This is a genomic window from Flavobacterium sp. SORGH_AS_0622 (assembly GCF_030818825.1).
Classification (GTDB): domain Bacteria; phylum Bacteroidota; class Bacteroidia; order Flavobacteriales; family Flavobacteriaceae; genus Flavobacterium.
In genome coordinates this window covers 4,325,361-4,556,046 of record NZ_JAUTAX010000001.1, presented here as the reverse complement: position 1 = coordinate 4,556,046, position 230,686 = coordinate 4,325,361, and the positions used below count along the sequence as shown (strand labels likewise).

The 230,686-nt window shown below is 32.2% G+C and carries 230 protein-coding genes, 3 tRNA genes and 2 pseudogenes (2 of these 235 only partly in view); 162 read left to right on the top strand and 73 right to left on the bottom strand.

What is annotated here, in order from left to right; translation table 11 throughout:
• From QE431_RS19560 to QE431_RS19550, 3 genes are all read right to left on the bottom strand, one after another.
• A protein-coding gene (locus QE431_RS19560; RefSeq protein ID WP_307299558.1) for a hypothetical protein crosses the window boundary here: on the bottom strand, nucleotides 1-269 show its 5' end (the start). The gene continues 550 nt to the left of window position 1, outside the view; only the first 269 of its 819 coding nucleotides appear in the window; it begins with the start codon at nucleotides 267-269; its stop codon lies off the left edge, out of view.
• A gap of 176 nt (nucleotides 270-445) precedes the next feature.
• Nucleotides 446-784, bottom strand: coding sequence for a hypothetical protein (locus QE431_RS19555; RefSeq protein WP_307299556.1), 339 nt, complete (start codon nucleotides 782-784; stop codon nucleotides 446-448).
• Between the two features lie 64 nt (nucleotides 785-848).
• Nucleotides 849-1,352: a GbsR/MarR family transcriptional regulator gene (locus QE431_RS19550; RefSeq protein WP_057114955.1), complete on the bottom strand. Its 504-nt coding sequence runs from the start codon at nucleotides 1,350-1,352 to the stop codon at nucleotides 849-851.
• A 137-nt stretch (nucleotides 1,353-1,489) separates the two neighbouring features.
• Here QE431_RS19550 and QE431_RS19545 point away from each other — a divergent pair, with 137 nt between their 5' ends.
• Nucleotides 1,490-2,752, top strand: a complete 1,263-nt coding sequence (locus QE431_RS19545; RefSeq protein WP_307299554.1) for a sodium:proton antiporter — start codon at nucleotides 1,490-1,492, stop codon at nucleotides 2,750-2,752.
• Nucleotides 2,753-2,868: 116 nt separating this feature from the next.
• Here the strand turns inward: QE431_RS19545 and QE431_RS19540 are convergent, their stop codons facing one another.
• Together QE431_RS19540 and QE431_RS19535 are read right to left on the bottom strand one after the other, a co-directional pair.
• Nucleotides 2,869-3,528 (bottom strand): vancomycin high temperature exclusion protein, encoded by a 660-nt coding sequence (locus tag QE431_RS19540; protein WP_307299553.1) that lies wholly within the window; start codon nucleotides 3,526-3,528, stop codon nucleotides 2,869-2,871.
• Between the two features lie 118 nt (nucleotides 3,529-3,646).
• Nucleotides 3,647-5,674 carry a M3 family metallopeptidase gene (locus tag QE431_RS19535; protein WP_307299552.1) on the bottom strand — a complete coding sequence of 676 codons (2,028 nt, stop codon included), beginning with the start codon at nucleotides 5,672-5,674 and terminating at the stop codon, nucleotides 3,647-3,649.
• 221 nt (nucleotides 5,675-5,895) lie between these two features.
• Between QE431_RS19535 and QE431_RS19530 the strand changes: the two genes are divergently transcribed.
• Nucleotides 5,896-6,564 carry a hypothetical protein gene (locus QE431_RS19530; protein ID WP_307299551.1) on the top strand — a complete coding sequence of 223 codons (669 nt, stop codon included), beginning with the start codon at nucleotides 5,896-5,898 and terminating at the stop codon, nucleotides 6,562-6,564.
• 204 nt (nucleotides 6,565-6,768) lie between these two features.
• Here the strand turns inward: QE431_RS19530 and purE are convergent, their stop codons facing one another.
• The 6 genes from purE to QE431_RS19500 form a co-directional block, all read right to left on the bottom strand.
• Nucleotides 6,769-7,254, bottom strand: coding sequence for a 5-(carboxyamino)imidazole ribonucleotide mutase (gene purE / locus QE431_RS19525; protein ID WP_073418297.1), 486 nt, complete (start codon nucleotides 7,252-7,254; stop codon nucleotides 6,769-6,771).
• A gap of 61 nt (nucleotides 7,255-7,315) precedes the next feature.
• Nucleotides 7,316-8,470 (bottom strand): 5-(carboxyamino)imidazole ribonucleotide synthase, encoded by a 1,155-nt coding sequence (locus QE431_RS19520; protein WP_307299549.1) that lies wholly within the window; start codon nucleotides 8,468-8,470, stop codon nucleotides 7,316-7,318.
• 189 nt (nucleotides 8,471-8,659) lie between these two features.
• Nucleotides 8,660-9,211, bottom strand: a complete 552-nt coding sequence (locus QE431_RS19515) for a hypothetical protein (RefSeq protein ID WP_307299548.1) — start codon at nucleotides 9,209-9,211, stop codon at nucleotides 8,660-8,662.
• A gap of 22 nt (nucleotides 9,212-9,233) precedes the next feature.
• Entirely contained in the window at nucleotides 9,234-10,625 is a 1,392-nt protein-coding gene (locus QE431_RS19510; RefSeq protein ID WP_307299547.1) for a TonB-dependent receptor, read from the bottom strand.
• Nucleotides 10,609-11,337, bottom strand: a complete 729-nt coding sequence (locus tag QE431_RS19505) for a TonB-dependent receptor plug domain-containing protein (protein WP_307299546.1) — start codon at nucleotides 11,335-11,337, stop codon at nucleotides 10,609-10,611. Before QE431_RS19505 ends, QE431_RS19510 begins: the two co-directional genes overlap by 17 nt.
• Nucleotides 11,338-11,542: 205 nt before the next feature.
• Nucleotides 11,543-12,817, bottom strand: a complete 1,275-nt coding sequence (locus QE431_RS19500) for a sorbosone dehydrogenase family protein (protein WP_307299544.1) — start codon at nucleotides 12,815-12,817, stop codon at nucleotides 11,543-11,545.
• A gap of 187 nt (nucleotides 12,818-13,004) precedes the next feature.
• On the opposite strand from QE431_RS19500, the gene hpt reads away from it, so the two are divergent.
• From hpt to obgE, 4 genes are all read left to right on the top strand, one after another.
• The gene (hpt, locus tag QE431_RS19495) at nucleotides 13,005-13,535 is read left to right on the top strand and encodes a hypoxanthine phosphoribosyltransferase (RefSeq protein WP_057114948.1); all 531 of its coding nucleotides are present in this window, start codon (nucleotides 13,005-13,007) and stop codon (nucleotides 13,533-13,535) included.
• A 69-nt stretch (nucleotides 13,536-13,604) separates the two neighbouring features.
• On the top strand, nucleotides 13,605-14,177 hold the full coding sequence (locus tag QE431_RS19490; protein ID WP_057124310.1) for an adenylate kinase: 573 nt from the start codon (nucleotides 13,605-13,607) through the stop codon (nucleotides 14,175-14,177).
• Nucleotides 14,178-14,380: 203 nt separating this feature from the next.
• Complete coding sequence (locus QE431_RS19485; RefSeq protein WP_113676555.1) at nucleotides 14,381-15,655, top strand: hemolysin family protein; 1,275 nt, start codon at nucleotides 14,381-14,383, stop codon at nucleotides 15,653-15,655.
• Nucleotides 15,656-15,760: 105 nt separating this feature from the next.
• Entirely contained in the window at nucleotides 15,761-16,762 is a 1,002-nt protein-coding gene (gene obgE / locus QE431_RS19480; RefSeq protein WP_057114945.1) for a GTPase ObgE, read from the top strand.
• Nucleotides 16,763-16,876: 114 nt separating this feature from the next.
• Here the strand turns inward: obgE and QE431_RS19475 are convergent, their stop codons facing one another.
• Nucleotides 16,877-17,407, bottom strand: coding sequence for a porin family protein (locus QE431_RS19475; RefSeq protein WP_307299540.1), 531 nt, complete (start codon nucleotides 17,405-17,407; stop codon nucleotides 16,877-16,879).
• Nucleotides 17,408-17,720: 313 nt separating this feature from the next.
• Between QE431_RS19475 and QE431_RS19470 the strand changes: the two genes are divergently transcribed.
• From QE431_RS19470 to QE431_RS19450, 5 genes are all read left to right on the top strand, one after another.
• Entirely contained in the window at nucleotides 17,721-19,868 is a 2,148-nt protein-coding gene (locus tag QE431_RS19470; protein ID WP_307299538.1) for a S46 family peptidase, read from the top strand.
• 219 nt (nucleotides 19,869-20,087) lie between these two features.
• The gene (murC, locus tag QE431_RS19465) at nucleotides 20,088-21,443 is read left to right on the top strand and encodes a UDP-N-acetylmuramate--L-alanine ligase (protein ID WP_307299537.1); all 1,356 of its coding nucleotides are present in this window, start codon (nucleotides 20,088-20,090) and stop codon (nucleotides 21,441-21,443) included.
• Between the two features lie 225 nt (nucleotides 21,444-21,668).
• A complete protein-coding gene (gene radC / locus QE431_RS19460; RefSeq protein ID WP_307299536.1) occupies nucleotides 21,669-22,358 on the top strand; it encodes a DNA repair protein RadC in 690 nt (229 codons plus the stop codon).
• 3 nt (nucleotides 22,359-22,361) lie between these two features.
• Entirely contained in the window at nucleotides 22,362-23,048 is a 687-nt protein-coding gene (locus QE431_RS19455; RefSeq protein WP_307299535.1) for a YjjG family noncanonical pyrimidine nucleotidase, read from the top strand.
• Nucleotides 23,048-23,818, top strand: a complete 771-nt coding sequence (locus tag QE431_RS19450) for a hypothetical protein (protein ID WP_307299533.1) — start codon at nucleotides 23,048-23,050, stop codon at nucleotides 23,816-23,818. The genes QE431_RS19455 and QE431_RS19450 overlap by 1 nt, the downstream gene beginning before the upstream one ends.
• 15 nt (nucleotides 23,819-23,833) lie before the next feature.
• Here the strand turns inward: QE431_RS19450 and QE431_RS19445 are convergent, their stop codons facing one another.
• Nucleotides 23,834-25,111 (bottom strand): replication-associated recombination protein A, encoded by a 1,278-nt coding sequence (locus tag QE431_RS19445; RefSeq protein ID WP_307299531.1) that lies wholly within the window; start codon nucleotides 25,109-25,111, stop codon nucleotides 23,834-23,836.
• 170 nt (nucleotides 25,112-25,281) lie between these two features.
• Here QE431_RS19445 and QE431_RS19440 point away from each other — a divergent pair, with 170 nt between their 5' ends.
• Entirely contained in the window at nucleotides 25,282-26,043 is a 762-nt protein-coding gene (locus QE431_RS19440) for a rhomboid family intramembrane serine protease (RefSeq protein ID WP_307299530.1), read from the top strand.
• 217 nt (nucleotides 26,044-26,260) lie between these two features.
• Entirely contained in the window at nucleotides 26,261-26,614 is a 354-nt protein-coding gene (locus QE431_RS19435; protein WP_243839390.1) for a hypothetical protein, read from the top strand.
• Here the strand turns inward: QE431_RS19435 and QE431_RS19430 are convergent, their stop codons facing one another.
• The 7 genes from QE431_RS19430 to QE431_RS19400 all read right to left on the bottom strand — a co-directional run bounded on the left by QE431_RS19430 (nucleotide 26,615) and on the right by QE431_RS19400 (nucleotide 36,036).
• Nucleotides 26,615-27,415: a DUF2490 domain-containing protein gene (locus tag QE431_RS19430; RefSeq protein ID WP_307299528.1), complete on the bottom strand. Its 801-nt coding sequence runs from the start codon at nucleotides 27,413-27,415 to the stop codon at nucleotides 26,615-26,617.
• A gap of 47 nt (nucleotides 27,416-27,462) precedes the next feature.
• Complete coding sequence (rlmB, locus tag QE431_RS19425) at nucleotides 27,463-28,197, bottom strand: 23S rRNA (guanosine(2251)-2'-O)-methyltransferase RlmB (RefSeq protein ID WP_057114932.1); 735 nt, start codon at nucleotides 28,195-28,197, stop codon at nucleotides 27,463-27,465.
• Nucleotides 28,198-28,284: 87 nt separating this feature from the next.
• Nucleotides 28,285-28,785, bottom strand: coding sequence for a lipid-binding protein (locus tag QE431_RS19420; protein ID WP_307299526.1), 501 nt, complete (start codon nucleotides 28,783-28,785; stop codon nucleotides 28,285-28,287).
• Between the two features lie 10 nt (nucleotides 28,786-28,795).
• Nucleotides 28,796-29,554, bottom strand: a complete 759-nt coding sequence (locus QE431_RS19415; RefSeq protein WP_307299524.1) for an immunoglobulin-like domain-containing protein — start codon at nucleotides 29,552-29,554, stop codon at nucleotides 28,796-28,798.
• A gap of 14 nt (nucleotides 29,555-29,568) precedes the next feature.
• Nucleotides 29,569-31,038 (bottom strand): SusD/RagB family nutrient-binding outer membrane lipoprotein, encoded by a 1,470-nt coding sequence (locus tag QE431_RS19410; protein WP_307299523.1) that lies wholly within the window; start codon nucleotides 31,036-31,038, stop codon nucleotides 29,569-29,571.
• Between the two features lie 15 nt (nucleotides 31,039-31,053).
• Nucleotides 31,054-34,251: a SusC/RagA family TonB-linked outer membrane protein gene (locus QE431_RS19405; RefSeq protein ID WP_307299522.1), complete on the bottom strand. Its 3,198-nt coding sequence runs from the start codon at nucleotides 34,249-34,251 to the stop codon at nucleotides 31,054-31,056.
• An 84-nt stretch (nucleotides 34,252-34,335) separates the two neighbouring features.
• The gene (locus QE431_RS19400) at nucleotides 34,336-36,036 is read right to left on the bottom strand and encodes a hypothetical protein (RefSeq protein WP_307299520.1); all 1,701 of its coding nucleotides are present in this window, start codon (nucleotides 36,034-36,036) and stop codon (nucleotides 34,336-34,338) included.
• Nucleotides 36,037-36,218: 182 nt separating this feature from the next.
• On the opposite strand from QE431_RS19400, the gene rpsL reads away from it, so the two are divergent.
• From rpsL to ctlX, 37 genes are all read left to right on the top strand, one after another.
• Nucleotides 36,219-36,602: a 30S ribosomal protein S12 gene (gene rpsL / locus QE431_RS19395; protein ID WP_007136570.1), complete on the top strand. Its 384-nt coding sequence runs from the start codon at nucleotides 36,219-36,221 to the stop codon at nucleotides 36,600-36,602.
• Nucleotides 36,603-36,626: 24 nt separating this feature from the next.
• Nucleotides 36,627-37,103 carry a 30S ribosomal protein S7 gene (rpsG, locus tag QE431_RS19390; RefSeq protein ID WP_017495022.1) on the top strand — a complete coding sequence of 159 codons (477 nt, stop codon included), beginning with the start codon at nucleotides 36,627-36,629 and terminating at the stop codon, nucleotides 37,101-37,103.
• Between the two features lie 10 nt (nucleotides 37,104-37,113).
• The gene (fusA, locus tag QE431_RS19385; RefSeq protein WP_057114923.1) at nucleotides 37,114-39,270 is read left to right on the top strand and encodes an elongation factor G; all 2,157 of its coding nucleotides are present in this window, start codon (nucleotides 37,114-37,116) and stop codon (nucleotides 39,268-39,270) included.
• Nucleotides 39,271-39,280: 10 nt separating this feature from the next.
• On the top strand, nucleotides 39,281-39,586 hold the full coding sequence (rpsJ, locus tag QE431_RS19380) for a 30S ribosomal protein S10 (RefSeq protein ID WP_007803605.1): 306 nt from the start codon (nucleotides 39,281-39,283) through the stop codon (nucleotides 39,584-39,586).
• 404 nt (nucleotides 39,587-39,990) lie between these two features.
• Nucleotides 39,991-40,608, top strand: coding sequence for a 50S ribosomal protein L3 (rplC, locus tag QE431_RS19375; protein ID WP_057114922.1), 618 nt, complete (start codon nucleotides 39,991-39,993; stop codon nucleotides 40,606-40,608).
• A complete protein-coding gene (rplD, locus tag QE431_RS19370; RefSeq protein ID WP_057114921.1) occupies nucleotides 40,608-41,237 on the top strand; it encodes a 50S ribosomal protein L4 in 630 nt (209 codons plus the stop codon). The genes rplC and rplD overlap by 1 nt, the downstream gene beginning before the upstream one ends.
• A 7-nt stretch (nucleotides 41,238-41,244) precedes the next feature.
• Nucleotides 41,245-41,535, top strand: coding sequence for a 50S ribosomal protein L23 (rplW, locus tag QE431_RS19365; RefSeq protein ID WP_012022489.1), 291 nt, complete (start codon nucleotides 41,245-41,247; stop codon nucleotides 41,533-41,535).
• 9 nt (nucleotides 41,536-41,544) lie between these two features.
• Nucleotides 41,545-42,369, top strand: coding sequence for a 50S ribosomal protein L2 (rplB, locus tag QE431_RS19360; protein ID WP_035650459.1), 825 nt, complete (start codon nucleotides 41,545-41,547; stop codon nucleotides 42,367-42,369).
• Between the two features lie 6 nt (nucleotides 42,370-42,375).
• Nucleotides 42,376-42,654, top strand: coding sequence for a 30S ribosomal protein S19 (gene rpsS, locus QE431_RS19355; RefSeq protein ID WP_007803626.1), 279 nt, complete (start codon nucleotides 42,376-42,378; stop codon nucleotides 42,652-42,654).
• 6 nt (nucleotides 42,655-42,660) lie between these two features.
• A complete protein-coding gene (rplV, locus tag QE431_RS19350; RefSeq protein WP_007803631.1) occupies nucleotides 42,661-43,074 on the top strand; it encodes a 50S ribosomal protein L22 in 414 nt (137 codons plus the stop codon).
• A gap of 5 nt (nucleotides 43,075-43,079) precedes the next feature.
• Nucleotides 43,080-43,838: a 30S ribosomal protein S3 gene (rpsC, locus tag QE431_RS19345; RefSeq protein ID WP_008464292.1), complete on the top strand. Its 759-nt coding sequence runs from the start codon at nucleotides 43,080-43,082 to the stop codon at nucleotides 43,836-43,838.
• Between the two features lie 19 nt (nucleotides 43,839-43,857).
• Nucleotides 43,858-44,283, top strand: coding sequence for a 50S ribosomal protein L16 (gene rplP / locus QE431_RS19340; RefSeq protein ID WP_017495016.1), 426 nt, complete (start codon nucleotides 43,858-43,860; stop codon nucleotides 44,281-44,283).
• A gap of 12 nt (nucleotides 44,284-44,295) precedes the next feature.
• On the top strand, nucleotides 44,296-44,487 hold the full coding sequence (gene rpmC / locus QE431_RS19335; protein ID WP_008464297.1) for a 50S ribosomal protein L29: 192 nt from the start codon (nucleotides 44,296-44,298) through the stop codon (nucleotides 44,485-44,487).
• A gap of 17 nt (nucleotides 44,488-44,504) precedes the next feature.
• On the top strand, nucleotides 44,505-44,765 hold the full coding sequence (gene rpsQ, locus QE431_RS19330; protein WP_007803646.1) for a 30S ribosomal protein S17: 261 nt from the start codon (nucleotides 44,505-44,507) through the stop codon (nucleotides 44,763-44,765).
• A gap of 2 nt (nucleotides 44,766-44,767) precedes the next feature.
• On the top strand, nucleotides 44,768-45,136 hold the full coding sequence (gene rplN, locus QE431_RS19325) for a 50S ribosomal protein L14 (RefSeq protein WP_007803649.1): 369 nt from the start codon (nucleotides 44,768-44,770) through the stop codon (nucleotides 45,134-45,136).
• Between the two features lie 12 nt (nucleotides 45,137-45,148).
• The gene (rplX, locus tag QE431_RS19320; RefSeq protein WP_007803650.1) at nucleotides 45,149-45,463 is read left to right on the top strand and encodes a 50S ribosomal protein L24; all 315 of its coding nucleotides are present in this window, start codon (nucleotides 45,149-45,151) and stop codon (nucleotides 45,461-45,463) included.
• 2 nt (nucleotides 45,464-45,465) lie between these two features.
• Nucleotides 45,466-46,017 (top strand): 50S ribosomal protein L5, encoded by a 552-nt coding sequence (gene rplE / locus QE431_RS19315; RefSeq protein WP_012022484.1) that lies wholly within the window; start codon nucleotides 45,466-45,468, stop codon nucleotides 46,015-46,017.
• A 3-nt stretch (nucleotides 46,018-46,020) separates the two neighbouring features.
• On the top strand, nucleotides 46,021-46,290 hold the full coding sequence (gene rpsN, locus QE431_RS19310) for a 30S ribosomal protein S14 (RefSeq protein ID WP_031456037.1): 270 nt from the start codon (nucleotides 46,021-46,023) through the stop codon (nucleotides 46,288-46,290).
• A gap of 79 nt (nucleotides 46,291-46,369) precedes the next feature.
• Nucleotides 46,370-46,768 (top strand): 30S ribosomal protein S8, encoded by a 399-nt coding sequence (gene rpsH / locus QE431_RS19305; RefSeq protein ID WP_008464306.1) that lies wholly within the window; start codon nucleotides 46,370-46,372, stop codon nucleotides 46,766-46,768.
• Nucleotides 46,769-46,786: 18 nt separating this feature from the next.
• Nucleotides 46,787-47,329 (top strand): 50S ribosomal protein L6, encoded by a 543-nt coding sequence (gene rplF, locus QE431_RS19300; RefSeq protein WP_057114920.1) that lies wholly within the window; start codon nucleotides 46,787-46,789, stop codon nucleotides 47,327-47,329.
• An 11-nt stretch (nucleotides 47,330-47,340) separates the two neighbouring features.
• A complete protein-coding gene (gene rplR / locus QE431_RS19295) occupies nucleotides 47,341-47,691 on the top strand; it encodes a 50S ribosomal protein L18 (RefSeq protein ID WP_057114919.1) in 351 nt (116 codons plus the stop codon).
• A gap of 3 nt (nucleotides 47,692-47,694) precedes the next feature.
• On the top strand, nucleotides 47,695-48,219 hold the full coding sequence (rpsE, locus tag QE431_RS19290; protein WP_085949269.1) for a 30S ribosomal protein S5: 525 nt from the start codon (nucleotides 47,695-47,697) through the stop codon (nucleotides 48,217-48,219).
• A gap of 12 nt (nucleotides 48,220-48,231) precedes the next feature.
• On the top strand, nucleotides 48,232-48,414 hold the full coding sequence (rpmD, locus tag QE431_RS19285; protein WP_008464315.1) for a 50S ribosomal protein L30: 183 nt from the start codon (nucleotides 48,232-48,234) through the stop codon (nucleotides 48,412-48,414).
• A gap of 11 nt (nucleotides 48,415-48,425) precedes the next feature.
• The gene (rplO, locus tag QE431_RS19280; RefSeq protein WP_307299498.1) at nucleotides 48,426-48,878 is read left to right on the top strand and encodes a 50S ribosomal protein L15; all 453 of its coding nucleotides are present in this window, start codon (nucleotides 48,426-48,428) and stop codon (nucleotides 48,876-48,878) included.
• Nucleotides 48,879-48,891: 13 nt separating this feature from the next.
• On the top strand, nucleotides 48,892-50,238 hold the full coding sequence (gene secY, locus QE431_RS19275) for a preprotein translocase subunit SecY (RefSeq protein ID WP_007803669.1): 1,347 nt from the start codon (nucleotides 48,892-48,894) through the stop codon (nucleotides 50,236-50,238).
• Between the two features lie 7 nt (nucleotides 50,239-50,245).
• On the top strand, nucleotides 50,246-50,461 hold the full coding sequence (gene infA / locus QE431_RS19270) for a translation initiation factor IF-1 (protein ID WP_007136545.1): 216 nt from the start codon (nucleotides 50,246-50,248) through the stop codon (nucleotides 50,459-50,461).
• Nucleotides 50,462-50,473: 12 nt separating this feature from the next.
• Nucleotides 50,474-50,590 (top strand): type B 50S ribosomal protein L36, encoded by a 117-nt coding sequence (ykgO, locus tag QE431_RS19265; RefSeq protein ID WP_002987490.1) that lies wholly within the window; start codon nucleotides 50,474-50,476, stop codon nucleotides 50,588-50,590.
• Nucleotides 50,591-50,592: 2 nt separating this feature from the next.
• Nucleotides 50,593-50,967: a 30S ribosomal protein S13 gene (gene rpsM, locus QE431_RS19260; protein ID WP_008464322.1), complete on the top strand. Its 375-nt coding sequence runs from the start codon at nucleotides 50,593-50,595 to the stop codon at nucleotides 50,965-50,967.
• A gap of 8 nt (nucleotides 50,968-50,975) precedes the next feature.
• A complete protein-coding gene (gene rpsK / locus QE431_RS19255; protein WP_026727866.1) occupies nucleotides 50,976-51,359 on the top strand; it encodes a 30S ribosomal protein S11 in 384 nt (127 codons plus the stop codon).
• 92 nt (nucleotides 51,360-51,451) lie between these two features.
• On the top strand, nucleotides 51,452-52,057 hold the full coding sequence (rpsD, locus tag QE431_RS19250; protein WP_008464326.1) for a 30S ribosomal protein S4: 606 nt from the start codon (nucleotides 51,452-51,454) through the stop codon (nucleotides 52,055-52,057).
• Nucleotides 52,058-52,078: 21 nt separating this feature from the next.
• A complete protein-coding gene (locus tag QE431_RS19245; protein ID WP_008464329.1) occupies nucleotides 52,079-53,071 on the top strand; it encodes a DNA-directed RNA polymerase subunit alpha in 993 nt (330 codons plus the stop codon).
• Nucleotides 53,072-53,133: 62 nt separating this feature from the next.
• The gene (gene rplQ / locus QE431_RS19240) at nucleotides 53,134-53,625 is read left to right on the top strand and encodes a 50S ribosomal protein L17 (protein WP_057114917.1); all 492 of its coding nucleotides are present in this window, start codon (nucleotides 53,134-53,136) and stop codon (nucleotides 53,623-53,625) included.
• A 244-nt stretch (nucleotides 53,626-53,869) separates the two neighbouring features.
• Nucleotides 53,870-54,988, top strand: coding sequence for a glutamine-hydrolyzing carbamoyl-phosphate synthase small subunit (gene carA / locus QE431_RS19235; RefSeq protein WP_057114916.1), 1,119 nt, complete (start codon nucleotides 53,870-53,872; stop codon nucleotides 54,986-54,988).
• Nucleotides 54,989-55,089: 101 nt separating this feature from the next.
• The gene (gene eno, locus QE431_RS19230; protein ID WP_057114915.1) at nucleotides 55,090-56,382 is read left to right on the top strand and encodes a phosphopyruvate hydratase; all 1,293 of its coding nucleotides are present in this window, start codon (nucleotides 55,090-55,092) and stop codon (nucleotides 56,380-56,382) included.
• A 154-nt stretch (nucleotides 56,383-56,536) separates the two neighbouring features.
• A complete protein-coding gene (locus tag QE431_RS19225) occupies nucleotides 56,537-57,814 on the top strand; it encodes a citrate synthase (RefSeq protein WP_134142853.1) in 1,278 nt (425 codons plus the stop codon).
• Nucleotides 57,815-57,876: 62 nt separating this feature from the next.
• Nucleotides 57,877-58,791 carry a dimethylarginine dimethylaminohydrolase family protein gene (locus tag QE431_RS19220; RefSeq protein WP_307299307.1) on the top strand — a complete coding sequence of 305 codons (915 nt, stop codon included), beginning with the start codon at nucleotides 57,877-57,879 and terminating at the stop codon, nucleotides 58,789-58,791.
• 75 nt (nucleotides 58,792-58,866) lie between these two features.
• Nucleotides 58,867-59,802 (top strand): citrulline utilization hydrolase CtlX, encoded by a 936-nt coding sequence (ctlX, locus tag QE431_RS19215; RefSeq protein WP_307299304.1) that lies wholly within the window; start codon nucleotides 58,867-58,869, stop codon nucleotides 59,800-59,802.
• A gap of 74 nt (nucleotides 59,803-59,876) precedes the next feature.
• Here ctlX and QE431_RS19210 read toward each other — a convergent pair whose 3' ends face one another.
• The gene (locus QE431_RS19210) at nucleotides 59,877-60,506 is read right to left on the bottom strand and encodes a MarC family NAAT transporter (protein WP_057114913.1); all 630 of its coding nucleotides are present in this window, start codon (nucleotides 60,504-60,506) and stop codon (nucleotides 59,877-59,879) included.
• A 154-nt stretch (nucleotides 60,507-60,660) separates the two neighbouring features.
• Between QE431_RS19210 and QE431_RS19205 the strand changes: the two genes are divergently transcribed.
• From QE431_RS19205 to QE431_RS18920, 58 genes are all read left to right on the top strand, one after another.
• Complete coding sequence (locus tag QE431_RS19205; RefSeq protein ID WP_307299301.1) at nucleotides 60,661-61,026, top strand: CoA-binding protein; 366 nt, start codon at nucleotides 60,661-60,663, stop codon at nucleotides 61,024-61,026.
• 141 nt (nucleotides 61,027-61,167) lie between these two features.
• The gene (gene recR / locus QE431_RS19200) at nucleotides 61,168-61,788 is read left to right on the top strand and encodes a recombination mediator RecR (protein ID WP_057114912.1); all 621 of its coding nucleotides are present in this window, start codon (nucleotides 61,168-61,170) and stop codon (nucleotides 61,786-61,788) included.
• A gap of 69 nt (nucleotides 61,789-61,857) precedes the next feature.
• Complete coding sequence (locus QE431_RS19195; protein WP_307299298.1) at nucleotides 61,858-62,655, top strand: polysaccharide biosynthesis/export family protein; 798 nt, start codon at nucleotides 61,858-61,860, stop codon at nucleotides 62,653-62,655.
• A 12-nt stretch (nucleotides 62,656-62,667) separates the two neighbouring features.
• Complete coding sequence (locus QE431_RS19190) at nucleotides 62,668-65,115, top strand: polysaccharide biosynthesis tyrosine autokinase (RefSeq protein ID WP_134142198.1); 2,448 nt, start codon at nucleotides 62,668-62,670, stop codon at nucleotides 65,113-65,115.
• A gap of 11 nt (nucleotides 65,116-65,126) precedes the next feature.
• Nucleotides 65,127-66,110, top strand: a complete 984-nt coding sequence (locus QE431_RS19185) for an SDR family oxidoreductase (RefSeq protein WP_134142199.1) — start codon at nucleotides 65,127-65,129, stop codon at nucleotides 66,108-66,110.
• Between the two features lie 26 nt (nucleotides 66,111-66,136).
• Nucleotides 66,137-67,528, top strand: a complete 1,392-nt coding sequence (locus QE431_RS19180; protein WP_134142200.1) for a UDP-glucose 6-dehydrogenase — start codon at nucleotides 66,137-66,139, stop codon at nucleotides 67,526-67,528.
• A gap of 72 nt (nucleotides 67,529-67,600) precedes the next feature.
• Nucleotides 67,601-68,065: a UpxY family transcription antiterminator gene (locus tag QE431_RS19175; RefSeq protein ID WP_307299290.1), complete on the top strand. Its 465-nt coding sequence runs from the start codon at nucleotides 67,601-67,603 to the stop codon at nucleotides 68,063-68,065.
• 280 nt (nucleotides 68,066-68,345) lie between these two features.
• Nucleotides 68,346-69,635, top strand: coding sequence for a nucleotide sugar dehydrogenase (locus QE431_RS19170; protein ID WP_307299289.1), 1,290 nt, complete (start codon nucleotides 68,346-68,348; stop codon nucleotides 69,633-69,635).
• A gap of 31 nt (nucleotides 69,636-69,666) precedes the next feature.
• Entirely contained in the window at nucleotides 69,667-70,674 is a 1,008-nt protein-coding gene (locus tag QE431_RS19165; RefSeq protein ID WP_307299287.1) for a mannose-1-phosphate guanylyltransferase, read from the top strand.
• 10 nt (nucleotides 70,675-70,684) lie between these two features.
• Nucleotides 70,685-71,731: a dTDP-glucose 4,6-dehydratase gene (gene rfbB / locus QE431_RS19160; protein WP_307299285.1), complete on the top strand. Its 1,047-nt coding sequence runs from the start codon at nucleotides 70,685-70,687 to the stop codon at nucleotides 71,729-71,731.
• Between the two features lie 47 nt (nucleotides 71,732-71,778).
• Nucleotides 71,779-74,208 (top strand): SLBB domain-containing protein, encoded by a 2,430-nt coding sequence (locus tag QE431_RS19155; RefSeq protein WP_307299282.1) that lies wholly within the window; start codon nucleotides 71,779-71,781, stop codon nucleotides 74,206-74,208.
• 7 nt (nucleotides 74,209-74,215) lie between these two features.
• Nucleotides 74,216-75,283, top strand: a complete 1,068-nt coding sequence (locus tag QE431_RS19150) for a Wzz/FepE/Etk N-terminal domain-containing protein (protein ID WP_307299280.1) — start codon at nucleotides 74,216-74,218, stop codon at nucleotides 75,281-75,283.
• A 19-nt stretch (nucleotides 75,284-75,302) separates the two neighbouring features.
• Nucleotides 75,303-76,385, top strand: a complete 1,083-nt coding sequence (locus tag QE431_RS19145) for a DegT/DnrJ/EryC1/StrS aminotransferase family protein (protein WP_307299278.1) — start codon at nucleotides 75,303-75,305, stop codon at nucleotides 76,383-76,385.
• 3 nt (nucleotides 76,386-76,388) lie between these two features.
• Nucleotides 76,389-77,096 carry a WbqC family protein gene (locus QE431_RS19140; RefSeq protein ID WP_307299276.1) on the top strand — a complete coding sequence of 236 codons (708 nt, stop codon included), beginning with the start codon at nucleotides 76,389-76,391 and terminating at the stop codon, nucleotides 77,094-77,096.
• Nucleotides 77,096-78,046 carry a hypothetical protein gene (locus QE431_RS19135; RefSeq protein ID WP_307299273.1) on the top strand — a complete coding sequence of 317 codons (951 nt, stop codon included), beginning with the start codon at nucleotides 77,096-77,098 and terminating at the stop codon, nucleotides 78,044-78,046. The genes QE431_RS19140 and QE431_RS19135 overlap by 1 nt, the downstream gene beginning before the upstream one ends.
• The gene (locus tag QE431_RS19130; RefSeq protein WP_307299270.1) at nucleotides 78,039-79,331 is read left to right on the top strand and encodes a GNAT family N-acetyltransferase; all 1,293 of its coding nucleotides are present in this window, start codon (nucleotides 78,039-78,041) and stop codon (nucleotides 79,329-79,331) included. The genes QE431_RS19135 and QE431_RS19130 overlap by 8 nt, the downstream gene beginning before the upstream one ends.
• Entirely contained in the window at nucleotides 79,324-80,193 is an 870-nt protein-coding gene (locus QE431_RS19125; RefSeq protein ID WP_307299269.1) for an alpha-1,2-fucosyltransferase, read from the top strand. The genes QE431_RS19130 and QE431_RS19125 overlap by 8 nt, the downstream gene beginning before the upstream one ends.
• Complete coding sequence (locus tag QE431_RS19120) at nucleotides 80,178-81,479, top strand: lipopolysaccharide biosynthesis protein (protein ID WP_307299267.1); 1,302 nt, start codon at nucleotides 80,178-80,180, stop codon at nucleotides 81,477-81,479. Before QE431_RS19125 ends, QE431_RS19120 begins: the two co-directional genes overlap by 16 nt.
• Nucleotide 81,480: 1 nt before the next feature.
• The gene (locus QE431_RS19115) at nucleotides 81,481-82,749 is read left to right on the top strand and encodes a glycosyltransferase family 4 protein (RefSeq protein WP_307299265.1); all 1,269 of its coding nucleotides are present in this window, start codon (nucleotides 81,481-81,483) and stop codon (nucleotides 82,747-82,749) included.
• Between the two features lie 3 nt (nucleotides 82,750-82,752).
• Nucleotides 82,753-83,799 carry an EpsG family protein gene (locus QE431_RS19110; RefSeq protein WP_307299263.1) on the top strand — a complete coding sequence of 349 codons (1,047 nt, stop codon included), beginning with the start codon at nucleotides 82,753-82,755 and terminating at the stop codon, nucleotides 83,797-83,799.
• A 24-nt stretch (nucleotides 83,800-83,823) separates the two neighbouring features.
• Nucleotides 83,824-84,678 (top strand): glycosyltransferase family 2 protein, encoded by an 855-nt coding sequence (locus tag QE431_RS19105; protein ID WP_307299261.1) that lies wholly within the window; start codon nucleotides 83,824-83,826, stop codon nucleotides 84,676-84,678.
• Nucleotides 84,679-84,715: 37 nt separating this feature from the next.
• Nucleotides 84,716-85,708: an acyltransferase family protein gene (locus QE431_RS19100; protein ID WP_307299258.1), complete on the top strand. Its 993-nt coding sequence runs from the start codon at nucleotides 84,716-84,718 to the stop codon at nucleotides 85,706-85,708.
• A gap of 7 nt (nucleotides 85,709-85,715) precedes the next feature.
• Complete coding sequence (locus QE431_RS19095) at nucleotides 85,716-86,873, top strand: glycosyltransferase family 4 protein (RefSeq protein WP_307299255.1); 1,158 nt, start codon at nucleotides 85,716-85,718, stop codon at nucleotides 86,871-86,873.
• A gap of 13 nt (nucleotides 86,874-86,886) precedes the next feature.
• Entirely contained in the window at nucleotides 86,887-87,780 is an 894-nt protein-coding gene (locus tag QE431_RS19090; RefSeq protein ID WP_307299253.1) for an NAD-dependent epimerase/dehydratase family protein, read from the top strand.
• A 24-nt stretch (nucleotides 87,781-87,804) separates the two neighbouring features.
• A complete protein-coding gene (gene gmd / locus QE431_RS19085) occupies nucleotides 87,805-88,923 on the top strand; it encodes a GDP-mannose 4,6-dehydratase (protein WP_307299251.1) in 1,119 nt (372 codons plus the stop codon).
• Between the two features lie 44 nt (nucleotides 88,924-88,967).
• A complete protein-coding gene (locus QE431_RS19080; RefSeq protein WP_307299248.1) occupies nucleotides 88,968-89,900 on the top strand; it encodes a GDP-L-fucose synthase in 933 nt (310 codons plus the stop codon).
• Nucleotides 89,900-90,859, top strand: a complete 960-nt coding sequence (locus tag QE431_RS19075) for a glycosyltransferase family 4 protein (RefSeq protein WP_307299245.1) — start codon at nucleotides 89,900-89,902, stop codon at nucleotides 90,857-90,859. The genes QE431_RS19080 and QE431_RS19075 overlap by 1 nt, the downstream gene beginning before the upstream one ends.
• A gap of 2 nt (nucleotides 90,860-90,861) precedes the next feature.
• A complete protein-coding gene (locus tag QE431_RS19070) occupies nucleotides 90,862-91,281 on the top strand; it encodes a WxcM-like domain-containing protein (RefSeq protein WP_307299242.1) in 420 nt (139 codons plus the stop codon).
• Nucleotide 91,282: 1 nt separating this feature from the next.
• On the top strand, nucleotides 91,283-92,410 hold the full coding sequence (locus QE431_RS19065) for a DegT/DnrJ/EryC1/StrS aminotransferase family protein (protein ID WP_307299240.1): 1,128 nt from the start codon (nucleotides 91,283-91,285) through the stop codon (nucleotides 92,408-92,410).
• Nucleotides 92,411-92,424: 14 nt separating this feature from the next.
• Nucleotides 92,425-92,973, top strand: a complete 549-nt coding sequence (rfbC, locus tag QE431_RS19060; RefSeq protein WP_307299237.1) for a dTDP-4-dehydrorhamnose 3,5-epimerase — start codon at nucleotides 92,425-92,427, stop codon at nucleotides 92,971-92,973.
• Nucleotides 92,973-93,818, top strand: coding sequence for a dTDP-4-dehydrorhamnose reductase (gene rfbD / locus QE431_RS19055; protein ID WP_307299235.1), 846 nt, complete (start codon nucleotides 92,973-92,975; stop codon nucleotides 93,816-93,818). Before rfbC ends, rfbD begins: the two co-directional genes overlap by 1 nt.
• 74 nt (nucleotides 93,819-93,892) lie before the next feature.
• Nucleotides 93,893-94,777, top strand: coding sequence for a glucose-1-phosphate thymidylyltransferase RfbA (rfbA, locus tag QE431_RS19050; protein ID WP_307299231.1), 885 nt, complete (start codon nucleotides 93,893-93,895; stop codon nucleotides 94,775-94,777).
• Between the two features lie 85 nt (nucleotides 94,778-94,862).
• Nucleotides 94,863-96,830 carry a nucleoside-diphosphate sugar epimerase/dehydratase gene (locus tag QE431_RS19045; protein ID WP_307299229.1) on the top strand — a complete coding sequence of 656 codons (1,968 nt, stop codon included), beginning with the start codon at nucleotides 94,863-94,865 and terminating at the stop codon, nucleotides 96,828-96,830.
• A gap of 133 nt (nucleotides 96,831-96,963) precedes the next feature.
• A complete protein-coding gene (locus QE431_RS19040; protein WP_307299227.1) occupies nucleotides 96,964-97,827 on the top strand; it encodes an ABC transporter permease in 864 nt (287 codons plus the stop codon).
• On the top strand, nucleotides 97,827-99,107 hold the full coding sequence (locus QE431_RS19035; protein WP_057114879.1) for an ABC transporter ATP-binding protein: 1,281 nt from the start codon (nucleotides 97,827-97,829) through the stop codon (nucleotides 99,105-99,107). Before QE431_RS19040 ends, QE431_RS19035 begins: the two co-directional genes overlap by 1 nt.
• Complete coding sequence (locus QE431_RS19030) at nucleotides 99,092-100,003, top strand: glycosyltransferase (RefSeq protein WP_307299224.1); 912 nt, start codon at nucleotides 99,092-99,094, stop codon at nucleotides 100,001-100,003. The genes QE431_RS19035 and QE431_RS19030 overlap by 16 nt, the downstream gene beginning before the upstream one ends.
• Nucleotides 100,000-100,839 carry a polysaccharide pyruvyl transferase family protein gene (locus QE431_RS19025; RefSeq protein ID WP_057114877.1) on the top strand — a complete coding sequence of 280 codons (840 nt, stop codon included), beginning with the start codon at nucleotides 100,000-100,002 and terminating at the stop codon, nucleotides 100,837-100,839. Before QE431_RS19030 ends, QE431_RS19025 begins: the two co-directional genes overlap by 4 nt.
• Nucleotides 100,836-101,873, top strand: coding sequence for a hypothetical protein (locus tag QE431_RS19020; protein ID WP_307299219.1), 1,038 nt, complete (start codon nucleotides 100,836-100,838; stop codon nucleotides 101,871-101,873). Before QE431_RS19025 ends, QE431_RS19020 begins: the two co-directional genes overlap by 4 nt.
• 7 nt (nucleotides 101,874-101,880) lie before the next feature.
• Complete coding sequence (locus tag QE431_RS19015) at nucleotides 101,881-102,867, top strand: glycosyltransferase (RefSeq protein WP_057114875.1); 987 nt, start codon at nucleotides 101,881-101,883, stop codon at nucleotides 102,865-102,867.
• A 3-nt stretch (nucleotides 102,868-102,870) separates the two neighbouring features.
• Complete coding sequence (locus tag QE431_RS19010) at nucleotides 102,871-103,728, top strand: glycosyltransferase family A protein (protein ID WP_057114874.1); 858 nt, start codon at nucleotides 102,871-102,873, stop codon at nucleotides 103,726-103,728.
• 36 nt (nucleotides 103,729-103,764) lie between these two features.
• Nucleotides 103,765-104,544, top strand: coding sequence for a glycosyltransferase family 2 protein (locus QE431_RS19005; protein WP_057114873.1), 780 nt, complete (start codon nucleotides 103,765-103,767; stop codon nucleotides 104,542-104,544).
• A gap of 15 nt (nucleotides 104,545-104,559) precedes the next feature.
• Complete coding sequence (locus tag QE431_RS19000; protein WP_057114872.1) at nucleotides 104,560-105,612, top strand: glycosyltransferase family 2 protein; 1,053 nt, start codon at nucleotides 104,560-104,562, stop codon at nucleotides 105,610-105,612.
• Nucleotides 105,612-106,238 carry a hypothetical protein gene (locus QE431_RS18995; RefSeq protein WP_307299214.1) on the top strand — a complete coding sequence of 209 codons (627 nt, stop codon included), beginning with the start codon at nucleotides 105,612-105,614 and terminating at the stop codon, nucleotides 106,236-106,238. Before QE431_RS19000 ends, QE431_RS18995 begins: the two co-directional genes overlap by 1 nt.
• Before the next feature lie 42 nt (nucleotides 106,239-106,280).
• Nucleotides 106,281-107,447, top strand: a complete 1,167-nt coding sequence (locus QE431_RS18990; RefSeq protein ID WP_307299211.1) for an acylneuraminate cytidylyltransferase — start codon at nucleotides 106,281-106,283, stop codon at nucleotides 107,445-107,447.
• Entirely contained in the window at nucleotides 107,434-108,309 is an 876-nt protein-coding gene (locus tag QE431_RS18985; RefSeq protein ID WP_134142268.1) for an N-acetylneuraminate synthase family protein, read from the top strand. Before QE431_RS18990 ends, QE431_RS18985 begins: the two co-directional genes overlap by 14 nt.
• A gap of 4 nt (nucleotides 108,310-108,313) precedes the next feature.
• A complete protein-coding gene (locus QE431_RS18980) occupies nucleotides 108,314-109,135 on the top strand; it encodes a polysaccharide pyruvyl transferase family protein (protein WP_307299203.1) in 822 nt (273 codons plus the stop codon).
• A 41-nt stretch (nucleotides 109,136-109,176) separates the two neighbouring features.
• Nucleotides 109,177-110,574, top strand: a complete 1,398-nt coding sequence (locus QE431_RS18975; RefSeq protein WP_307299202.1) for a UDP-glycosyltransferase — start codon at nucleotides 109,177-109,179, stop codon at nucleotides 110,572-110,574.
• Nucleotides 110,575-110,580: 6 nt separating this feature from the next.
• Entirely contained in the window at nucleotides 110,581-112,014 is a 1,434-nt protein-coding gene (locus QE431_RS18970) for an MBOAT family protein (RefSeq protein WP_307299201.1), read from the top strand.
• The gene (locus QE431_RS18965) at nucleotides 112,014-112,895 is read left to right on the top strand and encodes a hypothetical protein (protein WP_307299198.1); all 882 of its coding nucleotides are present in this window, start codon (nucleotides 112,014-112,016) and stop codon (nucleotides 112,893-112,895) included. The genes QE431_RS18970 and QE431_RS18965 overlap by 1 nt, the downstream gene beginning before the upstream one ends.
• A 27-nt stretch (nucleotides 112,896-112,922) precedes the next feature.
• Nucleotides 112,923-114,245: an alpha-1,2-fucosyltransferase gene (locus QE431_RS18960; protein WP_307299194.1), complete on the top strand. Its 1,323-nt coding sequence runs from the start codon at nucleotides 112,923-112,925 to the stop codon at nucleotides 114,243-114,245.
• Nucleotides 114,242-115,408, top strand: coding sequence for a glycosyltransferase family 4 protein (locus QE431_RS18955; RefSeq protein ID WP_307299191.1), 1,167 nt, complete (start codon nucleotides 114,242-114,244; stop codon nucleotides 115,406-115,408). Before QE431_RS18960 ends, QE431_RS18955 begins: the two co-directional genes overlap by 4 nt.
• A 4-nt stretch (nucleotides 115,409-115,412) precedes the next feature.
• The gene (locus QE431_RS18950) at nucleotides 115,413-116,957 is read left to right on the top strand and encodes a glycosyltransferase family 2 protein (RefSeq protein WP_307299188.1); all 1,545 of its coding nucleotides are present in this window, start codon (nucleotides 115,413-115,415) and stop codon (nucleotides 116,955-116,957) included.
• Nucleotides 116,954-117,949, top strand: a complete 996-nt coding sequence (locus QE431_RS18945; protein ID WP_307299186.1) for a glycosyltransferase family 2 protein — start codon at nucleotides 116,954-116,956, stop codon at nucleotides 117,947-117,949. Before QE431_RS18950 ends, QE431_RS18945 begins: the two co-directional genes overlap by 4 nt.
• An 8-nt stretch (nucleotides 117,950-117,957) precedes the next feature.
• Nucleotides 117,958-119,079 (top strand): glycosyltransferase family 4 protein, encoded by a 1,122-nt coding sequence (locus QE431_RS18940; RefSeq protein WP_307299183.1) that lies wholly within the window; start codon nucleotides 117,958-117,960, stop codon nucleotides 119,077-119,079.
• Entirely contained in the window at nucleotides 119,076-120,164 is a 1,089-nt protein-coding gene (locus QE431_RS18935; RefSeq protein WP_307299181.1) for a glycosyltransferase family 4 protein, read from the top strand. Before QE431_RS18940 ends, QE431_RS18935 begins: the two co-directional genes overlap by 4 nt.
• Before the next feature lie 17 nt (nucleotides 120,165-120,181).
• Nucleotides 120,182-120,655 carry a hypothetical protein gene (locus tag QE431_RS18930; protein WP_307299179.1) on the top strand — a complete coding sequence of 158 codons (474 nt, stop codon included), beginning with the start codon at nucleotides 120,182-120,184 and terminating at the stop codon, nucleotides 120,653-120,655.
• A gap of 13 nt (nucleotides 120,656-120,668) precedes the next feature.
• A complete protein-coding gene (locus QE431_RS18925; RefSeq protein ID WP_307299176.1) occupies nucleotides 120,669-121,532 on the top strand; it encodes an O-antigen ligase in 864 nt (287 codons plus the stop codon).
• 59 nt (nucleotides 121,533-121,591) lie between these two features.
• On the top strand, nucleotides 121,592-122,986 hold the full coding sequence (locus tag QE431_RS18920) for a sugar transferase (RefSeq protein WP_307299173.1): 1,395 nt from the start codon (nucleotides 121,592-121,594) through the stop codon (nucleotides 122,984-122,986).
• Nucleotides 122,987-122,989: 3 nt separating this feature from the next.
• Here QE431_RS18920 and QE431_RS18915 read toward each other — a convergent pair whose 3' ends face one another.
• Both QE431_RS18915 and QE431_RS18910 read right to left on the bottom strand, forming a co-directional pair.
• Nucleotides 122,990-124,126, bottom strand: coding sequence for a DUF4105 domain-containing protein (locus QE431_RS18915; RefSeq protein ID WP_307299171.1), 1,137 nt, complete (start codon nucleotides 124,124-124,126; stop codon nucleotides 122,990-122,992).
• A gap of 36 nt (nucleotides 124,127-124,162) precedes the next feature.
• Nucleotides 124,163-125,146 carry a PorV/PorQ family protein gene (locus QE431_RS18910; RefSeq protein ID WP_281867918.1) on the bottom strand — a complete coding sequence of 328 codons (984 nt, stop codon included), beginning with the start codon at nucleotides 125,144-125,146 and terminating at the stop codon, nucleotides 124,163-124,165.
• A gap of 274 nt (nucleotides 125,147-125,420) precedes the next feature.
• Between QE431_RS18910 and QE431_RS18905 the strand changes: the two genes are divergently transcribed.
• Both QE431_RS18905 and QE431_RS18900 read left to right on the top strand, forming a co-directional pair.
• Complete coding sequence (locus QE431_RS18905) at nucleotides 125,421-126,131, top strand: phosphatidylcholine/phosphatidylserine synthase (RefSeq protein WP_281866657.1); 711 nt, start codon at nucleotides 125,421-125,423, stop codon at nucleotides 126,129-126,131.
• Between the two features lie 10 nt (nucleotides 126,132-126,141).
• Nucleotides 126,142-126,996 carry a glycoside hydrolase family 25 protein gene (locus QE431_RS18900; protein WP_281866656.1) on the top strand — a complete coding sequence of 285 codons (855 nt, stop codon included), beginning with the start codon at nucleotides 126,142-126,144 and terminating at the stop codon, nucleotides 126,994-126,996.
• Between the two features lie 72 nt (nucleotides 126,997-127,068).
• On the opposite strand, the gene lptB is transcribed toward QE431_RS18900, so the two are convergent.
• From lptB to QE431_RS18880, 4 genes are all read right to left on the bottom strand, one after another.
• Complete coding sequence (gene lptB / locus QE431_RS18895) at nucleotides 127,069-127,809, bottom strand: LPS export ABC transporter ATP-binding protein (RefSeq protein ID WP_029272155.1); 741 nt, start codon at nucleotides 127,807-127,809, stop codon at nucleotides 127,069-127,071.
• A gap of 228 nt (nucleotides 127,810-128,037) precedes the next feature.
• Complete coding sequence (locus QE431_RS18890; protein ID WP_307299162.1) at nucleotides 128,038-128,388, bottom strand: carboxymuconolactone decarboxylase family protein; 351 nt, start codon at nucleotides 128,386-128,388, stop codon at nucleotides 128,038-128,040.
• Nucleotides 128,381-129,199, bottom strand: a complete 819-nt coding sequence (gene tatC / locus QE431_RS18885) for a twin-arginine translocase subunit TatC (protein ID WP_057114851.1) — start codon at nucleotides 129,197-129,199, stop codon at nucleotides 128,381-128,383. The genes QE431_RS18890 and tatC overlap by 8 nt, the downstream gene beginning before the upstream one ends.
• Complete coding sequence (locus QE431_RS18880) at nucleotides 129,199-130,164, bottom strand: SIS domain-containing protein (RefSeq protein ID WP_057114983.1); 966 nt, start codon at nucleotides 130,162-130,164, stop codon at nucleotides 129,199-129,201. Before QE431_RS18880 ends, tatC begins: the two co-directional genes overlap by 1 nt.
• Before the next feature lie 86 nt (nucleotides 130,165-130,250).
• Here QE431_RS18880 and recQ point away from each other — a divergent pair, with 86 nt between their 5' ends.
• A complete protein-coding gene (gene recQ / locus QE431_RS18875; protein ID WP_057114850.1) occupies nucleotides 130,251-132,446 on the top strand; it encodes a DNA helicase RecQ in 2,196 nt (731 codons plus the stop codon).
• Nucleotides 132,447-132,564: 118 nt separating this feature from the next.
• Here recQ and QE431_RS18870 read toward each other — a convergent pair whose 3' ends face one another.
• A complete protein-coding gene (locus QE431_RS18870; protein WP_307299157.1) occupies nucleotides 132,565-132,804 on the bottom strand; it encodes a hypothetical protein in 240 nt (79 codons plus the stop codon).
• 370 nt (nucleotides 132,805-133,174) lie between these two features.
• On the opposite strand from QE431_RS18870, the pseudogene QE431_RS18865 reads away from it, so the two are divergent.
• The 3 genes and pseudogenes from QE431_RS18865 (at nucleotide 133,175) to QE431_RS18855 (ending at nucleotide 136,632) form a co-directional block, all read left to right on the top strand.
• Nucleotides 133,175-134,736: pseudogene (locus QE431_RS18865) on the top strand (NAD(P)/FAD-dependent oxidoreductase).
• Nucleotides 134,737-134,811: 75 nt separating this feature from the next.
• A complete protein-coding gene (locus QE431_RS18860; protein ID WP_281866652.1) occupies nucleotides 134,812-135,513 on the top strand; it encodes an SMI1/KNR4 family protein in 702 nt (233 codons plus the stop codon).
• A gap of 30 nt (nucleotides 135,514-135,543) precedes the next feature.
• Nucleotides 135,544-136,632 (top strand): hypothetical protein, encoded by a 1,089-nt coding sequence (locus QE431_RS18855; RefSeq protein ID WP_134142309.1) that lies wholly within the window; start codon nucleotides 135,544-135,546, stop codon nucleotides 136,630-136,632.
• 147 nt (nucleotides 136,633-136,779) lie between these two features.
• Here QE431_RS18855 and QE431_RS18850 read toward each other — a convergent pair whose 3' ends face one another.
• Together QE431_RS18850 and QE431_RS18845 are read right to left on the bottom strand one after the other, a co-directional pair.
• Nucleotides 136,780-137,739, bottom strand: a complete 960-nt coding sequence (locus tag QE431_RS18850) for a quinone oxidoreductase (protein ID WP_307299151.1) — start codon at nucleotides 137,737-137,739, stop codon at nucleotides 136,780-136,782.
• Nucleotides 137,740-137,881: 142 nt separating this feature from the next.
• Complete coding sequence (locus QE431_RS18845; protein WP_307299147.1) at nucleotides 137,882-139,288, bottom strand: aminopeptidase P N-terminal domain-containing protein; 1,407 nt, start codon at nucleotides 139,286-139,288, stop codon at nucleotides 137,882-137,884.
• A gap of 260 nt (nucleotides 139,289-139,548) precedes the next feature.
• On the opposite strand from QE431_RS18845, the gene QE431_RS18840 reads away from it, so the two are divergent.
• Entirely contained in the window at nucleotides 139,549-139,983 is a 435-nt protein-coding gene (locus QE431_RS18840) for an META domain-containing protein (protein ID WP_057114843.1), read from the top strand.
• Between the two features lie 63 nt (nucleotides 139,984-140,046).
• Here the strand turns inward: QE431_RS18840 and msrA are convergent, their stop codons facing one another.
• Both msrA and msrB read right to left on the bottom strand, forming a co-directional pair.
• The gene (gene msrA / locus QE431_RS18835; protein ID WP_307299140.1) at nucleotides 140,047-140,655 is read right to left on the bottom strand and encodes a peptide-methionine (S)-S-oxide reductase MsrA; all 609 of its coding nucleotides are present in this window, start codon (nucleotides 140,653-140,655) and stop codon (nucleotides 140,047-140,049) included.
• Nucleotides 140,656-140,661: 6 nt separating this feature from the next.
• Nucleotides 140,662-141,213 carry a peptide-methionine (R)-S-oxide reductase MsrB gene (gene msrB, locus QE431_RS18830; RefSeq protein WP_057114841.1) on the bottom strand — a complete coding sequence of 184 codons (552 nt, stop codon included), beginning with the start codon at nucleotides 141,211-141,213 and terminating at the stop codon, nucleotides 140,662-140,664.
• 330 nt (nucleotides 141,214-141,543) lie between these two features.
• On the opposite strand from msrB, the gene idi reads away from it, so the two are divergent.
• The 10 genes from idi to QE431_RS18780 all read left to right on the top strand — a co-directional run bounded on the left by idi (nucleotide 141,544) and on the right by QE431_RS18780 (nucleotide 146,514).
• A complete protein-coding gene (gene idi / locus QE431_RS18825) occupies nucleotides 141,544-142,071 on the top strand; it encodes an isopentenyl-diphosphate Delta-isomerase (RefSeq protein WP_307299136.1) in 528 nt (175 codons plus the stop codon).
• A gap of 23 nt (nucleotides 142,072-142,094) precedes the next feature.
• The gene (locus QE431_RS18820; protein WP_134142318.1) at nucleotides 142,095-142,505 is read left to right on the top strand and encodes a 6-carboxytetrahydropterin synthase; all 411 of its coding nucleotides are present in this window, start codon (nucleotides 142,095-142,097) and stop codon (nucleotides 142,503-142,505) included.
• 3 nt (nucleotides 142,506-142,508) lie between these two features.
• A complete protein-coding gene (locus QE431_RS18815) occupies nucleotides 142,509-142,967 on the top strand; it encodes a peroxiredoxin (protein WP_134142319.1) in 459 nt (152 codons plus the stop codon).
• Between the two features lie 55 nt (nucleotides 142,968-143,022).
• Nucleotides 143,023-143,991, top strand: coding sequence for a type I phosphomannose isomerase catalytic subunit (locus QE431_RS18810; RefSeq protein ID WP_307299131.1), 969 nt, complete (start codon nucleotides 143,023-143,025; stop codon nucleotides 143,989-143,991).
• Between the two features lie 57 nt (nucleotides 143,992-144,048).
• Nucleotides 144,049-144,315, top strand: coding sequence for a hypothetical protein (locus QE431_RS18805; RefSeq protein ID WP_012022371.1), 267 nt, complete (start codon nucleotides 144,049-144,051; stop codon nucleotides 144,313-144,315).
• Nucleotides 144,316-144,391: 76 nt separating this feature from the next.
• Nucleotides 144,392-144,465 (top strand) — tRNA-Thr (locus QE431_RS18800).
• Nucleotides 144,466-144,573: 108 nt separating this feature from the next.
• Nucleotides 144,574-144,647, top strand: a tRNA-Thr gene (locus tag QE431_RS18795).
• 249 nt (nucleotides 144,648-144,896) lie between these two features.
• Entirely contained in the window at nucleotides 144,897-145,355 is a 459-nt protein-coding gene (locus tag QE431_RS18790) for a DUF5362 family protein (protein WP_307299114.1), read from the top strand.
• Complete coding sequence (locus QE431_RS18785) at nucleotides 145,355-145,930, top strand: hypothetical protein (RefSeq protein ID WP_307299113.1); 576 nt, start codon at nucleotides 145,355-145,357, stop codon at nucleotides 145,928-145,930. Before QE431_RS18790 ends, QE431_RS18785 begins: the two co-directional genes overlap by 1 nt.
• A gap of 143 nt (nucleotides 145,931-146,073) precedes the next feature.
• Nucleotides 146,074-146,514, top strand: a complete 441-nt coding sequence (locus tag QE431_RS18780) for a hypothetical protein (protein WP_307299110.1) — start codon at nucleotides 146,074-146,076, stop codon at nucleotides 146,512-146,514.
• 55 nt (nucleotides 146,515-146,569) lie between these two features.
• Here QE431_RS18780 and QE431_RS18775 read toward each other — a convergent pair whose 3' ends face one another.
• From QE431_RS18775 to htpG, 5 genes are all read right to left on the bottom strand, one after another.
• Nucleotides 146,570-147,298 (bottom strand): DUF4369 domain-containing protein, encoded by a 729-nt coding sequence (locus QE431_RS18775; protein WP_057114981.1) that lies wholly within the window; start codon nucleotides 147,296-147,298, stop codon nucleotides 146,570-146,572.
• 135 nt (nucleotides 147,299-147,433) lie between these two features.
• Nucleotides 147,434-148,267, bottom strand: a complete 834-nt coding sequence (locus tag QE431_RS18770; RefSeq protein ID WP_307299105.1) for a hypothetical protein — start codon at nucleotides 148,265-148,267, stop codon at nucleotides 147,434-147,436.
• Nucleotides 148,268-148,421: 154 nt separating this feature from the next.
• Nucleotides 148,422-149,054 (bottom strand): patatin-like phospholipase family protein, encoded by a 633-nt coding sequence (locus QE431_RS18765; protein ID WP_307299103.1) that lies wholly within the window; start codon nucleotides 149,052-149,054, stop codon nucleotides 148,422-148,424.
• A 43-nt stretch (nucleotides 149,055-149,097) separates the two neighbouring features.
• Complete coding sequence (locus tag QE431_RS18760) at nucleotides 149,098-149,682, bottom strand: patatin-like phospholipase family protein (RefSeq protein ID WP_307299100.1); 585 nt, start codon at nucleotides 149,680-149,682, stop codon at nucleotides 149,098-149,100.
• A gap of 166 nt (nucleotides 149,683-149,848) precedes the next feature.
• The gene (gene htpG, locus QE431_RS18755; RefSeq protein ID WP_307299097.1) at nucleotides 149,849-151,732 is read right to left on the bottom strand and encodes a molecular chaperone HtpG; all 1,884 of its coding nucleotides are present in this window, start codon (nucleotides 151,730-151,732) and stop codon (nucleotides 149,849-149,851) included.
• 202 nt (nucleotides 151,733-151,934) lie between these two features.
• On the opposite strand from htpG, the gene QE431_RS18750 reads away from it, so the two are divergent.
• From QE431_RS18750 to QE431_RS18740, 3 genes are all read left to right on the top strand, one after another.
• Nucleotides 151,935-152,438, top strand: coding sequence for a lipocalin family protein (locus QE431_RS18750; protein WP_134142327.1), 504 nt, complete (start codon nucleotides 151,935-151,937; stop codon nucleotides 152,436-152,438).
• A gap of 19 nt (nucleotides 152,439-152,457) precedes the next feature.
• Entirely contained in the window at nucleotides 152,458-153,153 is a 696-nt protein-coding gene (locus QE431_RS18745) for an OmpA family protein (RefSeq protein ID WP_307299093.1), read from the top strand.
• 106 nt (nucleotides 153,154-153,259) lie between these two features.
• A complete protein-coding gene (locus tag QE431_RS18740) occupies nucleotides 153,260-154,210 on the top strand; it encodes an ABC transporter ATP-binding protein (protein WP_057114831.1) in 951 nt (316 codons plus the stop codon).
• 274 nt (nucleotides 154,211-154,484) lie between these two features.
• Here QE431_RS18740 and QE431_RS18735 read toward each other — a convergent pair whose 3' ends face one another.
• A complete protein-coding gene (locus QE431_RS18735) occupies nucleotides 154,485-156,896 on the bottom strand; it encodes a S9 family peptidase (RefSeq protein ID WP_307299088.1) in 2,412 nt (803 codons plus the stop codon).
• Nucleotides 156,897-157,159: 263 nt separating this feature from the next.
• On the opposite strand from QE431_RS18735, the gene QE431_RS18730 reads away from it, so the two are divergent.
• The 3 genes from QE431_RS18730 to QE431_RS18720 all read left to right on the top strand — a co-directional run bounded on the left by QE431_RS18730 (nucleotide 157,160) and on the right by QE431_RS18720 (nucleotide 159,738).
• Nucleotides 157,160-158,167: a 3-oxoacyl-ACP synthase III family protein gene (locus QE431_RS18730; RefSeq protein WP_057114829.1), complete on the top strand. Its 1,008-nt coding sequence runs from the start codon at nucleotides 157,160-157,162 to the stop codon at nucleotides 158,165-158,167.
• A 470-nt stretch (nucleotides 158,168-158,637) separates the two neighbouring features.
• On the top strand, nucleotides 158,638-158,961 hold the full coding sequence (locus QE431_RS18725; protein ID WP_057114827.1) for a GIY-YIG nuclease family protein: 324 nt from the start codon (nucleotides 158,638-158,640) through the stop codon (nucleotides 158,959-158,961).
• A gap of 105 nt (nucleotides 158,962-159,066) precedes the next feature.
• Nucleotides 159,067-159,738, top strand: coding sequence for a copper homeostasis protein CutC (locus QE431_RS18720; RefSeq protein ID WP_281866640.1), 672 nt, complete (start codon nucleotides 159,067-159,069; stop codon nucleotides 159,736-159,738).
• Between the two features lie 100 nt (nucleotides 159,739-159,838).
• Here QE431_RS18720 and QE431_RS18715 read toward each other — a convergent pair whose 3' ends face one another.
• Nucleotides 159,839-162,256, bottom strand: a complete 2,418-nt coding sequence (locus QE431_RS18715) for a TonB-dependent receptor domain-containing protein (protein WP_307299081.1) — start codon at nucleotides 162,254-162,256, stop codon at nucleotides 159,839-159,841.
• A gap of 322 nt (nucleotides 162,257-162,578) precedes the next feature.
• On the opposite strand from QE431_RS18715, the gene argS reads away from it, so the two are divergent.
• From argS to QE431_RS18690, 5 genes are all read left to right on the top strand, one after another.
• Nucleotides 162,579-164,357, top strand: a complete 1,779-nt coding sequence (argS, locus tag QE431_RS18710) for an arginine--tRNA ligase (RefSeq protein WP_307299079.1) — start codon at nucleotides 162,579-162,581, stop codon at nucleotides 164,355-164,357.
• A 310-nt stretch (nucleotides 164,358-164,667) separates the two neighbouring features.
• Nucleotides 164,668-165,378, top strand: a complete 711-nt coding sequence (locus tag QE431_RS18705; RefSeq protein WP_307299076.1) for a hypothetical protein — start codon at nucleotides 164,668-164,670, stop codon at nucleotides 165,376-165,378.
• A gap of 461 nt (nucleotides 165,379-165,839) precedes the next feature.
• Complete coding sequence (locus QE431_RS18700; protein WP_307299073.1) at nucleotides 165,840-168,689, top strand: SusC/RagA family TonB-linked outer membrane protein; 2,850 nt, start codon at nucleotides 165,840-165,842, stop codon at nucleotides 168,687-168,689.
• A complete protein-coding gene (locus QE431_RS18695) occupies nucleotides 168,631-168,906 on the top strand; it encodes a hypothetical protein (RefSeq protein ID WP_307299069.1) in 276 nt (91 codons plus the stop codon). Before QE431_RS18700 ends, QE431_RS18695 begins: the two co-directional genes overlap by 59 nt.
• 17 nt (nucleotides 168,907-168,923) lie before the next feature.
• Nucleotides 168,924-170,300 carry a SusD/RagB family nutrient-binding outer membrane lipoprotein gene (locus QE431_RS18690; RefSeq protein ID WP_307299067.1) on the top strand — a complete coding sequence of 459 codons (1,377 nt, stop codon included), beginning with the start codon at nucleotides 168,924-168,926 and terminating at the stop codon, nucleotides 170,298-170,300.
• A 71-nt stretch (nucleotides 170,301-170,371) separates the two neighbouring features.
• On the opposite strand, the gene QE431_RS18685 is transcribed toward QE431_RS18690, so the two are convergent.
• A complete protein-coding gene (locus tag QE431_RS18685; protein WP_307299064.1) occupies nucleotides 170,372-171,274 on the bottom strand; it encodes a DUF6607 family protein in 903 nt (300 codons plus the stop codon).
• Between the two features lie 103 nt (nucleotides 171,275-171,377).
• Between QE431_RS18685 and QE431_RS18680 the strand changes: the two genes are divergently transcribed.
• From QE431_RS18680 to QE431_RS18620, 13 genes are all read left to right on the top strand, one after another.
• Nucleotides 171,378-173,168 (top strand): TonB-dependent siderophore receptor, encoded by a 1,791-nt coding sequence (locus QE431_RS18680; RefSeq protein WP_307299061.1) that lies wholly within the window; start codon nucleotides 171,378-171,380, stop codon nucleotides 173,166-173,168.
• Nucleotides 173,134-173,493: a hypothetical protein gene (locus QE431_RS18675; protein WP_307299058.1), complete on the top strand. Its 360-nt coding sequence runs from the start codon at nucleotides 173,134-173,136 to the stop codon at nucleotides 173,491-173,493. The genes QE431_RS18680 and QE431_RS18675 overlap by 35 nt, the downstream gene beginning before the upstream one ends.
• A gap of 18 nt (nucleotides 173,494-173,511) precedes the next feature.
• Nucleotides 173,512-174,936 carry an HmuY family protein gene (locus QE431_RS18670; protein WP_307299055.1) on the top strand — a complete coding sequence of 475 codons (1,425 nt, stop codon included), beginning with the start codon at nucleotides 173,512-173,514 and terminating at the stop codon, nucleotides 174,934-174,936.
• 279 nt (nucleotides 174,937-175,215) lie between these two features.
• A complete protein-coding gene (locus QE431_RS18665; protein WP_307299053.1) occupies nucleotides 175,216-176,694 on the top strand; it encodes an SGNH/GDSL hydrolase family protein in 1,479 nt (492 codons plus the stop codon).
• An 89-nt stretch (nucleotides 176,695-176,783) separates the two neighbouring features.
• Complete coding sequence (locus QE431_RS18660) at nucleotides 176,784-178,112, top strand: GDSL-type esterase/lipase family protein (RefSeq protein ID WP_307299049.1); 1,329 nt, start codon at nucleotides 176,784-176,786, stop codon at nucleotides 178,110-178,112.
• Between the two features lies 1 nt (nucleotide 178,113).
• Nucleotides 178,114-179,796: an MBOAT family protein gene (locus tag QE431_RS18655; protein WP_307299047.1), complete on the top strand. Its 1,683-nt coding sequence runs from the start codon at nucleotides 178,114-178,116 to the stop codon at nucleotides 179,794-179,796.
• A 267-nt stretch (nucleotides 179,797-180,063) separates the two neighbouring features.
• Nucleotides 180,064-181,416 carry a signal recognition particle protein gene (ffh, locus tag QE431_RS18650; protein WP_057114816.1) on the top strand — a complete coding sequence of 451 codons (1,353 nt, stop codon included), beginning with the start codon at nucleotides 180,064-180,066 and terminating at the stop codon, nucleotides 181,414-181,416.
• A gap of 126 nt (nucleotides 181,417-181,542) precedes the next feature.
• Nucleotides 181,543-182,430: a bifunctional 5,10-methylenetetrahydrofolate dehydrogenase/5,10-methenyltetrahydrofolate cyclohydrolase gene (locus tag QE431_RS18645; protein WP_057114815.1), complete on the top strand. Its 888-nt coding sequence runs from the start codon at nucleotides 181,543-181,545 to the stop codon at nucleotides 182,428-182,430.
• Nucleotides 182,431-182,714: 284 nt separating this feature from the next.
• Complete coding sequence (locus QE431_RS18640) at nucleotides 182,715-183,683, top strand: magnesium transporter CorA family protein (RefSeq protein ID WP_307299042.1); 969 nt, start codon at nucleotides 182,715-182,717, stop codon at nucleotides 183,681-183,683.
• Between the two features lie 301 nt (nucleotides 183,684-183,984).
• Complete coding sequence (locus tag QE431_RS18635; RefSeq protein ID WP_307299040.1) at nucleotides 183,985-184,599, top strand: hypothetical protein; 615 nt, start codon at nucleotides 183,985-183,987, stop codon at nucleotides 184,597-184,599.
• Between the two features lie 4 nt (nucleotides 184,600-184,603).
• Nucleotides 184,604-184,894 (top strand): transcriptional regulator, encoded by a 291-nt coding sequence (locus QE431_RS18630; protein ID WP_057114812.1) that lies wholly within the window; start codon nucleotides 184,604-184,606, stop codon nucleotides 184,892-184,894.
• A 60-nt stretch (nucleotides 184,895-184,954) separates the two neighbouring features.
• Nucleotides 184,955-185,236 carry a hypothetical protein gene (locus QE431_RS18625; protein ID WP_307299037.1) on the top strand — a complete coding sequence of 94 codons (282 nt, stop codon included), beginning with the start codon at nucleotides 184,955-184,957 and terminating at the stop codon, nucleotides 185,234-185,236.
• On the top strand, nucleotides 185,196-186,347 hold the full coding sequence (locus QE431_RS18620) for a DUF4173 domain-containing protein (RefSeq protein ID WP_307300572.1): 1,152 nt from the start codon (nucleotides 185,196-185,198) through the stop codon (nucleotides 186,345-186,347). Before QE431_RS18625 ends, QE431_RS18620 begins: the two co-directional genes overlap by 41 nt.
• Before the next feature lie 42 nt (nucleotides 186,348-186,389).
• Here the strand turns inward: QE431_RS18620 and rluF are convergent, their stop codons facing one another.
• The 5 genes from rluF to QE431_RS18595 all read right to left on the bottom strand — a co-directional run bounded on the left by rluF (nucleotide 186,390) and on the right by QE431_RS18595 (nucleotide 190,723).
• On the bottom strand, nucleotides 186,390-187,223 hold the full coding sequence (gene rluF / locus QE431_RS18615; protein ID WP_307299034.1) for a 23S rRNA pseudouridine(2604) synthase RluF: 834 nt from the start codon (nucleotides 187,221-187,223) through the stop codon (nucleotides 186,390-186,392).
• A 138-nt stretch (nucleotides 187,224-187,361) separates the two neighbouring features.
• Nucleotides 187,362-187,706, bottom strand: coding sequence for an antibiotic biosynthesis monooxygenase (locus QE431_RS18610; RefSeq protein ID WP_057114808.1), 345 nt, complete (start codon nucleotides 187,704-187,706; stop codon nucleotides 187,362-187,364).
• Nucleotides 187,707-187,796: 90 nt separating this feature from the next.
• Nucleotides 187,797-188,660 (bottom strand): alpha/beta fold hydrolase, encoded by an 864-nt coding sequence (locus QE431_RS18605; protein ID WP_134142363.1) that lies wholly within the window; start codon nucleotides 188,658-188,660, stop codon nucleotides 187,797-187,799.
• Nucleotides 188,661-188,845: 185 nt separating this feature from the next.
• Nucleotides 188,846-189,625 (bottom strand): zinc ribbon domain-containing protein, encoded by a 780-nt coding sequence (locus QE431_RS18600; RefSeq protein WP_057114806.1) that lies wholly within the window; start codon nucleotides 189,623-189,625, stop codon nucleotides 188,846-188,848.
• A 3-nt stretch (nucleotides 189,626-189,628) separates the two neighbouring features.
• The gene (locus QE431_RS18595; RefSeq protein ID WP_307299031.1) at nucleotides 189,629-190,723 is read right to left on the bottom strand and encodes a Nif3-like dinuclear metal center hexameric protein; all 1,095 of its coding nucleotides are present in this window, start codon (nucleotides 190,721-190,723) and stop codon (nucleotides 189,629-189,631) included.
• A gap of 104 nt (nucleotides 190,724-190,827) precedes the next feature.
• On the opposite strand from QE431_RS18595, the gene QE431_RS18590 reads away from it, so the two are divergent.
• Genes QE431_RS18590 through lpxK form a run of 3 tightly spaced genes read left to right on the top strand, consistent with a single transcriptional unit; the run spans nucleotide 190,828 to nucleotide 192,363 of the window.
• Entirely contained in the window at nucleotides 190,828-191,079 is a 252-nt protein-coding gene (locus QE431_RS18590; protein WP_307299028.1) for a DUF2683 family protein, read from the top strand.
• Nucleotides 191,055-191,336: a Txe/YoeB family addiction module toxin gene (locus QE431_RS18585; protein ID WP_307299025.1), complete on the top strand. Its 282-nt coding sequence runs from the start codon at nucleotides 191,055-191,057 to the stop codon at nucleotides 191,334-191,336. The genes QE431_RS18590 and QE431_RS18585 overlap by 25 nt, the downstream gene beginning before the upstream one ends.
• 4 nt (nucleotides 191,337-191,340) lie before the next feature.
• On the top strand, nucleotides 191,341-192,363 hold the full coding sequence (lpxK, locus tag QE431_RS18580; RefSeq protein ID WP_307299022.1) for a tetraacyldisaccharide 4'-kinase: 1,023 nt from the start codon (nucleotides 191,341-191,343) through the stop codon (nucleotides 192,361-192,363).
• A 16-nt stretch (nucleotides 192,364-192,379) separates the two neighbouring features.
• Here the strand turns inward: lpxK and QE431_RS18575 are convergent, their stop codons facing one another.
• From QE431_RS18575 to lipA, 3 genes are all read right to left on the bottom strand, one after another.
• Nucleotides 192,380-194,551, bottom strand: coding sequence for an ATP-binding protein (locus QE431_RS18575; protein ID WP_057114801.1), 2,172 nt, complete (start codon nucleotides 194,549-194,551; stop codon nucleotides 192,380-192,382).
• 26 nt (nucleotides 194,552-194,577) lie between these two features.
• On the bottom strand, nucleotides 194,578-195,576 hold the full coding sequence (gene gap, locus QE431_RS18570) for a type I glyceraldehyde-3-phosphate dehydrogenase (RefSeq protein WP_307300569.1): 999 nt from the start codon (nucleotides 195,574-195,576) through the stop codon (nucleotides 194,578-194,580).
• A gap of 73 nt (nucleotides 195,577-195,649) precedes the next feature.
• Nucleotides 195,650-196,516, bottom strand: a complete 867-nt coding sequence (gene lipA, locus QE431_RS18565) for a lipoyl synthase (RefSeq protein WP_307299020.1) — start codon at nucleotides 196,514-196,516, stop codon at nucleotides 195,650-195,652.
• A gap of 298 nt (nucleotides 196,517-196,814) precedes the next feature.
• Between lipA and QE431_RS18560 the strand changes: the two genes are divergently transcribed.
• A complete protein-coding gene (locus QE431_RS18560) occupies nucleotides 196,815-197,687 on the top strand; it encodes a M48 family metalloprotease (RefSeq protein ID WP_307299018.1) in 873 nt (290 codons plus the stop codon).
• A gap of 201 nt (nucleotides 197,688-197,888) precedes the next feature.
• The gene (locus tag QE431_RS18555; protein WP_307299015.1) at nucleotides 197,889-198,764 is read left to right on the top strand and encodes a M48 family metalloprotease; all 876 of its coding nucleotides are present in this window, start codon (nucleotides 197,889-197,891) and stop codon (nucleotides 198,762-198,764) included.
• A 56-nt stretch (nucleotides 198,765-198,820) separates the two neighbouring features.
• Here QE431_RS18555 and QE431_RS18550 read toward each other — a convergent pair whose 3' ends face one another.
• The 12 genes and pseudogenes from QE431_RS18550 to QE431_RS18495 form a co-directional block, all read right to left on the bottom strand.
• Nucleotides 198,821-199,201: a PH domain-containing protein gene (locus tag QE431_RS18550; protein WP_179007952.1), complete on the bottom strand. Its 381-nt coding sequence runs from the start codon at nucleotides 199,199-199,201 to the stop codon at nucleotides 198,821-198,823.
• A gap of 60 nt (nucleotides 199,202-199,261) precedes the next feature.
• On the bottom strand, nucleotides 199,262-199,999 hold the full coding sequence (locus QE431_RS18545) for a DUF4184 family protein (protein ID WP_307299010.1): 738 nt from the start codon (nucleotides 199,997-199,999) through the stop codon (nucleotides 199,262-199,264).
• A 115-nt stretch (nucleotides 200,000-200,114) separates the two neighbouring features.
• The gene (locus tag QE431_RS18540; protein WP_307299008.1) at nucleotides 200,115-200,951 is read right to left on the bottom strand and encodes an energy transducer TonB; all 837 of its coding nucleotides are present in this window, start codon (nucleotides 200,949-200,951) and stop codon (nucleotides 200,115-200,117) included.
• Nucleotides 200,952-201,110: 159 nt separating this feature from the next.
• The gene (locus tag QE431_RS18535) at nucleotides 201,111-201,662 is read right to left on the bottom strand and encodes an RNA polymerase sigma factor (RefSeq protein WP_057114794.1); all 552 of its coding nucleotides are present in this window, start codon (nucleotides 201,660-201,662) and stop codon (nucleotides 201,111-201,113) included.
• Nucleotides 201,653-202,759 (bottom strand): glycosyltransferase, encoded by a 1,107-nt coding sequence (locus tag QE431_RS18530; protein WP_307299004.1) that lies wholly within the window; start codon nucleotides 202,757-202,759, stop codon nucleotides 201,653-201,655. Before QE431_RS18530 ends, QE431_RS18535 begins: the two co-directional genes overlap by 10 nt.
• Nucleotides 202,760-202,842: 83 nt before the next feature.
• Complete coding sequence (locus tag QE431_RS18525; RefSeq protein ID WP_307299002.1) at nucleotides 202,843-203,457, bottom strand: FMN-binding negative transcriptional regulator; 615 nt, start codon at nucleotides 203,455-203,457, stop codon at nucleotides 202,843-202,845.
• A gap of 11 nt (nucleotides 203,458-203,468) precedes the next feature.
• Nucleotides 203,469-203,927: a GNAT family N-acetyltransferase gene (locus tag QE431_RS18520; protein ID WP_307298999.1), complete on the bottom strand. Its 459-nt coding sequence runs from the start codon at nucleotides 203,925-203,927 to the stop codon at nucleotides 203,469-203,471.
• A 129-nt stretch (nucleotides 203,928-204,056) separates the two neighbouring features.
• Nucleotides 204,057-205,071: pseudogene (gene murB, locus QE431_RS18515) on the bottom strand (UDP-N-acetylmuramate dehydrogenase).
• Between the two features lie 579 nt (nucleotides 205,072-205,650).
• On the bottom strand, nucleotides 205,651-206,004 hold the full coding sequence (locus tag QE431_RS18510) for a hypothetical protein (protein WP_307298997.1): 354 nt from the start codon (nucleotides 206,002-206,004) through the stop codon (nucleotides 205,651-205,653).
• Nucleotides 206,005-206,103: 99 nt separating this feature from the next.
• Nucleotides 206,104-207,153, bottom strand: a complete 1,050-nt coding sequence (locus QE431_RS18505; RefSeq protein ID WP_307298995.1) for a glycosyltransferase — start codon at nucleotides 207,151-207,153, stop codon at nucleotides 206,104-206,106.
• Nucleotides 207,154-207,243: 90 nt separating this feature from the next.
• Nucleotides 207,244-207,918, bottom strand: coding sequence for a DUF2461 domain-containing protein (locus QE431_RS18500; protein WP_307298993.1), 675 nt, complete (start codon nucleotides 207,916-207,918; stop codon nucleotides 207,244-207,246).
• Nucleotides 207,919-208,065: 147 nt separating this feature from the next.
• Nucleotides 208,066-209,145: a DNA replication/repair protein RecF gene (locus QE431_RS18495; protein WP_307298990.1), complete on the bottom strand. Its 1,080-nt coding sequence runs from the start codon at nucleotides 209,143-209,145 to the stop codon at nucleotides 208,066-208,068.
• A 242-nt stretch (nucleotides 209,146-209,387) separates the two neighbouring features.
• Here QE431_RS18495 and QE431_RS18490 point away from each other — a divergent pair, with 242 nt between their 5' ends.
• The 6 genes from QE431_RS18490 (at nucleotide 209,388) to QE431_RS18465 (ending at nucleotide 215,652) form a co-directional block, all read left to right on the top strand.
• Nucleotides 209,388-210,167 carry a tetratricopeptide repeat protein gene (locus tag QE431_RS18490; protein ID WP_134142392.1) on the top strand — a complete coding sequence of 260 codons (780 nt, stop codon included), beginning with the start codon at nucleotides 209,388-209,390 and terminating at the stop codon, nucleotides 210,165-210,167.
• Between the two features lie 93 nt (nucleotides 210,168-210,260).
• Complete coding sequence (ribH, locus tag QE431_RS18485) at nucleotides 210,261-210,833, top strand: 6,7-dimethyl-8-ribityllumazine synthase (RefSeq protein WP_134142394.1); 573 nt, start codon at nucleotides 210,261-210,263, stop codon at nucleotides 210,831-210,833.
• A gap of 164 nt (nucleotides 210,834-210,997) precedes the next feature.
• The gene (gene mutL, locus QE431_RS18480) at nucleotides 210,998-212,935 is read left to right on the top strand and encodes a DNA mismatch repair endonuclease MutL (RefSeq protein ID WP_307298985.1); all 1,938 of its coding nucleotides are present in this window, start codon (nucleotides 210,998-211,000) and stop codon (nucleotides 212,933-212,935) included.
• A complete protein-coding gene (locus tag QE431_RS18475; protein WP_134142400.1) occupies nucleotides 212,932-213,681 on the top strand; it encodes a rhomboid family intramembrane serine protease in 750 nt (249 codons plus the stop codon). The genes mutL and QE431_RS18475 overlap by 4 nt, the downstream gene beginning before the upstream one ends.
• A gap of 42 nt (nucleotides 213,682-213,723) precedes the next feature.
• Nucleotides 213,724-214,587: a rhomboid family intramembrane serine protease gene (locus QE431_RS18470; protein ID WP_307298980.1), complete on the top strand. Its 864-nt coding sequence runs from the start codon at nucleotides 213,724-213,726 to the stop codon at nucleotides 214,585-214,587.
• An 18-nt stretch (nucleotides 214,588-214,605) separates the two neighbouring features.
• A complete protein-coding gene (locus QE431_RS18465; RefSeq protein ID WP_057114780.1) occupies nucleotides 214,606-215,652 on the top strand; it encodes an endonuclease/exonuclease/phosphatase family protein in 1,047 nt (348 codons plus the stop codon).
• 57 nt (nucleotides 215,653-215,709) lie between these two features.
• Here the strand turns inward: QE431_RS18465 and QE431_RS18460 are convergent, their stop codons facing one another.
• The 7 genes from QE431_RS18460 to QE431_RS18430 form a co-directional block, all read right to left on the bottom strand.
• Nucleotides 215,710-216,330 (bottom strand): WbqC family protein, encoded by a 621-nt coding sequence (locus tag QE431_RS18460; protein WP_307298976.1) that lies wholly within the window; start codon nucleotides 216,328-216,330, stop codon nucleotides 215,710-215,712.
• A 174-nt stretch (nucleotides 216,331-216,504) separates the two neighbouring features.
• On the bottom strand, nucleotides 216,505-218,058 hold the full coding sequence (lepB, locus tag QE431_RS18455) for a signal peptidase I (RefSeq protein WP_057114778.1): 1,554 nt from the start codon (nucleotides 218,056-218,058) through the stop codon (nucleotides 216,505-216,507).
• 67 nt (nucleotides 218,059-218,125) lie between these two features.
• On the bottom strand, nucleotides 218,126-218,827 hold the full coding sequence (dapB, locus tag QE431_RS18450) for a 4-hydroxy-tetrahydrodipicolinate reductase (protein ID WP_057114777.1): 702 nt from the start codon (nucleotides 218,825-218,827) through the stop codon (nucleotides 218,126-218,128).
• 42 nt (nucleotides 218,828-218,869) lie between these two features.
• On the bottom strand, nucleotides 218,870-219,430 hold the full coding sequence (locus QE431_RS18445) for a DUF5683 domain-containing protein (protein ID WP_307298971.1): 561 nt from the start codon (nucleotides 219,428-219,430) through the stop codon (nucleotides 218,870-218,872).
• Nucleotides 219,430-220,332 (bottom strand): ParB/RepB/Spo0J family partition protein, encoded by a 903-nt coding sequence (locus tag QE431_RS18440; RefSeq protein ID WP_057114775.1) that lies wholly within the window; start codon nucleotides 220,330-220,332, stop codon nucleotides 219,430-219,432. The genes QE431_RS18445 and QE431_RS18440 overlap by 1 nt, the downstream gene beginning before the upstream one ends.
• A gap of 5 nt (nucleotides 220,333-220,337) precedes the next feature.
• Entirely contained in the window at nucleotides 220,338-221,105 is a 768-nt protein-coding gene (locus QE431_RS18435; RefSeq protein ID WP_057114774.1) for a ParA family protein, read from the bottom strand.
• Between the two features lie 271 nt (nucleotides 221,106-221,376).
• On the bottom strand, nucleotides 221,377-221,784 hold the full coding sequence (locus tag QE431_RS18430; RefSeq protein WP_134142406.1) for a septal ring lytic transglycosylase RlpA family protein: 408 nt from the start codon (nucleotides 221,782-221,784) through the stop codon (nucleotides 221,377-221,379).
• A 227-nt stretch (nucleotides 221,785-222,011) separates the two neighbouring features.
• Between QE431_RS18430 and QE431_RS18425 the strand changes: the two genes are divergently transcribed.
• Nucleotides 222,012-224,180 (top strand): hypothetical protein, encoded by a 2,169-nt coding sequence (locus tag QE431_RS18425; RefSeq protein ID WP_307298961.1) that lies wholly within the window; start codon nucleotides 222,012-222,014, stop codon nucleotides 224,178-224,180.
• Nucleotides 224,181-225,130: 950 nt separating this feature from the next.
• Here the strand turns inward: QE431_RS18425 and QE431_RS18420 are convergent.
• A tRNA-Pro gene (locus QE431_RS18420) sits at nucleotides 225,131-225,205 on the bottom strand.
• A gap of 176 nt (nucleotides 225,206-225,381) precedes the next feature.
• On the opposite strand from QE431_RS18420, the gene trxB reads away from it, so the two are divergent.
• The gene (trxB, locus tag QE431_RS18415; protein WP_057117692.1) at nucleotides 225,382-226,329 is read left to right on the top strand and encodes a thioredoxin-disulfide reductase; all 948 of its coding nucleotides are present in this window, start codon (nucleotides 225,382-225,384) and stop codon (nucleotides 226,327-226,329) included.
• A 168-nt stretch (nucleotides 226,330-226,497) separates the two neighbouring features.
• Here the strand turns inward: trxB and QE431_RS18410 are convergent, their stop codons facing one another.
• From QE431_RS18410 to QE431_RS18390, 5 genes are all read right to left on the bottom strand, one after another.
• A complete protein-coding gene (locus tag QE431_RS18410) occupies nucleotides 226,498-227,331 on the bottom strand; it encodes a GIN domain-containing protein (RefSeq protein ID WP_307298958.1) in 834 nt (277 codons plus the stop codon).
• An 85-nt stretch (nucleotides 227,332-227,416) separates the two neighbouring features.
• Nucleotides 227,417-228,151 carry a head GIN domain-containing protein gene (locus QE431_RS18405; RefSeq protein WP_134142412.1) on the bottom strand — a complete coding sequence of 245 codons (735 nt, stop codon included), beginning with the start codon at nucleotides 228,149-228,151 and terminating at the stop codon, nucleotides 227,417-227,419.
• Between the two features lie 4 nt (nucleotides 228,152-228,155).
• Nucleotides 228,156-229,877, bottom strand: coding sequence for a PspC domain-containing protein (locus tag QE431_RS18400; protein ID WP_057117695.1), 1,722 nt, complete (start codon nucleotides 229,875-229,877; stop codon nucleotides 228,156-228,158).
• Nucleotides 229,878-229,880: 3 nt separating this feature from the next.
• Entirely contained in the window at nucleotides 229,881-230,213 is a 333-nt protein-coding gene (locus QE431_RS18395) for a PadR family transcriptional regulator (RefSeq protein ID WP_008464689.1), read from the bottom strand.
• A gap of 129 nt (nucleotides 230,214-230,342) precedes the next feature.
• Nucleotides 230,343-230,686 carry the 3' portion of a DUF4870 domain-containing protein gene (locus QE431_RS18390; RefSeq protein ID WP_307298936.1) on the bottom strand. It continues 136 nt past the right edge of the window, so the window shows 344 of its 480 coding nt (coding positions 137-480); its start codon lies beyond the right edge, outside the window; the stop codon is at nucleotides 230,343-230,345.

Here is a 230,686-nt window from a genome sequence, read left to right as displayed (position 1 = left end):
ATTTTTTCTATTATCGGAAAAGAAAATCCAATCACTTTTATCAAACTATCAACTCCGTAAGTGACTGTTTTGGTTTTATTATTAATCAACGCAATTTCATTTGGCGCTCGTTTTAAGTCTACGAAACTTTGTTCTTCATCAGAAAGTTGACAATATGATTTTCTTCCGTTTTCGTCAAGCATTCCGCTTTTTACAAAGCCGGTTGTGTATAAACTGCAAAGCGGACAATCTTCGTCATAAAGTAGGGTTTGGTTTTCGAGCGTTTTCATGATTTTTGGTTTTAAGGTTAATAATTTGATGAATACATTTCTTCTAAAACAGGATTTGATTGTAGTTTTCTTTCATTCTTTACTGTGATTTTTGAACCTTTTGCTAAGAAAACTGAAGTTGGTTTTTCGTCTAGAAGAAATCCAAAATCGTTTCCATAGATGTTTCCATTCTGCTTTTAAAAGTTAATATGGTCAATTTTTTTATAGATTATTACTGAAATGTAAATAGCAAGTAAAAAAGGAATAGGAATTATACTGTAAGTGATTATGTCGGTATAACCAATAAAAGCATTAAAAAACCAAAGGATAAAAAATAGTGCAACAAAAGCTATGTAAGTAATAAGATTTTTGTCTTTTGGATTATCGACAAGCATTTTTACTCCTATTGAAAACTGAAGAAAACCAGTAACCATTATTGATAATAAAGCTAATATTATAGCTCCTTCTCCAAATACAATAGCACTTACTAAAATTATGAAAGGAAGAGCAAGTGCGAATGTGTTAATTTTTTTCATGGTTCTCATAATTATTGATTGTTTTAAACTTTCAGAAAAAAATGAAAGTTTGGATTGAATTTTTTTATTTCATGATTTTTATAATCAAACGCCCTAACCAGTTTTCGTTGAATTCGGTCATTTTGTCTAACATATTATCTGCTTTTAAAACGAAATCATACAATTTGGTAGTCTGATCAACAAAGTGTTTTTCTTCTGCAGAATCTTTTGCTTCGATAGTCGAAACTTCTTTTAAGATTTTAAGTGCAGGTTTAATTTCTCTTTTGCTTCGTTCTCTTGAAATTTTTACGGCTAATTCGTCTAAATCTTTTTCGGCAGTAAAAAATTCTCTTCTTTCTCCCGCTTTGTATTCTTTATAAACAATTCCCCAATCCATTAAAGCTCTTAGGTTCATGCTGGCGTTTCCGCGTGAGATCTGTAATTCTTCCATAATATCTTCCATAGAAACAGCATCGTTCGAGACCATTAACAAAGCGTGGATTTGTGCCATCGTTTTATTAATCCCCCATTGAGAACCTAATGCTCCCCAGGTTTGTACGAACTTATTTTTTGCTTCTTTGAATTCCATGAAACAAATATAATTAAAAGTTTTTAAACTTTCAAAAATAAGTGAAACTTAATTTTGTAATTATAAAGTTATGTTAATTCAGATCTTGAAAGTTTCGATTAAATAATGATGCGGCTATTTTTGTAAAAATCACATTTATGGAATTATACTACACCTTTTCAGTACTTATCGTACTGGCATCTTTCTTCGCCTATTTAAATTTAAGATTTTTAAAACTTCCGGGAACGATCGGAATCATGATTATCGCCATGTTGGTTTCAGTTGGAATTCGTCTTTTAGGAGATTCTTATTTTCCTGCAACTACCAAACATTTTTTTGATTTAATCAAAGAATTCGATTTCAACGAAATTTTAATGGGAGCAATGTTGAACTTTCTTTTGTTTGCCGGCGCGCTTCACGTAAACATGTCAGATCTTAAAGAACAAAAAGTTCCTATTATAATTTATTCTACAATAAGTGTTGTATTGTCGGCTTTAATTATTTCTATGCTGCTTTTTTACATAGCACCGCTTCTCGGAATAAAAATCCCTTATATATTTTGTTTGGTTTTCGGAACCTTAATTTCTCCTACTGATCCAATTGTGGTTTTGGGAGTTTTAAAAGAAGCTAAAGTTCCTAAAAGAATAGAAACTAAAATCGTTGGAGAATCCTTGTTTAATGATGGAGTAGCAGTAGTAATGTTTGCCGTAGTTTTAAAAATGGCAACTGACCCAGCATTTGATATGAGTTTTGGATCTATCGCCTGGTTATTTGCAAAAGAGGGAATCGGCGGACTTTTATTAGGAGCCGTTCTCGGATTTACAGCATCAAAAGTCATGAAGAAAATCGATGATTATAAAGTTTCTGTTTTGATAACGCTTTCGATTGTTATGGGAGGATTTTTGATTGCACAAAGTTTACACGTTTCGAGTCCGCTGGCAATGGTTGTTGCCGGATTGATTATAGGTAATTATGGTAAAAAAGTAGCGATGAGCGAAGTCACTCAAGATTATTTAGGGAAATTCTGGGAACTTATAGATGAGATTCTAAATGCTATTTTATTCTTGTTTATTGGCTTTGAATTATTATTACTGCCAGATTTAAATAAACAATTGCTGACAGGGTTGGTAGCTATCTTTATAGTGCTTTTTTCGAGATTAACATCAATAGTTCTGCCTTGGAAATTTTTCGATATTTTTAAATTTTTCGGAATCAAATCTGCCTACAATAAAGGTTCTTTGATGGTTTTGGTTTGGGGAGGAATTCGTGGAGGAGTTTCTATTGCACTGGTGCTTTCTATGCCTGAGGGAGAATACAAAAACCTTTTACTTGAAGTAACCTATATTGTGGTGTTGTTTTCAATTGTAGTTCAGGGATTGACTGTTGGAAAATTAGCCAAAAGAGTTTTAGAGAAGGAGTAGAAAGAACATAGAACATAGAATAAAGAGTAAAAAATCAAGAATTAAGATTTTTTATCTTTAAATTATAAACTAAATATTTTATAAAAAAACCTGCAAGATGTTCTTGCAGGTTTTTTTTATCGTTTGTCTTCCTTGGAATAATTTGATTCTCCATTAATATTAATTTCTCTGCCTAAAAAACGAGGCTGTCTATTTCTCAAAACATCAAAAAAAGATTTAAAAACAGAACCGTATTCTCTAAAGCAAACATATTTGTAGCCAAGATATTCTCCTTTATTCGCTGAATATCCCACAGATTTAATTCCAAGTTTGTTGCCAATGTAAATCGCTCTGTTCAAATGATATTCCTGCGAGATTAAAGTTGCTTTTTTAATCTTAAAAATATGTTTGGCGCGATACATTGTAGAGTAAGTATCAAAACCGGCATAGTCTATAAATATTTTTGTGGTATCAACTCCGTGATTAAAACAGTAGTTTTTCATAACGGTCAATTCATCATATTCTTCACGGCCATTATCTCCAGAAAGTAAAATTTTATTAATACGTTTTGCTTTCCATAATAAAATCCCGGCATCCAGACGGTCTTTTAAATATTTACTTGGTTGATCACCATTAATTCCCGCACCAAAAATAATTCCGACATCATTTTTAGGGAATCTTTTAAGCGAATAATAAATGTTCTTTTTCGTGGAAGATTTTACATAATAGTTTACAGAAACAATTGCAACTATTCCTAGAATTGCAAGATAAAGGAAGATTTTAAAATATTTTTTCAATTTATTTTTTGTAAGATTAAGATTTAAAATGCGAAGGTAACTAATTTTATTGTCAGACAAAATCAAATAAAAAAACCGAAGCAGAAATGCTTCGGTTTTGGCTAATATTCTAAGAAGTCTACAAAAGACCCGCTCTCTTCAATAAAGCTTCCGGTTTTGGTTCCTGACCTCTAAAACGTTTGTATAAAGTCATCGGATGTTCTGTTCCTCCTTTTGAAAGTACATTGTCTTTGAATTTTTTCGCTACTTCTTGATTGAAAATCCCTTTCTCCTGAAAGTATTCAAAAGCATCGGCATCCAGAACTTCTGCCCATTTGTAGCTGTAATATCCGGAAGAATAGCCGCCTTGGAAAATATGCGAAAAAGCGGTACTCATCGCATTTTCCTTTACTTCAGGGTACAATTGCGTTTCGGCAAATTGTTCTGTTTCGAAAGCTTTTAAATCTGTAATACCAGTTGGATCTTGTCCGTGCCAGGCCATATCTAATAACCCAAAACTCAACTGACGCATCGTTGCCAATCCTTCCTGGAAACTCGCACTTTCTTTAATTTTCTGAACGTATTCAATCGGAATAATTTCTCCGGTTTCATAATGGTTCGCAAACAAAGCTAAAGCTTCTGGTTCGTAACACCAGTTTTCCATAATCTGACTTGGTAATTCCACAAAATCCCAATAAACAGAAGTTCCTGATAAACTTGGATAAGTGGTGTTGGCTAACATTCCGTGCAAACCGTGTCCAAATTCATGGAATAATGTTGTTACTTCATTAAAAGTCAATAATGAAGGTTTTGTTTCTGTTGGTTTTGTAAAGTTGCAAACGTTCGAAATATGTGGTCGCTCGTTTACGCCGTCTTTTATATATTGTGATTTGAATGAAGTCATCCAAGCACCGTTTCTTTTTCCTTTTCTTGGGAAGAAATCAGCGTAGAAAATAGAAACTAAATTGTTTTCAGCATCTCTTACTTCATAAGTTGTTACTTCTTCGTGGTATTTATCGATGTCAAAAACTTCGGTAAATGTTAATCCGTATAGTTTTTGGGCAACTGTAAAAGCACCTTCTAAAACTTTTTCTAACTGAAAATAGGGTTTTAGTTTTTCATCATCTAAATTAAAAAGCTGTTGCTTTAATTTTTCAGAATAATAAGCACCGTCCCATTTTTCTAATTGTTCAATCCCGTCTAATTCTTTCGCGAAAGCGGCCAATTCAGCGAATTCTTTTTGAGCTGCAGGTTTTGCTTTTGCCAATAAATCATTTAAGAAAGAGAAAACTTTCTCTGGACTTTCGGCCATTCTTTCTTCCAGAACGAAATGTGCGTGTGTTTTGTATCCTAATAAATTAGCTCTTTCAAAACGTAATTTTGCAATTTTTAGAACATTTTCCTGATTGTCAAATTCATTATTCTGAAACGCTTTTGCACCAAATGCAATTGCCATTTTTTTACGTAATTCGCGATTATCGGCATAAGTCAAAAACGGAACATAACTCGGATGATCTAAAGTAAAAATCCAGCCTTCTTTTTCTTGATTTTTGGCTAATAACCTAGCGGCTTCGATTGTTCCTTCCGGCAAACCAGATAAATCTTTTTCATCTGTTAAATGCAATTCGAAATTATTGGTTTCTGCTAAAACATTTTCGCCAAACTGTAAACTCAGTTTCGATAATTCTTTGTCAATTTCTCTTAATTGATTTTTTTTGTCTTCAGGTAAATTGGCTCCGTTTCTAGAAAAATTTTTATATTTTTTGTCTAATAAAGTTGTTTGCTCTGGGTTGAGGTTCAAATTTTCTTTTTGATCGTAAACTGCTTTTACTCTCGCAAATAAATCGGCATTTAGGCGAATGTCATTTCCGAATTCTGAAAGCAGAGGTGAAACTTCCTGTGCAATTTTCTGCATTTCGTCATTCGTTTCAGCCGAATTCAAATTGAAGAAAATACTCGAAAGACGATCTAAAATATCACCAGAAAAATCCATCGCGACAATTGTGTTTTCAAAAGTCGGCGCGTCGGGATTATTTACGATTGCATCAATTTCGGCTTTAGCCAAAGCAATTCCTTCTTGAAAAGCTGGAACGTAGTCTTCGATTTTAATTTGAGAAAAAGGTGCGGTGTTATGTTTAGTTATAAATTTTGAAAGTAAAATACTCATTATGATATAAATTTTTTTATTAATTGAAGTCGAAATTTTGAATTTCAAAGATAGCAATTTATAAAAATCTATTCATCTATATAAAATTGATTCTCGGCATAAAATCCTCTTAAATTGTGTTATAGATATGTTATTTATTCCTGCGGACGGTTTTAAAAGCGTAAATTGACAAAATAGGATTTGCATATAAAATGCCAGTCATAATTATAAAAATAAATAGGATGAATTATCAAGTTGTAATAAATAATATAGATACGGTAAATGAAGTAGAAGGATATTGGTCTGATGAAGATTTGATTGCCTTATTAGAAAAATTCAATTATCCTGATGGAGCGACAGCAGATAAATCGAGTCTGCCGGAATTATTAGAAATGGCAATTTCTGATTATGAGCCAAATGAAGCTGCGCAGATTGTTTTAGAATATAAATTAGGTGATCAATTAAGTGAAGGACAGATTGAGCAGATCTCCAATAATATGTTGATTGATAAAGTTTGTGAAGAATATCCAGAAATACACATGCAAGGGACTTTGTTTCATGTCAATCAATTGCTTTTTAAAGCGTACAACGGAAAATTTCCGAATGCAAAAGCCTCTATTGTTCATTTTTCAATGACACCAACTGAGCGCGAAGTGCAAAAGTTAACAGCCGAAAATGTATTGAAATTATTGAATAACGGTTTGTCGGATAGAAATCTTATTAAGAGGTTATTCGAAAATCAAATTTCTCAAAACATTCCATTTCCTGAAGCAGAAAGTATTATTTGGGAATTGACAACTGAAGATAATATAAATTACAATTTAGTTACATCAGAAAACTGGATCAATAAAGATGATATACAAGAATCTGAATTTGAATCTGTTTTGGAAGAAGTGGAAGATGTAGCGTAATTTCAAAAAGATAAAATATTAATTAAAAAAAGGCTTCGCATAATGTAAAGCCTTTTTTTAATTTGATGATTTTAATTTATCTTAAATCTAGTTTCACCAAGAATCGCCAAAAAATCACAGAGATTCACAAAGTTTTTCTTCAATAATAATCTAAAAAAGCTTAGCGAATCTCTGTGTTTTCTTTGTGTATCTCTGCGGAATAATTTATTTTTTTAATCCTTCTGCAGCCTTATTAACCGCAGCTTTCAATTCTTCTTTATAAGAAATAATAGTATCTAAAACTTTTTTATCATGGCTTCCGATGATTTGTGCTGCTAAAATTCCGGCATTTTTTGCTCCGTTCAAAGCAACAGTTGCAACTGGAACGCCGCCTGGCATTTGCAGAATAGATAGAACAGAATCCCACCCATCAATAGAATTACTAGATTTTACAGGAACTCCAATTACAGGAAGCGGCGACATCGAAGCCACCATTCCAGGTAAATGTGCCGCGCCGCCTGCTCCGGCAATAATTACCGAAATACCGCGGTTATGTGCATTTTTACTGAAATCGAATAATTTCTCCGGCGTTCTGTGTGCCGAAACGATATCTACTTCAACTTCTACATTAAATTGTTTTAATATGTCGATGGCATCCTGCATAACTGGCATGTCTGAGATGCTTCCCATTATAATGGCTACTTTGCTCATTTTACTTTTTTTGTTTATTTTGTTTTGTTTCAGGTTTCAGGTTTCAAGTTGCGACTGAAAACTATTGAGAAATTACTCTAATAGTATTCTTAACATCTTCTGCAATTCGTCTTGCTTCAACCACATTTTCATTCACTATAGTTACGTGGCCCATTTTTCTGAAAGGACGCGTTTGTTTTTTACCGTAAATATGAGGAGTAACGCCGTTCCATCCTAAAATAGTTTCGATATTTTCATAAACTACATCTCCAGAAAATCCTTCGGCACCTACTAAATTTACCATTATCCCGGCCACTTTACTGTCTGTGTTTCCTAAAGGGAGATCTAAAATAGCACGTAAATGATTTTCGAATTGTGAAGTGTAACTTGCCTCAATTGAGTAATGTCCAGAATTGTGCGGACGCGGAGCAACTTCATTCACTAAAATTTCATCTTCGTTGGTTTGGAACATTTCAACAGCCAAAAGTCCAACGTGATTGAATTTTTCAGAAACATTCAAGGCAATTGCTCGGGCTTTTTCGGCTACTTTTTCGTCGATTCTTGCAGGGCAGATTACGTATTCAACCTGATTTGCTTCTGGGTGGAATTCCATTTCTACAACTGGATACGTCTTAATTTCTCCTGATGGATTTCTTACCACAATTACCGCCAATTCATTTTTGAACGGAACCATCGTTTCTGCAATACATTCTACATCTGGTAAATCATCCATATCAGAAATTTGGCGAATTACTTTTACGCCGTTTCCGTCGTAACCGAATTCAGTGCATTTCCAGACAAACGGAATTGTGATTTCATTGTTTCCAACTGATTTTTGCAAATGCGCGGGACTATCAAAACGTAAATAGGATGCCGTTGGGATATTACTTTCGGTATAAAAATCTTTTTGAGTTCCTTTATTCTGAATTCCTTTTAAAGTTTTTGGAGACGGATATACTTTTACACCTTCGTTTTCCAATTGCGTTAAAGCTTCAAGATTTACCAATTCGATTTCAAAAGTCAAAACATCGACTTGTTTTCCGAAGTTGTAAACCGTTTCATAATCCATTAAATCGCCTTGAAAGAATTTATTGCAGGCAATTTTGCTCGGCGCTTCGTCACTCGGATCTAAAACATAAGTTTGTATGTCAAATTTTCTGGTGTCAGACAAAAGCATTTTACCCAATTGTCCGCCGCCTAATATTCCTAATTTAAAATCAGAAGAAAAATAATTCATTTTGTGTTGTGTTTTTGCAAAGATACCTTTTAATCTTTTTTTAGCCAAAATTTAGTTTTTTGCCACAGATTAAAAGGATTAAAAATGATTTTTTTAAGTTGCCACGAATTACACGAATTTTCACGAATTATTTTAGAAAATGAGTTAAATAAAAATTTGTGGAAATTTGTGTAATTCGTGGCGACTCAATTATTTTATTTTTTTTAGAACTTCTTTTGCGACGGCTTTATAAGCGGCGGAATGATCTCCGAAATCTTTGTCAATAATCACTTTTAATTCAGGATGAATCCAATCGTAATAATTTCCTAGAATGTATAAAGTTCTAATGGAATAGGCTTTTGTTGCGACTTTAACATCACTTATAAGCCAGTCAAAACTTGCTTCGATGCAGTCTTGAAGATTTTCTTCAGAAAGTTTAATGCAGTTTTCGTTTTTCTTGTAATGTGATTTTATAAGAAGCTGTACCACTTTTGCAATTGGGCGAAGCGAACTTTCATCTTTTAAAACTTTCAAATTGGAACAGAAAAAATCGAGATGCGGCTGAAGCCAAAGTAATTCTTCGTAAGAAACAAATTCTAAAATCCAGCAGGCTTTATGATTGTCTTTGTCTGATGGCGTAAAACAAATTGAAACCAATTCACCAAAAAGTGACGGATTTTCTAAAACATCTTGTGCAGCTATGAGACGATTTTCCCGATAAGCATTTACATAATCCAATTTTTTTTGCAATTCAGACGGCATCTTTGTGGTATTAAATACTCTGCTAAAATAAGTAATTTAGTGAGATAATTCCGAAATAATTTATTGGTAATCCGGGATAATAAAATCTTGGCTGTGCATTTCCTACTGCGGTTGCGTTAGTCAGAATCATCGAAGCGTACTTTTCGTTCGTGACATTATTTACGCCAGCATCAATATGAGCTTTTAAACCAGATAAAATTTCGAATTGATAACCTGTTTTTAAATTTAATAAAGAATAAGAATCAGAAAAATCAGCGTTAGAATCATTTAGCGGAATTTTATCGGTAAACTGAAAATCGGCTGTAAAGTAAAATCCTGAACTCGTATTTAAAGTAAAACCAGCACTTGCTGTATTGGCGGGAACTCCAGTTAATTTGTTTCCAGAAAAATCATTTCCATTATCAACAAATTCCTTAAATTCATAATTTCCAATCGATGTTCCGATATAAGAATTTAGATTAAAAATTCGATTAATTGGCCAATTGTGGTTGAGTGAAATTTCGATTCCTTCATGAAAAGTTTTTCCAGCATTTACACCTTCGTATTGATCGTCGCCAATTCTTTTCGCAACCAGTAAATCTTTAATTTCCATTCGGTAAACGGCAATTTGAGTATATAGTTTTTTGTTGAAGAAATGAAGTTTTCCGCCCAATTCAAAATTGTAACCTGTCTCGGGTTTAATGTTTGGATTGATGTTTCCAGTTGAGGTTAAAGTTTCTTCGGTTGCAGGAAGAGAAAATCCTCGGCTTACAGAAAAGTAAAAAGTTCGAACTTCATTCGGTTTGTATAAAAAAGAAAGCTGCGGTGAAAAAATTCCATCATAACTGTATTTTTCCTTCGGATCATTCGCGGAAGCGGGAAAATCATTTTGAAGTTCAAATTTTGTTTTGTTGTAATTTAATCCTGCTTGAATTTCAAATTGATCGGAAAGTAAAGTTCTAATTTGCGAAAAAATATTGTAAAAATGTCTTTTTTGATCGGTTGCCGTAAGCTGATCGCCTTGTAAACTTCCATTTCCATTATTTTGCTGATAGAGATTTTCGAAAGTATTACCGCTGTAATTATCGTTGAAATATTCAATTCCGCCAATAAATTGATTTTTAATTTTTCCAATTGTAAAATCACCAGAAAATTGAGTTCTGACACCTGATGCAAAAGTATATTGGCGTAAAATATCAAAAGGACGTGGTTCGTTGCTGTCTTTATAATTGATAAAAACAGAAGTCGAATTGTTGAGGTGATCGTTTATTTTGAAATCATAAGACAATCCGCCGAGAGTCGATTTATATTCTTTAAATCCTTTTGAAGCGACCCAAGTTGGTGCGCCCGCCTGCGGATTATTTTCAAAAGTTGTTTTGTTGATTGAACTGGGAATAAAAGCTTTTAAATAAGTATAATTAGAAAAATATGTCATCTTGCTGTTTTTTCTTTCGAAATAATTCCCCAGAAAGTGTAATTCCTTCCCGATTATAGGCGCTGTTTTCGCGCCAGCCATCTGTTTTTAAATTGTGATAATTCAGACTTACGGAAGCGTGTTTTTCATTCAAATCAAAACTCACTCTGTTTTTCAGTAATCCAAAAGAACCAAAAACAGAACTCACTTCAGCTTGATATTGCCCATTTTTTAAGGTTTGTGGTGAAATTAAAATCGCACCGCCCAATCCTGCTCCGTAAATACTCGAAAGCGGTCCTTTTATAACTTCAATCTGATTAATATTTTGAAGATCGATGTCGTCAATTACCGTTTCGCTGTTTCCAGATGTCAAAGGAATGCTTCCGTAAAAGGCTCTGATTTTATTTGTTCCGTAAGGAGTTCTGGCGCCAATACCGCGAATCGAAATTCGGGTTGTAGTAATATTTGACGATTGCATAAAAACGCCTGGAATAGTGTTAATGACATTACTGATGTCGGTAGTGTTATTTCGAAGTAATTCTTTTTCAGATAAAATGCCAATAGAAGCAGGGCTGTTTTGTAAATCTCGGTTAATATGAAGCGGACTTATTAAAACTTCATTCAGTTTTTGGGTTTTTACAGAATCAATATTTTGAACTTCTTTTTCCTGTGCTAAAATGTTTTTAGAAATAAAAAGAATAAAGAAAAAAAGAAGGTATTTTTTGGACGGCATAAATGGAATGGTTAAAATGCAGTTTTATTTAACACATAGAAACATAGGTTTCATTGAGGCAAAAAGGCGTTTCACTTTTCCTAAAGTCACATAGCTATGTGTGAAAACGAGTTTCTTTTTAATCTTAATCTACGAAACAAAAATCTATGTCTCTATGTGTTTAATTTTTATAGTCTGGAATTTGGAATTTCTATTTTTAAAAACTTTATTTATTCGCAGTAACTTTCCAAATGGTATTTCCGCTGTCGTCATTTACCAAAAGCGATCCGTCATTCATAACTGTTACCGCGACCGGGCGTCCGTAAACTTCAGCTTTATTAGAATCAGAAATAAAACCAGTTAAGAAATCTTCTGGTTTTCCTGAAGGTTTTCCATCTTTAAAAGGAACGAATAGCACTTTGTAACCAGAAATTTTAGAACGGTTCCAAGAACCATGCTGCCCTACAAAAGCTCCGTTTTTATATTTAGCAGGAAAAGCATTTTTGGTATAAAAAGCCAATCCCAACGAAGCAGTATGAGAACCTACAGGAACATCAGGAACAATAGCTTTTTCGACTAAATCTTTTCTTTCACCTTTCAATCTTGGATCAGGAATACTTCCAAAATAAGAATACGGCCATCCGTAGAAACCATCTCTTTTTACACTTGTAATATAATCTGGAACTAAGTCGTCGCCTAATTCATCGCGCTCATTTACAGCAGTCCATAGTTCTTTGTTAGCTGGATTCCAATCCATTCCAACAGGATTTCGCAATCCCGAAGCATAGATTTTTTCGCCTGTTCCGTCAGGATTAATTTCTAAAATAGCGGCACGACGAACTTCTTTGTCCATTCCGTTTTCGCCCACATTACTTCCGGAGCCTACAGAAACATAGATTTTGCTTCCATCAGAACTTGCCAATAAATTTCTAGTCCAGTGGTTGTTGTAACCGCCGGCAGGAAGTTCAAGAATTTTTTCTCCTTTTGTTTCCAATTTCAACGGATTGTTTTTATAAGGATAACGGTATAATCCGTCGGTATTTGCAATGTAGAAAAAGTCTTTAAGAACCAGCATTCCAAAAGGTTTGTTTAATCCAGATATAAAAACTTCACGAGTTTCAAATTTTCCGTCTTTATCTTTATCACGTAAAACCGTAATTTGATTTTTGCTGGATCTTGTTCCGCTTTCGACAACAAAAATATCTTGGTTGGGCGCGATGTAAGTCCATCGCGGATTTTCAAATCCGTCAGCAAATTTAGTTACAGTAAAACCTTCTGGTGCTTTTGGCGTTTTACCTTCAGACCAGCCTATAACTTTGCTATTGTTCGTTTTAGATTCAGTTGCGTAAGGCGGTGGAAGCGTTAAATCACCAATAGCAGTTTTTACAATAGTATTGGGTTGTTTGGCTAAAACTTCTTTTTCTTCTTTTTTAACTTGCCCGTTGCATGCGGTCATTAGTGCCAATAATGATATAGAAAATAGTGGTAAGGATTTTTTCATTTGAATTCTTGGAGTTAAATATTTATATCACAACAATTTACTCAAATTAAAAATACCGTCAAAAAATAATTTGTAATTATTAACTGATATTTAACATTCGTAAAAAATATCGATATACAGTTTATTTTGATAGAAGCAGTTAAGTTGTAATTATGTATCTTTGTGCATTATTTTAAAAAGAAAAATAATGATACAACTTCACGATAAACAATTTGTTCCGTTTATTTCGGCTAAAGAAATTGATTTTGCTTTAACTAAAATAGTGGCTCAGGTAGAGGATGATTTTGGAGATGATACACCAATTTTTATTGGAGTTTTGAATGGCGCTTTTATGGTAGTGTCAGATTTTTTAAAGAAATACAAAAAACCATGCGAGGTTTCATTTATAAAAATGGCATCGTATGAAGGAACTGAAACTACTAATTCGGTTAAAGAATTAATAGGAATCAATCAGGATTTGACTGGAAGAACGGTTATAATTATTGAAGATATTATCGATACTGGAAACACGATCGAAGAATTGAAACGTTTGTTTAAAGAAAAAAATGTCAAGCATTTTAAAATTGCCACTTTATTCTTTAAACCAGAAGCTTATAAAAAAGACATTAAGATAGATTACGTTGGAGTTCGTATTCCAAATAAATTTATTGTAGGTTACGGTTTGGACTACGATGGTTTAGGGAGAAACTTAACCGAAGTCTATAAATTAGCAGAATAAAAAAACACAACTATATATTCATTTAAAAACTTCTGACAAAAATTAGAAGTAACAACACTCATTTCAATTATGATTAACATTGTTTTATTTGGAAAGCCTGGTGCAGGAAAAGGAACTCAGGCAGAATTTTTAAAGGAAAAATATAATTTAACACATCTTTCAACAGGAGATATTTTTCGTTTTAATTTAAAAAATGACACAGAACTAGGTAAAAAAGCAAGAGTTTTTATGGATAATGGAGAATTGGTTCCATGTGAAGTAACAACTGCAATGTTAATTGATGAGGTAAAAAAGCATCCTGATACAGCAGGATTTTTGTTCGACGGTTATCCAAGAACAATTAATCAGGCTGAGGCTTTAGATAAATTTCTGCCAACAATTGGGTCAAGCGTAACTGCAACAATCGCTTTAGAAGCAGATGACGAAATTTTGGTAAAACGTTTATTAGAAAGAGGAAAAACAAGCGGAAGAGCTGATGATCAAGACGAAGAAAAAATTCGTGTGAGATATCAAGAATACAATGAGAAAACAGCTCCGCTAATTGGATATTATAAAGAACAAAATAAGTTTCATGCCGTAGACGGTATCGGAACTATTGAACAAATTACAGAGCGCTTAACGTCAGTTATAGATAATTTGTAGAAGCTTTTTCCAGCTGTACGTTACAAGTCCTCGCTAAAAAAACTATTTTTCCAAACCCTAAAACGAGCTTCCGCTGGTCGCTGTTTTATGGCAGGAAAAATTAGTTTTTTTAGCTCCGGGCTTTTCACTTCCATCTGGGCTAGAATAAATTGAGAGTACAAATTGCATTTAACAAGACCATTTTATAACGAATCCCCTATCAATTGGAAATACTAATTATATTTTTTCTAATTCTCTTAAACGGAGTTTTCTCCATGTCCGAAATCGCTTTGATTTCTGCCCGTAAAAACAGGCTTGAAACAGCAGCGAAAAAAGGCAATAAAAGTGCTAAAACAGCACTCGATTTAGCCAACTCGCCTAACAAATTTTTATCTACAGTACAAATCGGAATTACCTTAATCGGAATTTTAACAGGTATTTATTCTGGAGATAAAGTAACTGCAGATGTTGAAATTTTCGTTGCCGGTTTTGCATTTTTAAAACCTTATGCACACTCAGTAGCTGTTGGAATTGTGGTTGTAATTTTAACTTTCTTCTCATTGGTTTTAGGAGAATTACTTCCAAAACGAATCGGATTAAATTATCCAGAAGCAATTGCAAAAATGGTAGCAATGCCAATGAAAGTAATTTCGATAATTACAGCACCTTTTATCTGGCTTTTGACATCTTCAACAGATTTTCTATTGAATGTTTTTCAGATAAAACCAACCGCCGACGGAAAAGTTACCGAAGAAGAAATTAAAGCCATAATTAAAGAAGGAACTGAAGTTGGAGAAGTTCAAGAAATTGAACAAGATATTGTGGAACGTGTTTTTCATATTGGTGATAGAAAAGTAAACTCTTTAATGACGCATCGCAAATCGGTTGACATGCTGCCATTAAAAGCAGATAAGGAAAAGATTAAAGAATTAGTAGTTCAGGATCTGCATACGGTTTACCCAGTTTATAATGATAATTACGATGATATAGTTGGAGTAGTAACTCTTAAAAATATTTTCGCTAGTATCGAAAATGATAATTTTGATTTATCAGCTATCGTTTCTGATGCGCCCTATTTAATGGAGCAGACAACAGCTTACAAAGCGTTAGAAAATTTCAAGAAAACTGGCGTTCATTATGCTTTAGTTTCAGACGAATATGGTGTTTTTCAAGGTTTGATTACGTTGAATGATATTCTGGAGGCGTTAGTTGGAGATGCATCTGAATTTTATAAAGATGAATTTCAGCTTATAGAAAGAGAAGATGGTTCTTGGCTGGTTGACGGACATTATTCGTTACACGATTTCTTAACTTATTTTGAGTTAGACGAGCTGACAAACGATTACGAAGTAAACACCGTAAGCGGCATGATTATGACGGAGCTTTCTCATATTCCAAAAGAAGGAGAAAAACTAGTCTGGCAAAAATTCGTCCTAGAAGTTGTCGACATGGACGGCGTAAAAATTGATAAAGTGCTTGTGAAAGCGCTTAAAGAGTAGAGAGAATTTGTTTCAAGTTTAAAGTTTCAGGTTTCAAGTTAGCGCAACGCACTTAACTTGAAACTTGAAACCTGAAACTTAGAAACTACACATAAACAAACAAAAATGACAGAAGGGAATTTTGTAGATTACGTTAAGATATATGTTTCTTCCGGAAAAGGAGGAAAAGGATCTACGCATTTACATAGAGAGAAATTTATTGAAAAAGGTGGTCCGGACGGAGGAGATGGAGGCCGCGGAGGGCATGTATATTTAGTTGGGAATAAAGGACTTTGGACATTATTTCATTTAAAGTTTGCACGTCACATTAAAGCTGGACACGGTGGAGATGGTGGTGGAGACCGCAGTACAGGTGCAGATGGAGAAGATAAAATTATTGAAGTGCCGCTAGGAACTGTTGTAAAAGACAAAGAAACTGGTGAAACACTTTTTGAAATTACAGAACACGGAGAAAAACAAATTCTTGCAAAAGGAGGAAAGGGAGGTTTAGGAAACTGGCATTTTAGAAGTTCGACAAACCAAACGCCTCGTTACGCACAGCCAGGTTTACTCGGTGTGGAAATGGATGTAATTTTGGAACTTAAAGTTTTGGCAGATGTTGGTTTAGTTGGTTTTCCAAATGCAGGAAAATCTACTTTATTGTCTGTTTTAACTTCAGCAAAACCAAAAATTGCAGATTATCCTTTTACAACACTAAAACCTAATTTAGGAATTGTTGCGTACAGAGATTTCCAATCTTTTGTAATTGCAGATATTCCTGGAATTATCGAAGGTGCGGCAGAAGGAAAAGGTTTAGGGCATTATTTTTTAAGACATATTGAGCGTAATTCGACTTTATTGTTTTTAGTTCCAGTTGATACGCCAGATATTAGAGCAGAATATGATATTTTAGTTAATGAATTGACTAAATACAATCCTGAAATGCTGGATAAAGAACGTCTTTTAGTAATTTCAAAATGCGATATGCTGGATGATGAATTAAAAGCAGAGTTAAAAGCAGAACTAGATGTAACATTCAAAGATGTTCCCTACATGTTTATTTCGTCGGTTGCTCAGCAAGGTTTGACAGATTTGAAAGATAAACTTTGGAAAATGCTTAACGAATAATACAATACGTACCATTCTATAAATATAAAACCCGACAATTTCTATTGTCGGGTTTTTACTTTTTGTGCAGAAACAAAAAGTAGAAAGGATTTACTCGTAACTAAATCCTCCAATTTATAATGCGAAGTTTTTAGAAACTCCAATGTTTAAAGTTTTTCCAAAATCAAAACCTAAACGTTCTTGTCTTGGATCATTTTTTCCGTCAAGATTATCGTAGTTAATTCCTCCAATAGAAAAATTCAAACCAAAACCATTTTTCATATTGATAAATAAAGCAGGTGTTAAACTTGCATACATTCCTTTTGCATTGTTTAATGAAGTGTTTTGGTATCCAACACCTAAATCTGCGTAGAAAGAAAACATTTGAGAAAGTGGTGTTGAGTAACGTACAAAACCTCCAATTTTGTATTTTTCTGTTTTGTCCACCCCAGTAGTTTTTACATTCATGATTGAACCTTCTACTCCAGCTGTCCATTTTTCAGCAAATTGATATCCAACTCTTGGAGAGAATTCAAAATTTTCAAGTTTCGAATCACCAATTTTCTCAGAAGAGAATCCAACATTTCCGCCTAACAAGATTGAGTTTTTTTGCGCACTCGCAATAGTTGTAACTAGTATTACAACTGCTAGTAATAATTTTTTCATTTTTAATTTTATTTATTTGGAAGGCAAATTTAAATCAAAACATTTTGTAAGAAATATTTTAGGCTATAATTTTTTAATTGAAAGTTAATTTTTACAAATAATAATGAGTTTTAATTTTTAAAATCAATTTTTTGGAGATTTTTAATTCTTTCGCTGTGTTTATGGTGTTAAATTTAAACTTTGCTATCATCTTAATAAAATTATGAATTTCGCAAAATCAAGTATTATTTAATTTATTATGTTTTGTTTTTTGGAGTTATGTTTATTTTTTTTGCGAAAATGAGTTATATTCGCATCACTTAAACAAAATAACATGAAAAAAGTAGTTTTATTCTTGACCATGTGCCTTATGGCTTTTCCAGTAAGAGCCGATGAAGGAATGTGGTTCTTGATGTTTATCGAAAGATTGAACCATAGAGATATGGAGAAAATGGGCTTGCAATTGACAGCCGAAGAAATTTACAGCATTAACAATCATAGTTTAAAAGATGCCATTGTACAATTTAATGGAGGCTGTACTGCTGAAATCGTTTCAAACAGCGGATTGGTATTGACTAATCACCACTGTGGATATAGCGCGATTGCAGAACTTTCAACAGCAGAACAAAATCATTTGAAAAATGGTTTCTGGGCAAAAAATCGTTCAGAAGAACTAAAGCCTAAATCTTTATTCGTTCGTTTCTTTGTTCGTATGGATGATGTTTCTAAAAGAATTTTGTCTAAAGTAAACGATACAATGACAGAAACAGAAAGAAACAAAATCATTCAACAAGAGATTAGTTTAATTGAAAAAGAAAATAGCGAAAACGGAAAATACACTGTTTCTGTTCGTCCTTTCTTTCAAGGAAATGAATACTACTATTTTGTTTATCAAGATTATACAGATGTTCGTCTAGTTGGAACTCCGCCAGAAAGTGTTGGTAAATTTGGAGGTGATACAGACAACTGGGAGTGGCCTCGTCAAACGGGAGATTTCTCTATGTTTAGAGTTTACGCTGATAAAAACGGAAATCCTGCAGCATATTCAAAAGACAACGTGCCATTGCAGCCTAAACACTATTTACCTGTAAGTATTAAAGGGGTAAAAGAAAATGATTTCGCAATGATTTTAGGATATCCTGGAAGAACAAATCGTTGGATGCCGGCTGGCGGAATCGAACAAAACATTAAATATGCTTATCCTGCTTGGGTTGAAGGTGCAAAAACCGGAATGGACCAAATGAAAAAGTATATGGATAAGGATGCAACTGTTCGTTTACAATATGCTTCTAAATATGCTTCGACAGCTAATTATTGGAAAAACCGTCAAGGTATGATTGATGCGTTGACAAAAGCTGGAACTGTAGAAACTAAAACAGAACAAGAAGATAAATTCTATGAATGGGCAACTAAACCTGCTAATAAAGAAAAGTACGAGAATGTAATTCCTACTATCAACGATTATTACAGAGAAACAAACTTAAAAGCACGTCACGATAATTATTTGACACAGCTTTTACGTACTTCTAGTTATGCAACTGGACCAGCGAACTTAGGAAATGCATTAATTGCTTACTACAAAGAAAATGATGCTAAGAAAGCTGAAATGCTTCCTAAAATTAATGCATTGGTTGAAAGTATCTATGGTGAATTTTACGCTCCATTAGAAAAAGACGTTTTAACAGCACAATTAAATTTATACGCTTCTAAAGCTGCTGAGTATGGACTTGCTCCAGAAATTGCAAAAATGAAAACTGCTAATAATGGTGATTTTACTGCAGATGTGGCAAAAGCGACAGAGATTAGTTATTTTACTAATAAAGAAAAAGTATTGGCATTTTTAGCAGATCCAAAACCATTGGCAATTGTACACGATCCGTTGTATATTATTTCTAATGATTTATTGACGAAATACCGTTCTAAAACTGACGATCAAGCAAAAGCTGATGATGGTTTTGCAACTGCTTACCGTAAATTGGTAGAAGGTTTAAGAGAATCAAAATTAAATGCAATTAAATATCCAGATGCAAACTCTACTTTGAGATTGACTTACGGAAAAGTTCGCGCTTTACCTGCAGATACTCGTAATGAAGATGCTAAAATTAATAACTATACAACAATGGAAAGTATGGTTAAAAAATACAAAGCAGGAGATCAAGAATTTGACTTGCCTTCTCGTTTATTAGAGTTGAACAAGAAAAAAGATTTCGGACAGTATGCTGATAAAGCTGGATACATGCCAGTAAATTTCTTAACTGATAACGATATCACTGGAGGAAATTCAGGTTCGCCGGTTCTTAACGGAAAAGGAGAATTAATCGGAATTGCTTTTGATGGAAACATCGAAGCTATGGCGGGAGACGTTATCTTTGATCCTAAATTACAAAGAACTATCAACGTTGATATTCGTTATGTACTTTGGATTATTGACAAATACGCTGGAGCTAAAAATATTATTGATGAATTGACGATTGTGAAATAATCTCATTTTATTTATAAATTAAACCCGACAGGTTTCTTCTGAAGCTTGTCGGGTTTTTTGTTAAATAATTTTAGTGCTAATCAATAATTTATTTTCAAAACCAAATAGAGCATACAATATTTCATTATTTTTGAAGAATAATTAACCGGTTTAATCGTTGAATTGTGTATTCGTTTAATCGAATAAACGATTCAACATATAAACGATTCAACGTATTCAATGAAAACACATTTCATCGCCATTGGCGGAAGCGCTATGCACAACCTTGCATTAGCATTACATAATAAAGGATATCAGGTTACAGGAAGTGATGATGCTATTTTTGAACCTTCAAAATCAAGATTAGACAAGAAAGGAATTCTTCCTGCAGAATTGGGTTGGTTTCCAGAAAAAATCACTTCGGATATCGATGCGATTATTTTAGGAATGCACGCAAAAGCTGATAATCCTGAATTATTAAAAGCGCAGGAATTAGGTTTGAAAATCTATTCGTATCCAGAATTTTTATACGAACAATCTAAAAATAAAACTCGTGTTGTAATTGGTGGTTCACACGGAAAAACTACTATTACTTCGATGATTCTTCATGTAATGCATTATCATAATATCGCTGTCGATTATATGGTAGGAGCACAGTTGGAAGGTTTTGATACAATGGTTCATTTAACCGAAGAAAACGATTTTATGGTTTTGGAAGGTGATGAGTATTTATCTTCGCCGATTGACAGACGTCCGAAATTTCATTTGTATCAACCCAATATTGCCTTAATTTCTGGAATTGCCTGGGATCATATTAATGTTTTTCCAACCTACGAAAATTATGTAGAGCAGTTTGAAATTTTTATTGAAAAAATTACAAACGGCGGCATTTTGGTTTACAACGAAAATGACCCAGAAGTAAAACGTGTTTCAGAAGCTGCCACAAATCCGATTAGAAAAATTGCGTATTCAACTCCAGAATATTCTGTGAGTGATGGTGTAACTTTATTGAAAACCCCAGAAGGCGATATGCCAATTGAAGTTTTTGGAGCGCATAACTTGAATAATTTGGCAGGAGCAAAATGGATCTGCCAAAATATGGGCGTAGACGAAGCCGATTTTTACGAAGCAATTGCAAGTTTTAAAGGAGCATCTAAACGTTTGGAGAAAATTGCGGAAGGAAAAGGAAAAGTAGCTTATAAAGATTTTGCCCATTCGCCAAGTAAAGTAGCTGCAACTACTAAAGCGGTAAAAGAACAATATCCAAACAGAACTTTAGTGGCTTGTTTAGAATTGCATACGTACAGCAGCTTAAATGCTGAGTTTTTGAAAGAATATGAAGGAGCTTTAGAATATGCTGATGTTGCAGTAGTTTTTTATTCGCCAGATGCGGTGAAAATTAAACAATTAGAAGAAGTTACTTATGAGCAGATTGCAACTTCATTCAACAGAAAAGATTTAATTATTTATACAAATCCAGCTGAATTTAAGGAATATTTATTCCATTTAAATCTCGATAATTCTGCACTTTTATTAATGAGTTCTGGTAATTACGGAGGCTTAAACTTTGATGATGTAAAGGGGTTGATTAATTAGATAATTAGTCAATTTGAAAATTATGGAAGATGCCGATTGCTTTATGCAGTTGGCATTTTTTTGTGCTTAATTTAAATTTTCATATTTGAAGTTATTTGCAATTTTAACCATATCGAAAGTAGATTAAACTAGTATTAGTGTTTTTTTATTTTTAAATAATTAATATTTATTGAAAGATTTTTCTTCTTTTTAATATCTTCGTCCCTAATAAAATTATTCTAATTTATGGAAAAATCTAATTTTCCGATCACAGATTGGTCCGAAGATGACAAGCCTCGGGAGAAATTAATGTTGAAAGGAAAGGAAGTATTAAGTGATGCCGAATTAATTGCAATCTTAATTGGTTCTGGAAGTCGAAATGAATCTGCGGTTTCTTTAAGTAAACGAATCTTATCAAGTGCAGGAAATCTGAATGCTTTAGGGAAATTGTCTATTTCAAGTTTAATGCAATTTAAAGGAGTAGGTGAAGCAAAAGCAATTTCTATTGTTGCGGCATTAGAATTGGGAAGAAGACAAAGAAGTGAAGATGCGTTAATATTCAAAAAAATATCTTCTAGTAAAGCCGTTTTCGAGATAATGCAGCCAATTATTGGAGAACTTCCTCATGAAGAATTTTGGGTGCTTTTTCTTAATAATTCTAATAGCGTTATTTCAAAGTCTCAATTGAGTAAAGGAGGTATTACGGGAACTGTCGTAGATGTTAGATTAGTTTTTAAATTAGCCATGGAAAATGGGGCTACTGGTTTGATTTTGTGCCATAATCACCCCTCTGGAAACTTAAATCCGAGTGATGCAGACAAGCAAATTACCAGAAAAATAAAACTTGCAGGAGAAAGTCTAGATGTTAAAGTTTTAGATCATTTGATTATAACTGAATCAAAATATTATAGTTTTGTAGATGAAGGAATTTTTTAATACATGAATACCAAGATTACAGACATCTTTTTTGATTTAGATCACACACTTTGGGATTTTGATAAAAACTCAGAAATGGCTTTTGATCGTATTTTTAAAGAGAAATACGCGGAAATCCCTACCGCAGATTTTATTAAACAATATATTCCTATAAATCAGGAATGCTGGAGGTTATATCAAAATGATAAAATTACACATCAGGAATTACGTTACAATCGTTTAAAGTTTTCCTTTGATGCTTTAAATTATGTAATATCAGAAGAAAATATCTTTGAAATTGCTAATGATTACATTGAGTTTCTAACAGATAACAATTATCTTTTTGATGGCGCAATAGAAGTTTTGGAATATCTAAAACCAAAATACAAACTTCATATTATTACCAACGGATTTGCTAATGTGCAGGAAAAAAAAATAAATAATGCTTCGCTTGGAGGTTATTTTGCTACTATTACAAATTCGGAATTAGCAGGAGTTAAAAAGCCAAATAGTATTATATTTGATTATGCATTACAATTGGCCAACACTTCAAAAGAAAACAGTATTATGATTGGAGACGATTTTGAAGCCGATGTAAATGGCGCTTTAAATGCAGGCTTGGACGCTATTTTCTTTAATGAGAAAAAATTGGATATTTCCGGAGATTATAAACAAATTAACCATTTATTAGAACTAAAAAAATATTTATAATGATGAAGATTAAACTTTTAATTACTGCAATTTTATGTTCAGTTGTTGGATTCGCGCAGTCTGTTAATGATTACAAAGCTGTAATTGTGCCTCTAAAATATGACTTTATAAAAACTGATAATCAATATCGTTTGGCAACTTTGAGTAAACAGAACTTACTTAAAGCAGGTTTTGAAGCTTTTTATACAAATGAACAACTGCCAGAAGGATATACAGATCGCTGTCAGGTTTTATACATTGATGTAACAAAAGATAGTGCTTTTTTGGTAACTAAACTTATTGTTCAATTCAAAGATTGTTTTGGTCAAGTTGTTTTTACTTCTGAAGTTGGAAGAAGTAAAGAAAAAGATTATGATTTAGCATATAGAGAAGCATTAGAAAATGCTTTTAAATCTGTTTATGCATTACATTATAAATATAGCGGTACTCCTGTTGCAACATCTAAAACGTCATCTGTACCTGTAAGAACGAATGCTGCCACTACAGCAGTTACAACAGTTGCCGCAGCTCAAGTTGCTGCTACAACTGCATCTCCAGATTTAAAAGATCCAAATTTATTATATGCGCAGCCAACTGAATCTGGATATCAGTTAATAGATAAAACACCGAAAGTAGTAATGAAGCTTCTTAAAACTTCTCAAAGTAATGTTTTTATCGCCATTAAAGATAATGTTCAAGGTTCATTAATCTTAAAAGAAGATGGACAATGGTATTTTGAATCGTACCAAAATGATAAATTGGTTTCAGAAAAAATTGTAGTTAAATTCTAAAATATAAAGTACGGTTTAATAGCCATATTTATTTTTCCAACGGTTCTTTAAAAATTCTCGGTTGCTGTTCTCTCTAGAATTGTTTCCAGGATTGTAAAGAACCGTTTCTTTTATAGCATCTGGCAGGAATTCTTGTTCCGCAAAATTATTAGCATAATCATGCGAATATTTATATTCATTTCCATATCCTAATTCTTTCATTAATTTAGTTGGCGCATTTCGCAAATGAATTGGTACTGGTAGATCTCCAGTTTGTTTTACCAATTGCTGTGCATTTCCAATTGCCATATACGAAGCATTACTCTTTGGAGAAGTTGCAAGATAAATAGCGCATTGGCTTAAAATAATTCGGCTTTCAGGATATCCAATAGTTGTAACTGCCTGAAAAGTATTATTGGCCATGATAAAAGCTGTCGGATTCGCATTGCCAATATCTTCGCTAGAAAGAATTAGCATTCTTCGAGCAATAAACTTCACATCTTCACCGCCTTCAATCATTCTAGCGAGCCAATAGACGGCACCATTTGGATCACTGCCGCGAATTGATTTTATAAAAGCTGAAATAATATCATAATGCTGTTCACCAGTTTTGTCATATAAAACAGTATTCTGCTGTACTAATTCTAAAACACGATCGTTGGTAATTGTTATTTCGTCACCAGAAGATGCATTAATGATCAGTTCAAAAATATTGAGCAATTTTCGGCCGTCACCACCTGATAGGCGTAATAAAGCCTCTGTTTCTTTAAGATTTATTTTTTTTGTCAATAAATATGTATCAGTTTTCATTGCGCGCTGTAATAGCGCTTCTAAATCGGCTTTTGTAAAAGCATTTAGTATATAAACTTGACAACGTGACAATAATGCAGGAATCACCTCAAAACTAGGGTTCTCTGTTGTCGCACCAATCAAAGTTATCCAGCCTTTTTCGACCGCAGCCAAAAGGGAATCTTGTTGTGATTTACTAAATCTGTGAATCTCGTCAATAAAAAGAATAGGATTTTTAGCAGTAAACAAGCCGCCACTTTGCTTTGCCTTTTCGATAACATCGCGAATATCCTTTACTCCAGAATTTATTGCACTCAAAATATAAAAAGGTCTTTTTGATTCTTGTGCAATAATTTGGGCGAGAGTTGTTTTTCCTGTGCCTGGAGGTCCCCAGAAAATCAAAGAGGGAATTATTCCTTTTGAAATTTGTTGTGTTAAAGAACCAGTCGGACCAACCAAATGGTGCTGGCTAATATAGTCTTCTAATTTTTGCGGGCGAATGCGTTCTGCTAATGGTGCTTCCATTCTACAAAATTACTATTTTTAGTTTTAGATTTTATTTATTGAAAGTTAAAACAATTGATACTAAGAAGGATTGTTACAATCTGAGACATTTTTTTATTTTCTATGACAAAATATCAGTAAAATATTTTTGGATAGTTTTTTGAGCTCTCATAAATGTTATTGATAAAAGTATGAGCGACACTAATTTTAAATTTTCAAATTCTGTTATTGGACTTCCTTTATTTTTTGTCCTCTTTTTGTGGATTATATACTGGATGCAGATTCGCTTTGATTTTGATTTTTATCGATACGGAATTTATCCAAGAGACTTTTTGGGTTTGCGAGGAGTTTTGTTTAGTCCTTTTATTCACGAAAATTTAGACCACTTATATAATAATAGTATTCCGCTTTTAATATTATTAGCGGCGATGGAGTTTTTTTATCCCAAACAGACATTTGGAGTAATTACATACGGAATATTATTTTCTGGATTAATTACTTGGATTTTGGGAAGAGAAAATTTCCATATTGGCGCAAGCGGATTAATTTATGTGTTAGTAAGTTTTATTTTCTTCAAAGGAATTCAAACAAAGTATTATAGATTAGTCGCTTTGTCACTAACCGTTATTTTGCTTTATGGTGGAATGATATGGTATGTTTTTCCTGATGTTGATCAATCTATTTCTTGGGAAGGACATTTGGCGGGACTTATTACAGGTTTTGGTCTGACATTATTTTATAAAACACCAGAATATACAAAACCAATTGTTTATGACTGGCAGCGACCAGATTTTGATCCAAATCAAGATCCGTTTATTAAGCATTTTGATGATAACGGAAATTTTGTGAACATTTCGAATGACGAAGAAGAAAGTGAAATAGAATATTTCTCGTCTAGTTTTCCAGTCAATTACATTGTTACAAAAAAAACTGAATTGGATGACGAAATTTAATTTGATAGTTTTCTTGGCTAAAAAAGATTAAATTTGTTAGTGTAACAATTTAATTTCAAGCAACATGAAGAAAATAATGTTTTTAATTTTGTTGTTTTGTTTTGTTTGTAATAGCAAATCTAATGCTCAATGTGAGATTAAAAATAGGATACAGCCAGACGGTAGTATGCAATATTATTTTGATCCTGCTGTATTTTATACAACAAAATCAAAGTCTTTGAAAATTAACATCGTTACAGATAAAGAACATTACTTTGTAGCGTTACAGCCAACTCCTTTTCCAGATAAGAAAATTGGAAAAAAGATCAAAGACGATTTAATAATTCACCTAGCAGACAACAATACTTATAAGCTAGTTCATTATGATACCCAATACCGAAGAAATGATTCGATTATGCAGGTCCTTTATTTAATTGATGAAAAAGATATTGAAGCATTCTCGAATTACGAAGCTGTCATTGCAGAAATTAATATGCAGGGAACCGAGTTTGTGAGAAGTTACAATTTCAAACTACATAAGAGTGCGATTATTGAGCAACTTAGATGCTTTTTGAAAAAAGAAGAAAATTAGTTATTCTTCTTCATCTTTCGGACTATGATTATTGGCAATTCTCTTTTGAAGATTTCTGAGAAGATTATTAAAGCTTATTGTTACTGATGCCGCATTAGTGATTTGGTTCCCACTATTTCTAGGTAAAAACTCATTGCAGTACGTGAGCTCAATCTGAATGTCGTCTGAAAATAAATATCCTGCCCCAACATTTAGTCTATTGCGATCAAAAAAACTTTCTCCTGTAACTTTTGTTCCAGATTTTAGATAAATTTCATCAGAAGCAACTGCATATATTACTCCTTCTCTTAAAACTTTGCTGTTTATTGGTTGTATGTATTTTATTTGTTGACGGTATCGAAATACATTTTCGTAGTCATCATCTTGATTTTTCATGTGACGAAATTCCGTTCGCATTCTAGTACTCAAAGTGTAGCCGGTTTTATGAAAGTAATAAATTCCCTGAAGAGCAAAACGCCATTCTGGAGATTCAAATTGTCCAATTTCAGGCACGTCTTTGTTATTGTAATGAGCTATAAAAGTTGAAAATTTCCATCTAGGCGAAAAGTAGTAATGAGCCCAGCCTCGTATAGATCTTTGAATTGTATTTTCGAATAAATTTGAAGAAGATTCAGTACTGCTGTATGCAGCACTTAAGTCTATTTCCGTAGACCATTTTTTGCTGAGAGTCTGATTAAATTGAATCTCATTCCAAAACTGATTGTATGTAGTGTTTTGTCCGTAGCTGTTTGTAATCATGAAGACTACAAACAAGCATCGGAGTATAGTAATTATTAGTTTTGGATTAGATTTTGAAAGCATTAATTAAATTTTTAATTATTCATTCTAATCTTATTCTCAATTTTGATTTAGCTTCTTTGACGAACAGCTTCGTATAAAAATGCGCCACAAGCAACAGAAACATTTAAAGATCCTATTGAACCAAACATTGGCAGTTTTGCTTTCTCATCTACTATTTTTAAAACAGAAGGATTTATTCCTCGATCTTCAGACCCCATGATTATTGCTAATGGAGAATCTAGTGCTATGTCGTAAATATTTTGATCGGTTTTTTCAGTTGCAGCTACTGTTTTAATTCCAGATCCCTGCAAATAGAATATTGCGTCTTTTATATGTTCTACTTTACAAATCGGCACATTAAAAACAGCACCAGCCGAAGTTTTAACAGTATCACCATTTACAGGTGCAGAACCTGCTTTTTGTACAATGATACCGTTTACACCTGTACATTCAGCTGTTCTAATTATAGCTCCAAAATTTCGAGCATCAGAAATTTGATCTAATATTAAAAATAATGGTTTTTTCCCAGATTCAATAGTTGATTCCACAAGATGTTCCAAATCGATAAAACCGATAGGAGATATGGTGGCAACTGCACCTTGATGATTATTTGGAGTAAGACGATTTAGTTTTTCTACAGGTACGTAAGAGAAGTTAATGTTAGCACGTTTCATTACCTTCATTAAATCTTTCATCAACTCACCAGAAATCTCTTTCTGAATGAAGACTTTGTCTACTTCTTTTCCTGCTTGAATTGCTTCTATGATGGCTCTAATGCCAAATATTTGATGTTCTTTTTCCATTACGCAAATATAGGTATAATGTTTATATAAAAAAACCATCCCAAATTAATGGGATGGTTAAATATTAAAGTACTTTGGATTTAATTCCTAGTATTCGTCTTCGTAGAAACCAGTTCTTTTGTGTCCATCGTAAAGGATATCGTATCCAGGATCATCATAGCTGTAATGAGCTCTAAAAGAGATTTTATCTACTTTATGACCACCTTTAGAAGTCGCAGCTCCTTTTTCTATTTTTCCTTCAGTAATAGTAACTTGGCTTCCTGGGTCTAATACGTTTTCAGCAGATGTTGCAGAGAAAGTTCCAGCTTTAACATCAACAGTTACTTTACATTTAATGTAATATCCGTGTTTTGCATCATCGATCCACATTGTGTTATCGTTTGCTGCAGTATTGTAAGTTGAATGTAAAGCATGTTCAACTACTACATCACCATCAGAATCAGTTAGAGTAATGTACCAGTCTCCAGCCATTGACTCAACTGAAGTTCCTCCTGGATCAGTATCGCCAACTTCGTCGCAAGCTACAAATGACGTAAGTACAAGCATTGCTACAAGTACACGTGTTATATTTAATTTTAATTTTTTCATTTTAATAATTTTAAAGTTGTACTTGAGTTAATGTTGAAACAAACTTATAATTAGTAGCAGCATCAGCAGCCCAGTCAGTTGTTAGCACAAGTGTTTTAGTTGCAGGATCAACAGTTAAACCGCTGATTTTTGCAGATCCACCAAAATATGCATTTACTGGAATTCCAGGGAAAGTAAAAGTATTAGTAGCAATATTACCACTAATTGTTCCACCTACAGCAGCAGAAGTTACCCCAATATTTCTTGAAATATCGTACCATCCTCCAAAAGCATCAGATACTTGGTAAGTACCGTCTGCATTTTTCCAGATATAAATGTATTTAACATTCACTGAACTTCCTTGAGATGCAGACATTAAGGTTCCATTTCTTCTGGTTGTAGCGATATATACACCTTCAATACTATTAACAAGATCACCTGTTTTGTATACAATTACTTTTCTGTTCGTTGAACCTTTAAAACCATCTACGTTTGTAGCACTGTAAGTTTGAGTGTATTCATCAATTTTACTAGTGTCAAGAGTTTTAGCTCCTCTGTATTTTCCAGCAAAATCTATTACAGTTGGAATTACCGCTCCATTTTCTGTTGCTACAACTCCAGGATCATTATATGTTGACCCTAGTGCAACAAATACTGTGCTTTCGCCATTGACTTCAAATACAGGGTAGTTGGTAACTCTAGATACTCCCGCACTTGAATCACTATCACAAGAAGTAAGAAGTAAACCACTAATTACTACTGTCATCAGTTTTATGAATATATTTTTCATTTCTTTAATTTTAATTAGTTAACATCCCACCAAATTGGATCTGTGATTAATTTAGCAGCAGGAGCATTTGGATTTCTTGTTTTTACACTGTTAGGTAAAACAATTCTTTTTGGGAATAATTTTCCAGTTTGACTATTTACTGAAATTGCCAATTGTCCTGGTACATAAGATTCACTAGTTTGAGCTACTGCAGATACTCTAGGGTATCCTGTTCTGTTTTGCTCTATAAATGATTCGTAACCGTTTCCTGGGAAACTAGCAATCCATTTTTGAGTAATAATTGCTTCGATTTTTTGTGCAGTAGTTCCTGCTGTTGGGAATGCATATTTTCCACCAGTAGCCAGGAAAGTATCAGCACTTCCAACTGCTGGAACAGTAACTGTACCAACTTTAGTTTCAGTATTGTATTTAGCAAAATTTGCAGCAACACCTAAGTCATATTTTTCTTTCGCACCTGCACCTCCGTAATATCTAGTAAGAGCCTCAGCTTGTAAAAAATAACTTTCTTCAGCACTAATAAAATATAAAGGAGTTGTAGCATAAAGCGTTACTAAAGATAGGTTTGTAGCACTATTTAAGAAATCACCTTGATTATTAGGGTTTCCTACTCCATAATATTTATTTAGACGAGGATCTGCATTTACTTGAAGGTAAGAATATAGTGTTTTACTAGCTCTTAGATTTCCAGTAGTATTTAACTGTCTTCTGTCTGTTTCATATAATGGGTTACTTCTGTCAGCAGCATCTTCGAATTGAGTCATTGCGGCATCAACATCCAAAAAGGCAGCGCCAGAATTAATTAAAGTTGTGATTCCTGATTGAGCTAAAGCTGGATCTACCTCTGTTAATCTTGTGTATAATTTTAATAACAAAGTATTACCGAATTTAGTCCATTGTTCCATATCTCCTTCAAAAAGGAAATCATCTTTACCTGGATTATCACCAACAGAAGAATTTAAATCTTTTGATAAAGCTAATTTTAAATCAGCAATCATTAAATCATAAGTTTCTTTTCCAGTGTTGAATTTAGGTTGCAAAATGTTTGCGTTATTTGCTTCAGCATATGGGATATCACCGTATAGATCTGTTAAAACTTGAGAAGCTTCAACTTCTAATACAGTAGCCATTAAAAAATACTTAGTATTACCTTGAGCAAGAGCTTGAGCTTTTACAGTTCTAATATCATTTAAAGCGTCATACATAGCTGCGTATGCAGCTTGATAATCATTAGTCCCGATGCTATATTGGTCAATATCTTTATATTGATTTGAAGTATTGTTTTGTGTCCAAAATTGAGACCAAAATCCACCAATTAAAGCGTAATATGATCCTTGTGCACCTGCAAGACCTGCGATTCCAGCAGGAAAAATGGTGCTATTTGCTTGTCCCGGTGGTAATGCATCCGGATCTCTATTAATGTCAAATGTTTCATCACATGACACTAATAAGAAAAGAGCTGTTATTATTGTTGCTATCTTTTTCATTTTACTATATTTTTTTTAGAATGATAATTTTAAAACTCCACCTACTGATCTTTGAGATGGGTTAGCTCCAAATTCTCCTAAATCTGAAAGTACACCAGTTCCGTAAGTTCCTACCTCAGGATCAACATATGGGTTGTCTCCTGGAGTCCACATAAACAAGTTTCTTGCGTAGATTCCTACTGTGATTTTGTTTAATCCCATGTTTTTGCTAAGTGCAGAAGGGAAGTCGTAGTTTAAATTTACCTCTCTTAGACGTACAAATGTTTTGTCAATTACGTGATTTCTCTCGTATCCAATGTTAGTTTGTGTATTGTAATAGTTGGCAATATTAGCAAAAGAAACTGGTGTAGTATTTTCTACATAAGTAACTTCTCCTGTTGTTGCATTTACAACTTCATTTACTGAGTTTGGTACAATGAAAGGGTTTCTGTCATTGTAAGTAGTTTCGATACCATTTCCTACGAAATGCGCCAATCTTTTTGTGTAAGAATACATTTCTCCACCTTGTTTCCAGTCTAGAGATACACCTAAATTAAAGTTTTTGTATTTGAAAGTGTTTTGTAATCCCATAACGAAATCACGTTGACTGTTTCCAATGTTTTGTGCATCAGTAGTTTGGATGTTAACGCCGTTTGTTGCGCTTACAATTGGTTGGCCAGCAGCATTAGTTTTCTCAACTAGTGAGTAGTATGATCCAATTGGTTGTCCTACCGTTGCTCTGTAAAATACATTATAAGCTGAAGCTATATCAATATATGGAAGTCCACCATTAAGTTCAGTTACTTCATTCCAGTTTTTAGTGAATGTGTAAGTTAAATTCCAAGTAAAGTTTTGGTTTTTAATTGGACTTGCTGTAAGAGAAAGCTCAATACCTTTATTTTGAATTGTGGCAGCATTAATTGTTTTTTGTGTATAACCAGTCGATGGATCTAATGGCAAGTTAACAATAAGATCTGAAGTTGTTTTGTGATATAAAGCCACATCATAGCTAATTCTGTTTTTAAAGAATGATCCTTCAGCACCTACTTCGTATTCAACTGTAGTTTCTGGTTTTAAATCAGGATTTCCAAGTCTTCCAGAAGCCTCATAGAAACTTACGCCTCCAACTGGAGATGCGATGATACCAAAGTTAGCTGCGGCAGATCCAGAAATATATGAATTTTCAGTTGCATAAGGGCTAGTGTCATTTGCGATTTTAGAAGCAGCAGCTCTTAATTTTAAGAAAGTATTACCATTATCGATAACAATTGCACCTAAAGATAAAGATGGGTAGAAATAAGCATTATTTCCGATTGGTAATGTAGATGTAATATCTTCTCTACCTGTAATAGTTGCAAAATATCTGTTTTTGAAAGCAAATTCTGCAGAAGCATACACAGCACCAGTTTTTCTTACACTGTTAGATTGAGTAATTGTTGGTCGAATTGCAGAGTTAGAAAGTTCATAATATCCAGGGATACCTAAGTTAGTAATAGTATTGAATAATTGATCAGACTCTCTTTTGTTGAAGTTAACACCACCTAAAAGGTTTAATGTCCAATCTTCACCTAAATTTGTGTTGTAGTTAAGGTTAAAGAATGTATCAAATTCTGAGAATTCAGATCTTCCCTCAGTAACTCCACCCACTGTTAAACTTCCAGCAATAGCTTGAGGGCTTCCTGGTAAATAGTCAACAATAGCTCCGTAACTTTTGAATCTTTCGCTTCTAACGTTACCTCCAATCTGCCATGTAGCAGTTAATTTATCAGTAATTTTGTAGCTTAAGTTAGCATTTCCAAAAACGTTACCACCATAAATTTTTGTACTATTCTCGTTAATAGAGAAATATGGATTTGTAGCGTATGGGGTAAAATAATAAGAAGGAGAGTTGAATGGATTGTTTTTGTAATCTTTCAAATCAACAATACTTATATCTGTAGGGATTTGTAATAAATCTTGTTGTAATGTAGAACCTTGTCCTGCATCGTCACCTTGACCAGTGTTAACAACACTCTGGTTTTTGTAGATATAGTTTAATGAAGTTCTTAAAGTGAATCTTTTTCCTTTTAATCCTCCATTGAAACCAATAGATTGTTTCTTGTATAAATCAGCATCTGTTGGTACAACACCGTCACTGTTTACATTAGAAAATACTAATGAGAAATCAGATGTTTCTCCACCACCACTTAAGTTTACAGATTGCGTAGACATAATACCTGTGTTGTAGAAATCTCTAACGTTATCTTTTAAAGCTACGTATGGTTTGATTTGTTGACTGTTATTGTAAACAGATCCCCATGGTCTAACTTCTCCATTGAATGCAGGTCCCCAAGAACCATTTTCATTACTATAAGAATTCGATCCTGAGTAACCTACTCCGTTCCATCCTTGACCAAATTGAGTTTGGTTGTGAGGAACTCTGGCAACTTCACTTAACTCTGTAGAAGCTAACATATCAACTTTAATTCCTGAGTTTGCTTTACCTTTTTTAGTTGTAATGATGATAACACCACCACCTGCTCTAGATCCGTATAAAGCGGAAGCAGCAGCACCTTTAAGGACAGTCATACTTTCAATATTGTTCGGGTCAAGGTCGCTAATACCATTTCCAGCATCATATGATCTAGTGGAAGTTGCAACTCCACTATTACCAGTACCTGTTGAAGTGTTGTTAATTGGTGATCCATCTACAACATAAAGCGGTCCTGAATTACCTGTAATTGTGTTTAATCCACGGATAACAACTTTTGTAGCAGCTCCTGGTTGAGATGGAGCAGTGATATCAACACCAGCAATTTTTCCAGAAAGTGTTTCAAAAGGGTTGGCGTTAACTACTTGTGTAAGCGCATCTGATTTTAAAGTTGTAGTTGCGTAACCAAGAGATTTTTTCTCTCTTTTGATACCGAAAGCTGTTACAACTACGCCTTCAAGTTCTTGAGCTCCTGCATCTGCTAGTTTTACATTTACAGTAGAAGAACTTGCTGCTACTTCTTGAGTTTTCATCCCAATGTAGCTAAATACCAAAATTTGGCTTGGTGATACTTTGATCGAAAATTTACCATCAAAGTCAGTTTGTGTTCCCGTTTTAGTTCCTTTAACTAATACACTAACACCCGGTAAAGGCATTCCTGCATTGTCAGAAACTGTCCCAGAAACAGCTCTTTCTTGCGCAAATGATAATTGCGCAACTAGTACTAGTAAAAGTACTAAGAATCCATTGAACTTTAGTTTCATTTTTAAATATTTTGAATTAGTATCGCAAAACTCTTAATAATTTGTTAACTTTCCTAATAAAAAAAATATTTTTTTCGTTAAACATCAAAATTTAACATTATAACATATGTTTATGATAGTGTTATATAATTGCAAATCCGAAGTTTTTTCTCCTCCATTTGTAAGGTTTATTTTTAATATACCGCTTGTTGTTTGTATAGTAGTACCAATGCCAATTCCTATTAATTTTTTTAATTGATTTTTATTTGAATTGCTCGTTAAGTCTTGGTATAAGGCATAATCGATGATTGAGTTTATGTAGAAGCTTTGTGATAATAAATATCTATATTCTGTAAGAATCATTGAAGTGTAGTTAGCTTGAAGGCTATTTTCTAAAAAACCGCGAATAGAATTCATTCCTCCAAATCGAAATAATTCATTTGAAATGTAGTTTTGACTCTTTAAGATATAATTTTGTGAATTTATGTTAATGAAATTTTTAGGATTGAGTTCAAAATTGTACTTAAAGTTTATGTTTGCAAAGAGCTGGTTGCTTATGCCTGCTGTTTGAGAATTGTTGTTGGTTGTTCGTTTTCCAAACCCAAGTGCGGTGTTGATAAATGCTTTATTTATGAATATAGGATTTCGAAAGTCTGCCTTTTGAAAGTCAAATGTAACTGTGGTAAACGAGTTGTTAAAATCGCTTATTGTTGAGTTGTTGGTGTTTTGAATATCACTAGATTCTGTAGATTGATATCCAATGTATAATTTTGAATTGTAATTCAAATAATATCCAAGATTGATATCTGTTTTGGTATTTTGAAAAGTGCTGTCTTGTTTGAATATGTTCAGTTGAGCTTTTATGCCTATTGGAGATTTAAATAAATATGGGATTTCGAGTTTGGTGTTAAAGGTTTTTTGTTGATTACCGTCACTCTTCCAATAAAGTGAAAATTTTTCCCCAGCCCGAAGTGTGTTAATTAATGATATGTCTAAATATCCATTTAGAACTAATTTTTTGTTTTCGTCATTTGAAAAGCCGATGTATCCATCGAAAGTATTTGCTTTTCGTTTTTCAATGTATGCGTAGACTTTAGTTGAGTCTTTTGTGAAAAGTACTTCAGGATATTTTGTTTGAGAAATAAATTCAAAGCTGTTGATATCGGCATGGATTTTTTTTATTATTTCTTGGTTGAAAGTTCTGTTGATATATTTCTTGTCTAATTGTTTTAATGCTCCTTTTGGGAAATAATCTTTAGAATTGAGATTTGTGTAATTTAGGATAATTGAATTTAAGGTTCTTTTTTTTTCAGAATCGAAATTTAGGTCAGCATAAATTATGGAATTCTTTTTCTTAATGTTTTCCAGTTTTATCTTTGTAAAAGCAAAACCTGCTTTTTCATTGTTTGAAATTTCTTGATTTAAAAAATTTTCTAGTTCTGAATAAGGGATAAATATGCTGTCTTTTGCTGTTTTTTTTGACTCGGAAAAAAAAGAGTTTATACCTATATATATATGTACTTCTTTTATCTTGTTTTTTAGATCGATTGTAGAGGTAAAAGTGCTGTCATTTATTTTGTTGGTTTCTAGTTTTTTAGAATCGGTATATCCCTGTTTTGTTAGTTCTTTTGAAACCAATTCGATTTCGTTATAAAGAGATTTTAAATTAGAGTGTTTTTTTGCGTATGGAATGGAGTCAATTGTTTGATTTTGTTTCTTATCAATTCCATTTATATTCAAATAAAAAGATTGTGCGAAACAACTTGAAGTAAAAAGAAAAAGAAGTATGTGTGTTAATTGTTTCAAATGCAATTGTTTTGTTGATTAAATGTAAAGCAAATATCTAATGTTTCTTTGTGAAATCATAGATATAAATAATGTTGTTGAAAATTAATGATTTAACGTTTGTATAGTGAAAAATATTTTATACATTTGCAACCCCGTAAAAAGCGGGAATTTAATAAACATAATAATTTTTAGTATTAATTATGCCAACAATTCAACAATTAGTAAGAACAGGAAGAACTCAGATAACTAAGAAGAGTAAATCGGTTGCTTTAGATTCTTGTCCTCAAAGAAGAGGGGTTTGTACGCGTGTTTACACTACTACACCAAAAAAACCAAACTCTGCAATGCGTAAAGTTGCGCGTGTACGTTTGACAAATGGTAATGAGGTGAATGCTTACATTCCTGGAGAAGGACACAATCTACAAGAGCACTCGATAGTATTAGTTAGAGGCGGAAGGGTAAAAGATTTACCAGGTGTTAGATATCATATCGTTCGTGGAGCGCTTGATACGTCAGGTGTTGCGGGAAGAACGCAAAGAAGATCTAAGTACGGTGCTAAACGCCCAAAAGAAGCAAAAAAGTAATTTAAAAACTTTTAAGAAAAAGACATGAGAAAAAGAGCGGCAAAGAAAAGACCACTTTTACCAGATCCAAGGTTTAACGACCAATTAGTAACGCGTTTTGTGAATAACTTAATGTGGGATGGTAAGAAATCTACAGCTTTTAAAGTATTTTATGATGCTATTGATATCATTGAATCTAAAAAGCAAAATGATGAGAAGACTTCATTAGAGATCTGGAAAGATGCTTTAACAAACGTTATGCCTCACGTAGAAGTACGTAGCCGTAGAGTTGGTGGAGCTACATTCCAAATCCCAATGCAAATTCGTCCAGACAGAAAAATTTCTATGGCAATGAAGTGGTTAATACTTTATTCAAGAAGAAGAAATGAAAAATCTATGGCACAACGTTTAGCTTCAGAATGTTTAGCTGCTGCTAAAGAAGAAGGTGCTGCAGTTAAGAAAAGAATGGATACTCACAAAATGGCAGAAGCTAATAAAGCATTCTCTCACTTTAGATTTTAATTCGTAAGAAATGGCTAGAGATTTAAAATATACAAGAAATATCGGGATTGCTGCTCACATTGATGCTGGTAAAACAACAACTACTGAGCGTATTCTTTTTTACACTGGAAAGTCGCATAAAATTGGTGAGGTGCACGATGGTGCTGCAACAATGGACTGGATGGCGCAAGAGCAAGAAAGAGGTATTACAATTACTTCTGCAGCTACAACTTGTACTTGGAATTTTCCAACTGAGCAAGGTAAGGCTCTTCCAGAATCATTGCCTTATCACTTTAATATTATTGATACTCCTGGACACGTTGACTTTACTGTAGAGGTAAACCGTTCTCTACGTGTACTTGATGGATTAGTTTTCTTATTTAGTGCTGTTGATGGTGTTGAGCCTCAATCAGAAACTAACTGGAGACTTGCTGATCAATATAGAGTTCCTCGTATGGGATTCGTAAATAAAATGGACCGTCAAGGTGCTAACTTTTTAGCTGTATGCGGACAGGTTAAAGATATGTTGAAATCGAACGCGGTTGCAATTACTTTGCCTATTGGTGATGAAGCAGATTTTAAAGGTATTGTTGACTTAGTGAAAAATCAAGCTATCGTATGGCATGATGAGACTCAAGGAGCTACTTTTGATATCGTTGACATCCCTGCTGATATGGTTGACGATGTAAAACACTACCGTTCGATCCTTATCGAAGAGATTGCTACTTATGATGAGAATCTTTTGGATAAATACATGGAAGATGAAAACTCTATTACAGAGGAAGAAATCAACAATGCATTAAGAGCTGCTACAATTGATATGGCGATCATTCCAATGCTTGCAGGTTCTTCTTTTAAAAATAAAGGAGTTCAATTTATGTTAGATGCTGTTTGTAAGTATTTACCATCTCCATTAGATAAAGAAGGTATCGAAGGTATTCACCCTGATGATGCTGAATTATTAGAAGAAGATCAAACTAAAATCTTGCGTAAGCCAGATGTAAAAGAGCCGTTTGCTGCTTTAGCGTTTAAAATTGCTACTGACCCATTCGTAGGTCGTTTAGCTTTCTTCCGTGCTTACTCTGGTCGTTTAGATGCTGGTTCTTATGTTTTAAATACTCGTTCAGGTAATAAAGAGAGAATCTCTCGTATTTACCAAATGCACGCTAATAAGCAAAATCCAATCGAATATATTGAGGCTGGAGATATTGGTGCGGCTGTAGGATTTAAAGATATAAAAACTGGAGATACTTTGTGTGATGAAAAGAATCCAATTATTTTGGAATCTATGAAATTCCCAGAGCCAGTAATTGGTATCGCTATTGAGCCTAAAACTAAAGCTGACGTTGATAAAATGGGTATGGCTTTGGCGAAATTAGCTGAAGAGGATCCGACATTTACAGTTAGAACAGATGAAGCTTCAGGTCAAACTATTATTTCTGGTATGGGTGAGCTTCACTTAGATATCTTAGTTGATCGTATGAAACGTGAGTTTAAAGTTGAAGTGAACCAAGGTGAGCCTCAAGTTGAATATAAAGAAGCGTTTACAAGATCTGCTCAACATAGAGAAACTTACAAGAAACAATCTGGAGGTCGTGGTAAATTCGGTGATATCGTATTTAGAATCGAGCCTGCTGATGAAGTTGATGGTAAAGTTCCTGTAGGATTACAGTTTGTTAATGAAGTAAAAGGTGGTAACGTTCCTAAGGAGTATATTCCTGCTGTTGAGAAAGGTTTCCGTGAGGCTATGAAAACAGGTCCATTAGCTGGATATGCTGTTGATAGTTTGAAAGTAACTTTGTTAGATGGATCTTTCCACCCTGTGGATTCTGATGCTCTTTCTTTTGAATTAGCTGCAAGAATGGGTTATAAAGAGTCAGGACGTGCTGCTGGAGCTGTTATTCTTGAGCCAATCATGAAAATTGAAGTTATTACTCCAGAAGAAAATATGGGTGATATCGTTGGTGACTTGAACCGTCGTAGAGGTCAAGTTAATGATATGGGTGATAGAAATGGTGCTAAAACTATTAAAGCTGATGTTCCTTTGTCAGAAATGTTTGGATATGTGACTACATTAAGAACATTATCTTCTGGTAGAGCTACTTCAACAATGGAGTTTTCTCACTATGCAGAAACACCTTCTAATATTTCAGAAGAGGTAATCAAAAAAGCAAAAGGTAACGCTTAATTTTAAGAAAATGAGTCAAAAAATCAGAATAAAACTAAAATCTTACGATCACATGTTGGTAGATAAATCTGCTGAAAAGATTGTAAAAACAGTAAAAACTACTGGAGCAGTTGTAACAGGTCCAATTCCGTTGCCAACTCACAAAAAACTTTTCACTGTATTACGTTCTCCGCACGTTAACAAAAAAGCGAGAGAGCAATTTGAAGTAATGTCATACAAGAGATTGATTGATATTTATTCATCTTCATCTAAAACTATTGATGCTTTAATGAAACTTGAATTGCCAAGTGGGGTTGAAGTAGAGATAAAAGTATAATTTTTTATTATATTTTATATATAAAAAGCGAGGCATTTCTGTCTCGCTTTTTTTGTTTTACTTTTTAGGTTTTGAAATTTGGATGCTTTCTTTTTTGTTGGCTTTTCGATTTATTGCTTTGCGTAATTCTCTTTGTTTTAGGGTGCTGGCGTTGTTTTGTGTTTTTCTTTTATTAATTAATTGTTAAGTGCTGTTTTGATTATTATTAAAATAAAGGCTTGGAATTTTGGGCAAGAAAAAATCTCCTATATGATTCATTTGATGCTTGGATTTTGATTATGAGCGATTTAATTTTTATAACCGTTTGGTATATTCAATTTTATTGTCTACTTTTGCACTCCCTGTTTGGAAATTTCTGTTATTTTCAAATTGAAGGGAATTTTAGTAATTAATAATTAATATTTATGTCTGGGTTAATTGGTAAGAAAATCGGCATGACTAGTATTTTTGACGAAAACGGGAAAAACATTCCTTGTACAGTAATCGAAGCTGGTCCATGTGTTGTTACCCAAGTCAGAACCAAAGGTGTTGACGGGTACGAAGCGTTGCAACTAGGTTTCGATGACAAAAACGAGAAACATTCTACTAAAGCGGCTTTAGGTCACTTTAAAAAAGCTGGAACTGTTGCTAAGAAAAAAGTCGTTGAATTCCAAGATTTCGCAACTGAACAAAAATTAGGAGATCTTATTGATGTTTCTATTTTTGAAGAAGGAGAATTTGTAGATGTACAAGGTGTGTCTAAAGGTAAAGGTTTCCAAGGTGTTGTTAAACGTCACGGTTTTGGTGGTGTTGGACAAGCTACTCACGGTCAACACAACCGTTTAAGAGCGCCAGGTTCTGTAGGAGCTTCTTCTTATCCATCTAGAGTATTCAAAGGAATGCGTATGGCTGGAAGAATGGGAGGAGAAAATGTAAAAGTTCAAAACCTTAGAGTTTTAAAAGTGGTTGCTGAAAAGAACTTACTTGTTATTAAAGGATGTGTTCCTGGACATAAAAACTCTTATGTAATCATTCAGAAGTAATGGAAGTAAAAGTATTAGATTTCAACGGAAAAGATACTGGTAGAAAAGTTCAACTTTCTGATTCAGTATTCGCAATTGAACCAAACAATCACGCTGTATATCTTGATGTTAAGCAATATCTTGCTAATCAAAGACAAGGTACTCACAAGGCTAAGGAAAGAGCTGAAGTAACTGGAAGTACACGTAAAATTAAAAAACAAAAAGGAACTGGTACTGCTCGTGCAGGAAGTGTTAAGAATCCTTTGTTTAAAGGTGGTGGAACAGTTTTCGGACCAAGACCAAGAAGTTATTCATTTAAGTTGAATAAAGGCTTAAAAAGATTGGCTAGAAAATCAGCTTTCTCAATCAAAGCAAAAGAATCAAACATTGTTGTTCTTGAAGACTTTAATTTTGAAGCGCCAAACACTAAAAATTTCATTAACGTTTTGAAAGCTTTAGGGTTAGAAAATAAAAAATCTCTATTTGTGTTGGGTGAGTCAAATAAAAATGTATATTTGTCGTCACGCAATTTAAAGGCTTCAAGTGTCGTAACTAGCTCAGAATTAAGCACTTACGCAATATTAAACGCTAATAATTTAGTGCTTTTGGAAGGTTCTTTAGAGTTAATTGAAGAAAATTTAAGTAAATAATAGGAATATGAGTATCATAATTAGACCTATAGTAACGGAAAAAGTAACCAAAGAAAGTGAAGTTCTAAACCGCTTCGGATTCGTTGTTGACAAAAAAGCAAACAAAGTTCAAATTAAGAAAGCTGTTGAGGCTGCTTATGGAGTAACTATCGTTTCTGTTAACACAATGAATGTGAGACCGGATAGATCTACTAAATACACTAAAAGTGGTTTAATCAGTGGAAAGACAAATGCAATTAAAAAAGCAATTGTTCAAGTACAAGAAGGAGAAACAATTGATTTTTACAACAATATCTAAGATAGAAAAATGTCAGTAAGAAAATTAAAACCTATTACCCCAGGTCAGCGATTTAGAGTTGTGAATGGTTATGACGCCATTACAACTGATAAGCCGGAACGCTCTTTGATAGCGCCGATAAAAAACTCTGGAGGTAGAAATAGTCAAGGAAAGATGACCATGCGTTATACGGGTGGTGGTCACAAGCAGAGATATCGTATTATTGATTTCAAAAGAACTAAAGATGGAATTCCAGCTACAGTGAAATCAATCGAATACGATCCAAATCGTACTGCATTTATCGCTTTATTAGCTTATGCTGATGGAGAGAAAACTTATGTAATTGCTCAAAACGGATTGAAAGTTGGTCAGAAATTAGTTTCTGGTCCAGAATCTCAACCTGAAATTGGTAATACATTACCTTTAAGCAGAATTCCTCTTGGAACTGTTATATCTTGTATTGAGTTACGTCCAGGACAAGGAGCTGTTATTGCTCGTTCAGCTGGAACTTTTGCTCAGTTAATGGCAAGAGACGGGAAATATGCAACAATTAAAATGCCATCTGGAGAAACAAGATTGATCTTGTTAACTTGTTCGGCTACAATTGGAGCTGTTTCTAATTCTGACCACCAATTAGTTGTATCTGGAAAAGCAGGTAGAACAAGATGGTTAGGAAGAAGACCTAGAACTAGACCAGTAGCGATGAACCCAGTTGATCACCCTATGGGAGGTGGTGAAGGACGTTCTTCTGGAGGGCACCCACGTTCAAGAAACGGATTGCCAGCTAAAGGTTACAGAACTCGTTCTAAGAAAAATCCGAGTAACAAGTATATCGTAGAACGTAGAAAGAAATAATAAGATATGGCACGTTCATTAAAAAAAGGACCTTTCGTTCATTATAAATTAGACAAGAAAGTTCAAGAAAACATTGAAAACGGAAACAAAGGAGTGGTAAAGACTTGGTCTAGAGCTTCTATGATTACTCCTGACTTTGTTGGACAAACTATCGCAGTTCATAACGGTCGTCAATTTGTACCAGTTTACGTAACAGAAAACATGGTAGGTCACAAATTAGGAGAGTTTTCACCAACTAGATCTTTTAGAGGTCATGCTGGAGCAAAAAATAAAGGTAAAAAATAAGAAGCAATGGGAGTTCGTAAAAGAGAAACAGCAGATGCGAGAAAAGAGGCTAATAAGTCTATTGCTTTCGCAAAATTGAATAACTGCCCTACTTCACCTAGAAAAATGCGCTTAGTAGCGGACTTGGTAAGAGGTCAGAAGGTAGAAAGAGCACTTAACATTTTAAGATTCAGTTCTAAAGAAGCTTCAAGAAAATTAGAAAAACTATTATTATCTGCAATCAATAACTGGGAGCAAAAAAATAGTGAAGGTAATTTAGAAGAGGCTGGATTATTTGTTAAAGAGATCAGAGTAGATGGTGGAATGATGTTAAAAAGACTTCGTCCAGCTCCACAAGGTCGTGCACACAGAATAAGAAAACGTTCTAATCACGTTACAATCGTGCTTGGAGCTATCAATAACACACAAAGCAATTCTTAAGCAGCATGGGACAAAAGACAAATCCAATTGGAAATAGACTTGGTATCATCAGAGGATGGGACTCAAACTGGTATGGTGGAAATGATTACGGTGATAAACTTGCCGAAGATCACAAAATCAGAAAGTATATCCATGCTCGTTTATCAAAAGCTAGTGTATCAAAAGTAATCATCGAGAGAACTTTGAAACTTGTAACCGTTACTATCACTACTGCTAGACCTGGTATCATTATCGGAAAAGGCGGGCAAGAGGTAGACAAGTTAAAAGAAGAACTTAAGAAAGTTACTGACAAAGAGGTTCAAATTAACATTTTTGAAATTAAAAGACCTGAATTAGATGCTTATCTTGTGGCGACAAGCATCGCTCGTCAAATCGAAAGCCGTATTTCTTACAGACGTGCAATCAAAATGGCTATTGCTGCTTCTATGCGTATGAACGCTGAAGGTATCAAAGTTTTGATTTCTGGACGTTTGAATGGTGCTGAGATGGCGCGTTCAGAAGGTTTCAAAGAAGGTAGAATTCCTCTATCAACTTTCAGAGCTGATATTGATTATGCTTTGGCTGAAGCTCACACTACTTATGGTAGAATGGGTATCAAAGTATGGATCATGAAAGGTGAAGTTTACGGTAAGAGAGAACTTTCTCCGCTTGCTGGAATGGACAAAAAACAATCTGGTACAGGTGGTGGAAAAGGTGGAGATGCTCCTAGAGGCAAATCTAACTTTAACAAAGGCGGAAAACCAGACGCTCGTAAAAGAAAGTAAATTTTTAAACTAAAGAAAAATGTTACAGCCTAAAAGAACAAAATACCGTAAGGTACAAAAAGGTAAAATGAAAGGTAACTCTCAAAGAGGGCATGAACTTTCAAATGGAATGTTTGGTATTAAATCTGTACATGAAGATGGTATGTTCTTAACTTCTCGTCAAATTGAAGCTGCACGTATCGCTGCAACTCGTTACATGAAGAGAGAAGGACAATTATGGATTAAAATATTTCCAGACAAACCTATTACTAAGAAACCTCTTGAAGTACGTATGGGTAAAGGTAAAGGAGCAGTTGAGTATTGGGCTGCTGTTGTTAAACCAGGAAGAATTATGTTTGAAGTTGGAGGAGTTCCGTTATCAGTTGCAAAAGAGGCTTTACGTCTTGCAGCTCAGAAACTTCCAGTAAAAACTAAGTTCGTCGTTGCTAGAGATTTCGAAGCATAATTTATATTTATTATGAAACAATCAGAAATAAAAGATCTTTCTGCAGCGGAGTTGCAAGAAAAACTTAGTCAAACTAAGAAAGTATATGCTGACCTAAAAATGGCTCACGCTATTTCTCCAATTGCTAACCCACTTCAAATTAGAAGCGTTAGAAGAACAGTTGCAAGATTGGCTACAGAGTTAACTAAAAGAGAGTTACAATAATTGTATTCTGCTGAAAGATGGAAGAAAAAAGAAATTTAAGAAAAGAAAGAATAGGTGTTGTTACTTCAAATAAAATGGATAAATCTATTGTTATTGCTGAAGTAAGAAAAGTAAAACACCCATTATACGGTAAGTTCGTGTTGAAAACTAAGAAATATGTTGCACACGACGAAACAAACGACTGTAACATTGGAGATACTGTAAGAATTAGCGAAACGCGTCCTTTAAGTAAAACAAAATGTTGGAGATTAGTTGAAATCTTAGAAAGAGCTAAATAATTATGGTACAACAAGAATCAAGACTAAAAGTAGCAGATAACACGGGAGCAAAAGAAGTTTTAACTATCCGTGTTTTAGGAGGTACCAAAAGAAGGTATGCCTCTGTTGGTGACAAGATTGTAGTATCTATTAAAGATGCAACTCCTAACGGTAACGTTAAAAAAGGAGCTGTTTCAACTGCAGTTGTTGTACGTACCAAAAAAGAAGTGAGAAGAGCTGATGGTTCTTATATCCGTTTCGATGACAATGCATGTGTTCTTTTGAACGCTGCAGGGGAAATGAGAGGAACTCGTGTTTTTGGTCCGGTAGCAAGAGAACTTCGTGAAAAACAATTCATGAAAATTGTATCATTAGCACCAGAAGTGCTTTAATTTCGTTTTAAGATGATAAAGCTAAAAATTAAATCAGGAGATATCGTAAGAGTTATTGCTGGAGACCATAAAGGTGCTGAAGGTAAAGTTCTACGTGTTTACCGTGAGAAAAATAAAGCGATAGTTGAAGGTGTAAACATGGTTTCGAAACATACAAAACCAAGTGCTAAAAACCCTCAAGGTGGTATCGTTAAAAAAGAAGCTTCTATTCAAATTTCTAACATTTCACTAATTGATCCTAAAACTAAGGAAACAACTAGAGTGGGTATTAGAGTAGAAGGAGATAAGAAAGTAAGATTTTCAAAAAAATCTAATCAAGTACTATAGTAATGGCATATACACCTAGACTAAAAGAAGAATATAAGAGTAGAGTAATCTCTGCTCTTAAAGAAGAGTTCGGATATACAAACGTTATGCAAGTTCCAAAACTTGAAAAAATCGTTTTGAGCCGTGGAGTTGGTGCAGCTGTATCTGATAAAAAACTTATTGACTATGCTGTTGATGAGTTAACAAAGATCACTGGACAAAAAGCAGTATCTACAATCTCAAAGAAAGACGTTGCGTCATTCAAATTGAGAAAAGGGATGCCTATTGGAGCAAAAGTTACTTTACGTGGTGAAAGAATGTATGAGTTTTTAGATAGACTTATTACTTCTGCTTTACCACGTGTTAGAGATTTCGGTGGTATTAAAGCTACTGGTTTCGATGGAAGAGGTAACTACAATCTTGGAGTTTTGGAGCAAATCATTTTCCCAGAAATTGATATTGATAAAGTAAACAAAATCTCAGGAATGGATATTACTTTTGTTACTACTGCAAAAACAGATAAGGAAGCAAAGTCATTATTGGCTGAATTAGGATTACCTTTTAAAAAGAATTAAGACATGGCTAAAGAATCAATGAAAGCCCGCGAGGTTAAAAGAGAGAAAACGGTAGCTAAGTACGCTGAAAAAAGAAAAGCTTTATTAGAAGCTGGAGATTATGAAGGCCTGCAAAAATTACCTAAAAATGCTTCACCAGTTCGTTTGCACAATCGTTGTAAATTAACAGGTAGACCAAGAGGTTATATCCGTCAATTCGGTATTTCACGTGTAACTTTCCGTGAAATGGCTAACAATGGATTAATTCCAGGTGTAAAAAAAGCAAGCTGGTAATTTAAAAAAAGTTTATAAATTGATTAAAGGTTCAGGAGGCAGAGTGCTTCCTGAAAACCATAATCGCAATCAAATACATATGTATACAGATCCTATTGCAGATTATTTGACTAGAGTTCGTAATGCTGTGGCTGCAAACCACAAAGTTGTTGAGATTCCAGCATCTAATCTTAAAAAAGAAATAACTAAGATCTTATTTGATCAAGGTTATATCTTAAGTTACAAATTTGAGCAGAACACAGTTCAAGGTTCTATCAAAATTGCTTTAAAGTATGATAAAGATACTAAGGAGCCAGTAATTAAAGATATCCAAAGAATTAGTAAACCTGGTTTACGTAAATATGCAGGTGCTGCCAAATTACCAAGAATCCTTAATGGATTAGGAATTGCAATTGTTTCAACTTCAAAAGGTCTTATGACTGGAAAACAAGCGAAACAATTAAATGTAGGTGGTGAAGTAATTTGTTACGTATACTAATTTTAAAGACTAAATAAGATGTCAAGAATAGGTAAAAGCCCAATTGTAATCACTGCTGGTGTAACTGTAGAAGTTAAAGACGGTATTATTACAGTAAAAGGAAAAAAAGGTCAATTAGTTCAGGAGTTTTCGGACGTAAATGTAACTGTTGAAGGCGATCAAGTTTTAGTAGAAAGATCGTCTGATCATAAAGACCACAGAGCAAAACACGGATTATATAGATCTTTGATCAATAATATGATTATCGGTGTTTCTGAAGGTTTTACAAAAGAACTAGAATTAGTTGGAGTTGGTTATAGAGCTTCAAACCAAGGTCAAAAATTAGATTTAGCTCTTGGATATTCTCACAATATTGTTTTGGAAATTGCTCCAGAAGTATCTTTAGAAACAATATCTGAAAAAGGTAAGAACCCTATCGTAAAATTAACATCATTTGATAAACAACTTTTAGGTCAAGTTGCTGCGAAAATCAGAGGTTTCCGTAAGCCAGAGCCATACAAAGGAAAAGGTGTTAAATTTGTGGGTGAAGTATTAAGAAGAAAAGCAGGTAAATCAGCTTAAAAAATAAGATTATGTCATTAACAAAATCTGATAGAAGACAGAGAATTAAATTCAGAATTAGAAAATCGGTTAGTGGTTCTGCTGCAAGACCTAGACTTTCTGTTTTTAGAAGTAATAAAGAAATTTACGCTCAAATTATTGATGATGTAAATGGAGTTACTATATTAGCTGCATCTTCAAGAGAAAAAGAAATAGGAAAAGGTACTAACGTTGAAATCGCTGCTGCTGTTGGAAAATTAGTTGCAGAGAAAGCGTTAAAAGCTGGGATTGATACAATCACTTTTGATAGAGGTGGTTATTTATATCACGGTCGTATTAAATCATTAGCAGAAGGCGCAAGAGCCGCTGGACTTAAATTCTAATATATTATGTCTAAATACAAAAATGTAGAATTGGTAAAACCTAGTGGTCTTGAACTTAAAGATCGTCTGGTAAGTGTTAATCGTGTTACTAAAGTTACAAAAGGTGGTAGAGCTTTCGGTTTTTCTGCTATTGTAGTTGTAGGTGATGAAAATGGAGTGGTAGGTCATGGATTAGGAAAATCTAAAGATGTTTCTGAAGCAATTGCGAAAGCAGTAGAAGATGCTAAGAAAAATTTAGTTAGAATTCCTTTAAATGGTCAATCTGTTCCTCACGAACAAAAAGGAAAATTTGGTGGTGCACGCGTATTTTTAATCCCAGCATCTCATGGTACTGGAGTTATCGCTGGTGGAGCTGTTCGTTCAGTTCTTGAATCAGTAGGAATTCACGATGTATTGTCGAAATCTCAAGGATCATCAAATCCACACAACGTAGTAAAAGCAACTTTTGATGCTTTATTGCAAATGAGAAGTGCTCATACTGTTGCAAAACAAAGAGGTGTTTCTTTAGAAAAAGTTTTTAAAGGTTAATTCAAGGAAATTATGGCTAAATTATTAGTAAAACAAGTAAGAAGCAAAATCAACTGTCCTCTTTCTCAAAAGAGAGGTTTGGAAGCTTTAGGTCTACGTAAAATTGGACAAGTTGTGGAGCACGAGTCAAATCCTGCTATCCTTGGGATGATAAACAAAGTTAAACACTTAGTTTCTGTTGAAGAAGCTAAATAACAAATACTGTTATGAATTTAAGTAACTTACAACCTGCTGAAGGATCTACACACAATCAAAATAAAAGATTAGGTAGAGGAGAAGGTTCTGGAAAAGGTGGTACCGCTGCAAGAGGACACAAAGGGGCTAAATCTCGTTCTGGTTATTCTAAAAAGATTGGTTTTGAAGGAGGGCAGATGCCACTTCAAAGACGTGTGCCTAAGTTTGGTTTCACAAACATCAATCGTAAAGAATACGAAGGTGTTAATTTAGATACTCTTCAATTATTGGTAGATAAAGGTTCAATTACTGATTCTGTCTCAATGGCAGATTTCGTGGCAAATCGTCTAGCTACTAAAAATGAAATCGTTAAGATTTTAGGTAGAGGAGAGTTGAAAGCAAAATTAAAAGTAACTGCCCACAAATTTACTGCAACTGCAAAAGCGGCTATTGAAGCTGCTGGTGGAGAAGCTGTAACTATATAACTTATCTATTAAGATGAAGAAATTTATTGAATCAATAAGTAATGTTTGGAAAATCGAAGAACTAAAGAATAGAATCTTAATTACGTTAGGATTACTTTTAGTATATCGTTTTGGAGCACACGTTACGCTTCCTGGAATTGACGCAACGCAATTGACTGGTTTAGCGGGACAAACTAAAAATGGTCTAGGATCTATTCTAGACATGTTCACCGGGGGTGCTTTCTCTAAGGCTTCAGTTTTTGCTTTAGGTATCATGCCTTATATTTCTGCGTCTATTGTTGTTCAGTTGATGGGGATTGCGATTCCATATTTACAAAAACTTCAAAATGATGGGGAAAGTGGTAGAAAAAAGATTAATCAAATCACTCGTTGGTTGACAATCGCTATCACATTGGTTCAAGGTCCAACTTATATCTATAATTTATACAGAACATTGCCTAGTAATGCATTTTTGCTAGGCTTTAATTCTCCTGAATTTTTGTTCTCTTCTGTTATAATCTTAGTTACTGGTACAATTTTTGCTATGTGGCTTGGAGAGAAAATTACAGATAAAGGTATTGGAAATGGTATTTCATTGTTAATTATGGTTGGTATTTTAGCTCGTTTACCGCAAGCTTTTATTCAAGAGTTTACAACTCGTGTTACCAATAACAATGGAGGTCCAATGTTATTAGTTATTGAAATTATTGTGTGGCTGTTAGTTATCATTTCTTGTGTATTGCTTACAATGGCAGTACGTAGGATTCCTGTACAGTATGCTCGTCGTACAACTACTGGGGATTACGAACAAGATTTGGCAGGAGGTAATAGACAATGGATTCCTCTTAAGCTTAATGCTTCTGGGGTTATGCCAATTATTTTTGCTCAGGCAATTATGTTTATTCCTGCAGCTGTAGCTGGATTGTCTAAATCAGATACATCACAATCTATTGTTGGTGCATTTAGTAATATGTTTGGTTTTTGGTATAATTTTGTTTTTGCAACTTTAATTATTGTATTTACATTCTTTTATACTGCAATCACTGTACCTACTAACAAAATGGCTGATGATTTAAAGAGAAGCGGTGGTTTTATCCCGGGCGTTCGTCCAGGAGCTGAAACTTCTGATTTCCTTGATAAAGTGATGTCTTTAATAACTTTCCCAGGATCTTTATTCCTTGCTTTGATTGCTGTGTTCCCAGCTATTGTTGTAAGTATTATGGATGTACAACAATCTTGGGCGATGTTTTTTGGGGGTACCTCATTAATAATTATGGTTGGTGTTGCAATAGATACTATTCAACAGATTAATTCATACTTGTTAAACAAACATTATGATGGTTTAATGAAGACTGGTAAAAATAGAAAAGCGGTAGCTTAATATATTTATGGCAAAACAATCAGCAATAGAACAAGACGGATCAATTATTGAAGCATTATCAAATGCGATGTTCCGTGTAGAGTTAGAAAATGGACATATCGTAATTGCTCATATTTCTGGAAAAATGCGTATGCATTACATCAAATTATTACCTGGTGATAAAGTGAAACTAGAAATGAGTCCTTATGATTTGTCAAAAGCAAGAATTACTTATCGATATTAAAGGATATTCACTATGAAAGTTAGAGCATCAGTAAAAAAGAGAAGTGCCGAGTGCATTATCGTGCGTAGAAAAGGGAGACTGTACGTAATAAACAAAAAGAATCCTAGATTTAAACAAAGACAAGGATAATTATGGCAAGAATAGCAGGGGTAGATATCCCAAAAAACAAAAGAGGTGTTATTGCACTTACCTACATCTTCGGATTAGGGAAAAGTAGAGCTATTGAGATTTTGGAAAAAGCTCAAGTAAGCCAAGATAAAAAAGTTCAAGATTGGAATGATGATGAGATCGGAGCAATTCGTGAAGCTGTTTCATTTTACAAAATCGAAGGAGAATTACGTTCTGAAATTTCATTAAACATTAAACGTTTAATGGATATTGGATGTTACAGAGGTATTCGTCATAGATCTGGTCTTCCATTAAGAGGGCAAAGAACTAAAAACAACTCAAGAACAAGAAAAGGTAAAAGAAAAACTGTTGCTAACAAGAAAAAAGCAACTAAATAATAAGTAATATGGCTAAAGCAACTGCAAAAAAACGTAAAGTTATCGTTGAATCAACGGGTGAGGCTCATATTTCTGCCACTTTTAATAACATTATTATTTCTTTGACTAATAAGAAAGGTGAAGTTATCTCTTGGTCTTCAGCTGGTAAAATGGGTTTCAGAGGTTCTAAAAAGAACACTCCTTATGCAGCTCAAATGGCAGCAGAAGATTGCGCTAAAGTAGCACTTGAGGCAGGACTTAAAAAAGTGAAAGTTTATGTAAAAGGACCAGGTAACGGACGTGAGTCTGCTATCCGTTCTATTCATAACGGTGGAATTGAAGTTACAGAGATTATCGATGTTACTCCAATGCCTCACAACGGATGTCGTCCTCCAAAAAGACGTAGAGTTTAATTTTTTATTTTTATAGTATAAACAAGGTAGAACATAAATTATCGAAGGATTAGACCTGAATTCATAATTTCTACCTTAAAATTTTTTTTAAAATGGCAAGATATACTGGTCCTAAAACCAAAATCGCTCGTAAATTTGGCGAGGCAATCTTCGGAGATGATAAATCTTTCGAAAAAAGAAATTACCCACCTGGACAACACGGGATGGCTAAAAAAAGAGGAAAAAAATCTGAGTATGCTGTTCAGTTAATGGAAAAGCAAAAAGCTAAATATTCTTATGGAATTTTAGAAAAACAATTCAGAAATTTATTCGAAAAAGCATCAGCGACTAAAGGAGTAACTGGTGAAGTTTTATTACAATTATGCGAAGCAAGATTAGATAATGTTGTTTTTAGAATGGGAATTGCTCCATCTAGAAGAGGTGCGCGTCAAATCGTTTCTCACAGACACATTACTGTAAATGGAGAGGTTGTTAATATTCCTTCTTACCACCTTAAGCCTGGTGATAAAGTTGCAGTTCGTGAAAAATCTAAATCTTTAGAAGCTATCGAACGTTCTTTATCAAATTCAAGTCATGTTTATGAATGGATTACTTGGAACAATGATCTTAAAGAAGGAACTTTTGTTTCTGTACCTGCGAGACTTCAAATTCCAGAAAACATTAAAGAACAATTAATCGTAGAGTTGTACAACAAATAATAATTGACTTAGTCGAAATTTATGGCAATATTTAATTTTCAAAAGCCCGATAAAGTTATCATGATCGATTCAACCGATTTTGAAGGTAAATTCGAATTTAGACCTTTAGAACCTGGTTACGGATTGACAGTTGGTAATGCACTTAGAAGAGTTTTGCTTTCAGCATTAGAAGGTTATGCAATTACATCTGTTCGTATCGAAGGTGTAGATCATGAGTTTTCTACTATTTCAGGTGTTGTTGAAGATGTTACCGAAATTATCCTTAATCTGAAACAAGTACGTTTCAAACGTCAAATTGAAGATATCGATAATGAATCAGTTACTATTTCTGTTTCTGGTAAAGATCAATTAACAGCAGGTGATTTTCAAAAATTTATCTCAGGTTTTCAAGTTTTGAATCCAGACCTTGTTATCTGTAATTTAGATTCTAAAATCAAATTGAACTTCGATTTAACAATCGAAAAAGGTAGAGGATACGTTCCTGCTGAGGAGAACAAAAAACAAAATGCTGCAATTGGAACGATTTTTACAGATTCTATTTTTACTCCGGTAAAAAATGTAAAATATGCAATCGAAAATTTCCGTGTAGAGCAAAAAACAGATTACGAAAAATTGGTTTTTGAAATTAAAACTGATGGATCTATTAATCCAAAAGATGCTCTTACTGAAGCTGCTAAAGTTTTAATTCACCATTTCATGTTGTTTTCTGATGAAAGAATTACACTTGAGGCTGACGAAATTGCACAAACAGAATCGTATGATGAAGAGTCATTGCATATGAGACAATTGCTTAAAACTAAGCTTGTTGATATGGATTTATCTGTGAGAGCATTAAATTGCTTGAAAGCGGCTGAAGTTGATACACTTGGTGATTTAGTATCGTTCAATAAAAATGACCTAATGAAATTCCGTAATTTTGGTAAAAAATCTTTAACTGAACTTGATGAACTTGTTGCAGTGAAGAATTTAACTTTCGGAATGGATTTAGCTAAATACAAATTAGATAAAGAATAATTTACTTCATATTTTGCTCTCCATAGTGGATTGTAGCAAGATGAAGATAAAAAAAACACGTCATGAGACACGGAAAAAAATTCAACCACTTAAGCAGACAGACTGGACATAGAAAAGCTATGTTGGCTAATATGGCTTGTTCTCTTATTGAGCACAAACGTATTAACACTACTGTTGCTAAAGCTAAAGCGCTTAAACAATTCGTTGAGCCTTTAATCACAAAATCAAAAGAAGATACGACTCACAATCGTCGTATTGTTTTTGCATACCTACGTAGCAAATATGCTGTAACTGACTTGTTCAGAGATGTGGCTGCTAAAGTTGGAGACCGTCCAGGTGGATACACTCGTATCATTAAAGTTGGAAATCGTTTGGGAGATAATGCTGATATGGCAATGATCGAACTTGTTGACTTCAATGAACTTTACAACGGAGGTAAAAAAGAAGTTAAAAAAGCAAAAAGCCGTCGTGGTGGTAAAGCTAAAAAAGCAGAAGCTGCTACTCCAGAAGCTCCTGCTGCTGAATCAGAAACGACTACTGAAGCTTCTGAATAATTATGAAAGTAATCATTCTATAATATTAAAGGATAAACTAATTTTTAGTTTATCCTTTTTTTTTGATTTTTTGAAACCTCAAAAGTGTAACATATTTAAAATAATAGGTTTTATTTTTATGAGTGAAAGTTTTAAAAAATCTTGGAAGGGCTTCTTTAAAGAAGTAAATTTGCAAAATTTCTAATTACATTTAAAACCATGATTTTGGTTTTATAACTTGATAAAAAACAATACAAATTAAATAATGAAATACACAACACGAAAAAGCGCCATTTTATTACTTAGTGATGGAACAATTTTTCACGGAAAATCTATCGGAATTAGCGGTAAAACTTTTGGTGAAGTTTGTTTTAATACTGGAATGACGGGATATCAGGAAATTTTTACTGATCCTTCTTATTTCGGACAAATAATGGTTACGACTAATCCGCATATTGGTAATTACGGAATCAATGATTTAGAAGTAGAGTCAGAGAGCGTTAAAATTGCTGGTTTAGTTTGTAAAAACTTTAGCTTTAACTATTCTAGAGAAGGTGCTTCTGGAAGCTTAGAAGATTACTTTACAAAACAAAATCTTATTTGTATTTCTGATGTTGATACCAGAGCTCTTGTTAGTTATATTCGTGATAATGGAGCTATGAATGCAGTTATCTGTACAGATGGAACTTCTGTTGAAGACTTGAAGAAAGAATTAGCAAATGTTCCTGATATGGAAGGGCTGGAATTGGCTTCTAAAGTGTCTACAAAAGAACCTTACTTTGTAGGAGATGAAAATGCTACATATAAAATTTCAGCACTTGATCTTGGAATTAAAAAGAATATTCTAAGAAATCTTGCGAAAAGAGATTGTTATATTAAAGTTTTCCCATACGACTCAACATACGAAGATTTAACAGAGTTTAATCCTGATGGTTATTTCTTATCAAACGGACCTGGTGATCCAGATCCGCTTTTTGGTGCGATCGAGGTAGCAAAAAGAATTATTGCTGATGATAAACCTTTATTTGGTATTTGTTTAGGGCATCAGGTAATTGCACTTGCTAATGGAGTGAAAACTTATAAAATGTTTGGTGGACACAGAGGTATAAATCATCCAGTAAAAAATCTTATTACAGGGAAAGGTGAAATTACTTCTCAAAATCATGGTTTTGCTGTAAAAAGAGAAGCTTTAGAAGGTCACCCTGAATTAGAGCTTACTCATATACACTTAAATGATGATACAGTTGCAGGAATGAGAATGAAGAATAAGAATTGTTTCTCAGTACAATACCATCCAGAAGCTAGTCCAGGACCACATGATTCTTCATACTTGTTTGATCAATTTGTAGAGAATATTAAACTTGCTGGGTCTAAAACGATGTAGTTAATAAATAAAGGTGTTTAATAACTAAAATGCGTTTATAGTATTAAATATTTTTATAATTTCGGAAAAAAAATATAATTTATTAATAAAAAACAAAAATAATGAGTATTATAATTAAAGTTCACGCAAGACAAATTCTTGATTCTAGAGGGAATCCTACTATTGAAGTTGATGTAGTAACTGAAAATGGAGTTTTAGGTAGAGCTGCTGTTCCATCTGGAGCATCAACTGGAGAGCACGAAGCTGTTGAATTACGTGATGGAGGTAAAGCTTATCTAGGTAAAGGTGTTTTGAACGCAGTGAATAATGTAAATACTGTTATTGCTGAAGAATTAGTTGGAACTTCTGTTTTCGAACAAAACACAATCGATCAATTAATGATTGATTTGGACGGAACTCCAAACAAATCTAAATTAGGAGCTAATGCAATTTTAGGAGTTTCTTTAGCTGCTGCAAAAGCTGCTGCTAACGAGCTAGGTCTGCCATTATACAGATATGTAGGTGGTGTTTCTGCTAATACATTGCCAGTTCCAATGATGAACATCATTAATGGTGGTTCTCACTCTGATGCTCCTATTGCATTTCAAGAGTTTATGATTTTCCCAGTAAAAGCAACTTCTTTTACACATGCTATGCAAATGGGAACTGAAATTTTCCATAGTTTGAAAAAAGTATTACATGATAGAGGTTTAAGTACAGCTGTTGGTGATGAAGGAGGTTTTGCTCCAAACTTAGCTGGTGGTACTGAAGATGCTTTAGATACTATCAAACTTGCTGTTGAAAAAGCTGGATATACTTTCGGTGACGAAATTATGATTGCTCTTGACTGTGCTGCTTCAGAATTTTATGTAAACGGTAAATACGATTACACTAAATTTGAAGGAGAAACTGGAAAAATCAGAACTTCTGAAGAGCAAGCTGATTATTTAGCTGACCTTGCTTCTAAATATCCAATTATTTCTATCGAAGATGGTATGTATGAAGATGACTGGGATGGATGGAAATATTTAACTGAAAAAATTGGAAACAAAGTACAATTAGTAGGTGACGATTTATTTGTTACAAATGTTGCTCGTTTATCAACTGGTATTGAAAAAGGAATTGCTAATTCGATCCTTGTAAAAGTTAACCAAATTGGTACTTTAACAGAAACAATTGCAGCTGTAAACATGGCGAAAAATGCTGGTTACACATCTGTAATGTCTCACCGTTCTGGAGAAACTGAAGATAATACAATTGCAGATTTAGCTGTGGCTTTAAACTGTGGTCAAATTAAAACTGGTTCAGCGTCTCGTTCAGACCGTATGGCGAAATACAACCAATTATTGAGAATCGAAGAAGAATTAGGAAGTACTGCATATTTTCCTGGTTTAAATGCTTTTAAAATCAAATAATTATAAAAGTTATATATTGAAAAGAAACCATCTGTTTTTGCAGATGGTTTTTTTTTGGACTTTTAACAAATTCATAGCAGTATTCTTTTTTTAATTAGTCTTAAATTCATTAGATTTGGTAAATTATTATTTAAAGAATTATTTCCAAGATATTATGTCAAAAATAGCTACATTAGAAATAGATGGTAAAAAGATTGAACTTCCGGTAATCACAGGAAGTGAAAACGAATCAGCTATCGATATTAACAAATTACGTGATTTAACTGGTTTTATTACAATTGACCCAGGTTATAAAAATTCTGGATCTTGTAAAAGCGAAATCACTTTCCTAGATGGAGAATTAGGAATTTTACGTTACAGAGGATATTCAATCGAAGATTTGGCAGAGAAAGCTAGCTTTTTAGAAGTGTCTTATCTTTTGATTTTTGGAGAATTACCAACAGCTCAAGAATTAGAGCAGTTTGAAAATGGTATTAAAAAACATACTTTGGTAAACGAAGAGATGAAAAATATCATAGATGGTTTTCCAAAAACAGCTCACCCAATGGGCGTTTTATCTGCTTTAACAAGTGCTTTAACAGCATTTAATCCTAAAGCTGTAAATGTTGATAACGAAAAAGAAATGTATGAAGCCATTTGTAAAACAATGGGTAAATTTCTTGTAATTGCTACATGGACATACAGAAAATCTATGGGATATCCATTAAATTATTACGATAACACAACTGGTTATGTTGATAATTTTATGCAGTTAATGTTTAAATTACCTACAGGACCTTACTCAGCAAATCCTGTAGTTGTGGATGCTTTAGATAAATTATTTATTCTTCATGCAGATCACGAACAAAACTGTTCTACATCTACAGTAAGAATGGTAGGTTCTTCTCACGCTGGATTATTTGCTTCAATTTCTGCTGGGGTTTCTGCACTTTGGGGACCTCTTCACGGTGGAGCAAATCAGGCAGTTCTTGAAATGTTGGAAGAAATCAACAAAGACGGAGGTGATACTGATAAATTTTTGGCGAAAGCAAAAGACAAAAATGACCCATTCCGTTTAATGGGATTCGGTCACAGAGTTTACAAAAACTTTGATCCAAGAGCAAAAATCATCAAAAAAGCAGCTAAAGAAGTATTAGAAACTTTGGGTGTTGAAGATCCGATTTTGGAAATTGCTAAAAAATTAGAAGCAGCAGCTCTTGAAGATGATTACTTCAAATCAAGAAACTTATATCCAAATGTTGATTTTTACTCTGGAATTATCTACAGAGCTTTAGGGATTCCAACTGACATGTTTACTGTTATGTTTGCAATTGGAAGATTACCAGGTTGGATCGCTCAATGGAAAGAAATGCGTGAAAACAAGGAGCCAATTGGAAGACCTAGACAAATTTACACAGGACACCCTTTAAGAGACTTTAAGTCGAATAAATAAAAAACTAAAGCTTCACTTAACTGTGAAGCTTTTTTTATCTTTGTCCAAAATATAATAAAGTTATGTTGCAATTAAATGTAAAGAACGAAACGTCAAGACTGCGTGCCGTAGTTTTGGGTTCTGCCGTTCATAATGGGCCGACTCCTTCATTAGAAGAAGCCTATGATCCTAAATCATTGGAACATATTAAAGCAGGAACATATCCTATCGAAAAAGATATGACTGCTGAAATGGATGCTTTTAATGCTGTGTTTCAAAAGTATGATGTAACTGTTTACCGCCCCGAATTGATAGAAAATTACAATCAGATTTTTGCAAGAGATATTGGATTTGTAATTGATGATGTTTTTATAAAATCGAATATTTTACCAGACCGCGAGCGTGAACTGGATGCAATTCAATATGTAATTGATCAAATAGATCCTTTAAAAGTCGTGCGTCCGCCGGAAGAAGTTCATATAGAAGGCGGAGATGTCATGCTATGGAATGATCATATTTTTATAGGTACTTATAAAGGAAGCGATTATAAAGATTATATAACTGCAAGAACAAATATGCATGGCGTCAATTTTATAAAAGAATTATTTCCGAATAAAATTGTAAAAGAATTTGATCTGGTTAAATCGAAATTGGAAGCCCGCGACAATGCATTACACTTAGACTGTTGTTTTCAGCCGGTTGGAAAAGACAAAGGAATAATCTATAAAAGAGGTTTTCGTGAAGAAGCGGATTATCTGTATTTGGTAAATTTATTCGGGAAAGAAAATTTATTTCATATCGAGAGAGAAGAAATGTACAATATGTTTTCAAATGTATTTTCGATTGATAAAGATGTCGTGGTTTCTGAGAAAAATTTTACCCGATTAAATAACTGGCTTCGTTCAAACGGATTTACTGTGGAAGAAATTCCGTATGCTGAAATTGCAAAGCAGGAGGGTTTATTGAGATGTTCAACCCTTCCATTAATTAGAGACTAGAAAAATAAGTTTCAAGTTTCAGGTTTCACGATTAAAACTTGAAACCTGAAACCTGAAACAAAAAAGATAAATAAAATGAGACAAACAACAAATGCAATCGTAATGATTCGTCCAGTTGCTTTTAGAATGAATGAGCAGACGGCTGTAAATAATTATTACCAAAAAGTATTAGACGGATTATTGCCAAGTACAGTAAATGCTAAAGCCCAGCAGGAATTTGATGCTTTTGTTGAGAAACTGAGAGCTGTTGGTGTTGATGTAACAGTTATTGAAGATACTTTAGAAACAGATACCCCGGATAGTATTTTTCCAAACAACTGGGTTTCGTTTCATGAAAATGGCGATGTAGCCCTTTATCCAATGTTTGCTGAGAACCGCCGCCAGGAACGCCGCGAAGATATTTTAGATACTCTAGAAGAAAAAGGATTCGAGATCACCAATATAATGGATTATACTTCTGCAGAAGAAGATGGTATTTTCTTAGAAGGAACAGGAAGTTTATTATTAGATAGAGCAAATGGAAAAGCTTACTGTGCTTTATCTCCGAGAGCAGATGAAGAGTTATTTATAGAATTCTGTGAAGATTTTGATTATGCCCCTGTAATTTTTGAAGCTTTTCAGACTGTTGACGGCGAGCGTAAACTTATTTATCATACAAATGTAATGATGTGTCTGGGCGAGACTTTTGCTGTTATCTGCGCAGATTGTATTGATGATAAAAAAGAACGTAAAATGGTTCTGGATAATCTTAAACAGGATCAAAAAGAAATTATTCTAATAACCGAGGCTCAGGTAAATAATTTTGCTGGAAACATGTTAGAAGTCAGAGGAAAAGATGATAAGCGGTATATTGTTATGAGTGCATCGGCGCATCAAAGTTTGACTCCTAAGCAGATTTCCCAGTTGGAGAATCATGCTGAAATTTTAAGTTCAAGTTTAGATACAATCGAGGCTTGCGGCGGCGGAAGTGCCAGATGTATGATGGCTGAAGTTTTCTTGCCTAGAAGTTAGAAACATAAAGGATTAAAAAAGGGATAAAATCAAAAATATGATTTTATCCCTTTTTTATTTCAATTATATTTTTTTTACATCAAATTTCCTTTGATAATATTTACTATTGAACTTACGATATACTGAATTCCAATTGAAATTACTATAAAACCAACAATTCTAGAAATAGCAACTATACCAGAAGCTCCTAGAATTCTAGCTAAATAATGAGCGCTTTTTAGTATTACAAAAATTGCTACTGCAATTGCTAATATAGCCAATGATGAAATTATTATTTCATGGATTTCATGGTGTTCTTGATAAAAAGCAATTAAAAGTGACATTGAACCAGGACCAGCAAGCATCGGAATTGCTAAAGGCGTTAGAGCAATGTCATTTCTTTGTTGTGCTTCATTTTCAATTTTTTTATTGATTCCTCGTTTTTTATTGAATTTTCCTGAGAGCAGAGAAAAGCCAGAATTCACAATAACAATTCCGCCGGCAATTCTTAAAGCATCAATGCTGATTCCAAAAAAAGTCAATACATATTGTCCTATGAAATAGGAAACCAATAATATTATAAAAACATTAATAGCAGTCCAAAGTGAGATTCGGGATCTTTCTTTTTGTGAATCATGTTGGGTTAGTCCGACAAAAATAGGTACGGTTCCAATTGGGTTTAGTACAGAGAACAAAGCGGCAAATAAGTAAATAAATAATTCCATATTGGTTTGGGTTAATAAAGTAAAAGTAGTTATTTTTTGATGTTTTTATAAGAAATAATGTTAGGATAATGTTTTTAATTGTTGTTGATTCTGAGTCAAAGACATAAAGATTAAATGGTTCTTTTTGATTACTTTTGCAATCTAAATGAAAACAATGAAAAGTAAAAAAACATTAGTTATAGGAGCATCGACAAATCCAGAGCGTTATTCATACAGAGCTGTAAATATGCTCGTAGGAAAAGGACATTCTGTTTTAGCGATTGGTCAAAAAGCAGGAGAGGTAGCCGGAGTAAAAATTCAGACTAAAGCAATACCAGTAAAAAACATTGATACAATTACTTTATATCTGAATCCAAGTCGTCAGAGAGATTATTATAATTATATAATTGAAGCAAAACCAAAAAGAGTTGTCTTTAATCCAGGAACTGAAAATCCAGAATTATATCAGTTATTAGAATTGAATGATATTCAAGTAGAAGTAGCTTGTACACTGGTTTTATTAGCAACAAATCAATATTAAAAATACTTAGCGGTTTACTTTGCAACGAGATTCACTTTGATCAAATAGATATTGTTTTATAATTAATTTGCAGTATTTATTGGTATTCAATTTAATTGTACCAATGCCAGCTAAACCATTAAAAGTATTACTTTTGTCGTCATGGAATTTTCATCAAAATTAATTGAGAAAGCGGTTAACGAAATGTCGCAATTACCAGGAATTGGTAAACGTACAGCACTTCGATTAGTTCTTCATCTGCTTAAACAGCCCAAGGAACAAACCTCTTTTTTGTCTCAAGCATTATTAAATATGCGTGAGGATATTAAGTTTTGCGAAAGCTGTCATAATATTTCTGATACTAAAATTTGCGAAATATGTGCCAATCATCTTAGAAATCATGAAACAATATGTGTTGTTGAAGATATTCGAGATGTAATGGCGATAGAAAATACTGGCCAGTTTAAAGGAATTTATCATGTCCTTGGAGGGAAAATTTCACCTATTGAAGGAGTTGGGCCAAATCAGCTAAATATTTCGAGTTTGGTTGAAAAGGTGAAATCTGGAAAAGTGGTTGAGATTATTTTTGCTCTAAGTTCAACAATGGAAGGAGATACAACGAATTTTTATATTTATAAACAAATTGGAAATTCGGATATTGTAATCTCAACAATTGCAAGAGGAATATCTGTTGGAGACGAGTTAGAATATGCTGATGAAGTAACACTAGGAAGAAGTATTTTACACAGAGTTCCTTTCGAAAAAACTTTTAAAAATAATTAACCCCCAAATAATAATTACGTTTTTTCTATAGATTAAAGGAAAAACTATATTTGTGCTAAAATTAGACTAATGACAAAAAACAGCTTTTATCTATTCTTATTAATCTCGGTATTATTTACGTCTTGCATTCCGATTAAAGATTTAGTTTATCTTCAGGATAAAAGTACTTCAAGTGAGCAGAGTTCTATTGCTGCAGTAGAATCAAAACCATACAGATTACAGGTTAATGATGTTTTAAGTGTTACTATAAAAGCAATTGATCCGAAGTTGGTTTCTATTTTTAATACAACCAATGCGGCCGATGCTACCCAAACCTCAAAATCGGAATCTGGTCTATATTTTGACGGATTTACAGTTGATGATCACGGAAATATAAGAATGCCAATTTTAGGGGAAATAAATGTAATTGGTTATACTCTTGATGAAGTTCGTGTAAAAATTGAAAAGAAATTACTTGAAGAATATTTCAAAAGCGAAGCTAATATTTTTGTTACCGTAAAATTAGCAGGATTTCGATATACAATTAACGGAGAAGTTGGAAGTACAGGCACAAAAACATTATTTAAAGATAATGTAACTATTCTAGAAGCTATTGCCAATGCTGGAGATATTACTACTGTAGGTAATAGAAAGGCAGTAACTGTAATTCGTCAAACGCCCACAGGTGTGCAAATGAACGATATTGATCTAACAGATATAAATGTGATGAAATCGCCCTATTATTATTTACAGCCAAACGATTATATCTATGTAAAACCGTTAAGGCAAAAAACATGGGGAACTGGTCAAACAGGTATACAGTCAATTGGAACCATCATTACATTGTTATCTTTAGCAACAACAGTTTATCTTATTATCAAAAATTAAAAGATTTAGAAAATGTTAGATATTAAAGATTTTTCCATTTTTGAGAATCATTCCAATTTTGATTTTAAGGGATTTTTGTTAAAAATTGCCAGTTATTGGAAATGGTTTTTAATTAGTTTAATTATTGCATTTACAATAGCTTATCAAGTAAACATTCGTAAAGAGAAAATTTACGGAATGCAGACTATGATTTCTATTAAAGAAGAAAGTAATCCGTTTTTTACTTCAAATACAAGTTTAGTTTTTAACTGGGGGGGAATCTCAGATCAGGTAAATGGAATTTCTACTATTCTAAAATCGAGATCTCATAATGAATTGGTAGTTGACAAACTGCAATTTTATATCGATTATTTAGAGCAGGGAAAATATAATTTTATTGATTCTTATGGAGCTGTTCCTTTTTATATAGATATTGATAAATCAAAAGGACAGTTAGCCAATACATTAATAAGCATTAAGTTCTTGAGTGAAAATGAATATCAAATTCAAATTCCGTTTGAAGGTAATTCTGTTTCCTTAATTACGTATAGTACAAATACTTATAGTAATACTTCTGTACAACCGGGAAATTTTTCAAAAAGATATAAAGTAGGAGAACATGTTAATCTTCCTTTCTTAAACTGGAAACTTCAAATAAACGATAATCCAGGTTTCTATAAAGGGAAAGAATATTTTGTCAAATTCAATGATTTTGACGGAACTGTTGCCGCATATAGAGGACTAAATGTTGAAGGTGATAAAGGAAGTGGTTCATTGCTGACACTGTCGATGCAGGGAACAAATAAAGCTAGAATGGTTGATTATTTAAATTCGACTGTGAAAATGCTCATCAAAATTCAGTTAGATGGTAAAAATCAATTTGCAACAAATACTATTCGATTCATTGATAGCACTCTAGTTGCGATGGAATCCCAGTTGAAGCAGACTGGGAATGAACTAAAAACTTTTCAAAAAGATAAAAACATCTTTCAAATAGAAGATGGCGGTTCTAAAGTTTCTGATAAAATAATGAATTTTGATGTTGAGAAAGATGAAGTAACTCGAAAAATAGCATATTACAATTCGTTAAAATCATATTTAAACAGCAGTAATGATTATTCTAGATTACCAGCGCCTTCAGTAGCAGGAATTGAAGATCCAAATATTGTCGCGAGTGTTTCAAAGTTAATTGCGCTTTCAACTCAAAGATCAGAAATGGCTTATGCTGTAAAAAGTGAAAAAATCTTTAAAGATTTTGACAATCAAATGGAAGCTGTAAAAAATGTGCTTCAAGAGAATATTGCGACAGCAAAAACGTCATTACTTTATGATTTGTCATTAGTAAATGCGAAAATTGGCCAAGCAGAAAGCACAGTTCGAAAACTTCCTGCTGAACAGCAAGAACTGCTTAAAATCAAAAGGAAATATGATTTAAATGATAATATCTATACTGAATTTCTTCAAAAGAGAAATGAAGCAGAAATTGTAAAAGCTTCTAATTTATCAGATATCCATTTTATTGATCCGGCAAAAGATATTGGAGGAGGCTTAATTGGGCCTAAAACTTCTGTGAATTATGTAATGGCTCTATTTTTAGGGACTTTAATTCCTTTATTGTTTGTTTTTGCAATATTCTTCATTAATAATTCTATTCAGAATACAGAAGATATTAGTAAATTAACTCAAATACCATTGCTTGGAGTAATTGGTATAAATAAAGACACAAAAAGTTTAGCGGTATTCGATAAACCTAAGTCTGCTCTTTCTGAGGCTTTTAGAGGAATACGATCTTCTCTTCAGTTTTTATATAAAAAACAACAAGTAAGCGGATCAAAAACTTTAATGATTACTTCTTCAATTAGTGGTGAAGGAAAAACATTTTGTTCTATAAATATTGCAACAGTTTTTGCGTTAAGTGAAAAGAAAACTGTAATTGTTGGCTTAGATTTAAGAAAACCGAGACTAGCAGATGAGTTTGAATTGACAACACCTTTAGGAGTTGTTAATTATTTAATTAAGCAAAATAGTTTAGAGGAAATTACTAATTCAACTCAAATTCCAAATTTAGATGTGATCCTTTCTGGTCCAATTCCGCCAAATCCTTCTGAGCTTATATTAAGTGATGCTATGAAGGAATTAATTGATGAATTAAAGCAGAAGTATGATTATGTAATTTTGGATACACCTCCAGTTGGTTTAGTTGCCGATTCATTAGAATTAGTTCAGTTTGCAGATGTAACATTGTATATTGTTAGACAGAATTATACCAAAAAGGAAATGATTACGTTGCTAAATACGAGAATCAAGCGTGGAGAATTAAATAATGTTAGTATTGTATTAAATGGCTATGAAAATAAAGCTAAATACGGTACAGCTTACGGGTATGGATATGGCTATGGTGCTTATTCAAACGGTTATCATGAAGAGGAAGTAAAAATTGGTTTTTGGCAAACACTTTTAAATAGATTTAGAAAAAGCTAATCTTTTGGTTAATGGAAAACACAGCAAAAAATATAATTTTAATTACAGGCGGAGCTGGATTTATCGGTTCAAATTTGACGGAGTATTTTTTAAAATGTGGTCATAAAGTAATTTGTTTAGATAATTTTTCGACTGGGCATCGCCATAATTTAAAAGATTTTTTAGATAATCCTGATTTTAAATTAATTGAAGGAGATATTCGAAATCTTGAAGATTGTAATGTGGCTGTTGAAGGAGTAGATTACGTTCTGCATCAAGCAGCTTTAGGATCTGTTCCTCGATCAATAAAAGATCCTATCACTACAAACGATGTAAATGTTTCTGGTTTTTTAAATATGCTTACTGCGGCTCGTGATGCAAAAGTAAAACGTTTTGTATATGCTGCTAGTTCTTCAACTTACGGAGACTCTGAAGGATTGCCAAAAGTAGAAGAGGTAATTGGAAAACCATTATCTCCTTATGCTATTACTAAATATGTGAATGAATTATATGCTGAAATCTTCAGTAAAACATATGGATTAGAAACAATTGGATTGCGTTACTTTAATGTTTTCGGAAGAAAGCAAGATCCCAATGGAGCTTATGCAGCTGTAATACCGAAATTCGTCATGCAATTCATGAATTACGAAAGTCCGATAATTAATGGTGACGGAAATTATTCTCGCGATTTTACATATATAGATAATGTGATTCAGATGAATGAGCTGGCAATGACGAGTCAAAATCCAGAAGCAGTTAATTCTGTTTATAATACAGCGTTCGGAGATAGAAACACATTAAATGATTTAGTTAAATATTTAAAAGAATATTTATCTGAATTCGATCCAAAGATAAATGACGTTCAAGTTGTTTATGGAGAAAATAGAGCTGGCGACATTCCACATTCGCTGGCAAGTATTGAAAAAGCAAAAAAAGTACTAGGCTACAATCCGAAATATTCTTTACAAGATGGATTAAAAGAAGCTGTTGAGTGGTATTGGAATAATTTAAAATAAACTAGATCAAGATAATAATAGATCAAATGAAAATTACAAAAATTTGCTGCATTGGTGCAGGATATGTTGGTGGGCCTACAATGGCAGTAATTGCTCAAAAATGTCCACATATTCAAGTTACAGTTGTCGATTTAAATGAACAAAGAATTGCAGACTGGAATGATCCAAATCCTGAAAATATTCCAATATATGAGCCGGGACTTTCTGAAATTGTTTCGGAAGCAAGAGGAAGAAATTTGTTTTTTTCTACTGATGTTGATAAAGCAATAGATGAAGCTCAAATGATATTTATTTCGGTAAATACGCCAACCAAAACTTATGGAAAAGGAAAAGGTATGGCAGCAGATTTAAAATATATCGAATTATGTGCAAGACAAATCGCGAGAGTTGCAAAGCAAAATAAAATAGTTGTTGAAAAATCGACTTTACCAGTTAGAACGGCTGAAGCAATTAAAAGTATTTTAGATAATACAGGAAATGGAGTTCAATTCCAGATTTTATCTAATCCTGAATTTTTGGCAGAAGGAACAGCAGTTACAGATTTATTAAATCCTGACAGAATTCTTATTGGTGGAGATACAACTCCAGAAGGTCAAGAAGCAATTCAAGCACTAGTTGATGTTTATGCAAATTGGGTAAATATAGACAAGATTTTGACAACAAATGTTTGGTCTTCAGAATTGTCTAAACTTACTGCAAATGCATTTTTGGCACAACGAATTTCGTCCATCAATGCAATGTCGGAATTATGCGAAAAAACAGGTGCAGATGTAAATGAAGTTGCAAGAGCAATTGGGATGGACAGCAGAATTGGTCCAAAATTTCTAAAAGCTTCGGTAGGTTTTGGTGGCTCTTGTTTTCAGAAAGACATTTTGAATTTGGTTTATATCGCAAAATCATATGGATTAAATGAAGTTGCAGATTATTGGGAGCAGGTAATTATTATGAATGATCATCAAAAAAGAAGATTTTCGAATAAAATTGTTCAAACATTATATAATACAGTAGCCGATAAGAAAATTACATTTTTAGGCTGGGCTTTCAAAAAAGATACAAATGATACTAGAGAATCTGCTGCGATTTATGTTGCGGATGACTTAATCAATGAACAAGCTAAAATTTCAGTTTACGATCCAAAAGTTTCGCGAAATAAAATGCTTTCTGATTTGAATTATCTTGAAACAAGAATAGCAGATGAAAATGCAAATGCTTTAAATGTTTTCGATAATGCCTATGAAGCCTGTAAAAATTCCCATGCTATTGCAGTCTTAACAGAATGGGATGAGTTTACAACATACGATTGGAAAAAAATCTATGACTCTATGCATAAGCCCGCATTTGTTTTTGACGGAAGAAATATTTTAAATGGTAAAGAACTAGAATCAATTGGCTTTGTTTATAATGGAATAGGTTCTTAAATTGATTTTGTAGTGAAGTGAAAGTGGAAAATGTGAAGTAGTAGTGAGTTTTACTTCGTTATAAATAAAAAAATGAATTGGTACGTAGTCTATACAAAACCTAAATGGGAAAAAAAAGTTGCAGATAAGCTGAGTCAATTGGGTATAGAAACCTATTGCCCTCTAATTACTCAAGTTAAACAATGGTCAGATCGAAAGAAAAAGATTGAAGTGCCACTTTTTAATTCCTATGTTTTTGTTCAATTGTCAGATTCTGAAAGAAATTCGGTTTTTCAGGTAGCAGGTGTGGTGAGATATCTATTTTGGTTAGGCAAACCAGCTATTGTAAAAGATCAAGAAATAGAAATTATAAAAAAGAGCATTAAAGCTCCTAATATTAGTGATGTAACTGTTTCGGCAATTCAAGTGGGAGATAAAATCAAATTAGAATCAGGGGCATTTAGTAATCAAAATGCAATTGTACAAGAAATATCTAATAGTTATTATACTCTTGTATTGGAAACATTAGGATGTGTTTTGAAAATAAAATATAAATAACAGCGTTATCAAAGTAAATTAACAGAAGAGAGAATCTTTTTTAGATTTTTTTCTTCTGTTTTTTTATAAAGTAATTATTTACACCCTGATTAATAACGCATTGGAATTAAGTGCTTTTTTATTAACAATTACTTTTTAAGTAATACGGGAAACCGTATTGAAAAAGTAGAGTTATTGTACTATATTTGCCGAAAATGATTAATTTAGGTATCTGGGTCAAAGATTTGTGACTCAGAACGGCGAAGCCGTGAGTTTTAGTGACCTAAATAAATTAAAAAAAATGGAATTAAAAAATAAAGTAAAAATTGCGGTTATTGGTTTAGGATATGTTGGATTACCTTTAGCTCGATTATTTGCTACAAAATATTCAGTTGTTGGGTTTGATATAAATGAATCAAGAGTTAATTCTTTAAAATCCGGAACAGATACAACCTTAGAGGTTGAAGATGATGTTTTACAAAATGTCCTAGTTGATTCACCAGATCAAGAAACAGGTTTATACTGTACCACTTCATTAAATGATATTGCAAATTGTAATTATTATATAGTTACAGTTCCCACACCTGTTGATAAAAATAATCGACCAGATTTAACTCCATTATATAAATCCAGTGAGACGGTAGGTAAGGTTTTGAAAAAAGGAGATATTGTTATTTACGAGTCTACAGTCTATCCAGGTGTAACAGAAGAACAATGTGTACCGGTTTTAGAACAAGTTTCAGGTTTGCAATTCAATGAAGATTTTTTTGCAGGTTATTCTCCAGAGAGAATAAATCCAGGCGATAAGGAACACACAGTTGAAAAAATTTTAAAAGTTACCTCAGGATCAACCCCAGAAATTGGATTACAGGTTGATGCATTATATAAATCGGTAATTACAGCAGGAACTCACTTAGCACCAACTATAAAAGTTGCCGAAGCAGCAAAAGTTATCGAAAATTCTCAACGCGATATTAATATTGCTTTTGTAAATGAATTAGCTAAAATATTCAATCTAATGAATATTGATACTCAAGAGGTTTTAGAAGCAGCTTCAACAAAGTGGAATTTCTTACCATTTAAACCAGGTCTTGTTGGTGGACATTGTATCGGAGTAGATCCTTATTATTTAGCACAAAGAGCACAAGAATTTGGATATCATCCTGAAATAATTTTAGCAGGAAGACGCCTAAATGACAGCATGGGAGAATATGTAGCTTCACAAATAGTTAAGCTAATGATAAAAAAAGGCATTTCTGTTAATGGAGCTGAATTATTAATGCTTGGTATTACTTTCAAAGAAAATTGTCCAGACGTTAGGAATACTAAAATTGTTGATGTGGTAAGAGCATTAAAAGAATATGGAATTTTAGTAACAATTTACGATCCCCTTGCAAATGCAAATGATGTAAGAAAAGAATATAATTTAATAACATTAAGCTCTCTTCCCGACAATAAATTTGATGCGATAGTTCTAGGAGTTTCTCATTCAGAATTTCTAGAGCTGGATTTTGCTGAATTGCAAAAATCAAATAGTTTATTGTATGATGTAAAAGGAGTTTTAGGTACTATAGCTGATAACCGGTTGTAATATTTGAAGCTTTTTTAATTTAAAAAGAAAAATGGAAAATAATAATTCAATTATACATGTAATTTTAACTGGTGGAGTAGGAAGCAGATTATGGCCACTTTCTCGTAAAAGCCAACCTAAACAATATTTAGAAATATTTGAAAATAAATCTTTATTTGAAATGACTGTTGAGCGCAATAGCCATTTAGCAAATAAAGTAATGGTCGTAGGTAATGTCGACAACCATCATTTGAGTGGTAAAGTAATGGATAAAACCAATACAACATATTTGAATATTGTGGAGGCTACACCAAGAAATACAGCTGCTGCCATAGCATTTGCGGCTTTTGCGTCGGATCCCGATGATATTTTAATTATAACTCCTTCTGATCATATTATTGATAAAATGGATGATTATAACAATGCTATCCAAGAAGCAGTTTCAAAAGCAAAAGAAGGTTTCATAGTAACATTTGGAATTATACCTACAAAGCCAGAAACAGGTTATGGTTATATTGAATCGAAAGGTGATAAAGTAATATCATTTCGTGAAAAACCAAATGAAACAACTGCAAAAGAATTTATTGCAAAAGGTAATTTTTTATGGAATAGCGGCATGTTTTGTTTTAAGGCAGGAGTACTGTTAGATGAGTTAAAGCAATTTCAGCCAGATGTTTATGAAAAATCCAAAGCAGTTTGGGAAGCATCTAAAGAAGGGTTTTTAGATTTGGAGTTATCAATGCAGATTCCGTCCATTAGTATCGATTATGCTGTGATGGAACGTAGTAAAAAAATTAAAGTTGTTCCTGCTTCTTTTTCATGGTCAGATTTAGGATCTTTTGAATCGGTTTATGATTATTTAATTCTGAAAGGGCATCCAGTTGATAAGAACGGTAATATGGTTATTGGTTCTGGGAAGCATACAACTTTTTTGGGACTAAAAAATACTATTTTTGTTTATACAGATAGCGCTAATTTAATTTTGCAAAAAGAAAATTCACAAGATGTTAAAGATATCTACAGTGAATTAGAAAAAATAAATTCAGATTTATTAAATTAATAAAATTATAATGAAAAAAATTCTTATAACTGGTGGTGCTGGTTTTATTGGTTCTCATGTAGTAAGACGTTTTGTTAATAAATATCCAGACTATCAGATCTTTAATTTGGATGCTTTGACTTACGCTGGGAATCTGGAGAATATAAAGGATATTGAAGATAAATCAAATTATACTTTCGTAAAAGGAGATATTGTAGACGAAAATTTTATAAAAAATCTTTTTACAACACATAATTTTGATGGTGTTCTGCACTTGGCCGCAGAATCTCATGTTGACCGCTCTATAGAAGATCCATTAGCTTTTGTGAAAACTAATGTTATTGGAACCATGAATTTATTAAATGCAGCTAAAAATCAATGGAAAGATAATTTTGAAGGAAAAAGATTTTATCACATTAGTACAGATGAAGTCTATGGTTCATTAGGAGCCGACGGACTTTTTACAGAAACAACTCCTTACGATCCAAATTCACCGTATTCAGCATCAAAAGCTAGCTCGGATCATTTTGTGCGCGCTTATGGAGAAACTTATGGCTTACCATATGTCTTGACAAATTGCTCAAACAATTATGGTTCATATCATTTTCCCGAAAAACTAATACCGCTTTTTATTAATAACATTATAAATAAGAACGCTTTACCTGTTTATGGTGACGGAAATTATACTCGTGATTGGCTTTTTGTTGAAGATCATGCTATTGCTATTGATTTGGTTTTTCATGAAGGAAAGAATCATGAGACTTACAATATTGGAGGCTTTAATGAATGGAAAAATATTGATTTAGTAAAATTGCTTTGCCAAATTATGGATCAAAAATTAGGAAGAGAAAAAGGAACTTCAGAAGAATTGATTACGTATGTTAAAGATAGACCTGGTCATGATTTGCGTTATGCAATTGATGCTTCTAAAATTAATAAAGAGTTAGGATGGAAACCATCTGTTACTTTTGAGGAAGGATTGGAAAAGACCATAGATTGGTATCTAAATAATGAAGATTGGTTGCTAAACGTGACATCAGGGTCTTATAAAGATTATTATAAAAAACAATACTCATAAAAACATTCTATTTTCACTTTTTCTTTAAGATTAAACTATAAATCAATATGAAAAAAATATTATACGTTCTTACACTATTTTTTACTCTATTAATTTCTTTTAATTCAAATGCACAAGACATATTGAAATCAAAAGATTTAAGCACAATTAAAGTTGACTATTTATCAGATGATGATTTAGCTAAAATTAGTACACAATTAAAAAGTAACAATACGTCAATAGATCAAGTTGAGCCAATGGCAATTTCTAGAGGCATGAGTCAGATAGAATTTAATAAACTTAGAACTAGGCTAGTCGAATTTGAGAAGAAAAACTCTAAAGATTCAAAAGCTAAAGAGAATAGTCCAAAAAAAACAGATAGTGATTCTGGGCGAAAACAGGAAAAAATCGTAAATGAAAAAGTTAAGGACACTGTAAATGCTTTAATTTTTGGTTCGGAATTGTTTGATAATCCAACATTAAATTTTGAGCCAGATTTGAAACTTGCAACACCTATGAATTATATTTTAGGACCTGGAGATGAATTACAGGTTAGTGTTTATGGAGTTCAAGAATATAATGCAAGTATTCCAGTAAGTGTCGAAGGAAAAATTACTATTGACTATGTTGGGCAAATAGCAGTTTCTGGAATGTCTATTGAAGCTGCTACTCAAAAAATTAAGGCAGCTATAGCAAGAGTTTATAGTACAGTTTCGTCTGGACAATCTCAAGTAAGTGTAAGTTTAGGACGTATTCGTACTATTAAAATTACCGTTGTTGGAGGTAAACAGCCGGGTAACTATTCTATTTCTTCTTTAGCAACAGTTTATAATGCTTTACATTTAGCTGGAGGACCTGGGAAAAATGGAAGTTATAGAAACATTGAATTAATCAGGAATAATAAGGTTTATAGAAATATTGATATTTATCGATTTTTGGTAAAAGGGGATCAGTCTGACAATGTTAGTTTAAAAGATAATGACGTTATTAGAATACCTGCTTATAGTCAAAGAGTCACTGTAGAAGGAGAAGTTAAGCGTCCAGGGATTTTTGAAATGAAAAAAGGAGAAAAATTCTCTGATTTATTGAATTTTGCATCTGGATTTAACGAATTTGCATATACTGCATCTGTAAATGTCTTGCAAAAAACAGGTAAAGAATTTAAGATTCACGATATAAACGAGAGTGAATATAGTACTTATCAGCCACAATCGGGAGATGTATTTAGAGTTACTAAAATTCTAAACCGTTTTGAAAATCGTATCAAAATTGAAGGTGCAGTTTTCAGACCAGATTACTATTCGTACAATGAGGGAATGAGAATCTCAGATCTTATCATAAGGGCAGAAGGTTTAAAAGAAGATGCATATACAAAAAGAGCAAGAGTTATTCGTTTAAAAACAGATTTAACAACTGAAATTGTGAATGTTGATTTAAGCGCTGCAATGTCTGGAGATTTAAATGCTGATATTGAATTAAAAAGAGAAGATGTTGTTACTGTCTATTCAATTTTGGACTTTAGAGAAGAATACAAAGTAACGATTGATGGTGAAGTTAAAAATCCTGGAGAGTACGAATATTTTGATAATTTAACTCTTAATGATTTGGTTGTTCAAGTTGGTGGACTAACTGGCTCTGCGTCGAAGCGAGTTGAAGTAGCGAGAATGGTTAAATCTGATGAAATTGATGATGCTGATCCAAAACGTATAGAATTAGTTGAATTGGAGATTACCGCTGATAATAACGAACAAATCAAAAATTTTGTTTTAAAGCCTTTTGATGTTATTAATATTCGTAGAATGGCAGTTTATGAAAAACCCCAAATGGTTACTGTAAGTGGAGCAGTAGGATATCCAGGTAAATATGTTTTAGCTAATAAGAAAGAAACTGTTTATAATGTAGTTATGAGGGCAGGAGGGCTAACTTCAATTGCGAATTTAGATGGTATGAAAATTAAAAGACCAATTAAGCAAGAACAAATTGATCAATTAGAAAGCATTGATTTGAACTTAGCAAAAAATGATACTTTAAAGGGTAAATTATCAAAAAAATTAAAAGAAGATTTAAAATATGCTACAATTCCTGTTAACTGGGAAAAAATTGTAAAAGATAAGAATCACTATTCAAATGTTACACTTTTTCCTGGCGATGAAATAGAAGTCGCAGTTTACAATGAAGGTGTAAAAGTAACAGGAAATGTTTTGTTAACTTCTGAAATTCCTTATAGAAGCGGTAAAGGCTTTAAATATTATCTAAATGCGGTAGGTGGTGTGGATAATAAAGGCTGGAAAAGAAAATCCTACATAATTTATCCAAATGGAAAAGCAGATGTGACAACTTCATTTTTGTTTTTCAGATCTTATCCTAAGGTCGAGCCAGATTCTCAAATAGTTGTTCCTGAAAAACCTGAAAGAAAGAAAATGAGTGCCGGGGAGTGGGTTGGTATTGGTAGTGTGATTTCTAGTTTGGCGTTATTAATTGTTACTGCTTTTAAATAGAAAATTAATGGAGAATAAAGACGCTATCAACGATGAAATCTCGTTAAGAGATATGATTTTAAAAATAAAAGATTGGTATAATTATATTAGGTCAAAATGGATAATTATCTTCTTGGCAGGCTTAATTGGTTCTGCTTTAGGATTAAGCTACTCTTTTATAAAAAAACCTATATATACAGCAACTGTTTCTTTTGCACTTGAAGATGAAAAAGCTGGGGGTGGTTTAGGGGGAGCACTAGGATTAGCTAGTTCATTTGGTTTAGACGTTGGAGGAAGTGGTGGAGGAATGTTTACAAGTTCCAATCTGACAGAATTATTTAAATCTCGTACTATGGTGGAAGCGAGTTTGTTGTCACCTGTAGTTGTAGATGGCAAAACTATATCATTAGCCGAAATGTATATCCAGAATAATAAATGGAGGGATAGTTGGAATGATAATCCTAAGTACAAAAATATAAAATTTTTACCTGAGCAAGATCGTAAAAACTTTACTCGGGCACAAGATAGTATTTTGGGAACGATATATAATAGTTTGTCAAAAGGAGCCTTAAATGTAGCACAAAAAGATAAAAAAGTTAGTATCATTACTATAGATGTTTCCTCTACAAATGAGCTTTTTTCGAAGTTCTTTTGTGAGGCTTTAACGAAGCAAGTTGGGAAATTTTATATAGAAACTAAAAGTAAAAAAGCAAGAATTAATATGTCTATTCTTGAGCGTCAAGTTGATTCAATTAGAGGTGAACTTAATGGTGCAATTACAGGTGTTGCTGTTGCTAATGATAATACATTCAATTTAAACCCTGCACTTAATGTACGTCGTGCACCTTCTGCAAGAAGACAAGTAGATGTGCAGGCTAATACAGCGATTTTAACTGAATTAGTCAAACAATCAGAGTTGGCGAAAGTTGCTTTGCGTAAAGAAACTCCTTTAATTCAAGTTATTGATAAACCTATATTGCCTTTGGCTAAAGAAAAATTTGGAAAGCTTAAAGGATTGGTTGTAGGAGGGTTTTTATTTGGTTTTTTTGCTTTTTTATATTTGATAGTAAAAAAAGTGATTAAAGAATTAATTTAAATTTTAAAAGGAGAAAAATATGATACCAGTAACTAAACCTTTTTTGCCCCCAAACGATGAATATCTTAAAATAATCGATGGGATATGGAAAAGGCAATGGTTAACTAATATGGGGCCATTGGCTAGCGAATTAGAAATGAGTCTTAAGGAATATCTTAAAGTAAATCATTTATTATTTGTTACAAATGGAACAATTGCTTTACAAATGGCAATTAAAAGCCTTAATATTACAGGTGAAATAATAACTACACCATTTTCATTTGTAGCGACAACATCAACTATTGTATGGGAAGGTTGTACTCCCGTTTTTGTTGACATTGATGAAAAAACATTAAATATTGACGCTACAAAAATTGAAGCTGCTATTACAGAAAATACTCAAGCTATATTGGCAACTCATGTCTATGGAAATCCTTGTGATGTAGAAGCAATAGAAAAAATTGCAACTAAGTATAACTTGAAAGTAATTTATGATGGTGCACATGCTTTTGGTGTAAGAGTAAATAATAAATCAATTTTTGAATATGGTGATATTTCAACTTGTAGTCTTCATGCAACCAAACTTTATCATTCTGTAGAGGGAGGACTAATAATTACAAAAGACCCAGATTTACTTAAGAAAAATGCTTATATAAGAAATTTTGGATTTAATGGCCCTGAATCTTTTGCTGAATTGGGGATTAATGGAAAAAATTCGGAATTTCATGCAGCGATGGGGTTAGTAAATTTAAAATACATTGATGATATTTATAAAAGGCGAAAAGTAATAACTGAGCGTTATAATGAAAAATTACTAAATTTTAGAGCATATCGACCTAAATGGCATAGTGATGCAAATATAAATTATGCTTATTATCCTTTAGTTTTTGAAAACGAGAAGTTATTATTAGAAGTTAAAAATCTTCTTGAAGGGCATGAAATTTTTACACGTCGCTATTTCTACCCATCTCTTGCAAATACTTTGCCCTATTTGGAACCAAAAAAGATAGAGATTACGGACAAAGTTTCACCAACTGTTCTATGCTTACCCTTATACTATGATTTAACTTTGGAAGAGGTTGATTTGATTTGTCGTTTAATGTTGAGAGCTCAAAATAATTAATTTATGAGAATAGCTGTTATGCAGCCTTATTTTTTGCCTTATATTGGATATTTTCAGTTGGTAAAATCTGTCGATATTTTTGTTTTTTATGATGATGTCAATTTTATAAAACAAGGATGGGTTAATCGAAATAAAGTTTTAGTAGGAGGTAAGGAATTATTATTTACAATGCCGCTTAAGGATGCCAGTTCATTTGTAACAATTAAGGATACGCAAGTAAACAAAATTTTATTTCAAAAATGGAAATTAAAGTTTCTGAGAACTCTTGAACAATCATATAAAAAGGCTGCATTTTTTGAATCTGTTTATCCTTTAATAGAGGATATTTTAAAAAATGATTTTATTTCCATATCAGATTATTGCTGTGTTTCTGTACAAAAAATCGCTAACTATTTAGGTTTAGAAACAAAATTTATATTGTCTTCTGTAGAATATCATGATACAGTAGAATTAGAACGAGAGAAGCGATTAAAAGAAATAATAAAACGTAATCAATCGAGCCATTATATTAATCCTATAGGTGGACAAGAGCTGTATAAGAAAGCAAGCTTTGAAGAAAGTGGGATTAAACTGGATTTTATAAAATCAAAACCGATAAGTTATAAACAATTTGACAATGAATATGTTCCTTGGCTATCTATAATTGATATTTTGATGTTTAATAATATAGATGAGGTTAATAAATTGTTGGATCAGTATGAATTAATATAATGGAAGATGCTATTGGAGGATACTTTTCCTTGGAATTAAATCAGAAAAGATTATATCACCAAGGTGTAAATTGTTTTTCCCTGAATACAGGAAGAAATTGTCTAGAATATATTTTAGAAGCAAATAGTTATAGCTTACTTTATATTCCATATTTTTCTTGTGAAGTTATTTTAGAGCCACTTAAAAAATTAAATATTGATTTTAAATTTTATTCTATAGATGAAAATTTGGAGCCAATATTTGATTTTAAAGTAATAAAGCGAAATGAAGCTTTTTTATTTATTAATTATTTTGGGATAAAAGATAAATATATTGATAAATTGGTTAATTATGATATTAATTTAATTATTGATAATTCTCAATCTTTTTTTTCCAAAGCTCTAACAAATATAGATACTTTTTATTCGGCTCGTAAATTCATAGGTGTTGCTGATGGGGCTTATTTATATACACAAAAAGTATTAAACCGCCATTTGGAACAAGATACGAGTTTTACAAGAATGGATCATTTGTTTAAAAGACTAGATGTTTCTGCTGAAGAGGGCTACTTAGCTTTTGTTGAAAATGATAATAAGTTAATAAATCAGCCAATAAAGAAAATGTCAAAATTAACCAAATTTATGTTAGAATCGGTTGATTATGATGTGATTAAGTCAAAAAGATTAGAGAATTTTCATTATTTGAATAATGAATTGCAAGATTCGAATAAATTTATTTTTGATTTGAATGATAGTCAAATACCAATGGTTTATCCGTTCTGGAATAAAGATTTAAGTTTAAGAGAAAGATTAATTAGTAATAGAATTTATTGTGCGAAATATTGGCCTAATGTAAAAGAATGGTCTTCTATGGATAGTTTGGAATGTCGTTTAGTGAATGAAGTAGTTTATCTGCCAATTGATCAAAGGTATGATGTCAAAATGATGAAAGAAATTTTAAAATATGTATAAAGTTTTAATCAGACCATTGGAAGAAAAAGATTCTTATATTTCTTGGAAATGGAGAAACGATTCTGAAATTTGGAAATATACAGGAAGTAGACCGAATTTAACAATAACACCAGAAATCGAGCTTGAATGGATTAAAAAAGTTTTACAAGATCCATCTTCAAAAAGGTTTGCTATTACAGCAGATGATGTTTATGTTGGAAATATTCAATTAACAAATATTCAAGAAAAAGAAGCTGAATATCACATCTTTATTGGGGATAAAAATTTTTTTGGAAAAGGAATTGCATTTTTGGCTACTCAACAAATTATAAGATATGCTCTAAATGTATTACAACTAGAAAAAATTTATCTAGAAGTTAAAAACGAAAACTATAAAGCGGTTAGTTTGTATGAGCGTTCAGGTTTTGAGGTAATCTCTAAATCTGAAGATGGTATTAGAATGATTTTAGTTTTAGAAAAAGCGCTGAAACCAAAACTTAGTATTTTTTGTATGGTTTATAATCATGAACCATTTTTAGAAAGCTGTTTAGAAGGACTTTTAGTGCAAAAAAGTAATTTTGATTTTGAAATAGTTATTGGAGAAGATTGCTCTCCAGATAATTCAAGAATCGTTATTCAAAAATATGCGGAAAAATATCCAGGGAAATTCAAATTGCTTTTACACAAAAAAAATGTTGGAGCTGTTAGAAATCAAGCTTCAGTTTTTCAAAATTGTTCAGGCGAATATATAGCAATGTGTGAGGGAGATGATTATTGGACGAATCCATTAAAAATCCAGAAACAATTAGATTTTTTAGAATCCAATCCAGATTTTTCTATTTGCTTCACAGACTATGAAATATTAGATGAAAATACGAAAAAAAAGGTTTATCCAGATTTGTCAAAAAAATTTAAATCAAAAAGTATTTTTAATAGGAATGAAATTATTTTAAAAAATTTCATTCCTACATTAACTGTAATGTTTAGAAAAAAGACTGAGATTTTTAAATTTTTAGATGAGAAATTATTTCCTTCCGATTGGTTTCTCCATATTCTAAATTCTAAATTTGGAAAAATTAAATTTTTGGATATTAATTCAGCTGTATATAGAATGCATGAAGGAGGAGTCTGCTCTTCTGCCAATCCACTTTTGAATAATAAGAAGTACTTAATATCAATCGATTCATTCAGAAAAAAGTTTAAAAATGATTACGTAATGAATTATCTTTTTTTTATAGTTAAGATAAAAATTATTATTGAATCATTAAAAATAAGATTAAAATATATATTAGCGAAGAATGAATAAAAAAGTTATAGTTAGATTGCAAGGAGGGCTTGGTAATCAGCTTCATCAATATGCTTATGGTTTGCTGCTAGCAAAAAAAAATGATGCTGAGTTATACCTTGATACAGATTTTTTGACACATCATTCAAAAAAGTTAAATATTACTTTGAGAGATTTAGAAATAAATAAATTTAAATTACAGGCAAAGTTTTATAAATCAATATTTACTAATCAATTTTTTTTTAGTGCATTAAAACGTTTAAAATTAAATAAGATTTTTGAGCTTTTAGGTTTTAGTATAGTGTCTAGCTACGTCCCCTTATCTGAATTAAATAATAAAAAAATTAAATTTTACTATCTTGATGGTATTATGGGACTTTATGATGATTACAAAGATGAGGTTGCATATGTATTAAATAATTTAGAGATTAGTAATACTTTTCTTGAACTTGAAAAACAAGTTAAAAGCTGTATTTCAGGAAATGCTGTTGCTATGCATATAAGACGAACTGATTATTTGAAAAAAGGTAGCATCCACCATGTCTTAGGATTAGAATATTACCAAAATTCAATTAACTATATAGAATCAAAATTAACAGATCCAGTATTTTATATATTTAGTGATGATAGAAATTTTGTAAAAGATAACTTTATAGGTGAAAAGTTTAAGATTATTGATTATTCTGGGGATAATGCCGCTTTCTTTGATTTTTTAGCGATTAAAAATTGTCAACATCATATAATTGCTAATAGTACCTTTAGTTGGTGGGCAGCCTTCTTGAATATGAAGAAGGACAATATAACTATTTGTCCTTCTATATGTTTAACAACAGAAGATTTAAATTTGCTTTCAACTTATCCAAGCAAATGGCTCGTTTTTTAGAAATTGTAAAGATGAGTTTTATTTCATTTAAATCTAATATTTCAAAAAATAGCGAATTTTTATGGTTGATTTTAGGCCAGATAATTTCAATTTTATTTAGTGTAGTTATCATAAAGATAGTAACAAAAATTGGAACATCTGATTTTGGAATATATTCATTAATTCTAACAATTTCTGCTCTAGTATCAGCAATGTTGGTTGGTCCTTCTGAGCAAGGTTTTGTTAGGTATTTCTTTAATTTTAATAACGGAAATGATAAGAAAAGATTTTTAAATGTTATATATCTTTTTTTTGTTTTTGTTGGAGCTATAATAATATTGATATCAACAATATTTTATTTTCTGCAAATCATAGAAAGTCCAAATACTATACTTGCTGGAGTTTTTGTTGTTTTATTTACATTTTCTAGTTTTTTTGCATCACTATTTAATTTAATTAGAAAAAGAAAATTAAATACTTTTTTAATCATTCTTGAAAAGTTAGTTGCTACTATTTTACTAATTATACTTAAATTCTATGATCTATTGAATATTACAAGCGTTTTAGTGGCTTTATCAACTTCTATCTTTGTAAGTATAATCGTAAGAACTAATTGTTTTAATTCTGTTTTAGGATATAACTTTTTGAAGGATTTGAAAATATTAAGTTTAAGAGAGTACTTGATTTATAAAAAAATATTCATTTTTTCTATACCCCTTATAATTTGGGGATTTTCAGGTTGGTTGGAAAGTAGTAGTGATAGATGGATAATTGCAAATTTTTCAAATCTTAATACCGTAGGAATTTATTCTTTAATGATGACATTGTCATCTTATTTAATTGCTACTCCTATTGGAGTTATTGGACAATATTTTCAACCGATAATTTTTGAAAAAATCAGTAATAAAGATTCTGAGGATTCTTCAAACAAGCATATAAATAATTTTATTTACAGTTGCGTGTTTTTAGTTCTTTTTGGTGTGTTTTTTTCTTTGTTTTTTGGTAAAATGATTCTTTCGTTTATAGCAGTTGATTTTACTACATTTTGGTATTTTTTACCTTTTTTTAGCCTTTCAATAGGATTGTTTCAAATTGCACAGGCTTATACAATTTTTGGTATGATCCATGAAATTCCAAAAATATACTTAATTCCAAAAATTGTTTTAGGTTTTGTTTCCTTATTTCTAAATGTCATTGGAGTATATTATCTTCAAATTATTGGATTGACAATAAGTATGAATGTTGCAAGTTTCATCTATTTAATTATGGTATTAATGATAAATAGAAAAGTAAAAGCTAATTTATAAAATGAAAATTCTACATACAGTCGAATCATATGATCCAGCAAGTCATGGAATGCAACAGGTGGTTAAGCAGCTTTCTGAGCGATTGGTTAAAGCTGGACATAGTGTAACAGTTGCAACTAGATTTGATTCTAATCGCAAAAGTTTAAACATAAATGGAGTTGAAATTGTAGAATTTAAAATTTCAGGTAAAGATGTAACAGGTTATAATGCTGACAATCTAGAAATTGAAAGATATAAAAACTTCTTATTGAATTCCGATTTTGATGTAATCACAAATTTTGCTGCTCAACAATGGGCTACAGACATTGCGCTGCCAATATTAGATAAAATTAAGGCTGTGAAAGTTTTTGTTCCTACTGGATTTTCAGAACTTAATAACCCTAAATATAGTTCATATTTTGAGTCTATGAAAACATGGATGAAAAATTACGACATGAATTTTTTTCTATCTAATGATTATCAGGATATAAATTTTGCTAGGACAATTGGAGTACAGAATATTAAAATAATTCCCAACGGAGCATCAGCTGAAGAATTTGTAAAAGATGGGTCTATTAATATTAAAAAAAAGTTAGGAATTCCAGAAGAGCATTCTTTAATTCTCCATGTAGGATCTCATACAGGGCTTAAGGGTCATAAAGAAGCAATCAAAATATTTAAAAAAGCAAGAATAAAAAAGACTACGTTACTTATTGTTGGGAATTCTACGCATAATGATAGTAAATTAAATTATTTACTAAAGTTTATATTAAAATATACAGCTAATTTATTTTCTAATGTAACAGGTAAATCATTTTTTCCTGCGTGTTATATTTCTTGCACATTTAATAGTTTTATAAATAAAATTTCGTTTGATAAAATTTTCAATAAAAAGCAGTTGCTGGTAAAAAATTTATCACGCAAAGATACTGTAGCCGCATATATGGAAGCAGATGTTTTTTTATTTCCTTCTAATATAGAATGCTCACCATTAGTTCTATTTGAATGCATGGCGTCAAAAACTCCTTTTCTGGCTACTAATGTTGGAAATGTAAAAGAGATTATAGGATGGTGTCATTCAGGACAGTTGTTGCCAACATTATTGTTATATAATGGATTAAAGATTGCTGAGCTTAATGAATCTGCTGATGTTTTAATGAAGTTTATTTCTGATAAAAAAATGCTAGAGGAATATGCTAATGATGGATTTAGTATTTTTATTGAAAAATATACATGGGAGAAAATTGCGATGCAATATGAGTGTTTTTATGCAGAATCTTTGAAAAAATAACTTATGATTTTTTATTTAAGTTTTTTTCTTAGTGTATTGGTTTATGTAATTATTAGTAGATATCTATGGAATAAAAATAGTTTGTCTTCATTATTGTTTCCCTTAATTATTACTGTTTTATTTGCAGGGTTAAGAGGAAATGTTGGAACAGACACTTTTGCATATAAAACTTTTTTCAATTCTTTATGGAACAAAAGTGAAATTACAAGCCAAGGACTGGCTTTTACTTTTGAGCCAGGTTTTGTTCTGTTTTCACATTGTATAAAGATTATTTTTGATGACGATCAATTTTTTCTTTTTTCTTTGGCATGCTTATATGGTTTTTTGTTCTATCGGGTTTTAAAGAAAATTAAAGAAAGAGATTTATTTTTTCTTCTATACGTATCTTCATATTTTGTAATGTTTAATCTCAATTTATTACGTTTCGGAATTGCAATGATGTTTCTAGGATTGTCCTATCTTTCTCAAGGTAAAAAGAATAAATTTTTATATTTTGGTTTGGCAATATCTTTCCATTTTTCATCAATTTTTGCAATATTGCTATACATTAAAAAAGAACATATTGTCAAATATATTGCTGGAGTTATTTTATTTTCGATTTTAACGTTTAATTATATTCAATCAAAACTTGGCGCCTATTTTTTGGATTTTTTTATGAGCGGAAGTTTTCGAATTGAGATGACAATTTTTTTAGAATTAATAGTTTTCTATTTTCTTATAAAATGGAATTCAATTAAGGTTATGGAAAATAATATTTTATATTGTATAATTTTATACTTTTTTTTTAGATGGTTTGGTTATTTAAATGATATTATATCAAGAGTCTCTTTTGTTCTAGGATTTATAATCTATTTAGTCCTTCTGCGTAATAGTATTGATAAAAAATCAAGAATCCTCTTTACTTTTTTAATACTTGTTTACACATATAGATCACTTTCATTTTTATATAATAGTGATAATTCAATCGATGATCTGTTATTTGACTATAACGGAATGAGCTCGCTCTATTCACAAACAAAGTGGCTTCCATATAAATTTTTTTGGGAGTAAATTATAATTAAGAATCTGTAATAAATGAAAGTTACAATAGGCATACCATTTTATAATGCAGAGAAATATTTGCAAGATGCAGTATTATCTGTTATAAATCAAACATACAAAAATTGGAATCTTATATTATTAGATGATGGTAGTAAAGACAATTCCCTACATATTGCAAAATCGTTTGCCAATGAAAGAATTTCTGTTGTTTCTGATGGGATGAATAAAGGTTTAGTGTATAGATTGAATCAAATAGTTGAATTGGCAGATGGAGATTATTATGCTAGAATGGATGCTGATGATATAATGCATTTTGAGAGATTAGAAAAACAAGTCAATTATTTGCAAAATAATCCCGATGCAGATGTAGTTGGATCATCTTATTATGCTATTGATTCTGATAATTCTATTTTAGGTTTTAGAAAAGCAAATCTTAATCCTGAAAGTATAAACGATATTTTTAAAAATGGTTGTTTTGCACATCCTTCAATTATAGGAAAGCTTAATTGGTTTAAAAATAATAAATATGATGGGGCTTGGGAAAGAATGGAAGACTTGGAACTATGGATTAGAACCTTTCCCAAGAGTAAATTTATAAATTTAGAAGAACCATTGTTGTTTTACAGAGTATTTGGTATTCCTGTTTTAAAAAAATATTTAAAATCTAATTTTGGTATAATAAGATTACTTCAGAAGAGAAAAAAATATTCAATTTCGCTATATTCAAGTATTTACTTTTCTATATTATTCTTCTTAAAAATAATAGTCTATTGCATCTTGGATCTGCTAGGAAAAGTAGATGTAGTTTTAAAGAACAGATTTAGCATTTTGGATGACAATCAATCTAGAGATGCAAAAGAAAAATTATTAAAATCAATTGCTAAATAACATTTTTTATGAAAATTATTTTAGTTTATTATAGTATATGAAAGATAGAATACAATCCTTAGATGCAATCAAAGCATTTGCGATTTTTTTAGTTGTTTTTGGACACATGTTGCAGAAGTGTGTTGGGGATGTAGATGACAATTATCTTTTTAAATTGATATATTCATTTCATATGCCACTTTTTATTTTTATAAGTGGATTTGTTTCTTACAGAAAGGATGGCTTAAAAGATAAATATTTAATTAATAAATTTATTGGACTACTTATACCTTATTTTTCGTGGATTTTAGTTTTAATTTTTATAAGCTCCTTTAATAATACATTTGATTTTAAAGATAAATTAATTCAATATTTATTATATCCAGATAATGGTCTATGGTTTTTATGGGTTCTTTTTTGGATGCAATCTGTTTTATATATTTGCTTTTTAGTATCCAAAAAATACCATATTTTATTATTAGGCTTATTTTTTATAATTTATTTTTTTGTGGTATTTTTCTCTGGTATAGATAATATTTTTTGTGTCAAGACTTTTGCTTTTCTTTTCCCTTTTTTCATATTAGGGTATATTTCTAATAAACATATTATTATTTTCAAAAGAGTAATTTTTAAATGGTGGCTGCTTCTTCCATTATTATTAATTATGGCATATTTTTGGCATAGAACAGAAAAAATTAATATTCCAAATATTCCTTTAAATCCAGTTTTAATTACTTATTTATATAAATCAATTATCGGAGTGATTGGGGTCATTGTGGTTTTTGGATTATTTTCAATTTTTAAAAATTTCAATAAAATAGTATTAATGATAGGAAAAAACACGCTTCCTATATATGCTATGAATTTTATATTTATTAATTGGATTGGTTTTGTTCTGATTTTTTTTCAAAATATAATTCTCTTTTATTTTGTTATGCTTATCGTAACTCTATTAGTAATTGCTTGTTCTTTGACTTTTGATTTTTATTTAAAAAAAAGCAAAATACTTAGTCTACTTTTTTTAGGGATAAATTTCAAACAAAAACAATAATTAATATATGAATAATCAATCAATTTTACATGTGGTAAATGTTTATTTTGTTTTGCCATATTTTTTTGGAGACCAGTTTTTATATTTAGAAAAACAAGGTTATGATGTCCATGTAATCTGTAGTCCCTCTGAAAATTTGAAACAATACTCTGAAGACAAAAAGTTTAAATACGCTGAAATTAATATTTTAAGATCATTTTCTATTATCGAAGACATTAAGTCATTATACAATATATGTTTATACATAAAAAAAAATAATATCGAAACTGTTGTAGGGCATACTCCAAAAGGAGCACTGTTGGCCATGATTGCTGGCTCTATTATGAGAGTGAAAAAGCGTATATATTTTAGACATGGGTTACTTTATGAAACAAGTAAAGGTATCAAGAGATCCATTTTAATATTTGCTGAACGGTTTACCTCAATGTGTTCAACTAAAATTGTATGTGTGAGCCCTTCTTTAGCAAAGAAAAGTATTTTAGATAAGTTGAATAATTCTGAGAAACAGATAGTAATAGGTAAGGGAACATGCGGAGGAATAGATTCTCTAAATAAATTTAGCCCTACAAATGTTGATGTTGATTTTGTAAATAATCTTAGGGTAAACTTGAATATCAATAAAGAAGATTTTGTTATCGGTTTTTGTGGGCGTATAGTAAAAGATAAAGGTATAGTAGAACTTGTTGAAGCTTTTATTAAACTTAAATCGTTAAATAAAGATAGAAAATGTAAGCTTTTATTGGTTGGCGGTTTTGAAGAAAGAGATCCATTACCATTAGAAATTGTTAATCGAATAAAAAATGATGATGATATAATTGTTAGTGGTTTTATTTATGAAAACATTGAGTGTTATTATCATTTAATGAGTGTTTATGTTTTACCTTCATATCGTGAAGGTTTTGGAATGAGCGTACTTGAAGCTTCCTCAATGTGTAAACCAGTTCTAACAACCAAAGTAACAGGTTGTGTAGATTCTATCATAGATGGAGAGACAGGATTCTTTGTTGATAATAATTCAAATAGTATTTATCAAAAGTTAATTTATTTGATGGAGTTGAACGATTTAAGTTCAATACAAAAAAAAGGAAGAGATTTTGTTGTTGAAAATTTTGATAACAGAGTATTGTGGCCAATAATTGAAAAACAGCTTTATTCTACAAATTAAATTTTAGATAAGAATGGAAATTGTTATTACAGGAGCATCTGGATTTGTAGGGTCAAACCTTAAAAAATATCTTGAATCTTCTCATGATTTAATAAATTTAAGTATACGTTATAGTAAAGGCCAAAAAATTGAATTAAATGGTGATGTAGTAATTCATCTGGCAGGAAAAGCTCATGATTTAAAAAAGGTTTCTATTCCTGAAGAATATTATGAAGCAAATTTTGAATTAACAAAACAATTATTCGATGCTTTTTTAACTTCAAAGGCATCTGTGTTTATCTTTATGAGTACTGTTAAAGCAGTAGCAGATAAAGTAGAAGGGATATTAACTGAAGAGAATGTTCCTAATCCAAAAACGCATTATGGAATAGCTAAAAATCAAGCAGAACAATACATTTTAAGCAAAGAATTACCTGAAGGAAAAAGAAGTTATATACTTAGACCTTGTATGATTCATGGTCCAGGAAATAAAGGAAATCTTAATTTATTGTACAAGTTAGTAGCAAAAGGAATTCCGTGGCCATTAGGAGCTTTTCAAAATCAAAGATCTTTCTTGAGTATTGAAAATCTATGTTTTGTTGCAAAAGAATTAATAGAAAATGAATCTATTCCTTCAGGTATTTATCAAGTTGCAGATAATCAACCAATGTCTACAAACCAATTGATACTTCTTTTAGGAGAAAGTTTAGAGAAGAAGAGTAGAATTTTAAAATTGTCCAAAAATGTGATAACTTCAATTGCAAAATTAGGCGATGTTTTAAATCTTCCTTTAAATAGTGAACGTTTGCAAAAATTAACTGAAAACTATGTTGTAAGTAATGATAAGATTATCTCAGCAATGGGTAAATCAATGTCAATATCAGCAGAAGAAGGTTTGAAAAAAACCTTTATGTCGTTTAAAAAATAATAGAAAATAAATAAATTATAAAATATGAAAATTGCACTTATAACTGGAATCACAGGACAAGATGGTTCGTACTTAGCCGAATTATTATTGGAAAAAGGATATGAAGTTCATGGGGTGAAAAGAAGAGCATCTTCTTTTAATACACAACGTATTGATCATATTTACCAAGATCAGCACGAAGCACATGTAAATTTTAAATTACATTATGGAGATTTAACAGATTCTACAAATGTTATAAGAATTATTCAAGAAGTGCAACCTGACGAAATCTATAATTTAGGTGCAATGAGTCATGTTAAGGTTTCTTTTGATTCTCCTGAATATGTTGCAAATGTAGATGGAGTTGGAACATTAAGAATTTTAGAAGCTGTACGTATTCTAGGATTAGAAAAGAAAACGCGTATTTATCAAGCATCTACATCTGAATTGTATGGTGGTTTAGCAGAAAATAAAAATGAAAAAGGATTTTATGATGAGAACTCACCTTTTTATCCGCGTTCGCCTTATGGTGTAGCAAAAATTTATGGTTTTTGGATTACAAAAAATTATCGTGAAGCTTATAATATGTTTGCTTGTAACGGAATCCTATTTAACCATGAATCTCCACGTAGAGGGGAAACTTTCGTTACTCGTAAAATAACTATGGCTACAGCAGCTATTGCTCTGGGAGAACAAGAATGTTTGTACTTAGGAAATCTGGAGGCACAACGTGACTGGGGACATGCAAAAGATTATGTTGAGGCTATGTGGCGTATTTTACAGCAAGATGTTGCAGAAGATTATGTTATAGCAATGGGCGAAACTACCTATGTACGTGATTTTGTTAAAATGTCATTTGCAGAGGTAGGAATCGATATTGAATTTAGAGGAGAAGGTGTGGATGAAAAAGGATATGTTGCATCTTGTAGTAATCCTGATTACCAAATCGAAATTGGTAAACAAGTTATTGCTGTAGATCCACAATATTTCCGTCCAACAGAAGTAGACTTGCTTATTGGAGATCCAACAAAATCAAAAACAAAATTAGGATGGGTGCCTAAATATGATTTGGCTGGATTAGTGAGAGAAATGATGGCATGTGATATTGACTATGTAAAGAGAGAAAAAATGTTAAATGAGGTAAGATCAGCTATTAGATATTAATTTAAAAAATAGAATAATTTATTCTTGAATAAGAAATTAAAATTATGAATTTAAAAGATAAAATATATATAGCTGGACATCGTGGAATGGTAGGCTCAGCTATTTTACGTCAATTAAAAGCTAAGGGATATACAAATTTTGTTCTTAAAACTTCTTCTGAGTTAGATTTACGTAATCAACAAGCTGTAGCTGATTTTTTTGCGGAAGAAAAACCGGATTACGTTTTTTTAGCGGCAGCGAAAGTTGGAGGAATTATTGCAAATAATACATATAGAGGAGATTTTATTTATGAAAATCTGATGATACAAAATAATGTAATTCATCAATCATATTTAAATAATGTAAAGAAATTAATGTTTTTAGGATCTTCATGTATTTATCCAAAGATGGCTCCTCAGCCACTAAAGGAAGAATACATGCTAACAGGTGAATTAGAACCTACAAACGAACCTTATGCGATTGCCAAAATTGCAGGAATTAAAATGTGTGATGCATATAGAAACCAATTTGGTTGTAACTTCATTTCGGTTATGCCAACTAATTTATATGGTCCTAATGATAACTACGATTTAAAAAATTCTCACGTTCTTCCAGCAATGCTAAGAAAATTTATTATTGCAAAGCGTAATAATGATACTTCTGTTACTATTTGGGGAACAGGAAGTCCGAAAAGAGAATTTTTGCACGCTGATGACCTTGCAGAAGCTTGTTTCTATTTAATGGAAAATTATAATGAAGAAGGATTAGTAAACATTGGTGTAGGTGAAGATATATCGATTTTAGATTTAGCTATTTTAGTTAAAAAAATAGTTGGTTTTGAAGGTGAAATTCTAACTGATACAACCAAACCAGATGGTACTCCTCGTAAATTAATGGATGTTTCGAAACTGAATGGTTTTGGCTGGAAAGCTAAAACAAGTTTAGAAGAAGGTATTCAAAAAGTTTATGATGAAATAAAAGATACTAACTGGGAATAATGGAATACACAATTTTAGGAATTATTTTAATGATCATAATGCTACTTTATTTTAAAGTAGCTGATGGTTTTAATATAATTGATAAGCCAAATCAACGAAGCTCCCATACAGAGATTACATTACGTGGTGGTGGAATAATTTTCTGGTTTTCAGCATTGATTTACTTTGTACAACATATCCAAAGTAATTATTTTTTCTTTACTGGAATAACTTTAGTCAGTCTGGTTAGCTTTTGGGATGATATTCAAAGTTTATCAAATAAAATCCGAATTTCGATTCATTTTATTTCCATTACTTTGATTTTTTATGATTTGGATTTGTTCAATTTAATTCCAACATGGGGAACTGTAATTACTTATATTTTGGCTATAGGCTTAATAAATGCATATAATTTCATGGATGGGATTAATGGTATTACAGGAGTTTATACCTTAGTTGTAATGGGATCCTTGTTGTATGTAAATACAAGAATTCAACTTTTTGCAGATGGAAATTTCATTAAATATGCAATGATTGCCAGCTTGATTTTTTTATTTTTTAATTACAGGAAAAAAGCAAAATGTTTTGCAGGTGATGTTGGGAGTATTGCAATTGCTTTTTGGGTAATATATCTAACTTTACAAGCAATTCTTGTAACAAAATCACTTGTTTGGCTATTGTTTTTAGCTGTTTATGGAGTAGATGCTATATGTACAATAATCCATCGCTTATATTTAAAGCAAAATATATTTGAAGCACATCGTTTGCATTTTTATCAAATTTTGAGTAATGAATATAAAATACAGCACAGATTGGTAGCCTTGTTTTATGGTATTGTACAGATTCTAATTTCATTTTTAGTTATAAGTCTTTACCAAAAAATAAATGATACGGTTATTTTTTTACTTGTAATTTTTCCTTTGATTATTATTTATTCATCTAAATTTTATTTGTTAAATAAAAGCAATTTAAGATTATAAGCATGAAACCAAAAGTAATTCAGGGATCAAAATTTGAAGATCGCAGAGGAAGTATTTCTTTTGTAAATGACTTTAATTTTTCTGATATCGAAAGATTTTATATCATAAATAACTCTAAAGAAAATCCAATCCGTGCATGGCAAGGGCATAAATTAGATACTAAAAATTTTTATTGTCTTTCAGGATCTTTTAAAATTCATTTTGTAAAAATCGATAATTGGGAAAATCCTTCAAAAAATCTAATTATTGAAACTATATTAGTTTCTGAATCTGATAGTAAAATTGTTCATATTCCTGCGGGTTATGCAAACGCAATTGAATCATTAGAAGAAAATTCAAAATTAATTTCATTTTCTACGTTGCCATTAGCAAATGTAAGCGAGGATGATGTGCGTTATCCATCAGATTATTGGCCAATTTAAAATGAGTAGCAAGAGAATTTATCTGTCGTTATCTCAAGAAAGTGGTTTTGAGCAGCAATATATCAAAAAGGCCTTCGAATCAAATTGGATTACTTCGGGTGGGCCAAATGTAGATCAATTTGAAAATGAACTACAAGATTATTTTGAAGAAGGATCATATATAGCGGCACTGAATTCTGGGACATCAGCGATACACTTAGCATTAATTTTGTTAGGAGTTAAAGATGGAGATGAGGTAATATGTCAAAGCATGACATTTTCGGCATCAGCAAATCCGATTTTATATCAAAATGCAATTCCAGTATTTGTAGATAGCGAAATCGAAACATGGAATATTTGCCCAGAAAATTTAGAGATTGCGATAAAAGATCGAATGTTAAAGGGGAAAAAACCGAAAGCGATAATAGCAGTTCATCTATATGGGATGCCTTACAAAGTAGATGAAGTGCATGCCGTAGCTGAAAAATATGATATTCCAATTATTGAAGATAGTGCAGAAGCTCTTGGAAGTACTTATAAAGATAAAAAATGTGGAACTTTTGGTTCTTTAGGGATTCTATCATTTAATGGTAATAAGATTATTACAACTTCAAGCGGAGGTGCAATCATTTCTAAATCTAAAGAAATAAAAGCAAAAGCGATTTTTTTAGCAACCCAATCAAAAGATCCAGCAGTACACTATCAACATAGCGAAATTGGCTATAATTACAGAATTAGTAACATTTGTGCAGGAATTGGTCTTGGACAAATAAAAGTATTAGAGGGTAATATTAATGCAAGAAGAGAGAATCATTTTTTTTATAGAGAAATTTTTAAAGAGATTAAAAACGCAAAATTTTTTGATAATTTTAATGACGATTTCTTTTCTAATTATTGGTTAAATACAATATTGTTAGAGACGAAAGAAGATAGAGAGGGTTTAAGACTTGCTTTTGATCAAGCAAATATAGAAAGCCGTCCATTATGGAAACCTATGCATTTACAGCCAATTTTCGAGAAATATCCATATTATGGAAATAAAATTGCTGAAGAATTATTTGAAAAAGGATTGTGTTTACCATCAGGATCAAATTTAACAAATCAAGATAAAAATAGAATTGAAGAAGTTATTATCAACTTTTTTAAATGATAATAAATTATAAAATGAAAATTGAAGAAACTTTTATAAAAGATTTAATAATTATAGAGCCAACAGTTTTTGGAGACGATAGAGGATATTTTTTTGAAGCATATAATAAAACTAAATTTAATAATTTAGGCATTGATATCGAATTTGTACAAGATAATCAATCGTTTTCAAAAAAAGGGACATTACGCGGATTGCACTATCAAAATCCTCCTTTTGCACAAACTAAACTAGTTCGTGTTTTGGATGGTGAAATTATTGATGTTGTGGTTGATTTGAGAAAAAAGTCAGCGACTTTTGGAGAATCATTTACTATTGTATTATCTGGAGAAAATAAAAAGCAATTATTTGTACCTCAAGGATTTGCTCATGGTTTTTCTGTGATTAGCGAAACAGCAACAGTAATGTATAAATGTGATCAATTTTACAATAAAGAGTCTGAAGGTGGAATTAAATTTGATGATCCATCATTAAATATTGATTGGGGATTAGAATTAAAAGATCTAATTATCTCAGAAAAAGACCAAATTCTTCCTTTTATAGGAAATTGTAATAGTTTATTTTGATGCAAAAAATTCTTGTTACAGGAGCAAATGGGCAATTAGGATCTGAACTTGAAATTTTATCTAGTTCTTATTCTAATTACGAATGGATATTTGCCGATAGAAAAAAAATTACGTTAGATGATCTAGAGTTACTTAAATCCCAGTTAAATGTTATAAAACCAGATATCATATTTAATTGTGGCGCTTATACTGCTGTTGATAAAGCTGAATCTGAAAAAGAATTAGCATTTAAAATAAATCATTTGGCAGTGGCGTCAATAGCAAAATATGCAGCAGAAAATAAAGTAAAATTAATTCATATTTCGACAGATTATGTTTTCGATGGATTTTCGTCAATAGCTTTAGATGAAGAAGCAAAAACAAATCCAATAAATGTTTATGGAGAAAGTAAACTGAAAGGAGAAATAGCATGTTTGAAAGAAAATCCAGAATCAGTTGTCATCAGAACTTCTTGGGTGTACAGTAAATTTGGAAACAATTTTGTTAAGACCATGAAAAGATTGATGCAGGAGAGAGAGGAGTTAAATGTTGTTAATGATCAAATTGGCTCACCAACTTATGCTGGTGATTTAGCTCAAGTGATGATTGATATACTAGAATCTTTACAATGGATTCCTGGAATTTACAATTATTCAAATGAAGGAGAAATTAGCTGGTATGAATTTGCATTGAGTATCAAAGATTTTGGAGATTATCATTGCAAAATAACAGGAATACCATCATCACTTTATCCAACACCTGCGAGACGTCCTAATTTTTCATTATTGGATAAGACAAAAATAAAAACGATCTACAATCTAAATGTTCCAGATTATAAAGAAAGTTTAAAAAAAATATTTATATAAAAGACAATAGTTTAAAATTTGAATTTTCATTCTGTTTTTTGAATCAAAATTTTAAAATCTAAAATCAAATTTTTATGAAAGGAATTATATTAGCAGGAGGTTCTGGTACTAGATTGCATCCATTAACATTAGCAGTTAGCAAGCAATTAATGCCAGTGTATGATAAGCCAATGATTTATTATCCGTTATCAACTTTGATGATGGCAGGAATTAATGAGATTTTAATCATATCTACTCCTCATGATTTGCCTCATTTTAAAAAGCTTTTAGGTGATGGAAGTTCAATAGGATGCAAATTCAGTTATGCAGAACAACCAAATCCAAATGGGTTAGCACAGGCTTTTGTAATAGGAGAAGAATTTATTGGTAATGATGATGTTGCATTAATATTAGGAGATAATATTTTTTTCGGATCAAATATGCAGGAGCTTTTAAAATCAAATACAAAACCAAATGGAGGTGTAGTTTTTGCATATCATGTTTCAGATCCTGAAAGATATGGGGTGGTTGAATTTGATGAGAATTTTAAAGCAATTTCAATAGAAGAGAAACCAAATGACCCAAAATCAAACTATGCTGTACCCGGTTTATATTTTTATGATAACTCTGTTGTAAAGATAGCTAAGAATATTAAACCAAGTACACGTGGAGAATATGAAATTACGGATGTCAATAGGGTCTATCTTCAAAAAGGACAATTGAAAGTTGGTATACTGAGTAGGGGTACAGCTTGGCTGGACACAGGAACTTTTAATAGTTTAATGCAAGCAGGACAATTTGTGCAGGTTTTAGAAGAAAGACAAGGACTTAAAGTAGGATGTATCGAAGAAATTGCCTGGAGACAAGGATTTATTGATGATAATCAACTTGAAGACCTTTCAAGGCCATTACTGAAATCAGGGTACGGAACTTATTTATTAGATTTTCTAAAACAAAAGAAAAAAGGTGTTAAAATTTAATTTGAACCTCTAATTAATTATTTAAAACCTTTAATTTGTATTTTTGTATACAGTATAAATATTACAAGATTTAAATAAAGTTCAATTGAATACAGATAAACCAAATAATGTAACTTCTTTGTTATATAAAACTTTTTCGCCAAGAAATCTTAGGGCAAACATCAATAATCTGAGCTATCTACCTAGGTGGATTATCATTGCTATTGATGTGATTGTTTTATTTTTTTCATTTTCATTTACTTATTTATTATTTGAGGGTACTGCAATAGGTTATATTATTACGTCACATGATTTTTATTTTGTCACAAGTTTAATACTAGTGAATATATTTTTCTTCTGGCTTTTTAGAACCTATTCGGGAATTATTAGGCATTCTTCTTATATTGATGCGATAAAACTGCTTTTTTCTCAAATGTCAGTTTTAGTTTTCTTCTTGTTTATAAATTTAGTTTTTGAATTGTATACAGGACATAAGGCTTTTTTAAATACGGCTCTATTTATTAATCTAGTTTTATCATTTTGTGGCCTTTTTCTATATCGTGTTGTAGTAAAACAAACATTTGAAATGTACTTTTCTGAAAAGGCTACAACTAAATTAGTTAGAACAGTCATTTATGGTACAGATGCAAATGCAATTTCAGTAGCCAATGCTCTTAAGTTTGAAACACCTTCACGATTTAAAATTGTTGGATTCGTTGACAAGAACAACCAGAATGCATCAAAACGTATGCTGGATCTCCCTATTTTAATTTTAAGAAAAAAACTTCCTGCATTAATGAGATCTGTAGCGGCAGAAGGAGTTATCATCGCAGATAAAAGTTTGAGCAAGGAGGAACAATTAATTATAGTAGATCAATGTTTAGAATTTAATTACAGAGTCTATACAGTTCCATTAATTTCGGATTGGGAAAACCAAAAGGAAATTTCTCAGAAGGTAAAAAATATTCAGATTGAAGATTTATTGGAAAGAAAGCCAATTGTTTTAGATAGTAAATCAATTTCTAAGCAATTAAAAGATAAAACAATCTTAATTACTGGAGCTGCTGGATCTATTGGTAGTGAGATCGTAAGACAGGTATTGAATTTTAATCCTAAAACTGTAATTATTTTAGATCATGCTGAAACGCCATTACATAATTTATGTTTGGAAACACAGGCCATGAATTCTTCTACAAAAATAATAGCCGTAATTGCAGATGTAAGAAGCAAAAAAGCATTAGAAAAAGTTTTTAAAAGTTATAATCCGCATGTAGTTTTCCATGCCGCTGCTTATAAGCATGTGCCTCTTATGGAAGAGAATCCTGCTCAGGCAATTCAAACCAACATAAAGGGGACAAAAAATCTAGCAGATCTTGCATGTAAATACCGTGTGAAGAAATTTGTAATGGTCTCTACAGATAAAGCTGTAAACCCGAGCAATGTAATGGGAGCAAGTAAGCGTATTGCTGAAAAATATGTACAATCTTTATTCTTGAAAAACCAAAAAGAAAACGTAGAAGGCGGGACGAAATTTATCACGACACGTTTTGGAAATGTTCTAGGGTCAAATGGTTCTGTCGTTCCTTTATTTACAAAGCAAATTGCCGAAGGTGGACCAGTTACTATTACTCATCAAGATATTATTCGATATTTTATGACAATTCCTGAAGCTTGTCAACTTGTATTAGAAGCTGGAGCAATGGGTAACGGAGGTGAGATTTATATATTTGATATGGGTAAACCTGTCCGTATAATTGATTTGGCTAAGAAAATGATCAAATTGGCTGGTTTTATACCAGATAAAGAAATAAAAATAAAAATTGTAGGTTTAAGACCTGGTGAAAAGTTATACGAAGAATTATTAAATGATACTTCGAAGACTCTTCCAACATATCATAATAAAATCATGATTGCTCAGGAAATACAAGATGAGTATGAAAATTTACATAATGATGTTGATGAACTTATTGGAATTGCCGATTTTTATGAAAATGACGACATAGTATCTAAAATGAAAAAAATTGTTCCAGAGTTTAAGAGTATGAATTCTACTTTTGAGGTTTTAGATAAGTAATATTAAAATAAAATATCAACAAATATAATCAAAAGGTGTTTTTAATAAACACCTTTTGGTATTTTTAAACAAATTCTAAAATGTTAAAAATCTTGTTAATTTTATAAAAACAAGACATTGTAGTTCTTTTTAAATGGATTCTAAAAACACAAATAACTGGTTGTTTGAAATAACACCCAAGAATAAATTTTTCTCCTTAAACTTTAAGGAGATTTGGCAATACCGTGATTTATTAATGCTTTTTGTAAAGCGTGATATAATTACAGTTTATAAACAGACTATTTTAGGACCGCTTTGGTATCTAATACAACCTTTGTTTACTTCTGTAACTTTTACCATCATATTCAATAATGTCGCTGGAATTAAAACTGGAACTATACCGCCATTCTTATTTAATCTTGCAGGAATTATGGTCTGGAATTATTTTACAGCTTGCTTTACAGGAACATCAGATACTTTTAAGTCTAATGCAGGAATATTCGGTAAGGTTTATTTCCCCAGAATTATTACTCCGTTATCTATAGTGATTTCGAATTTAATCAAATTTGGAATTCAATTTGGAATATTTATTTTCTTTTACATTTTCTTTTATTTTCAAGGAGCACATTTACAACTAAATATATCTATATTATTTTTCCCAATTTTAATTTTATTTATGGGAATTTTAGGGTTAGGTTTGGGGATGATGATTTCTTCAATGGTTACAAAATATCGAGATTTAAATAATTTAGTGGGTTTTGGTGTTCAGCTTTTAATGTATGTATCTGCAGTGATGTATCCAATGGAATTGATAAAAGAAAAACTCCCAAAATTTGGTTGGATCGTTGAATACAATCCATTAGCTTATGTAATAGAAAGTTCTCGTTATATGCTATTGAATATTGGCAGTTTGTCAATTTTAGGTTTAATGTATACAATGATAATTACAATTATTTTTTTCTTTATTGGATTACTAATTTTTAATAGAACAGAAAAGAGCTTTATAGATACCGTATAATGAAAGATATAATATTAAAAGCCGAAAATATTTCTAAACAATATCGTTTAGGACAGGTAGGAACAGGTACTCTGAGTCATGATTTTAACCGATGGTGGCATAAAATTCGAGGAAAAGAAGATCCGTATTTAAAAGTAGGAGACACAAATGATCGTAGTACAAAAGGAACTTCAGATTATGTTTGGGCTTTGCAAGACATTAATTTTGAAGTTGAACGAGGAGAAGTTTTAGGGATTATTGGAAAGAATGGGGCTGGAAAGTCTACACTTTTAAAAATTCTGTCAAAGGTTACAGCGCCAACAACAGGAAGTATTAAATCTAGAGGACGTATTGCTTCTTTATTAGAAGTTGGGACAGGATTTAATGGAGAAATGACAGGACGAGAGAATATATTTCTTAACGGTGCCATTTTAGGAATGACCAAAAAAGAAATTACTTCAAAACTTGATGAAATTATCGAGTTCTCAGGATGTGAGCGTTATATAGATACGCCAGTAAAAAGATATAGCTCTGGGATGACAGTTCGTTTAGCATTTGCTGTTGCAGCTTTTTTGGAACCTGAAATTCTAATTGTAGACGAAGTCTTAGCTGTCGGCGATGCAGAATTTCAAAAGAAAGCAGTTGGAAAAATGCAAGAAATTGCAAAGGGAGAAGGAAGGACTGTTTTATTTGTTAGTCATAATATGGCCGCTGTGCAAGAATTATGTAGTAAAATTATAGTAATGAATCAGGGAGGGATTGAATTTGAAGGAAATGTTGAGAAAGGGATTAATTTTTATTTGTCTTCTAAACTTCAAATAGCTCCTTTTAAAGAATTTATATTACCTGAATTATATAAAGCCAAAATAAACTATTTTGAAATTTTAAATGATAAACGAGAATTAATGACCCAGTTTTCATCAGGGGAACAAATCATTTTTAGAGTTTCAATAAATATAAAATCATTAATCAGAAATCCAACATTTAGTTTGAGATTAAGTGATTTATCAAATGTAAATATTATTACTTGGAGAAGTAACGACTACATAGAAGAGCCTTTGCCTAAAAATAAAGGTGGTCATATGATCATAGAAATTAAAACTCAAAATTTGTACTTATTAGATGGAGTATACACCATTTCAATTAGTGTACTTGATGGTAAAGAACTGCTTGATTTTCATGAGAAATTTCTGGAATTTGAAATTTTTCCTTCTAAGCCAAATAAAGATTTTCATTTTATTACAAAAGAAAAATCATCGAAAAGTTTAATATTTTATCCTGCTGAATGGAATGTCAATTAAGGACAAGATTCTTCGATTTATTCAAAAAAAGGAAAATTCTAAAAAGAATTAGAAATTATCAGATAAAAGAAATTTCTAGAATAGCTGTTATTTATTATATCCCGAAGACCAATACCGAAAAATATAATAATTGGAGCGATGGTTTTACAAGTGCAGTAAAATTACTTGATGATGAATTTAATGTTACTTGGATTAATCTTGCAGATCAAAAGCCAACGGCAACAGATTTAAATGCTTTTGATTTTTTGATTGTAAAAAGTTGTTGGAATTGGATTGTTGATCGTTATATTCGATCTCTTGAATGTTTAAATACACCACGAGGTATTATGATATCATGCTCAAAAAAAAGCATACAAAGAGAATGGATGTTTTTTTACGATATTTTGTGGTACGAGACCAATTGGTATAAAGAATATATTGCTGCTCATCCATATGTGTATCATGCTTTTGGAATAAATTCTGAAGTATTTCATAATAGAAATTTAGATAAAATATATGATGTAGTAAGCATAGGAGCTTTAACAGCGTATAAAAGACACAATGAAATTCTTAAAATACCAGGGCAAAATAAACTAGTAATAGGAAATAAGAATGAAAAAGATTCCCAACAGATTATTGATGAGTTGGAAAAAGAATCGGTTAATGTCTTAGATTATGTTTCCCAAGAAAAATTATCAATAATTTTAAACCAAACGAAATTAGTTTATATCCCAGCGGAAGTAGATGGTGGAGGTGAAAGAGCAGTTCTTGAAGCGCGAAAGTGCGGTGCTGAAGTTCTAGTTCAAAAAGATAATCCCAAGCTGGAGGAACTGTTAAAAGGAGAAGTTTGGGATCAATTTTATTATTCAAATCAATTGAAAAAAGGAATTTTTGATATCCAAAATAAGCTCTCATGAATTTAATCTATTTTAAGACACAAGTTGGAAATTTTGGCGATGATTTAAATCCATGGATTTGGGAAAAACTTTTTGGGGATTTTGAATCTTATGACAAGAATATAGATTTTGTCGGGATTGGTTCTATATTAGATGGAAGACTAAATAAAGGAAATCAAGTAAAGGTGATTTTTGGATCAGGTATTCGGGATTTTCAGTTTACTTGTAATGAAAATATAGATATAAGATTTGTTAGAGGCCCAATTTCTTCTAAATACTTAAACAATGCAACTTATATTACAGATAGCGCTTACTGTTTAGCTTTACTCGAAAAGAATTATAGTAATCAAGAAAAAAAATATAATTGTTCAATTATTCCTTATTTTAGACATATTAAAATAATAAATTGGAAATTATTTGAAAAGTTGACAGGTATACATGTTATTTTACCTAATAATACAATTGAAAATATACTTGAAGAAATAGGCGCTAGCAAAAAAATTATTGCAGGTGCTATGCACGGGGCAATAATTGCAGATATCTTAAGAGTTCCTTGGAAAAGATTGAGATTAGGTAAACATGGTTATGAAAGTCTTTTAACATCTGAAATTAAATGGTGTGATTGGCTTTATTCAATGGAAATCTTTGAAGAAATTGAAATACTAGAAATCAATGATAAGCTATTTAAAAATTCAAGAATTGCAAACTTCGTTTCTGGAAGAATTCAATTTTTTGAACTATTAAAAAAGATTAATTCTAAAGGGAAATTTTATTTGTCTTCAAATAAAGTTTTTGATTGTAAGATTGATCAATTGAAAAAAGAAGTTGAAAGGTTTATTTTTGATTATAAAAGATGAAAATTTTTTTGCCATTTCCCAAAGATGCAAACAATTATTTTGATGAAATAATTAAATATAGCGCATCAGAATTTGTATTTGATCATTATTTAAATTATGATTCTTCATTCGAGATTGTAAATATTCATTGGCCTGAAAGCATTTTTAATTGGAAGTCGTTTTCTCTCGAAGAACTAAATAATTTTGAGAGAGCTTTTTTATATTGGAAGAAACATTCGAAAATTATTTATACAGTTCATAACCTAAAACCCCATAGTGAATACAATATAAATCATAAAAGATTGTACAAACTTGTTACTGAAAATGCAGATGTATTTATTCATTTAGGAGAGTATAGTAAGGAAATGTTTGAAAAACAGTATACAAATGCTGTTCATTACCTTGTTAGGCACCCGCTATATATCAATTCCTTTTCTGTATTTAATGAATACGAGGCAAGAAACTTGTTAAAAATCCAAAGTGATGCATTGGTGATTATTGCACCTGGGAGAATTAGAAATAAAGCTGAAAAAAAAATGATTATGACGGCTTTTGGAGCAATCAGAAATAAAAAGAAAATACTAATTGTTCCGAATATGTACAAAAAAAATATCTGGAACAAGCTTCCTGGATATTATAAATTTAAAAAAATATTTAGCAGACCAATCCTAAAAAAAAGTATAGATCCAAAGTTTTTTTTTCGAAACGAGTATCAAAGTCATCTAGAATTAGCATTAATGATGTCTGCTGCAGATCTTGTATTTGTTCCCAGAATAGAGATTTTAAATTCTGGAAATGTTTTTCTTGGACTTACTTATGGAAAAATGATTGTTGGACCAGATCAAGGAAATATAAAAGAGCATTTAGAAATGTTTGATTTCCCTATTTTTAATCCTCACTCTCCTAAATCAGTAAAAAAAGCAATCATTGAGGGAGTGAAAATGTTAGAGAAAAAGAATCATAAAATTAATTCAATAGCTCTAGAAGCTTTTTATCCAAATAACGTAGCTGCTCAATTCGATAATTTAATAAAAAAAATTGCTTCGGGAATATAATAACTCTATGAACTCAGTAAAGGTTTCTATAATAATTCCAACCTATAATCGTGCACATATCATTGCAGAAACATTAGATAGTATTTTTACACAAACTTATCAAAATTGGGAATGCATTGTTGTTGATGATGGGTCAACAGATCACACAGAAGACATAATTAATAAATATTTAAGTAAAGATAACCGTTTTAAATTTTATTATCGTCCAGATAATCATTTAAAAGGAGCTAATGCCTGTAGAAATTTAGGGTTAGAGAAAAGTAAAGGTGAATATGTAATGTTTTTAGATTCTGATGATATTTGTGAATCTTTTTGTCTGGAAGAAAGAGCTAGCATAGTAGTCGATGATCTTTCCATAGATTTATTAGTTAGGGATACTGCTTATTTTATTGAAAATGTAAAACAATCATTTTCTATTAATAAAGATCCAGAAATAAAGAACAGTGGAGATTATTTAAGTATGTTTTTGAGCTATAGAATTCCCTGGCCCATAATGGCATGCTTCTATAAAAAAAGTAGTATTACAAATTGTAAGTTTGATGAAAATTTAAAGCGTTTTCAGGATTTAAGTTTTAATATTAAAGTACTTTCACAGTCTAAAGAGATAAAAATATACAGAGATTTTAAAATAGATAATTATTATCGGCAGGATGATGAAAAGGTTTTAAAGAATAACTTTATTGGTAATATGTTAGAAGCCCTTATTGTATTCAATAATATACATTTGCATCTAATATCCAATGTAAACCATAAAGAAGATTTACGAAAATTTAACTGTAAGATTATCCTTGAATTTGTAATGCCTTATTTTGAAGAAAACAAAAAGGAATCGAATGCAATTTTTAAATGGTACTTAAAATCAAAGTTGTATAGCTTTAAGCAAAAAAGATTTCTATTTAGTTTAATGTTTTTTCTTAATAGCAAGCTATTTAAAATTAAAGGAATAGGCATGAATGCATTTAGAAATCATTTGAAAAAAGTTATTAATAATTAATTAATGGAAACAGTCTTAGTATCAGTAGTTGTTCCTTGTTATAAACAGGCTCATTTTTTAACAGAAACCCTGCAGTCAGTGCTAGACCAAACTTATAATTATTGGGAATGTATTATTGTTAATGATGGGAGCCCCGATAATACTGAAGAAATTGCTTTAGATTGGTGCGGTAAAGACAGCCGATTCAAATATCTTTTTAAAGAGAATGGCGGGTTATCAAGTGCAAGAAATGCAGGGATTAAAATTTCTAATGGAGAATTTATTCTAGCCCTCGACTCAGATGATATTTTGCATAAAAATTATTTATTAAAATTAGTGCCAGAACTGCACAATGATGAATCTCTAGCGATAGTGTCCAGCTATAGAGAATTTTTTAGAGACAACATAAACAATGTTTTTTATAAAGAAAAAGCTAAAGGTTCCAATTGCAATGATTTAATGTATGAAAATATTTTAACGGCGTCTTCTTTATACAGAAAAAAATGTTGGGAAGAAGTTGGCGGTTATGACGAGAACATGAAAAAAGGCTTCGAAGATTGGGAGTTTTGGATTAATATTACAAAGAGAGGTTGGAAGTTCAAATTTATAGAAGAGTTTTTGTTTTTTTACCGTAAATCGAAAAAATCAATGCTTACCGACACTTTAGCGAATCATGTTGAAAGCAATATAGAGTATGTATATACAAAGCACAAAGAAATTTATATTGAGAATTTTGATATGACTTTGTATTATTTTATTTTTTTATTAAAACGATATAAAACAAGCGAGCAAAAAATTAAAAAATCTCTAGAATATAAAATCGGCAGGATTATAACTAAGCCTTTAAGATTTTTTAAAAGTAAACTGAAATTATATAAATAACCCCAAATTTTCGACTTCATTACTAAATAAAACTTTATGATTTCAGTTGTTATCAGAAATAAAAATCAGGCAGAAGCATTATCATTTTTATTGAAAAATTTAACGGAAAGATATGCTGATGATATTCATGAAATTATTGTAATTGACAACTTATCAACAGATAGAAGTAAAGATGTTACTGAGCAGTATAAAGGCAGATTTGTTTCTATTAAAAACTTTAGTTACGGAGGCAGTGCCAATTTAGCTGCAAAGGAGGCAAGTCAAAAAATTGTCGTAATTTTTAGTGCTCATTCTTATCCGGTCAGCCATGACTTTTTTAAACTTATAAAGTCAAAATTTCTTCAAAATCAGAATCTGGCAGGTTTAAGATGTCTCCATAGTACAAACGATTATAGGAATTTTATAAATAATGTTTCAGCTAAAGTTGATCCAAACAAATCGGGACTGATTTTTTCAGGATCCGCTTTTAATAGAGATGTTTGGGAAAAACATAATTTTAGAAATGACGTAGCCACTTTTGAAGATAAAGAATGGTCGAAAAGAGTTTTGGCCGAAGGTTATGATATTGAATTTGTTGAATCGATTTTTCATTATGAAATCAAAAGAACCAGAAAACAAGTTTTTTTTCGATTTAAGAATGATATGATTGGCAATTACCAGCTCTGGCATATAGATATAAAATTTTTATCTGTCCTTAAAGGTCTCATTGGCTCTTTGTTTTTTTTAATAAAAAATTTTATAATAGATTTATATTATGCGTTTTTAAGATTCTGTTTTGCGATAAAATTCATTTTAAATAAGCCAAAAAAATTCTAGAAGTTGATATCAATTGTGCTAACCAATCGAAATCGCGATTTAAACATTGTGAAGAAATGTTTAGACTCGCTCAAAAATCAGTCTAATGATCAATTTGAATTGTTTTTTGTAGATTATGGTTCTGATAAAAACTATTTAGTCAGTTTAAAAGAATTGGTACATTCTTATTCTAAAATAAATTTTATTGACTGTCCAGTTTCAAGACAGCTTTGGAATAAATGCAGAGCCATTAATATTGCCCTTAAACAATGTAAGACTGACTTCTTTTTCGTTGGAGATATAGACATGATCTATCATCCTAATTTTGTAAACAGACTTTTTGAACTTAAAAATGAGAAGGCAGTAAAATATTTTCAAGTTGGTTTTTTAGATAAAAATCAAGGTCATCAAAACGGTTCATTTGAAGAATACAAAATTAGTTTTAATTCGACAGAGAATGCTACGGGCATGACTTTGTACCCAACGGATTTGCTTAAGCAGATAAACGGATTTGACGAATTTTACCATGGCTGGGGATCAGAAGATACAGATATGCATGTCAGGTTAAAAAATCTGGGCATATCAGTTGAATACTATGATAAGGAAATTTTGATGCTGCATCAATGGCATCCTAAAGTTTATCGTTCAGTTCAAAATAAAACAGGTTTTCATACTTCATTAGAAAAAATTAATTCTAGATATCTTTTACAAGCCGATAAATTAAAAAAAAGCAAGGCCAATCTTAACTTTGATTGGGGAGTAATTCCGAATCCGGATGATTATCAATCTTTGGAGAATCCTAATGTTTTTATTTCCATAACAAATGAAAAAGCGGCAGTCGATGCTTTGCTTCGAGGCACGTTGATTGATTTGAAAAATTCAATTGCAGAAATCGAAATCAAAAAAACTGTGAATGAGAATAAAACGAAAAACTTAATCAAAAGATTTATAGGGAGAAAGTATACGGAATACTACGATTTTCAAATAATAAACAATTTGCTTTTAGAAGTCATAATTTCATTTTGCAGAAATGCACCATATCAATATTTTATAAATGAAAACAAAATTTGTCTAAAAATAAAACTATAATGATAGAGAAAATACTAAAAATACTGAAGGGCATAAAAAATATAGATTCGAGAGTACATAAAATTGAGGAATCAACCAGCCAAATCAGAAATGAGAAAAAATCTGATATTGAAAGATGGCAGGACAAAAATGAATTATTTATAGATTGGAATGAAAGAACGGCAATTCTAGGAGATTTTATTGCGCTTGATTCAGATATAATTGAATTTGGCGCTGGTAATATGTTCTTAAAAAAATATCTTTCAAACTATAGAAGTTATACGCCCTCTGATATCGTAAAGAGATTTGATGAAACCGTAGTTTGTGATTTAAACGGGACAATAGATATCGATTTTTCAAAATATCAAGCAGTGGTTTTCAGTGGTGTTTTAGAATATGTTTATGATATTGATAGGGTTTTCGAAATTATTTCTAAAGACATTAAACAAGTTGTTGTTTCTTATTGCTGTTCTGATATTGTTACATTGACAAGAGAAAAAAACGGTTGGCTAAGTGATTATACATACAACGAACTGATTGAAATTTTTAAAAAATATAATTTTGAAATTATAAATTATGCAGAGTGGAGAAAGCAGTCAATTTTTAATCTGATAAAGAAATCAAATACTTCGGGATCACAAAACTAAGTATTAGTCTGAAACAGACTAATTTTTTTAAATAATAAAGTTATGAAAAAAACAGCCATAATTCCACTTCGTAAAAATTCAAAAGGGATCCCAGGAAAAAATAAAAAGAAGATGCTTGGAAGACCACTTTTTTCATGGGTTCTAACAGAAGCTATTTTCTCAGAATTAGATGAAGTTTACATTTTTACAGATGATCAAGAAATTATAGATTATATTAAAAGAGAATATTTTTGGACCCCAAAAGTAAAAACTCTTTTACGAAATGATGAAAATGCTTCTGATACAGCATCTACAGAAAGTGCTATGCTCGAATTCGCAGAATTGATAAATAATGATTTTGATATTTTATGTTTATTACAGGCAACCTCACCAATTACAAAAGCTCAAGATATTAATGCAACGTTAAACGAAATTCTTGTTCATAAAAAAGAATCGGCTTTGACAGTCGTAAATACACATCGATTCACATGGAATTCAGATGGAACTCCTCAAAATTATGATGTTTTTAAAAGACCAAGACGCCAAGATTTTGATGGATTGTTGATTGAAAACGGAGCCGTATATGCAACAAATAAAGAAGCTTTTTTAAATTCAAAAAATAGAGTTAGCGGTTCAATTGGTCTAGTAAAAATGGACGAAGAGTCTCTTGTAGAGATTGATAGTTTGTCAGATTGGGATATTATTGAAAAACTCTTGGCAGATCGTCAGAAGAAAAAGAAAGTACACCAACGTATTGACTATTTGGTTTTAGATGTTGATGGCGTTTTTACAGATGGATGTGTTTACTATGACGCAAATGGCGAAATGGCAAAAAAATTCGACATGCGCGACGGAATGGGATTAGAAATATTAAGACAAAATAATATTGAAGTTGTGGTAATGACCTCAGAAAATTCTGAGTTAGTTGCGCAGAGAATGAAGAAATTGCAGATTAAACATACTTTTTTAGGAATAAAAGATAAGTTTTCGTTTTTAACACATTTTCTTTCCGAGAGAAATAGTAGTTTTGGCGCCGTTTCATATGTGGGCGATGATGTAAATGATTTGGCCAATATTTGCAGTGTCGGATGGTCGTTTACACCTGCAGATGCAATAGAAATTGTTAAAGCAAATGCAGATTATATTTTGACACATCAATCTGGCGCTGGTGCAATAAGAGAAACTTGTGAAATTTTAATAAAGTACAACAAACGTTATGAAGGAATTTAAGAAACCTTATGTGATTGCAGAAATTGGATGTAATCATAAAGGTGAAATGGAAATAGCCAAAGAGTTAATTAAAATAGCCAAAATCTTCGGGAACGCAGATGCAGTTAAATTCCAAAAGCGTAATAATAAAGAGCTTCTAACAGAAGAACAATATAATGCGCCACATCCAAATTTCTCTAATTCATATGGTGAAACTTATGGAGAACACAGAGAATTTTTAGAATTTGATCTTGAGCAGCACGGAGAATTAAAAACGTATTGTGATGAAATCGGAATTACATATTCCACATCAGTTTGGGATACAACATCTGCAAAAGAAATTGCTTCGTTAAATCCAGATTTTATTAAAATTCCTTCTGCCTGCAATAATAATTTTGAAATGCTGGGCTGGCTAAGTGACAATTATTCAGGTGAGATTCATATTTCTACTGGAATGACTACTAAAGAAGAAACAGATACTTTAGTTGAATTCTTTACACAAAAACAACGAAACAAAGATTTAGTTTTATACAATTGTACATCAGGATATCCCGTTCCTTTTGAAGATGTATGTCTTTTGGATATTAATATTTTAAAACAAAAATACGAACATAAAGTCAAACATATTGGCTTTTCAGGACATCATTTGGGTATTGCCGTTGATATTGCAGCTTATACTTTAGGAGCCAATATTATAGAAAGACATTATACTTTAGACAGAACTTGGAAGGGTACAGATCATGCGGCTTCTTTGGAACCAATGGGATTGCGTAAACTTACTCGTGATTTAAATGCAGTTTATCAGGCTTTAGCTTTTAAATCCTCTGATATTTTACCAATTGAACAAATTCAAAGAGATAAACTAAAAAACAAAAAGGTTTAATAATATGTTTTTCTCAAATACAATTAGGCTTTTTTGGTGGAATGAAAAAATCATTCAAGGTAAAAAAAGAGAAAATTATGGAGATCTTGTTGGAAAATATCTTGTAGAAAAAATCTCTTCAAAAAAAGTTGTTTTTGCGTGGCCAAAAAAGTTCTCATTGCTAGATTACATAATGCCAATTTATGTAACTGTCGGAAGTGTTTTGGCAAATGTAAATCATAAATGTATTGTTTGGGGAAGTGGAATTATAGATCAAAATATAAAAATAAAAAAGGCAGTTTTTTTAGCTGTACGAGGTCCGCAAACAAGAAAATTTCTTTTAGATCTTTCTTATGATGTTCCTGAAGTTTATGGAGATCCAGCATTATTATTGCCGAGATATTTTAATCCAACAATAGAAAAAAAATATAAATACGGTTTTATACCTCACTATAATGATTATAAACTAATTCAAAATTGGTTTACAGATAATCCAGAAGTACTGCTTATAGATTTAATGACAAATGATATTGAAGCAAAAACAATAGAATTTCTCCAATGTGAAAAAATTGTATCATCTTCCCTTCATGGAGTTATAGTAGCTCATGCATATAATATTCCCGCTGTTTGGCAGAAGTTTTCAGAAAAAGTATTCGGAGATGATATTAAATATCAAGATTATTTTGAATCTGTCCAGCTGCCTTTTGTTAAACCTGAAATTAGACTTGAAAAATTTTCTAATTCAGAATTAGAAAATCTTTTTAAAGAACTTCCGAATCTTCCTAAACGAGAAATTATAAATCAATTATGCGATGGACTTTTGAATGTTTGTCCTTTTAAAAAATAATACTTTATTAAACTGCAGATTTTTTTAGCCTCTTATTTTAAATGAAAAAAAACATATTTATCTTTTTGCCAGACGGCGTTGGACTTAGAAATTTTGCCTTAACTTCTTTTAAAGAAATAGGAGAGAAAAGTGGGTTTGATATTACTTATTGGAATAATACTCCATTTTCTATTACCGAAAAGTTAGGTTTCAAAGAGTTGCAGATTAAAGAGAAATCCCTACATCCTTTAACTTTGGTTTACAGTCGTTCTCGTAAAAGAATGGAGTTGAATTTTTTTGATAAAAAGTTTAATGAAGTTGTTTACAATACATATAATTTTCCTCAATCTTACAAAGGCCTAAATAATTTAGTTAAAAGTTTAATGGTAGATGCATTAACAGCTTTTGGATCTAATAAAAAAGGAATAAATTTTGTTCGAAATCAAATAAAAAAAGCAGAACGCACTACAAATAAATATAGAGAAAGTAAAAAACAGCTAGAAGCTCATAAGCCAGATTTTGTCTTTTGTACCAATCAGCGTCCAACACAAGCAATTTCATCAATTTTGGCAGCTCAAGATTTAGGAATCCCAACGGGAACGTTTATTTTTTCTTGGGACAATCTTCCAAAAGCAACAACTCTTGTAGAAACAGATTACTATTTTGTGTGGAGTGAATACATGAAAAAAGAGGTTTTAATGTATTGCCCATATGTAAATGAAAATCAAATTTTTGTAACGGGAACTCCACAATTTGAAAGTCATTTTGACAAAAGCCTTTTGCAGTCAAAAGAAGATTTTTATAAATCTCATAACCTAGATCCTAATAAAAAATACATCTGCTATTCTGGCGATGATATTGTTACATCTCCTTTAGATCAATATTATCTTGAAGATTTGGCATTGTCTGTTAAAGAGTTAAATAAGGACGGATATTCTTTAGGAATTATTTATAGAAAATGTCCTGTAGATTTTACAGATCGCTATGATGAGGTTTTAAAAAAATATAAAGATGTAATTACGAGTATAGATCCTTTATGGAGCCCAGTTGGACAAAGCTGGGATGAAATTATGCCTACTAAAGAAGATTTTGCACTGCAGGCTAATATTTGTGAATATACTGAATTCGTTGGCAACATTGCTTCTTCAATGGTCTTTGATTTTTCTGCTCATGATAAATCATGTCTGTTTTTTGATTACGAGCAACCTCAATTAAAAAAAGGAATTCGAGATATCGGACAAAATTACAAGTATATTCATTTTAGATCAAAACCATCAGAAGATGCGGCTTTGTGGGTGAGAGATAAAAAAGATCTAACCTCAATTGTTAAAGATATAATTGATGGAAATATTTCTAGTGTAAAAGAAAGTAAAAAATGGTTTGAAATTATTGTTGGACCAAATCCTACGCAGGCTTCACAAAACATTTGGGAAAGCTTAAATGCCATTTTAACAAAGTAATATTTTATGTTTTTTAATTCTTTGGCATTTGCCATATTTTTACCAATAGTTTTTTTTCTTTATTGGTTTGTATTCAATAAAAACAAAAGCACACAAAATGCTTTATTAATTGTTGCGAGTTATTACTTCTATTCTTGCTGGGACTGGAGATTTCTTTTCTTATTAGTATTTTCTACTTTTTTAGATTATTTCACTGGAATTCAGATTGAAAAAAGTAATTCAGAAAAAAGCCGGAAATTTTGGTTTTGGCTTAGTATTTTAGTGAATTTAGGTTTCTTAGGAATTTTTAAATACTATAATTTCTTTGCAAATTCTTTTGCAGAAATGTTTACCGCTTTTGGTTTCAAAGCAAGTCCAATTTTATTAAATGTAATTTTGCCTGTCGGAATTTCATTTTATACTTTCCACGGATTATCTTATGTTATAGATATTTATTACAAAAGAATAAAAGCAGAATACAACTTTATTGATTATTCCTTATTTGTGAGTTATTTTCCGCTTTTAGTGGCTGGGCCAATAGAAAGAGCTACTCACTTACTGCCTCAGGTAAAAGTTAAAAGAGAGTTTAACTATGAAACAGCCAAAGAAGGAATTTATCAAATTATTTGGGGGTTAGTTAAAAAAGTGGTTATAGCAGATACTTGCGCAGTTTATGCAAATGCTATTTTTGACAATTATCCTTCAATGAATTCATTTTCTCTAATTCTAGGAGCCATTTATTTTGCTTTTCAGATTTACGGAGACTTTTCAGGATATTCAGATATAGCACTCGGAGTTTCTAAATTATTTGGTTTAGATTTATTGCGAAACTTCAATTATCCTTATTTTTCAAGAGATATTGCAGAGTTTTGGCGTCGCTGGCATATTTCACTTTCATCTTGGTTTAGAGATTATTTATACATTCCTCTGGGCGGAAGTAAAGGCGGACTTTGGATGAAAATAAGAAATACTTTCATTATTTTTATTGTCAGCGGTTTTTGGCATGGAGCCAATTGGACTTATATCGTGTGGGGATTTATTAATGCTGTTTATTTCCTTCCATTATTATTATCTAATAGCAATAGAAACAATATAGATTCAGTTGTTTTAAAATGGAATTTAGATTCTATAAGAGTATTATTCAGCATACTTACTACTTTTTTATTGACTTGCGTTGCTTGGGTCTTTTTTAGAGCAAAAACAATTACGGATGCTGTTTTATATTTAAAACGAATATTCACCAGTCGAGATTTTGCTTTTCAGTATTTAGATAATGAGCGCTATAATTATGAATTATTGTTAATGATTGGTGTGTTTGTTTTGGTTGAATGGAATAACAGAATGAAAGTGGAACCCATTTCAGGAAAAAGAAGCTTGTTAAAAATGGCATTAGCAATTTTAGCCATTATCGCTTTTGGAACTTATTCTGATTATAAAGAATTTATTTATTTTCAATTCTAATGAAGAAGTTTTTACTCTATATATTCAAAATTTTAATTGTAACGATTTTGGTTGCTGTTCTTTTAGACGGATTATATACTTATGTATTTATGCAGTCAAAAAATAGAGGAAAAATCGAAGCCGTAGTAAATTCGAAAAAAGAAAAATATGATGTCGTTATTTTAGGCTCTTCAAGGGCTAATAATCATTTCGTATCACAAATGTTTGAAGAAAAAGGATTAAAGACCTTTAATTATGGAATGAGTGGTGGACATTTGTTTGAAGCTTCATTGATGTTAAAATTAATGATTGAAAGAAAATACGAAATCAAAAATGTAATTCTAGAGGCAGATCTTAATCTTTCAAACGATCAAGAATCTGAAGGAGTTGCAGCAAAATTTTTACCGTATATTCATTGTTCAAATGCGATAAAAGAACATTTTTTGACAGAAGAAAATTTTAATGAGTTATACTATATCCCTTTTTACAGATATATAAAATTCGATTCTAAAATTGGTTTCCGTGAAGTTTATAAAATCGCTGAAAATGAGAAAACAAATGCTTTAGATAATTTAGGATTTTATCCGTTAGAGAAGCACAAAAACGGAAATATGAAGAACAATATCGTCAATCTAAATCCGTTGCCTCATAATAAATACTATGAGGAGATTAAGCATATTTGTAAAAAAAACAACATAAATTTTATCGCAATTATGACACCAATGTGCGAAAATGTGGTTGGAATGAATTATTTTGATAAAGTAAAAAAAGCCTATCCTGAAATTCACAATTATGAAAATGTAGTGGTCGAAAATAAATACTTTTCTTCATGTGGACATATGACAAGTGAAGGCGCTAGATTATTTACTGGTAGAATAATTAACGATTTTTTCAAGAAGTAAAATTCCTTTTTTAGAAAACTACTGTAAATGATAACATTTAGTAAAATAGGGAAGAAAGGAAATTTAGGGAATCAGCTTTTTCAAATTGCATCCACAATTGGATTAGCGAATAAAAACAATCGCGAATTCTCTTTTTTACTTTGGAAATATCAAAGCTCATTTAAAAATAAATTACCTGTTTTAGCATCTGATCTGACAGATTTTGTAAATTTTGAAGAAGAAGAATACAATCATTATGAGTGGAATTTTGAAGCTAAGAACTATGATTTAAGTGGATGGCTTCAAACCGAAAAATATTTTGATAGAGAACTAACCAAACATTATTTTGAGTTTTCAGATTCTTTGGTAGAAAAAATAAGTTCACTGTATCACAAAGCTTTTGAAAAACGTACAATCTTGATATCTATACGCAGAGGAGACTTTGTCGATCATAAAGATTATTTTCAAACTCCAATAAAATATTACCTAAATAGCTTAGTTGAATTTTTTTCAGAATGGGATTCTTACAATCTTATTATTTTGAGTGATGACATAAATTATTGCAAATATCATTTTTCATTTTTGGAGAATGCTTTTTTTGGAGATGGATTAAATGAAGTAGAACAACTTTGTTTAGGTACTATGTGTAATGATTTTATAATTAGTAATTCTACTTTTTCGTGGTGGACTGCCTGGCTGGGAGAGAAAAGTGATTCAAAAATTATTCGACCTTTAAAAAATTTTGACGGACAGAAAGGCCTAAAACTAAACGACAAAGACTATTATCCTGAAAGATGGATAAAATACAATCATTTGGATCAAAAAATTCAATTGAAAGATTTAGCATTCATTATTAATGTTGCTAGGAATAAGGAAGAGCTGAAAATATATTTATCCAATTATTTTGACGCAGAGTTTGTCTCAGATGATAATATTCAATCTCCAAAAAATACTTTTGCAATAAATAAGGATTATTTTATATCTCCTGTTTTAATTTACTTTTCGTGGCTAAAAATTAAAAAATCAAATATCACTTTGGTGACTATTAACATAATCAAAACTTTTAAAGTTTCGAAAGCTTTAAATTATAGCGAATATTCAGTACAGAAAGATTTTGGTTTTTTCTCAAGAATTTTTTCATTTCCTCAATATAATAAAGAAAAGGAAAATTATAATAGTGGGATTTATTTAAAACAAACTAAACTTATAGATTCAAATGAAAGTTTAGTTAAAAATGAACTTTTACTATATTGCTCCGCGGTTAGATTTCTTAACATAGGAGGCTACGAATTTAGTTTTAAAAGGTTTCTAAAAAGAAAAGAAAATCAGTTGAAACGAAGCGTAAAGAAAATATTGAATATAAAAAAATGAAATCAAATTTACATGTTGCCTATATGGTATCTCACTATCCTCATAAAGCTTTCGGACATGATGGCGGAATAGGTACAAGCGTTTATACTTTAGTTGAAAAACTGAGAAAATCCAATGTGCAAGTTTCTGTTTTTGTATATGGGCAAAAAGAGAAATTTATTATAGAAGAAGAAAATGTTACCATTTATAGTTTAGATAATAAAAAAGGCAGGTTTTTTAATTTTTATTTCAATAGAAAAAAGATAGAAAATTTTATTAATAAAATTATTGAAGAAAAGAATATAAATATAATTGAAGCTCCTGATTGGACAGGAATTACAGCTTTTATGAATTTTAAAATTCCTTTGATAATTCGGTTTCATGGAAGTGATGCCTATTTCTGTCATTTAGAAAACAGAAAACAAAAACGCAAGAATTTCTGGTTTGAAAAACTGGCGATAAATAGGGCAGAAGCATTTATTGCTCCAACTAAATTTGCAGGAGAAGTTTCGAAAGATCTTTTTAATATAAAAGGAAAAGAAATTAAGATGATTCACTATGGTTTGGATCTTCAAAATTTTGAAAATGAAACACCAGAAGAGTTTGAAAAAGATTTGATTTTATATGCTGGTACTCTAATTAGGAAAAAAGGAGTTCTAGAACTTCCATATATTTTTAATAAAGTGCGTGAAGATTTTCCAAATGCCAAATTAGTTTTAATTGGCGGAGATTCTTTCGACTTACAAACAAATTCAAAATCAACCTGGGATTTGATGAAAAGCTTATTTACTGAAGAGGATCTGAAAAATGTAACCTATTTAGGTAAAATTCCATACAGTGAAATTCAAAATTATATTAAGAAAGCAAATGTATGTGTGTTTCCAACCTTTGCTGAAACTTTAGGAATGGTAACTATCGAATCTATGGCAATGCAAAAAGCAGTTGTTAATAGTGATATTGGATGGTCGCAAGAACTTATTGTAGACGAAGAAAGCGGCTTTTTAGTTCATCCTTCTAGTCATGATTTATACGCAGAAAAAATAAAGAAAGTTTTGAGTGATAATCTCTTTGCTCAAAAAATAGGTAAATCTGCAAGATTACACGTTGAAGAAAAATTTGATATAAATAATATTGTGATTGAAAATATCAACTTTTATCAAAAAAGATTAAACCTAAAAAAATAAAAAAGTGATAATTGTTTATCATCAAAAAAATAAGGTTGTTGAGGTTGAAACAAAAGACGCCAAAGTACCTTTTGAGAAGAATAGTATTACTGAAAACCTAATTGAGCTTGCAGAAAAATTTCCGCAAACTTTGATTATTTGGTGCCATATTTCATTCAGATCAAATCTTAATATTCTTAAATTTCAGAATATTTTTCATCATGAAAAAATAATGGCATCGTATAATTTGTCTTCAAATTATTTTATATCAAAGGAGATTGGATATGTTGAAACATCACCTTTTTTAAACATCAATAAAAAGGTAAATTATCCAACTTGGCAAATGAGCAGTCATGTTGGGGGAGTTCATGCTTCTATTTTATTGATGCTAAAAAATGAAGTGCAAAAAGATAAAAACTTTGATTATTTTTTAAACTCAATTGCAAAATTAGCAATGCCTCTGGGGCTGTTTTGTTATTCAGAGCCAATGTTAATAAAAGAGTTTTCAGAGTCATTATCAAAACAAAGTGAAAGTAAATTTCTTTTATTTCGATTTGTCAAACAGCATTATAAAACAAGCTGGGTTTTTTTATTGTTTTTGAATTTATTTCTTTATGAGCGAAAATTTACAGTTTTCCCTCTCTTATTTAGTTTGTTCTATAAAAAAAGAAATCTAGATAGCAGTATATTAGAACAAATTGAAATACAATCAAGCAAAAAAGTAGTAGAAAAAGGAACTTTAGATATTATAATTCCAACAATCGGACGTAAAAAATATTTGTATGATTTTTTAAAAGATTTATCATTACAAAGTTTTTTGCCGCAAAATGTAATCATCGTAGAACAAAATCCTGTTAATGAATCTGTTTCGGATCTATCTTATATAGAAAAAGAAAGTTGGCCTTTTTTTATCAAGCATATTTTTACTCACAAAACAGGTGCATGTAATGCACGAAATCTAGCTCTCAAACACGTAACTAGCGAATGGGTTTTTATGGCTGATGATGACATTAGAATTGATTATGGTTTTTTAAAGCAAGCTTTTGAACTAATCAAAAAAGAAGGTCTTGAACAGGTAACTTTTGGATGTTATGCGTCTGACTACCCGCAAAGTAAAAAAAACAAACAAAAATCTCAGTTCACTAGCTTTGGCTCAGGATGTAGTATTTTAAAAACGAAAAATATTGAAAACATCTCTTATAACACTAATTTTGAATTTGGTTATGGTGAAGATAGTGATTATGGAATGCAGCTCAGAAATTTAGGATTTGACATTACCTATTTGCCTAAGCCAGAAATAATTCATCTTAAAGCACCGATTGGCGGTTTTAGAGGAAAACTTACTCTTCCTTGGCAAGAAGATAAAATACAGCCAAAACCTTCTCCGACTGTAATGTTATATAATCTTTTAAATTTAACAAAGGAGCAGTTAAACAGCTATAAAACGACTTTGTTTTTTAAATTTTACAGTGTTCAAAAAATTAAAAACCCATTTAGATATTATGCTAATTATCAAAGGCAATGGAATAAAAGTTTATATTGGGCCAACAAACTAAATAGTCAAAAATGAAAGTTTCGTTAATTGTCTGTACTTACATGCGAGCTGAATCCTTACTTAAACTACTCGAATCGGTAAGCATTCAAGATAAATATCCAGATGAAATTTTAGTAATTGACGGATCATTAAATGATAAAACAGAATTTATTCTGAAGGGACATGACTTTCAAAACCTGAAATATTTTAGAGTAAAAGATGAAGATAGAGGGTTAACTAAACAACGTAATTTTGGAATTTCAAAAGTTGATCCACAATCTGAAATTGTTTGTTTTTTAGATGATGATACGATTTTAGAGCCTAAGTATTTTGAAGAAATTATTAAAACATTTCAAAGTGATGACGAAATTGTTGGAGTAGGAGGAGTTGCAGTTAATGAAAATAAATGGAAGATTCAAGAGAGAAATCATTCTTATAGCCGTAAAAAGTTTTATTTGTTTGAAGGATATTTTTATAAGGAAGGCTTAAGAAATGTTGTTAGAAATTATCTTGGTCTTGCTTCTAACCTTGGACCAGGTAAAATGCCTTTATACTCTCATGGAAGAACTTGCGGATTCCCTTTAACAGGAAAAACATATGAGGTTGACTTGCTAATTGGAATGTCTATGGCTTTTAAAAAAAGTGTCTTTGAAAAAATTAAATTTTCAAAATTCTTTGAAGGATATGGTTTATACGAAGATGCAGATTTTAGTTTAAGAGCTTTACAGTTTGGTAAAAATGTAATTAATACCAATGTAAAATTAAGTCATTTTCATGCTCCAGAAGGTAGGCCAAATCTATTTAAATATGGGAAAATGGTAGTTAGAAACGGATGGTATGTTTGGAGAATTAAGAATCCGAAACCAAATTTACTGGCACGATATAAATGGAATGCCATTACCATTTTACTCACAATAATTCGTCTCAGTAACACTCTAACAGAAAAGAATAAAAAAAGTGCATTTACTGAATCTTTTGGAAGAACTATTGGACTAATAGGTTTATTGTTTAATAAACCCAACGTTTAGATTTATAAATGAAGTTTTTAATAATAACTCACGTTGATCATATTGAGAAAGCCAATAATCTATATGGCTATGCTCCTTATGTTCGTGAAATGAATATTTGGCTTAAATATATTGATGAATTAATTATTGTCGCTCCTTTAAGCTCGAAGAGAAACTTAACGGAAGTTGATACTTTTTACAATTTTCAAAATATTGACTTTAGGGAGATTTCCAGCTTTAATTTTAAGAAGTTATCTGATGCTTTGATTTCTTTACTTAAACTGCCGATTATTTTTTGGAAAATTTTTTGGGCAATGAAAGAATCAGATCATATTCATTTACGTTGTCCGGGAAATGTCGGGCTTATAGGTTGTCTGGCTCAAATATTTTTTCCAAAAAAAATAAAAACAGCCAAATATGCTGGTAACTGGGATCCTAGAAGTAAACAGCCATTTTCATATCGTCTTCAGAAATGGATTCTTAATAATACATTTTTAACCCGAAACATGCAGGTATTGGTTTATGGCGATTGGGAAAAGCAGTCTAAAAATATAAAATCATTTTTTACAGCAACTTACTCAGAGTCGGAAAAAGAAATTATTACCAAAACAGGTTTAAAATCATCAATAGATTTTATGTTTGTTGGAAGTTTAGTTTCAGGAAAAAATCCATTGTATGCAATAAAACTAATTGAAAAGCTACTTGAAAAAGAAAGAAAGGTTATTTTGAATATTTACGGTGAAGGTTCAGAAAAAGAAAATTTGCAAAACTATGTTCAACAAAATCATCTTCAAGATTTTATTGTTTTTCATGGAAATGAAAGTAAAGAAACTATCAAAGAAGCATACCAGAAAAGTCATTTTGTAATATTGCCATCAAAAAGTGAAGGCTGGCCAAAAGCTATTGCAGAAGCCATGTTTTGGGGATGTATTCCAGTGGCAAGTAAAGTTTCATGCGTTCCTTCTATGCTTGATTTTGGAAATAGAGGTATTTTGCTAGAAATGGATTTAAATCAAGATGTAAAGCAGATCGAGAATTTAATCGCTGTCGAAAATAATTATAAGTCAAAAATTACATTGTCGCAGAATTGGTCACAGTATTATACTTTAGAACTTTTCGAATCCGAAATTAAAAAACTTTTGTTTAAATGAGAATTGTTCAAATTATTGATTCTTTGGAAGCAGGAGGAGCTGAAAGAATGGCGGTCAATTATGCAAACGGATTAGCTAAAAAAATAGAATTCTCCGGACTAATCGTATCTAGAAAAGAAGGTTTACTGAAAAGTGAAATAAATGAAAAAGTTTCATATCTCTTTTTAAAGAAAAGGAAAAAGATTGATTACAAGGCAGTTTTTAGACTTCGTAATTATTTAAAAAAGAATAAAGTTACATTCATTCATGCGCATAGTTCTTCTTTTTTTATTGCAGTTTTAGTAAAATTAACTTTGCCAAGAATCAAAATTATATGGCATGATCATTACGGAATTTCGCAGGATTTGTCTTCAAGGAAAAATTTAAGTTTAAAAATTGGTTCTATATTTTTTAGAGGTGTTATTTCAGTAAATTCAGATTTGAGAGATTGGGCGCAATCTTATTTATGGTGTTCAAATTTTATTTATTTACCTAATTTTATTATTGATTCTTTTGCGACTAAAGAGCGAGTTTTGTTAAAAGGTAAGGATGAAAAAAGAATTATTTGTGTGGCGAATCTACGACCGCAAAAAAATCACCACTTACTTGTTAACGCTGCCAATATAATTAGAAATAAATTTCCCGATTGGACCTTTCATTTATTTGGAAAGGATTTTCACGATACATATTCAGAAGAACTCAAAAAAAAGATCAACTTGTTAAAACTTGATGAAGTTGTTTTTTTATATAGTTCAACAGATAATGTTGATTCAGCAATTCAGCAATGTCAAATTGGAGTTTTGCCTTCTCTATCTGAAGGACTTCCTTTGGCTATTTTAGAATATGGACGTCATGCTCTTCCTGTAATAGCAACGAATGTTGGAGAGATCTCAAAAGTAATAATGTCACAGAAAGAAGGTTTAATAGTAGAATCAAATGACGTGATTCAATTTGTAGAAGCAGTTGAAAAACTTATTCTTAATGAAAATTTAAGAAAACAACTAGGAGAAACCTTAAATCATAAAGTCCAATTGAATTTTAGTGAAAAAAATATCATTGCAGAGTATCTTTTATGGTTGAAATCTTTAACTATTTTAGCTGTTTAAAATAATCCAGGGAATAAATGAAAAACAAAAAATGGTCTTATGAATTTCTTCTAATAATTCATGCAGCAATTGCGATAGTTGTTTTTGCTGTGCCTTTTTTATCCAAAATATACAGTTTAATAATTCCTATTGTTGGATTTTATATAGTTTATAAAACAAAAAACAAGAATAATGAAGTTTTATTAGTTACAGCTTATTTAGTTGGTGCTGAGGTTTTTTTAAGAATGACAGGTGGAAACTTTAACAATGAGTATGTAAAGTTTAGTGTGATTTTCTTCATGTTGATGGGGATGTTTTACAGTAATTTTTCTCGGAATGGATTTATCTATTGTTTTTTCCTAATTCTATTAATACCAGGTATTTTACTTACTGTTGCAGCCTCAGATCCTTCGATAGATATTAAAAAAGCTTTGTTTTTTAATTTATCAGGTCCTGTATGTCTGGCAATATCTGCAATATATACAATGAAAAGAGGGGATGCTTTTTTCTGATTTGCAAAATATCATGGTTGCACTGGGATTGCCAGTTGTAACCACAACCGTCTATTTGTTTTTATACAATCCAAGTGTTAAAGATGTGATAACAGGAACACAGTCAAATTTTGAAACTTCAGGAGGATTTGGTCCGAACCAAGTTTCAACCATTTTAGGATTAGGAATGTTTGTCTTTTTTACCCAATTCATATTGTTTTCGAAATCAAAAAGAGCAATACTATTAAATGGATTTTTATTGGTTTTCATAACTTATAGAGGAATAGTTACATTTTCAAGAGGCGGTATTATTACTGCTGTAGGTATGATTGTTTGCTTGTTATTTTTATTATACAGAAACTCAAATGCAAGAGGCAGAGGTAAATTTATTTTGATTTTCGTCGTAACCGCTTTAATGGGATTAGGTATTTGGACTTATTCTTCTATTCAAACTTCTGGATTGATTGAAAAACGATATGCTAACAAAGATGCTCGAGGAAGAGAAAAAAAGGACAGGTTAGGCGGGCGAGAAGAAATTATGGATGCAGAAATAAAGCTGTTTCTAGATGATCCAATTCTAGGTGTTGGGGCTGGATTAAGTAAATCCAGAAGGTTAGAGTATTTAAAAGAAGAAGCTGCGTCTCATAATGAAATTACAAGAATGCTTTCTGAACATGGTATATTTGGAATTTTTGGTTTACTAATACTATTTATAACTCCTTTTGTACTTTACATAAATAATCGACAGCACCTCTATTTTTTATCCTGTGTTGTTTTTTGGCTGTTAACTATCAATCATGCTGCAATGAGAATTGCTGCGCCAGCATTTATATATGCGCTGAGTCTTCTATCGGTAAAGATTAAAATTCCCGAAAAAGCAGAAAATTTAGTAGATTAGTTTAAAATTTTTTACAATACATTTGCCTCAAGTTTAAGCCCCTAACAAACTTTAAAAAAATGTTTTCAAAAAGAAAAATGCATTTTGAAATTTCAGAAAGAAAGGTTCTGCTTTGTCTTTTTGATGCAGTGTTTATATTTACAGCACTCTTTTTACTTAGTGTGCTTTTCGATTATCAGTATTACACTTTAAATGAAAAAAGATTTTATAAATCTTTTTTACTTATTGGTTACGTGTATGTTTTTGGAGCTATTTTTGAAATGTATAATCTCCAGACAGCAAGTAATCAATTTCAGATTCTGCGAAGTGTAATTTTAACTTCTCTTACCGCTGTTACTGTATATTTACTTACACCGGTTTTATCGCCAGAACTTCCAAAGCAGCGAGTAGTGATCGTAATCTTTTATTTTACTGTTCTAAGCTCATTACTTTTATGGCGATTTTTCTATGTGTATTTCTTGGCATCACATCGGTTTGGACAAAATGTAGTTTTAATTTGCGATCAAAATGAAGTCGACGAATTAGTTCTTGGACTTGAAAATGTCGATCCACATTATAAAATTATTGGTTTTGTAAATTCAGATTCTAGTTTAAATGAAGTATCAGATTTTCATTATGTAAAAGAAATAAAGAAAGAAGATTTAGAAGCATTTGTAACGCAGCATGATGTTTCTGAAATTATAATTGCATCACAAAAAACCGATGGTATCACAGCCGATTTATACCAGCAGCTGCTTCATTTGTTAGAAAACGGCAATGTTATTCGTGAATATACTCAAGTATATGAAAGCAAAACGCAGAGAATCCCAGTGCATTATATTGGGCGTGATTTCTACCGTTTTTTCCCCTTCAGCCGAAGTAATAATAATAGACTATATCTGTTGTTGATTCGTATTATGGAATTCTTTTTCTCTTTTATCGGACTTTTGTTTTGTGTGGTTTTTATTCCGATTATTTGGTTTTGCAATCTTTTAGGAAACAAAGGAAGTCTTTTTTATACGCAGGAAAGAGTTGGTAAAAACGGTGTTGTTTTTAAGATTTACAAATTTAGGACAATGACCGAGAATTCTGAAGTAGGTGGAGCAGTTTTTGCAGCCCATAATGATAAAAGAGTTACTCCTTTTGGTAAATTTATGCGAAAGTCAAGGATAGATGAACTGCCGCAGTTTATAAATGTTTTAAAAGGCGATATGGCAGTCATTGGGCCAAGACCCGAGCGTCCGTTCTTTGTCGAAGAAATTGCCAGTGTAATGCCTTTTTATGAAACACGCCATGTTATTAAACCAGGACTTACCGGCTGGGCGCAGGTAAATTATTCTTATGGAGAATCTATCGACGAAAGTTTAATTAAACTTCAATACGATTTATATTATATCAAACACAGGAGCGTTTTTCTCGATTTAAGCATCACTTTCAAAACCATTACAACAGTTTTGTTTTACCGAGGCCAATAATTTTTAAATTATAATCGGAATTGGCTTTTTGTTTCTGATTGCAGTTCTTACTAAAACTACAGCGCTGGTAATAATCAATGGCAGAGTAATAAAGAAATGAGCCTTATTAATCAAAAACAAAAAGTAGACTACTAAAAGAACGAAATTTATAAGTGAAAATCTATATGTCCATTTTTTGTTTTTGAAAATAGAAAACAGAACTAAAACCAATAAAAGCGGACTAAAAAGTAAAACGTTATAATTCATCGCCAGTTCTTGGTGAAAAGAATAAAATCCCATCACAACAAAGAAAATTCCCATTAAAGATAAAATCAGAAAATAGATTTTGTCTACTGTTTTGTTTCTTGCCAAAATCACAAAAAGCAAAATAAATAGATAAGTATAAATGTTATTCCACCATGATTTTGGAGTTTCTTTTGTAAATTCCAATAATGTTTTGCTTTTGCTAACTAATGGCTGATTTTGAAATGTAGTTTTTTCTAAGCTGTTTTTTAATTCAAAAGGAAGAAAAATTCTCGTTCCCATTTGGTCCACCTTCGTTCCGAAAATTATACTTGTTCCCAATTGATCGTAAAAATGTCCATCAAAATAAGGGAAAAGAATAGAACGATATGTTTTATCGGTATCTTCTTTTTTGGTGATAACATTTTGGTTTAATGATTTATTGATTACATCAACAACCATCGAAGTGCAATTTTTATCAATAAATTTATAAGTATAATATCTTTCTTCAGAGAATAAAGCCTTATTTAAATTGTCAAATAATTTTTGTTTTAAAGGCAGTGAAATTTGAAGATCTTGTTCGTAAACACTTCTTTTATCAGAACTGTATTCGTTTATAAAATCAGCATAAGGGTGTGTGATAATAAAATATTGTAAATCACCTTTAGCAAACTTGGCAACAAAATTTGGTGTTCTAAAATCAAAAGCACCATAGTTGTAAACAATATCAATATTATTTGCAGGATCAGCAACACGGATAGCTGTATGTCCAAAATAAGAATAAGTTTCGTTTCCAAGACCGCAAGTAAGAACACTTATTTTAGCATCTGGAGATAAAGGTAAACTCTGGCTAAAACCAATAAAACTTGATAAGAAGAATAAAATAAAAAGTGTTTTTTTGAAAATGACAGTTTTCATGATTTAATTTTTTTAAAAGATTTTATGGTTTTATAACTATCTAAAGATTCCTAAATCTACTTTCAACGAAAAAATATTAGAATACAATGCGGTACTTTGGTTTCCTAAATCTGTTAAGGCATAATCTATCTGAATGCCTTTGTATCTAAAACCAAGACCAATATTAGGTTGAAAATTTACTTTTTCAGTATTGTCCAACTGCGTTACATTTTGAAAATTTCCAGCGCCGGCTCTTACGAAGACCAAATCGGTGTAGCCAAATTCAAATCCAATTGCGGGATCTATACTTACTACTTTTGATGAAATGATATCATTCGTTTGTTCAAATCTCATATTTAAATTTGCAGAAGTAACCAAACTGCATTCATTGTGAAAATCAAATCTTTTTGAAACTCCTAATTGTGCTTTTGGCAACGTAATCTCTGTACTTTCTGGTAATGTGTTGTTTTCTCCTGGAATAGCATTTGCGATTTTTGCATATTCTTCTTCGTCAATATTCCAAACATTATAAGTTGTGGTAATGTCGCGAAGCATTAAACCGAATTTCCAATCATTTCTTTCAAACTGAAGTCCGATATCAAATCCAAATCCCCACGAATTGGCAAATTTCCCAATTATTCTTCGAATAACTTTTGCGTTAACCCCATATTGAAATCCCTCGACAGGAAGTTTTCTGGCATAAGAAAAAGTAAAGCCGTAATCTGCAGTAGAAAATAAGCTGATTCTGTTATAATCGATATTTCCTTGATTGTCGATTAATTGTGTGGTATCCATAATATCATCAACTCCAAAACGAATCATCGAAATTCCCCAAGCACTTCGTTCATCAATGGGACTTGCATAACCGATATAATCATATTGCGCAATATTGGCAAAATAACTCGCATGCATCAATGCAACTTGATGATCTTCAAGATGAGTCAAACCTGCTGGATTCCAGTAAACTGCATTAACATCATTTGTAGAAGCCGTTACCGTGCTTGACATTCCAAGAGCTGCTGCGTCTACTCCAATATTCATAAACTCATTCGAATATTTTCGAATAGTTTGAGCATATTGTGAAGTAAAACTCCAAAAGAATATAAATGCTAAAAGTTTTTTCAAAAGTTCTTTTTTTGCAGACTTAGGCCTGTTTTAATTTTTATCAAAAATATAATATTTTACTCATCTATTAAGTTCGTTCTCTTAAATATTCTAAAAGTCGAGCTGAGAAATAAAAAACTATGAGAAAAACTCGTTTTGCATCCAGTTATTATGCTAAATTTGTTCTCTGCCATTATCAAAATTTCAAACTATGAATATCAAAAAGCACATTCCAAATCTAATTACATTAATTAATCTTTTCTGCGGTTGTGTCGCAATTGTTTTTGTCTCTCAAGGAGATTATTTAATGGCTTTTTACATGGTTTGTTTAGGAATCTTTTTTGATTTCTTTGATGGTTTTTTTGCTAGATTATTCAAAGTTTCGAGCCCGCTTGGATTACAGTTGGATTCTTTGGCAGATATGGTTACAAGCGGTGTAACTCCAGGATATGTAATGTACAGCATGTTTGCTAATAGTGGACATGAATTAGGAACAAGCCCAGCGATTCCTTTTTTAGGATTTATCGTGACTTTGGGATCTTGCTATCGTCTGGCAAATTTTAATATCGATACACGCCAGACGGATTCCTTTATTGGACTGCCAACGCCGGCAAATGCATTGTTTATTTTAAGTCTTCCTTTGGTAATATCATTTTCAGATTCTCTGATGATATTAGAAATTTTAACTAATCAATGGGTTTTATTGCTTATAACATTATGCAGTGCTTATATTTTAAATGCTGAGATTCCGTTGTTCTCTTTAAAAATTAAAAAATTCAGCTTAAAAGAAAACGCACTTCAAATTGTGTTTTTGACAATTTCAGTGTTATTAGTTGTTTTGCTGCATTACATTGCAATTCCGTTGATTATTGTTTTCTACGTTGTATTGTCAATTATTAACAATCTGTTTTTGAAGAAGTAGTTCAATTTTCATGGCCAGAAAAACGACTTATCGTAAAACATATTCAAGGAAACCTGCTGGAAGATCATTTTTAAGCAGGCTTTTTCGAGGACTTTTATTAATTTTCTCCGCGCTTTTATTCATTGGAATCATTTATCATTATCGTAACGGATTGGCCTATTATTTAGGGTTTAAATCTGAAAAAGTTTTAGATGAAGACGCGGTTGACAAACATCTTTCTGATGTGCGAAATATTCGCGTTCTTGAAAATCATAAAGGAAAAGTTATTGGAATTGATGTTTCTGAATTTCAAGGAAAAGTAGATTGGGAAGAAGTTGAAATTTTAGACGAAAAATATCCAGTTCAATTTGTTTTTATTCGTGCAACAGCAGGAAATGATCGTGTAGACAGACAATTCAAAAAGAATTGGGAAGGCGCAAAAGAAAACAAAATTATGCGCGGTGCCTATCATTATTACCGCCCAAACGAAAATTCTATCGAACAGGCCGATCTTTTTATAAAAACTGTTAAGCTTCAAAAAGGAGATCTTCCGCCAGTTTTGGATATTGAAAAATTACCTAAAAATCAGTCTTTGGACAGTTTAAAAGTGGGTTTAAAACGCTGGCTGACTAAGGTTGAAAAACACTATCAGGTTCGCCCAATAATTTATTCTGGAGAACGCTATTATTCTGATTTTCTAAAAGAAGAATTCAGTGAATATCTTTTCTGGATTGCCAATTATAATTTCTACAGAGAAAAGATTGAAGATGACTGGCTTTTTTGGCAGTTTACAGAAAAAGCGTCTTTACCGGGAATAAAACACAGAGTGGATGTTAATATTTACAACGGCGATTTAGAGCAATTGCAGTTTATTACTGTCGAGTAAAAGGTGAAAAGTGAAAGGTAAAAAGTAATTTACATTTCACTTTTTACCTTTCACCTTTCACATATAATGTTCTTAAAACTCTAATTTTTTCTTACGAAGCTCAAAGTTTTGTCCTAGATAAACCCGGCGAACCATTTCGTCTTCTACCAATTCTTCTGGAACTCCTGCTTTTAGAATTCCTCCTTCGAACATTAAATATGTTTTATCCGTAATAGCTAAAGTTTCCTGAACGTTGTGATCGGTAATTAAGATTCCGATATTTTTGTTTTTTAACTGTGCTACAATTCTCTGAATATCTTCAACCGCAACTGGGTCAACACCTGCAAAAGGTTCATCCAATAAAATAAATTTTGGATCGGTCGCCAATGCGCGTGCGATTTCAGTACGACGACGTTCACCTCCAGAAAGTAAATCTCCTCGGTTGGTACGAATGTGTTCTAAACTAAATTCTTCAATTAAACTTTCCATTTTAGCAATCTGCTCTTCTTTAGAAAGTTTTGTCAATTGTAAAACACTCAAGATGTTATCTTCAATACTTAATTTTCTAAAAACAGAAGCTTCTTGTGCCAGATAACCAATTCCTTGCTGCGCACGTTTGTACATCGGATAATCGGTAATATTCAAATCATCAAGGTAAATGTTTCCCTGATTTGGTTTTACTAATCCAACAATCATGTAAAAAGACGTTGTTTTTCCCGCACCATTTGGACCCAAAAGCCCCACAATTTCCCCTTGATTTACTTCAACAGAAATTCCTTTTACAACACTTCTTCCTTTATAGGTTTTGATTAAATTATCGGCTCTTAGCTTCATTTTTTTTAATTAGATAATTTGAAAATTAGATAATGAGATAATGAAAAAACGATCTCAAATTCAATTTTATAATTTGATTTGAAAGACAAAATAAATTTAAAATAATCGATTTGATAAATCAATTAACAAATTATTGCGTTTTTCAAATTTAGAATTTGTGCTTGAAAATTAAATAATTAACGTATTTCAGGAGAAATTATCTAATTATCAAATTGGCACATTTTCTAATTATTTCCCTGCTTCTTCTAAAGCTTCCCAAAATTCGTAAGCTCTTCTTAAGTGAGGAATAACGATAGTTCCTCCCACAAGAGTTGCAATTCCCATCGCTTCCATCATTTCTTCTTTAGAAACACCTTCTTTATAACTTGTTTCTAAGTGATATTTTACACAGTCATCACATCTTAAAACAGCAGATGCAACTAAACCTAAAAGTTCTTTTGTTTTTACATCTAGAGCTCCTTGCGCATAAGCATTGGTATCAAGATTAAAAATTCGCTTTACAATTTTGTTATTGTCAGCAAGCAGTTTTTCGTTCATTTTAGAACGATAGTCGTTAAATTCTTGAATGATATCAGACATTGTTTTCTTTTAATTTATTTCTATATACAACCTTCGAAATTAGGATACTAACCTCGTAAATAATTAACATTGGAATTGCCACAATCGTTTGGCTTACAACGTCTGGCGGTGTAACAATAGCAGCAATAATTAAAATAAGTATTACGGCGTATTTCCAGTACTTTCTTAAAAATTCAGGAGTTACCAAGCCTAATTTAGTTAAGAAATAAATGGCGATTGGTAATTCAAAAAATATGGCACTTCCAAGAATACTTGTTTTTACCATTCCCATATAAGATTCAAGTGTAAATTGGTTTTTTACAACATCACTTACAGAGAAAGTGGCAACGAAATTTACCGACATAGGAATTACGACAAAGTATCCAAACAATACTCCTAAAAAGAAAAGTAAAGAAGAAACAAAGATGAATACTTTTGCATTTTTTCTTTCTTTCTCATACAGGGCAGGGCTGATAAATTTCCAAATTTCCCACAATATGTAAGGAAAACTCAAGATAAAACCTGCCAAAAGACACATCCATACAAAAATATTGACCTGACCTTCCATTTCGGTATTCTGAATAATAAAATTCAGCTCTGTAATACAAATACTTTCTGCGAAATTCAATTGATGCGATAAATCGCAGAACCATACGTAAGTAAAAAATGTAGGTCGAATTGGACCTAAAATAATTTGATCAAATAAATAATCACTTATAAAATAAGTAACAAATGCCATAATGCATATTGCAATTGTACTTCTAACTAATAACCATCTAAGTTCTTCAAGATGATCCAAAAATGACATCTCGCCAAGATTTTTCTTTGCCATTATACGATTCCTTCTTTTAAAATGTCATGTAAATGTAAAACTCCTTTGTATTCTCCATTATCAGCAACAATCAGTTGTGTTATAGAGAAATCTTCTAAAATATTTAATGCATCAACTGCCATAGTCTCTGAAGAAACTACTTTAGGGTTTTTAGACATAATATCCCTTGCAGTTAAGTCCGCAATAGTATCTACGTCATTTAGCATTCGTCGGATGTCTCCATCAGTAATAATTCCAATAATTTTATTGTCTTCAATTACTGCCGTTACACCTAATCTCTTTTCTGAAATTTCGAAAATAGCTTTTTTGATCGAAGTATCTGGTGTAACTGCTGGTTTTAACGAATGTTCTATCATGTCTTTTACACGAAGCAAAAGTTTTTTTCCTAAAGCACCGCCTGGGTGATAAACTGCAAAATCCTCAGGTTTAAAATCTCGCATTTCCATTAAACAAACCGCTAATGCATCGCCCATTACAAGTTGTGCTGTAGTACTGTTTGTTGGAGCTAAATTAATAGGGCAGGCTTCTGTGTTAACTGTAGTGTTTAAAATATAATCGGAACCTTTTGCTAAGAATGAAGTTATATTTCCTGTAATCGCAATCAAGGTATTTCCAAATCTTTTTAATAATGGAACCAAGACTTTGATTTCTGGACTGTTACCGCTTTTAGAAATGCAAATAATAACATCTTCATTTTGTATCATTCCTAGATCACCGTGAATCGCTTCGGCAGCGTGCAAAAACATAGAAGGGGTTCCTGTAGAGTTAAAAGTGGCAACCATTTTTTGAGCAATGATCGCGCTTTTTCCGATTCCTGTAACGATTAGACGACCTTTAGTTTCGTAGATGCGCTGTACTGCTTCGTAGAAATTTTCGTCTAGAAAATCAATTAGTTTTGTAATTGCTTCACTTTCAGAGAGTATTGTTTTTTTGGCTATCGCCAATATATTTTCTTTTGTGATCAAATCAGAATATTTAAAATTTGTATGTATAAAAGAAAGTTGTATCTTTATGTGTTGCAAATTTATACAAAATACAGTTAATATAGAGAATGAATTCAAACGAAATTGAAATACATAAAGAATTAAAGAAGTATTTCGGCTTTAGCCAATTTAAAGGCTTGCAGGAGCAAGTCATTACGAGTATTTTAGGTAAGAATAATACTTTCGTAATTATGCCGACAGGCGGTGGAAAGTCTCTTTGTTATCAATTACCCGCTTTAATTCAGGAAGGAACAGCTATCGTTGTTTCTCCACTGATTGCTTTGATGAAAAATCAGGTCGATGCCATTCGAAGTCTTTCGTCAGAAAATGGAATAGCGCACGTATTAAATTCCTCTCTTACCAAAACAGAAATAGCTCAGGTTAAAAAAGATATTACTTCGGGATTAACCAAACTTTTATATGTAGCCCCAGAATCTTTAACAAAAGAAGAATATGTGTCTTTTTTACAAAGCGTGCCAATTTCTTTTGTTGCCATTGATGAAGCGCATTGTATATCAGAATGGGGACATGATTTTAGACCAGAATATAGAAATCTGCGACATATTATTAAGCAATTAGGTAAAGTGCCAATTATTGGACTTACTGCTACTGCAACTCCAAAAGTTCAAGAAGATATTCTAAAGAATTTGGACATGTCTGATGCTAATACTTTTAAAGCATCATTCAATAGGCCGAACTTATATTATGAAGTTCGAACAAAAACTAAAAACATTGAGTCGGATATTATTCGATTTATCAAACAACATAAAGGCAAATCTGGAATTATTTACTGCTTAAGCCGTAAAAAAGTAGAATCTATTGCCGAAGTTTTACAAGTGAACGGAATTAGTGCTGTTCCTTATCATGCAGGTTTAGATGCAAAAACCCGCGCCAAACATCAAGATATGTTTTTGATGGAAGACGTAGACGTGGTAGTTGCAACGATTGCTTTCGGAATGGGAATCGACAAACCAGACGTTCGTTTTGTAATTCACCACGATATTCCAAAATCATTAGAAAGCTATTATCAAGAAACAGGTCGTGCAGGACGTGATGGCGGAGAAGGACATTGTTTGGCTTACTACTCCTATAAAGATGTAGAAAAGTTAGAGAAATTTATGTCTGGAAAACCAGTTGCCGAACAAGAAATTGGTTTTGCACTTTTACAGGAAGTTGTGGCTTACGCCGAAACCTCAATGTCACGTAGAAAATTCCTGCTTCATTATTTTGGTGAAGAATTCGACAGCGAAACAGGTGAAGGTGCAGATATGGATGACAACGTTCGTAATCCTAAAAACAAAATAGAAGCAAAGGAACAGGTTGTTAAATTGCTGGAGATTGTTCGCGACACCAAACATATTTACAAATCAAAAGAAATTGTGTTTACTTTAATAGGACGCATCAACGCCGTTATTAAAGCGCACAAAACAGATACACAGCCATATTTTGGTTCTGGTTCAGACCACGACGAAAAATATTGGATGGCATTATTAAGACAAGTTCTGGTTTCAGGTTATTTGTCTAAAGATATTGAAACTTACGGCGTGATTAAAATTACGCAGGAAGGTTTGGATTTTATCCAAAGTCCAGTTTCGTTTATGATGTCGGAAGACCACGAATACAGCGAAGCCGATGACGAAGCAATTGTTGCGTCATCAAAATCAACTGGTACAGCCGATGAAGTTTTAATGGGAATGCTGCGCGAACTTCGTAAAAAAGTAGCTAAAAAATTAGGTGTTCCTCCTTTTGTTGTTTTTCAAGATCCTTCACTTGAAGACATGGCTTTAAAATATCCAATTTCATTAACTGAATTATACAATATTCATGGTGTTGGAGAAGGAAAAGCAAAAAAATACGGAAGCGAGTTTGTTGCTTTAATCAGCCGCTATGTTGATGACAACGATATTATTCGTCCAGACGATTTAGTTGTAAAATCTACAGGAGTAAATTCTGCCAATAAATTATATATCATTCAAAATATCGATCGAAAATTACCGCTAAGCGATATCGCTTCTGCAAAAGGTTTGTCGATGGATGCTTTAATTAAAGAAATGGAGCAGATTGTTTATTCGGGAACAAAACTGAATATCAAATATTGGATTGATGATATGCTTGATGATGATCAGCAGGAAGAAATTCACGATTATTTCATGGAATCCGAATCTGATAAAATCGAAGATGCACTAAAAGAATTTGACGGGGACTACGATATTGATGAATTGCGTTTAATGCGTATTAAGTTTATTAGTGAAGTAGCGAATTAAAAAATAATAATTTTCAATTTTGTAAATTCCAAATTCCAAAAAAAACAAATAGTAAAATATAAATTCCAAATTCCAAGTTTTCGAAACAACTGGAATTTGGAATTTTTTTATTGGAATTTTAACCTTCAAAAACTTCCCCTCGATGCGGTTTCAAAGCATCTCTCACCTGAATCATATTTGGTTCTTCAACCACCATAAATGCTGTGGCGTGCATATCGTTTATGATGTTAAAACCAGTGATATTTAAAGGTAGTTTTTCGATAACAATATATTCTTTTAAATGAACTTCGTGATGTTCTGCAGTTTTCGCAGAAGCCGGACCGCGAAAATCCCATATCAGTTTTATTTTTCTAGACATTTTTTTTCTTAAGGTACTAAGGTTCTAAGTTGCAAAGGTACAAAGTCTATTTGGAAAAGAAAGTTCTGAGGTTCTGAGATGCTCAAATTCTGAGTTATTTCTGTAGAGACGCGTTGCAGTGTTCTTTAAAGTAATCGGAGACTCAGTAATTAACCGCAAAGTACGCTAAGATTTAATTTTCTTTACTTATAGAAAACACAAAGTTCGCAAAGTTGCATCAACACAAAGCTTTGCGAACTTTGTGTTTTTGTAAAACCATACCTAAAAAAACTTAGCGTACTTAGCGGTTCATTACATAAAGTCATTTCAAAATACTACTTTTGCATGTTCTTTTCATAGAAAGAAAAGCTAATAGAATAAAAAAGAAAAAATGCCTAAAGAACTTTTACTTCAAGTATCGCCAGAAATTGCTGCAAACGAATCATTGCTGAAAGACCATTTATCCAAACAAATAAAGGTTTCTTCACAAGAAATTCAGCATATTTCAGTTTTAAAACGCTCGATTGATGCACGTCAAAAGGCAATTAAAATCAATTTAAAAGTTCTTATTTATTTAAAAGGCGAACCTTTTCAGGAAACTAAAATCGAACTTCCAAAATATAAAGATGTTTCAAATGCTCAAGAAGTTATTGTTGTCGGCGCTGGTCCGGCTGGACTTTTTGCCGCATTACAATTAGTTGAGTTAGGTTTAAAGCCAATTGTACTGGAACGCGGAAAAGACGTTCGCGGACGTCGACGCGATTTAAAAGCAATTAACAGGGAACATATCGTAAACGAAGACTCAAATTATTGTTTTGGTGAAGGAGGAGCAGGAACATATTCTGACGGAAAATTATATACTCGATCTAAAAAGCGCGGCGATGTAACTAGAATTTTAGAACTTTTAGTGGCTTTTGGAGCTTCAGAAGATATTTTGGTAGAAGCGCATCCACATATTGGAACCAATAAACTTCCTAAAATTATTGAAGATATTCGTGAAAAAATTATCGAGTTTGGCGGTCAGGTTTTGTTTGAAACCCGAGTAAGTGATATTCTGGTAAAAAACAACGAAGTTGAAGGAATTGTAACTCAAAATGGAGATAAAATTCACGCCAATAAATTGATCTTGGCAACAGGACATTCGGCACGAGATATTTTTGAATTATTAGATAAAAAGAAAATTTTAATAGAAGCCAAACCATTTGCTTTAGGAGTGCGTGCAGAACATTCGCAAGAATTAATCGACAGTATTCAATACAGCTGCGATTATCGTGGAGAGCATTTGCCGCCAGCGCCATATTCTATCGTAAAACAAGTAAACGGCCGCGGAATGTATTCTTTCTGTATGTGTCCAGGTGTGGTGTAATTGCACCATGCGCGACAAGTCCAGGTGAAGTGGTTACAAACGGCTGGTCGCCATCTAAACGTGACCAATCAACAGCAAATTCTGGAATTGTAGTTGAATTAAAATTGGAGGATTTTAAACCTTTTGCAAAATTCGGCGCTTTGGCTGGAATGGAATTTCAAAAAAGTATCGAACAAAAAGCATGGCATTTAGCGGGACAAACTCAAAAAGTTCCAGCACAACGAATGATTGATTTTACGCAAAGTAAAGTTTCATCAGATATTCCGAAAACATCTTATGTTCCAGGAACTACTTCGGTAGAAATGGGGCAGGTTTTCCCTGGATTTCTAACTCAGATTATGCGTCAGGGTTTTCAAGATTTTGGAAAATCAATGCGCGGTTATTTAACCAACGAAGCAATTTTACACGCGCCAGAAAGCAGAACTTCATCGCCAGTAAGAATTCCGAGGGATCCTTTAACCTTAGAACATTTGCAAATCAAAGGATTATATCCGTGTGGTGAAGGAGCGGGTTACGCCGGTGGAATCATTTCTGCAGCAATTGACGGTGAAAAATGTGCGTTAATGATTGCGGAATCCTTGAAATAATTGACCTTCAGATTTCTTGTGTAGTAAAAAGATTGTTATCTTAGTGATTTGATTTTAATCGAATAGCCCCCAAAGATGACCATACAAGAAATTGAAACAAAACACGGGTTTGAATTCCCGCTTTTATACAAACAATTAGAAGCCGACGGCATGCTCAATATTGGAGAATATGGGCCAAATTGGTATGCGGAAGTTTATCCTACTTTAAAAGATAATCCGCCATTACTTTTGCATTCTTACGATTTCGAATCTCTGAATTTGAAATCTGTTGCCGAAGAAATCGAAGAACTTAGAGATCCGGATAATTATCGAAATATAAATTCTGAATTTAAATTTATTCCGTTTGCAAAAAGCGGAGGTGGAGATCATTATTGTTTTTTTCTAAATGAAGAAGACAACGGAGAAGTGCCAATTGTTTTTGTCTGGCATGACATGAACGAAGTTAATTATCTGGCAAAAAATCTACAGGATTTTATCTTTAAAGTTTTATTGATAGACATGTCGCAGCAGGATGTTTACAACGAACTCAGCGATGAAGAATTTAGAAGTGATCTGGAATCTGTTTTTAAATCGCATAAAAGATATTTAAGTACTCGTCAAAGATTTATTTTAGAAGATATTTTAAAGCGTGAAATTATAGATTACGAGATAAATGTCTCTCCAAAAATAAAAGAATCAGCAAGAGGATTGTTAACGGATGTAGAATTAGAATCAATTGTGAATGATGTTATTCCTTTTGATAAAATGAATCAAAGTTTTAAATACTCAAACGACTAAGATTTACCTATAAATTTATAAGCGCCTTCCATGATAAATATCTTTTCCAATTTATTTAATAGAAATAACGATCCGAAATCTATAATTTCTTTTGATGTTATTAATTCTATTTACGGTTATTTGTATCACGAATCAAATAGTGTAGAATTCAAAATGAAAGGAATTTACGATCCTGTTTATGTAAATCTTTATTCATTTCCGTATTCATTAGATCATGAAGAAGCCAAGGCAGAAATTCAAAAAGCTGGTTTCAATAATGCTTATGAAGTTTTAAATGAACTTTACAAAAAGATTGACATTGGAGCGCTTTCAGAAGAAACAATGCAGCAGGGATTAGAATATGATTTTATTCATATTCAATTTTATTCTGAACCAGGTCCAGAAGTGAAAAAATATTTGAAACGTGTTATTAATAATTTTATCATTTTCTTCTGTTGTACCAATAGTTTGGAAACAAACGATTTCAAAATTTTATATTCCAGTACGCACTTTTTAGATTATACGAAAGGATTGTTAGATACAGAAAAACTGGATATTGATAATCCTAAAAATGAAACACAGGAAATAGGAATTAGGGATTTTAAAAAAGTGCTGCAGGGAATCTGCCAATATTTAAATCTTGAAATTCCAGAAACTGTAGAACTTCCTTCCTCTGAAAATCTGTTAGCAAATGAACCCGCAACAGAATCAGATTTTGAAGAGTTTATACAATTGGTTTCAAGAGGAAATATCGAAGAAAAAGAACTAAAAAAGCAATCTAAAAAGCTTTTCAAAAATTATAAAAAAGAAGCAAAAGAATATCACAGTATGGTAGAAGATCATTTTGCCTTTTTTGAAAGTATTGATGCCTGGAACAGCGACTGGAAATTTGATCCCGAAGATGCAGAATATTTTATTTCTAATTTAATTGGTGAAGATTTTACTTTCGAATATCCAGAAGAAACCTATAGTCATGATTTGTTTCCCTACATTCAATCCGAATTAGAAAAATCAAATCTCGAATTATTGACGTATGAAACTTTTGGCGATAATTATTTGTTTTTTGTTGCCAATAAAGATGAAGTCGAAAGAATTTTAGAGTTATCTGAATTGACGAAGATTGAAGTTAATCAATTGTAGTTAATATTTGTCATTCTGACGAAGGATCACACAAGAAATTCGAGAAAGATTGAAGACATTAATTGCAGGAGCTCCTAGTGTGATCCTTCCTTCGTCAGGATAACAAGATTGTACTGAAAACTGAGACCGAAAACTGAAAACTAAATATCAAGGAATCAAAATAATCTTTCCTGTACTTTTTCTGCTTTCTAAATAATCGTGCGCCAATTTTCCCTCTGATAATTTAAAAGAGGTGGGTTGAGAAAGTTTGATTTTTCCATCAATAATCCAATTGAATAATTGATTGGATCTTTTGATTCTTTCTTCTTTAGAATTTAAATAACTCCATAAATCGCCGCCAGTTAAAGTTTTCGAAGTATCCATTAACATTCTCGGGTTTACAGGTTCTGGATCGCCGCCCGCCATTCCGAAGAAAACAACTTGACCGCATTCTTTCGTTACTTCAAAGCTGTAAGTTAAAGTGCTTCCGATGCTGTCATAAACCGCATCAACGCCTTTTGGGATTACTTTAAAAATCTCCGATTTCCAATCTTCACCGTAAAGAAAAACGTGATCTGCACCTTGTTCAAGAGCAATTTTTGCTTTGTCTGAAGATGAGGTTAACCCGATAACATTGGCTCCTAGAAATTTGCTGATTTGTGTTAGAATTTGGCCAACACCGCCGGCAACTGCATGAATTAATACTGTTTCGCCTTCTTTAGTTTTGTGACTGTCAGTAGCTAAATAATGTGCCGTTAAGCCTTGTAATAAAACAGAAGCTGCGGTTTCAAAAGAAATAGCTTCTGGAAGAGGAAGTACATGATTGATACTGACTGCAACCAACTCTGCATTAGCAAAAGGAACATCGGCGAAAGCCACACGATCACCAATTTTATATTCGGGATGATTATTGGTATCAACAACAATTCCGGCGCCTTCATAACCCGCAATAAATGGCGGATTTCCTTTTAAATGATAATTTCCTTTTCGTCTGTAAACATCGGCAAAATTTAAGCCGATGGCTTTCATTTCGACTAAAATCTCATCGTTTTTTAACTGCGGATTTGGGATTTCGATGTATTCTAAAACATCCGAATCTCCGAAAGAAGAGAAGGTAAGTGCTTTCATTTTAAACTAATTTAAGAATGCAAAGTACGGGAAAATTAGTTTTTAGTTTGAAATGTTTTTTAGCCACAGATTAAAAAGATTCTCACAGATTAATCTTTAGAAAAATCATTGTCATCATTTTAATCTGTGGCAAAATATTAAATTATATTTTAGGAAACTTCATATCATTAAAATTGCTTTTCTGTTTGGCTAAAGCTTCAACATCCTGCCATTTTCTTGGAGATTCGGCAGAAAGATTTTCGTATGAATCTTTTGTGATCAAAATATCATCTTCGATACGAACGCCGATGTTCCACCATTTCTTATCACATTTACTATTTGCAGGAATATAAATTCCAGGTTCAACAGTAAAAATCATATTTTCTTTCAGAGCGCTCATATAATTTCCTTTGTCATGAACATCTAAGCCAAGAAAGTGCGAACAGCTGTGCGGATAATAAATTCTCGCATCTTTTGGATCTGTAATAATGCCCAATTTGATAAGACCGTTTGCAATAACTTCTCTGGATATTTTGTTTAAATCCTGAAACGGAGTTCCTGGCTTGCAAATTTTAAAAACGGCTTCCTGCGCTTCATAAACCAAATCATAAATTGCTTTTTGTTCTGGAGTGAATTTTCCGTTTGCCGGAACTGTTCTGGTCACATCGGCAGAATAACCGTGATATTCAGAGCCAACATCCATTAATAACAATTGATTGTCAATTTTTAGAGCGTTGTTTTCTCCATAATGCAAAATACATCCGTTTGCTCCAGCGCCTACAATTGGCGGATAACCTTCGCCTTCGGCGCCATAGTGTCTGTGAATATAAGCATGAATTCCGTCAGCTTCATTTTCACTCATATCTGGACCAACTGCTTTCATAACTTCATTGTGGGCAATGCAGGAAAGTTTAACCGATTTTCGCATTAATTCTATTTCTTCTCGAGTTTTTATTTCTCTTAAAGAATTAGTGATGTTAGCATAAGTTTCTGTTGAAGTTTTATCATCATTTATAATGCCTGCCTTTGTTTTAAAAACTTGAATTAAGTTAAATAAATCTGCTGGATCGTACGTGTTATCATGAATTCCAGGAGAAGATTCGTCATAAATAATTTTATCGAATTTTTTGAAATCAAGTTCAAAGTCTTTGAAATCTTTTCCGTTGTAAACTTTTTCAAATCCTAATTTAGATTTTGCGCCTTCAACTCCTAAGCGTCTTCCAGTCCATGTTTCCTTTTGCGCATTTCTTTCTCTCACAAAAAGAACTTCGCTATATTTTTCAGTTCCTTGTGGTTCTTTAAAAAGTAATAAAACAGCATCTGGTTCTTTATATCCTGTTAAATAATACATATCAGGATTTTGATGAAAATTGTAATTGATGTCTCTTGAAAAAACTCTTTCGGGATACGAAAAAATTACTGCAGCAGAATTGGCCGGCATTAAAGCCCTAAAAGCATCGCGGCGTTCTTTGTGAAATTCTTTTGAGAGATAATCTGTTGGGAGATTTTCCTGTGATTGTACTCGAGACAAACTAAATAATAAGGCAAACAATACGAGAAATTGTTTCATGTTTTTGGTTTTTGATTGATGTTTTTGGTTTTTTGATTTCTGCAAATTACAAAAAAAATGCAATCCTAAATTGGAATTTAAATATTTGGCTAAGAGAATTTTAAATAAAATAATGTAACTTAGAGTCAGAAAATTACATTTTATAGTCCAATTTAAACCTAATAAATCTGATAACTGGGCACGAATATTGAGAAAAGAATATGTAGAGAATAATTTTAATCTTTAAAAAACAAATTACAATAATCTTTAAAAACACATTTATGAAAAAATACACACTCGCAGTCGTTTCTGTTTTAACCTTATTATTGACTTCTTGTATGGCATCGAAAGACACTAAAGGCGCAGCAAATTTATATGATACAACTTGGGAATTAGAATATATTTCGGGACCAAGAATTGCTTTTGAAGGATTGTATCCAAATAAAAAACCGCAGATTACTTTTGACCAAAAAGAAACAAAAGTGTATGGTAATAATGGATGCAACGGATACAGCGCACCTTATACATTAAACGGAAAATCATTAACTTTTGGAGAGCCTGGACCAACTACTATGATGTTTTGTGAAGGTGGCGGAGAACAGCAGTTTTTACAGCAAATGAAAAAAATTACTAGTTATTCTATTGAAGATGGAAAACTAAATTTAATTCAGGGCGACGTGCCGATGATGCGATTTAAAAAAGTAGCTAAAAAATAGTTTTAAAATAAATCTAAAAGAAAAGGGAAATGAGTTAATTCATTTCCCTTTTTTTATGGGTTTTTATTTCTTTTTGAGTTTGTCTTTAAAGACCTTTTCAAATTTTTCTAATTTTGGCTGAATCACCATTTTGCAATACGGCTGGTTTTTGTTGTTAGCATAGTAATTTTGGTGATAATCTTCGGCTTTGTAGAAAGCTTTAAAAGGTTCCACTTTAGTCACAATCGGGTTTTTGTACACTTTTGCTTTATTCAATTCTGCAATAATGCTTTCGGCGGCTTTTTTCTGTTCGGCATTTTTATAAAAAATTACAGAACGATATTGAGTTCCAACATCTGCACCTTGACGATTTAAAGTCGTTGGATCGTGAACAGTAAAAAAGACTTTGAAGATTTCATTAATATCAGTCACGTTTTTATCATAAGTAATCTGAACTACTTCTGCATGACCAGTTTTTCCAGTGCAAACTTCCTCATAAGTCGGGTTGGCAACATTTCCGCCAGAAAATCCAGAGACAACAGATTTTACTCCGTTTAAATCTTCATAAACTGCTTCGACACACCAATAGCAGCCTCCGCCAAGTGTAATCGTTTCGAGATTAGAAGCTTTTTTATTTTGCGAAAAACCATTCAGCGAAAGCGCTAAAAAACATATTAAAAGTATATTTTTCATGATCAATTATTTAGGGTCTGGAACAAAATCAAGAGCGATCGAATTCATACAGTAGCGTTTTCCTGTAGGAGCAGGGCCATCATCAAACAAATGACCTAAATGTCCGCCGCAGCGACCACAAAGCGCTTCAATTCTTTCCATTCCGATAGAGTTATCTTCTTTAAAAACAATACTTTTTTTATCGTCTTGTTCAAAGAAGCTCGGCCATCCGCAGCTGCTGGAGAATTTCGCCGTAGATCTAAAAAGTTTATTACCGCAAGAAGCGCAGTAGTACGTTCCCTTTTCGTCTGTGTTCCAATATTTTCCTGTAAAAGGTCTTTCGGTATCTGCTTCACGCATTACCGCATAAACATCTGCTGGTAAAACTTTTTTCCATTCCGCATCACTAACATTCAATTTAGTAGTGTCGGTATTAGAGTAATAAGGATTTCCAGATTTATTAATTACATTTTCCATAGAAGTAGATTTTGTCTGCTTTTTAGTATTTTGTCCGCACGCCTGCAAAATAAAAAGCGGAAGTAAAAAGCAAAGGCTGATAAATTGAGTTTTTGATTTCATAAACAAATTAATAAAGTTTAAGGTATTCAATCAGGTTTTTTGTGAGGCTTTAAAATTTCTATCTCAAAGATACGATGAGATTTGCCTCAAAAAGCTGACTTTGAAATAATTCAGATTTTTTTAAGTGTGTTTTAACTTTTTATTAGTTACGTAAAATAATACTATCTAGTTTTTATGTCTTAATTTTAACAGCTTTTAATTTTTGAATGCAATTTATTAGGTTGTAAATCAGAAAAATAGAAATGTATTCTGAATTTAGATTTTTTACAATCTTAATTAGGATTTTTAAGCCATTTCTTTTTTCGTATTTTTGTTTGATTAAGAAGCACTATGACAGAAGAAAACGTAATACTAGTCAATCAAAATGATGAGCAGATTGGTTTAATGCCAAAATTAGAAGCACACGAAAAGGCGCTTTTGCACCGTGCATTTTCAGTTTTTGTTTTAAATGAGCAGAATGAAATAATGTTGCAGCAGCGCGCGAATCAAAAATATCATTCTCCTTTGCTGTGGACAAACACTTGTTGCAGCCACCAGCGTGAAGGCGAAACTAATATTGAGGCAGGAAGCAGAAGGCTGTTTGAAGAAATGGGATTTAAAACAGATTTGAAAGAGCTGTTCCATTTTATTTACAAAGCGCCTTTTGACAATGGATTAACAGAACATGAGCTGGATCACGTAATGATTGGATATTATAATGAAGATCCGAATATCAATACAGAAGAAGTAGAGGATTGGAAATGGATGAAAATTGAGGATGTAAAAACCGATATTCAGAAACAGCCCGAAATATATACCGTTTGGTTTAAAATAATTTTTGATGAATTTTATCATTATTTAGAAGATCATAAACTTTAATCCAAACTAACCAAAAACCTAGAATGAGAGTAACCATATCAAGAAAAGCACATTTTAATGCTGCACATCGACTACATCGAAAAGATTGGTCATTTGAAAAAAACGACGCTGTTTTTGGAAAATGCAACAATGCTAATTTTCATGGTCATAATTATGGTTTAACAGTAAGTGTTACAGGAAAAATTGACCCGGAAACTGGTTTTGTTTTAGATGTGAAAGTATTAGCGGATATTATACGTGAAGAAGTAGAAATTCCGTTTGATCACAAAAATCTAAATCTGGACGTCCCAGAATTTTTAGATTTAAATCCAACTGCAGAAAATATAGCGGTTGTGATATGGAATAAAATTAGAAAAAGAATTCAGCCAGAATTTGATTTAGAAATCGTGCTGAATGAAACCGACCGCAATTTTGTAACTTATAAAGGAGAATAAAAAATGTCATTAAAAATAGGAGATATAGTTCCGAATTTTACTGCGAAAGACAATCATGGAGAAATTTTCGAAAGCCAGAGTGTTTTAGGTAGAAAACCACTGGTGATTTATTTTTATCCAAAAGATAATACGCCTGGCTGTACAACAGAAGCCTGCAGTTTTCGGGATCAATATGAAGACTTCAAAGATTTGGGCGCTGAGGTAATCGGGATTAGCAGTGATAGTGTAAAATCACATCACAAATTTGCTGCTAAGCATCAATTGCCTTTTATTTTACTGTCAGATCAAGATAAAAGATTAAGAAAGCTTTTTGGTGTTCGAAACAATTTGTTTGGACTGCTGCCGGGACGTGTCACATATATTATTGATAGAAATGGTTTGGTAATTTCGATATTTGACAGCGTTAATGCTGCGAAACATATACCGAAAGCCTTAGAAACCGTGAAAGAATTAGTATCATAAATTAGAAAAATAGAATTAATTAAACTTAGATATTAGCCTAAAACCTTAAAAAAAAATGAGCCAAAATTTATACCCTTTACAATTTGAACCGATTTTGAAAGAAAGAATCTGGGGAGGAGAAAAACTAAAAACAATTCTGAATAAACCAATCGTTTCTAAAATTACAGGCGAAAGCTGGGAATTATCTACTGTAGAAGGAGATGTAAGTGTGGTTGCAAACGGAAATCTAAAAGGAAAATCTTTGATGGACCTTATTGACGAAACTCCAGATGCAATTTTAGGAACTAAAGTTTACGAGCGTTTTGGAAAACAATTTCCGTTGCTTTTCAAATATCTTGATGCAAGAGAAGATCTTTCTATTCAAGTGCATCCAAACGATAAATTAGCGAAGGAACGTCACAATTCATTTGGAAAAACAGAAATGTGGTACGTAATGCAGGCAGATGCAGATGCAAGAATTATTGTTGGTTTTAAAGAAAATTCAAGTAAAGAAGAATACTTAAAACATTTGCATGACAATACTTTGGTTTCGATCTTAGACGATGTGAAAGCAAAATCTGGTGATGTTTTCTTTTTAGAAACAGGAACTGTTCACGCAATTGGAGCAGGTTTGGTTGTTGCAGAAATTCAGCAGACTTCTGATATCACTTATCGTTTATACGACTTTGACAGGGTAGATGCCAACGGAAATAAAAGAGAACTTCACGTAGATTTAGCACTAGATGCAATCAACTATAATAAAGTAGATACTCAAAAGAAATACGATTCTAAAGCAAATACATCTAATACAGTTGTTGACTGCCCGTACTTTACAACCAATTTTATTCCGTTAGAAGATAAAGTAAATGTGTCTAAAAATGGAGAAACATTTACAGTATATATGTGTATTGAAGGAAGCTTCGAAATCGAATATGACGGATTTAAACATACTTACATTAAGGGAGATACTGTGTTAGTTCCAGCTGCGATAAATGCATTTAATTTAAGCGGAAAAGCTTCAATTTTAGAAATTTACATTTCATAGCACGTAATTTCAGGATTATGTGTACTTTTGCAGACGCAAATTAAAATTATATTAAAAATGGCAAACGTTAAGAATTTAAAGAAAGACATCAACTTCGTATTAGGAGATATTATTGAGGCAGTTTACTTGTTTGAGATGTCAACAACAGGAAATCCAACTCCAGAAACGAATGCTTTGATCGATGAGGCTATTGCTGCATTCGATACTTTGATTACAAAAGTGAACGCAAAGAACGTTGAAAATAAAAAAGCACACTTCAAACAAATCAATGTTGAATTAGAACAAACTGCTAATCAATTGATTGAAAAAATCAACGCTTTATAAGCAAAAAAAAGTGTAAAAAAGTGCAAATTTATTTTGGGAAAACGAAAAACCGCTTTATATTTGCACCCGTAATGAGGCCGATGTAGCTCAGCTGGCTAGAGCAGCTGATTTGTAATCAGCAGGTCGTGGGTTCGAGTCCCTCTATCGGCTCAACGGAAACCATCACAGAAATGTGATGGTTTTTTTAATTATAGAGAGAGGTGTGAAATTTTTTTTGGATTATTAAAAAACAATTTTATCTTTGCACCCGGAAAATAGGCCGATGTAGCTCAGCTGGCTAGAGCAGCTGATTTGTAATCAGCAGGTCGTGGGTTCGAGTCCCTCTATCGGCTCAAAAAACCATTCACTTTGTGAATGGTTTTTTTATTTACGGAAATTCCAAATTCCAAATTCCAAATTCCAAATTCCAAGTTTCAGGTTTCAAGTTTCAGGTTTCAAGTTTCAGGTTTCAAGTTTCAGGTTTCAAGTTTCAGGTTTCAAGTTTCAGGTTGGAATTTGGAATTTGGAATTTCTATTTTTGGAATTTCTATTTAAGAATATTTTTCCTATGTTTGTTAGATAACCTAAAAACATTTTACCTAATGGAAGAAATTTCAGCATTTGAAAAATTTGAATTGCAGTTAGACTCTACTGCAAAAGACTTTTTAAAGGAAACAGCCAAATGGGCTTATTTCTTATCGATTATCGGTTTTATCGGAATCGGATTTTTACTTTTATTTGCCATTTTTGCTGGAACTATATTTTCTACTATGGGAAGTTCGATGCCAGGAATGGGAGCTTACGGCAGTTCTTTTGGAGCAGCAATAGGCGCTGTTTATTTCGTAATGGCAGCTCTTTATTTCTTTCCGGTATATTATCTTTTTAAATTTAGCTCAAATGCTAAAAAGGCTTTTAGAGATAATGATTCACTAGCATTGACAGAATCATTTGGTTATCTAAAATCGCATTACAAGTTTTTCGGTATTTTAATGATCATCCTTTTGGCGATATATGCGCTTTTCTTTGTTTTTGCAATCCTTGGAGGCATAATGGGGAGATAGTGCTAAATAAAGCTTATTTTGAAGTCATAAAAAAAGCCCTGAATATTTTCAGGGCTTTTCTATTGCTTCAAAAAATAGATTCTGATATTTTTTTTGTAGGAAAATATTTTAATTTTATTAAATTTGTCATCAAAAAAATTATGGAAGAAAAATCAGTTTTTGAAAAATTTGAAATGCAATTTGATGAATCAGCAAAAGGTTTTCTGAAAGAAACTGCTAAATGGGCAAACGTCTTATCTATCATTGGGTTTGTAGGAATTGGATTTATGGGTCTAGCGGCTATCTCTGGACTTTTGTCCTCTACGATCACAACATTAAGGATTGGGCCTTTAAATGGCATTACAGGAAAAACTATTGCATTTATATACATAATTCTAATAGTTATTTACTTTTTTCCAGTTTACTATTTAAACAAGTTCGCAGTAAATGTAAAGAAAGCATTTAAAGAAAATGACTCTAGTATGCTTACGGAGTCTTTTAATTACTTAAAATCTCATTTTAAGTATATAGCGATTTTTACAATTTCTTTTATAGTTCTGTATATTTCTATAATTGTAATAGCACTTATAGTATAACTTATAAGGTAATCCAAATTAGTAACAAAAAAAGCCCTGAATATTTTCAGGGCTTTTTTTACTAACTTTTCGAATATTCATTTAGTCATTAAAAAAAAAGAAATATTTTTCTTACATTTGTAATTGATTATAAATGTACATAAATGGAAAATGCTTCAGCATCTGAAAAAATTAAATTGCAGTTTGATGAATCATCATTGGTCTTTTTAAAGGATGCAGCCAAATGGGCTCATGTTTTGTCTATAATAGGTTTTATCAGTATTGGATATATGGGAGTGTTCGCAATTGGAATTTTATTTTCTCAATTGTCAACAACAGTAATTCAGTATGGTGGCGATATGGTAAATGTTGGAATGGCATTAGCATTTTTGATTATATCGATAATTTACTTTTTTACTGTCTATTTTCTAAATAGGTTTGCGGTAAATACGAAAAAAGCCCTTAAAGAAAATAATACTTTTGCATTGACTAATTCTTTTAAGAATTTAAAATTTCTTTTTAAGTATATTGGTATTGTTATAATTGGAAGTGTTGTATTATATATGTCTTCAGCAGTAATTCTCGTATTAATAGGAACTATATAAAACAAAAAAAGCCCTGAATATTTTCAGGGGCTTTTCTATGAATTGTAATCAGAAATTATTTTGGTGTTTCAGCTTGCTGTTGTTTTTTTAAGTCTCCAACATACTTTGTTAACTTCTTTCCGTAAAGTGATTTTGCTACTTTTGGTGTCATTGATTTTTGAATTGTATCTAAAAATCTTAAATTAATATCATAAATCTCTGCTAAAGCAATATATGGAGAAACTTCATGATCTTTATTGTTTAAAGCAAAGTTTGTAGCATACAAGTATTTTCTTTTAATATTGTTTTCTTGTAATTTGGTTATACTGTCTACTGCTTTTAAATCTTGTCTTTTAATTGCTTTAAAACGTGGTTCTACCAAAGAAAGATTCTCATCTATAAATCGGCTGTTTATTTTAGAATACTGCTCGTATAACTCTTGATTTTTAGATCCTGTAATTTTAGCACCAGAGATATAGTTATCTAAGTTAGTTTCGATATTGATATTTCCAGGCTCAGCAAAAAATAAAATATTGTTATCTAAAGAATTAGTTACACCACGATCTAAAAACAGGTATAACATTTCTGGTGAATCTAATGTGATATTGCTTTCAAAAGCAGAATTCCCGTCTATTTTAATACTGTCAATAGCAACAAGAGAAGTGTCAACGATTCTTTGGATATATAAAGTTCCGTTTTTTAATCCTTTTATGTTTCCGGTAATATGTACGTTACCAGTAGATTCTTTTTTGCTGCAAGCTGCAAGTAGGGCAAGAGTAACAAAAGCAATTAATGTTTTTTTCATTGGTGGTTTATTAGATTTGGGTGCAAAATAAAGAAAATAGTTTAAATGTAAAGAGAGTGCTGTTTTATTTTTTAGAAAAAAAATAAATCCCAATCTATTTCTAAATTGGGATTTACAGTATAGTGTGAAAAGGTTTTACATCGATAAACTATATGAAGTGCCGTTTTCGTGTGTATAAGTGTAAAGGGCATCACAGTCATTATTTCCATAATCTATTACGCCGTTTAAGATACCGCCTTGAATTTTTAATTGCCCTTTAGAAATAAAAAGGCAAGAATATTTTTTTACTAATGTTTCTTTTACTGTCAAAGTAAGTGTTGTTCCATTTGAAGCAGTTACTGTGTGACTTCCGTCTGTTATTTCATAAACATTGTCAGATAAAACAAAAGGAGTGTCAACACCAGCAATTTGTCTAGTAGTGTAAGTTCCCGAATTTGTGTAAACTCCTCCTTTTAGATCTGTAAGTTTACCATTAGTTACTTTTCTAGTCCATTGTGGTATAGTAGCAACAGTTGTTGTATTGGTGTATTCGATTGTTCCTTCTAATTTGATGTTATTGATAGAATAATCTATTCTTTCAATTGTCATTTTGCTTCCAGTTGTAATTACAGATCCAGAAAGTGTTATTTTAAGTTTTCCTTTTCTTGTTAAGTTATTCTCGTCTTTACATCCAGTAGTTCCGAAGTCTACTGTAAAAACTTTAGGATATTCACCTCCGTTTGGTGTAGTTACAGAAATCGCGGCGCAAATGCCTGCAGGAGTTTCAGTTGTTTTTCCGGTATTAGATGATGAAGTAACTAAAAGTCCTGTATTAAGGTCCATTTCGTTAGAAGTGTCAACTGCAATTGATGCTCCGACATTGGTTAAATCTGTCGAGGGCGGTGTATTATCTGTATCATTGCTTGAGCAAGAAACATATAAAAATGCTGACGCACAAATTGTTGTTAGTAGGATAGCTGTTTTTTTCATAATAGTTTTTTTTGTTTTTGTGTTAGATAAAAGGCAGTCAAATGTAATAAAAAATGAATTGCAATAAAAAATCCTGTAAAGAGAATTACAGGATATTATAACGATTTTGTAAAAGAAAAATTATAGTTAACAAATTAAGAGTGAACGAATTGTTTCAAACTGATTTATAATAATCACTTTTTGCTTTTCTGATTTTCTTATATTCCTCCCAATTAAAGCGGTTTAAAAAATCAGCGGCATGCTGCGCCCCGCGAATAAAAAGATCAATTTTGGCATCATCTGTCAGGTTAAAATTTAACCAGTTATGGGTTCCAGTGTCAATGTAGCCAATCAGGTTTTTGAAATCAGGATTTTTTCTTAGAAACTCAGCATCGTAACCGTATCGTGCTGTGTCAAACATTGAACTTATAAGATTTGGGAATTTTTCATTTTTATTAATTTCATTTTTGTCATAACCCAGTTTAATGCCAAAAGTAGGCGAAGCGGGGACGTTTAAATTTTCGTGGAAAATATCAATGGGAAAATTGGATATAATTCCTCCATCCATAAACATCACTTCAGAAGGAACAGAAGTGCGCAGGCAGGTCGCTTCGTTCCATTTGTTCCAAGCATCAACTCCGGTTGGAATATTTTTAATTTTAAAAGGAGTAAAAAATAACGGAATCGACATTGATGCCCGAACAAAGTCTGCGGGATTTTGAACTTCTGGATTCGAATAAAATAAATCGATCATTTTTGGGAAGATGATTTTGCTTTCTGTGGTAATATCAGCAGCTATTATTGCCATTTCACTCCAATGATCTACACGTTTGTATTCTTCTTTGGTTCCATTATGACCTAATCGAAATAACTTGTTTTCGTCTGAAACTCCTTTTTTCTCTTAGAGTTTTTAAATCACCATAATTTTTTATGCCTTTTTGCGACAGTAAATTGGTCATCCATTGGTGAAAATTGTTTCCTGGATTTAATCCTAAATCATCTTTAAAATTGTCAACCACTTGATAACCTTTTAAGATAAGTTTTAAGTTTCCTGCATCGCTCAATAAAGCGTCGATAAACTCGCGGGCATCATGATCTCCATCTACAAAATCATATAAATTTTTATTGCACAAACATTCTAAAATCCATTCCGATTTTTCTAAGTCACAAGTTCCTGCGGCCGCCATCAGCATAGTGTTAATGCTTCCTGCAGAAGTTCCTGCTAAACTAAGGAAGCGTATTCCCATTTTTTCCAGAACATATACATAACCAATTAAAGCAATTCCAAGTACGCCGCCGCCTTCCTGTACAAGATCAACATATTGGTAATTATTATTGTCTGTAATATCCGAGAATTTTTTGCCTTTAATTTGTTCTTTTAAATCTTTAATAATTGCTAGAATTGCTCCATTCTCCGTAAATTTTCTTTTATCCATGATTTCTAGAATTTATAAATTATAATTAATCCATTGATTTTCAAATTTATATAAACGGACTCTGTTCGAAAAGGGGAGAATCACCCTTTTTTAAAGTGATTTTGGAGCAAAAAAAATCCCGCAAAAATTAATTTGCAGGATTTTCAAAAATATTCTTTTCGAATGATTATTTAATCATCTCAAAACTTCTTTTTACGAAAGCTGTAAGAGCTTCTCCTTTCAATAGGTTTTGCGATAATTTAGCCAAATCTAAAGCTTGTTTTACCAAGTGCTCTTGATGTGTTTTATCTTCAGTATTTAAAATGCTTGAAGCCAAATCAGAATTAGTGTTTACAACCAAATTGTACATTTCTGGCATATTACCCATTCCGAACATTCCGCCTCCGCCTGTCTGGCTCATTTCTTTCATTCTACGCATAAATTCTGGCTGCGTGATGATAAATGGAGCCGCCTGGCTGTCCATAGCTTCCAATTGTACGCTGTAGACTTTTGGAATATAAGCTTCTAATGAAGTTTTTAAAGTTTCTTTTTCTTCATCAGATAATTTTGAAATTGTGTTTTCGTCTTTCTTGATTAAATTATCAATATGGTCAGAGTCAACACGAACAAAAGTTAATCCGCTGTTATCGCCTTCAATTTTTTGAATTAAATGCGAAATAATTGGAGAATCTAAAAGCAATACTTCGTAACCTTTATCTTTTGCTGCTTGAATGTAAGAGTGCTGACCATCTTTATTTCCTGCATAAAGAATTACTAATTTACCATCTTTATCCGTTTGGTTTTCTTTTAGTTTTTCTTTTAACTCATCTAAAGTGAAATATGTATCATCTACAGTTGGGTATAAAACAAATGCACCCGCTTTTTCGTAGAATTTATCTTCAGAAAGCATTCCGTATTCTAAAACGATTTTAATATCGTTCCATTTAGCTTCAAAATCAGCACGGTTTTCATTAAATAAAGCTTTCAATTTATCAGCTACCTTACGAGTAATGTAGTTTGAAATTTTCTTAACAGCTCCATCTGCTTGTAAGCCAGAACGAGAAACGTTTAATGGGATATCTGGAGAATCGATTACACCTTTTAACATTGTCAAGAATTCAGGTACAATTCCTTCTACGTTATCGGTAACGTAAACTTGGTTTTGGTACAATTGAATTTTATCTTTCTGGATTTGCATATCATTTCCTAATTTCGGGAAATACAAAATACCAGTTAAGTTAAACGGATAATCTACATTTAAGTGAATGTTGAACAATGGTTCTTCGAACTGCATTGGGTATAATTCTCTGTAGAAGTTTTTGTAATCTTCATCAGATAATTCAGAAGGCTGTTTTGTCCAAGCTGGATTAGGGTTATTAATGATATTATCAACTTCGATAGTTTCATTAACATAATCTTCTGGAGCATCTTCTGGTTTTGGAAGCGTTTCTGTTCTAGTTCCGAATTTAATTGGAATAGGCATAAACTTGTTATACTTATTCAATAAACCACTGATTTTTGAATCGTCTAAAAATTCAAGAGAATCTTCTGCGATGTGAAGAATGATTTCAGTTCCGCGTGAAGTTTTGTCAGCTGGTTCCAAAGTAAATTCAGGGCTTCCGTCACATGTCCAATGTGCAGCTGGTTCGTCTTTGTATGATTTTGTAAAAATCTCAACTTTTTCAGCCACCATAAATGCAGAGTAGAAACCAAGACCAAAATGTCCGATAATTCCAGAATCTTTAGCAGAATCTTTGTATTTGTCTAAGAACTCTTCAGCTCCTGAAAAAGCAACTTGATTGATGTATTTTTCAACTTCATCAGCTGTCATACCCAGACCTTGATCGATAATGTGGATTTTTTTACCTTCTTTGTCCACTTTAACTTCAATGATAGGATTGCCGTATTCTACTTTAGCTTCGCCAATGCTGATAAGATGTTTTAATTTTAACGTAGCATCGGTACCGTTAGAAACAAGCTCACGTAAGAAGATTTCATGGTCGCTGTATAAGAACTTTTTAATTAATGGAAAAATGTTTTCTACTGAAACATTAATTTTACCTGTTGCCATATTTTTTAATTTTTATTTTAATGTGATGATTTTCACTTATTCAAATAGAATACCAATTGTTTTTTGGGTGACAAAATGTCGGAAATGTTAATTTTGAAAGAAAATAATTAGATTTTAGAACATTAAATATCTCTACGAATCGTATATTTGTGGTATAATAATTGTTAAACTTGTAAGTATTAACTTAAACAAAATGTATAAAATGAAGAAAGTAATATTCATTTGCTTGATTGCCACGATGTTTTTTGCGTGTAAATCAGCTTCGTCAACAACAGCTTCGTCTGAAGCAACAACGCTTTCAACTAAACTTGACAAGAAAACGCAAGTAGCTTTAAAAGGGAATTGGGTTCTTACCAATGTGTCTTATCCAGGTTCAGATTATATCAAAGTAAATTCATTTGATCTTGCAGATTCAAAATGTTTTATTGGTAGCACTTGGAGTTTTATTTCTAATAATAATAAAGGAACAATGGCTTTAACATCGCCAAGTTGTACTGGATTTTCTTCTCCAATTGTATGGAGTATCAACAATCAAGGTATGTTTGTACTTAAAATTCTTGATGCTGGCGAAAAAGCTAAAAAAGTAAGAGATGGTTATTTACTTAAAGTAGGAGGTGTTACCGAAACTTCATTTCAATTAATCGATAACATCAATGTTGGAGGTCAGGTTAAAGATGTGACTTACCAATTTCAAAGAGCCAATTAATATTTAAAGATATAAAAATATGAGAAAGTTAACTGTTTTAAGTTTATGTAGTTTACTTGTTCTAACTAGTTTTTTTACTAGTTGCGATTCAGTAAAAAATGCAAATAATACACAAAAAGGTGCTGGAATTGGTGCTGTTGCCGGAGGTGTAATCGGTGCTGTTTTAGGTAACAATTTAGGAAAAGGCGGAAACGCTGCTTTAGGTGCTGCAATTGGAGCTGCTGTTGGTGGTGGAACTGGTGCACTTATTGGAAACAAAATGGATAAACAAGCTCGTGAAATCGATCAAGCTTTACCAGGAGCTTCTGTAGAAAGAGTTGGAGAAGGAATTCACTTAACTTTGAATGAAAATTCTGTTCGTTTTGATACAAATAAATCAACTCTAACATCTCAGGCAAAAGCTAACTTAGATAAATTAGTTCCAGTATTCAATGAATATGGAGATACAGATATTCAGATTTTTGGATATACTGATAATACAGGTAAACCAGAATATAACTTAACACTTTCAGGACAAAGAGCGGCTTCTGTGCAGGCTTATTTAGTTGCTAAAGGATTAAAATCTAGCCGTTTCAAAACTTCAGGTTTAGGAATTGCAGATCCAATTGCAACAAATGATACTCCAGAAGGTAGAGCTCAAAACCGTCGTGTTGAATTCTCTATTACAGCAAATGACAAAATGGTAAATGACGCTAAAGCAGAAGCTGGAAAATAATTTCAAAACAAAATAAAATATAAAAAAAGCTGTTTCATAATTGAAGCAGCTTTTTTTTGACTTTAGAAATTAAACATTGTAAATTTGACATCTCATATTACAACTCATGCTTGACATTCAAAATATATCTTTTTCGTATACAGATAAACCCGTTATAAAAGACATTTCATTTACTATTGAGAAAGGGCAGAATATTTCTATTATCGGCGAAAGCGGCTGCGGAAAAAGTACGCTTCTTAAACTGATTTATGGTTTATATGATTTAGATGAGGGAAAGATTTTTTATGGTGATAAACCTGTTTTAGGCCCAAAATTTAATTTGATTCCTGGAATGCCTTATATGAAATATTTGGCGCAGGATTTCGATTTGTCTCCGTATGAAACAGTCGCAGAAAATGTTGGAAAATTTCTTTCTAATGGATTTGCCAATATGAAAAAACTTCGTGTTCAGGAATTATTGGAGATGGTAGAAATGGAACAATTTTCTAATGTAAAAACAAAATTTCTGAGTGGAGGACAACAGCAGAGAGTAGCTTTAGTTAGAGTTTTGGCTTTAGAGCCAGAAGTAATTTTATTAGACGAACCGTTCAGTCAGATTGATGCTTTTAGGAAAAATGCACTTCGCCGTAATTTGTTTCGATATTTGAAACAAAAAGGAATTACGTGTATCATTGCAACACACGATAGTACAGATGCTTTGTCATTTGCAGATCAAGCAATTGTAATGCGAAACGGAGAAGTAATTGTAAAAGATGATCCAGCAAAAATTTACGAAGACCCAAAAATAAAATATGTAGCTTCTCTTTTTGGAGAAGTGAACGAGATTCCTACTCACTTATTACTATCATACGAAGACGAGACGCATAAAACTCTTGTGTACCCACATCAATTTAAAATGGTTTCAGAATCTAAGTTGATGGTAAAAATCAGAAGAACTTATTTTAGAGGAAGTCATTATTTAATTGAAACTGTTTATAAGAGACAATTAATTTTCTTTGAAAGTGAAATAGATTTACCCCTTGAACAGGAAGTGTTTTTAGCTTTAAATTATCTATAAAATAAAACAAGAATATTTAATATTCCGTAGGAATATCTCATCGGTAGCAAAAAAAAGGTTATTATATATTGTGTCCTGTAGGGACACCTGTTTTTGTCGGAATAAATGTTTGTATAATTAATCAAACGTTCCTGCGGAACGTAATATTTTTCGATTCATAATCGGTTCTACCAATCAGACATTCCTATGGAATGTTTTTAATAGAAAATAATTTAGATTAAACCCGACAGGTTTTTAAAACCTGTCGGGTTTATTTTTTGGAATTAATGAGGTATTAATTTTTTAAATATTTTTCTAAAAACTGATCTTGTTCCCAAAGCAGGTGTAAAATATTTTCTTTTGCAACATAACTATGTGATTCTTTTGGCAGAATAACCATTCTTGCTGGAGCTCCCAAACCTTTTAAAGCTTGAAAGTAGCGTTCTGTCTGCAATGTAAAAGTTCCTGGATTATTGTCGGCTTCACCATGAACCAATAAAATTGGAGTTTTCATTTTTTCTGCATTCATAAAAGGAGACATTGTATTGTAAACTTCAGGTACTTCCCAATAATTACGCTGTTCACTTTGAAAACCAAACGGAGTCAGAGTTCTGTTGTAAGCACCGCTTCTTGCAATTCCGCAGGCAAATAAATTAGAATGTGTCAATAAATTTGCTGTCATAAATGCACCATACGAATGTCCGCCCACAGCAACTTTTTTACGATTTATATAACCTAAAGCATCAACTGCATCAATTGCGGCCGCGGCATTATCTACTAATTGCGAAATAAAATTATCATTTGGTTCTGTATTTCCTTCTCCAATGATAGGAAAAGCCGCATCATCTAAAACAACATATCCTTTAGTTACCCAATAAACAAACGATCCATAATACGGGAATGTAAATTCATTTGAATTTTGAGTAGACTGCGAAGCACTGTTTCGGTCTTTATATTCAGCCGGATAAGCCCAAATTAATAATGGAAGTTTTTCCTTTTTGGTTTTATCATAACCAGCAGGAAGATATAAAGTTCCAGAAAGTTCCAATCCATCTTTACGTTTGTATTTTATTACTTCCTTACTAACATTTTTAATGCTTTCAAACAGATTTTTAAAAGCAGTAATTGGGGTTAAACTATTTTGTTTTTTAATATTTCTAAAATAATAATTTGGATATTCAGTTTTTGATTGAATTTGAACTAAAACTTTTCCAGTTTTATAATCTTCAATTTCTAAAATCTCCTCTTTTTTATCTTTGTAAGTCGACGTATAGATACGCTTTTTTTGTAAAGTCTTTGTGTTAAATTCGTCTATAAAAGGGAATTGTCCTTCTTTTGTATATCCTTCTCCAATTCTGTAAAGGTTATCTTTTTCAAGTGCCAGAACATATTTATTGTATTGATTTTTTCTAGTTTCAAAAACACCTGGATCTGAATATACATCTTGTGAATTTCGATCTGTAATTACTTTTGGCTGCTGACTTGGATTTGATGGATTTATTAAATAAGTTTTCGTGTTTCTAGTATCATACCATTCATCAGAAACAACAGCAAGATTATCATTCCCCCAAGTAATATCATTAAAACGCTGTGGTGTTTTTACTAATGAAGAAGGTTGTTTTTCGAAAGGCGCATCCCAAAGAAAAACTTCGTCTCTAAAGTCAACTTTGTTGGCAGGATCTCCTTGGTCTAAAGCAGTTACATACATTAAAGTCGATGGTTTATCATTTCTCCAAGCCATTTCTCTTTTACCTTTTCTAACGGCCATAAAACCTTTTGGCATAATTTCGTTTAAAGGAACTTCGTTTACGACTTTAATCTCTTTTCCACTTATATCATAAACAGTAGTTGTAGAGGGAAATCTGTTTAAAGGCACAACATAAGAAAATGGTTTCTGAATTGTAGTCAGCATAATGTAGTTGCCATCTGGCGAAATTCTCTCTCCCGCAAACATGGCAGCCTCTTTAAACAAGACAGCTTCTCCGTTTAATTTCACCTTATACAATTCAGATGTAATACTGTTTTCAAAATTAGCTTCATCATTTTTGTTTTTCAACATATCAGGATACGTTCTGTTTTGAGATTTTTCTCCAGAAGTAGTGGAAACTATTGGTCCAGTTGGTAAATCTTTTTTAGAATCTAAAAGAGCAGGTCTGTTTTTAGGAAGCATTTTTACCAAAATCGTTTCATTGTCTGAAAACCAGCTGAAAGGATTTCCAAGATTTGCATTTACAGTTGCTGCTGTAAGTTTTTTGGCTTGCGCCGAAGCAACGTCTAAAACCCAAAGTTCTACACCAGAATTTGCAGTGTGAGAGAATAAAATCTTTTTGTCATTTGGCGACCAAAGTATATTTGTAATTTTCGGATTTTCTGGAAGACCTGCAACCTGAACTTCCTCTTTACCGCTTACTTTTCGCAGCTTAAGATTGTTGAGATAAGTTACAGTACTCGAAATATTAGTAATAGGATTAATTCTTAAACCGGCTAAACGAACCTCTTCCTGATTTAAATCATCAAGTGTTTTATAAGTGTTTCGATACATCAAGAGCATGTTTTCTTTTTTGGTATCCATAGATACTGTTGGAGCTCTTTGATAATCGGCTAGATCTAAAATAGATTTAGAAGGCTTTTGGTAGGTTAAATTCTCTTGGGCAAAAGAGGAAAAACCAAAGCTGAAAAGTAAGAACAAAGTAACCTTTAATTTCATAATTTGAATTTTATGGGTTTAAAAATAGTATTCAAAATGTTTGTCTAAGATATTTATATCCTGTTACATTTTGGATAGTATTTTTCATTTTATTCAAAAATTGAGTGTAAAGATTATCTTTTTGAGAAGTAATTGTATTTAAGCAGTCTTATAATTAAAGTATATAAAATTGCTAATAACGAAAAAAAGAGTAATTTGTACTCTTATATTTTAAAGTATACGTAAATTTGCATTCTAAATTTTCAAACAAATAACAATACAATATGTATCATTCAAAAATAGCAGGCTTAGGATACTATGTTCCTTCAAATGTGGTGACTAACGATGATTTGTCTAAGATAATGGATACCAATGATGAATGGATTCAGGAAAGAACAGGAATTCAGGAAAGAAGGCACATTATTCGTGGAGAAGACACCACAACTTCGATGGGAGTTAAAGCAGCTAAAATTGCAATCGAGCGTTCTGGCGTTGCCAAAGAAGATATTGATTTTGTAGTTTTTGCTACACTAAGTCCAGATTATTATTTTCCAGGACCAGGAGTTTTGGTGCAAAGAGATTTAGGTTTAAGAACTGTTGGAGCTTTAGATGTTAGAAATCAATGTTCTGGTTTTGTTTATGCAATTTCTGTTGCAGATCAATATATTAAAACTGGAATGTATAAAAACATTTTAGTTATTGGTTCAGAGGTTCATTCAACAGGATTAGATATGACAACTCGCGGACGCGGTGTTTCGGTGATTTTTGGAGATGGAGCAGGAGCAGCAGTTTTAAGCCGTGAAGAAGATTTAACAAAAGGAATTCTTTCTACTCATTTGCATTCTGAAGGACAGCATGCCGAAGAATTGGCTTTGCAGGCTCCCGGAATGGGCGCACGCTGGGTAACAGATATTTTGGCTGATAATGATCCAAACGACGAAAGTTATTATCCGTACATGAATGGACAATTTGTGTTTAAAAATGCTGTAGTTCGTTTCGCAGAAGTAATCAATGAAGGATTAGAAGCAAATGGTCTTCAGGTTTCAGATATTGATATGTTGATTCCACATCAGGCGAATTTGAGAATTTCACAATTCATTCAAAACAAATTCAAATTGACTGATGATCAAGTTCATAATAACATTCAAAAATACGGAAATACAACAGCAGCCTCTATTCCTATTGCTTTGACAGAAGCTTGGGAAGAAGGAAAAATCAAATCTGGAGATACTGTTGTTTTAGCAGCTTTCGGAAGTGGCTTTACTTGGGCGAGCGCTATTATTAAATGGTAATTTAATTCATCTTACATTATATTTTAAAACCTGCTCTTTTTGGAGCAGGTTTTTTTATACCCATTTGTCAGGCTGAGCGAGGTCGAAGCCTCATCCCAATATAAAAGCCCCTCGACTTCGCTCAGGGTGACATTCGAATAGCATTACAAAAGAAAAGTTCGAACAGTTTGTCAGGCTGAGCGAAGTCGAAGCTTCATCCCAATAGAAACGCCCTTCGACTTCGCTCAAGGTGACATTCGAATAGCATTACAAAAGAAAAGTTTGAACAGTTTGTCAGGCTGAGCGGAGTCGAAGCCCAGTTTTTTATTGGCAACTTTTAACTTCTTTCCTAAATATTGTTGCTTGAGTTCAAGGTACACTAATAGGAGTGGGCTTCGACTCCGCTCAGCCTGACAATTGGCGGCTAACATTAAAAAAAAGAAATATTTTCCTACTTTTAAAGTTTGGTTAATTGATATAATTTAAATAAAATGAAAAGATATTACGTCTACATATTAAAATGTTCTGATAATAGTTATTATACGGGATTTACAAATAATATTGAACGAAGATTTGATGAACATAATTACGGATTGAATAAAGAATGTTACACTTTCAATAAAAGACCTTTGGAGTTGGTTTTTTGTACAGAGTTTAATGATGTAAATCAAGCCATTGCATTTGAGAAACAAGTAAAAGGCTGGAGCAGAAAAAAGAAAGAAGCAATCATAAATGATAAGTGGGAAGATTTGAAAAAATTTTCACAATGTTTAAATAAAACAAGTCATAAAAATTTTTATAAAAAGGACGTTTAGTAGTAAATTAGCCTTCGACTTCGCTCAGGATGACAGTCGGGTTACAAGTTGTAAAAATATTTTTGCTGACCAACTGAATTGAAGCCCTTTTAATAATCAAATCCAATGAAAAAAAATCAACTCGAAATAGCTTGTTTTAATTACGAATCTGCACTAATTGCACAAGAAAATGGCGCGGACAGAATTGAACTGTGTGAAAACATGAAACTTGGAGGAACAACGCCAAATTCTATATTGGTGGTAAAAGTCCGTGAGAGCTTAAATATTAAAATGCATGTAATTATTAGACCTCGAGGCGGCAATTTTGTTTATTCTGATGATGAACTTATAGAAATGAAACAAGATATAAAACAATTTAAAAAATTGGGAGTTGATGGTTTTGTTTTCGGAATTTTGAAAGAAAACGGAAAAGTAAATAAAAAACAAAATAAAGAATTAGTGCATTTGGCACATCCGCTTTCTTGTACATTTCACCGTGCTTTTGATGTTGTAAAAGATGTAGAGAAATCACTTGAAGATGTGATCGACTGCGGTTTCAAGACAATCTTAACTTCTGGACAGGGCATAAATGTTACAGAAGGAATCTGGACTTTAGAGAAACTTCAAAAACTTGCTGGAGATAGAATAGAAATCATGCCTGGCGGCGGCTTAAGATCTTCAAATATAAAATTATTACAAGAAAAACTAGACATCACTTTTTATCATTCATCAGCTATAACAGATGATTCTGAGATCGCAAACCCTGAAGAGATAAAGGAACTTCGTAACTTTTTATAGTATTTTAATAAACAAAAAAAGTCTGGAGTGGCATCTCCAGACTTTTTCTCTACAAAAAATTATTCAAAAATTATTCAAAAAATCTTTTTTTGAAGGGCTGTTAGAACATTCCGCCTCCATCTTTATTAGTATTGTCTTCTCTTTGTTTACGTTGAAGGTTTTTGATTTTAGCACCTCCAAAGTTGTATGTCAAACCTACATAAACAGTTTGGCTTTCCCATTTAAACTGACCTGCCTGCGGATAAGGAGACATAGTATCAAAAGCATATTTCATGGTGTTGAAAACGTCATTAAAACGTACACTAATATTCATTTTGTTGTCTAACAAAGTGTAACGTGATCCAATATCCATTTTATACATTTCGTGGCTGTTGTTTTGCAATCCATCAACGGCACCTCTGTAAAAACCAAATAGTAAAAAGCTTAAACGTTTGTTTACTTTAAAATTTGAATTCATACGCCCATTAAAAGCGGCAACAGTAACCGTTTTCTGCTCTGGCTCACTTTGGCCGCCTGCTACGTATTTATAAACAATTCCTTCTTGATTAATGCTAGAAAAATCAATCGATGGTTGAATGTCCCACCATTTTGTAATTTTATAATTGAAAGAAGCTTCAAATCCATAAGACGTATTATGATCAAAGTTTGTATAAGACATAATTTGCTTTTCTTTACTTGCGTCTGCAGGATCTGGATATAAAATTCTGCTGATCTGGTCATTAATGCTTCTCACAAAAACACCAGCAGTAAAACTTCCTTTTTCGAATGTTTTAGTATAATTTACTTCTACAGAATTTGTAAACTGAGGTCTTAATTCAGGGTTTCCTAATGAAGTAACTAATGGAGTAGCAAACTCTCGAATTGGTTTTGTCTGTTCTAAACTTGGACGGTCAACACGGCGGCTATAGCTGAATTGTAAAGTATTCTTTTCGTTTAAATTATAAGTTAAATATGCAGAAGGATACAATGTAATGTAATCGTCATCAAATTTATCCTTGCCATGATTTAAGTTAGTTTCAACTTTATAACTCTCAAAACGAGCACCTACCTGATAGCTTAATTTTTTAAATTTCTGACCAAACGTTACATAAGCAGAATAAATATCAGTATCATAAGTATAATTAGAAGTCTGAGCTTCTACAGGAAGCAGAGGATTGCCCGTAATATAATCATTCCCAGTTCTTGTAATTCTTGCTTCTGCTCCAGCTTCAAGAGTTGTTTTTTCGTTTAACGGATTAACATAGTCAATATTTACAGTGCTTAGTTTACGAGTTCCTTTCAAGAAATCATTATACACAACATTTGAACTTGTATTGTCAGTATGAGTTGTTTGAGTATCAAAAGAAGCGTTTTGAGTTTCTTTATTATCGCTGTAATTTGCTTCAAAATCTAAAGTATGTCCTTCTTTTTTAAAGATATGTTTGTATGCTAAATTGTAAGTCCCAACTTGGTCTGGTCCCCAATATCTCGATTTTTGAAAAATATTCGAAATGTCTGAATTCGTTACATTGTTATAATCAATGTCAGTATCTACAAAACCTTTTCCTGTATTTTTATTTTGGTTAGTGTAAATAGACAATGTGTTATGATCATCAATTAAATAATCCATTCCTATTTTGTATAAATAAGAATCATTATCATTGATCACATCAATTTTTTGAACGATATCTTGATCAAATCTTCTAATTAATCCATCATTATAATACGTTCCAAAATTTTGTCCCACATTACCAAAGAAATTTACTTTTCCTGTTTTGTAGTTCAAATCTAAAGACTGATTGTATTTTGCAGTTTGTCCAAAAGTGATTCCTCCGCTGTAACTTCCGTTAAAACCAGTATTAGCATTTTTGTGCAAAATAATATTGATAATTCCAGACATTCCTTCTGGATTGTATTTTGCACTTGGATTGGTAATTAACTCAATTTTTTTGATAGAAGTTGACGGAATTTGCTTTAATAACTGAGCAGGGTCAATATTAGAAGGACGTCCGTCAATTAATACACGAACATTATCATTTCCGCGAAGCGAAAGTTTTCCATCCTGATCCACATTCACAGAAGGAATATTATTCATAATGTCAGAAGCAGAAGCTCCTGCTGTTGTTAAATCTTTACCAACATTAACCACTTTTCTATCGATTTTTTGTTCGATTGTAGAACGTTCAGCAACAATATTTACGCCTTTAAGCTGTGTTGCCTCTTCTTCAAGAGAAACATTTACAGTCGCAGCTTTTTTATTTTCGCTTAAAATAACAGATCCAATATATTTTCTAAATCCGATGTATTGAATTTCGATTGTATAGCTTTTCAAAGCAATGTTTTTAAATGAAAAGTCCCCATTGTCATCTGTATTCACACCAGAAACAATTTTTCCATTTTCTTTAATTGAAACAGTTGCATAAGAAATTGGTGCACTGTTTGACTTTTCGGTAATTTTTCCAGAAATACTTCCTGTATTCTGAGCTTGTGCTGTTGCGATTACCCCCAATAACGCGAACAGAAAGAATTTTAATTTCATGATTTTCTTGTTGATTATTTTGATTTGATTGATGATGATTTTGTTTGTTAGTTTTTTTCTTTTTGATGCTTCAAAATAAATTTGAAGTCTCTATTAAGACTCTTTTGTGTTGGATATGTTACAAGAAATTGTGAAAAAAAACACAAAAAAAATCTCATGCCCTGTTTTGTAGGAGATTATGCTTTTGATTTTTTGATAATTTTAACAATTGAAAATGCAGGTTTTTTATCAAATTCAAACTCTTTTCCTGAATTTTATATGTTTTTGATTTTCTCTAATTGATGAATAAGCAGTATCTTTGCTCACTTTAAAATAAGTTTACATGTCATTACCACAAATTCTTACACCTTCTATACAAAAAGCAATACAAGCATTATTTGATGTTACGATTGATAAAATTGAGTTTCAAACTACTAGAAAAGAGTTTGAAGGCGATATTACAATGGTAATTTTTCCACTGCTAAAAGTGATTAAAAGTAATCCAGCCGAATTAGGAAATAAAATTGGAAATTATTTAGTTGAAAATGTTTCTGAAGTGGCGCGCTTTAACGTAGTTTCAGGTTTTTTGAATATCGTAATTTCAGATAGTTATTATCTAAATTTCTTTAACGGAATAAAAGATAACAAGCAATTTGGGTATGTAACTCCAAACCCTGCAGAGAAAGCCGTGATGGTAGAATATTCTTCACCAAATACCAATAAACCACTGCACTTAGGTCATGTTCGTAACAACTTGTTAGGATATTCTGTTGCCGAAATTTTAAAAGCATCTGGCAAAAAAGTATACAAAACTCAAATTATCAACGATAGGGGAATTCATATTTGTAAGTCAATGCTGGCTTGGGAAAAATTCGGAAACGGAGAAACTCCAGAATCTTCTGGTTTAAAAGGAGATAAATTGGTTGGTAAATATTACGTAGAATTTGACAAAGCATATAAATCTGAAATTAACGGTTTAATTGAAACTGGTAAAACAGAAGAAGAAGCTAAAAAACAAGCGCCGATTATTATAGAAGCGCAAGATATGCTTAAGAAATGGGAAGCTGGAGATGAAGAAGTTATTGCGCTTTGGAAAAAAATGAACGAATGGGTGTATGAAGGTTTTGCAACTACTTATACAAATCTTGGAGTTAATTTTGATAAATATTACTACGAAAGCAACACTTACTTATTAGGAAAAGATGTTGTTCAAGTTGGTTTAGATAAAGGTGTTTTCGAAAAAGATCCTGACGGTTCAGTTTGGATTGATTTAACAGATGAAGGTCTTGACCGTAAAATTGTATTACGTTCTGACGGAACTGCTGTTTATATGACACAGGATATTGGAACGGCAATTCAGCGTGTAAAAGATATGCCAGATGTTGGCGGAATGGTTTATACGGTTGGTAACGAACAAGATTACCACTTTAAAGTATTGTTCTTAATCTTGAAAAAATTAGGTTTTGACTGGGCTTCAAGCTTATATCATTTATCATACGGAATGGTTGATTTACCTTCTGGAAAAATGAAAAGCCGTGAAGGAACTGTTGTAGATGCAGATGATTTAATGCAGGACATGACAGATACAGCAAAACAAATTTCTGAAGATTTAGGAAAACTAGACAGCTATTCTGACGAAGAAAAAGCGAAATTGTACAAAACAATTGGTTTAGGTGCTTTGAAATATTACATTTTAAAAGTAGATCCTAAAAAACGTATTTTGTTTAATCCAGAAGAGTCTGTTGATTTTGCTGGAAATACAGGGCCGTTTATTCAATATACATACGCGAGAATTCAGTCAATAATTCGTAAAGCAGATTTTGATTTTACAGCTAAAACTGAAATAGAAGAACTTCATGAAAAAGAAAAAGAATTGGTAAAACAAATCGAACTTTTCCCAGAAGTAATTCAAAATGCGGCTCAAAATCATAGTCCAGCTTTGATTGCTAATTATACTTACGATTTAGTAAAAGAATATAATTCGTTCTATCAATCTGTTCATATTTTAGGAGAAGTAGATTTAACTAAAAAAATATTCAGAGTTCAGCTTTCTCAAAAGGTAGCTGAGGTAATAAAATCTGCATTCCATTTATTAGGAATCGAAGTGCCGGAGAGAATGTAATTATTTATAAATATTTAAAAGAGCCGATAACTATTCAGTTATCGGCTCTTTTTTTTGCGGTAAAGTTTAGAGAAAATCAAAGTTATTATTACCAAAAGGTTAAGAATTTTGGTGAATGAATTTTCGTGTAAAAAACAGAAAATATCATTTGGATATATGGTTTTTATAATTATGTTTACAGTAAGAAATTTATTGATAATTATAGTTGATAAAGCTAACGAATATAAGCTTTTTTTCATTTTTACTGTTAAAAAAAATAATCGAGGAAGCTGAAAATCGTAAGAGTAGGCAAAATTTTAAACCCAAAAACATGATTAAAAAACCTTTACTATTAATGATGCTCTTTTTTGCTTTTACAGCAATGAACGCACAAGATTTAATTGCTCCATCTTATGGATTTTCACACAACAAAACAGCTTATATCACTTTGGCTGATGGAACTGAAATTAGCGGAACTATTCGTGATATCGACAGAGACAAAGGATTAATTGAATACATTAAATTGCAAGACGCAGCAGGAAAAAAACACAAACTAAAACCAGAAGATATTAAGTTTATGTATTTACCGCCAAGCGGACTTGATAACCTGACTAAAAAACTAGACTTTATTTCAGATTATCAAAAGTGGAGCGATGATAAATTGAACCAAGAATATATAAAAGAAGGTTACGCATATTTTGAAACTGCTGATGTAAAAATCAAAAAGAAAAATTCGAAATTATTAATGCAGCTTTTAAACCCTGGGTTTAGTAAAGAATTTAAAATCTACTGTGATCCGCACGCAAAAGAGACTGCTTCTTTAGGAGTTGGCGGTGTAAAGTTTGTTGGGGGAGATGCTAAATCTTACTATGTTGCCAAAAAAGATTCACCAGCATTTTTGCTTAAGAAAAAGGAATATAAAAAAGAATTTGTGCCATTATGGGGAGGCTGTGAGAAAGTAATTGCTGCAAATCCTGAGCCAAAATGGACAGACTTGACAAAGCATGCCATCTCATATTCTGAGTGTGCAGAAGCAAAATAATATTGTTTGAAAGATTCATCTTTAAATTTAAAATGCAAAAAAAGCCGATAGTTATAGCTATCGGCTTTTTGTTTTAAGAACAGCCCCTAAAAAAATCAAAAGTATCAGAATAAGACATTTTTTTATCTCAATAAAGAGCCGGTATATGAATTAATGATTTTTCGTGTTAATTTTGCGCTCGAAAAAAGATAACTTTTGAAGCTTTCACCCCAACTGCTGTCAATTATTACAGACAATAAATTACAATACCTCCTTATATTCATTTTTAACTATTTTGAATTAGTAACCCTTTTAGTGAGAAATAATAAGGATTACCGTCTAATTAATTTTAGGCGGTTTTTTTATTTTCATCTGATTAATTGTAAGAATAACTTTTAATTTTTACTTGTTAAAAAGAAATAAATTCTTGTTAAAATTAAATTAATTTTATAAGTTGCGCCCCTTAATTCAAATTAACTATAATGAAAAGAAAGATTAAAGGATTTGCAATTCTTGTATTCTTGTTTACTGTCCAATTATTTTTTGCACAGGAAAAAGCAGTTTCAGGAATTGTATCGGATGGAAGCGGACCAATTCCAGGTGCGAATGTTGTTGTAAAAGGAACTAGCAATGGAGTTCAAACCGATTTTGATGGAAAGTATAAAATTAAAGCCAAGACAGGAGATGTTATTGTGTTTTCTTACATGGGTATGAAAGACCAATCTATTACAGTTGGTAATTCGTCTACTGTAAATGTCAAAATGCAGGATGGTGGAGAACAATTAGAAGAGGTTGTTGTAACTGCACTGGGAGTTAAAAAAGAAGAAAAAAAATTGGGTTATGCAGTTTCAAAAATTACTTCGGATGAAATAACTAAGTCTGGAGAACAAAATGTTTTGCAGGCGCTGGCTGGAAAAGCTGCCGGTGTTCAGGTTATAGGTACTGGTGGAACGCCAGGTGCTTCTAGTAAAATAATCATTAGAGGAGTAAATACCATTAAAGGAAATTCAGATCCTCTGATTGTTGTTGATGGTATTCCTATTGACAATACAACAAGTCAAACTAGTGCTGGTGATAATCCATTTAATGCAAACTTGTCTGGTATTAATAACTCTAATCGTGCACTGGATATTAATCCTGATGATATCGAAAGTGTATCAGTACTTAAAGGTCCAGCGGCGGCTGCATTATACGGTGAGAGAGCAGGTAACGGAGTTATTATCTATACAACAAAAAAAGGTAAAAGCGGAAAAAGTTTAGGAATCGATTACTCAACTGCATTGGCGATTGATCATGTTAGTCAATTGCCTGCTAGACAAAATAAATATGTTCAAGGTACAAGTGCCACAGCGACTGCTGTAAATCCAAACACTCCTCAAAGCTGGGGACCTTCAGCAGAGTCATTAAATATTCCGATGTATAACAATGTTAAGAATTTCTTTCAGGAAGGATTAACCTTTACAAACAATATATCTTTTTATGGTGGTAATGAAAAAGCCACTTATAGAGCATCATATGGTAATGTTACACAAACAGGTATGATTCCTGAAACAGGATTAAAAAGAAATACTTTAAGAGTTGTTGGAGATCTAAAATTAAATGAAAAATGGAAAACAGGTGGTAGCTTGCAATATACTCATACAACCAATACATTAGCCCAAAATGGAAGTAACTCTTCTGGTGTAATGTTAAGTTTGCTTCGTTCTCCTTCAAATTATGATCTAAGAAACTATAAAGATGAAGAGGGTAATAATATGAACTATTATAACTCGTATGATAATCCATATTTTACAGTTAATGAAAATCCCGCGACAAGTGATGTAAATCGTGTTTTTGGAAATATGTACCTTACTTATTCGCCAGCAGCTTGGTTGTCCCTTACTGCAAAAGGAGGTATAGATACTTATTCTGATTATCGAAAACAAGTTTATGCTATTTCATCTAATGGAGATAATCTTGCTGGTATGGGAGAAGTTGCTTTCAATAATATTAATAACAAACAATTTTATGGTGATTTTATAGCAACAGGATTATTGCCTTTAAAATCAGAATGGCTAAAGATAAATTATACTGCCGGACTTAATTTACGTTCTTCTCAGAACACAGATGTTTTTTCTCGAGGAAAAGATCTTGCAGTGAGAAATCTTTATAATTTGTCAAATGCGACACAATTGTACGCATCAAACGCAGAATCTAATGTGATGTCCAGAGCTTTGTTTGGACAATTAGAATTTGATGTTAAGAATCAACTTTTTATTACAGGATCGCTTAGAAAAGAATGGTCTTCTACGTATGGAACAGATGCAAATAGCGCTTTATTCCCAGCTGCTTCTGCTTCATGGGTTTTATCAAGCTCTTTTGATTTACCAGAATGGATAAACTTTATGAAAATGACTTACGGATATGGAGAAGTGTGTATTGCTCCACAACCGTACTACACTATAAGTACATTTTCTCAGCCATTTATGACAGATGGTTTTACAGATGGTTTAAGTTTTCCTTACAACGGTGTAAACGGTATGGCTGTTTCGGGGGTTTTAGGGAATCAACAATTAAAACCAGAAAGAGTATTAGGACATGAACTTGGTTTTAATACTAAGTTTTTAGAAAATCGCCTTTCATTCGATTTAAATCTATATTACAAAACATCTAAAGATTTATTAATAGAATTGCCACTGCCGCAATCAAGCGGATATGCATTGGTTTACCAAAATGCGGCTGAATTGGTTAATAAAGGTATTGAGGTTGAACTTGGCTATGATATTTTCAAAAAAAATAATGCATTTCAATGGAATATTAATTTGAATTGGTCTAAGAACGAAAATAAAGTGACTGACATATACGGAAACTTAGATGAGATTTCTATTGAAACTGCTTTTGGTTCTATTGGATATTATGCTGTAAAAGGACAACCATTAGGAAGTTTTTATGGAACAAAATGGAAACGTGATGAAAATGGACAAAAAATAATTGGATCTAATGGTTTACCAATAGTAGCAGATGAAACTGGAAATTTAGGGAATTCTGCTCCTAAATGGACAGGAGGTTTAAGAAACACATTTACTTATAAGAGAGTTACTTTGTCAGGATTGCTAGATTTTAGACACGGTGGAGTTGTGTATAATGGTACACTGGCAAGATTACACAATTTTGGTGTTTCTGAAGCTTCTGCAGATAGAGAGCATAATTATATTATTGATGGTGTGAAACAAGATGGAACTCCAAATAATATTGCAATATCGGCTAAAAATTATTACCAAAAATACTTAGGAGATGGTGGAGGTGGCTGCAGAAGAAGCTGTAACAGATGTGAACTGGATAAGACTTCGTGATATTACATTAAGTTATGATTTTAATGTGAAAAAATTCACGGCTATTAATTCGGCTCAACTGTCATTTACAGGTAGAAATTTATGGCTAAATACTAATTACAAAGGTGTTGATCCAGAAACGAGCTTAACAGGAGCAGGTTCAAAAATTAATGGATTAGATTACTTTAATAATCCTGGAAGTAAATCATTTATAATGTCTCTTAAAGTCGGATTTTAAATTCTAAATTAATAAAAATGAAAAAATATATAAAATGTGTAATTCTGGCCACTATAGGTTTTGGCCTTTTTACAAGCTGTCAATCTGAATTAGACCACTTTAACGAGAATCCAAATTCATCTATTTCAACTACGCCGAGTTTATTGCTTTCTGCAATGGAAGTTTCTACTTTTTCAACACATACAACTGGGTTGATTAGAACTTCAAATATTTTAGATCAGCATCTTGCTGGGACAAGCGTAGGGCAGTTAGGAGATATTCAACGTTACTTTATTAGCGAGCAGGATGTAAATAACGAATGGAATACTTTGTATAGTACAACTTTAATGAATGGTTATATCTTAAATCGTGATTTTGCTACTCATTATCCCTACTATAATGGTATTGGCCAAGTTTTAACCGCGATAAATTTGGGTTATGCAACTGATCTTTGGGGAGATGTTCCTTATGATGAGGCTTTTAAAGCTGATCAAGGAAATAGAGCTCCTAAATATAATACTCAGCAGGAAATTTATGAGAGATTGCAAAGTATCTTGGATGATGCGATTGTGAACTTACAAAAAACAGAGTCAAGTAATCTTACTGTTCCTGGAGATGACGATTACATATTTAATGGAAATACCAAAAAATGGATTCAAGTTGCTTATGTCTTGAAAGCAAGATATGCCTTACGATTAACACAGGTTGATTCGCAGGCAGCACAAAAAGCATTAAGTTATATTGCCGCTTCAGGAATAAGTTCAATTGGCGATGATGCTAATACTTTTTTCCCTGGAACATCAAACGGTCTCAATCAATGGTATGCCTTTGAAAATAGTCGTGCAAATTACTTAAAAACAGGAGCATATTTCGTAAACTCTTTAAAAGAGTCTGATGATCCGAGATTGTCATTTGCAATTGCTAAAGACAAGAATGGTAATTATACAGGCAACGCGGCAGATGATTTAGATACTACTTCATCTTCTTATATTGGTCCTGCATTTGCGAGTGCGACTTCTTCAATTGGATTGGTGACATATGCAGAAGCCAAATTCATAGAAGCTGAAGCGAAATTTAGATTGGGACAAGATGCAGCACAATCATTAAAAGATGCAGTAGCGGCATCTGTATTAAAAGTTACTGGTAGTGCAGCAACGACAGATTTTTTATCGGCAGCAACTGCTACAGTAAATTTAGAGACAATTATCCAACAAAAATATCTTGCTCTTTTCTTAACTATGGAACCCTATAATGATTACAGAAGAACTGGTTTCCCTGTGTTAGACCCAAACCAATCATCAAATATAAAGTTTATTCCTCTAAGGCTTCCAACGCCATCTGATGAAAGACAATATAATCCAAATGCTACGGTAGTTAGTAATGTTACAACCAATGTGTGGTGGGATAAAAATTAAACAATTTATATAGCATTAAAAAAGCCGGAAGTCTCAAAACTTCCGGCTTTTTTAATAACAACTAATTCTAATTACTTAACAAATTTGTCAATGATTTTATCTGTTTCTGCTTTAGCAGTATCTGGTTTTAAATCAAATAATAGAGAGTAAAGAGCTTTTCTGTCTACTTTAGCTTCTAAGTTTAAATCTTTATGTCTGTCGAAAAGGGTCTGCCATTTGTCACGAACATTTTTCCAAAGTGCATTGTTTTCTTTCCACCATTTTTGAGCAGCAATACATTTAACATCTGGAACTTTAGTGTAAACATCAAATCCTTTTTCTTGCGCTAACAAAACATCTTTTCCTGCATCGTCACGAACCAATTTATCGTTGTCTTGCTCATGGTTCCATCCTGTAGCAGTGATTTCGTGAATATTTCTTCTTTTTAAAACATTGTAATCGTTACGTTTTGTCTGCTCTCTTCTAGGAAGCGGAGCATCAGCAACGTTTGCCCAGTAATCTTGTCCATCAACGTGTACCCAAGTTGAAGATCCTTCATATCTCGGACTGTCATCTACTTGATATACTTTTTGAGTCCATTGTCCCTTAACCGCTTTTTTGTCTAGCTTTTTGTATTTCCAAGAAGTTCCTTTGTTAAAAGAATACAAGTCTGTGTTTTCGTATAGCCAGTCTTGCCTCCAGTGTTTGATAATCATATCGTCACTTACAATTAGTAAATGCTGCATAACAATTTTGTTAGGAGTATCTTCTAATAATTCCACCCATTCTAAAGCAGATTCGTGTTTTGTTTCAGATGGTTTATAAGTAAGAGAATCTTTTGGATATGAGAAGGTTTCTGTAAAATTAAATTTCACTTCATAACAACCGCACATAGATTTAATCGATTTTATGTCTTGTTGTTTTTTGTCCTGACTAAAACCAAGACCACATGTTAAAGCCATAGCGGCTGACAAAAAAAGGCTTTTTGAAATCATAACTTATTGTTTTGTTTTAAATTTTGGCAAATATATAAATTTTATTTAGAACAATTAAAAATAGTTATATATTTGCACCTGTTATTAAGACTGAATAAAAATAATGAAAATAAATTTTACCCTTTTTGCTGGACTTCTTTTTTGTACTTGTTCTTTTGCTCAGCAAAAAGACACTATTAACTCACAGGAAAAATTATCAGAAGTTGTTGTTACAGGACAATTTGAGCCACAATCCATAAAAAAATCCGTATTTAATGTTCGAGTGATTTCAAGTAGAGATATTAAAAATTTAGCAGCAAATAACTTGGCTGATGTTTTAAATCAGTACTTAAATATTACGGTTAGACCAAGTGGCACAAGTGGTCGTTCTACAGTTTCTTTATTTGGTTTAGATGCTCAGTATTTTAAAATTCTAGTAGATAATGTTCCGTTAGTAAATGAAGCTGGTTTAGGAAATAATACAGATTTATCACAGATTAATTTAGACGATGTTGAGCGAATTGAAATAGTCGAAGGATCGATGGGTGTAGTTTATGGGGCTAATGCTGTAAGTGGAGTTTTAAATATTATTACAAAAAAATCGTCAATACATAAATGGAATATTACAGCTGCTGTACAAGAAGAAACGGTTAAAGATGAATATGCACTTTTTGATGAAGGTCGTCATATCCAATCGTTGAGAGTTGCCCATACATTTAATGATAACTGGTTTGTGAGTGTTGGTGCTAATAGAAACGATTTTCAAGGATTTTTAGACGATAAAAATGGAAAAGATTACGATGTTAATGACCAAACTCGTGGATACAGATGGCTGCCAAAAGAACAACTAAATGGAAATGCCTTAATTGCTTACAATAAAGGTTCATTTAAAGTTTTCTATAAGTTTGAATACTTAGATGAAGATGTTGACTATTATAATGCTACAGTACAGTCAGGTTACAATCCAGTATTAGGATCTTATACATATGCTGACGATATGAGGTATTTTACTAATAGATATTTTCATAATTTAAATGCAACAGGAAAACTTTTTACGAGATTAAACTACAATATATCGCTTTCTCATCAGAAACAAGAACGTAATGTTGAAGACTTTAAATATTATTTTCAGAATAAAAGTGAAAAAGAAAATGTTACTACAAAAGACCAATCGATGGAAGTTCTTTACTCAACAGGAACTCTAAGTAACTTTTTTACAAACAAAAAATATGATCTGCAAGTTGGATATGAATTTGTAAACAATCAAGGTTACTCTTTGATTCAAGAGGGAAATAATCTTTTTTCTCCTGTCAGAAAGACTCTTGAAAATTATGATTTCTTTGTTTCCGCTGAAATTATGACAACTGAGAGATTTTCTATACGTCCAGGATTAAGATTCTCAGCGCAGTCTAAATTTAAAGATCAATATGCATCCTCACTTAATTTAAAATATTTATTTGATAAAGGAATTGAACTTAGAGGTTCTTATGGTTCATCATTTAGAACACCGACTTTTGAAGAACTATATTCCAAATTAATTTTTGACGGACATTTCTTTACAGGAAATGAAAACTTGATACCAGAAACTAGTACTTCATTTGAAGCCAGTTTAAAAAAATCATCTTTTATAGGTTCACGCTTGCAAGTTTCAAACACATTTGCGGGAAGCTACCTAGATGTTAATGATAGAATTGATATGGCTTTGATACGATACAATCCAGATACAGGAAATCCAGAATATCAATATATAAACATCAGTAAATACAAAATGTGGAATTTCTCTACAATGAATCAATTTAGGTATAGAGATTTGACATTCAATATTGGAGCAGCTGTAGTTGGTGTTTCTAGAAAAATAGAAAATCAAGTATTTACATCAGATGACAAATTTTTTGTACTCTTTCAATGTCAATAGTAGTGTTTCTTACTTAATACAAAAATGGGGGACAATATTTTCTGCCTACTACAAATACAACGGAAAGTCACAGCAATTTATAGAAGGATCTTCAGGATATATTATATCTGATATCGATCCAAGTAATTGGCTTGATGCAAGTATTAGAAAGACTTTCTTCAAAAATCAGCTTGATGTTACAATTGGAGCGAGAAATATTTGTAATGTGACGAATGTTAGGCAGACAAACACGAATCAATCTGCTGGACATGCAGGAGATTCAAATGTAATGCTCGCTTATGGGCGCTCTTATTTTATCAGACTTTCATATAATCTTAATCTTTAAATATAAACTAAAATACAAATGAAAAAACTATTATTCTTATCACTTTTCGTGTTATCATTGGTCTCTTGCTCAAGTGATGACAACAATACGGCTGAAATTAATGGAGTTGCTTTTGCATCAACCTCATTGAATTTAACTGCTGCTGAAACGCCTATCGTGATTAATTTCGCAATACCAACAGCAACTGCAGGATCTTTGACACTAACTTACGTAGAAAATGCTGTTGTTGAAGGAACTGACTTTTCTACTATACCAGCTGCTACTGCAAAAACAATCGTAGTTCCCTTTGAAAAAAATGTTTCTTCTGTAAGTTTTACTTTTAAGAAATTAAAAGAAGCTATTGAAGGAGAAGTTAAAAATGTTGTTTTCACAATTTCAAGCAATACTATTAATGCTATTTTAGGTGAAAATAAAACAGTTCAAGTTAATTTTAATGAGACAGCTTATACGGGCGGTGTTTTAGCTGCAAGTGTTGGAGGACCAAATCAGCCAAATCAACTTTATCTTGATTTTAGTTCTGGTATAACTAAATCTGTAAATAGAGCGACTTGGGATTTTGGTTTCAATTCAGGAAGTGAATTTAGAGTTATAATAAACGGATCAGTTAAGATGGCTGTTAAAAAATTAGAAACATCTGACATCACTTTACCTCAGGAAGTTGATGCTAACGTAAGCGTAGGTGCAGGAACAACAGCTGCTTCAAACGGCTTTGTTGATAATCCAACAGGCGTTTTAACAGGTGCAGGTGCAGGGATAGGAACTGCTATTGCTGAAGTTTCAGCTACAGATGCTGATAATAAAGTATATCTTGTTAATATGGGCGCTTTGGTTGGGACTAAAGTTGCAGGAACTGGAGGAGTTGAAGTTGATGGAGAATCAAGAGGTTGGAAAAAAGTTAGAATTTTAAGAAATGGAACTGGTTATAAAATTCAATATGCTGATTTAGCATCTACTACTTTTACTGAAAAAACAATTTCTAAAGATACTGCTTATAATTTTACATTTTTTAGTTTAGCTTCTGGAAATACTGTTTCTGTTGAACCTGAAAAAGCTAAATGGGATTTAAACTTTACAGTTTTTACAAATTACCTAAATATGGGTAGTGGTGATGTAACATATGGATATGCTGATTTTATTACTAGTAACTCAAGAGGAGGGGCAAAAGTTTATCAAGTTTTAGTTTCTACTGGAGGATCTTATGCTGATTTTACAAAAGCAAAAATTGTTGAAGATAACTTTAAAGCTTCTGAGACAGATCAAAGAATAATTGGGGCAAACTGGAGAAACGGTGGAGGACCAACTACTTTACCAAGCATCAGAACAGATCGTTTTTATGTAGTTAAAGATGCTGCTGGAAACTACTACAAAGTAAGATTTCTTACAATGCTAAATGAAGCAAGTGAAAGAGGAAATGTTACTTTAGAATATGCTATCTTAAAATAATTTTAAAATGAAAATCTAAAAAATATAAAGAGTATTTCATTCTAAAATTATAAAGCATCGCATTAAAATTTAGTTAATCATTAGCTTTGTTTTTTTTATTTTTTTTTGATAAAGAGGTTAGATTTATCTAGCCTCTTTTTTTTGATCTAGTTTCTTACTAAAATGAATTAGAAACAAAATGTTATTCTATCTTTGCACAAGTTTTTCCTGCAATAAATTAACGATAACTTAATTGGTTTAATTTTTGTACAGCAGTTCTTCATATTTTATAATTATAAAGTGAATACAAAATCTTATTTTTTTCAGTCTTTTGCGATTGTAGCGTTAGCGCTGGTTGCCTTTATTGGATTCAAACAAATCCTTCCAGATAAAATATTTTCAGAAAGTAAACTAGATTCTAAAAACATATTAATCGATAGTCTGCTTTTAGAGTCTGTGGCCAAAGATTCTCTTTCTTTGGATGATGATAGTATTGCTGAAAGCGAAAAAAAGCTAAACAACCAAAAAATTGTTTACGATGAAACTGAGGGAATCGAATTTCCTGCAGAAACTTTTGAGAATTATAAAGGTTTTCAATATCTGATTCCTTTTTACGAAAAATTATATCAGTTAGAGAAAAATCCGCAGAACAAAGTTAGAATTGCTTATTACGGAGATTCTATGACAGATGGAGATTTAATCGTTCAGGATGTGCGTGCCAATTATCAAGAACGTTTTGGAGGAAATGGAGTTGGATTTGTTCCAATTACTTCAGAATCGGCTGCATCGCGAGGTTCTGTAAAATCTACTTATTCTAAAAACTGGAAAACACAGTCATATTTAAATGTCAAAAAACCAACAAGCCCTTTTGGAATTAACGGTCACGTTTTTTTTGCAAACGATCCGTCAAATCCAACATGGGTTCAATACGAAGCGGGACTTAAAAAGTTTTCTACTTCTTTAGATAACGCAACCCTGTTTTACGGGCGATCCTCTAAAACAGGAAAAGTTAATTTTATCATTGGCAAAGACACTATTAAAAAGAATCTTTCTCCAAACAATTTAGTCAACACAATAAAGGTATCTTCTGGAAGTTTAAAAGCTTTTAAAGCTAATTTCGTACATGCAGATTCAATTCCGATTTACGGATTTAATTTTGATAACGGAATGGGAGTTCACGTTGATAATTTCTCGCAAAGAGGAAACTCAGGACTTCCAATATCAATGTTCAATGCAGATGTCATGAGAGCTTTTAATAATAATCTGAATTATGATTTAATTATTCTGCATTACGGAACAAATGTTTTGAACTACGGAACCAAAAATTATTCTTGGTACGAAAAAGGAATGACTAAAACAGTAAATAAAATAAAAGAATCTTTTCCAGGTGTTTCCATCCTGATTGTTTCTACAGCCGATAAATCGACTAAATATGAATTGGAAATGAAAACCGATTCTGCAGTAGTTCCATTAATGAAAGCTCAAAAACATTATGCACTTGAAACCGAATCTGGATTTGTAAATTTATATACTTTAATGGGCGGAGACGGATCGATGATAAAATGGGTGGATGAAACTCCGGCAAGAGCCAATAAAGATTACACGCACTTTAACCAGCGTGGCGCAAAAGCAATTGGTAATTTGTTGTACGGACAATTAAACAAAGGATACGAAGAATATAAAGTACTCAGAGAAAAGAGAGATTCTAATACGAATAAGCAGAGAACCGTAAGGAAAGCTAAGGCCGATTCCGTTTCCGTAACAAAAGACAGTGTATGATAAATAAACTTATTGTTTTCTTTTGTTGTCTTTTTTTCTTGAATAATGAAAAGACTTCAAAAACAGATGTACATCCAATACATAAAAGCATGATTCAGAAAATTGATACTGCAGCGGCCGACGCACCTTTAGAAGGGCAATTTTATAATGCGAAAGTATTAAAAAGTTTTTTTCAGAAATTAGAAAAAAATGAAGATCAGAAAAATCAGAAAATCAATATTGTACATATTGGAGATTCGCACATTCAAGGTGATTTGATGACGAATGAGATCAGAAAGAACTTGCAGCAAAAATTTGGCAACGCAGGACGTGGTTTAGTATTTCCATATCAATTAGCTAAAACAAACGGATCTTATAATGAGCGTTTCAATTCGAATCGAGTTTGGGAAAGCTACAGAAATATTTATCCCTTTAAAAATAATCCAGTTGGATTAAGCGGGATTGGACTTTGGAGAGATTCTGGCGGATTTGTAATGGAAATGAATATAAAAGATCCTGCTTATAAATTTAATACCATAAAAATTATAACTCCAAAAAATCAGAATATGTTTGATTTGGCGGTTTCCTCTAAGGTTAATTCAATTCAAACCACTGAACGAAAAGTTATAACGCATAAAATAAAAAAAGGCGAAGTACTTGGAACCATTGCAGATAAATATAATGTTTCGGTCGCTGAAATAAAAAGAGACAATCGATTAAAGTCAAATAATATTCGTGCGGGGAGAACTTTAAAAATTTCGACTAATGAAACAAGGGCAAAAACAATTTCTATGTCTGAGTTTGTTCCTTTACCGATAGAATCAGATTCGTATTCACATTATTACAATTCCGACAATGCTTTAAGCCGAATTTTTTTGATTCCGAATAAAGAAGCTTCAAATTATGAGTTAAACGGACTTGTTTTAGAAAAAGATTCCCCTGGGATTCTATACAGTGGTATAGGAGTAAATGGAGCCAAGTTTTCAGATTATAATAAATATCCGTTATTTTTTGAACAACTAAAAGCATTGCATCCAGATTTGCTTGTTTTTTCATTAGGAACAAATGAAAGTTATGAACATTTAGATTCAGGAAATTACATTAAAGAATTGCGAGAGTTTATAAATAATATCAAAGCGCAGAAAATAGATGCACCGATAATAATTATGACACCGCCGCCATCTTTGCTAAGAAGAAAGCCCAATACCTATATTGATGATTACACCAGACAAATTATTGAAATAGCCCAAAAAGATGGTTTTGCAGTTTGGGATTTGTACGATGAATTTGGTGGAATGAGTGGCATCAAACAGCTAAAAGTGCAAGGGTTAATTGGACCGGATTGGGTTCATTATTCCAAAAAAGGATACGAGAAACAAGGAAATTTGTTTACGCAGGCGTTTTTAAAAACATACGATAATTTTAAATTAAAGAATTAAGTTGACAACAATAGATAGCATTAATAATTGGTTCATTCAAAATTTTGGTGCAATTACAACAGAACAAGTTAAAAGCTGGTTTGTTTACAATCCAGACGAAAAACTTTTATTTAATACCGGTTTATTCCTAGGCCTATTTTTAGTTTTCTATTTTGTGTATGGTTTTTTACGCAAAACATTTTATTTGAGATTAACTTACGTTATTCTCTTCTCATTATTCTTCTATTACAAATCGAGCGGGATTTATTTCCTGCTATTATTGCTTTCATCTGTTGTAGATTATGGTTTGAGCCAGATAATTTACAAGGAAAGCAGAGATGGTGTAAAGAAACTTTATTTGGTTATTAGTGTGATTTTAAATTTAGCACTTTTAGGCTATTTCAAATACATGAACTTTTTGATTGTGACTTACAATGATATGTTTCATGGTAATTTTGCACTTCATAATGTTTTTCTTCCTGTCGGAATTTCGTTCTACACTTTTCAATCGATGAGTTATATAATCGAGATTTATAGAGAAGAAATCAAGCCTACAAAAAATTATATCGAATATTTATTCTTCGTGTCGTTTTTCCCGCAGTTAGTTGCTGGACCAATTGTGCGTGCAAAAGATTTTTTACCTCAGATTTACCAAAAATTAAACCTAACAAAACAAGATGTAAACAATGCTTTGTTTTTGATTATTGGAGGTTTAATTAAGAAAACAGTAATATCAAATTATATTTCGGTAAACTTTGTCGATCGTGTTTTTGATACGCCGATGACCTATACTTCGTTTGAAAATTTAATGGCTTCTTATGGATACGCCATTCAGATTTATTGTGATTTCTCTGGATATTCAGATATGGCAATTGGTATTGCGCTATTACTTGGATTTAAATTACCAGTCAACTTTAGAACGCCATATAAATCAACTTCGATTACCGATTTCTGGAGAAGATGGCATATCTCACTTTCGACTTGGTTAAAAGACTTTTTATACATTTCTATTGGAGGAAACAGACAAGGTTCTTTCGCAGGATATTTATTCCCAAGTTTATTTTTCTTTGGATTATTGCTATGGGGAATTTCAAATTATAATGAAAGTGTAATTCCGCTTATTATTGCAGGAATAAGTATTTTAATTTTCGCTTTATCATTTTTACTTTCAAGCAAAATAAAACAAACCTTAGTAACCAATTTTAATTTGTTTACTACTATGCTTTTGGGCGGTTTGTGGCATGGAGCAGGAGCACAGTTCATTGTTTGGGGAGCACTTCACGGATTAGCTTTGGCAGTTCATAAAATTTTCATGGAATTCTTTCCTTCAAAAAAAGACAAGAGCCCAAATTTCCTATGGAGATTTTTCTCTATTCTAATTACATTTCATTTTGTGGTTTTCTGCTGGATCTTTTTCCGCGCAAGAGATTTCGAAACAGCTTTGCAGGTAATTAATAATATTGGTCAATTAACATTTGAACCAGAACTTTGGAAAACAATTATTCTAGGTTACAAAAATGTATTCGGATTAATGCTTTTCGGTTACGTTTGGCATTTCTTACCAGAATCGTTCACAAACGGAATGAAATCTGTTTTCGACAAAACACCATTATTAGTAAAAGCAATAATTCTCGGATTTGTTTACTGGATTGTTTACGCGACAGCAGTAGCAGGTTCACAGCCGTTTATTTACTTCCAATTTTAATTTTAAAGGTACAAAGGTTCATAGCCGCAAAGGCACAAAGGCGCAGAGGTTTTAATCTTTGCGCTTTTTTTGTTTGCCACGAAGACGCTAAGGCACGAAGTTTTTTGTTTTATGCAGATTTAGCAGATGTTGGTAGATTTCTTAAATATAAATTATAACAATCTGCTAAACTTTGCGCCTTTGTGTCTTTGTGGCTATGAACCTTAAAAATAAATTGCCTGAAATATCTAATTAGATTATCTTTGCACTTCAAATAAAGAAAATGATATGTTTGATAATTTAAGTGATAAGTTAGATAAAGCGTTCCATATATTAAAAGGACACGGTAAAATTACAGAAGTAAACGTTGCCGATACCTTAAAAGAAGTTCGTCGTGCCTTACTTGATGCCGATGTTAACTTTAAAATTGCTAAAGATTTTACGGCTAAAGTAAAAGAAAAAGCAATTGGTCAGGACGTACTTACAACCTTACAGCCAGGACAATTATTAGTTAAACTGGTAAAAGACGAGTTGACAGAATTAATGGGAGGAGATGTTGCTGGTATTAACTTATCTGGAACTCCAACTGTTATTTTAATGTCAGGACTTCAAGGTTCTGGTAAAACTACTTTCTCTGGAAAATTAGCTAATTTTCTAAAAACTAAGAAAAATAAAAAACCACTTCTTGTAGCCTGTGATATCTACCGTCCGGCGGCGATTAATCAGTTACATGTTGTAGGAGACCAAATAGGTGTTGAGGTTTACTCAGAACCAGAAAATAAAAATCCTGTAGAAATTGCTCAAAACGCAATTAAGCATGCCAAAGCAAACGGATTCAATGTTGTTATTGTCGATACAGCAGGACGTTTGGCAGTAGATCAGGAAATGATGGATGAAATTGCACGTGTTCACAAAGCAATTCAGCCGCAAGAAACATTGTTCGTTGTCGATTCTATGACAGGACAAGATGCTGTAAATACAGCGAAAGCATTCAACGATATCTTGAATTTTGATGGAGTTATTTTAACGAAATTAGATGGAGATACTCGAGGTGGAGCAGCACTTTCTATTAAATCTGTTGTAAATAAACCAATCAAATTCGTAGGTACCGGCGAGAAAATGGAAGCAATTGACATTTTCTACCCAGATCGTATGGCTGAGCGTATCCTTGGTATGGGAGATGTTGTGTCTCTTGTAGAAAGAGCTCAGGAACAATTTGATGAAGAAGAAGCTAGAAAACTTCAAAAGAAAATCGCTAAAAACGAATTCGGTTTTGACGACTTCTTAACGCAGATCCAGCAAGTAAAGAAAATGGGTAACATGAAAGACTTGGTAGGGATGATACCAGGAGCTTCAAAAGCCATGAAAGATGTTGAGATCGAAGATGATGCTTTCAAACATATTGAAGCAATTATCTACTCGATGACGCCAGCCGAAAGAAGCAGACCAGCTTTAATTGATGTAAAAAGAAAAGCCAGAATCGCTAAAGGTTCGGGAACTAAAGTCGAGCAGGTAAATCAGTTAATGAAGCAGTTTGACCAAATGAGCAAGATGATGAAGATGATGCAGGGACCAGGCGGAAAAAATCTGATGAAAATGATGGGAGGCATGAAAGGAATGCCAGGAGGAATGCCGAGATAATAAAATTAAAGTTTCAAGTTTAAGGTTTCAAGTTAAGAGACCAAAACTTGAAACTTTTTTGATATAGTAAATATGAGTTTCGTTTAACTTGAAACTTTAAACCTGAAACAAAAATAACAAAACACAATGCAGCTACTAGACGGTAAAAAAACATCTAACGACATTAAAAACGAAATTGCAGCCGAAGTTCAATCTATAAAAGCAGCTGGAGGAAAAGTGCCTCATTTAGCAGCAGTTTTAGTTGGAAATAATGGCGCAAGTTTAACTTACGTAGGAAGTAAAGTAAAATCATGTCAGGAAATCGGATTTGATTCAACTTTAGTAAGTCTGCCAGAAACCATTACCGAAGAAGAACTGCTGGAAAAAATAAAAGAGTTAAACGAAGATGATAATCTAGACGGATATATCGTTCAGCTACCGTTGCCAAAACATATTGACGAGCAAAAAATCTTATTGGCAATCGATCCAGATAAAGACGTTGACGGATTTCACCCAACGAATTTTGGAAGAATGGCACTTGAAATGGAAAGTTTTATTCCAGCAACACCATTTGGAATTATGGAATTGCTAGAGCGTTACAAAGTAGAAACTGCAGGAAAACATACCGTTGTAATTGGAAGAAGCCATATCGTAGGACGACCAATGAGTATTTTAATGAGTCGTAAAGGAAATCCAGGTGATTCTACAGTTACGTTAACTCACAGCCGTACAAAAGACTTAGCCGAATTCACTAAAAACGCCGATATCATTATTACAGCTTTAGGTGTTCCAGAATTTTTAAAAGCTGACATGGTAAAAGACGGAGTAACAGTTATTGATGTGGGAATTACTCGTGTGGAAGATGCATCAAACGCAAAAGGATACGTTATCAAAGGTGACGTAGATTTTGACGGAGTAAGCAAAAAAGCATCTTTCATTACACCAGTTCCAGGTGGAGTAGGACCAATGACAATTGCTATGTTACTTAAAAATACACTATTAGCAAGAAAAATGAGAAGCGCAAAAAATAAGTAATTTTGTTTCAAAATAATAAAAAGCCTGTTCAATTGAACAGGCTTTTTTTGTGATAAGCTTTCTAACACCATAGTTATGTGAATTGATACAAATGAAATGCCTTTTCAAAACTAGCATATCTATGATTCTATGTGTTTAAAAACCACTTAAAAGCACCATTTTAATATATTATTAATACTTTAAAGTTTCGGTTCTTAAAAATAAAGGATACTTTTGCACCACTTAAAAAACACTTCTCCAAATGGACGATTATTATTATTCGTTAGTATTAAATTAAGCAGCTTTTGAAAATTTCAAAATGCTGCGATAAAATCCTGTATTTTGAAATGAAAGCCTTTTACACAAACAACAACGGATTGATCGAAATCCCAAAATGGACTTCTAATTGCTGGATTCATATCGAATCTGCAACAGAAACAGAAAAAAACTACTTACTAGAAGAACTTCAAATTCCCGAAGCATTTTATAATGATATTGAAGATATCGACGAAAGACCTCGTATAGAAGTCGAAGATGGCTGGACATTGATAATCATGCGAATCCCCATTAAAAGTGGTGATATCAAAATACCTTTTCATACAGTGCCTCTCGGAATAATTTTTAAAGACGATATCTGTGTCACAATCAGCTTTTATAAAACAGAAATAATAAAAGATTTCGTTGCTTATTCGCAACGTAAAAACATCGAAATCGAAGATAATTTCAATTTGGTGCTAAGATTACTTTTATCATCAAGCGTTTGGTACTTAAAATATCTGAAACAAATCAATCAAAAAATAAAATTGGCAGAAGATAATTTAGAGAAATCTATTAAAAACGAAGAATTACAGGCCCTGCTTCAAATCGAAAAATGTTTTGTATTCTTTATAACCTCTTTAAAAGCAAATGACGTTTTATTTCAAAGAATTAAAAATCTAAAAGCCCACAAAGCCAATTACGATCCTGAATTACTAGAAGATGTCGAAATCGAATTAAATCAGGCGCAGGATACGGCCAATATTTACAACAACATCCTAACTGGAATGATGGACGCTTATGCTTCGGTTATTTCAAATAACATGAACAATATCATGAAGCAGATGACCTCCATTTCGATCATATTAATGATTCCAACCCTAATCGCCAGTTTGTACGGAATGAACGTGCCAAACGGATTAGAAGAAAGCAAATACGGAATCTGGATTCTGCTTTTAGTTTCCATTATTTTATCTTCTTTCGGAGTGTTTTTATTCAAAAGAAGAAGATGGTTTTAATTTAAAATTCAAAATAGTAAAAGTCTGTTCGTTAAGAATGGGCTTTTTCGTTTTTATAATTTGGGCGTGACCACGTTTGCAAAAAGGCGCACCAATCTTTGTGCGTATGTGCGCCTTTCTGCAAACCCGGTCGGGCTATCCGCGCTACTTTGGTAGCTTGCTCCTATCCCTCACGCAGCTTTGCGAATAATAGACCTAACAAGTTTTAAACCCTGTTAAGTCTTGTTGAAATAAAAAAAATCATTTTTTCATTTGTCAATTCAAAATAAATAATAACTTTGTATCGCAAAGTACTTTAATTATGAATCAAAAGCACCAAGAAGATTTAGCACATATTCGTTCCATGATGGAGCGCTCTTCAAGATTTATATCATTAAGCGGACTTTCAGGAGTTTTCGCTGGTCTCTCGGCTTTAATTGGCGGAATCTATGTTTACCAGTTGTTCAAAGCAAACGGAATGGATTATCTAAACGATGAACATAGATTGTATTCTACAAATCTCGTTTCAGAATTATTCTGGATCGGAATCACAATTTTAGTATTTGCATTTGCATTTGGAATCTTTTTCACCATTCGAAAAAGCCGAAAATACAATTTGCCAATCTGGACTTCAGCAACAAAAAAGATGTTGTTCAATCTAGCTGTTCCGCTTTTAGCTGGGGGAGTGTTTTGCTTGGCAATGATGTACCACGGTTACTTTGGTTTAGTGGCACCATCGACATTAATATTTTACGGATTAGCCGTTATAAACGCAGAAAAATATACATTTTCAGATATTAAATATCTAGGTTTTTCGGAACTTATTTTAGGATGTATTTCACTTTTTTACATAGGATATGGTTTGATTTTCTGGATTTTAGGATTCGGAATCCTGCATATTGTATACGGATTAGTGATGTTCAAAAAATACAAATAACCCAATGGGAATTATTGATAAACTAAATAAAGATTTTGAAAGCCGTGTCAGACTGGGTATTATGTCCGTTCTGATGGTTAACGACTGGGTAGATTTTACCGAGATGAAGACACTTTTAAATATCACTGATGGTAATTTAGCGAGTCATTCCTCTGCTCTTGAAAAAGCGGGTTATATAGAAGTAAAAAAAGAATTTGTGGGCAAAAAGCCAAAAACCTCTTATCAAGTGACAGATTTAGGTCGAGCTGCCTTCAAAGAGCATTTATCATACCTTGAAAAATTAATGAAATCATAAATAACACTATTTTTTTACCTAAAAACTTTGAATTACAAAGTACTTTTAAATTTATCAATCATGAAAAAACATCAAATTATCTTAGCTTGTACAGCAGTTTTTATACTGCTTTTTTACAACGAATCTGTTGGAATCAATATTTCTATATTTGGCGTTTTGCTAACGCTTTTGATTAGTTATTTCTTTCAGGAAAAGTTTGTAGACCGATCACATCTTGTTCTCGTAATGACTTCAATTTTATCTTGTTTCGGCTTTTGCATGGTATGGCGACGCGGCATCTTTTTTTGCTTTAGCATTATCAATCCTCTTTTTACAATTCAAAACCCAAGATGGAGAACTTAAAATGATTCAGGTTTTCCCTCTAATAGTCTTAAACGGATTTACTTCTATTGGCCGAATTTTTATCTTTAAGCAATGGCTTCCAGAAAGAAAAATCCATAATGATTTTGCTAAAAAACTAGTTGCCTTTGTTCTTATTCCAGTGATCTTCTTAGGATTGTTTTTTATTGTTTATTCTTTCGGAAGTGATCATTTCTCTTCATTATTTACAGATTATGAATTGGATATTAATTTACCACAATTAATTGCAATGTGCATTTTGGGATTTTACATCTCGTTCAGTTTTTGGAATTATTGGGTGCCAGATGTTTGTTATGAGTACAATCCAAAATTAAATAATGATTTTACCAATATTTCTGAAGTAAAAAATCAAAGCACATTTTCGTTTCTAGATCTTGATTTTGAGAGAAAAAGCGGTGAAATCACATTGGTTTTATTGAATATCATGCTTCTGGTTTTTATCGGAACTTACAATTATGAGCAATTTTTTGAAGTGGTGAAAAAGACAAATTTAAGTTCAGATATACATGAGCGTGTAAATGCAGTGATCTTTTCAATTCTTATGGCTGTTGGTGTAATTTTGTTTTACTTTAAGGGTGGTTTTAACTTTGATGAGAAAGCCTCTTCTCTGAAAAAATTAGCAAAATTATGGATTACCCTAAATGTGATTTTAATAATAAGTGCCATTATCAAAAACTCAGAATACGTTTCTTTCTATGGCCTAACTTATAAGAGACTGGGAGTTTATGCTTTTCTAATTTTGGCAATTATTGGATTAGTTGTTTCACTTCAAAAAATTCGCAATCAGAAAACGAATGCTTACCTTTTCAATCAAATGATTTGGTATTTCTATGGAACAATTCTGTTATGCAGTTATGTAAATTGGGGAAGTCTCATTACAAACTATAATATTTCTGTAAACAAAGGAGTAGAGCCCGTTTTTTTAAGCGGATTAAATTTTAATGACGATGCGCGACGCGAATATCTTAGAAAAAATAATTTAGATGGAAAATATGCAGAAGCGGTAAGAGAAGAATTGATTTCAAATTATCAAAATGCAAACTTTTTATCTAAAGCTTTGTATTATGAGTTTTTGAATGAAAAGAATAAGTAAATAAAAAATCCCATTCACTAAAAACGAATGGGATTTTCTTTTTTATTTATTATCTCCCCTTTTTTTAAATCGAGGATCATGTTTTGAGATAAAATTTTTTCTTCTAGTTGGAGTGGAAGCTGAAGACGAAGTTTCAACTTTAGGAAAACTCGCCTCTTCAGTTTTGCTAGAAGGCTCAATTAACTGATTTAATTCTTTTATCTCATCATCCGTTAAATCGCGATAACGCCCGACAGGAACATCCAAAGAAATATTGATGATTCGGATACGTTTAAGCGCCGTCACTTCATAACCGAGGTATTCGGCCATTCTTCTAATTTGACGGTTTAATCCCTGTGTTAAAATGATTTTAAAGGTATATTTACTGATTTGTTCTACTTTACATTTTTTGGTAACAGTGTCCAGAATCGGAACACCATTTCCCATACGCTGAATAAAACGATCTGTAATAGGTCTGTCGACAGTAACGGTATATTCCTTTTCGTGATTGTTTCTGGCACGTAAAATTTTGTTTACGATATCACCGTCATTTGTCATGAAAATTAATCCTTCACTGGCTTTGTCTAATCTCCCAATAGGGAAAATACGTTTCGGATAATTAATATAGTCTACGATATTATTTTTAACTTCAAGATTGGTTGTACACTCAATTCCAACAGGTTTGTTAAATGCGAGATAAACCAATTTTTCATGTTTTTCGACAATTAGTTTGCCGTCAATACGTACTTCGTCATTTGGAGAAACTTTAGTTCCCATTTCTGGCACAGCGCCATTTATTGTTACGCGTCCTTCTTCGATTAATTTATCGGCTTCACGACGAGAACAATAGCCCGTTTCGCCAATAAATTTATTAAGACGTTTTAGATTTTCTTCCATAATGCAAAAGTAGCTAAAATTTAGGACTTCTTAGATTGTTAGACTTCTTAGAATTTTAGATTTTGTTAAGCAAAGTTTAGAATACTAGCAAATCAGAATCTAAAAAAACTTTGTTTCTATGAACCTTTGCACCTTTTCTCAGTCATGAAAAATGGAACTATCGTCAGGAGTTTCTTTTCTTTCAAACATTCCATAATCCCTAACTACAGTGGCAATTCGTAAATGATAATCTTTGAAAATTCCATTTCTTCCTTTTGATTGCGCGTGACGATGCATTTCGAGATTTCGCCATTGCTGAATACTTTCTTCATCTCTCCAAAAAGATAAAGACAAAATTTTTCCAGGATCATTCAAGCTTTGAAATCTTTCTATAGAAATAAAGCCATCAATAGTATTCAATTCAGGACGCAGACTCGCAGCAATATCCAGATATTCTTCTTTTTTTCCTTCGTTGGGAATGACTTCAAAAATTACGGCAATCATTTGTTTGGAGTTATAAGTTATAAGTTATTGGTTATGCGTTATATGTGAAATGTGAAATGTGAAGAAAACCTTTGCTACTTTGTGTCTTTGTTACTTTGACCCTTCAGAAGAAAATAAAAACTCAATCACTTTCTCATATAATTCATCATCATGCATTCCGTGGCCTAAACCGCTTGTTTCGATGAACTGACTGTTTTTCCAATTACTGGCGATTTTTTTTCCTTCTTCAAAAGCAACAATTTTATCCGAAGTATCATGAGCAATAAAACCTGGAATAGTAAATTGGGATGCAAATTTTTGTCCGGAAAAATCTTCAAATTTAAAGTTGAATCGATTTATGAATTTGCCTTCTAAAAGAGACAGCATTTTAGAGTTCAGACTCAGCATTGAAATATAATTATCAATCAAAGTTTTGAGATCTGACGGGGCACCAAGAATTACCATTTTATTAATACTCGTATTCGGAAATAAATACTGATGATATATGCAAGCTGCGCCGCCGATAGAATGCCCGATAATAATTGTGGGCTGGTATTTTTCAACCGCTTTATTAATAAACTCCGCATAAAGCGGCACATTAAATTCTTTTCCACTGCTTTGTCCGTGTGCTGGTGCATCAATTGCAATAATAGTGCTTCCAGATTTTTGGAGATGCGGTAAAGTTTTTTTCCAGCGCGAAGCATTACTTTCCCAGCCGTGAACTAATAAAATTTTGGTTTCATTTCCTTTCCAGATATAGGTTTGAAAATGATGTTCGTTATGATGAAAAATTTCTGTTTCGGTATTTCGTAGAATTTTCGGAAGTGTTTCTTTTTGTAGTCTGCCAACTCTCGGCTGGCTAAAAAGTGCATAAGAAAGTTCGGTGGCTCTTTGCGGACGCACATAACTCAAAAAGTTAATGTATGATCCAACAGATTTTAATGTAATAAAACGAATTCCTTTTTTAATTTTCAAAACTTAAATTTTTAGTAAAGGTAAAAAATATGACTGTACGCCTGCTAAAAAAAGTTTTGCCACAGATTAAAATGATTTTAAAGATTTAATCTCAAAATATCGAGATATTTTAAATCTGTGTAAATCATTTTAATCTGTGGCAAATAAATATAAAAAAAAGTCCCGATTGAATCGGGACCGTTTATTTAGAATTTTGAGAACAATTGTTCCATTTTTTCTTTTTCTTCTTCAGCTAAAGCGCTGTCAACTAAAATTCTTCCAGAGTGCTCATCTGTGATGATTTTCTTTCTTGAAGCAATTTCTACCTGTGTTTGAGGTGGAATTGTAAAGAAAGATCCAGCAGAAGCTCCTCTTTCGATAGAAACTACAGCTAAACCATTACGAACACTGCTTCTGATTCTGTTGTAAGCAGCTAATAATCTATCTTCGATTTGTCCAGCAAATTCAGCAGATTTCTCAGTTAAGAAGATTTCTTCTTTTTGAGTCTCAGCCATAATTGCGTCCAATTCAGATTTTTTATGTTTTAAATGAGAGCTTTTAGCATCAAGTTTTTCTTTTAAATTAGAAATAACCTCTTTTTTGTGCTCAATAGAAGCTTTCATTTCTTTTATTTGCTTTTCAGCCAATTGAATTTCTAATTCTTGAAATTCAACCTCTTTTGTCAAAGAATTAAACTCTCTGTTGTTACGAACAGTTTCTTGTTGTTTAGTGTATTTTTTGATAACCTCTTTATGCTCTTCAATAGCAATTTTCTTTGCTTTGATTTGCTCTTCAATTACTTCAAGTTCACCTTTCAGTTTCTCTGAACGTGTGCTTAAGCCCGCAACTTCATCTTCCAAATCTTCAACCTCTAAAGGAAGTTCTCCTCTAACGTTTCTGATTTCGTCAATTCTAGAGTCAATAAGCTGTAAATCATATATTGCTCTTAACTTGTCCTCAACACTTAATTCTTTCGTATTCGTCATATTCTATAAGTACTTAACTGGATTTGTATTTTCTTCCGATAAAATGATCGCAAAATTAAGAATTTTTTTTCGAAGATAATCAACAATATAATTTTTTGTATACCGTTCACTCTCAAAATGACCAATATCGGCTAAAAGTAACTTGTTTTCGGCCTCATAAAATTGATGGTATTTTAAATCGGCGGTCAAAAAAGCATCTGCTCCAGCTTGAATCGCATTTTTTATAGCAAAACTTCCAGAACCTCCAAGCACGGCAACTTTTTTAATTTTTTTTCCCAAAAAAGCAGAATGGCGAATTCCGTCGGCAATCATTTTTTCTTTCACTAAAAGAAGAAAATCTTTTTCGTCCATTTCATTTTCAAATTCACCAACCATTCCTAAACCTATATTTTGATGTGAATTTTGCAGATCATAAATTTCATAAGCGACTTCTTCATAAATATGATTGGCAAAAAGTGCTTTTAAAATTCTAGATTGAAGATGTTTTTCAAAAACGACTTCGATTTTAATTTCTTCTCCCGTATGCAGTTTTCCTTTTTCTCCAATTACAGGATTGCTTTGCTCATTTCCTTGAAAAGTAAAAAAACCTTGAGTATTAAAACTGCAATTGTCATAATTTCCAATATTGCCCGCTCCAGCTTCAAATAATGCATTTCGAACTTTGTCAGCATTATCTGGAACAGTAAAAGTGACTAATTTTTGAATGAAATCGTTTTTTGGAACTAATATTTTTGTGTTTGCTAATCCTAATGCGTCGCAGAAAATTTTATTCACACCTTGAGAATGATTGTCTAGTGCCGTGTGAACTGCATAAATGGCAATATCATTTTTTATAGCTTTTAAGATTGCGCGCTCAACATAATTTTTCCCAGTAATTTTTTTAATTCCAGAAAATAAAATCGGATGAAAACAAACTACAAGATTACAATTTTTAGTAACAGCTTCTTCAATGACATTTTCTATAGCGTCGTGACACACTAAAACCCCAGTGCAGTCAGTTTCGGAATTTCCGACTAAGAGTCCAACGTTGTCAAAATCTTCTGCATAGGCGAGAGGAGCCATTTCTTCTAGAACTGATATTATACTTGATATTTTCATTTTGTGATTTCAAATTTTGATTTAACTATAAACATTTATAGTATGAGGCAATAAATTTATACTTGTACAAAATTACTACATTTGTAATATAAAATTTTTAAGTCATGACAACAATAAAAATTAACGAACATACAAAGACAGGAAAAGCATTTATGGCAATGTTCGAAGCTTTTTTTAAAGGCGTTGAGGGCATTGAAGTTGTTGAAACAGATAATTATGGACAAGTTAAAGAGGAGGAAAGTATTTATAGCCCTGAATTTGTTGAGAAAGTGAAGAAGGCAGAAGAAAACATAAAAAATGGCGAAACAAAAACGCTAAATCCAGATGATGTATGGGGAAGTTTAGGGTTGAAGTAACTAAAGTAGCAAATCAAGATATTGAAAAACATAAAAAATCAGGGAATAAAATCTCTATTAAAAACATCGCTAGAATTTTAGTTGATCTTACAGAAAATCCATATGAGGGTTTTGGCAATCCAGAACAATTAAAATATGAATACTCAGGATTTTGGTCAAGACGTATTAATCAAAAAGATCGATTAATTTATCGTGTAGATGACGAAGTTGTACCTGTATTTGTAATTTCTGCAATGGGGCATTATTCCGATAAATAGCATTATGAACTTACTTCGAAAAATACTTTTCCCTTTCGCTATTTTGTATGGTTTTATTACCAGCATTCGTAATTTTCTATTTGATAAAGGAATTCTAAAAGCAACTTTCTTTGATCTTCCTGTAATTGCAGTTGGAAATTTAAGTGTGGGCGGAACTGGTAAAACGCCGCAAATTGAGTATTTGATTCGTTTGTTATCAGATAAATATAAAGTTGCGACTTTAAGCCGTGGTTATAAAAGAAAGTCGGAAGGTTTTGTTTTGGCTGATGAAAATTCAAATGCTGAAATATTGGGCGACGAACCTTTTCAGTTTTATCAAAAATTTCCAAATGTTCAGGTTGCTGTCGATGCCAATCGTACAAACGGAATTCAGCAATTACTCTCACAAAAGGAAAAACCAGAAATTATTTTGCTTGACGATGCTTATCAACACCGAAAAGTAAAAGCAGGTTTTTATATTCTGCTAACTGCTTATGGAGATTTATATGCAGATGATTTTATGCTGCCAACAGGAAATCTTCGAGAAAGCAGGAGCGGATCAGAAAGAGCCAGCATTGTTGTGGTTACAAAATGTCCTAAAAATTTATCTGAAGAAGAACAAAATGCGATTAGGTTAAAACTAAAATTAAGCTCTTCACAGCAAGTCTTTTTTACTTTTATAGATTATGATGAAGAGATTTATAGTAAAAATGAAAGAATTGCAGTTAGTGAAGTCAAAGCTGAATCTAAATTGCTTTTGGCCGGAATTGCAAAACCAAAACCATTTTTTGACTTTTTAAAGAATGAAAATGATGAATGCCTAACTTTTCCAGACCATCATCATTTTTCTGATGCCGATTTAGAGTCGATTCAGTCTAAAGCAAATGGAAGAAAAATAATTACAACCGAGAAAGATTACGTTCGTTTAAAAGATTCTAAAATAGTTTCTCAATTGTCTTATCTGCCCATAAAAAGTACTTTCATAAATCACCAGCAAAATTTTGATGCTGCCATTTTAGACTATGTGAAAGAAAACTTAGAATCTTAGCACCTCACTATTTTAGCTAATCAAAAAACTTAGCAATAGTGGTATAAAATTCGTCTGGAACAAAAGGTTTAGTAATTACGTCATTCATCCCAAAAGAAAGAAGCATATCACGATTTTCGTCAAGCGAAATTGCCGTCAATGCAATAATTGGAGTTGTTTTGTCAAATTCACGAATCAATTTGGTTGCCGTTGTACCATTAATTCCAGGAAGATGTACATCCATTAAAACCATATCAAAACGTTTGATTTTTAGAAGTTCAACAGCCTCTTCGCCATTATCTACAATTTCGCAGCTAATGTTTTTGTTTTCAAGCATTTTTCTGGTTATCATCTGATTGATTTTGTTGTCTTCAATCAGTAAAATAGATTTGTGTTTCAATTGTTTATCGCTATAAGGTTTCGCTTCTTCAATTACTTCCAATGGTTCGTTGTTAATTTTAAAATTTAATTTGAAAGTAAAAGTAGAACCTTTACCCACTTCGCTTTTTAATTTTATTTCTCCTCCGAGTAATTCAATCAGTTTTTTTACGATTGTAAGACCAAGACCAGTTCCTCCGTATTTCCTGTTAACCTCGATAGATCCTTGAGAGAAACTTTCGAAAACACTTTGAAGTTTGTCTTCAGGAATTCCAATTCCAGTGTCAACAATTTCAAAGTAAACAGTTGCATTTTCTTCTTCTTGAGAATATAATTTTGCAATAACATTTACGTGCCCATTTTGGGTAAATTTTAAAGCATTATTGATTAAGTTCAATATGATTTGAGATAATTTGGTAGGATCTCCCATTAAATTATCAGGAATCGATTTGTCTATTTCTAAATTGAAATAATTTTTGTTGGCAGTAGCTAACTCTTTTAATGAACTTTGAATATTAAAAAGAAGCTCTTTTAGATTGAAACTGATATTTTCAATTTCAACTTTAGTCGAATCAATTTTATTTACCTCTAAAATTTCATTGATAAAAGTGGTTAAATAATTACCCGAAAATTTCAAAGATTCTAAATATTTCAACTGGTTTTTCTTGGGATTATCTTCTAGCAATAGATGTGTAATTCCGTTAATAGCGTTCAGTGGAGTTCTTAATTCGTGGCTTACTGTCGACAAAAATTCAGATCGTGCTTTCGAAGCTTTTTCAGCTTTGTTTTTAGCTAAAATCAATTCTTTGTTTTTTTCGCGAAGCAGTAAATTATTCTGATTTCTAATGATATTATTTTTGTATAAAGCCAAACTCAAAAGTGACAAAATCGAAATTAGTGCTATTGCCAAAATGCTGACTAACTTAGAATACCGATAGGTTTTCATCTGAATTTTTTCTTCGCTCTCTCTTTTTATGGTATTATTTAAAGATTGATTTTTTTTAAATTTTTCAAATTCATTTAAATCAACTTTTGCATTTTTTAATTTTAAGATATAATTTTCCAGCTGATAATGCTCATCTAAATACGAATACGCCAAATCATAATTTTTCTTTTGCTTGTAGTATTGACTTATTGCTAAAACAATTTTAGATTTTTTTTGAAAATCATTGATTTTAGCATTGTAGTCTAAAGCTTTGTCAAAATATATTATTGCAGAATCATTCCTTTGCAGCTGTGTTTCTATCAAACCAAGCTGATAATAAGAATCTACCTTGGTTTTAATAATTGAAGGATTATCCGGCTGTTTTGTGATTCTTTTAAAATTATTTGCTGCCGTAACAAAATCTTTGTTGGTCTTTAAAGCCAGCGCTCTTTGATAGTCTAAAGCATGCGCATGATCTGCAATATTAAGTTTTTTTAATAAATCTTCGGCTTTTGCGTAATAAACAGCTGCGGTTTTGTAATCGCCTTTTGCGCTATTAGCTGCTCCAATATAATTTAATGCTAAAACTTTTAGGCAGCTCGGTTTTAGGGTGTCGAATAAAGAAACAGTCTTGTGAAAATTCTTTAAAGCATCTTCAAATTTACCTTTATTGTAAAAGATTTTACCAAGCTTAAAAGTCTGATTGGCTAGATTTTCTTTTTTGCCATTTACTTCACAATAATTAATAGATTTTTGAGTGTAAATAACAGCCTGATTGTACTTTTTATTGTTAAGATTACTGTTAGCAAGCTTGTTGTAATAGGTAACGCTATCCGTATTCTTTTTGGCTTGAGAATACAAAAACGAATTAAGAAAACAAACAACAATAAAAAGACAGTATTTCATGTATGGCAATGCTTTTACAATGAACCTTATTTTTTTCTTATTAGTAAAATTAAATCTATCAATCTTGATGAATAGCCAATCTCGTTATCATACCAGCCTACTACTTTTACCATTTTATCGATAACCGAAGTCAACTGTGCATCAAATAAACAAGAATGTGTGTTGCCAATTACATCGACCGAGACAATAGGATCCTCGGTGTAATCTAATATTCCTTTTAAATTTGTTTTTGAGGCTTCTTTAAATGCTTTATTTATTTCTTCAATGCTTACGGCACGTTTTACATTGAAGGTTATATCTGTTAATGAACCGTCGGGAACTGGTACTCGAATACCGCATCCTCCCATTTTGTTGTGCAATTTAGGAAAAATTTTTGTTAATGCCTTAGCTGCGCCAGTAGTTGTTGGAACAATCGACTGACTAGCACCTCTTGCACGTCGTAAATCCTTATGGGGCTGGTCATGAAGACTTTGATCTGTAGTGTAAGAATGTATAGTTGTAATGTAAGCCTGCTCGATTCCGCATAATTCTTCAATAATTTTAATCATTGGAGCGGCATTATTCGTGGTACAGCTTGCATTAGAAACTATGTCTTCGTCTCCATCCAAAATAGATTCATTTACACCCAGAACTACAGTTTTTATAGTGTCTACTTCAGATGGCGCAGAAAGAATTACTTTTTTGGCACCTGCTTCTAAATGCGCATTTAATTCTTCGTGCGTTTTATATTTTCCTGTTGATTCAATTACAATATCAATTGAATGCGATTTCCAATCTAAATTTGAAATTTTCTTTTCATGAAAAAAGAAAAAATGTCTGCCATCTACAAGAATACTATTTTCATCATGACTTACATCAAAAGGCAGAACACCATGAATACTGTCATATTTAATTAAATGTGACATGGTTTTGTTATCTGCAATATCATTTATGGCAACGACTTCAATTTCAGGGTGATTTAAAAGAAGGCGAAATAAATTTCTGCCGATTCTTCCAAATCCATTAATGGCAATTCTTGTTTTCAATTTTTTGTTTATTCGTTTCATTGATTAATCGTTTAATCGGTTTTACAATTAAACGATTAAACAATTAAACTTTTTATAAAATATGTTTTTGTGCTTTGTAAGAAGAACGTACAAGTGGTCCGCTTTCTACATGCCTGAAACCTAACTCAAGACCGAATTTTTCATATCGTTCAAATTGCTCAGGTGTAATAAATTCTTTTACCGGAAGATGTTTTTTACTTGGTTGTAAATATTGTCCAATAGTTACCACATCAACATTTGCATTTCGTAAGTCATTCATTGTTTGAAAAACTTCTTCTTCAGTTTCTCCAAGACCAAGCATAATTCCAGATTTAGTTCTGTTAATGCCTTTTTCTTTTAAATAACGAAGCACTTCTAAACTTCTATCATATTTTGCCTGGATACGAACTTCACGGGTCAAACGTCTTACTGTTTCCATATTATGAGAAACTACCTCAGGATTTGCCTCAACGATACGATCGATATTTCTTTCAATTCCTTGAAAATCTGGGATTAAAGTTTCAAGAGTTGTGTTTGGATTCATTCTTCGAATGGCTCTAACGGTTTCCATCCAAATGATAGAACCTCCATCTTTTAAATCATCTCTATCCACACTTGTAATTACAGCGTGTTTGATATTCATGATTTTAATAGATCGAGCTACTTTTTCAGGTTCATCCCAGTCTACCGTTTCTGGTCTACCGGTTTTTACGCCGCAAAATCCACAAGAACGAGTACAGACATTTCCTAAAATCATGAAAGTTGCTGTTCCCTCACCCCAGCATTCGCCCATATTTGGGCAGCTTCCCGAGGTACAAATTGTGTTTAAGCTATATTTATCGACCAAACCTCTAAGTTCAGTATATTTTTGTCCAATTGGCAGTTTTACTTTTAACCACTTAGGTTTTGCCGTAGGTATATTTGCAGAGACTGTTTCCATATATCAATTTTCAAAGCACAAAGATACGGAATGTAGTTTATTTGATGATGCTAATTTTGTTTTCGTTTACTTTTCGTGTCTTCTGCTAGTATTTCATAATATGAAGTTTAAATGTAAAAAGTCTGTTTTTAAAATAGATTTTTAGGTTTATATTTTTAATCCTGCTCAAGATTTTGATGTTTGGCTAAACTTTATGAATTTTAAAATTCCACCTTAATCTATTACAAATTTGGCTTCTTGGGATAACTCAGGATTTATGCTGTACTATTTTTGTTGTTAATTAAATAGTTTGAAAAACATGAAAAAGAAATTTATTGTATTAGGAATTTTATTGACAGTGTTTGGCTTTACTAAAATGAATGCCCAAATTCTTTCAGATAAGGCTATGGGAGCTTTAGGTAAAGGTGTTTCAGGGTTTACTTTTAGTGATGCTGACGCGGCAGCTTTAGCCGCAAGATCTATTGCTGAAATGGATGCAAATAACCCTGTTGCAGGACCAACAGATGGTTATACACTTCGATTAAACCGTTTATTTGGAAAACATACTTCCAGTGAAGGTGTTAATTTGAATTATAAAGTTTATTTAGTAAAAGATATTAATGCTTTTGCTTGTGCAGATGGGAGTGTTCGTGTATTTGCAGGTTTAATGAATATTATGGATGATAACGAATTACTAGCTGTTATCGGCCATGAGATTGGGCATGTTGTGAATCATGATACTAGAGATGCAATTAAAGCAGCATATAAAAAAGAGGCTTTATTAGATGCAGCTTCATCCCAGTCAGGAAAAATTGAGACTATTACGGCATCTCAATTAGGAAAATTAGGAAGCGCAATGATTGATAGCAAGCATAGTAGAAAACAAGAATCTGAAGCAGATACATTCTCATATGATTTCATGAAAAAACATGGCTACGATGTTAATGCGGTGGAGTCAGCATTTAGAATTCTGCAAAATTTAAGTGAAGGATCAGAGGCATCTTTTCTTACCAAGATGGTTAGCTCACATCCTGATTCTGGCAAAAGAGCAGATGATGCTAAAAAAAGAGCGGTAAAAGATGGTTTATATCAACCTTATGTACAGCAGAAAATTGTAAATACTGCACCTGTAACAGCTGCAAAAGCGGCAACAAAAACAACTGCAAAGAAGACAACAACAAAAAAGAAGTAATTTTTATATAATTAATTTAAAAACAGGCAGATTCTACAGAATCTGCCTGTTTTTGTTTATAGCGTTAAGAATAAATGGATTTATGACATTCTAAACTCATTAAAAATTCATATATTTATTTGTTGAAAAAACAAATTTTTGTGTGAAATGAAATAGCATTTTGTTATTTACATTTGTTGTTAAATTGTAATTTTTAAAAACATGAAAAAGAAATCTATAATAGCAGGACTTTTATTTGCTGTATGTGGTTTAACAAAAACGACAGCACAAATTAATTTTGGAGATAAAGCAATAGGAGCAGTTCAAAAAGGAGTAACAGCTTTTACCTTAACAAATGCAGATGCAGCGGCTTTATCTAAAGAAGCAGTTGCAAAAATGGATACTGAAAATGAAGTTGCGGGTCCAAACGACGGTTACACTTTAAGATTAAACAGGATTTTTGGAAAACACGCAGCTGGTGATGGTTACACATTAAACTATAAAGTATATAAAGTAAAAGATGTGAATGCTTTTGCTACTGCTGACGGAAGTGTACGTGTATTTTCTGGATTAATGGATATTATGGATGATAATGAATTATTGGCAGTTATTGGTCACGAAATTGGCCACGTAGCCAATAATGATTCAAGAGATGCAATGCGTGCAGCATATCAAAAAGAAGCATTAATTGATGGTGTTTCTTCTCAATCTACAAAAATTACAGCTATAACAGATAGTCAATTAGGTAAAATAGGAAGTGCTTTAATTGATAGCAAACACAGTAGAAAACAAGAATCTGAGGCAGATTTGTTTTCGTATAATTTCTTAAAGAAAAACGGTTACAACGTAAATGCTGAAGAATCTGCTTTTAGAATTTTAGCAAAAATGAGCGAAGGATCTGAGGCTTCTTTTATCGACCGAATGATGAGCTCGCACCCAGATGCTAAACAAAGAGCAGAAGATGCAAAGAAGAGAGCAGAAAAAGATGGTTTATATAAGCCTTATGTGCAGCAAAAAATTGTAAATACAGTTCCAGTTGCTACTACAACTAAAAAGGCGGCTACCACAACAAAGAAAACAACAACCAAAAAGAAATAATATTTCTTTTTAAAATAATAAACCCGGCAGATTTTAAATTTGCCGGGTTTTGTTTTTTATCCCAATACGTGAAAAGCAAGGATTTTTTGTACTTCGTAAACATTAACCGATTTATTAAATTGTTTTACGATACTTGGCTGTTGCTCGCTTGAAATCCAAATTTTTAGTTCGGCGTCAAGGTCAAAAGTTCCTGCAGTTTCTACGCTGAATCTTGTGATGTTTTTGTAGGCAATAGATTTATACTCAGTCTTGCTTCCCGTAATTCCTTGCACATCAACTAAAATCAATCTTTTGTTGGTAAAAATGAAAGTATCGCGAATAAGTTTAAAACCCATTTCGATTTCTTCATTAGTAGTTAAAAGCTGTCCGTATTTTTTAATTAAATCTTCTTGGCTTACAGCACCTGCATTGCCAAGAATAGCAGAAAATATTCCCATTATTTTGTTTTTTTTAGTTAAATCAATTGTATTTAGAAGTAGTAAAAGTAATTGATTTTGCTAATTTTTTATGTTTGATTTAAATTTAATTATATGTGGAGTTAAGGTAATTGCAATTAGAAATGAAGAAATAAAAGACACAACAAAATTCCCAATATGTAAAGCTTTTAGATTTATTATGAATCTAATGAATAAGATTGATCCAGTAAATAAAATTACAATAATCCAATATAATTTGTTAGTACAGCTTTTTAGGTTATCATTTTGTGGAAGATTAAACAAGGTGGCAATAATTATTATACATCCGATAAAAGTGCTGGCATGTTGTGCTAGTTTCCAAAAAGGAATTTCTGTTCCAAAAAACGAGATTGTATTTCTGAGAGTATCAATTTGATTTACAAAATAACCGTGATTGTGTGTAAAAGCATCCCAAAAGATATGAGAAATTATACCAATCAATGAAGAAATTAAAACGACATGCCAATTTTTTTTAAAGTAGATATTCCAGTTAAAATCGGTATAAATTAATATTCTGCTTTTGATAAACGATGGAAGATTTTGAAATAAGAGATTTCGCGTAAGATTATGAAAGATAAAAGTAAGTAATATGGCAAGCGGTAAATCAAACCAAAAAATACCTGCTAGAGTATGACTGTACAGGCTTCTGACTTTCATTCGTAAAAAATATTCAAAATCTGGAGTTAAACTTCCAATAATTAAAGCGGTTAAAGAAAACCATGTTTTTGGTAAATATCTTAAAGGAAGAATAATTGCAGGATGAGAAAAGGTAAAAGGCATTAAATCAAATTTTTAATTTAGAAATTATTCAAAAAACACATGTAGATTTTCTTCTGATAATTCGAAATTAAAGATAAAAAAAAAGCAGAACCTAAGTTCTGCTTTTTTCTGTTTGTTATTCCACTACCGTTTGTACCGTAATTGGAAGATTGTATGCTGTTCTCACAGGTTCTCCATCTAGAATACCTGGTTTCCATTTTGTTTTTAATGATTTTAAAACTCTAATAGCTTCTTTACCTACTCCGTACCCAGGATCATTTCTCACAATAATATCAGTAAGAGATCCGTCTTTTTCCACTACGAAAGAAACATATACTTTTAATGTTTTTTCCATATCCAATTCTGGTCTGCGGAAATTGTTTCCTACATATTTGTAGAACTGGGCGATTCCACCTGGAAATTCAGGTTGTTTGTCCAGAATAGCAGTTGAAACTGGCCCATCGCTTTTAGTTGTTACAGAAGCAGCGTCACCATTCCCGCCACCGCCTCCACTAACTGGAATTGGGTTAACAGAAGTGCCACTTCCGTTAAGGTTTTCTACAACTGGAACATTCTCAGTGTTTGGTGCGATTTTTTCGACCGCATCTTGTGTTTTAGTTACCACTGGATTGATTAATTGTGATGCGTCTGTTTTGCTCGCTGCAGTTTGCTCTACTACCGGTGCTGGTGGTGCTGGTGGTGGAGGTGCAATTATTGGGTCAATTTTTACAACAACCAATGGATCTTTGTAAATAGGATCTGTTTGAGCCGAATTATCGTCTGCTGGTGTCCTAAATTTGTTAATGACTACAGATGCACTTCCTAAAGCCGTTAATAACAGTAAACCCATAAATAGAGCTGTAACAGAATTTTTAGAATTCTCCTGACGTAATTGATATGCGCCGTACTCTTTGTTTTTGTTTTCGAAAACAAGATCTGTCCACTTGTTTTCATAGATACTTAATTTAGACATAATTTTTGGGTTTTAAGGTTAAGTAACTTTAAATCATACGCAGAAAAGGTTTAGGTTTGAGCTAACAACGCAAAAGTTGTAGTTTTAATGTGTGGTAAAATTATTTTTTTAAGAATAAATATACGAATAGTATATTTTTCTTTACCTAAAGATAATAAATTATCTATTACGTTCGATAATTTCTGCCAATAATTTTTTAGCACGTAAAAGTTTAACTTTTACACTGCTTAAAGGTTCGTCTATCTTAACAGCAATTTCCTGATAAGACATTTCTTGAAAATAACGAAGCTGAATTACTTCTTGGTAGTGAGGTTTGAGTTCTTTAATGCATAAGAGCAGACGAGAAAGATTCTGTTCTTTAATTAAAGCATCTTCTGCAGAGGGAGTAGGGTCGGCTATATTATAAGCCTGCTGATCTTCGTTGTCTGTTATTTCGATAAAAAGATTAGTTTTCTTTTTTCGTAACAAATCAATATAAACATTTTTAGCAATGGCAATGAGCCAGGTGTTGAATTGAAATTCAGAATTATAAGAAGCAATTTTATCAAAAGCTTTAGAAAAAGTTTCTATAGTAATATCTTCTGCGGTGGTTTCGTTTTCTGTTCGCTTAAGCATAAAAGCATACACCTCATTCCAATAATGATCTAATAAAAAAGTAAAGGCGATTTGATCGCCTTTTTTTGCTTTTTCTATTTTAGAATTTATTTCCAATATACTGGTTTTGAAAAGATATTAGTTATAAAGATATTAATTTGCGTTAATATAAGCGCTATCTCAACAACTGGAAACCAAATTTTCAGATCATTTTCTTTGAGTTTTCCTGCCGAACACCCAATTACTGTCCAAACAACGGTGTAGCGTGTTGCTAAAATTGCTAATACGGCAATCCATTGAAATTGAAAAGCCAGCAGAATTATAACTAATAAAAAGAAGAATAATTGTGAGATGAAGAATAATCCCAGCTGCATTTTGTCAAAAAACTTATAATGCTCTGCTGTAGAAATATGTCTTCTTTTCTGAGTAAACCATTCTTTGTACGTTTTTTTAGGTTTTGAATATGTAAAACTTTCAGGTGTATAAGAAATAGTTGTGTTGGTTTTGTTTGCTGCTTGATTAATAAATAAATCATCATCACCAGAGCGAACCTGAATGTGATCGATAAAGCCATTTACATTAAAAAACTCTTCTTTTTTGTAAGCTAAATTTCGTCCCACACCCATGTACGGAAGTCCTAATTTTGCCCATGAAAAATATTGTACAGCTGTGAGGATAGTTTCAAAACGAATAATTTTGTTTAAAAAAGAGCGCTCTACTTTTTCGTAACCTCCATAACCCAAAACAATTGTTTTGTTCATAGTGAAATGCGAAGTCATAGATGTAATCCAATCTTTAGAAGTTGGGAAACAATCAGCATCAGTAAACAGTAAATAATCTTTTTTTGTGGCTTTAATTCCAAGTGTTAAAGCATATTTTTTATTTCCCCAAAAAGCTTCATTGTTTTCTACTTTTACTAAACGGATATTTGGAAAATCCTTTTCAAATTCTTCAAATACTTCTAAAGTTTCATCGCTTGATGCGTCGTCAATTAAAACAATTTCAAAATCAGGATAATCTTGCTGTGCCAAAAGCGGAATATATTTTTTTACATTCTCTTCTTCATTTTTAGCGCAGACAACTACAGAAACGGGAAGTTTTTTTGGTGTAATCTGCTGTGGTTTAGCAAAAGCAAATTTTCCAAAAATTCCTAAATAGTAGAAAAGTTGAATAAAAACAATAGCAATAAAAAAGTAAAATAAAGTTATAAGCATATAGTTTTAATGTCTGTTAATAGCTGAAATTTGCGAGAACAAAGGTAGTTATGAATTAGTAATTTTCAATGATTAAAGCCAATTTACTTTCGGCATTTTGACATTTCTTTTGCAACAGCAATAGACTGAGGGTTTTCAGTTTTTTCTAATTCAGTAATAATATTTTTATAATTATGATCGTCGCGGTTTTGAGAAAGTTTTTTTGTGGCTTGAATTTCCTCAATTTCTATTTCAAAACCAAAAATTCCTCGTGCTTCGCGCATTGTTTTTGCAGATAAATCTTCAACGCGAACAGGATTTTCTGAGTTCGCTTCGTATTTATCAACTAGTTTTTTAAGCTGCTCTACAGAACTTTCGTAATCTACAATTTTGATTTTTCCGTAAACATGTACGGCTATGTAATTCCAAGTTGGAACATTTTCGTGATCGTACCAGGAAGATGAAATGTAACTGTGCGGACCAGTAAAAATTGCTAAAACCTGATCGTTTTCTGCAAAACCTTCGGACTGTGGATTCAGTTTTGAGATATGTCCATGTAAAATTTCTTTTCCATCGGCATTGATTTCAAGTTCTATCGGAATATGCGTTGCGCATAATTTTCCGTGAGTCTGATTAATAAGAATGCCAAAACTGTTTTCTTTCAGAAAAGTTCTGATTTCTTCTGGATTCTCATTTTTGTATAAATCGGGTGTATACATTTTATGTGATTTTATATCAAAGACTTTCTAAAACAAATTGCCTCTGGTTGATCAATATATTTTCCGTAATTCGGAGTTATTTTATATCCTTGTTTTTGATAAAATTGAGTTGCTTGGTTGTTTTTTACTCGTGTTTCTAAAACTAACTCTTTAAAACCAATCGTTTTAGCTTTTTCTTCTAAAAATTCTAAAATATTCTGACCGATTTTCTTTCCGCTAAATTTAGAATACATTCGTTTTACTTCGCCGATGTTTTCTTCAATAGGTCTAATGGCGCCGCATCCCACAATTTCATTTTCTATTTCCGCAACAACAAACACAAATTTAGGATTGTTAATCTGCCAGTCTATAAAAGAATTTTTGCCATCACTTCCAAAACGGGCAAATAGATTAGCAGACAATTCATCAATAATCTTTTGAACTTTCTCGTCGTTTGGATCAGCTGTTTTAATCAGAATGTTTTCGCTCATTTTTATTTATAAGTGCGATCCATTTTTTGTCACATCGAGCGGAGTCGAGATTTTATCAGCGTAAAAGGACTTCGGCGTCGCTCAGTCTGACAGAAATAATAATTCGTACAAATTTGTGAAATTTGTGTTTTAAATCACATTCACTTCAGCTTCAATATGAATTCCAAAAATGTCAAAAACTGTTTTTTGTACCTCTTTAGAAACTGCTAAAATTTCTTTGTCCAGTTGCATTGCCATAATTTACTAAAACCAACGCCTGATTTTTATGAATTCCAGCATCGCCAAAACGTTTTCCTTTAAAACCAGCTTGTTCTATAAGCCAGCCTGCAGGAACCTTTACTTCGGTATCTGAAACTTCATAATACTTCATTTCAGGAAATTTCTGATGGATTTTCTCGAAATCAGATTTCAATAAAATCGGATTCTTAAAGAAACTGCCACTGTTTCCAAGTTCTTTTGGGTCTGGTAACTTGCTTTGTCTAATAGCAATTACAGCATTACTGACATCTTTTAAAGTTGGCTCAGTAATATTGTTTTTTGCTAATTCTGCCAAAATATCTCCGTAAGAAGTATTGATTTTATGATTGCGTTTAGTCAATTTAAAGACAACAGAAGTAATAATGAACTGGTCTTTTACTTCGTGTTTAAAAATACTTTCGCGGTAGCCAAAATTACATTCAGCATTATTGAATGTTTTCATTTCCTGAGTTTCGATATTCATCGCGTCGCAAGAAACGAAAGTGTCTTTAATTTCTGTTCCATAAGCTCCAATATTCTGAACTGGAGTCGTGCCTACATTTCCTGGAATTAGAGACATATTTTCTAATCCGCCAAAATTATTATCGATAGTATAAAGAACGAAATCGTGCCAGGTTTCCCCTGCCTGACTTTCGACCCAGACAAAATCATCATCTTCTTTAATTATTTTTTTGCCTTTTAAATCAATATGAATAACCAGCGCCTCAATATCTTTTGTTAAAAGCATATTGCTTCCGCCTCCTAAAATAAATTTTTTCTCGTTTTTGTTTTCCTGTAAAACTGTTTTTAATTCAGCAATAGAATGAACAGCAACGAATTTTTTAGCATTGGCTTCAATACCAAAAGTATTGTAGTTTTTTAAAGAAAAATTGGATTGGATTTCCATAAATAAAAGGCTTTTTTAACTGAGTTCAAAAGTAAGGATTATAATTTATTTGAATTGTTTTTTGTATTAAAATCAGATACTTTAAAAGTGTTTTTTTGTTAAATAAAAAAGCCTCCAGATTTGAAGGCTATAAATATTCTAAGTTCTTTTTAAGTTTTATTTTGTAGATAATTTTTCAGAAATAGTCATTGAGTTGTCTCCAATCAATTTAGAGGCTATTTCCATTTTCTGTTTTCCAAAAGTTTCGTCAAATGAGGTTCTGTTTTCCTTGTCTATATAAGTAACAGTAGTCTTTTTTTAGATTTGTCTAAAATAGTTTTAATTGTATTTTTCATAGCAATACATTTTGATGTTACAAAAGTATAAAAATTTATTTTAGGTGGCTTCTTAATTCAAATGTTATAAAATTATATAAATTACTTTTGGCAGGATTATAAATTTCATATTCAATCTTCTCAATATTGATTATTGAATCTGGTCGTTTTCCATTCTTACTATTTTCTTTAATTCGTAGGTCATGAATTATTCCTCCTTTTATAATGAAGCAGCTTTCAATTGCGTCTAAATTATTACTTACGCCTATTTTGTATAATCTGTGTTTGCGGAAGTATTTCCAAAAAAGGTCAAAATTGAATTAGGATGGGTTGATAAGAAATCTAAAGCGCATGTAAAAACCGTTTTTAGTACTTTGTCTTTATCATTTTTGTTGTTATTTCTGGACATGTCAGAAATTGATTCGATCCCATTTTTATCAATTATGATATTTCCAAAGCCTAAATTATAATATTTTTCTAATCCGGGCTGTGGATATTTTAGGATCGCAATTCTTTTCGGGATTTGCCTCAAGCCCATGCTTACGAAATCATATTTTGTGTGCATAGGGTTAGCATCAACTTCTTCAAATTCGTATGATCCATTTATTAATTCTTCCATTTACGGTAATAAAAATGGCAAATTTAAATAAAATATAAATTATTTCTTGTTAAATTAAAATTAAAAGACGTGTGGTTTTTAATATGATGTTAGATGTGATTATTTGAATCTAGCATACAGCAGCTCATGATATTTCTCAGAAATAATCTTCATGTTAATATCATAATTCGCATTTTCTTCTACAAATTTTCTATTTCGAATAACAGCTTCATTTCGAGATTCAGGATTTTCAAAAGACCAAATTAATTCTTCGGCTAGCATTTCGATGTTATCAATTTCAACTAATTGTCCATTTTCTCGATGCGTAATCCAGCTTTGATTTCCGGGAATATCAGAAACTACGGGATAACAATTACAAGCCATTGCTTCAAATAAAGAGGCCGAAACGCCTTCAGTAATGGGCATACTGATATAAATATTAGATCGCTGTAATAATTGTGGGAGTTCAGTATTCGGAATTCTTCCTGTAAAAATTACTTTATTTTTGATTTGTAATTCTTTCGCTAAATCTTTTAAAAATTGCAATCTTGTTCCGTCGCCAACAATAGTAAGCGAAAAATCAATTCCTTTTTGATTCAAAATTCCGAATGCTTTTAAAATAGAATCGTGTCGATATTCTGGCATTAAAGAGCGTGTTACAATCGCTTCAATTTTGTTTGAATTATTGATGGAAGGAGAAAAAAGCGACAAATCAATTCCTTTTGGGAGAACTAAAACTTTATTCATGTCAACTCCAGATGCTTTCATGTGAATTGCCATGACAGGTCCCCACGCGTGAATTAAATGCGCTTTCTTAAAAGCATATTTCTGAATGAATTTTTTAAAAGGATATAAAACAGATTCTTCCGGCCATAAATCGGTTCGGCCTTGCTGCGCGATGGCGATAGTTTTAGATCCAGAGATCGCTGCAAGAAATCCATAACTGGTGGTTCTCTCGGCAATAACCATGTCTGGTTTTTCTTTTTTGATGATTTTCCGAATCGAAATAGGAGATAAGAAGTATTCTAAAATTCGTTTGAATCTATAGCTATTTGAGGTTTGAAGTTCCCAAGTAATAATTTCAAAATTGCCAAATTGTTTCAAACCTTTCATCCAGGTTATAGCATCGGCGCGGTAAGATTCTCCAAGAAAAAGTATTTTTCTTTTCATTCGGTAAATGAATTTTTTTCGCCACGAATTTCACAAATTTTCACAAATTAATTCGTGTCAATTCGTGAAATTCGTGGCGATTTATCTGTTTTATTCTTCAGTCTCTAAGGCGCGATTGATAAATTCGTTTAAAGGTTTTAGAGCAATTAGTTTTTTACTCATTTTAGAAACAAAATCTTTTTGAGTTACTTCAGAAATATCATAAACTTGAGTTGCTGTAAAACTTTTCAATTTTAAAAATTCTATTGCAGGATGATCTTTTTCGTAACCGCGAGGCATACTTTTAAGCGAATTATTTTCATTTATATCCAAACTTCCGAATTCTTTTTTGAAATCTTTATTGTTTAAAATTTCCTGTAAATCATCATAGAAAAAAGCAATTTCTTTTCGGACTTTCTTCAAATCTTCTGCGTCTGGAGAATAAAATCCGCCTGCAATAAAACTTGCACCTTTTTCGATGTGGACATAATATCCAGAACGGTTTGCGCCTTTTGCTCCAGCAGACATCCAAACGCCTAAATGGGCTTTGTAAGGTGATTTGTCTTTAGAAAAACGAATATCGCGGTTGATTCTAAAAGTACAATTTTTAATTTCTAAAAATTCTAATGAAGGATCAAGCGGTTTCATAACATCAAGAAAATCACTTACCAATTGATGATAATCTTTCTTTAAAACTTCATATCTCTTTTTATTTTCCTGAAACCATTCTCTGTTATTGTTTCTTTTTAAATCGTCTAAAAATTGCAATGATTCTTTTGTAAGCATGTTCTGTTTTTTATAGCAGTTGTCTTGTTTGCCACTAATTACACTAATTTACACAAATTTTAAATTTATTCTCTGTTTAACTTTGATAAATTCAAACCTGTAAGTTTTAATTCGTGAAAATTCGTGTAATTCGCGGCAAACAAAAAATTATAAATTAAATATCTTATAAGTTTGATGCGTAGATTTTACAATAGCTTCTGTTCGTTCCGGATGTGTATCAGAAATAAAAAGCTGTCCAAACGTTTCGCTGTTTACCATTTCTACAATTTTAGCCACACGAGTTTCGTCTAGTTTGTCAAAAATATCATCAAACAAAAGAATGGGTTTTACGCCGCTTTGTTTTTTTAGAAATTCAAATTGAGCCAGTTTTAAAGCAATCAAAAAAGATTTCTGCTGCCCCTGCGAACCGAATTTCTTTATCGGATGTGAATCAATTTCAAAAGATAAGTCATCTTTGTGAATTCCGACAGTTGTGTAATGAAGCGCACGATCTTTATTTATATTTTCCTGTAAAAGCGTTAATAAATCTTTTTCGAACAAATGACTTTCATAAACCAATTGTACACTTTCTTCAGATCCAGTTATGGCTTGATGATGTATATTAAATATAGGTATAAATTGTTCTAAGAAATCTTTTCGTTTCTCAAAGATCGATTTTCCATATTCATTAAGCTGTTCATTATATATAGATAAGGTAACATTATCAAAAGTGTGATTGAGGGCAAAATACTTTAAAAGCGCATTTCGCTGTACAATTACTTTTTGATACTGAATAAGCTGATGAAGGTAAGTTGAATCTAACTGCGAAATAACGCTGTCCATAAATTTACGGCGTGTTTCGCTTCCTTCAATAATCAAATCTCGGTCTGCGGGCGAAATAATTACTAACGGAATAAAACCAATATGATCTGAAAATTTATCATAGGCTTTTCCATTTCGCTTTAAAACTTTTTTCTGTCCCTTTTTTAAACTGCAGACAATCTGTTCTGTTCTTTCGTTCTTTTCCAGTTCGGCATCAATCACAAAAAACTCCTCGCCATGCTTGATATTTTGAACAGCCAACGGATTAAAGTAACTTTTTCCGTATGCTAAATGATAAATAGCATCGAGTACATTGGTTTTTCCAATACCATTTTTTCCCACGAAACAATTGATCTTGATATCAAAATCAAAACTAGCTTCGGAAAAGTTTTTATAATTAAATAAAGAGATTTTGTTTAAATGCATTTTTTAGGGACTCAGTCGATAAATATTACTGTTTTTGAGCAGTAAAAATTTGAGGGTGCAAATTACCGAAAAATATCAATATAATAGACTTTAGCGCTGTTTCAAACGGATTTATTTTATTGCTTCCGCGAAAGGGCAAGTTCATAACAAAAATATTTTTTTTAAAATAGTGATAAAATTGAAATTTTTTACGTCGGTTTCAATAAAAATTTTATTTTTGCCGTTCACTAAATAATTTTTAAATGGCAACTTACAATAAAAGAGGATATAAGACACCAAAAGAGAAGGAAGTTAAAGAAGTTAATGAAGAAGCACAGGTAGTTATTGACGAAAAAGACAGCACTACAGCTGGCGTTTTCTCAAAATTAGATGAGACAGCTTCAAAAACTGAGGATTGGGTGGCTAAAAATCAAAAAATCATTATTGGTTTAGTTGCAGGTATTGCTGTTGCTACAATTGGATACTTGGCTTACCAAAAATTTATTGCTACTCCTAAACAAGAAGAAGCGGCTAGTGAAATGTTTGTTGCACAGCAAAATTTTGAAAAAGCAGTAAATGGTGTTTCTAGCGATTCATTATACAAATTATCATTAAACGGTTCAGAAGGTAAATTCGGATTTATTAAAATCGCTGACGAATATTCTGGAACTGATGCTGGAAATTTAGCAAACTACTATGCTGGTATGGCTTACTTAAATACTGGTAAATTTGATGAGGCAATTAAATATTTAGGTGAATTTAAATCTGAAGATGTAATCTTAAATGCTTTGGCTAAAGGTGCAACTGGAGATGCTTATTCTCAAAAAAATCAGCAAAAAGAAGCGCTTGATTTTTATGTAAAAGCTGCTGAGTCTAACAAAAATGATTTTACAACGCCTCGTTTCTTATTAAAAGCTGGAAAAACTGCTTTGGCTTTAGGTCAAAAAGAAGATGCTTTGAAATATTTTAATGACATTAAAGATAATTACGACAGTACTCCAGAAGCAGCATCTGTTGATGCCTTAATTGGATTAGCGCAATAAAAATTTTAGACTTTAGATTTTAGATTGTAGATTTGTAGTTACAAATCTATCCCGAGGCTTCGGGACTAAATTAAAAAATCTAAAATATAACAGATGGCTACTGAAAATAAAAATCTATCAGAATACGATAAAAACACAATCCCAAACGCGAAAGACTTTCGGTTTGGGATTGTTGTTTCTGAATGGAATGATACTATAACAGAAGGACTTTATAATGGTGCTTTTGATGCGTTAATTGATTGTGATGTTCCTGCCCAGCAAATTATCCGTTGGAATGTTCCAGGAAGTTTTGAATTAATTTACGGAGCAAAAAAAATGCTTCAAACACAAAATGTCGATGCCGTTATCGTAATTGGATGTGTAATTCAAGGAGAAACCAAGCATTTTGATTTTGTGTGCGAAGGCGTTACTCAAGGAATTAAAGATTTGAATGTTCAAACTGATATTCCGGTTATTTTCTGTGTTTTAACAGATAATAATATGCAGCAGTCAATTGACAGAAGCGGAGGAGCTCACGGAAACAAAGGAACCGAAGCGGCAATTGCCGCAATAAAAATGGCGTATATTCGTCAGCAGGCGTCAATAGCTCATGCTTATAACCAGCCTTTGTTGTCTTCTGGTGCAATTCAAATCGAAGATACGCCAAGAAAAATAGAGAAGGAATAAAACACATTTGTTTTAAAAATAGGAAACCTATACTGTGTAATAACGGTATAGGTTTTTTTGTTTTTTTTATGACATTTCTTATTTAAAAACCCAATCAAAATTCACTAAATTTGTACTTCTTGGTTTATAGAAACTAATCTAAACTTTAAAACTATTTTTGCTTAATGTCGAGTATTATTCAATTGCTTCCTGATCACGTTGCTAACCAAATTGCTGCTGGAGAAGTGGTTCAAAGACCCGCTTCAGTTGTAAAAGAATTGTTAGAAAATGCTGTTGATGCCAAAGCAACTGATATTAAATTGATAATAAAAGATGCTGGTAAATCACTAGTGCAAGTTATCGATAATGGTGTTGGAATGACAGTTACAGATGCACGTTTGTGTTTTGCGCGTCATGCGACTTCAAAAATTCGCCAAGCGGAAGATTTATTTTCGCTAGGCACCAAAGGTTTTCGTGGAGAAGCTCTGGCTTCTATCGCGGCGATTGCGCACATGGAAATGAAAACCAAGCAAGATCAAGATGAACTTGGAACTCACATTGTAATCGAAGGAAGTAAATTTGTTTCGCAAGAAGTGGCAGTTCTTCCAAAAGGAACTTCATTTGCAGTTAAAAACTTGTTTTTTAATATTCCGGCTCGTCGTAATTTCTTAAAATCAGATACAGTTGAGTTTCGCCATGTAATGGACGAATTTCAGCGTGTGGCTTTAGCGCATCCAAATATTCATTTTAGTTTTTACCACAATGGAAGCGAGATGTACAATCTTCCTGCTGCGGGATATCGCCAGCGAATTGTAGGTATAATGTCTGGTAAAACCAACGAAAAATTGGTTCCAGTAAATGAAGATACCGAAATTATAAATGTGCAGGGTTTTGTTTGTAAACCTGAATTTGCTAAGAAAAATAGGGGAGAGCAGTTCTTTTTTGTAAACGATCGTTTTATAAAAAGTGGTTATCTGCATCACGCAGTAATGTCTGCTTATGACGGATTATTGAAAGATGGTGCGCAGCCTAGTTACTTTTTGTACCTGCAAGTACCGCCAAATACAATTGATATCAATATACATCCCACTAAAACTGAAATTAAATTTGATGATGAGCAGGCTTTGTATGCTATTTTAAGAGCTTCGATCAAACATAGTTTAGGTCAGTTTAATGTGGCTCCAGTTTTAGATTTTGACAGAGATTCCAATTTAGATACGCCATATCATTACAAAGATGTTGAGGCAGAAGTGCCTACTATTCAGGTTGACGGAACTTTTAATCCGTTTACAGATGATAAAACCAATCAGCATTATAGTAAAGCTAGTTCTGGATCTAATTATAGTTCAGGTTCTTCTTCGTCATCGTCTTCTGGCTCTTCCTATTCAGGCTCTTCCTACTCGGGTTATTCAAAAAGAGTAGAGCCAACGGCAAGCTGGGAAAGTTTATATGTGGGTTTAGATACAGAAAATCCTGAAACGATAGAGAGTTCGCCTTTTACATTTGAGAACGAAGAAGTAACTTCTTCTTTATTTAATGATGATGAGGTAGAGCAGGCAGCACACAAAACATATCAAATTCATAAAAAATACATTGTTTCGCCAATAAAATCAGGAATGGTTATTGTTGATCAACAGCGCGCGCATCAACGTATTTTGTATGAACAATTTTTGTTGAATATGACTGTAAATCAAGCATCAAGTCAGCAATTGCTTTTTCCGCTTGATTTGTTTTATTCAGCCTCTGAAATGGAATTAATTGAAGAATTAAAACCTTCATTAGAAACAACAGGATTTGTTTTCGATCAGACAAAATCAGATCATATTGTAATTTCTGGAATTCCAGTAAATATTACCGAAAGCGAAGTTTCTCTTGTAATCGAGCAGTTATTGAGCGATTTACAGGACGGAATCCCAGCAAATAGTTACAGTCAAAATGATACAATTGCCAAATCAATGGCAAAAAGTTTAGCGGTTAAAACCGGATCTTATTTAACCGAAAAAGAACAAGATAATTTAGTAAACGGTTTGTTTGCTTGTAAAGATCCAAATATTTCACCTTTTCAAAAACCGACCTTTATCACCATGCGTGTTGAAGATATAGATAAAAAGTTTGCCTTATGATGAACATGACTCCAGTGGTTAAACAACTGCTAATTATTAATATTATATTTTTTATTGGTTCTCAGTTAGTGCCAGTTTCTTATGAATATCTGGCGATGTTTTTTCCTGAAAACCCTAATTTTAAAGTTTGGCAGCCAATAACACATATGTTTATGCATGGTGGTATTATGCATATTGCATTTAATATGTTTGCATTGGTTTCTTTTGGATCTGCTTTGGAGCATTTTTGGGGAGGAAAAAAATTCATCTTCTTTTATATTTCTTGTGGTTTAGGCTCAGCTTTACTTCATACTCTTGTGAACTATTATTTTTTTCAGGATACAATGAGTACTTTGACAGCAAATGGTTTTAATAAAACGCAGATTTTACAACTTTTAAGTGAAGGAAAAATTGATACTAGATGGCAGAGTCTGGTAAGTGTGGCTCAATTTGAAGGATTTACGAGTGCTTATATAGGAACAGTTGTGGGAGCTTCAGGCGCTATTTACGGTTTGCTAACGGCTTTTGCATTTATGTTTCCTAATGCTGAACTAGCATTAATGTTTATCCCTATTCCAATTAAAGCAAAATACTTTGTTCCGGGTCTTTTGTTGATTGACTTGTTTTTAGGCGTTAAAGGGACTTCCTTGTTTGGCGGTGGAGGTACTGGAATAGCGCACTTTGCACACGTTGGTGGTGCTATTACTGGTTTTTTAATGATGTGGTACTGGAAAAAAAATCAGTTTAACAGTAATCGTTGGAATTAATTTTTAACTTTAAGTTTAAATTCTAAACCAAAAGAAGTTTTTATGAATATTCTAGACGATTTGAAATTACAATATAGATTGGGAGGCATAGCCATGCGCGTTATTTATTGGAATATCGCATGTTTTATAATCTCATTAATATTTTTCTATCAATTTTCAATTGGTCAATTTGATTTTCCAAGCTGGATTGCGTTATCGTCAGATCCTCAGGTTTTCATGTTCAAACCTTGGACTTTTTTAACCTATGCATTTTTTCACGATGGGTTTTTCCATTTGTTGTTTAATATGATGGTTTTGAACTTTGCAAGTTCATTGTTCTTAACTTATTTTACTCAAAAACAATATTTAGGATTGTATATTCTGAGTGCTCTTTTTGCGGGAGTTGCTTTTGCATTAAGTTTTTATTTGTCAAATATCAGCGGTTCTATTGTTGGTGCATCTGCAGCCATAATGGCAATTTTAGTTGCGGCAACAACTTATTCTCCGCTAATGATTGTCCGTTTGTTTTTGTTCGGAAACGTTAAGTTATGGCATATTACGGCTGTAATTTTAGTTTTAGACTTAATGCAGTTTCGTTTAGGGAATATGGGCGGGCATATATCGCATCTTGCAGGTGCTTTTTTTGGATTTATCTATATTAAATTACTCCAAAATGGTACAGATTTAAGTATCATTGTTTCTAAAACATTAGATTTCTTTGCAAATCTTTTTAGAAAATCTCCTTCGACCCCATTTACAAAAGTTCATAAAAATTACAAAAAACCTACAGAAAGATCAACATCAAGAATTGTCACGAAAGATAAGACGCAGCAACAAATTGATGAGATTTTAGACAAGATCAGCCAATCTGGTTATGACTGCCTGACAAAAGAAGAAAAAGAGTTTTTATTTAAAGCTGGAAAATAAACTTGTAGGAAGAAAAATATGAAAAACCTTTCTTGGTTTAATAAGATAATGTTCTTTTTGAATATAGTACTGACTGTCCTTACATTTAGTGTCTATATTTTACCTTTTTTAGCACCTAAGAGCTTTCCGCTTTTATCGGTGCTTACTCTGTTTATGCCGGCCTTTTTTGTTGCAAATGGATTATTCTTCGTTTATTGGGCAATTCAATTTAAAAAGCGCCTTATTTTATCTGGTTTGGTATTGCTGACTGGAATTACCTTCATCAATAAATTCTATAAATTTTCTGCAAAAGAATACGTTCAAGACGAAAAAGATTTTTCTGTAATGAGCTATAATGTCCGTCTTTTTAATGTTTTTAAATGGCTGGATCGAGATGATATTCCATCAAATATTAAAGCTTTTATAGATGAAAAAGATCCAGATATTCTTTGTATTCAAGAGTACTCAAACTCGGCGCATATTGATTTAAAAGTTTACCCGCATCGTTATATTTTTATAGATGGAAAACAGATTAAAACAGGTCAGGCTATCTTTTCAAAATTTCCAATTATAAACGAAGGGAATATTATCTTTCCTAAATCAGATAATAATGTGGTTTATGCTGATATTAAGCGCGGAAAAGATGTGATTCGTGTTTATAATATGCACTTACAATCTATTAAAATTTCTCCAGATGTAAGTGAAATTTCAGATGATATTGATAATGTAAATCAGAAGAAATCACAACGTATTTATGCCAGAATAAGTAAAGGTTTTACGCAGCAACAGGAACAGGCAGAGATTTTTAAAGAGAATATTAAGCAGTGCAAAACTCCGTTTATTATCTGCGGCGATATGAATAACAGTCCTTTTTCTTATGTATATCGAAGTATTAAAGGAAAGCAAAAAGACGCCTTCGAAGAAGCAGGAAAAGGTTTTGGAGCTACCTATAAATTCCGTTATTACCCTGCTAGGATTGACTACATTTTTACAGACAGTAAAATGAAAGTAAAACAATTTGAAAGCTTCTCAGATTTTGAAAACTCAGATCATTATCCTATTATGACGAGGCTTTCGATGGAATAAAATAGATGAATTTCCAATTTTTTAAAACCCAAATTTCAAAGATGAAAATTGGATTTTCTATTTGACATCTAGTTTCTGAGTTTTCAAATAATCCATTGCAAATTTACCTTCATTAAAAAGTAAGTCTAAAACACTTAAGTTGTTTATGAAACCATGTTTGTCATCAAATACCTGAGTGTATTTTTCGAAAGAGTTTGTGTCTTTTTTTCCGTTCGCTAAATATCTAAAATCAGCGAAATCTGGTGTTTCATGAAAATATTCTGTTGTTTTCCCGAATTCAAATTTCGTTCGAAGACATTTTGTTACAATGTCTAAAACTTCGAAATTCAGATCCATTAAAAAAGTATGTTTTTTTTCGAATATAGGCACGATATCGTCCTCGAAGTACTCGAAGAAAGGCGAGCTTCTATAAGCTGCTTCCAGCGATTTAAAATGCTGTTTCTGCCAGTCAAATTCATTTTCAATCAAAATGTCTTTAGTCTTTTGATGTGCTTCTTTTGAATGCTTAACAGGAATATTTAATAATTGAATTCCGTTTGGACTATAGATGTAAGTTCTATTTCTATTAGTTTGTTTCTGAAAATTATCCTCCATTTCAAATGTGATTTTTTCAGATTGCGCTATTACTGCAAAATGACTAATAGATGAAAAATAAGTCGGAAGTATTAAGGAATTCATTGTGATTTTAGTTTAATCGGTAAATCGCTTAATCGTACTTTTTTGAGAAACGATTAAACGATTTACCAGTTTAACGATTTAATGTTTTTATTTTTTTAAATGTTTCAGGTTTCAAGTTTCAAGTGTTGTCGAACTTGAAACTTGAAACCTGAAACAAAAATAACTTTTTTTTAATTATGCTTTATTCTCTCTTCTTTTTCTCCATACAAAATCTCCAACGAAGTATAATGCAAGAGCTATTAAGAAATATTTGAAGTAAGATTGCGGCTGTCCTTCACCATCAACGGTAGTGAAAACTCTATTCCATCTAATTTTATTGATGCCTTTTCCGTTCGTATCCCAGCTCATCCAGATGAATACTGGTTTTCCTACGATGTGATTTTCTGGAACGTAGCCCCAATAACGGCTGTCTTCAGAGTTATGACGATTGTCTCCCATCATCCAGTAATAATTTTGTTTGAAGGTATATGTCGTTGCTGGCTTTCCGTTAATTAAAAATTTAGAACCTTGTAATTCTAATTTATTTCCTTCGTAATTCGTGATAATTTCTTTGTAAAAAGGAAGTGACTCATTGTTTAACGCAACCGTTTTTCCCGCTTCAGGAATGTAAATTGGTCCCATGTTATCTTGACTCCACTTATTAATATGAGGAAAAATTCTGTTATCGTCTGTTTTGTCAATTTTACGTATCACCGCAGTAACGCCAGGAGTATTTTTGAATCGCTCAGCTCCAGCTTCTGTTAATGATCCTAAGTAAAGCGTATCTCTTTTTTCTGTTGTAAAACCAGCAGGATCAGTGATGTCTAATTCTTTAAATAATGATTCGAAATCAATTGGAGTTTTTCCATCTAAGGCTACAGAATAAGAATATTGAGGTTTAGCTCTTTCTGGTAAAACCAGTTTTTTTCCATTAATAAAAACAAAACCATCTTTTATTGATAAACTGTCTCCAGGAATACCAACACATCTTTTTACGTAATTTGATTTCTTGTCAATAGGTTTGATAACCCCTGGTCTTCCTTTTGGTTCAAAGAAATAATGAACGGTATCTACTGGCCAGTTAAAGACAACTATATCGCATCGTTTTATTTTTTGGATAGCTGGAAGTCTGAAATATGGTAATTGCGGCCAGCTTAAATACGATTTACTTTTAGTTAAAGGAATAGAGTCATGAACCATTGGCAATGCTACCGTAGTCATTGGTACTCTTGGCCCGTAATTTAATTTACTCACAAATAAGAAATCACCAATTAATAAAGATTTCTCTAAAGATGATGTCGGAATTGTATAAGGTTGTACAACATAGGTATGTACTAAAGTTGCTACGATAATTGCAAAAAGTAAAGAACTAATTGTGTCTCCAGTTTTGTTTTCAGGAGTTAATTTACGATCTGCACGATACTCTAATTTTTGAGTATAATTTACATAATAAATATAAAAACCTAGAGTGAAAAGGCCTAGAAAAGTATCCAAAGTAGATCTTTTACCAAATGTTCTTAAAGTTTCTACCCATACAACAGGAAACATAATTAAGTTGATGATTGGGATAAAAAGTAATAGTGTCCACCAAGTCGGGCGTCCGATAATTTTCATTAAAACGATAGAATTGTATACCGGAATTGCTGCTTCCCAGCTTTTTCTTCCTGCTGCCTGATACAGTTTCCATGTACCAAGAAAATGAATTATTTGAACAGCTAAGAAAAATACGAACCAAGAGTAAAGTGTCATAATATTGTATTTTTAAGTTTCAAATTCAGGATTGAATGTTTTTAATTAATCCAAAACTTTATTCGATTTATTGTAAGTTTAGTACATCTTTCATAGTGAAAATTCCTTGTTTGCCTGCAAGCCATTCTGCTGCAATAACAGCGCCAAGAGCAAAACCTTCACGATTGTGAGCAGTATGTTTTATTTCGATACTATCAATAACAGAATCGTAGTTTACGGTGTGTGTGCCAGGAACTTCTCCAATTCTTTTTGCTTCTATATGAATTTCATTTGATTGAGCTTCTTCTAAAGTCCAATTAGCATAATTACTGTTTTCAATTACGCCTTTTGCTAGAGAAATTGCAGTACCGCTCGGAGCATCCAGTTTGTGGATGTGGTGAATTTCTTCCATCGAAACTTTATAAGAATCGAACTGATTCATGATTTTGGCTAAATATTCATTTAATCCAAAGAAAATATTTACACCTAAACTAAAGTTTGAACTCGAAATAAAACCGCCTTTTTTCTCATTGCAAAGAGCAATCATTTCGTCGTAATGTTCCAGCCATCCAGTTGTTCCAGAAACTACAGGAACATTAGCATTAAAAGATGCTGAGATATTATTAACTGCTGCTGATGGAACACTAAAATCTATGGCAACATCCGCTGTTGAAAGTCCGTCATAGCTATTAAATTCATCTTTCTTTAAAACTATTTCATGACCTCTTTCTAAAGCAATTCTTTCGATTACTTTCCCCATTTTTCCGTATCCTAAAAGCGCAATTTTCATTATAATTATTTTTTTATTGATTTTTAAATAGACGTTACTCTATTAAAACTTGTAGTTAAAGGTTAGTCCAACGTTTGGTTTAAATGTTACATCGTCGGGATAAATTTCTGGACGCATTGATAGTCTTTCGTTTACATTAAACTGAATCAAAGCGGCATCGACATTGGCATCAATTATGTTTAGTACATAAAAACCAACAACAAATAAGGCAGATAAGTCTCTGTTTCTTTGGTAAAACTTTTGCCCGGCAATCAGTCGGTTGTCGTCCAAAAATTGATAATTATCATCGTTATAGCCTTCTAATCTTCGTTTATAGGCGTCACGATAATCATGGTATTTTTTATTGTTGTCTATGTAAAAGTACAAACTTGTTCCGATTGCTCCGTAAACCAATGGAATTTTCCAGTATTTTTTATTGTAAGCCTGCCCTAAGCCGGGTAAAATTGCAGAGTAAAAGGCTGCTTTTGCTGGTGTTAACGGATCTATTTCTTCTAATGCAGTAGTGTCTTTTACGACCAAAACCGTGTCTTTTTTTACCTGGGCAAAAAGAGAAACGGTTGCTGTTAGAAAGAACAATAGACCGATGGGGACAATTTTATTCACTATCCGTTTATTAATTTTATAATTCTGTTAAAGTCGGCTTCAGAATTGAATGGAATTGTGATTTTTCCTTTTCCGTTGCCAGCGACTTTAATATCAACTTTCGAACCAAAATAATCGTTAAAAGTATTTTTTTGAGTTTCTCTTACCACAAACGCAGAATCTGTTTTAGGTTTTCCTTCAGCTTTAGGCTGCTGCCCTTCATGATAATTTTTTACCAAAGCTTCTGTTTCACGAACAGATAAATTCTGGCTTACAATTTTTTGATAGATATCCGTTTGAACATCAAGGTCTTCAATGTTGATAATTGCTCTACCGTGTCCCATGCTGATAAAACCGTCACGAATACCAGTTTGGATAATCGGATCTAATTTTAAAAGACGTAAATAGTTGGCAATTGTCGAACGTTTTTTTCCAACTCTTTCACTCATTTGTTCTTGAGTTAATTGAATTTCATCGATCAAACGCTGGTATGATAATGCAATCTCAATTGGATCTAAGTCATGACGCTGAATATTTTCAACCAAAGCCATAACCAACGATTCGTTGTCGTTTGCAATACGAATATATGCTGGAACATGAGTTAATCCTATTAAGGTAGAAGCACGAAGACGGCGCTCTCCTGAGATTAACTGATATTTATTGAAATCTAATTTACGAACAGTAATAGGTTGAATTACACCAAGTTCTTTAATAGAAGTGGCTAATTCGCGTAAAGATTCTTCATTAAAATTGCTTCTAGGCTGAAACGGATTTATTTCGATAGCACTTATTTCAAGCTCAATAATATTTCCAACAACTTTGTCAGCATTTTTATCTTCTACTGATGTAATGTCGTTTTCTGGATCTTTTAATAATGCTGATAATCCTCTTCCTAAGGCTTGTTTTTTAATTGCTTTTGTCATAAAAACTATTTGCTGTTTTTCTTTATAATTTCTTGAGCTAAATGAATATAGTTTACGGCACCTTTACTGGTAGCGTCATAATTAATAATGCTTTCACCAAAACTAGGCGCTTCACTTAATTTTACATTTCGCTGAATTACGGTATCAAAAACCATATCGTTAAAGTGTTTTTGAACCTCTTCTACAACCTGATTAGATAAACGTAGTCTTGAATCGTACATAGTTAGCAATAAGCCTTCGATGTCAAGATCAGGATTGTGTATTTTTTGAATACTTTTAATAGTGTTCAATAATTTTCCTAATCCCTCAAGAGCAAAATACTCACATTGAATAGGAATAACTACAGAATCTGCAGCTGTTAAAGCATTCAAGGTTAACAAACCTAAAGAAGGCGCACAGTCGATAATGATATAATCATATTCATCTTTCACGCTTTCTAATGCTTTTTTAAGCATATATTCACGGTTTTCTTTGTCAACCAATTCAATTTCGATAGCCACAAGGTCAATATGAGCAGGGATCACGTCTACGTTTGGGGCTGTACATTTTAAAACGGCTTCTTTCGGTGTTATACTGTGTTCCAGAATTTGATAAGTTCCAGCTTCAACTGTTTCTACGTCAATTCCGAGACCAGATGTAGCATTGGCTTGAGGATCAGCATCGATCAACAATACTTTTTTTTCTAAAACACCTAATGAGGCAGCAAGATTTACTGATGTAGTAGTCTTTCCAACGCCTCCTTTTTGATTAGCAATAGCAATGATTTTGCCCATTTATTTTCTGAATTTTGAACCGTAAAAATACAATTATTTATGGTTTTTGAAAATCTATTTTGTTAACATTTATGAAAGTTTGTTTAACCGTTGTTTGGTGGGTGTTTGCAGAAATTAATTTTAGTTTTCAAAAGAGTTATTAAAGATGTTTCTTATTTATTTAATTCACTTTTTTGTGATTAAAGCTTTGAAATCATTTAATTCTAAACAAAACCTATATCTTTTTATATTTAAGATTTTGGTTTTAAATATAGTTTTAAATAATAAGTTGCTAATTTTTTAAAATCTCGATTGTCACATAAACAACGCCGCTCTTTTTATTGGAAGCAATATCCATAAAAGCTCTTTTACTTAGGTCAATTTCTCTTCCTTTTACAAAAGGTCCTCTGTCTATAACTTCAACTAAAACAAACTTTTTATTTTTTTCGTTTGTGATTTTTAGTTTTGTTCCGAAAGGGAATGTTTTGTGCGCTGCGGTAAAATCATTATTGTCGAATTTTCTACCGCTCGCTGTTTTTCGCCCATTAAATTTATCATGATAGTAAGAAGCGTGAGCATTTGTCTTATATAATACGCTTTTTGTTGCTAATAAGCAGGAATCAATTGGAATGATGTTTTTTTGCTGTGCGATTCCAACTATAGAAAAAATTAAGGCAATACATAATATAATCTTTTTCATTTCATTTTCTTTTTCATTGCCGGCAAAAAAAAGCTATTAAAGAAAAACAGATATGTTCTAGAAGGTTTATTTATGTCAGAAAAAGACAAATTTTTTAGATTTTGTAGTGTTTTTGATGAGAAAATTGAGAATAGGAATGAACAGAAAGCTTTAGGATTATTGCTATTTTGGGCTTTATAAAAACTATCACTATTACAATCTATCAAACCACAAAAATGAATATTCTTATGAGTAAAAAAGTAATCTCATTATTTACACTATTTACATTTATGCTGCTGTTATGCAGTTTTTCATCTTATTCAGATAATTACAAAATAGAAGGGAATAAAAAAATCGAACGTAAAATTGTTTACAACAAAAAGAAACATAATATAAGTTTATCATGGTCGGCTTTTGGTTCTTCTGGAAATTATATCATTACAAGAGGAGGAAGTCGTTTAGCATCTGATTTTGTGACTGTGGGTTCAACTTCTAAACTGACATTTATAGACAATAAACCAAATACTAATAAATACGAGAACTATTATAAGGTTACTCGTAATTCGATAACAGTCATAATTTCATTAGAAGATCAAATGTTTGGTGATAATATGTATTTCTATGATAGAAAATACGAAAAGGCAGAAACAGCTCGAAAAGATATTAATTCACATTTTGGATCTATTGGTCTAGGCGGATCAAATGGCGAATGGACAACAAAACGTCAGGCATATTATTTTAAAGCAAATATTGAAGGACAAACTTACGATTCTGGCGGATCGGGTTCTGCGTCATCGGCTGAAGCTAACTCGATAGAATTAGGATTCTACTCTCACATTGGAGGTTTAGGAAAAGTTCCGTCAGATGTTAAACTAGGGTCTATCTTTACGAAACCTCATCTTTCGGGTGGAGCAAATGCTACTTGTACTTTTTGGCGTTCTGTAGAAAATGTTGAAATAATGCGAGATTTTGCTTGGACAGTCTCTCAATCAACCAGTGCACGAAGAATGCTGATTGAAAGTACTTCAAAATATATTTCAGATATTGGCGACACGAATTTTTGGGGCAGCGGCGGTTTTATTGCCGATACTCATTATACATCATCCAGGCCTAATTGGGGCGGACAACAGCAATGGTATACCAGAAATGCCATTTTTCCTTCTGGCTCGGGAGCTATGGGCGGTTCCTATAATATGGTTTGGCAAGGCTGTGTTAATCCTCCAAAGGCAGATGATGCTAATTCTCCAATTCCTGCTACGCCTATTATAAGAGAAAAACCTTTTCTTTTTTTAGATAAGGATGGCGAATACAAAGTTTTTGTTCCTGCATGGCAAAAAGATAGAGTAGGAGTTTCTTGGTCGGCAGCAGATATGGGTAAAGGCGAAATTCAAGATTTGCTTACTAATTGGTATGTTGCCAAAGAAGGTGATACTGATCTGGAAATCAATAATGCATTAAAAGCTGGTAAAAATATATTTTTCACTCCAGGACATTACTCACTGAATGCTCCTATTCAAGTCAATAGAAAAGACGCTATACTTTTAGGTGCCGGTATAGCTTCTGTAACACTTGAACCGACTGAGAAAAATATTTGGGGATGTATTTATGCTGATGACAAAGATGGAATTATCATTGCTGGACTTCTTATGGATTCCTTTAATAGTACAACTTATCAAATTAGAATTGGAAACGAAGGAGCAAATGCCGACCATTCTGCAGATCCAATTCTGCTTACAGATATTACTTGCAGAGTAGGTGGTGTTCAATCAAAGAATATTCAGATACATGCTTCTATGCAAATTAACAGTAATAATGTGGTGGGTGATCATTTCTGGCTGTGGCGTGCCGATCATGGTTCGCAGAAAGGTGGCGATGCACGCTGGTTAAGAGATCGATGCAAGAACGGACTTATTGTTACTGGAGATGATGTTACACTTTATGGTTTGTTTACAGAACACTATCAAGAATATGAGGTATTATGGTTGGGAGAACGCGGCAGAACTTTTTTCTTTCAAAACGAACCGCCTTATGATGCGCCGAATCAAGCAACCTGGAGCAGTCAAGGAGGAAGGGTTGCTGGTTACGCAGCGTTTAAAGTAGCTAATACGGTAAAAGAACATCAAAGTATTGGAATGGGATCTTATGCTGTTTTTACAGGAACAGATGGTAATGTGAGTAAGAAAAATGGTTTTGAAGTGCCTAATAGTCCAAATGTGAAACTCGAAAAAATGTGTACCACTCGTTTTGCCGGTCCGGGTAATATTCAAAATGTTATTAATGGGATTGGCGGCAGCACCGCAACTGGTGCAAAACGCGTAGCATTATATAATAATGGAGAAGGAACACAGCCTTTTGATGAGGAATTTAATTTGCCTAATCGGGAATCGTATCCTGCTTATATTGTGATGGAGAAGTAAAAGAAAAAATATTCTTAAATAAAAAAAAGCTCTAACAGAAGTTAGAGCTTTTTTTCGTCAGGGTTGGCAGGATTCGAACCTGCGGCCTTCCCGATTTTCAATCGGGACGCGATAACCGTTGCGTGTTATTTATATTTGAGATTGATGCAAAAAAAAAGTCTTTCCACATAAATGAAAAGATTTTTGTCGGGGTGGCAGGATTCGAACCTGCGGTCTTCCCGATTTTCAATCGGGACGCGATAACCTTTTAGCGTATTTATAATTGAGATGGATGCAAAAAAAAAGTCTTTCCACATAAATGAAAAGATTTTCATCGAGGTGGCAGGATTCTAACCTGCGGTCTTCCCGATTTTCAATCGGGACGCGATAACCGTTGCGTGTTATTTATATTTGAAATTGATGCAAAAAAAAAGTCTTTCCAAATAAATGAAAAGATTTTCATCGAGGTGGCAGGATTCTAACCTGCGGTATTCCCGATTTTCAATCGGGACGCGATAACCTTTTAGCGTATTTATAATTGAGATGGATGCAAAAAAAAAGTCTTTCCAAATAAATGAAAAGACTTTTATCGGGGTGGCAGGATTCTAACCTGCGGTATTCCCGATTTTCAATCGGGACGCGATAACCGTTGCGTGTTATTTATATTTGAAATTGATGCAAAAAAAAAGTCTTTCCAAATAAATGAAAAGATTTTCATCGAGGTGGCAGGATTCTAACCTGCGGTATTCCCGATTTTCAATCGGGACGCGATAACCTTTTAGCGTATTTATAATTGAGATGGATGCAAAAAAAAAGTCTTTCCAAATAAATGAAAAGACTTTTATCGGGGTGGCAGGATTCGAACCTGCGGTCTTCCCGATTTTCAATCGGGACGCGATAACCTTTTAGCGTATTTATAATTGAGATGGAAGCAAAAAAAAAGTCTTTCCAAATAAATGAAAAGACTTTTGTCGGGGTGGCAGGATTCGAACCTGCGGCCTCCTGCTCCCAAAGCAGGCGCGATAACCGGGCTACGCTACACCCCGATGATGTATTGTGGTACTGCCCGAAAGCGGATGCAAAGATATAAATAATTTTTGTTTACAAAAGGAAAAAATGAAAATAAATAAAACTTATTTGAACATAGTTATTTAGGATTTATTTTAGCCTTAATTTTTTATAATAAAGTTTACATTTGCATCACAAAAAAACTATACACGTTATGTCAGATACAATAGAAAAAATTAAATGCCTTATTATAGGTTCTGGCCCTGCAGGTTATACTGCAGCTATTTATGCAGCCAGAGCAAACATGAATCCGGTTTTATATCAAGGAATGCAGCCTGGAGGTCAGTTGACTACAACTAATGAAGTAGAAAATTTTCCAGGGTATGTTGATGGAGTTACAGGACCAGAAATGATGGTTCAGTTACAAGAACAAGCAAAACGTTTTGGCGCAGATATCCGTGACGGCTGGGCAACAAAAGTTGATTTTTCTGGCGATATTCATAAAGTTTGGATTAATGATTCAATCGAATTACACTGTGAAACTGTTATTATTTCTACGGGTGCTTCAGCTAAATATTTAGGATTACCATCAGAACAACACTATTTAAATATGGGCGGCGGAGTTTCTGCTTGTGCTGTGTGTGATGGTTTCTTCTACAGAAATCAAGAAGTAGTAATTGTTGGAGCAGGTGACTCAGCTTGTGAAGAAGCTCATTACTTATCTAAACTTTGTAAAAAAGTAACAATGCTGGTTAGAAGTGAAAAATTCAGAGCTTCTAAAATCATGGAAGAAAGAGTACGTAAAACAGAAAACATTGAGATTTTAATGAATCACGATACTGTTGAAGTTCTAGGTGATAATAATGTAGTACACGCTATTAAAGCATTAAACAAAACAACTGGTGAAACTATCGAAATTCCAGCAACTGGTTTCTTCGTAGCAATTGGACACAAACCAAATACAGACATTTTTAAAGATTACATTACGCTAGACGAAACTGGATATATTGTAAATACTCCGGGAACATCAAGAACAAATGTTTCAGGTGTTTTTGTAGCTGGTGATGCTGCAGATCAGGTTTACCGTCAAGCAATTACTGCTGCAGGAACAGGATGTATGGCAGCTTTGGACGCTGAGAGATATTTGGCTTCTAAAGAATAAATTTTTTAGTTTCAAGTTTCAAGTTTTCTTTTGTTTCAGGTTATTGGAGCGCTGAAATCTTTACAATAAAAAAAATCCCAGTCTAAATTAGGCTGGGATTTTCTTCTTTATATTAATGTCTTAATTTCAACTTGAAACTTGAAACAAGAAAGACTTGAAACAATAAGTTTATTTAACCTTTTTGAATAATTTCGCTTCTTCAGAAAAACGAGTCAATTCGATTTTTGGATTTCCAAAAAGAGAAAGTTCTGCTTTATCTCCGATAGCCAATGAAAGTGTTGTTTCGGCAAAAATAGTTCCTACAGCATAATTTTCTGCAGTAACATTCGCCTCTTTCAGTGTGAATTTTGTTCCTGTAAATACAGAATTATTGTCTAATCTAATTGTAGCTTTTTCGGCAATACCTTCAATCGCAGCATTTGCTTTTTGGTACAAATCACATTTAAATTTGATAGCCGAAACCAAAGTTTTAACAGATGCATTTTTACTTAGTTGTAAACTTCCATCATCTGCTTTTAAATTTAATTCAGTTTTAGATTTGTCATCTGCAATTAAAGCGAATTTCTTAGCATTAACATTCAAAAACAATTTAGAAAAATCAAGACAATTCATCGTGATGTCGTCTAATTGTAATTCTTGAATAGCATAAACGATAGCCTCATTTTTCGTAATAACTTTATTCAATGAACTAGTATAAGTAACTCGAACAGATAATTTTTTAAAAATAGACGATTCTTTGTTAGTGTATAGTCGAAGCGTTTTTTCTCTTAAATCCATTCCAACAATATCATGTAGATTATCATCGGCTTCAATTTTAATTTCATTTTTCTCTCCGCGTTCCAAATAAACTTCCAAATTATCATCGACTTCAATGGCGTCAAAACTACCAACTTCTTTTATCGAAGTCGTTACAACTTTAGAACCTTTAATTTTTTCTCTTTTTTGTGCAAAAGTTAATGTTGTAACCAATAATAATAGGAGCAGTGCTGTACTTTTTTTCATTAATTCTAGATTTGATTTTGACAAATATAAAAAAATCATCCACTTTTGATGAATGATTTCTTTTATATTTAACAGTTACTACTTTTTAGCTTTTGTTAATGTTTCCTCCAGAGCTTGCTGATTTTTCAACTGTTTTTGGAGAACCGCTGTAATCGATGTTTCCTCCGCTTGAAGCTTCTGCTTTTAAACTTACTATCGGATGTATAGAAACAGTACCGCCGCTTGAAGCCTCTGCATGAATATCGTTTGCCATTAATTTAGCCGCATCAATACTTCCGCCGCTTGAAACCGAAGTGTTAAGATTTAAAGCTTTGCCTTCAATAGTTACAGAACTTCCGCTTCCAGAATCTACTGAGATTTTATCTGATTCAATGTTTACTTGCATCGATGCTGCGCTTGAAGCTTCTAAAATTATATCTTGCCCTTCAATAACATTTTTACTTTGAACAGATGATGCACTTGAAGCCTCTATTTTGTCGACAACCGGCATTTTTACGGTTACTTTTTTCATTGTAATGTTGCGGAAAGAATTGTATTTGCAACTAATTACCAATGTTCCGTTTTCTACTTTAGTTTCAATTTCTTTTTGAAGATTATCATCGGCTTCAACCGTAATTTCTCTAGAATCAGATTGTTCGATTACTACGTCAATAGCATTACTGACTCTTATATTTTTAAAATCACCTTGAACAGTTCTTTTTTCGGTGGTAACATTCCCGCTTCCTTCGATTGTGTTCATATTAAAATTGCAAGAAGCAAATAATAAGGCAGTAACAGCAGCAATTATAAATTTCGTAATATGAATGATTATTTTTATCATGGCTTTAGTTTATTTTGATTATAACTCCGTTTTTGTCAGTGGTTAGCTTTCCTTTAGTTTTTTTTCCGTTTAAAACTTCTTTTCCATTAATTTTAACCGAAACTTCATTTATTGTGTCGTTTTCAATAGTATTTACTTCGTCAGAATCATTGTCATCATTATCGTCTGCAGGACAATTTAAACATCTCACTTTTGATCCTTCAACTTTATAATTGTAATCTCCATCATAATTTAGATTGAAGAAATCATCGTCAGAATTATAGTAATCTCTTATTGAAGAATCTGGTTTAATTAATTGTCCGTCTGGAACGTACAAATAAACATCTACTTCTTGTCCTCTAAATTTGTTTTTAACATCTGTCAGAAAATAATTATCCAAAATTAATTGATTTCCGCTAATTTGAAACTTATAATTAATTTTTTCTGCTCTTTTTTTAGCGTTTGTAAAAGAATTTCCTCTTGCACTTTTTTCTATTTGAATAAAAGGAGTAGTTTCATCTGTATGTAAGATATGTAAGCGAACATCATTTGAATAAATTAATTCATTGTTTGCCGAGTCTTGTACAAATTCAAAATCTCTGTAATTATTTAGACTTTTTGTGTAATAGTCACTGTATTTAAACTTAATATATAATGTGTCAGCGGCTTTGATTCCAAAAAGCTTTTTCTCTACGACTTTGTTATCATAAGAAATTTCAGTTGCTTGTTTAATTCCGATACTAATTACAATTGCAATTGCAATAATCCAAACAGCTAAAAGAGTATACTTTGTAATATTTCCAATTGATTTTAAGTTCGGAGATAACAATTTGAAACCTAAAAGTGTTAAGAAGAAAAACGGAATTCCGACAGCAAAAAGCATCAATAAACCAAATGACCAGATTGGATATTCTGTAAAGTTTCCAGCTTCTACAAAATTCTGCCAAGGAAAATCAATAAAAATGTTTGTTCCTAAAGTAAAAACACCAATCAATAACATGATTAAAGTTGAAATTCCAGCTATGATTAGGACAACTCCTAAAAACTTAGCAAAAATTTTAAAAACCGTCATGATAAAGTCTCCAAATGAACTACTTATTCTCCCAGCTCCCGACTTTACCTGGTTTCCCATTTTGTCATAATCTGCATTTTTGAATTTCTCAGATAATGAATCAATTTCTTCACGCACTTTTTTTTCGATGTTCGAAATAGTTACCGGCTCTCCAGTCATTTCTAATTTTTCTGAAGTTGTAACTGCTTCAGGCGTTACAATCCAAAGAACAAAATAAGCTAAAATTCCAGTTCCAAAACCTGCAAAAACGAAGATTAAGAATATGATTTTAATCCAAACAGCATCAATTCCAAAATAATGTCCTAGCCCTGTAGCGACACCTCCAATTAAACCTTTTTCTTTATCGCGGTATAATTTTTTGTGTTTTCTTTGCCCAAAATCATTGTAAGATTGATTGGTGCTTTCTTCGTCCTCAATTCTATAATCTTCAGGTTGTCCCATCACCGTAATCACTTCGTCAACATCTTTCAGTCCAACAACATGTTTCTCGCTTTTTTGTTTTTCTGATAATAATTCAGAAACACGCATTTCGATATCTTTAATAATTTCATCTTGTCCAGAAGAGTTGTTAAGTGATCGTTTTATTGCGTCAAAATAGCGTGTTAATTTTAAGTATGCGTCTTCATCGATATGAAAAAACATCCCGCCTAAGTTAATATTTACTGTTTTGTTCATGACTTATTGATTTTGATTGGTGATTAAGTTTACAGCGTCGGATAATTCTGTCCAAGTACCGCTAAGTTCGTTTAAAAATGTTTGTCCTATTTCGGTTAATCCATAATATTTTCGTGGTGGCCCAGAGGTCGATTCTTCCCAGCGATAATTTAGTAAACCGTCATTTTTTAATCTAGTTAACAACGGATAAACGGTTCCTTCTACAACTAGTAATTTTGCGTTTTTTAAAGTGTCTAATATTTCAGATGTATATGCGTCTTTTTCTTTTAATACAGATAAGATGCAAAACTCAAGAACACCTTTGCGCATCTGTGCTTTTGTGTTTTCAATGTTCATAATTTCATTTTGTTTTTTTTTGATTGAACAATTCGTTTTTTGATTGATGATGATTGATTGATGATTGATCTCGAATTTATTCTATTAGAATGAGTTCGTATAACGTATAACTTTTAACCTTTTCGATGATTACTTTATAAAAGGAATCGTTAGCGGATATTTGTACAATTCTCCGTTTGAAGCTTTTATAGAAGCGTAAATCACTAAAAAGAATTCAACAAATTTTAGTAATCCAAAAAGCACTACAGCTGTAATTCCTACACTTAGCATTCCAATATGGGCTTGGAAATTAAAGTTTCTGATGTGAATATTGTGGTCATTGAAAACAGCTTCCACTGGAATATTCTGCAAGAAAACAGTTAAGAAAATTGGTATAGCAATAAGTGCTAAGATCAAACTGTAAAGCAAAATACTTAACTGAAAGTTTAAAGCTTGTTTTCCGTGATGATCTGCAAATTCAGACTTGTCTTTAT

Excerpts from the sequence above, each read along its gene's own strand:
- QE431_RS18725 (WP_057114827.1), top strand. The coding sequence starts at position 158,638 with ATGAAAAGATATTACGTCTACATATTAAAATGTTCTGATAATAGTTAT.
- secY (WP_007803669.1), top strand. The coding sequence starts at position 48,892 with ATGAAGAAATTTATTGAATCAATAAGTAATGTTTGGAAAATCGAAGAA.
- QE431_RS18470 (WP_307298980.1), top strand. The coding sequence starts at position 213,724 with ATGAATATTCTAGACGATTTGAAATTACAATATAGATTGGGAGGCATA.
- QE431_RS19165 (WP_307299287.1), top strand. The coding sequence starts at position 69,667 with ATGGAAAATAATAATTCAATTATACATGTAATTTTAACTGGTGGAGTA.
- QE431_RS18890 (WP_307299162.1), bottom strand. The coding sequence starts at position 128,388 with ATGTCTGATATCATTCAAGAATTTAACGACTATCGTTCTAAAATGAAC.
- QE431_RS18810 (WP_307299131.1), top strand. The coding sequence starts at position 143,023 with ATGAGCCAAAATTTATACCCTTTACAATTTGAACCGATTTTGAAAGAA.
- ffh (WP_057114816.1), top strand. The coding sequence starts at position 180,064 with ATGTTTGATAATTTAAGTGATAAGTTAGATAAAGCGTTCCATATATTA.
- argS (WP_307299079.1), top strand. The coding sequence starts at position 162,579 with ATGTCATTACCACAAATTCTTACACCTTCTATACAAAAAGCAATACAA.
- tatC (WP_057114851.1), bottom strand. The coding sequence starts at position 129,199 with ATGGCAAAGAAAAATCTTGGCGAGATGTCATTTTTGGATCATCTTGAA.
- QE431_RS19205 (WP_307299301.1), top strand. The coding sequence starts at position 60,661 with ATGAAAAGTAAAAAAACATTAGTTATAGGAGCATCGACAAATCCAGAG.
- QE431_RS19220 (WP_307299307.1), top strand. The coding sequence starts at position 57,877 with ATGTTGCAATTAAATGTAAAGAACGAAACGTCAAGACTGCGTGCCGTA.
- ctlX (WP_307299304.1), top strand. The coding sequence starts at position 58,867 with ATGAGACAAACAACAAATGCAATCGTAATGATTCGTCCAGTTGCTTTT.
- QE431_RS19120 (WP_307299267.1), top strand. The coding sequence starts at position 80,178 with ATGGCTCGTTTTTTAGAAATTGTAAAGATGAGTTTTATTTCATTTAAA.
- QE431_RS18520 (WP_307298999.1), bottom strand. The coding sequence starts at position 203,927 with ATGAGCGAAAACATTCTGATTAAAACAGCTGATCCAAACGACGAGAAA.
- recQ (WP_057114850.1), top strand. The coding sequence starts at position 130,251 with ATGAATTCAAACGAAATTGAAATACATAAAGAATTAAAGAAGTATTTC.
- QE431_RS19035 (WP_057114879.1), top strand. The coding sequence starts at position 97,827 with ATGAAAGATATAATATTAAAAGCCGAAAATATTTCTAAACAATATCGT.
- hpt (WP_057114948.1), top strand. The coding sequence starts at position 13,005 with ATGATACAACTTCACGATAAACAATTTGTTCCGTTTATTTCGGCTAAA.
- QE431_RS19075 (WP_307299245.1), top strand. The coding sequence starts at position 89,900 with ATGGAATACACAATTTTAGGAATTATTTTAATGATCATAATGCTACTT.
- QE431_RS18545 (WP_307299010.1), bottom strand. The coding sequence starts at position 199,999 with ATGCCTTTTACCTTTTCTCATCCTGCAATTATTCTTCCTTTAAGATAT.
- QE431_RS18590 (WP_307299028.1), top strand. The coding sequence starts at position 190,828 with ATGACAACAATAAAAATTAACGAACATACAAAGACAGGAAAAGCATTT.
- QE431_RS18860 (WP_281866652.1), top strand. The coding sequence starts at position 134,812 with ATGACCATACAAGAAATTGAAACAAAACACGGGTTTGAATTCCCGCTT.
- QE431_RS18990 (WP_307299211.1), top strand. The coding sequence starts at position 106,281 with ATGAAAAAAACAGCCATAATTCCACTTCGTAAAAATTCAAAAGGGATC.
- QE431_RS19530 (WP_307299551.1), top strand. The coding sequence starts at position 5,896 with ATGAATTATCAAGTTGTAATAAATAATATAGATACGGTAAATGAAGTA.
- QE431_RS18440 (WP_057114775.1), bottom strand. The coding sequence starts at position 220,332 with ATGACAAAAGCAATTAAAAAACAAGCCTTAGGAAGAGGATTATCAGCA.
- QE431_RS19455 (WP_307299535.1), top strand. The coding sequence starts at position 22,362 with ATGAATACCAAGATTACAGACATCTTTTTTGATTTAGATCACACACTT.
- QE431_RS19005 (WP_057114873.1), top strand. The coding sequence starts at position 103,765 with ATGATTTCAGTTGTTATCAGAAATAAAAATCAGGCAGAAGCATTATCA.
- QE431_RS18465 (WP_057114780.1), top strand. The coding sequence starts at position 214,606 with ATGAAAAACCTTTCTTGGTTTAATAAGATAATGTTCTTTTTGAATATA.
- QE431_RS18850 (WP_307299151.1), bottom strand. The coding sequence starts at position 137,739 with ATGAAAGCACTTACCTTCTCTTCTTTCGGAGATTCGGATGTTTTAGAA.
- rpsD (WP_008464326.1), top strand. The coding sequence starts at position 51,452 with ATGGCAAGATATACTGGTCCTAAAACCAAAATCGCTCGTAAATTTGGC.
- rplX (WP_007803650.1), top strand. The coding sequence starts at position 45,149 with ATGATAAAGCTAAAAATTAAATCAGGAGATATCGTAAGAGTTATTGCT.
- rfbC (WP_307299237.1), top strand. The coding sequence starts at position 92,425 with ATGAAAATTGAAGAAACTTTTATAAAAGATTTAATAATTATAGAGCCA.
- QE431_RS19520 (WP_307299549.1), bottom strand. The coding sequence starts at position 8,470 with ATGAATTATTTTTCTTCTGATTTTAAATTAGGAATATTAGGCGGCGGA.
- QE431_RS18790 (WP_307299114.1), top strand. The coding sequence starts at position 144,897 with ATGGAAGAAATTTCAGCATTTGAAAAATTTGAATTGCAGTTAGACTCT.
- rpmC (WP_008464297.1), top strand. The coding sequence starts at position 44,296 with ATGAAACAATCAGAAATAAAAGATCTTTCTGCAGCGGAGTTGCAAGAA.
- QE431_RS19145 (WP_307299278.1), top strand. The coding sequence starts at position 75,303 with ATGATACCAGTAACTAAACCTTTTTTGCCCCCAAACGATGAATATCTT.
- gmd (WP_307299251.1), top strand. The coding sequence starts at position 87,805 with ATGAAAATTGCACTTATAACTGGAATCACAGGACAAGATGGTTCGTAC.
- infA (WP_007136545.1), top strand. The coding sequence starts at position 50,246 with ATGGCAAAACAATCAGCAATAGAACAAGACGGATCAATTATTGAAGCA.
- rpsM (WP_008464322.1), top strand. The coding sequence starts at position 50,593 with ATGGCAAGAATAGCAGGGGTAGATATCCCAAAAAACAAAAGAGGTGTT.
- trxB (WP_057117692.1), top strand. The coding sequence starts at position 225,382 with ATGTCAGATACAATAGAAAAAATTAAATGCCTTATTATAGGTTCTGGC.
- QE431_RS18600 (WP_057114806.1), bottom strand. The coding sequence starts at position 189,625 with ATGACGAATACGAAAGAATTAAGTGTTGAGGACAAGTTAAGAGCAATA.
- QE431_RS18510 (WP_307298997.1), bottom strand. The coding sequence starts at position 206,004 with ATGGAAGAATTAATAAATGGATCATACGAATTTGAAGAAGTTGATGCT.
- QE431_RS18495 (WP_307298990.1), bottom strand. The coding sequence starts at position 209,145 with ATGCATTTAAACAAAATCTCTTTATTTAATTATAAAAACTTTTCCGAA.
- QE431_RS19445 (WP_307299531.1), bottom strand. The coding sequence starts at position 25,111 with ATGGAAGCACCATTAGCAGAACGCATTCGCCCGCAAAAATTAGAAGAC.
- QE431_RS18840 (WP_057114843.1), top strand. The coding sequence starts at position 139,549 with ATGAAAAAATACACACTCGCAGTCGTTTCTGTTTTAACCTTATTATTG.
- carA (WP_057114916.1), top strand. The coding sequence starts at position 53,870 with ATGAAATACACAACACGAAAAAGCGCCATTTTATTACTTAGTGATGGA.
- QE431_RS19535 (WP_307299552.1), bottom strand. The coding sequence starts at position 5,674 with ATGAGTATTTTACTTTCAAAATTTATAACTAAACATAACACCGCACCT.
- QE431_RS18935 (WP_307299181.1), top strand. The coding sequence starts at position 119,076 with ATGAGAATTGTTCAAATTATTGATTCTTTGGAAGCAGGAGGAGCTGAA.
- QE431_RS19490 (WP_057124310.1), top strand. The coding sequence starts at position 13,605 with ATGATTAACATTGTTTTATTTGGAAAGCCTGGTGCAGGAAAAGGAACT.
- QE431_RS18820 (WP_134142318.1), top strand. The coding sequence starts at position 142,095 with ATGAGAGTAACCATATCAAGAAAAGCACATTTTAATGCTGCACATCGA.
- rplW (WP_012022489.1), top strand. The coding sequence starts at position 41,245 with ATGAGTATCATAATTAGACCTATAGTAACGGAAAAAGTAACCAAAGAA.
- lepB (WP_057114778.1), bottom strand. The coding sequence starts at position 218,058 with ATGACACTTTACTCTTGGTTCGTATTTTTCTTAGCTGTTCAAATAATT.
- QE431_RS19195 (WP_307299298.1), top strand. The coding sequence starts at position 61,858 with ATGACAAAAAACAGCTTTTATCTATTCTTATTAATCTCGGTATTATTT.
- QE431_RS19410 (WP_307299523.1), bottom strand. The coding sequence starts at position 31,038 with ATGAAAAAGATAGCAACAATAATAACAGCTCTTTTCTTATTAGTGTCA.
- QE431_RS19510 (WP_307299547.1), bottom strand. The coding sequence starts at position 10,625 with ATGACATATTTTTCTAATTATACTTATTTAAAAGCTTTTATTCCCAGT.
- QE431_RS19015 (WP_057114875.1), top strand. The coding sequence starts at position 101,881 with ATGAACTCAGTAAAGGTTTCTATAATAATTCCAACCTATAATCGTGCA.
- QE431_RS19550 (WP_057114955.1), bottom strand. The coding sequence starts at position 1,352 with ATGGAATTCAAAGAAGCAAAAAATAAGTTCGTACAAACCTGGGGAGCA.
- QE431_RS18775 (WP_057114981.1), bottom strand. The coding sequence starts at position 147,298 with ATGAAAAAAACATTAATTGCTTTTGTTACTCTTGCCCTACTTGCAGCT.
- QE431_RS18750 (WP_134142327.1), top strand. The coding sequence starts at position 151,935 with ATGAAGAAAGTAATATTCATTTGCTTGATTGCCACGATGTTTTTTGCG.
- QE431_RS19515 (WP_307299548.1), bottom strand. The coding sequence starts at position 9,211 with ATGCCGTCTGAATTGCAAAAAAAATTGGATTATGTAAATGCTTATCGG.
- lipA (WP_307299020.1), bottom strand. The coding sequence starts at position 196,516 with ATGGAAACAGTCTCTGCAAATATACCTACGGCAAAACCTAAGTGGTTA.
- recR (WP_057114912.1), top strand. The coding sequence starts at position 61,168 with ATGGAATTTTCATCAAAATTAATTGAGAAAGCGGTTAACGAAATGTCG.
- QE431_RS18500 (WP_307298993.1), bottom strand. The coding sequence starts at position 207,918 with ATGCTTACAAAAGAATCATTGCAATTTTTAGACGATTTAAAAAGAAAC.
- rplO (WP_307299498.1), top strand. The coding sequence starts at position 48,426 with ATGAATTTAAGTAACTTACAACCTGCTGAAGGATCTACACACAATCAA.
- QE431_RS18740 (WP_057114831.1), top strand. The coding sequence starts at position 153,260 with ATGCTTGACATTCAAAATATATCTTTTTCGTATACAGATAAACCCGTT.
- rpsC (WP_008464292.1), top strand. The coding sequence starts at position 43,080 with ATGGGACAAAAGACAAATCCAATTGGAAATAGACTTGGTATCATCAGA.
- QE431_RS19020 (WP_307299219.1), top strand. The coding sequence starts at position 100,836 with ATGAAAATTTTTTTGCCATTTCCCAAAGATGCAAACAATTATTTTGAT.
- QE431_RS18585 (WP_307299025.1), top strand. The coding sequence starts at position 191,055 with ATGGGGAAGTTTAGGGTTGAAGTAACTAAAGTAGCAAATCAAGATATT.
- msrB (WP_057114841.1), bottom strand. The coding sequence starts at position 141,213 with ATGAAATCAAAAACTCAATTTATCAGCCTTTGCTTTTTACTTCCGCTT.
- QE431_RS19040 (WP_307299227.1), top strand. The coding sequence starts at position 96,964 with ATGGATTCTAAAAACACAAATAACTGGTTGTTTGAAATAACACCCAAG.
- rplP (WP_017495016.1), top strand. The coding sequence starts at position 43,858 with ATGTTACAGCCTAAAAGAACAAAATACCGTAAGGTACAAAAAGGTAAA.
- QE431_RS19180 (WP_134142200.1), top strand. The coding sequence starts at position 66,137 with ATGAAAATTACAAAAATTTGCTGCATTGGTGCAGGATATGTTGGTGGG.
- purE (WP_073418297.1), bottom strand. The coding sequence starts at position 7,254 with ATGAGCAAAGTAGCCATTATAATGGGAAGCATCTCAGACATGCCAGTT.
- QE431_RS19170 (WP_307299289.1), top strand. The coding sequence starts at position 68,346 with ATGGAATTAAAAAATAAAGTAAAAATTGCGGTTATTGGTTTAGGATAT.
- QE431_RS18645 (WP_057114815.1), top strand. The coding sequence starts at position 181,543 with ATGCAGCTACTAGACGGTAAAAAAACATCTAACGACATTAAAAACGAA.
- QE431_RS18400 (WP_057117695.1), bottom strand. The coding sequence starts at position 229,877 with ATGAACAAAACAGTAAATATTAACTTAGGCGGGATGTTTTTTCATATC.
- fusA (WP_057114923.1), top strand. The coding sequence starts at position 37,114 with ATGGCTAGAGATTTAAAATATACAAGAAATATCGGGATTGCTGCTCAC.
- QE431_RS18675 (WP_307299058.1), top strand. The coding sequence starts at position 173,134 with ATGACAAATTTTTTGTACTCTTTCAATGTCAATAGTAGTGTTTCTTAC.
- QE431_RS19025 (WP_057114877.1), top strand. The coding sequence starts at position 100,000 with ATGAATTTAATCTATTTTAAGACACAAGTTGGAAATTTTGGCGATGAT.
- QE431_RS18670 (WP_307299055.1), top strand. The coding sequence starts at position 173,512 with ATGAAAAAACTATTATTCTTATCACTTTTCGTGTTATCATTGGTCTCT.
- rplN (WP_007803649.1), top strand. The coding sequence starts at position 44,768 with ATGGTACAACAAGAATCAAGACTAAAAGTAGCAGATAACACGGGAGCA.
- QE431_RS18700 (WP_307299073.1), top strand. The coding sequence starts at position 165,840 with ATGAAAAGAAAGATTAAAGGATTTGCAATTCTTGTATTCTTGTTTACT.
- rpmD (WP_008464315.1), top strand. The coding sequence starts at position 48,232 with ATGGCTAAATTATTAGTAAAACAAGTAAGAAGCAAAATCAACTGTCCT.
- QE431_RS18975 (WP_307299202.1), top strand. The coding sequence starts at position 109,177 with ATGAAAAAAAACATATTTATCTTTTTGCCAGACGGCGTTGGACTTAGA.
- QE431_RS18965 (WP_307299198.1), top strand. The coding sequence starts at position 112,014 with ATGAAGAAGTTTTTACTCTATATATTCAAAATTTTAATTGTAACGATT.
- QE431_RS18780 (WP_307299110.1), top strand. The coding sequence starts at position 146,074 with ATGGAAAATGCTTCAGCATCTGAAAAAATTAAATTGCAGTTTGATGAA.
- htpG (WP_307299097.1), bottom strand. The coding sequence starts at position 151,732 with ATGGCAACAGGTAAAATTAATGTTTCAGTAGAAAACATTTTTCCATTA.
- QE431_RS18805 (WP_012022371.1), top strand. The coding sequence starts at position 144,049 with ATGGCAAACGTTAAGAATTTAAAGAAAGACATCAACTTCGTATTAGGA.
- QE431_RS18715 (WP_307299081.1), bottom strand. The coding sequence starts at position 162,256 with ATGAAATTAAAATTCTTTCTGTTCGCGTTATTGGGGGTAATCGCAACA.
- QE431_RS18425 (WP_307298961.1), top strand. The coding sequence starts at position 222,012 with ATGAGTAAAAAAGTAATCTCATTATTTACACTATTTACATTTATGCTG.
- QE431_RS19140 (WP_307299276.1), top strand. The coding sequence starts at position 76,389 with ATGAGAATAGCTGTTATGCAGCCTTATTTTTTGCCTTATATTGGATAT.
- QE431_RS18770 (WP_307299105.1), bottom strand. The coding sequence starts at position 148,267 with ATGAAAAAAACAGCTATCCTACTAACAACAATTTGTGCGTCAGCATTT.
- QE431_RS18490 (WP_134142392.1), top strand. The coding sequence starts at position 209,388 with ATGGCAACTTACAATAAAAGAGGATATAAGACACCAAAAGAGAAGGAA.
- QE431_RS19080 (WP_307299248.1), top strand. The coding sequence starts at position 88,968 with ATGAATTTAAAAGATAAAATATATATAGCTGGACATCGTGGAATGGTA.
- lptB (WP_029272155.1), bottom strand. The coding sequence starts at position 127,809 with ATGAAGCTAAGAGCCGATAATTTAATCAAAACCTATAAAGGAAGAAGT.
- QE431_RS18525 (WP_307299002.1), bottom strand. The coding sequence starts at position 203,457 with ATGTATACACCCGATTTATACAAAAATGAGAATCCAGAAGAAATCAGA.
- QE431_RS19500 (WP_307299544.1), bottom strand. The coding sequence starts at position 12,817 with ATGAAAAAATCCTTACCACTATTTTCTATATCATTATTGGCACTAATG.
- rplB (WP_035650459.1), top strand. The coding sequence starts at position 41,545 with ATGTCAGTAAGAAAATTAAAACCTATTACCCCAGGTCAGCGATTTAGA.
- QE431_RS19210 (WP_057114913.1), bottom strand. The coding sequence starts at position 60,506 with ATGGAATTATTTATTTACTTATTTGCCGCTTTGTTCTCTGTACTAAAC.
- idi (WP_307299136.1), top strand. The coding sequence starts at position 141,544 with ATGACAGAAGAAAACGTAATACTAGTCAATCAAAATGATGAGCAGATT.
- rfbA (WP_307299231.1), top strand. The coding sequence starts at position 93,893 with ATGAAAGGAATTATATTAGCAGGAGGTTCTGGTACTAGATTGCATCCA.
- rpsG (WP_017495022.1), top strand. The coding sequence starts at position 36,627 with ATGAGAAAAAGAGCGGCAAAGAAAAGACCACTTTTACCAGATCCAAGG.
- QE431_RS19010 (WP_057114874.1), top strand. The coding sequence starts at position 102,871 with ATGGAAACAGTCTTAGTATCAGTAGTTGTTCCTTGTTATAAACAGGCT.
- QE431_RS18505 (WP_307298995.1), bottom strand. The coding sequence starts at position 207,153 with ATGAAAAGAAAAATACTTTTTCTTGGAGAATCTTACCGCGCCGATGCT.
- QE431_RS19450 (WP_307299533.1), top strand. The coding sequence starts at position 23,048 with ATGATGAAGATTAAACTTTTAATTACTGCAATTTTATGTTCAGTTGTT.
- QE431_RS18560 (WP_307299018.1), top strand. The coding sequence starts at position 196,815 with ATGAAAAAGAAATTTATTGTATTAGGAATTTTATTGACAGTGTTTGGC.
- QE431_RS19100 (WP_307299258.1), top strand. The coding sequence starts at position 84,716 with ATGAAAGATAGAATACAATCCTTAGATGCAATCAAAGCATTTGCGATT.
- QE431_RS19125 (WP_307299269.1), top strand. The coding sequence starts at position 79,324 with ATGAATAAAAAAGTTATAGTTAGATTGCAAGGAGGGCTTGGTAATCAG.
- QE431_RS18690 (WP_307299067.1), top strand. The coding sequence starts at position 168,924 with ATGAAAAAATATATAAAATGTGTAATTCTGGCCACTATAGGTTTTGGC.
- QE431_RS18855 (WP_134142309.1), top strand. The coding sequence starts at position 135,544 with ATGATAAATATCTTTTCCAATTTATTTAATAGAAATAACGATCCGAAA.
- rplR (WP_057114919.1), top strand. The coding sequence starts at position 47,341 with ATGTCATTAACAAAATCTGATAGAAGACAGAGAATTAAATTCAGAATT.
- mutL (WP_307298985.1), top strand. The coding sequence starts at position 210,998 with ATGTCGAGTATTATTCAATTGCTTCCTGATCACGTTGCTAACCAAATT.
- QE431_RS18980 (WP_307299203.1), top strand. The coding sequence starts at position 108,314 with ATGTTTTTCTCAAATACAATTAGGCTTTTTTGGTGGAATGAAAAAATC.
- QE431_RS18970 (WP_307299201.1), top strand. The coding sequence starts at position 110,581 with ATGTTTTTTAATTCTTTGGCATTTGCCATATTTTTACCAATAGTTTTT.
- dapB (WP_057114777.1), bottom strand. The coding sequence starts at position 218,827 with ATGAAAATTGCGCTTTTAGGATACGGAAAAATGGGGAAAGTAATCGAA.
- QE431_RS19430 (WP_307299528.1), bottom strand. The coding sequence starts at position 27,415 with ATGCTTTCAAAATCTAATCCAAAACTAATAATTACTATACTCCGATGC.
- QE431_RS18985 (WP_134142268.1), top strand. The coding sequence starts at position 107,434 with ATGAAGGAATTTAAGAAACCTTATGTGATTGCAGAAATTGGATGTAAT.
- QE431_RS18625 (WP_307299037.1), top strand. The coding sequence starts at position 184,955 with ATGAAAAAACATCAAATTATCTTAGCTTGTACAGCAGTTTTTATACTG.
- rplC (WP_057114922.1), top strand. The coding sequence starts at position 39,991 with ATGTCTGGGTTAATTGGTAAGAAAATCGGCATGACTAGTATTTTTGAC.
- rpsJ (WP_007803605.1), top strand. The coding sequence starts at position 39,281 with ATGAGTCAAAAAATCAGAATAAAACTAAAATCTTACGATCACATGTTG.
- QE431_RS18660 (WP_307299049.1), top strand. The coding sequence starts at position 176,784 with ATGATTCAGAAAATTGATACTGCAGCGGCCGACGCACCTTTAGAAGGG.
- QE431_RS18955 (WP_307299191.1), top strand. The coding sequence starts at position 114,242 with ATGAAATCAAATTTACATGTTGCCTATATGGTATCTCACTATCCTCAT.
- QE431_RS18430 (WP_134142406.1), bottom strand. The coding sequence starts at position 221,784 with ATGAAAAAGATTATATTATGTATTGCCTTAATTTTTTCTATAGTTGGA.
- QE431_RS18695 (WP_307299069.1), top strand. The coding sequence starts at position 168,631 with ATGGTGGAGGTGGCTGCAGAAGAAGCTGTAACAGATGTGAACTGGATA.
- rpsK (WP_026727866.1), top strand. The coding sequence starts at position 50,976 with ATGGCTAAAGCAACTGCAAAAAAACGTAAAGTTATCGTTGAATCAACG.
- obgE (WP_057114945.1), top strand. The coding sequence starts at position 15,761 with ATGACAGAAGGGAATTTTGTAGATTACGTTAAGATATATGTTTCTTCC.
- QE431_RS19245 (WP_008464329.1), top strand. The coding sequence starts at position 52,079 with ATGGCAATATTTAATTTTCAAAAGCCCGATAAAGTTATCATGATCGAT.
- QE431_RS19545 (WP_307299554.1), top strand. The coding sequence starts at position 1,490 with ATGGAATTATACTACACCTTTTCAGTACTTATCGTACTGGCATCTTTC.
- QE431_RS19115 (WP_307299265.1), top strand. The coding sequence starts at position 81,481 with ATGAAAATTCTACATACAGTCGAATCATATGATCCAGCAAGTCATGGA.
- radC (WP_307299536.1), top strand. The coding sequence starts at position 21,669 with ATGGAAAAATCTAATTTTCCGATCACAGATTGGTCCGAAGATGACAAG.
- QE431_RS18530 (WP_307299004.1), bottom strand. The coding sequence starts at position 202,759 with ATGCTTATAACTTTATTTTACTTTTTTATTGCTATTGTTTTTATTCAA.
- QE431_RS18475 (WP_134142400.1), top strand. The coding sequence starts at position 212,932 with ATGATGAACATGACTCCAGTGGTTAAACAACTGCTAATTATTAATATT.
- QE431_RS19185 (WP_134142199.1), top strand. The coding sequence starts at position 65,127 with ATGGAAAACACAGCAAAAAATATAATTTTAATTACAGGCGGAGCTGGA.
- QE431_RS19505 (WP_307299546.1), bottom strand. The coding sequence starts at position 11,337 with ATGCCGTCCAAAAAATACCTTCTTTTTTTCTTTATTCTTTTTATTTCT.
- QE431_RS18460 (WP_307298976.1), bottom strand. The coding sequence starts at position 216,330 with ATGAATTCCTTAATACTTCCGACTTATTTTTCATCTATTAGTCATTTT.
- QE431_RS18940 (WP_307299183.1), top strand. The coding sequence starts at position 117,958 with ATGAAGTTTTTAATAATAACTCACGTTGATCATATTGAGAAAGCCAAT.
- QE431_RS19110 (WP_307299263.1), top strand. The coding sequence starts at position 82,753 with ATGATTTTTTATTTAAGTTTTTTTCTTAGTGTATTGGTTTATGTAATT.
- rfbB (WP_307299285.1), top strand. The coding sequence starts at position 70,685 with ATGAAAAAAATTCTTATAACTGGTGGTGCTGGTTTTATTGGTTCTCAT.
- QE431_RS18900 (WP_281866656.1), top strand. The coding sequence starts at position 126,142 with ATGGCCAGAAAAACGACTTATCGTAAAACATATTCAAGGAAACCTGCT.
- QE431_RS18815 (WP_134142319.1), top strand. The coding sequence starts at position 142,509 with ATGTCATTAAAAATAGGAGATATAGTTCCGAATTTTACTGCGAAAGAC.
- QE431_RS19135 (WP_307299273.1), top strand. The coding sequence starts at position 77,096 with ATGGAAGATGCTATTGGAGGATACTTTTCCTTGGAATTAAATCAGAAA.
- rpsQ (WP_007803646.1), top strand. The coding sequence starts at position 44,505 with ATGGAAGAAAAAAGAAATTTAAGAAAAGAAAGAATAGGTGTTGTTACT.
- rluF (WP_307299034.1), bottom strand. The coding sequence starts at position 187,223 with ATGGAAGAAAATCTAAAACGTCTTAATAAATTTATTGGCGAAACGGGC.
- QE431_RS18945 (WP_307299186.1), top strand. The coding sequence starts at position 116,954 with ATGAAAGTTTCGTTAATTGTCTGTACTTACATGCGAGCTGAATCCTTA.
- rpsL (WP_007136570.1), top strand. The coding sequence starts at position 36,219 with ATGCCAACAATTCAACAATTAGTAAGAACAGGAAGAACTCAGATAACT.
- QE431_RS19475 (WP_307299540.1), bottom strand. The coding sequence starts at position 17,407 with ATGAAAAAATTATTACTAGCAGTTGTAATACTAGTTACAACTATTGCG.
- rpsH (WP_008464306.1), top strand. The coding sequence starts at position 46,370 with ATGTATACAGATCCTATTGCAGATTATTTGACTAGAGTTCGTAATGCT.
- eno (WP_057114915.1), top strand. The coding sequence starts at position 55,090 with ATGAGTATTATAATTAAAGTTCACGCAAGACAAATTCTTGATTCTAGA.
- ykgO (WP_002987490.1), top strand. The coding sequence starts at position 50,474 with ATGAAAGTTAGAGCATCAGTAAAAAAGAGAAGTGCCGAGTGCATTATC.
- msrA (WP_307299140.1), bottom strand. The coding sequence starts at position 140,655 with ATGAAAAATATACTTTTAATATGTTTTTTAGCGCTTTCGCTGAATGGT.
- QE431_RS19225 (WP_134142853.1), top strand. The coding sequence starts at position 56,537 with ATGTCAAAAATAGCTACATTAGAAATAGATGGTAAAAAGATTGAACTT.
- QE431_RS19090 (WP_307299253.1), top strand. The coding sequence starts at position 86,887 with ATGGAAATTGTTATTACAGGAGCATCTGGATTTGTAGGGTCAAACCTT.
- QE431_RS19470 (WP_307299538.1), top strand. The coding sequence starts at position 17,721 with ATGAAAAAAGTAGTTTTATTCTTGACCATGTGCCTTATGGCTTTTCCA.
- QE431_RS19095 (WP_307299255.1), top strand. The coding sequence starts at position 85,716 with ATGAATAATCAATCAATTTTACATGTGGTAAATGTTTATTTTGTTTTG.
- QE431_RS18920 (WP_307299173.1), top strand. The coding sequence starts at position 121,592 with ATGTTTTCAAAAAGAAAAATGCATTTTGAAATTTCAGAAAGAAAGGTT.
- QE431_RS18550 (WP_179007952.1), bottom strand. The coding sequence starts at position 199,201 with ATGGGAATATTTTCTGCTATTCTTGGCAATGCAGGTGCTGTAAGCCAA.
- QE431_RS18720 (WP_281866640.1), top strand. The coding sequence starts at position 159,067 with ATGAAAAAAAATCAACTCGAAATAGCTTGTTTTAATTACGAATCTGCA.
- QE431_RS18405 (WP_134142412.1), bottom strand. The coding sequence starts at position 228,151 with ATGATAAAAATAATCATTCATATTACGAAATTTATAATTGCTGCTGTT.
- QE431_RS19420 (WP_307299526.1), bottom strand. The coding sequence starts at position 28,785 with ATGAAAAAATTAAAATTAAATATAACACGTGTACTTGTAGCAATGCTT.
- QE431_RS18410 (WP_307298958.1), bottom strand. The coding sequence starts at position 227,331 with ATGAAAAAAAGTACAGCACTGCTCCTATTATTATTGGTTACAACATTA.
- rlmB (WP_057114932.1), bottom strand. The coding sequence starts at position 28,197 with ATGGAAAAAGAACATCAAATATTTGGCATTAGAGCCATCATAGAAGCA.
- QE431_RS19175 (WP_307299290.1), top strand. The coding sequence starts at position 67,601 with ATGAATTGGTACGTAGTCTATACAAAACCTAAATGGGAAAAAAAAGTT.
- QE431_RS18760 (WP_307299100.1), bottom strand. The coding sequence starts at position 149,682 with ATGGATAAAAGAAAATTTACGGAGAATGGAGCAATTCTAGCAATTATT.
- QE431_RS18575 (WP_057114801.1), bottom strand. The coding sequence starts at position 194,551 with ATGAAATACTGTCTTTTTATTGTTGTTTGTTTTCTTAATTCGTTTTTG.
- rplV (WP_007803631.1), top strand. The coding sequence starts at position 42,661 with ATGGGAGTTCGTAAAAGAGAAACAGCAGATGCGAGAAAAGAGGCTAAT.
- QE431_RS18630 (WP_057114812.1), top strand. The coding sequence starts at position 184,604 with ATGGGAATTATTGATAAACTAAATAAAGATTTTGAAAGCCGTGTCAGA.
- rfbD (WP_307299235.1), top strand. The coding sequence starts at position 92,973 with ATGCAAAAAATTCTTGTTACAGGAGCAAATGGGCAATTAGGATCTGAA.
- QE431_RS19405 (WP_307299522.1), bottom strand. The coding sequence starts at position 34,251 with ATGAAACTAAAGTTCAATGGATTCTTAGTACTTTTACTAGTACTAGTT.
- rpsS (WP_007803626.1), top strand. The coding sequence starts at position 42,376 with ATGGCACGTTCATTAAAAAAAGGACCTTTCGTTCATTATAAATTAGAC.
- QE431_RS18435 (WP_057114774.1), bottom strand. The coding sequence starts at position 221,105 with ATGGGCAAAATCATTGCTATTGCTAATCAAAAAGGAGGCGTTGGAAAG.
- QE431_RS19105 (WP_307299261.1), top strand. The coding sequence starts at position 83,824 with ATGAAAGTTACAATAGGCATACCATTTTATAATGCAGAGAAATATTTG.
- QE431_RS18555 (WP_307299015.1), top strand. The coding sequence starts at position 197,889 with ATGAAAAAGAAATCTATAATAGCAGGACTTTTATTTGCTGTATGTGGT.
- QE431_RS18395 (WP_008464689.1), bottom strand. The coding sequence starts at position 230,213 with ATGAACATTGAAAACACAAAAGCACAGATGCGCAAAGGTGTTCTTGAG.
- QE431_RS18685 (WP_307299064.1), bottom strand. The coding sequence starts at position 171,274 with ATGATTTCAAAAAGCCTTTTTTTGTCAGCCGCTATGGCTTTAACATGT.
- QE431_RS19415 (WP_307299524.1), bottom strand. The coding sequence starts at position 29,554 with ATGAAAAATATATTCATAAAACTGATGACAGTAGTAATTAGTGGTTTA.
- murC (WP_307299537.1), top strand. The coding sequence starts at position 20,088 with ATGAAAACACATTTCATCGCCATTGGCGGAAGCGCTATGCACAACCTT.
- QE431_RS18870 (WP_307299157.1), bottom strand. The coding sequence starts at position 132,804 with ATGTCTAGAAAAATAAAACTGATATGGGATTTTCGCGGTCCGGCTTCT.
- QE431_RS19070 (WP_307299242.1), top strand. The coding sequence starts at position 90,862 with ATGAAACCAAAAGTAATTCAGGGATCAAAATTTGAAGATCGCAGAGGA.
- QE431_RS18705 (WP_307299076.1), top strand. The coding sequence starts at position 164,668 with ATGATTAAAAAACCTTTACTATTAATGATGCTCTTTTTTGCTTTTACA.
- lpxK (WP_307299022.1), top strand. The coding sequence starts at position 191,341 with ATGAACTTACTTCGAAAAATACTTTTCCCTTTCGCTATTTTGTATGGT.
- rplD (WP_057114921.1), top strand. The coding sequence starts at position 40,608 with ATGGAAGTAAAAGTATTAGATTTCAACGGAAAAGATACTGGTAGAAAA.
- QE431_RS19555 (WP_307299556.1), bottom strand. The coding sequence starts at position 784 with ATGAAAAAAATTAACACATTCGCACTTGCTCTTCCTTTCATAATTTTA.
- QE431_RS19030 (WP_307299224.1), top strand. The coding sequence starts at position 99,092 with ATGGAATGTCAATTAAGGACAAGATTCTTCGATTTATTCAAAAAAAGG.
- QE431_RS18635 (WP_307299040.1), top strand. The coding sequence starts at position 183,985 with ATGAATCAAAAGCACCAAGAAGATTTAGCACATATTCGTTCCATGATG.
- rplQ (WP_057114917.1), top strand. The coding sequence starts at position 53,134 with ATGAGACACGGAAAAAAATTCAACCACTTAAGCAGACAGACTGGACAT.
- QE431_RS19150 (WP_307299280.1), top strand. The coding sequence starts at position 74,216 with ATGGAGAATAAAGACGCTATCAACGATGAAATCTCGTTAAGAGATATG.
- QE431_RS18735 (WP_307299088.1), bottom strand. The coding sequence starts at position 156,896 with ATGAAATTAAAGGTTACTTTGTTCTTACTTTTCAGCTTTGGTTTTTCC.
- QE431_RS19190 (WP_134142198.1), top strand. The coding sequence starts at position 62,668 with ATGTTAGATATTAAAGATTTTTCCATTTTTGAGAATCATTCCAATTTT.
- rplF (WP_057114920.1), top strand. The coding sequence starts at position 46,787 with ATGTCAAGAATAGGTAAAAGCCCAATTGTAATCACTGCTGGTGTAACT.
- QE431_RS18730 (WP_057114829.1), top strand. The coding sequence starts at position 157,160 with ATGTATCATTCAAAAATAGCAGGCTTAGGATACTATGTTCCTTCAAAT.
- QE431_RS18845 (WP_307299147.1), bottom strand. The coding sequence starts at position 139,288 with ATGAAACAATTTCTCGTATTGTTTGCCTTATTATTTAGTTTGTCTCGA.
- QE431_RS18905 (WP_281866657.1), top strand. The coding sequence starts at position 125,421 with ATGAATATCAAAAAGCACATTCCAAATCTAATTACATTAATTAATCTT.
- QE431_RS18540 (WP_307299008.1), bottom strand. The coding sequence starts at position 200,951 with ATGTCTAAATTAAGTATCTATGAAAACAAGTGGACAGATCTTGTTTTC.
- QE431_RS18680 (WP_307299061.1), top strand. The coding sequence starts at position 171,378 with ATGAAAATAAATTTTACCCTTTTTGCTGGACTTCTTTTTTGTACTTGT.
- QE431_RS18765 (WP_307299103.1), bottom strand. The coding sequence starts at position 149,054 with ATGGCAATAATAGCTGCTGATATTACCACAGAAAGCAAAATCATCTTC.
- QE431_RS18595 (WP_307299031.1), bottom strand. The coding sequence starts at position 190,723 with ATGAAAATATCAAGTATAATATCAGTTCTAGAAGAAATGGCTCCTCTC.
- QE431_RS18960 (WP_307299194.1), top strand. The coding sequence starts at position 112,923 with ATGATAACATTTAGTAAAATAGGGAAGAAAGGAAATTTAGGGAATCAG.
- QE431_RS18930 (WP_307299179.1), top strand. The coding sequence starts at position 120,182 with ATGAAAAACAAAAAATGGTCTTATGAATTTCTTCTAATAATTCATGCA.
- QE431_RS18925 (WP_307299176.1), top strand. The coding sequence starts at position 120,669 with ATGGTTGCACTGGGATTGCCAGTTGTAACCACAACCGTCTATTTGTTT.
- QE431_RS18915 (WP_307299171.1), bottom strand. The coding sequence starts at position 124,126 with ATGAAAACTGTCATTTTCAAAAAAACACTTTTTATTTTATTCTTCTTA.
- ribH (WP_134142394.1), top strand. The coding sequence starts at position 210,261 with ATGGCTACTGAAAATAAAAATCTATCAGAATACGATAAAAACACAATC.
- QE431_RS19065 (WP_307299240.1), top strand. The coding sequence starts at position 91,283 with ATGAGTAGCAAGAGAATTTATCTGTCGTTATCTCAAGAAAGTGGTTTT.
- QE431_RS18610 (WP_057114808.1), bottom strand. The coding sequence starts at position 187,706 with ATGATTGCCGTAATTTTTGAAGTCATTCCCAACGAAGGAAAAAAAGAA.
- QE431_RS19130 (WP_307299270.1), top strand. The coding sequence starts at position 78,039 with ATGTATAAAGTTTTAATCAGACCATTGGAAGAAAAAGATTCTTATATT.
- QE431_RS18745 (WP_307299093.1), top strand. The coding sequence starts at position 152,458 with ATGAGAAAGTTAACTGTTTTAAGTTTATGTAGTTTACTTGTTCTAACT.
- QE431_RS18910 (WP_281867918.1), bottom strand. The coding sequence starts at position 125,146 with ATGAATATTGGAGTAGACGCAGCAGCTCTTGGAATGTCAAGCACGGTA.
- QE431_RS19440 (WP_307299530.1), top strand. The coding sequence starts at position 25,282 with ATGAGCGACACTAATTTTAAATTTTCAAATTCTGTTATTGGACTTCCT.
- QE431_RS18995 (WP_307299214.1), top strand. The coding sequence starts at position 105,612 with ATGATAGAGAAAATACTAAAAATACTGAAGGGCATAAAAAATATAGAT.
- QE431_RS19155 (WP_307299282.1), top strand. The coding sequence starts at position 71,779 with ATGAAAAAAATATTATACGTTCTTACACTATTTTTTACTCTATTAATT.
- rplE (WP_012022484.1), top strand. The coding sequence starts at position 45,466 with ATGGCATATACACCTAGACTAAAAGAAGAATATAAGAGTAGAGTAATC.
- rpsN (WP_031456037.1), top strand. The coding sequence starts at position 46,021 with ATGGCTAAAGAATCAATGAAAGCCCGCGAGGTTAAAAGAGAGAAAACG.